Raw genomic sequence first — 230686 nt, forward strand, 5'->3', positions numbered from 1 at the left:
TGAAGATACAACTTCATGCCCTTGTCCCTTAAAGTAATCTAAGAAAACCGATCTAATATCGTTTACGCTACTCATATCCGTCTTAAACTCCGCTAGCTACGAGTGCGTGAAAATTTGCACCCCATGCTGATCAATCATCGATTTTTCTTAAATTCGAAAACCAATTATATCAACCATATAATGCCGCTTCGCAGGTATTCTAAGAGAAAATCATATATTTTTAGGTGTCGGCTTGAATGTTCGGTCTCAAAAACCAAAAAAGCCACCCAATATAGGTGGCTTTAAGTTTTACTTTTTGCACTTGAGGTGGGTTGAACCTATTTCTCACCACCAGCAGCAACATCATCTTCTTCTTTACCGCCTGAAGGATCGTCAAGCAATTGCTCAGCGATAAGACCCGCATTCTGGCGCAATGACAATTCAATCTCATCAGCAACTTCGCGATTATCAGCGAGGAACTGCTTCGCATTTTCCCGGCCTTGCCCCAAACGCTGACTATTATAAGAGAACCAGGAACCTGACTTTTCAACGATCCCAGCCTTTACACCAAGATCAACCAATTCACCGGTTTTGGACGACCCCGCTCCATACATAATATCAAATTCAACCTGTTTGAATGGAGGCGCCATTTTATTTTTAACAACCTTCACACGTGTCTGGTTACCCACGATTTCATCACGATCTTTCACAGCGCCAATGCGGCGAATATCAAGACGGACAGATGCGTAAAACTTAAGCGCGTTACCACCTGTTGTGGTTTCAGGAGAACCAAACATCACACCAATCTTCATACGGATCTGGTTGATGAAAATCACCATGCAGTTTGATTTTGCAATAGAAGCCGTCAACTTACGAAGCGCCTGGCTCATAAGACGAGCTTGAAGACCAGGAAGGCTATCACCCATCTCACCTTCAATCTCAGCACGCGGCGTTAAAGCAGCAACAGAGTCAATAACCAAAACATCAAGCGCACCAGAACGCACAAGCGTATCTGTAATTTCAAGCGCCTGCTCACCGGTATCAGGCTGAGAGATCAATAAGTCTTCAAGGTCAACACCCAGTTTACGAGCATAAACCGGATCAAGCGCATGTTCCGCATCGATAAAGCCGCAAATGCCACCATCTTTTTGCGCTTCTGCAATTGTTTGCAACGCAAGTGTTGTCTTACCAGAACTTTCAGGACCATAAATTTCAATAATTCTGCCCTTAGGTAGTCCCCCAATACCAAGCGCAATATCCAGACCAAGCGAACCAGTTGAAACTTTTTCAATCTCAACAACATTCTCATTTGATCCAAGCTTCATAATTGAGCCCTTGCCATATGAGCGCTCAATTTGAGAAAGTGCTGCATCTAGCGCTTTACTTTTATCCACCGATTTTTCCTCTACTAGTCGTAAGGAGTTCTGTCCCATGATCTGATACCTCTAAGTTTAAAACCAACCGCTTTGTTCAAGCGCCAACTTAACTTAAATGTACTCTATTTGTTCTCATTTGACAACACCCAATTAAGTTATTGCAATATAACGATAAAAACACTTTTGTTCTTTTTTTGTACACGGCAATATTCTAAATCTGTTCAATCCTAACCATGTACATTAAACTTGCTGGGGTGATGATATACGATTCGTGAAAGGTATATAGTTTTGAATTCAGTTTTAGTAATCGGGGGCGCCCATATCGACCGAAAAGGTGCCATGACTGAAGACTATATTGCAGGTGCCAGCATCCCGGGAACCGTTGAAGAAGTTATCGGTGGCGGTGCATTTAATGTTGCTGCCAACTTATCTCGGCTTGGGCTTGATGTTACTTTTATTTCTCCACGAGCAAATGATGGGAATGCAAATCTGGTTTCAAATCAGATTGGTCTACAGGATATCAATGATTGTCCGGTTATATGCGATGGTAACACCCCCAGCTATACAGCACTGATTGATCGACATGGTGAACTTGTTGCCGCTCTTGCTGATATGAAATTGTATGACGACTTAACCCCCGCATCCTTTCTTAAAGATGAAACCATCAAGCAGCTCGAAAGTTCTCGCATCTTGATCACAGATGCAAACTTACCTGAAGATATTCTCATAGAGATATCAAGAACAATACATGATGATTGTCATTGGTATGCAATTGCCGTCTCCCCTGCCAAAGTTGTGCGGTATCTAAAGGTCATGAAGCGGATAAATTGTCTGGCAATGAATATGAATGAAGCCAAAGCAATCGTTATGAATACATCACAGGCTGAATTAAAAACCTCACTGGAAGCTTTGGGTCTACGCGGCGCGATTATAACCAATGGAGCAGATGAGATTACAGGATTCTTACAAGGCTCAGAGCACATAAGCCTCAAACCAAAACAAATTGATAAAATTATAGATGTCACTGGCGCTGGTGATGCCACATTGTCCGGATTTGTTACACAAGTTGAAGATGGTCATAATATTCAACAAGCTTTAGAGTTTGGAATGGCTGCAGCGCGGTTGACAATCACGATAAACGGTGCACAACACCCTCTTCTTTCACACGACCTTGTTCAAAAAGAACTTGAACAATCCCAATAACAAGGTAGCCACAAATGCAAACTCAATTAGATATTACCTATAGCGCTGAAGTTGCGGATGCACTTTCAAAAAATGCGCCCATTGTAGCGCTTGAATCGACAATCATAACGCATGGTATGCCTTGGCCTGGCAATTTTGAGATGGCAACAGGTGTTGAACAGCTTATTCGAGATAATGGCGCAACGCCGGCAACTATCGCGGTTTTAGATGGCAAGTTACATGTCGGGCTGGAACGCGAAGCCATTGAACAACTAGCAAAAACACCCGATGCAATGAAATTATCCAGAGCGGATTTCGCATTTGCCATTGCGCAAGGAAAAACGGGGGCAACAACAGTGGCCGCAACGATGATGGCCGCCCATCAAGCTGGTATCTTTGTCTTTGCAACAGGTGGCATTGGCGGAGTTCACCGCGGTGCCAGTGACAGCTTTGATATCTCGGCTGATTTACAAGAGCTTTCGAGAACCCCGGTTATTGTTGTTGCAGCCGGTGCAAAGGCAATTTTGGATGTGCCGAAAACTCTGGAAGTTTTAGAAACCAATGGCGTTCCCGTGGTCACACTTGGCCAGGATGAATTCCCAGCGTTCTGGTCTTCAAAATCAGATCATGCATCCCCATTACGTGTGGATAATGTTGAAGATATCGCAAATTTTGAACATGCCCGACGTCGTTTTCAGGACCACGGCGGAATGCTGGTCGGCAATCCTGTTCCGCAGGACGCTGAAATCCCTCAGGATGAAATGAGCAGTTTTATCGAGCAAGCGCTTAAAGAGGCAGATGATCAAAAGATATCAGGTAAGGACGTGACACCATTTCTGCTTGCCCGGATTTTTGAATTAACAAACGGCAAAAGCTTGGAAACGAATATCGCCTTAGTGCGCAATAACGCAAAAGTCGCAGCACAGATTGCCTGCTCGCTTTAAGCCAGAATTCTTAAAAAAACCGGTGTACTTAAACAAAACCCCGGTGATCAGTTGACCACCGGGGTTTATTTCATTCTGTAAAGTTTAACCGACTATGACAGTGGAGAAAGTTGAATTTCTACACGACGGTTGGCCGCACGACCCGCATCGGTGCTGTTGTCAGCAATCGGACGTGTTTCACCAAAGCCAAGTGTACGGAAGCGGCGCGCGTCCACACCAGACTGGGATAGATAGCTTGCCACAGATTGTGCGCGCTGAGTTGATAGCGTGAGATTGTACTGATCTTCACCTGTGGAATCTGTGTGTCCGTAAACATCAACCAAAGTTTTGTTAAACTTGTTCACAACAATCGCAACACCGCGCAATGTGTTTACAAATGCCGGCTTAATTGCTGATTGTCCTACATCAAACGTAATATTTGATGGCATATTGAGAATAATCTGATTGCCGTTACGTGTAACGGTTACCCCAGTGCCCTGAAGTTGTGCACGAAGCTCAGCTTCCTGTTGGTCCATGTAATTACCAATCGCACCACCTGCGAGCAGACCAATACCAGCGCCAATCAGCGCATTTTTACGATCATCGCCACCAGCAAGAAGACCAAGACCAGCACCAGCTGCGGCACCAAGGGCAGCACCCTTTGTTGTATTGTTGACCTTTTGCTGACCAGTGAACGGATCAGTTGTTGTACAAGAAGCAAGGACCGCGCCTGCCATAAGAACCGAAATAATCTGGGCTTTCATAAAATTCCCCTTCATAGAATTTGTTTGGGATCACCTATCACCTTCAAATAAGGCATTAAGATGAACTAATTCTTTATGAACCCATTCAAACAGATACAATTTTAATTATCAAGCATGTCTCGAACAGCTGTTGCGAGCTGTTTTAGCGAAAATGGCTTAGGTAAGAAGCCGAATTTGGCACCTTCCGGTAAATTCTTCGCAAAAGCATCTTCTGCATAGCCAGACACGAAGATGAATTTGATATCAGGATAATCTTTGCGTAATTCGCGCAAGAGCGTCGGTCCATCCATTTCTGGCATCACCACATCAGATACAACAATATCAATTTCACCATTAAGCTCTTCCAAGATCTCTAAGGCCTCAACGCCAGATCCTGCTTCGTGAACTTCATAGCCGCGTGTTTCGAGCATGCGTTTGCCGCCGCGCCGAACCGCCTCTTCATCTTCAACTAGCAAGACAACAGCGGAATCACCCGTCAGATCAGCTGATTCTGATGATTTCTTTGACAATGAAGCAGCTTCTGGTTTCGCACTATTACCAGAAGTTGCGAATGTTGCCTCAGCTTCTGTCTCTTCAACCTCTTCGATATGCCGAGGAAGGAAGATTTTAAACGTGGTCCCCTTACCTACCTCAGATTCCGTATAGATAAAGCCGCCAGATTGTTTGACAATGCCATAAACCATCGAGAGGCCAAGCCCGGTCCCCTTGCCCACATCTTTGGTTGTAAAGAACGGCTCAAAAATTTGTTCAAGCACTTCAGGTTCAATACCCGTTCCTTGATCCTCAACCTCCACAAGCACAAAGTCACCTTCGCTCATGCCACGATGATTAAGCTCTTTAATCTCAGCTTCTTCCACATTAGAGGTTCGAATGGTGACCGTACCACCATCCGGCATGGCATCGCGGGCATTAACGGCAAGATTGACCAGAACCTGCTCAAACTGGCCAAGATCGGTTTTAACTGGCCAAACATCTTTGCCAAATTCTACATCAAGCTTCACATTTGTTCCGGTTAACCTGTCGACCAACATGCGTAAATCACCCACCACATCGGTCATCGATAAGACCGAGGGGCGCATGGTTTGCTTGCGCGAGAATGCCAAGAGCTGGCGTACCAGCACAGCAGCACGGTTCGCATTGCGTTTAATTTCCATTAAATCTGCAAAATCGCTGTCCGCAGGACGGGATGAGAGTAACAAGTGATCTGATGACAGCAAAATAGCCGTCAAAACATTATTAAAATCATGCGCAATTCCGCCCGCTAACGTACCAACAGCATTCATTTTCTGTGTTTGCGCCATTTGCGATTCAAACGCTTTTTGCTCTGTGGTTTCAACAACATAGATGATTGCCTTATCACGGGAATTTTCATCGCCTTGTTCAATTACTGCATTGACGTAAAAACGGAAATACCGCTCGTCATCTTTGGGATGGCGTGCATCAAAGGGGGTATATTACCTTGCTTATCAGCAGCTTTTTCTAAGCTTTCCGTATAGGATGCGATGTCTTCCTCTCTGAAGAGAGTTTCCAACTGTACGCCTTTTTCAATATCCAACCGGCTGACAATTCCGTCAAACATCTTCAAAAACGGCGCATTGGTACGAAGGATCTTACCCTCAGAATCTATCGACGAGATTGCCATTGGCGTGTTGTTAAAGAACCGCGTAAAACGCATTTCAGCCGCAGCAGGAGATGCATTTGCACCTGGCTCATCATCGCGCTTTACAACGATGGTTCGGCTTTCACCAGGCGCACCATCACGTGTCGTTGAGACCTTGTGCACAAGTTTAACCGGAAGACTTTGTCCATTTTGCTTTAACAAATCCAAATCAAGCTGCGCTGTCCTGTTAAGCCCAGGTTCCGCTTGTACTGAATTAATTAGTGCAATGCCCTCACCCGCAACAATTTCTGGTATGGCGATAGAACCAGAAACAAAGCTGGTTAGATCAATTGCAAGCCAATCAGCAAGGGTCGCATTAATATATAAAATATTGCCATCTTGATCCGCTGAGAAAAACCCAACAGGAGCATGATCAAGATAATCAATCGCGTATTGTAATTCTTTAAATACACGTTCCTGATCAGAACGATCACCTGTGATGTCCGATAATTCCCACGCGATAAAATCATCTTTGTCTTCACTTGAAAATGGTCGAGCTGATAATCGATACCAACGTGGAGCGACTTCGCCATCGGAAGCGTGTAGTGCAGAGGTTAAACGAAATTCTTCCTGCTTGGATACACCCTCGCGAATACCGCTGGTTAAACGATACACAGCCTCAGTTGCTGCTGGATCGTGCCCCAAAAGAAGACTTACCGATTTTAATTCCTGCTCATTGTCTGCACCCACAAGTGCGCGATATGCGCTATTGCCATATATGACGCGGTCTTTTTGATCAGAAATCAAAATACCCTGTGGTTGGCTATCTAGGATTTCAAATGCAAATGGATCTGATTTTGGTTTCGGTGCAAAACCGATCAATCCAGTGATGAGCGATACAATAAAAAATATGCCCAACATGCCCAAAAGACCCAAACCAATAAGCAACACATTGATGTCAATCTGATTGCGATAAAGGAAGAAGACGACCGAAAAGGCTATCATCACAAGAGCAACGACTATGAGTTTCATTGCGGGTTTTGATTTGGGCTGGTGATCCATATTTTATTCCGACGCAGATCAGTTGTTAATCACGTCTACCCCCTCGGATAGCTCAAACGATGATGGCAGGCTTATTTCCATCTCTAAACCTAATATTTAAGCTAATTTTTCCACATCGAAAGGGCATTAATAAGATATCCCCACGCCTTTCGCGATTTTTCACTAAGAATCAGCTATAACTTCCACTTACAACGATCTTATACTCAACATCGCGTAGATGATACGCGTAATATTTAGGTGCATCATGACTGAGACAACGAGTGACCCAATTGGCAGTCTGGTTTTCGCATTGCTCATTGTCGGTGTTGCCATCGGGCTTTTTGCAGTCGTGGCCTTTTTCTTGAAGAAAAAATTTAATCTGGCCGCCTTGGGACAAAAACTAAATGCTGGCTCCCGATTATCGGTTGTTGAGACAATCGCAGTTGATCAAAAGCGCAAACTTGTTCTTATTCAAAAAGATGGCAAAGAGCATCTCGTTCTGGTGGGTGGACCAACTGATCTTGTTATTGAGACGAGTGAAGCAGCTCAAAAACTACCGGTCGCGCAAGCATTAACTCCCGATAATACCGCCACTCAGACAAGCCAAACTCCAACGGGTGCCGCAGCGCCTGCCCTTAATACCGAGCAAGATGCAATTGATTTTTTTGATCAAGCCAGAGATCGAATTTTTACACCTAAGGACGCACAAGCTGCGAAGCCAACTCAGCCTAAACCTGTTATGTGTGATGACACTGATGATTTCCATTCAGTCCTGCAATCTCAGCAGAATACACAGCCAAAAACGCAACCAGGTAGCCAACGCTCACAGCCATTGGAACCCATTCCAGAAACCGCAGAAGAGCGCGTCAACAAACTCAAAGCACTTCTAGATGAAGCGCAAAAATCCAGATTAAATAAAAGCTAGAAGCCTATTCGTCGCGGTAAACTTTTTCGCGGCGCTCATGACGTTCTTGTGCTTCGATTGACAATGTTGCAATCGGTCTTGCATCGAGTCGTCTTAAACTGATTGGCTCGCCTGTATCTTCACAATAACCGTATTCACCTTCGTCAATGCGACGAAGCGCAGCGTCAATTTTTGAAATAAGCTTGCGCTGACGATCACGTGCGCGAAGTTCAATCGCACGATCTGATTCTGATGATGCACGATCCGCAACATCCGGGTGGTTCGAGCTTTCTTCAGCTAGATTTCCCATTGTCTCGCGTGCGCCTTGCAAGATCTCATCTTTCCAGTCGATAAGCTTTTTCCTAAAGTAGGCAGCTTGACGGGGGTTCATGAACTCCTCGTCGTCAGATGGTACATAAGAATCCAATTTTGAACCGTCACTCATGATCTGTATCCCTAAACTTAACGCCTTGTTGAGCGCTGTATAACCAGTGTCGGAGCAGCTTACAAGTAGTAAAAAGTTGATCGCATGCATCCGTCGGGCTGCTGTTTAATGAAAATTCGTGACAGTTAAATGATAATTTAAAGGCCAAATCCCTTAAATCACTCATTTTACACACTATATAGAATGGAAAGAGTGGTTTTAATTGCAAAATTATTCACAGAATTGATAATAATTTGAGATTAATTTTCGCAGATTGTAAAAACTGGAGTAGCCTTGTCTGAATTTCCGACAGTTTCCCGTTTAGCTGAGGAAGCCTATGGCGTTTTTGATACCGCAACGTCCCGCGCTAAAGAGATTTTTCAACCGACCATTCGTCTTGGTGTCACGGGGTTATCTCGCGCTGGAAAAACAGTTTTCATTACCTCACTTATCCACAATTTAATCCACGGAAAGAAGCTTCCATTCTTCAATGCGAAGTATTCAGGCCGAATCTCAAAGGTCTATTTGCAGCCTCAACCAGATGACGATGTACCGCGTTTTGCTTATGAAGGGCATCTCGACAGTCTCATGCTGGAAAGACTTTGGCCAGAATCTACCCGATCCATTTCTCAGTTGCGATTGACCATAGAATATGAGACTGAAAATTCTTGGGGGAAGATGTTCTCCGCAGGAAAGCTCAACCTTGATATAATCGATTACCCTGGCGAGTGGCTGTTAGATTTACCGCTTCTGTCGCAAGACTTTGCAACATTTTCCAAAAACGCTGTTGAAATGGCGAAAAGCTACCCACGGTCAGAATTAAGTTCTAAATGGCTCGACCTTGCTGATAAAATTGATCCAGATGCCGATTTTCAAGATCCACCAATCATAGAGCTCGCCGCAAATTTTTCTAACTATTTGAAAGATTGCAAACACGACAAACGCGCTTTTTCAACCCTCCCTCCGGGACGTTTTCTACTACCTGGAGATTTAGAAGGCTCGCCTGCAGTTACCTTTGCACCGCTCTTAAATATTCAAGGACGTGAAGCTAAACCAAACAGCATGCTTGCTATGATGGAACGACGTTTTGAAAGCTATAAATCAAAGGTCATACAACCATTTTATCAAAATCATTTTGCGCGCTTAGATCGCCAAGTGATATTGATCGACGCATTACAAGCACTTAATGCAGGTCGCGAAGCTGTGATTGATTTAGAGCGTGCATTAGGAGATATATTATTAAGCTTCAATACCGGCAAAAATACCTTCCCGGCCAATCTGTTTACAAGACGAATTGACAAAATTCTGGTCGCAGCAACCAAGGCTGACCATCTCCATCATGAAAGCCATGATCACCTTCAAGCGATAGTTCAACGCCTGGTTAACCGTGCTTTGATCAAGATTGATGCAACGGGCGCAGAGGTGGACGTGCTTGCAATGGCAGCCATTCGCGCAACCAAAGAAGCTACACATAAAAACGGTGATGAGGAATTACAGCTTATTGTTGGCACACCGCGCAAAGGTGAACAATTAGGCGATGAAACATTTGATGGAAAAACTCAAAAAGCCATATTTCCCGGTGACTTACCAGAAAATTCGGATTCAATTTTTAAAGCAGTTGATTCAGATCATAAAGAAGAGTTTGAGGATCTTAAGCACATTAATTTTATTCGCTTCCGCCCACCAGAATTATCTAATCACAAACAAAACAAAGATGTCGAGATTCCCCATATTCGTCTTGATCGCGCGCTGGAATTTTTAATCGGAGACCGTTTGCAATGAGTAAGAAATCAAACCGCGCTCCTGCTTCTTTTTCGGTCGATGAAACCGAGAACACAACAACGTTTGAACCTAAAAAACGCGCTGCCGCTGCTATTGAGCTGAATGACGAGTACATCGAATTCACCTCAGATGAGGAAGACATATTTGCATATGACACCCCGCCTCTCGAAGAAGATTTTGCAAAAATTGAACCTGCGGTCCAACGCAGAAGTTTTTCATTCACCAAACTGTTCATCAGCGGCTTTACCATTTTAATTGGCCTTGCAATTGGCTTATGGGTTGACGGCTTAATCTCGGATTTATTTGCACAATCTCAATGGCTAGGCTGGGCAGGATTGGGCCTCACAGCTTTAATGATTGTAGGACTGTTCGGATTGATCTGGCAAGAAATATCAGTCTTTATGAGATTGAATTCTGTTGGCGATATGCGTGAGCAAACGAGCAAAATTGATGCATCAAGCACGATTGGCTCAACTTGGAAACTGGTCCACCGCATAACAAAATCGGTTTCCAATAATCCGATGACATCTCAAGGACGGCAGGCAATTAAAGACCTTGAAAATGAAGTCATCGATAGTGTTAATCTAATTGAGTTTACCGAGCGAGAGCTTTTTAAAAATCTTGATCAACAGGCAACGCAGATGATCACGTCTTCGGCAAAGCGTGTATCCGTTGTCACTGCAATCAGCCCACGCGCGCTCATTGATACAGGGTATGTTTTATTTGAAATGGTGCGACTAGCGCGACGAATTTCCCAAATTTATGGCGTTCGCCCAGGCTTTTTTGGAACGATGAAGCTTTTAAAATCAATCGCCATGCATCTCGCTGTCACAGGTGCGGTATCCTTAGGCGACAGCGTTGTCCAACAAATGATCGGGCAAGGTGTTGCAGCTAAAATATCAGCACGTTTTGGCGAAGGTTTTGTAAACGGATTGATGACCACCCGATTTGGCATCGTAGCAATGGAAGTATCACGCCCCATGCCTTTTCGCGCTCGCAAACGCCCCAGCTTGAGTGACTTTTTAAGTGAGCTAAACATGCTAAAATCGGAAAAATCGTGAATTTTGCAGCCGATTGTATCATTTCGTGATCACATCTGGCTAATTTTTACTGCTTTGCTTACCAAGCATTAACCATTCCAAGGCACTTTCAGGGAAGTATTAACCTTGTTTGGTATTTCTATGTCTAAATTTTTGAGCCGTTTTATCTTCGCCGTAGGTCTATTTGTTGCTGCTATATGTTCGGTAAGCATCGCATCGGCCGCCAATGATAAACAATTCTTTGGTTCTGTCGAAGGCACATGGAAAGGTCCCGGCAAAATTGTTGCGGGCAAGTACAAGGGCACAAAATTCTCATGCTCGCTTGAAGGCACTCCGGTTAAAGGTAAATCTATCGGTGTCTCGATGGATGGCAAATGTCGCGTCGGCGTTTTTAACCAACCTATGAACGCTGTCATCACCAAAGCCGGTTCATCATATCGTGGTACATTCTTAGACGGTGCTAAAGGCAAAGGATTAGATATTGTATCTGGACGCTTTAACAAATCACGTGCTGTTGTTGGCATCAACCGCAACAAACTAGATGGCACGATGGTTGCAGATTTCATCGATCAAAACACAATGAATGTAACGATCTCAGTGCAAGTGGGGAAAACACTAGTCCCAGTGATCGGAATGACGCTTAAGCGAAAATCATCTCGCAAAACAGCGATGAAGTAAGCGCTGAGATTAACTCAGCGAAGACTGATTTCTATCTATTTAAGTGCCGTTGCGAATATAAGATCAATCATATAGATCTTAACAATCTCAACAATTGAAACAGGCATATGGCACGACGAAAATACGGTACAAATTTACCGTCTCCATTTTTAAAAAACCTAAAAGTTATAACGGATAAAATAGCTGATAAAAAAGGCTATCCGTTTAATCTGCCATGGCTGGACCACAAAAGGTTTGAGATTGAGTTCACTACACCCGTCACAATCATTGTGGGCGAAAATGGTACCGGCAAATCAACACTCATTGAGGCTATCGCTGCTTTAAGCGGTTATGATGAGGCTGGTGGCGGAAAGGGTTATCGACCCGTTGATCATTCAAAGGCTATTGATAAAAGCGGATCAGAACTTGCAGATGTGTTGCGTGGTGCATGGCTGCCTAAAATCACCAATGGTTGGTTTTTCAAAGCAGAATCCTTTTTCTCTGTCGCGCGCTATTTGGATCAAGCTGCCCTAGAGGACCCTTTAGGTGGCCCTCCCCCTGATTTTCTATCCTGGAGCCACGGAGAAGGTTTTATCCGCTTCTTTGAAGAACGAATGCAGCGTCAGGGAATTTACTTCATGGATGAGCCAGAAAGCGCGCTTTCGCCCAAAAGACAGCTAGAATTGCTTCGTATTTTGCATCGGATTCAACAAACCAAAACGGCACAGGTTATCATGGCAACACACTCGCCAATTCTAATGGCACTACCGGATGCCAAAGTACTCGAAGTCACGCGCTTGGGCCTAGAGGACGTTGACTATCGCAACACATCCCATTTCAAGCTCTACCAATCTTTCGCCGCCGACCCTGAGCAATTTATCTCGGAAAAGGTGATTGAGGACGAAGACTAATATGCCATTCTTTGGACTATGATTTTAAATCAGCTTAAGGGAACGTTCTTACATCCACCAGTCGCCGTCTTCGCTCATGGCTTCAATGTCATCATCGTGGAGTTCTTGTGCCCATTGAGAAACAGATTTGTCAGAAATAAGTTTATCCGGTGAAATGTCTGATAACGGCTGCATGACAAAAGCACGATCCGTCATACGCGGATGCGGAACCTCAAGTCCCTCTTCTACGATAATTTCATCACCATAAAACAAGACATCAATATCAACTTGACGCGGACCCCATCGCTCGGCGCGAACACGCCCCAGCTTTTGTTCAATATCAAGACATTTATCCAACAGCTGACGCGCAGTTAGGCTTGTTTCTAGCAACACGCACGCATTCAAAAACGGCGGCTGATCGGTTTTTCCCCAAGGCGGTGTTTTGTAAAGCTTTGAAACCAATAGCACTTCAACATCTACTTGATGCGCTAAATTACTGATCACATTGATTAAATTTTGCTTGGTGTCACCAAGGTTTCCACCAATTCCCAACGCTGCACGCGTTAAATGATCACTCATCTTGATGTCTCTACACAAACTTCAACATAATCCAATACCCCTTGTATCGGCGCTGAAGGCTTTCGGACTGCCACTTTGGCACATTCCACGAGCGCAAAACTATCCAGTATATTCTGGCCAATAAAATGCGCGAGTGTTTCAATCAGATCATACGAAGCACTGGTCACAGTATCTTCAACCAAGGCAAAAACTTCGCCGTAATGAACGGTGTTTTCAAGTTGATCATCGGCAATCTGATCATTTTTTTTAACATCCATCTCCACATCGATAAAGAAGCGTTGTCCTATTTCTTTTTCAGCTTGAAACACACCGTGATAAGCATAAAAAGAGCAATTTTTTAGCGTGATCTTGATTGTTTGCGTCAAGATATCATTCCTTCTTTCAAAGCATGTGCGATCAAACCATCAGCCACTGATAACGCATCGCGATTAATTGCAACATCATGTACCCTAAATATAGCACCGCCCATCTGACGTAAAACGACAGAGGTTGCCGATGTCCCGACATCTCGGTCCTGAGCCTCTCGACCCGTTAATGCGCCGATAAAGCGTTTGCGTGATGAACCAATTAAAAATGGATAACCTAACGCATGTAATTCTTCAAAACGCAGCATGAGTGATAAATTCTCTTCAGTCGTTTCTTTCGCAAATCCAAAACCCGGATCGAGAACAATGCGCTTTTTCTCTAAACCTGCATCTTCTGCAATTTCCAGCGATTTTTCAAACCAGTTGAATTGGTCAGTGATAACATCGGAATGAATTTTGCGATTACGTCCTGTATGCATTACACATACGCCTGCGTCATGCTTTGCGGCGACTTTGGCAATTTTTGGGTCTCTTTGCAGCCCCCACACATCATTGATGATATGTGCGCCGCTTGATATTGCAAGATCAGCAGTTGAAGCTCGATAAGTGTCGATAGAAAAGATCGCATTAAAATTTTCAGCAAGTGCTTCAATGACTGGTAGCACCCTGTCCTGTTCCATTTGTGCGGTAACAGGTTCAGCGCCAGGGCGAGTGGATTCACCACCGATATCTAATATATGCGCACCTTGCGCGATATGGTGTTCTGCGGATCTCAGCGCTTCGTCAACAGAATTGATCATTGCACCATCGGAAAAGGAGTCCGGTGTGACATTCATAATTGCCATGATCACAGCTTTTGGACCAAGCGTTATTGATGCCTGATGTGCAAGACACCAGTTTCTAGCTTCAAAACACTGAATATTGGATTGAATGGAATTCAACATGTTAAAAGAAGGTCCGCAAATTGCTCAGATAGGTCGATGTATATCTGAAATGATGAGAATTTCAATTTTCACGGAATCAAGGCGCAAATAGTTCGCTAGGCTCCTCATTTAAGTCAAGAAATAATCAGTAAATGCCTATTTTATCAACTGAATGATGAAAATTGCCTATTATTTTGTCAAATTATATCGATAACATTTTAGGATAGTCGCACAAATTTACGTCAGTTATCCCTTACACAAGCTTAGTTTTTTACGATTCGACAGGTACTCCCGGCGCAGAACGTATAAATCACGTTCCTCCCATGTCATTTATACAGCGCCCAATTCACCTCACCCCTGAAATGCGGTGAGGTTCTTTTTTTAAGCTTGCTGTGATGGGATATGAACGATCAATCCATCAAGTTCATCGGAAACTGTGACCTGACATGATAAACGCGAAGTTGCTTTCATCTCAAAAGCAAAATCCAACATATCTTCTTCCATGGCCTCAGGCGAACCCACTTTCTCGGTCCATGTATCATCAACATAAACATGGCATGTTGCGCATGCACAAGCACCACCACACTCAGCTTCAATACCTGGTACTGAGTTTTTCACTGCATTTTCCATCACTGTTGAGCCATTTTGCGCGTCAACAACAAATTCTTTTCCATCGGAAGAGATGTAAGTAATCTTGGCCATAAATTTTGCGGGTCCCTAATAAAATTCACAGCACACAAACCATAGTGTTCTTGAGAGCGCAACCCTAAAATAATGAATTACCCAAGCTTAGATGCGGTTTAGCGACGCAATGAAAGTGCTAGCTTTAACCACTGAATTTGAAAATGCTGCTAAACAAATAGGATCCGCAGGATCTGCCTTCACTCGATCAGCTTTTTCAGCGATATCAAATGCACCAATGCTTTCAGCAGCGTTATGCACTTCGCCTGCCATTTTTGCACGTTGCTTTTCAGTGCAGATCGCCATTTCTGAAAGGCTTTCACGCACTTGCTTGGCAAAAAGCGTCAAAAGCTCATTTTCAAGCGCTGAATCCCCTGAAGTTTGTTTGGAAAGGTGTAGCATATCAATTGGGCGATTATCGCATTCACGACCAGACCCAAATTCTGGTGCTTCCAGTATAATTCTATTTAAAGCCATCTTGTCCCCGTTTCTTTTATGTTTTCTGCAATTTAAGCACGGAGGTGAATGTTTTTTGTTAATCTGTCGCCGAACAGCCTTATTTTCGTCAAATATGGTTAACAGACCATAAACCTATATTTTGCAGGGACTTAATGACGGGCGTATTTTTCCCTAAAGGTTTTGAGGCGCTTCTGCCTGTGTACGAAGGGCTTCATCTCATTGTTAAACCTACGAAAATGTGGCAAAACACAACATTGATATGTTTTGCATGAGGCTATGGCGAGTTTGAGCTGGGACAAACACGAGGGTTTTAAACGTTCGTCCGCTTGGGTCATCGCTGCAAAACGCGTACAAACAAAATGAGGAAGTAGCGGTATGGCAAAAGAGCCCGCTGGTCACAAAAAAGATCATTCAAACACCACCAATAGTGGAAATTCTCAAGAGGCGGATTTCTCTCTTGATGAAAAATCATTTGAAGATCTAGAGCAACAAGTATCGAGTGCTGCGCGCGAGTTAGCGACATCAACAGAGACTTCGGAAAAATCTGCGTCTCAAAACAGCACGACGAGCTCAAATGATCAAACAAATACTGCGTCATCCGAAACACGTCGCGCTCCGGCACCGACGACGCAGATTGATTTCGACCCAGCCAATGATGATTCAGGTTTAAAGTCGTCTCCCTTGCTTGCAGCTCTTGATCAAAGAGTTTCTGGTTCGGCATATACATTTGCAATCCTGCTATCCTTGATCTGGATCGCAGGCGTGGGTGCAATTTCATACTATTTACTTGCAGAGAATATTAGTGCCGTTGCAACGGCAAACGACTTGGTTGCTGACCCCCTCCTCATTGGTGCAATCCTTGTTGCTATTATTCCAACATTTATCTTCTTTGCCTTTGCCATCATGGTCACAAGAGCCCGCGAATTTAAAGTTGCAGCGCGTGCAATGACGCATGTTGCGATCCAACTTGCGGATCCTGAAACACGTGGCACAGGTAAAATCACAACGGTGGGTCAAGCCATCCGTCGTGAAGTTAATGCTATGAATGAGGGCATTGAACGCACAATTGCGCGTGCATCTGAATTGGAGACTCTGGTCCATTCAGAGGTCAATGCGCTCGAGCGAAGCTATACTGACAACGAAATGCGAGTTCGCGGTCTTGTAACAGACCTGAGTAACGAGCGCGACGCGATCATTTCATATGCCGAGCGTTTAAGAACATCTATTGTTGGCGCACGCGATGAACTGAAAGACGAATTGGGACAAGCAGGTGATGAAATCGCTATGCGTATTGCCCTTTCCGGCGAAACAGTTGCGCAATTAATGGATACACATTCTGCTACATTGCAGGAACGCACAACCGATATCACACACTCTATTCAGAACTTGTTTGAGCAAAATTCTGAAAACTTGCTGAACAATCTACGCACATCTGGAAATGAAATTTCTGGCGAAATTGACAGTCGTTTAAATATGATTAGCTCGCAGTTTGTGTTGCAAAGCAAAGAGTTGCTATCTGACTTTGAAACACGTGTGAACACACTTGATTCAACCGCTGAGCGCTTAAACGAAACAATTAACGAACGCACTCGTCAGCTAAACGAAGCTCTGTCTGCCCGTAGCTCTGAAATCAACGACTCTCTGGCAATTGGTCAACGCGCCATCGAACAAGGCCTCGGTGACGTTATTAATTCAATGAATGCCACATTGGATGAAAAAGGTGCTGCCTTTAGGCAAACACTTAAATCTAGCGCTGATGAAGCGGTTATGGACATCGATTTACGTTCTGGCTTGGTCGGCGAGCAAATGCTAGCTGCAAGTAGTGAAGTCAACACAAGCTTCTCTGAAAACATCGAAAAACTTGCGGCAACGCTGGATCAGCGCACATCTGCGTTTAACAACACTGTTAAAGATGGTGTTGCAGAGGTGAATGAAACGCTTACAGCCAGCAACTTTAACCTCACCAATATTATTGAAAACGGCGTTGATAAACTCAGTGGCCATGCTGATACGCTTAAGACTGCAGCCGATGATGCTGTCAACAAAATCGATGAGGGCTTCATGGCAAGCAACATGGCTGTGGATATGGCCATTACGACTGGCATCGAAAACCTAAACAAAACGCTATCCGATGGATCGTCTACAATTGAAGGTCATACGAAAGGCATCACTGCTGATCTAACTCGTAACCTTGTGGATCTGAACGAAACATTGTCGACTTCGCAATCAGCGCTCGATCAAAGCATGAGCAAAGCGGTTGAAGATATCAATGTCTCAATGAAGTCACGCACTGACGCGATGCAATCTGTTGCAAAAGACAGCATCAATCAGCTTGAAAATAGTTTCGATCAGCGCACGGATAGCATTGCAAACATTACCCAGCAATCCGTCGACAAACTCAGCGCGACATTGGATGAAAAAACAAGCAACTTTGCTGGAACCGCTCAAACTTCTATCGATGCGCTTGATGCGTCAATGCAAGATAGAACTGAGAAGTTGGAAAGTCTCAGCAAGATGACAATCGAAACCATTGACGCTTCGGTTAAACGCACTGCTGATTCATTGGAAACAATTACGAGTGAAGGCATTCAATCACTTGATATGTCTATTCAGCTGCGTGCCGAAACAATGGAAAACATTGCAACTGAAAACATGACTAAACTCGATAATGCCTTGCATGAGCGCGCCAATGAGTTGGATAATATCGCAAAACGCAACATTGACCGTTTGGAGCAAACACTCACCGACCGTACGAATGCCATGGAGACTATTTCTGGTGAAGGTGCAAACCTTATCACTAAAGCAATGGATACGATGACAGACGCCCTCTCCGGTGCGCTTGATCGCGAATCTTCTAAAATCTCCGTTGCCTTGATGAGCAATGAAGAAAAACTTGGGAATCTACTGTCTGAAAAAGCAAATTCGCTGGAAGAAAAAGCCAATGCGATTTCCTCGATCGCAAGTGGTTCTATCAACACGATCTCTTCTGCTGTTGAAAATTCATTGAATAAAGTCGAAGAGCATGCTGCGTCCATGACCGAGCAAACGCTCGATGCGATTACATCCATCGATAATGCTGTTGAGCAGAAAACTGATCACGTTGAAAAACGCTTTGGTATTTTGAACTCAACATTGTCCGATGGTCTTGATCGTGTTTCTACCACTCTTGGTGAACAGGCAATTTCTCTCGCAAGCACACTTAAATCGAGCGTATCTTCCGCAACAACCGATCTCGGTCAAGAAGCTGCGAGAGCACAAGAAGCCTTGCGCGCTGTGACAAACGAATTTGGCGAGACTATCAATAAAACGAGCGATGAGCTTAACCAGTCCATTGATGATAAATTGGGTGCACATTCTCAGCGCATGACCGAGAATGTATCTTCCTTCACTTCAGAAATTGACGGAAAGCTTGCAAGCCGCACGCAGGAGCTGTCGCAAAATGTGAATGCGGCTGCATCTCACCTAGATGAAGCATTGAGTATTCGCTCCAATGAGCTAACTGAAAATCTTACCGCTCATACGAAAGCGATGAATGAGAACGTGAGTGCACTTACGTCTGAAGCGGCGAAAATGCAGGAAATCTCAACGGTGACCAACCAGCTCAATGCGAAGCTGTCTGAGAACACAACAACACTTGCAAACTTTATGGGTGAAAAACTCAGCCCACTTGTTGATGAAATTACTGAAACAACAACAAATGCAACGCAAACGCTTCGTGAAACAGCGCAAGCAGGTGCTGAACAGCTCAAAGCTGAGAACCAGGCTCTTATCGATGCGATTGCAACACGTAGCAGCGAAACATTGACTGCCGTGCGTGATGCAAGTGCTAGCCTGTCTCAAAATGCAGCGATCATTGTTGATAAGATGAACGAAAGCAGCACGACGATTAATGACACAATTCATCAGGCATCTGCCAATATTTCGCTCATTAATACGCGCTTAAATGAAACAGCTGGCAATTTAACAGCGTCTACTGAACAGGCATCCAGCCTCGTTGCAAACTCTGCTGACATTTTGTCTAAAAACATCAGCCAACTTGGTGGCATTTCAAATACAACGCTGGCTCAGATTGCTGATATCAGCGAACATTTTGAGCAGCATTCAAATGTCTTGTCATCTGCAACTGACTTACTTGGTGAAGCGCAAAACCGATTGTCATCCACCATGGATGAACGCAAAGATGCGCTTGATCGCTTGTCTTCAACCTTAGTCGCACGATCAGAAGATGTTGAGCGCAACATGCGTTCGCTCATCGATATCGTGGACGGTGCATTTACCCAAGCTGCAACATTGTCATCAAATGCGGCAGGAACGATTGATCGCGAACTTAAATCATCTGTCAACGATGTTGATAGCTTGATCAAAGACACAGAAAAACGTTCAGTCAATGCAGCTCAGGTACTTCGCAACACATTGCGTGAAGCGGTTGACGAAGCGGTTAGCCGTTTCTCAGGTGCAACAGAAGAAATTCGCGTAACAGCAGGTAGCATTCGCCAGGAATTGAGCGATACACGCAACGAACTGAAGAAAGGTGCATTTGACCTTCCGGAAGAAACACGTGAAAGTGCTGCTGCTATGCGCCGTGCTGTGGCACAGCAAATTGAAGCACTGCAAGAGCTTTCCTCGCTTGTGTCTAAATCCACTCAGACACTTGATGCAAACCCCTCACCTTCCGCACCATCAAATACGCCGCGTGAGCGTGTTGCAGCGACTGAGATTGGTTCACAAGAACTACGCCCAACACGTGACGCTGTTACAGACAACAGTGACGACACACGCTGGGTAAGTAATCTAATCAAAGGTGCGGACACGCAAGAAGCGCCTACCTCAGCGCTGGCGCAACCAACACGCCAGCCGCGTAAACCGCAGCATGTGGTGGAATCATTGAACTCGCTTTCAGTTGATATCGCGCGTGCTATTGATCATGATGCATCTGTTGAATTATGGCAGAGATATCAGCGCGGTGAGCGTGATATCTTCACGCGCCGCCTGTATACAATCAAAGGTCAAAAGACATTTGATGATATTCAGTCAAAATACGCTCGTGAGCCAGAATTCCGCAAAGCAGTTGACCGCTACATGACAGATTTTGAAAAGCTTCTGTCCGACGTATCTCGCAATGATCCAAGCAATGTAATCGGTCAAAGCTATCTAACGTCCGATACCGGCAAAGTTTACACAATGCTTGCACATGCAAGTGGTCGCTTGAAATAAAAGCTTCACAAAAAAATTAAAGCCGCTTGATTATTTCGATCAAGCGGCTTTTTTTATGAACCGGACGACAGCACGTCTATCTCACATATTTCGCTGCCCAAGAAACAATATCGCGTGTAACGATGGTTGAAGCTAAATCTAACGCAGAAATATAATCATCATTGTCCCTGCCAGATGCAGTGACTTCCGATGTAAATATTCGTTGCGCACGTACAACGCCATTGCGATCATTTAAAACCTTGACCGAAATTGATACAACGGCGGAGCGCGGCGTTGCGACATTGATCTCAAACGCACGGATAGATGTGACAATCTGATAGTCAATTGCAAGCCCTTCTCCAGGAAGCCCAACACCACCAACTAAGCCTGATGTTTCGAACGCTTGCGCAAGCTTGGACTGGAACACACGCGGCAAGCGATCATTCCATTGTGCATCGGCGAGATACTGCACTGCTGAAGGTGATGTGCGCACAACAACCTGATCACTGTCGAGCGTTTTGAGTGCAACAGGTTCTGCAATTAAAATTTGCCGGCGAGAATTTCGGCTTTGTTGCGCGCTTTCAATTTCTTGCTGAGAAAGGGTAAAGGTATCGGGGATGGAAGCGTTGCCACCACCTAACACGCAGCCGCTGAGCACCAAGCATGTCGATAAAGCCAAGAGACTACGCAGCACCACAATTCTCCAACAGTTTCACTTCCAACATTACATTTGCCCCATACATAAACCAAAGTGAGATATTAAGAAAGCCTTAACGTCTTGTTCGGCCATCAAACTGTTTGACGGTTTCACCGCCAAAAATAAGCCTTTGGGGGTTTTTCTCAATTTCAGTGATGCTTCGTTCAATCCGTGAAATAGATCTGCGTGTTTCAACTACCAAAGCTTCAACATCCTGAAGCCCCGCCCCGGTAAATCGCTCCAAATTAGCAGCAATTGGCCCTATTCGACGATTAAGATTTGCAGCAACATCTTTAAATGCTTTGAGCGTATCTTGCGCTTCACTCATTAAACTGGACGAATCTCCATCACCCAAAAATCCATCAAGTTTTGCCAAAACACCGTCTACGCGGGTCGATGCCGCATTCAAACGTTTTGCGATTTCACTTACATCCGTGATCATTTGATCAATATCATCTGAACGGCCACCGACGCTTGAAACAACCTTTTTCGCTTCGGCAAGCGTTTCGCGCGCATCTGTACCTGCTGTTGAAATGTCCGAAAGGGCTTGTCGCACAATTGCAGGATCAACCTCAGCTAATAATATATCGACCTTTTCGGTTGCACTATTCAGCTTCTTGGCCGTATCTCCAACAGTTGAAATCATCTCATCAATATCACCTGAGCGACCACCAACCGTTTCAACAACCTTTTTCGCTTCAGCAAGAGCGATGCGCGCATCCGCACTGGCAGTGGATATGTCCTCAAGTGTTTTGCCAATCTGCCCCGGCTGAACTTCTGATAAAAGTGCATCCACTTTACCGCTGGCCGCATTAAGTTTTTGCGCAGTTTCAGACACATCCGCTATCATTTTAGAGATGTCCTCAGAACTTGCGCCGATGCCAGTAATCGCTGTCTTTGCCTGTTCAATTGCCTCACGCGCATCATTGCTTGCAGCGGTTATATTTTTAACGGTTTCACCAATCTGACCAGGTTGCACCTCTGAAATCAGCTTATCAATTTTTGCAAGAGACATTGTCGCTTCACCGCTAAGCTTTTCAAAATTAGCCAGCGTATTGTCAATTTTTTGCGGGTCAATTGCGTTGAGCAAACGATCAGCGGATGCAAGAGTTCCATCAATACGTGTTGAAAGCGTTTGAATAGTCCCGGTCAAACCGGAAACGCTTTTTAAAAACTCATCAATACCTTCTGCATTGTCGGTAAGAGCTTTTGAAAAGGTTTCAGCATTTTTCAGCGTTGCATTTATCGGGTCTTGAGCCGTTGTCACAAAGTTCTCAACCTGACCGACAATCGCATCTGTTCGCACCATGATTTTCTCTGCTGTTTCCAGCAGGTTGGCAATACCAGATGGAGACGCTTCAAATTGTATACTCGTCCCAGCTTCGTAAGCTTTCAAAAGTGCGTCTGTTCCAGCCCCTTGTGGTGTTGAGATCTCAAGAATTGAAGCACCCGTTAAACCCTGTGCTTCAAGTTTGATAACAGTATGTTCATTCACCGGGGTATCGACTGAAATCTCTGCGCGTGCATTTACAAATTTCGGCTGGTTTAGATCAATATTTACATGAGTAACTTGCCCAACGGGTATCCCGTTAAAGCGAACGGGCGCACCCACATTCAAACCAGCAGCAGAACCGGGAATTTGTACCACAATGCGCGCAAACTTTCCTGTTTGCCATAGCTCTGCATACCAATAGATGAACCCAAAAGCGGCGGCGGTTACAAAAACCGCAAACAAACCCACAATAGTGTAATTGGCTTTCGTTTCCATTCTTTACGACCCTTCTAGACGCACAATAGAACGCGCACGTCGACCTCTAAAATAGGATTGCACCCACTCATCTTCAAATGCAAGCATAGTATCAATGTCACCTGACACCAATACGCGTTTTTGCCCTAACACTGCTATACGGTCACAAACAGAAAACAGACTATCTAAATCATGCGTTACCATATAAACGGTTAGCCCCAATGTGTCGCGCAGTTTTGCAATCAAATCATCAAATTCTGCGGCACCAATGGGGTCCAGTCCAGACGTAGGTTCATCTAAAAACAGCAAATCAGGGTCAAGCGCGAGCGCGCGCGCCAACGCTGCCCGTTTGATCATACCACCTGATAATTCAGATGGGTATTTATCAGCCGCATTCGGCGCCAATCCCACAAGTTCGATTTTCAACCGTGCCAAATCATCCATTAAAGGCTGCGGAATATTTAAATATTCACGCATTGGCACTTGAATATTTTCTTTAACCGTTAGCGAGGAAAATAATGCACCCTGTTGGAACAAAACACCCAAACGCATATCAATTGTAATACGTTCTTCGTCAGAAATACCGTCATAATCTTTGCCAAGAATGTGAACATTTCCTGCCTGGCGTTTGATCAGTCTTAGCATAGTGCGCATCAACACAGATTTTCCTGTACCTGATGCGCCAACAAAACCTAATATTTCCCCGCGATGCACATCTAAATCCAGATTCTCAAGAACAGTATGTTCACCAAACGCCACTGAAATCCCGCGCGCAGACAAAATGATATTATCCCCATTTCTGGGTGCTAATGTCTGATTTGTTTGCCCACGATCACTCATATCATCATCACTTAGAAATCAATGGCCGCATAGAATATGGCAAATATTCCATCAATTACGATCACCAGGAAAATAGCTTTCACGACAGAGGCGGTCACTCGTCGACCCAAAGATTCCGCACTGCCACCCACTTTAAGTCCTTCAACTGCAGCAATAATACCAATGGTAATAGCCATGAAAGGTGTCTTAATCATGCCCGAGGTCAGCGTTGTATAGTCAATAAACGCTTTCATTCTGGATAAGAACACGTTGAACGGAACTTCAGAGTAAAAATAAAGCACCAATGCAGAGGCAAAAAGTGCTGCAAAGTTGGCGACAATTGTCAGCAAAGGCAGAACAATGACAAGCGCTATCAGTCTTGGAAAAACAAGTACGCCAACGGGATTTAGCCCCATTACCTTCAGCGCATCAACCTCTTCACGCATTTTCATTGAACCAATTTCAGCTGTGATGGCACTGCCTGAGCGGCCAGCAATCATAATAGAGGTAATCAACACCCCCACTTCACGCAATTGCAAGACGCTTACAAGATCTGCTGCAAACACCTCCGCGCCAAAAGCACGGAGTTGAAATGCTGACTGCTGTGTAATGATCGCGCCAATTGCAAGTGACATGAGCACAACAATGGGAACCGCTCGCACACCGATATGGTCCATTTGGGTAACAATCGCCGCTGGCGATGCGCCGGTTTTGCGGCCTTCTTTCAATTGCCCACCTTGGATAGTTGCACCCAAGATGTTCAACCCCATGACTATATCAGAATAAAGAGCATGCCAGCCCTTTATGGTCCGATCGACCAAACGGTGAAAAATGTTTGGTTTTTGCCCATCGTCATCAATGCGCGGTTCTGGCAATTTAGCCGGAATTTTTGAAAGCAATGATAAGTTTTTATCACTCGCATTTACAATAGTGGTGGAAATATCTCTTTCGTCGCACGCATTGGTGAACTGATGCAATAACCAAGCACCAGCTGTATCGAAATTCGTCACCCCTGTCATATCAATTACAATGTGCTGTTGCGTTGTATTTTGGGGAACTTGCGGAAACTCGACCGCAACAATTTCGATTTTCTCATGCAGCCAATCACCCTGCATTTCAACACGGCAAGTTTGACCGTCATTTATGACTTCAAATTGCGCGAAACCAGCACTGTTTAGATTGGCATTTTCATTCATGATGGCTGTTTTAAACATAAAGAGAAAGAATGTCACCGATCTAAATCGCGCATCTTTGCTGGACACAGGAAATTTTCGTTTTATGCAAGATAGTTTAGCGCGAAAGAATGTAGCAATTTGATGTTCATTTGTGCAATTATCGCAACGAGTCGCAACTATAATTAGCCCATGGGATAAAATTTGATGAATAATGATAAAAACAACAAGCAAAAACAAGAGTCAGATGATCTTGATAGCCAGGCACTTTTTTATCACAATTATCAAAAACCCGGTAAACTAGAAATTCAAGCCACGAAACCATTGGGCAACCAACGTGATTTGGCGCTGGCCTATTCGCCTGGTGTTGCTGCGCCCTGCCGCGCCATTGCGGATGATCCAAGTACCGCAGCACTTTATACCGCTCGCGGCAATCTTGTTGCCGTCGTTTCAAACGGTACAGCCGTCTTGGGTCTTGGTTCAATTGGTCCACTTGCCTCAAAACCTGTTATGGAAGGTAAGGCAGTTCTGTTTAAGAAATTCGCCGATATTGATGTGTTTGATATCGAAATGGATGCCAAAGAAGTGGACCGCATGGTTTCTGTTGTATCGGCACTCGAACCGACTTTTGGCGGTATCAACTTAGAAGATATCAAAGCACCTGAATGTTTTGAAGTCGAAGAACAGTTGCGCGAAATCATGGATATTCCAGTATTCCATGATGATCAGCACGGAACTGCCATCATCGTTGCAGCAGCTGTATTAAACGGCATTGAACTTGCGGGTAAAAATATTGCTGATGTTAAAATTGTGACCTCCGGCGCCGGGGCCGCAGCTCTTGCATGTTTAAATTTGCTCGTTTCAATGGGAGCAAAACGCGAAAACATCTGGGTCCATGATATTGAAGGCTTGGTCTATGAAGGCCGTACCTCACAAATGGATCGTTGGAAATCGATCTATGCACAAAAATCAGATAATCGCACATTGGATCAATCTATCCCAGATGCAGATGTGTTCCTTGGTCTATCTGCAGCAGGTGTTTTAAAACCTGAATATTTGGAAAAAATGGCAAAGCAACCGCTCATTCTTGCGCTTGCCAATCCAACCCCTGAAATCATGCCCGAAGTTGCGCGCCAAGCGCGACCCGATGCAATGATTTGTACCGGTCGTTCTGATTTTCCAAATCAGGTTAACAATGTTCTGTGTTTCCCCTATATTTTCCGTGGTGCATTAGATTGTGGCGCTCGCACGATCAATGAAGAGATGAAAATTGCTGCTGTAAAAGCGATAGCTGAGCTTGCGCGCGAGGAACCATCGGAACTTGCAGCACAGGCTTACTCTGGTGAAACGCCGATTTTTGGACCTAATTACCTTATCCCCTCACCTTTCGATCAAAGATTGATTTTGCGCATTGCACCTGCTGTTGCAAAAGCTGCAGAAGATTCAGGCGTAGCCACACGTCCAATTGACGATATGGATGGATATATCGATCGCCTTAACCGCTTTGTATTCCGCTCTGGTTTTGTCATGAAGCCGGTCTTTGCAGCAGCACGTGTCGCAGAACGCAAACGTGTGATCTTCTGCGAGGGTGAAGACGAGCGGGTATTACGCGCAGCTCAGGTTTTGATTGAAGAAAAGGTTGCTGAACCAACGCTTGTGGGTCGCCCAGAAGTCATTGAACAAAGACTGCGTCGGTTTGGACTGCGGCTCAATTTGGAGCAGGACCTGAAAATCGTAAATCCGCAAAGTGATCCGCGATATCGCGACTATGTAGACACTTATTTCTCACTTGTTGGGCGTCAGGGCATTAATCCTGAAGCTGCAAGTACAATTGTGCGCACCAACACCACTGTGATCGGTGCATTAGCTGTTAAACGTGGTGATGCAGATGCCATGGTGTGCGGTCTTGAAGGTCGATATGCCAACCACTTAAAATATGTGCGCCAAATCATTGGTGTCAAAGACGGCGTTACGGATTTATCTACGTTAAGCCTGCTCATTTCACAACGTGGTGCCACCTTCCTTACCGATACTTATGTGACATTTGACCCATCCGCTCAGGAACTTGCGGAAATGACACTACTTGCCGCTGAAGAAATTAAGCGTTTTGGCATCGTCCCAAAAGTCGCACTTGTCTCGCACTCAAACTTTGGTTCACACAACACACCGACAGCAAAGAAAATGCGCGAGGCTGCTAAAATCTTGCGCGATATCGCCCCTGAACTTGAATCAGATGGTGAAATGCAGGGCGATGCTGCGATATCGGAAGTGTTGCGTAATCGCGCCATGCCAAATAGTCATCTTAAAGGTGAAGCCAATCTCTTGGTGTTCCCAAATCTTGATTCAGCCAATATCACGCTCGGTGTTGCCAAAACCATGCTCAGCGCTTTGCATGTGGGACCAATATTGCTCGGAACGCAACTTCCAGCCCATATCTTATCACCTTCTGTCACATCACGCGGCATTGTTAACATTGCAGCCTTATCAGTCGTCGAGGCATCTTCTGCTGTCGCATAATCAGCAAATGGCGCTCATCGCTTTCTTCTCATGATTGTTTACAAGATGCTAATCTCTTAAGCTTATAATTGCGCTCAACAACGCATTTTCTAAAGTTGAGTTGAGTATAAACGATGAAAAAGCTGATAGGCGCCCTGCTGGCTACGAGTTTTTTCGCATTGCCCAATACGGGCTTTGCGCAAAACCTTGAATCATGTGAAAGCCTTCATGCTCAGCTGCAAACTGCATCTGCATCCAAATCAAGCTCGAAAAAGATCAAACGCTACTCAACGGCAATAAAACAGCAGACTAAAATGCTGGCTAAGCTTGAAGGTGATCTACGCAGATATAGCTGTCATACAGACAATTCAGGCCAAGCATGTGAGAAATTCGAAGATGTTAAAGAACGCATGCAAGCTAATCTGGCTAAACTCACCGCAGCACGCGAAAAGCTTACACAAAACCCGGGCAAACTAACCATTGATCAACTCAATGCGCGTCTTGAGGCATTTAATTGCAACAACAGCTCGATCATAAATGCATCGACGGAACCTGCCTCGCCGCAAACGGCAAATAGTGGTCGCACGCTTGGCAATGGGGTGAAAATCATTGGCGAAAGCGGTGGTCGCAAACCACGTCAACGCGTTGTAACTTTGCCAAATTCAGCACGAAACATTGGCCAATATCGGACAATGTGTGTGAGGTCCTGTGATGGCTTTTTCTTCCCAATTTCCTCAAACACATCATCCGCCTCATTCGAGCGTGATGAACTTGCTTGCCAGCTCATGTGCCCAGGAACAGAAACCAATTTGTTCTTCCACAGATCGCGAGATCAAGAGAGCGAAGACATGATCTCTTATCGCGGTGGTCAGGCCTATACGAGCCAGTCTTATGCGTTTTCATATAAAACAACGTCCGGCCCGCGATCAGAAGCCTGCTCATGTAACATGTCCGCATTCCATGCTGAAATGGCACGACGTGAACGTGTTTTGCGTGAACGCGAAGAAAAAGGTGATGTTGAAAATGCTGCAACATCCAGGCTAACCATTGTGCCGGTTGATAGAATTGATCGCGGTGAAGATCCAGAGACCATCTCAAATCTCGCAGGCAATCTGACGGACGAAGATGTGCAAGCAATCACCAGCGTTAATCGCACCGGAAAACCGCTTGAAGAAGCAGATCGCAAAGTACGCATTGTCGGCCCCAAATTTCTTCAAGATGACGAACCTGTCAGCAAATTATAATTTACTGGACTAAGCGATTTATCCTAAAGGGATACCAGTCCCAGTCCTCTCTTTTATAAAACCGTGAGCTTTAATGTTCAGTCCGCTGTCTATGGCATCAGCAAAGGACTTGAATTGTAAATTTTACAATGAAAAACCGCCCCAGAATCAAATCCAGAGGCGGTTTTTATTGAAGTTATTCAAGATAAAAAGCCCGTTAGGCTTCATCTTATTTAGTCACGATACATTGCACGTTTGTTGGAAGATTTACCCATACGCTCGGGATCATACATCTGAACTTGATTGCGTCCTTTATTCTTTGACAGATACAGCGCTTCATCAGTGGCACCATATAACTGATCCGCATTATCGCATTGGCTTGCCATGCAAACGCCCAGCGAAATTGTGATTTTGCCAAAGTCCATGCCAGACTTACGGTCTTTCAACGATGTCTTTTCAACAGCCATGCGAATGCGTTCAGCAATAAGCTCCACATTTCCTGGTGAAGTGTTTGAAACCACGATACCAAATTCCTCGCCGCCTGTGCGCGCGATTAATGAATCTTGACGCAATTCTTGGTTCATTGCATTTGCAACAACCGTAAGAACACGATCGCCAATTGGGTGGCCATGGGTATCATTGAACTGTTTGAAATGATCAATATCCAAAAGGATCAACGCGCTGGTCGAGATTGAAATATTACTATCGTAAATATTCGACATAGCTTCATCAAATGCACGACGGTTTGGCAAACGCGTGAGAGGGTCAGTGTTTGCAATGGATTTGTATTCGTCCAACTGTTCCTTGACCTGCGCAAGTTCTTTGGTCGCTATGAGCACGCGATCGATTATTTGCTTACTATTTTCAATCTTGTCGCCGGTCGCCTGCGCCAAAGCATCTGTAATGCTTAAGATATCCTGGTTGCGAGGATTGCGCGCCATTGTATCCAATCGGCTTGCATTATCATCCAGTACTTTATTGTAGTCCTTGAGCGTGTTGTTTTCTTTATTCAATCGTCCAATCAACTCATCCAGTTCACCGGAGATCTTTTCCTGCGCGTTTGAAACGACACCATCATGATGATGATGGGCGAAATACTTCTTGCCAATATCATCTAGGTCAGCTTGGGAGGGCTGACTTCCAAGAGCTGCAAATTCACGCGTTAAATTGGGATTGCTTTTATTTAAAGCTTCATAAACCAACTCATAATTACGCGGCAGACCTGAAATCCCCCGTTTATGCATCGTTGCGACCACTATTGACGCTGTATTCATGAGTTCCCAACCTCGTTTCTACTAAAATTGATCCACCTCATTTAAGACAGCGAATCTAAACTTTCGTTAAAATTATCCCGAAAGTGTTGGCGAACTGTTAATTTGAATCCAAAAAAACCATAAAAACAAAAAACGCCCGAAAGTTCGGACGTTTCATTTTCGAATATTTTGTACTCAAACGTATATTATTTAGGCCCTAACATCTGTTCAGGTCGCACAACGCGGTCGAAGGTTTCTTCATCAACAAAGCCCAAATTCATGGCTTCCTCTTTAAGTGTTGTGCCATTTTTGTGCGCTGTCTTAGCAACTTTGGTGGCATTATCGTAACCAATCTCGGGTGCCAACGCTGTAACCAACATTAAGCTTTCCCACATCAGCTTACTAATTCTGTCTTCATCAGGGCGAATTCCTGCAACACATTTATCAACAAAACTGACAGATGCATCTCCCAAAAGCTGCATAGATTGCAAGACATTATACGCCATCATTGGCTTATAAACGTTTAGTTCAAAATGACCTTGAGATCCTGCAAAACCAACCGCTGCATCATTACCCATCACATGCGCACAAACTTGAGTTAGAGCTTCGCACTGTGTTGGATTAACCTTACCAGGCATGATCGAAGATCCAGGCTCATTTTCAGGCAATACCAACTCACCAAGACCACACCGTGGGCCAGAACCAAGTAAACGAATATCATTGGCGATCTTAAATGCGCTCGCCGCAACAGTTTTCAATGCGCCAGACATTTCAATTAATGCATCATGCGCAGCTAAAGCTTCAAACTTGTTTGGAGCCGTATAGAAAGGAATATCAGTGATCGCAGCCATATTTGCAGCAACCATCTCAGCCCAACCTTTTTTCGTATTCAAGCCCGTTCCAACAGCCGTGCCACCTTGCGCAAGAGCATATATGTTATGAAGTGCTTGTTTAACACGCGCAATCCCCTGCTCGATTTGAAATGCGTAGCCTGAGAATTCTTGGCCCAATGTCAAAGGTGTTGCGTCTTGAGTGTGCGTACGACCAATTTTGATAATCTCTTCAAATGATTTAGCTTTTTCAACCAAAGCATCGTGAAATTTTTCTAGACCAGGAAGCAAAACATCGCGCGCCATCATTGCAATCGCAATATGCATGGCAGTTGGGAACGTATCATTTGATGATTGCCCCATATTACAGTGATCATTCGGGTGCACAGGCGATTTTGAACCGATTTCACCGCCAAGCATCTCAATAGCGCGATTGGCAATAACCTCATTTGCGTTCATGTTGGATTGTGTACCAGAACCGGTTTGCCAAACTACAAGTGGGAAGTGATCATCAAGCTTGCCTTCAACAACCTCAGAAGCCGCCTTTGCTATTGTATTGCCAATTTCAGCATCAATTGAACCCAATTCCACATTTGCCTGCGCACAGGCTTGCTTAATCACACCGAGCGCCCGAACGATCGCAACCGGCTGTTTTTCCCATCCAATTGGAAAATTCATCAAAGACCGCTGGGTTTGAGCGCCCCAATATTTGTCTGATGGTACCTGAAGAACGCCAAAGCTGTCTGATTCTGCGCGGGTTTGTGTCATTTGATTTCCCTTTATGTTATCGGCTCACATGCGTTTAAACGCAAATTGTGTCACATCATCTAGTCAAAAAACATGCATTCGACAACAAGAACTTGTTTGCAGTGCAATATTTGATCACAAGTTTCACGAAATTTAATAAAATTAACAAGATGTTCTTTAATTCAGTGCCATCATCGGTTAAACATTCGTCGGGAACACTCGTGAAAGGGTAAAAAATTGATACGTAAGGTTGCTACGCGCTCGGTCTTTATCTTATCAGCATTCGCGCTGATGGAAACTTCACCTTTGCCAGTTCTGGTCCAGGATGCATCCGCACAAAACCTTCTTCAGGCTATTTTTGGTGGCGGACAACGAAAAAAACGTCAGGAAGCTGAACGCAGACGACAGGAAGAATTAGCCCGTCAACAAGCGCTCAAGAAGAAACCACCGCGCATCAAAGGTCCAAGCTATAAAACATACCGAGCTGACAAGCTTGTTGTTGCAAAGCTTGCAACGCTTACAGACCCTGTGACAACAGGAGCTGTTCAAGCTGAAGATCTTGAAGCTGATACAACAGCGCCTGCTACAGTTGCAGTAGAGCCAACACCGTTTGCAATGGGCTACGATGCACTTGCATCATTAAAGCTCAAAGTACTGCCTGAAGTCGCTGATGCTTTGCTTGCAACATACTCCAAAGCGCCAAAATACCGCTGGGTGAGCGATAAAGGTATAAATGATCAAGCCAAAGCCATTATGAAAGTGCTTGGCGACGCGGAATTGATCGGTCTACCGGCAGAAAATTATAATGTTGATATGCCTGTTGCTCAACTTGAAACAGGTGAAACAAACTGGCCGGATCTTATGCGTTTTGAGATGGAATTCTCTGCTGCGATCTTAACATATGTGGTTGATTCACAACGTGGACTAATCGATCCGAACAGAATTTCCGGGTATCACGATTTCAAACGCAAGACACCTGAATTAAGCAATGTGATCGTGCGTATGGCTTATTCAGCCAATCCTGCGGCAACACTCGACTTTTACAGCCCGCAAGGTGATCATTTTAACGCTTTAAAAAGTGAAATAACTGAGCTGTTGGGGGCAGATGAGAAAGAGCGCATAACAATTGCAGACGGTACTTTCTTAAAGCCTGGCTCAAAAAACCCAGAATTAAGAAACATCATCATGGCCATTCGCGCCAAAGGCTCTGAGCAGCTAAAGACCGATATGGCGTTTCAACTTAATACCTATCTTGGTAATGATGAATATACCCCTCAACTCGTTGAATTGGTCAAAGCTTTCCAGAAAGAAAACAATCTTGCTGCTGATGGGATTGTCGGTAAAAAGACGATCCGCGCACTGGTTGAAGATTCCAACGAAGTTAAAATCAACAAGCTTCGCTATGCGATGGAGCGTGCACGTTGGCTGCCATCAAAATTTGCCGCCAAGCATGTCTTTATCAACGCACCAGCGTATAAAGTTACCTATTTCGAAAACCACAAGCCTGAGCTTGAAATGCGTGTCGTTGTGGGCAAACGCTCCAACCAGACAAATTTCTTCAGTGATGAAATCGAAAAAGTTGAGTTCAACCCATATTGGGGTGTTCCGCAGTCAATCATTACAAATGAAATGCTGCCAAAACTTCGCGCTGATCCATCCTATCTTGATCGCTTAGGGTATCAGGTGAGCTATAAAGGCCGTTCAACGTCTTCAAGTTCGATCAGTTGGGCTTCTTTAAGTTCAACACGTTCAATTGGCGTACGTCAGCCTCCGGGCCCTAAAAATGCGCTCGGACAATTGAAAATTTTGTTCCCTAACCGCCATGCAATTTATATGCATGACACACCGGCAAAGAAACTATTTGGACGTGACACACGTGCATTTAGTCATGGCTGTGTCAGACTTCATGACCCACAGGCTATGGCCGCGGCAGTTTTGGGGACGACAGTGGACGAAGTTAAAGCACACATTGCACCACGCAAAAACAAAACCGTATTTGTTGAGAAAACAATTCCGGTGCATGTCGCATATTTCACCGCTTGGCCAAATGCTGAAACTGGTGAAGTCGAATATTTCGAAGACGTATATGGTCGCGATAAGGCTCTAGAAAAGGCCTATAACACGACAATTAAGTCCCGCGTTGGAGCTTAATCCAAACAATCGAAAATTTAGTTATTGTTTATCAAACGATCGGCGAGTTCCACTGTGAGCTCGCCGTAATTGTTTATAACAACATCAGGGTTGAGTGTTTCAACAGGCACATCACTAAACCCAAAAGAAACCGCAATAGAGGCGACATTGGCATTCTGCGCTGCGTAAATATCATTTTTAGAATCGCCAATCATGATCGACTTTTCCGCAACACCCCCGGCAAGCTCAATCGTATTGAGCAAATGACGTCCATCTGGTTTACGGTATGGATATGTATTGCCGCCCGTAATTGCTTCAAAATAATCTGATAAAGACAGCAATTCCAACAATTTACGCGCCATACCTTCATGCTTATTTGTACAAACTGCATGTCGATAACCGGCACGAGTTAAGCGGTCAATAGCCGCCAGTAATCCTGGATAAGCCGAAGATGTGCCTGGCATATGCGCTTGATAATATTCAATAAATAAATCGAACAGCCGGTCTAATTCAGCTTCGGTGAGCGTGGCTTTATTGAGTTCAAAAGCACGCGTAATCATTGCCCGAGCACCCTGCCCAACCAAAAATGTCAGATCTTCATATACCACAGGTTTTAAATCCACTGACGACAGGCAGTGATTGACGCATTCCAAAAGATCATTGGATGTATCCAAAAGCGTTCCATCTAGATCAAATACAATTAGCTTTTGCGTCATTTATCACCTCAATTCTTTCAAATTCCCTCAGCAGGTAACGGATTTTTCGAGCAAAGTCCAAGAAATGTCAGAGATAAATTGCGAATTTCCTTTGCGAGCTCTGGTCTGGCGTGCTACCAGCGAAACGAATTGAATAATGGTTGAGACGAATGGATCCAAAAGAGTTAAAAATAGCAGCAGCACAAGAAGCTTTGCAACTTGTGGAAAATGGCATGCGCTTAGGTGTCGGAACGGGTTCAACCGCCGATGAATTTACAAAGCTCTTGGGTGAAAAAGTTCGCGCAGGCTTTAAGGTTCAAGCTGTGACCACGTCTGTAAAAACAGAAAATCTGTGCTTGGAAGTTGGCATTAAAACGTTCACGCTTGATGAATTGCCAGTTTTAGACTTAACAATCGATGGCGCTGACGAACTGGATCAAGATTTACAATTAATCAAAGGTGGCGGTGGCGCACTATTGCGCGAAAAAATCGTCGCCAAAGCATCCAAGGCTATGGTTGTTATCGCAGATGCGTCCAAAGTTGTGGACCCATTAGGTGCATTTCCATTACCTATTGAGGTGGTTCCCTTTGGCCTTAAAGCCACTGAGATTGAGATTGCAAAGGTCAGCAAAGAGCTGGGTTTATCCGGCGCTGTTGTACTGCGAAAATATGATGATGGAACAGACTTTGTGACTGATGGTGGACACTATATACTCGATGCATCATTTGGCCGTATTTCTGATGCAAAGCAACTCAACGAAAAATTAAACCTAATACCAGGTGTTGTTGAAACAGGATTGTTTATCGACATCGCCACTAAAGCAGTGATAGCGACACCTGAGGGTGTCAAAATCATGACAAAGTAATCAAAAGACGGAGCTTAAACTCATGAGCAAAACGCAATTTTTAAAAGTTCTAACAGTAAGCGCGACACTGGCCTTCTCAGGCGCTCAAATCAACAATGCTTCAGCTCAGGATGCCAGTCCTGAACATATTGCAGCGGCAAAAGCAGCTATTGATGCATTGGCTGTTACGAATACATTTGATTCTATTCTGCCGCGTGCTGCAGAGCAGATCAAAGCAAACCTTACACTTGCAAATCCAAACTTCTCAGATGAAATTTCGATTGCTGTAGACGAGCAAGCCATTAAACTTGCGAGCCGTCGCGCTGACTTAGAAAATGAAGCTGCAAGCATCTACACAAAAGTTTTTTCCGCTGAAGAACTTGATGCAATCACAGCTTTTTACACGTCTGAAACCGGTAAAAAATTGTTGAAAGTATCTCCGGGCATGGGTCGCGAATTGTTGCGCGCCGCTGAAATTTGGGGTGCAGGTATCACGCGTGATCTTAACGACACATCATCAAAGGTTTTGGCCGAAAAGCTTAACTCAAATTCAGAGTAACTTAAAAATTACTATCGTTACGCTGGCATTATGATTTAAAAGCACCATATGCCAATTTAAGATTTGTTTTGGAGCGGAATATGTCGGCATATGATTTTGATTTATTTGTAATCGGTGGTGGTTCAGGCGGTGTTCGTGCTGGCCGCGTTGCCGCCTCTATGGGCAAACGCGTTGGCGTGGCGGAAGAATACCGTTTTGGCGGTACTTGTGTGATCCGCGGTTGTGTGCCTAAAAAACTCTTTGTTTATGCTTCAAGCTTTCCTGAACATTTTGAGGATGCTGAAGGTTATGGTTGGAGCGTTGGTGAAAGCACTTTTGACTGGAAAACGCTCATTGCCAACAAAGATAAAGAAGTCACACGCCTTGAAGGTCTTTATCAAAAAGGTCTATCATCGAACGACGCAACAATGTTCAAAAGCAGAGCTGAGCTAGTTGACGAGCACACAATTTGCCTTACTGCAACAGGTGAAACAGTCACTGCTGAAAAGATCGTCATTGCAGTTGGTGGCCGTCCAAATCCAATGTCTGATCTTCCTGGCCATGAGTTGTGCATTTCATCAAATGAAGCATTTCATCTAGACGAATTACCAAAATCTATTCTGATTGCTGGCGCGGGTTATATTGCGGTTGAATTTGCCAATATTTTCCACGGGCTGGGTGTTGAAACCACACTGATCTATCGTGGCACTGAAATTCTATCTCGCTTTGATATTGATCTTAGAACCAATCTTCAGGATGCGATGATTGCTAAAGGCATCAACTTCCAATTTGAAGATGTGATAGAAAAAGTTGAAAAAGCGGCTGGCAGCAATTTAAAAGTCACAACGAAAAATGGCGATGTCAGCGAATACTCGCAAGTCATGTTGGCGCTTGGCCGTATTGCCAATACCGAAAGCCTGGGACTTGAAAAAGTTGGCGTTGAAATGAACGCACGTGGTGCAATTGTTGTTGATGAGTACAACAAAACCAATGTCGACAATATTTATGCTCTTGGCGATGTGACTGACAAAGTTCAACTAACACCTGTCGCTATTAATGAAGCCATGTGTTTTATCGAAACAGTTTATAAAGATAATCCAACCTCTCCTGATCATGAGCTGATCCCAACGGCAGTGTTCTCACAGCCGGAAATCGGCACAGTTGGCATGACAGAGGAAGAAGCTGGTAAAGCGTTTGACGAATTGGAAGTTTACCGTGCTCAGTTCAGACCAATGCGTCACACACTATCTGGCCGTGAAGAAAAAATGATGATGAAACTCATCGTCAATGCTGCGGATAGAAAAGTGGTTGGTGCACATATCTTGGGACCAGATGCTGGTGAATTAGCACAGGTTCTAGGCATCACGCTCAAAGCAGGTGTGACGAAGGATGAGTTTGATCGCACAATGGCTGTTCACCCATCAGCATCTGAAGAATTGGTGACCATGTATAGCCCAACTTACCGCGTTAAAAACGGTGAACGAGTCTAAAACACATGGATCGCGAACAGTTTTTCCAAAGACTTTGTTCCGAACAAAACAGTCTGTTTCCGGATGGCTTAACTGAGAGCCAAACCAACGGCTTGAACATAAAATTAGATGTTTGGGCAAAATGGTATGCCCATCATCCTATCTCATATCTTGCCGCCGCGTTGGGGCAGGTCTACCACGAGACCGGAACTTTAATGGTCCCGGTTTTAGAAGCATTTTCACCTGATAGAAAAACGTCGGTCGAGCGACTTGAAAAAGCATTTTCAGAAGGTCGGTTGAGTTGGGTAAAACAACCCTATTGGAACTGCGATGAAAGTGGCCAGAACCCAGTTGGCTGCGGCGACATTCAAATCACCCACCGCAAAAACTATTTAGCGGCCCAAGACCGACTAAAAGAGAAATTCGGTGTGAGGATAAATCTATCTGAAAACTATGATCTGGCACTGGACCCGATTATTTCCGCCCATATTGCATTTAGCGGCATGATTGATGGCTGGTTTAGACCCTGTAAGCTCTCTGATTTTAATAATAAAACCGGTTTTGATTACCGGGCTGCGCGCGATATCGTCAATGGCGATACGGAGCTCATTGGCTATAAGATCGAAACCTATTGCCGGGTTTTTGAAGATGCACTTTTCGTTTCAGGCGCAGATAGATCCCTAGAATTAAATGATGAAACACTCGATTGGCCAATGTCATGAACAAACAGATCCGCCAAAAACTACGTGAATTTGCAAAAAACGAGCCAATCGTCGGCTATTTCGGTTATGGCTCATTGGTCAATGAAAACACTCTTCGCACCAAATATATCGCAAGCATTCCAGCAGAACTTAAAAATTGGCAGCGCATGTGGGACATTCCCGCAGGTGTCGAGATTATACCTGAAACAGATGCATTGTTAACGGCTAGACCTGCATCAAACGCGATGACCAAAGGCGTTATTGTATTTGATCTCGCTAAAAATTTACCCGATGTGGATCAACGCGAACATAATTATGACCGTAAGACGATTGATCATCCTGACGTGAATATCGCAGACGAGTTCCGCGACTTGCAATGTGAATTCTTTGTCTATGAAGCGCATAAACGCGATGATGTGCCGGAAAACAAACCTCCCATATCACAGTCTTATCTTGATGCTGTGTTGCAAGGGTTCTTAAACATTTACGGCGAAGCCGGCGTTGAAGACTTCGTTGCTACTACGGCTAACTTCCATACGCCGATATTGCAGGACAGAGATACCCCTAGATATCCACGTTCTGTGTCTTTATCGCATCGGGAACGCGAGCTGATTGACTATTTCTTACGTCAGAACCAAGATATTTCTTTCATAAGCTGAAATCTAGCGCTATAAGCCCGTCAAACTAACAAATAATAGAGTAAAATAGGTAGGTAAATAAAATGGCACAGGACTGGAATCCAGCAAGCTGGCGCAACAAGCCAATTTTGCAGGTGCCTGAATATCCAGATCAGGCAAAACTGGCAGATACGGAAGCACGTCTATCAAAGTTCCCACCGCTCGTTTTCGCTGGTGAGGCGCGTGCACTTAAAAATAACCTTGCTAAAGTCGCAAACGGCGAGGCTTTCCTCTTACAAGGTGGCGATTGTGCTGAAGCTTTTGCTGAGCACGAAGGCGATAACATTCGCGATTTCTTCCGCGCATTCTTGCAAATGTCTGTTGTTTTGACATACGGCGCACAGAGCCCTGTTGTTAAAGTTGGACGTATTGCCGGTCAGTTCGCAAAACCGCGTTCAAGCAACACAGAGACAAAAGACGGCGTTGAATTGCCAAGCTACCGTGGTGACATCATCAACGGTATTGAGTTCAATGAAGAGGCACGTATCCCAGATCCTGAGCGTCAGGTCATGGCTTACCGTCAGTCAGCTGCAACGCTGAACCTGCTTCGTGCATTTGCTCAAGGTGGTTATGCAAATCTTGTCAACGTGCACAATTGGATGCTTGGCTTTGCTAAAGGCAGCCCGCAGTCAGAGCGTTATTTAAAGCTTGCAAATCGTATTTCTGAATCACTTGAATTCATGAAAGCAATTGGCATCACGCCTGATAGCCACCCAAGCATGAAAGAAACAGAGTTCTTCACAAGCCATGAAGCTTTGCTTTTGGGCTATGAACAAGCTTTGACACGTGTTGATTCAACTTCTGGCGAAAACTACGCCACATCCGGTCACATGATCTGGATTGGTGACAGAACACGTCAGCCTGATCACGCGCATGTAGAATTCTGCCGCGGCATTAAAAACCCATTGGGCCTAAAATGCGGACCTTCGCTTGATCCGGAAGAGCTAATCAAATTGTGCGATATCTTAAATCCGGAAAATGAAGCTGGTCGTTTGACTTTGATTGCCCGTTTTGGTCATGACAAAGTTGGTGATCACCTCCCTGCCCTTATCCGTGCAGTTGAGCGTGAAGGCAAAAAAGTTGTTTGGTCATGCGATCCAATGCACGGCAATACAATTTCAATGTCTGGCTATAAAACACGCCCGTTTGATCGTATTTTGACTGAAGTTGAAACATTCTTTGATGTTCATCAGGCTGAAGGTACGCATGCTGGTGGTATCCACGTTGAAATGACAGGTAAAAATGTAACAGAATGTACAGGTGGTGCACGCGCCCTATCTGGTGATGATCTTTCAGAGCGTTACCACACACATTGTGATCCACGCCTGAATGCTGAACAAGCACTCGAGCTTGCATTCCTAGTTGCAGAGCGCATGAAAGAAGGCGCAAAGATGACACAACCAGCCGCAGCTGAATAATCATCTTTTAAAACAATCTAGTTTGATCAACCCCTGAACTGCGGAATACGGTTCAGGGGTTTTTCTTTATCCAATTCAGGGAAATGATCATGTCAAACATCCACAAAGGTAGCTGCAATTGCAGCAAGGTTAGTTTTATCGTCAAAGGTGAATTACGAGATATTCTAGGATGCCATTGCAGCCAATGCCGGAAGCAATCAGGTTTTTATTATGCAGCGACGGAAGCAAAATGCAGCGATCTGACAATTGAAGGCGAGGACAACATCACTTGGTATGAAGCTTCTCCTACTGCCAAACGCGGATTTTGCTCAACATGCGGGTCAGCACTTTTCTGGCAAGCTAATGATTTAGATACCGTCTCAATTTTAGCAGGTGCATTCGATACTCCAACTGGGATGAAATTTAAGGCCCATATTTTCTGCGCTGATAAAGGTGATTTTTATGAAATCACAGATGAATATCCCCAATATGCGAAAGATAGCGACAATATTTTCGAAGAAAATTAAGAGCCCTAGCTTGTCGTTTCACCGCAAGATCGCTACATCTGAGACATGACTGAGACACTGAATACTCTGCGCATTGCAACAGCGCAATTTAACCCCACCGTTGGCGATGTCGCTGGCAACTTGGAAAAAGCAATTGAGGCCGTCAAAGACGCTGATCGTCACGGCGCGGACTTGGTATTGTTCACCGAATTGTTCATTTCCGGATACCCGCCAGAAGATTTGGTTCTCAAGCCTGCTTTTTTAGAAAAATGCGCCGAAGCCGTTGATAAATTGGCGAAATACACCGCTGATAAAAACGCACCGGGCATCATCATCGGTTATCCGCGCCAAAATGGTGACAAACGTCATAATTCCATCGCTGTGATTGATGATGGCAAAATTATCGCAATCCGAGACAAAGTTGATTTACCAAACTATGGCGAATTTGATGAAAAACGCGTGTTTGATGCAGGTGAAATGCCAGGGCCTGTCAATTTCCGCGGTGTGCGTTTAGGCATCCCGATTTGCGAAGACATTTGGGGTGATTTGGATGTATGCGAAACATTAGCTGAAAGCGGCGCCGAAATCCTACTTTCGCCCAATGGCTCACCTTATTATCGCGATAAAGTCGATGTCCGCCATCAGGTCGTACTGCGTCAGGTCATTCAATCTGAACTTCCGTTGATTTACGCCAACCAGCTGGGTGGTCAGGATGAACTTGTTTTCGATGGAGCAAGCTTTGCATTTAATGCTGATAAATCTCTTGCATTTCAGATGAGCCAGTTTGAAGAAACCTTGAGCATCAGCACCTGGAAGCGTGAAGATGATGTTTGGGTCTGCTCAAATGGGCCAAAATCAGTCATTCCAGAAAAAGAAGAAGCAGATTATCGCGCCTGTATGTTGGGATTACGCGATTATGTGAATAAGAACGGCTTTAAAAATGTCGTGCTTGGCCTTTCAGGCGGCATTGATAGTGCAATTTGTGCGGCTTTGGCCGTTGATGCATTAGGTGAAGAACGTTTGCGTTGCGTAATGTTGCCTTATCGCTATACCTCTGAGCTTTCGTTAAAAGACGCTGCAGACTGTGCCAAAGCATTGGGTTGTCGTTATGATATCGTACCGATTGAAGAACCTGTGCAAGGATTCTTGTCATCGCTTGGCGATATGTTTGATGGCACAGATCAAGGAATTACCGAGGAAAACATCCAAAGTCGCGCACGCGGGGTTATCCTCATGGCGATTTCCAACAAATTCGGTTCCATGGTTGTCACTACCGGTAATAAATCTGAGATGTCGGTGGGTTATGCCACGCTTTATGGCGATATGAATGGTGGATTTAACCCGATCAAAGACCTTTATAAAATGCAGGTTTATGCGCTTTCCCGATGGCGCAACACGCAGGTGCCTCCAGGTGCACTTGGTCCGTCAGGTGAGGTCATCCCAGTGTCGATCATTGAAAAGGCACCTTCTGCTGAACTAAGACCTGATCAAACTGATCAAGATCTCGCTGCCTCCATACCCAGCTTTGGACGATATTTTGGAATGCTTGGTGGAAAAAGAAATGTCGACGGCTGACATTATCGCACGCGGGCATGACGAAGCGACCGTTCACCGGATTGAACACCTATTATACATTGCAGAATATAAGCGCAGACAATCTGCACCTGGGGTAAAAATCACCAAGAAAAACTTCGGTCGTGACCGTAGATACCCCATTACCAATCGTTTCCGTGACCGTTAAATCTGATCAGAACTGCGACAAATGGGTGTAGTTGACTGGTTTGATCATCTTTCCCGCCGATTTAGATTGACGAATGCCACTTCGGCGGTAATTGTGGTGTTCCGAAATTTGGAGGAAGATTTTTAAAATGTCTGATCTGGTGCTCGACAAATCAAAAACTATGATTGACCCTTTTGGACGGATGGTTGATTACCTTCGCATATCGGTTACAGACCGTTGCGATTTCCGCTGCACCTATTGCATGGCGGAAAACATGACATTTTTACCCAAAAAAGACCTTCTGACGCTCGAAGAGCTAGAGCGACTTTGCAGCATCTTCATTGACAAAGGTGTCCGCAAGTTACGCCTGACAGGTGGCGAACCGTTGGTCCGCAAAAACATCATGCAATTGATCAACGCATTGGGCAAGAAAATCGATGAAGGAACGCTTGATGAGCTGACCATCACAACAAATGGCTCTCAATTGCACCGTTTTGCCAAAGATCTTTATGCAGCTGGGATGCGCCGAATTAATGTTTCCCTCGATACGCTGGATGCCGACAAATTTAAAGATATCACACGCTGGGGCGATCTTAATCGCGTTTTAACGGGCATTGATGCCGCTTTAGATGCGGGATTGAAAGTCAAAATCAATGCCGTTGCACTTAAAGGCTTTAACGGTCATGAATTACCTAAAATGCTCCGCTGGGCGCATGAAAAAGGCATGGATATGACCATTATTGAAACCATGCCGATGGGTGAGATTGATGAGGATCGTACCGATCAATATCTACCGCTTTCTCAAGTCCGTAAAGATCTGTCGCAGGAATTCACCCTCGAGGACATTCCATATAAAACCGGCGGTCCTGCAAGATATGTTGAGCTTAAAGAAACGGGTGGTAGATTAGGGTTTATCACACCTCTCACGCATAATTTCTGTGAAAGCTGTAATCGCGTGCGCTTAACTTGCACGGGTACGCTTTATCTGTGTCTGGGCCAAGATGATGCGGCAGATCTTCGTGCACCATTACGCGCATCTTCGGATAATCAACTCACAGCAGATGCAATTGATGAAGCGATCACCCGCAAACCAAAAGGTCATGATTTCATCATCGACCGAACGCATAACAAGCCTGCTGTTAGTCGCCATATGAGCGTAACGGGCGGTTAAAACGTGCACAATTCAGCTAATGTGCGTGGCGCGATTTTTATGTCGCTAGCCATGATGTTTTTCGTTACAGGCGATACACTGGTCAAATATTTATCAGCAGATCTAAACCTGGGCCAAGTACTCGCTGCGCGTGGGTTTTTCGCGCTGATTATCATCAGCATTTTGATGCAAAGAAAAAAGCCTGGCACCAAATCGCTGTTATCAAAAACAAGTGGGTCATGTCGCGCCAATTCAGCGAACTAGGCGCAACATTGTTCTTTTTCTATGGCCTGCTTTACACACCATTGGGAAATACCAGCGCGATTATGCAATCTCTACCGCTGACCGTGACAATGGGTGCGGCATTATTTTTGGGTGAAAAAGTTGGTTGGCGGCGCTGGACCGCAATCATCATTGGATTCATCGGAGTTATCATTGTTATCAGGCCCGGCGTGGAAGGGTTTAATTTTCACTCACTATTCATTGTTGTAGCGATTATGTTTATCACCATGCGTGATTTAGCAACCCGCAAAATGGGCACATCTATTCCGCTTTTGCCGATCAACTTTGTGATCACTTTCATGATCATGGTGCTTGGAATTGTTATGATGGTTTCCACCGGTGGTTGGAAACCAATGAATCTTGAGCATTTGGCTGTCATTTTAATTGGCGCAGGGCTTATACTTTTAGCCAATCAAACCATCATGCTGGCCATGCGCGAGGGTGACATTGCGTTCATCTCACCCTTTAGATACACAAATCTAATTGCGGCGCTCATTTTGGGTTATATATTTTTCGGCGAGATCCCGGATTTTTGGATGATTGTTGGTGCGCTCATTGTTGTCTTCACAGGAATTTACACATTCCATCGCGAGCGCATTAGCTTGAAAAGCAACCAATCAAAAGACTAGTGTTTATCGTTCTGGCTATATGTGTTTGATAAATTTTCGTGAAGTTCGAGTTGATCGGCTTCCTTTTCCAGCTCGACCATAAGTTCGTAGTGTTCGCACTCCCCCCAGGGCTCAAAACAAAATGGGCATTGCTGTTCTTCTTCGTCGTCTGTCATTTGATTTCTTTATTTTTATTACTAACAGGTACATTATTTATTTAGTTACAACTTACGCTCTTGCACAAGCTATTTTTTGATGTCAAAACAAGTTATGAACACCTCCCGTTTTTTAGATCGCAGCACACCACCAAGTATTTTCACACTGGTGATTATTGCCAGCATATCCGTCTTGAGTATGAATATGCTCTTACCCTCATTACCATCAATGACGGACCATTTTCAAACTACATATTCAATTATGCAATTTACGGTAACTGGTTACCTCGCTGCGACCGGTGCATTACAACTTGTGTTTGGTCCTCTGTCTGATCGTTATGGAAGGCGCCCAGTCATTTTAGCAGGATTCGCGATCTTTACCGGTGCATCTTTTATCTGCATGATCGCACCAAATATCGAAATTTTTCTGCTCGGTCGGATCCTTCAAACATCCTCTGCCGTGGGCATCGTTTTATCACGTGCGATCGTACGAGATTTGGTAAGTGCAGACAAAGCTGCATCCATGATTGGCTATGTGACGGTTGGCATGATGGTCGTGCCAATGTTCAGCCCGTTGGTCGGCGGCATTCTCGATCAATATGTTGGCTGGGAAGCTAACTTTGCTCTCATGGTTGTCCTCGGCACAATTTGTTTTACCGTTATTTATTTTGATCTTGGTGAGACCAACAAAGCAACTTCATCATCTATGATGGAGCAGATTAAATCCTATCCGGAGCTTATTAAATCACGGCGATTTTGGGGATATACACTCACCGCATCATTCACCTCCGGGGCCTATTTTTCCCTGCTAGGCGGTGGCGCTTATGTTGCAACGGAACATTTGGGATTATCGCCCGTTGCATTTGGCTATCTGTTTCTGTTCATTTCAACCGGATATCTTTTGGGTAACCTTGCAAGCGGCCGTTATTCCACCAAATTCGGCATCAATAGAATGATGCTTGCTGGCGGAATAGTATCCGCATCCGGATTGACCTTGTCTCTTCTTTTAAACCTAGCAGGTTTTGTAAATGCATTGACCTTCTTTGGTCCGATATTTTTTCTCGGTTTAGGCAATGGTCTAACACTACCAAATGCCAATGCAGGCATGGTGAGCGTTAGGCCCCATCTTGCCGGCACAGCGTCGGGACTAGGTGGTGCTGTTATGATTGGCGGAGGATCGGCCATGGCTGCATTTGCCTCTTCCATCCTCACACCTGAAACCGGTCCCTACCCACTCATCGCATTTATGTTGGCAACGAGCTTGTGCGCACTTGCAAATACCATATATGTGATAGTAATCGAACGCAGTTCTTCTGAACCAATAAGCGAAGTTTCCTAGCGCGAATAAAAATACAGGTCGACCAGATGGATGAAGAAAAGCTAGCAGATGCTTACAATAAAGCACTCGCATTAGAGAAAGCTGGAGATTTTGAGGCTGCGGCAGTCTCTTATCACGAAGTATTAAAGCTCGATCCAGATGATCATGGAGGCGCGAGTGTGCGCTTGGCCAGCATGAAAATGGGTGCCGTCCCAGATAAGGCTCCTCAGTCCTATATCGCAACGCTGTTTGACCAGCATGCAGATGTGTTTGACAAGGTCTTAGTTGATGATCTTGGGTATGATGTACCTGCAATGAGCGCCCACCTTTTAAAATCATTAAATATTGGCGAGTTCAAACACGTCCTTGATTTAGGTTGCGGAACGGGCCTTATGGGTGTGCAACTACAAGACATCTCAGATGTGATGATTGGCGTCGACCTATCGGAAAACATGGTTGAGATTGCCTATGATCGAGAGATCTATGAAAGCCTCTATGTTGCAGATGTTGAAGACTATCTTGATGACAATGATGAAGACGCTTTTGATCTTATTTGTGCGGGAGATGTTTTGCCGTATCTGGGTAATGTTGAAAATTTCGTCAAAGGCATTTCAAATAACTTGATCGCCAACGGCCATACCATTTTTTCAACCGAAACACTTCCTGACGAAGAATTTACGGATTCTGGTTTTACAATTGGAGCACATCAAAGATATGCTCACAAACTAGATTATCTCGATGAAGTTTTGAAAAATAATGCACTCTCAATTTTGATATCTCAAGATATTGTCGTTCGCCACGAACAAGGTAAACCCATCAATGGGCATCTTATTTTGGCGCAAAAGCTAAATACACGATCTAAGTAAAAGGAACTAAAATGGCAAAAGTCGCTTTCATTGGACTTGGTGTAATGGGCTATCCTATGGCCGGTCATCTTAAAACTAAAGGCGGGCATGATGTTTCCGTTTACAACCGCACCACGGCAAAGGCTGAAAAATGGGTCGCAGAATTCGGTGGCGCTTTAGGTAAAACGCCGGCGGAAGCAGCAAAAGGTGCAGACTTCGTTTTCACTTGCGTTGGAAATGACGATGATCTTCGTGCTGTTACCTTGGGTGCGGATGGCGTTTTAAGCACAATGGAAGCCGGTAGCATCTTAATTGATAATACCACGGCATCTGCAGATGTTGCCAAAGAATTGGCGACCGCAGCTCAAGCCAAAGGCTGCGGATTTGTTGATGCACCCGTTTCAGGTGGCCAAGCGGGCGCTGAAAATGGTGTTCTTACTGTCATGGTAGGCGGTGATGCAGCGACATTTGCCAAAGCTGAACCGGTCATTAGCAATTATGCCAAAATGGTTGGCCACATGGGCGATGTTGGTGCCGGTCAACTTACAAAAATGGTCAATCAAATTTGTATTGCTGGTTTGGTTCAAGGTTTATCGGAAGGTATCAATTTCGGCAAAAGCGCAGGCCTGGATATTGAAAAAGTTATCGAAGTCATCTCAAAAGGCGCCGCGGGTTCCTGGCAGATGGAAAACCGTTACAAAACGATGAATGCAGGTGAATACGAGCACGGTTTTGCGGTGGATTGGATGCGCAAAGATCTTGGCATTGTATTAGATCAAGCAAATACCAATGGCGTAAGCGTTCCGGTCACCGCACTTGTTGATCAGTTTTATGGTGATGTTCAGGCAATGGGCGGAAACCGTTGGGACACATCTTCCCTGCTCGCACGCTTGGAAAAACTCAGCAGCAAGTAATCCTGTTCAAAATTATATGAATTTATCAATCGGTGGAACGACCGTTTTCCACCGGTAGATAATCCAAAGGCAACTCTGTTGTATATTTGATTTTTTCCATTGCAAACGCACTGGAAACATCGCGAATTTCAATCCGCTCAATCAAACGCCGGTAAAAATCGTCATATGCTGCGATATCCGGAACAACGACGCGAAGCAGGTAATCCACCTCACCGCTCATTCTGTAAAACTCAACGATTTCAGGGAAATCAATAATGACTTCAGAAAAGCGTTTGAGCCATTCTGTGCTGTGAGAATTCGTGCGGATCGAAACGAAAACCGTGACCTTCACATTGACCTTCTCAGCATCGAGCAATGCAACACGGCCACGAATGACACCGTCTTCCTCAAGCTTTTGAATGCGTCGCCAGCACGGTGTGGTCGAAAGGCCGACTCTCTTTGCTATATCTGCGACAGCCAATGTCGAATCTTCTTGCAACAGACGCAAAATTTTGCGGTCTAATCGATCCATTTAGTTACCCACCAACTCGTTCCAATGTCTTACGAAGTTACGCAAAAGTAGCGATTAAACAAGTGCTAAATCTTAGAGTTCGGTGCAATTGTGCCCAAAAAAAACACGAAATCCACTATAAACAAACATAAAATGGCATATGGAAGTCATTCAACTCCTTCCTACCCAACATTTTATACCAATTGTAAGTAAATATCCCTGGCAAAAAGAGAATCAAAAACAAGTTCTTAAGCATTTAACGCTATCATATCTGCAAGGTCGTAAATCTATTGAGTAAAATATGCCGAATTCTGATAGCCAAAACGTCGATAAAATTATTGTAGACCGCACGCAACGCAAACCCAATGAAGCAGTGATGAGCGCGGTTAAAGATAAGCGTGAGCAATTGCAACATGGCGGTTCTATTACCAAAAGCTATGCACGCGAGATGATTGTGTTCCACACAAATAGTGTTTTGGAAGGTGCAGCTATTGGACCATTGCTAGTCATTGCAACTGCTGCGATGAGTTATTATCTACAGCACTCTGTGCAAATGATGGTTTGGGCTATTTTAGCATCACTGTCCTATACGGTACTCACATTGGTTGCGCAAAAAGCTGCAAAGATCTCACCCTCTGAGATTGATGAAAAGTCTTGGACACGTCGATACAATTTTAGTTATGTGCTTATTGGTTTGGCATGGGCAAGTTTTGTTATCATGCAACAAAACAATCTCACAGATAGCGACAGTTACGTATTTTATGCCGCTGTACTGCTCATCATGGCAGCAACAATCGCAACATCGACCTTTGCCCTTAAGGGGGCTGTCTATTATGTGCTTTTACCGGTCATGCTGACATTGGCTGGTTATGCAGCGTTTTCACAGTCATTCGTAGATTTTGGTCACCTCGCATTTCAATGTGTTTCGGCCGCATTTTTTATATTGTTAAGCCGCAAGCTTTATCAATCGAACCTTTCCATATTAGAACATCAGATTGAAAAAGACGCCCTTATTGCTGAATTGGAAGTCGCTAACTCACTTTCAGATGAAGCCCGACGCAGAGCTGAAGAAGCAAATTTGGCAAAGTCGCGATTTTTAGCATCAATGTCACACGAACTGAGAACCCCGCTTAATGCGATTTTGGGTTTTTCTGAAATTATGAAAAACGGCGTCATGGGTAAGATCGAAAACCCAACTTATGTTCAATATATGGAAGACATTCATGGATCAGGCCAACATTTATTGAACTTGATCAATGAGATTTTGGATTTGTCACGTATCGAAGCTGGTCGCTATGAGCTTTCAGAAGAAGCTGTTTCATTGCAAGATATCGTTTCAGATTGCTTGAGCATGGTTACGCTAAAAGCACGTAACAAACAAATCTCTTTATTGGAAATGTTTGAGGCAGATTTGCCCGCTGTTTGGGCAGATGAAAAAGCCATACGCCAGGTTATCTTAAACTTGCTTTCGAATGCCGTAAAATTCACGCCAAGTCAGGGCGAGATTAAAATCAAGCTTGGCTGGACAGCTGGTGGCGGTCAATATTTGTCCGTAACCGATAACGGAACCGGTATCGCCGAAGAGGAAATCCCGGTCGTCTTATCCGCGTTTGGCCAAGGTTCAATTGCTATTAAAAGCGCTGAGCAAGGTACCGGATTAGGCCTGCCAATTGTGCAAGCGATTATGAAAAAGCATGAAGGCAACTTCATTCTAAAATCGAAATTACGCGTTGGCACAACAGCGACATGTGTATTCCCAGCCAAACGGATTATGCAATCTATTTCGCCGGTTGAGCATCAGCGCGTTGATGCACCAAAGCAGCGCTTGGGACAGCGCTAGGTTATTCAACAAACTAATCGGATCTGAAATGCACACAAAGATCTAGTCTTTGTCGCTAACCCCAGCTTGTTCAAATGTAGCCATGCCTGAGTGACACTGTGCAGCTGCTTTAACAATCCCTGCAGCCAAAGCCGCACCTGTTCCCTCACCCAATCGCATGCCAAGAGCAAGAAGCGGTGTTTTTCCAAGCTTTTCAATGACCTTCATATGCGCAGGCTCTGCTGAAACATGGCCAATCATACAATGGTCGAGCGCTTTTGGATTTGCGGCGTGTAAGATGGCCGCAGCGGCTGTCGCCACAAAACCATCGATGATAACCGGAATACCTTCAACCCGAGCCGCCAAGATAGCACCCGCCATTGCTGCAATTTCGCGGCCACCTAATCTGCGCATGAGTTCTAATGGATCGTTTAAATGGTCTTTATGTAACTCAACGGCCTGTTGAACAGCATCGATTTTTCGTTGCAAACCATCACCTTGAGCACCGGTACCAGGTCCAACCCACTCCTCAGCACTACCGCCGTATAGTCCATAATAAATAGCAGATGCGACAGTTGTGTTTCCAATTCCCATCTCACCAATACACAAAAGATCCGTACCACCAGCAATGGCTTCCATACCAAATGCCATGGTCGCAGCACATGCTTGTTCATCTAAAGCGGCTTCTTCGGTAATATCAGCGGTTGGTAATTCGAGCGCTAAATCAAATACCTTCAATCCCAAATCATAAGCAACACAAATTTGGTTGATCGCAGCGCCACCTGCAGCAAAATTTTCAACCATTTGTGCTGTAACAGAAGATGGGAACGGTGAAACACCTTTATTGGTTACACCATGGTTTCCAGCAAAAATTGCAACAAGCGGTCGCGTGACGGCAGGCTTACGTCCCGTCCATGCCGCAAGCCAGAATGCAATTTCTTCCAGACGACCTAAAGCACCAGGAGGTTTGGTCAACTGGCCATCTCGTTCGCGCGCCATGTCAACGGCTTGCGCATTTGGCCCCGGAAGGTTTTTTAAAAGTTCACGAAAGTCATCGAAAGGTAATCCGCTGGCCGACATGTCTAGCTCCAAACTATTGCAATCTTTAAGCAAGAATCTCTTGAAACTTACCGACACCAGCTAGTAAAGGTCTATATCGATGATGACAACCGCCTCGCGCGACATTATCGTCGCAATTAGAAATCAAATGAAATCGGTCGCCAAAATGAGCCATTCAATACACATTGATAAAGTTGCACAAGCTATCGGCTTTTTAAGCAGATACCCCGTTCCATCTGAATATTTCGACACTGACGATGGCAAGATGACCGAAACCTCAGGTTATTATGTTATCGCAAGTGTTTTAATCGCCTTTCCTCTGGCACTGGTCGCCGCAGTTCTTGCAGCCCTTGATGTAAATGCAATGCTGATTGCAGCATTATTGGTAGCTGGCTTAACCTTTATAACAGGTGGTCTGCATGAAGATGGGCTATCGGACTGCGCCGATGGATTTTGGGGATCATCTGGCAAGGATAAAATATTACAAATCATGAAAGATTCACGCCTTGGAACCTATGGAACTCTGGCTTTGGTATTTTCAATTCTGATTAAGTTTGTTGCGCTCTCACTTGTGCTTGAACATATGACTGCATTTTCAGCCTTCATCGTTATTTTGGTTGCAAGCAGCGCATCACGCGGGATCATGGTTTGGCATTGGTCAGAACTACCGCCCGCACGCGAAGATGGGGTCGCAGCAAGTGTTGGAGAACCATCTGCAAAATCTATCCAGCTCAGCATGATGAGTATTGGTATTGTTTGTATTACTTCCTTCATCTTTGGTGGATTTCTCGCAACTGGATTGGCTATTTTATTTTCGGCTGCAATCACGCACTATTTTACAAAACTAACTGATGATAAAATTGAGGGACACACCGGCGATACAATCGGAGCAACACAACAATTATCCGAGATTGCCATCTTAATTGGTTTTGCATTGACTGTCTGATTGCAATCGGGATTTTGATATCTATATATTCGTTCATGGCTAGCATAGAATCACCTTGCAACCTTGTTTGCTCAATTGACTTAAAGACCGGATATTGTTTTGGATGCGGACGCACTGGACGAGAAATCACGGCTTGGGTGAATTATACGCCTGCTCAAAGACGGCAGATTATGGATATCTTGCCTGAGCGCATGGAACTTATCGAAAAAAACCACGCCGCGAAACCAAACGCCAGCGTTTAGCAAGAGAGCGTGTTGAGAAGCTTTAGCTTAAATAGAGCTTGCAAAAAAGCGCATCGCGACCAAAATAAAGAATAAACCAAATCCAATTTCTAGCTGACGTCGCTTCAGCTTATGCGCAAGTTTAGCCCCAATAGGTGCAAATATCAGTGTTGTAGGAATAACCAGGATCACAGCGGGCCAATAAATATATCCAGTAGCATATTCGGGCAGATTTTCAGTGCCCCAACCTGCAACGATATATCCAAACAAGCCCGGAATTGCGATCAGCACCCCAACACCTGAGGATGTGGCAACCGCCTGATGCATGGGACGACCAAAAAGTGTCATGAATGTATTGTTGAAAACGCCACCGCCAATTCCCATCAAAGCGGAAAACAAGCCAATAATATAACCGACGATTAAACGCCAAAGCCCTGTTGGAACATCATTTGCGATAATCCAGCCTGGGCGGTTAAACAACAAACGGATCGCAACCAAAGTTGCAATGATTGCAAAAATTAGCCGCAATGCATTTCCTGAGGCAATCGAAGCAAAATAAGATGCAGTCAAAACCCCAAGTGGTATTACGATAATCCATTTACGGATGGTCTCATCATCAACGGCACCATAGTTTTTATGAGCAAAATACGATCTGATGGAGGTTGGAATTATAATGGCCAACGAGGTGCCTATTGAGACATGCATAACAACAGACTCGTCCATGCCTAACGCACCAAAAGCTTGAAAAAATACCGGAACTAATACAGCGCCACCGCCCACACCAAACAAACCAGCAAGCAAACCCGCGACAATACCGGTTGCCAGCAATAAGGTTGCAAAATAAACAAGATCAATAGAAAGCATCTACAAAGCCAAGCCAACCGACGTGATTGTCGGATCGGCCAAGTCATAGTTGACAATACTGCCCAAAGCCACCCTTGGGCTGGGAAATATTGGATACAACTGACAAGACTGGATTAGAGCGAGCAATGCCTATAGCTGGTTTTTCGTTGGCGCAAATCAAAATGAAAATGATCTTTATGGTATCGATCGCTTCCTGGGCCAAGCACAGTGGTGAAGTATTTGCAGCTTTCAGAGCGCACACTATGCAGCAGCCCTTTTTCACGGAATGCAAATAATCCTGGCCGTCTTACCACAATTGTTTTACCGCTATTGAGGTTGATTTTGCCGATATCAATCGCATTTCCTTTAGCGTGTTCTGATAATCTACCACCGACTTTGTTATTCATTGTCCGGCATGAATAAGCTGACATTTGGTGAATTGATTTAATGCCCGACAAATAGCGAACGCGTGCGGCTGTTGCCAATTCGTTTTTAACCCATTTTGCAAAAGCAAGCGCCATTGGGCAGTTCAATGTCGCATCAGGTATGATATCAATCCCGCCCGACAGAGATTTAACTTTCACCGGCGCGGCAATCCCGCAAGCACCTTTACCCACAATTGGGGCTGGTAATTCAAAGCGAACACCCAATCGTTTCAATTGACGTTGGCAAGCTGTTTCGGCACGATTTGCACCACCTAAGAATGATGGTTTTGACAACAAGCCCGACACAAGAGTTTTCTTCTGCGGCGCTTCCTCAGTCACATTTCGGTTTTCAAAGCTCTGATCAAATGGCGCAACATTTGGTGTGCGGGGAGAATTGACCGGCCCAATTAACGTGCCCTGTGGCACCGGCCCTGTGTTTGTGCTGGGCGTATTTGGTGTGATTGAAGACACAACATCACCTGGTGGCAATAAAACCCTCTCCGGAGTACATGAGGTCAAAACAAGACAAAACAGCACACTAAACGCTGTAATGCGCTTTAAATTCCGAAGGTTACCCAATTTAAAACCCTGCATGATACGCAAAACTCCTGTTGCAAGGACAAGTTTCACCTAATATGCCTGATTGAGGTAAAGGAATTATGAGTCTAAAATTAACCATGAATTCCTGAAGATATGACGAGGTTTTAATGTCCGATACTGAAACACCAACAGGTGAGCTAACCCTTCGAACACTTGCCATGCCGGGCGACGCCAATGCAGCTGGCGATATTTTTGGTGGATGGGTGATGGCGCAAATGGATTTGGCCTGCGGTATTAAAGCTGCAGAACGCGCCCATGGCCGTGTTGTAACAGCAGCAGTTAAAGAAATGGTCTTTAAAAAGCCGGTTAAAATCGGTGACACGTTGGGGATTTATATCGACATTGTTAAAGTTGGACGAACATCCATGACCTTACAAGTTGATGCCTGGGTCCAACGTTATTTAACCGAAGTAACTGAAAAAGTGACCGATGCACGCATTGTTATGGTCGCGCTGGATGAAAACGGCAAACCAAAGCAAATACCTGAAGACTAGATTTCGCCGCCAAAGAATTATTCAGCTGCAGTCAATTCAAACTCAATTGCATCAAATGCTTGCTGGATTACCTCAGGGGTCGCATCAGCTTTCACCGCATCTGTTGACAAAATTTGTCGAAAACGACGCGAACCACGCTGGCCATGAAACAATCCCACCATGTGGCGTGTTACATGGATCAATCGGCCACCCTTTGACATATGTTCATCGGCATGGATCATCATCGCTTCGCAAATCTGTTGCCAGTCAACGGTGCTGGGCTCATCACCATAAATTTGATGATCTACATCCAATAGTAAACCAGAATTATGATAAGCTGCGCGCCCGAGCATTACACCATCAACATGTGAAAGATGGGTCTTAGATTGATCAAGATCAGTTATGCCACCATTTATTCCAATAAATAAATCCGGATTATCTGCCTTTAAGCGGTAAACACGATCATAGTTTAACGGCGGGATATCACGGTTTTCTTTCGGAGATAAACCTTGCAGCCAGGCTTTACGCGCATGTACCCATAATGCGTCAACGCCAACAGCAATCAAACCCGAGGTCATCTCATCAAGCGCAATTTCCTCATCCTGTTCATCAACACCAATGCGGCATTTCACCGTCACAGGAATATCCGTCACAGATTTCATTTTTGAAATACATGATGCCACTAATTCTGGTTCACGCATGAGGCAAGCACCAAATGTGCCTGATTGAACGCGATCGGACGGACATCCAACATTTAAATTGATTTCATCATATCCAAATTCAGCGCAAATTTGTGTCGCCTGTGCCACTCGATCAGGATCAGAACCACCAATTTGCACAGCAATGGGATGCTCCATATCATTATAACTTAGCAAACGTTCCGGATCGCCATGCAAAATCGCCTCTGCAACCACCATCTCAGTGTAAAGCAGCGCGTTCTTGCTCAATAACCTGTGCAAATAGCGACAATGCTTGTCCGTCCAATCCATCATCGGTGCAACGGCAAACAACTGATCCTTATTTCGATATGAATTTGCAATGTGGTCCGACACTTAATCCAAATCACTTTCTACAAAACGTTTGATGTCATCGTTAGCTGCCTTACTCATGGGGCACCCATTGATCATGAAAGGCATGAAATACGCGAAATTGCTTATAAGCTGCAAAACTATCAGAAGCAATGAGTATTGCCGCACATATCTCCGCATTTTCATCTCCAAAACTGCATCAATTGGCATTCCCACACCAAGCTGGTACTTTGATTAAACAGTGAGGAAATCGCATGTGGGAGCGCGCAGCTTATTTTAAAAACCATTGGTATGGCCAACATTCCATCGCTCGGGTGGTATGGATAAACCTGTTTGCGTTCAGTCTAATCCTGTCTGTTTTGCTAGATCTTTTACCTGAACCACTAAAGGGCTTTCAGCTAACAATTGGACTATTAATATTAGGCGCAATCCTGATCTGGCAGCTCATCGGTGCAATTCGCACACTCAAAAACGCCAGACGCGACGGGACGGATGTCACTTTAATTGCCATGCTTTCAATTGCGATCATTCTGATAGGTTCCAACTCGATCTTGCAAAGCTATGAGTTCATAAACCCTTCTCAAAAAGAGGCCGTGACCAGTGAAGCTGAAGTCATTCAGCCGTTACCAATATCTGATGATGGCCGAGTGATGTATCTATCCGGTGATATTAATTACCAGCTCTATCATTCATTTTTAAAAACACTAGATGAAAACGATCAGATTAAGACAGTTCAGCTGAAAAGCCCGGGCGGCATTATTTTTGCAGCGCGCGCCATTGCGAACAAAATGACCGAATTGAATTTAAACACGCAAGTGGAGGAGAATTGTTTTTCCGCTTGTACCTTGATTTTTATGTCTGGAAACAATCGTCAATTGAGTGAGGACGGCAAACTGGGCTTTCATCTATATGCGACCAAATCCATGCTGAGCGCATCCATACTTGACATTGATGCACAAGTAGAAAAAGATAAAAATTATCTGTCGTCCCGCGGTGTCTCTCAGGACTTTATCCAAACAGCCTATAGCACCCCACCCGATCAGATCTGGATACCAAATCGTCGCCAGCTCGAACAAGCTGGTATTATTGAACCATCACATGCAGATAAATAATCAATATATTTGACCATTTAGTAAAAAATATTTGCCATTTTTAAAGTTTGATTTAAGGTCGCTACTCAACACATAACAATACAACCTACGGAGCCGATAACCACGTAAAATGACTTAGATTACTCATCTGGCTCATGGCTTACAAAATCTGGTACCATAGATGAATGATATCAGGCACTGTTCGCTTAAATCCTTCGAAACTAAGGTGGTTGTCAATTGAACATTTAAGGAGGTCCATCATGGACGGAGTTAGCAATCAAAATGATTTCCAAGAAGTTGTTGAGAATGATCGTGCCCATGTTTGGCATCATCTCAGCCAACACAAAAAATTCGAAACTGACGACCCACTCATCATCATCGAAGGTAAGGGTCTGCGTGTTTGGAACCAAGCTGGACGTGAACATCTAGACGCGGTTTCAGGTGGCGTATGGACCGTTAACGTTGGCTATGGCCGTGCAACTATTGCAGATGCAGTGCGTGACCAACTCGTGAAGATGAATTTCTTCGGCGGAACAACAGGTAGCATTCCAGGTGCGATGTTCTCAGAACGTTTGATCAGCAAAATGCCTGGTATGAGCCGTGTTTACTATTCAAATTCGGGTTCTGAAGCGAACGAAAAGGCTTACAAAATCGTACGCCAAATCGCGCACAACAAATATGGCGGCAAAAAGCACAAAATCCTTTACCGTGAACGCGATTACCACGGTACAACCATCACCGCCCTTTCATCAGGTGGTCAAGAAGAGCGCAAAGCGCAATATGGTCCATACACACCTGGATTTGTGTCTGTTCCGCATTGCCTTGAATATCGCTCCCAATGGGGTGATGTTGAGGATTACGGCGTGCGCGCAGCAAACGCTATCGAAGAGGTCATTCTGCGTGAAGGTGCCGATACAGTGGGCGCACTTATCCTAGAACCAGTAACTGCTGGCGGTGGTGTGATCACACCTCCTGAAGGCTATTGGCCACGCGTTCAAGAAATCTGCAAAAAATATGACGTTTTGCTGATCATCGATGAAGTTGTTTGCGGCATGGGCCGAACAGGTGAATGGTTTGGCTATCAGCATTACGGTATTGAACCAGATATGGTGACAATGGCAAAAGGTGTAGCATCCGGTTACGCGGCCATTTCATGTACAGTCACAACGGAAGAAGTGTTTAACATGTTCAAAGCTGATCCAAGTGATCACATGAGCTATTTCCGCGATATTTCGACATTTGGTGGCTGTACTGCAGGTCCTGCTGCAGCGCTTGAAAACATGCGTATCCTTGAAGAAGAAAACCTGTTGGAAAACACGACCAATATGGGTCACTATCTTCTTGACGCACTTGAAGGGCTTAAAGCCAAGCATGCAATTGGTGGCGACGCTCGCGGTAAGGGCTTGTTCTGTGGTCTTGAATTGGTGGCAGATCGGGACACGAAGGAACCGCTGCCTGAGCCAATTGTTCAGCAAATTGTCGGGCGTTGTTTCTCAGAACATGCGGTTGTTATTGGTGCCACAAACCGTTCACTACCTGGTTTGAATAACACATTGTGTTTAAGCCCAGCATTGATTGCATCCAAGTCTGATATTGATGAAATTGTTGCGGCAATTGATGAATCAATAACATATGTGACAGCGTAAATTTAGCGCATGTAGCATTCTTTAAAAACCAGGTCTTTTCGACCTGGTTTTTTTATGCCCTTTGATTTTTCAATCGCTATTGCAAGTTGGTTTCCCATCATGCATGGTTTGGAAAAACACCGGAGAATTTGCGAGGGGAAATGCCTGAAATTTATAAAAATCCATTAGTAGGAAGCGGCATTAAGGATGATCTCGGTGGCACAATTTCCCACACCAGTATTGATGCCAATGGGCCTTTAGAACTTTTAAAACAGTGCCCTACTTATCAAACCACTCCCTTATGCGAACTTTCACAGCTGGCTGATGAGATTGAACTTGGTTCGATTTTTTTAAAAGACGAACGGGCGCGCATGAACCTTGGCAGTTTTAAAGCACTGGGTGCAGCCTATGTCATTGCCTGTGATGCGGTCACATCAGGTAATGATTTGAGCAATGTACCATTAAAAGGTTCAACCTATATCACCGCAAGTGCGGGCAATCATGGTTTATCTGTTGCAGCTGGCGCACGTATTTTTGGTGCCAATGCAATCATATATCTTTCAAAAACGGTGCCTGAGAGCTTTGCAGGCGAATTAGAAGCACAAGGTGCAAAGGTTGTTTGGCACGGGGATGATTATGAAGAGAGCATGCAGGGTGCTTTAGATGCGGCAAATACAAATGAAGGCTGGATTTTGCTCTCCGACAGCTCTTGGCCGGGTTATGAGATACTACCTTATCGCTTGATGGAAGGTTACCTTGCTATGGCAGCTGAAATAGTTGAGCAGATGCCGCAACCACCCACGCATTTATTCTTGCAAGCCGGTGTTGGAGGTCTTGCAGCCGGGGTTGCAGGTTACGCGCGCCACATTTGGGGCGATGAACTAAATATCATTGTGGTTGAACCAGAATATGCCCCTGCCCTTATCGAAAGCGTGAAAGCTGAAAAGGTTGTTGAGACAACTGGAGCAGTTTCTGAAATGGGTCGATTAGATTGCAAAACTCCCTCGTTAATTGCGCTCAAAACACTCGCAAAGGACGCAAATTACTTTGTAACGATTTCTGAAGCCGAGGGTGATAACGCCGTTAAGAAACTGGAAAACATCGGTATAGACACAACAGCCTCGGCTGCCGCCGGCATTGCACCAATATTTCTCGGCAGCGATGTTTTAAATCAGCTATCAATTGGTAAAAATTCGCGTATCGCTGCGATCATTAGTGAAAAACGATGACACAATGAATATGATTGCAAAACCACCGCGCAGCTTTTCAGACAGCGAATACCAAACGCGCTGCGACAATGCGCAACGATTGATGTCAGAACAAGATATCGATGCAATCATTCTCTCAACAGAACCAGATATTCGTTATTTTACAGGGTTTTTCACGCGCTTTTGGGAAAGCCCCACACGCCCATGGTTTGTTATAATTCCAAACACGGGAAAACCAATTGCCGTTATTCCATCCATTGGTCTTGATTTGATGTCATCATGTTGGGTGGCAAAAATTCACACTTGGACATCACCCGATTTAAAGGACGATGGTGTCACGCTTCTTGCAAAGACGCTTAAAGATCTCTGCGGTGAGCAAGCCAGTATTGGCCTTCCGATGGGGCATGAAACACATTTGCGAATGCCGCTCGATGATTTTGCAAAACTCAAACACCAACTCAAACATTGCTCATTTAAAGATGCGCATCCGATTTTGTCGTCACTTCAGATGATCAAATCCGAAGAGGAAATCGATAAAATAAAATACGCCTGCGCGATTGCAGATAGAAGTTTTGCGCGTGTTCACGAAATCTGTGCGGTTGGCGAACCACTTGGTAAAGTGTTTCGAAATTTTCAAAGAATACTGCTCGAAGAAGGTGCAGATTGGGTGCCCTACCTTGCTGGGGGAGCTGGATCAGGCGGATATCGCGACGTCATCTCACCCACAAGCGATGAACCGCTTAAAAATGGCGATGTGCTAATGCTGGATACAGGTGCATTGTTTGACGGATATTTCTGCGATTTTGATCGAAATTATGCAATCGGCAATGCAAGTGAAGAAACAAAGGATGCATATCAGCTTTTGTATGAAGCGACCGATGCCGGCATTAATGCTGCCAAAATCGGTCAAACCGCCAGCGATATTTACAACGCGATTGCCAACATAATTTCACAGTGGAAACCAAATGTAAGTTCAAGCAATCAGGGAGATGTTGGTCGTTTGGGGCATGGTTTGGGCATGCGCCTTACTGAATGGCCATCCCTCATATCCAGCGATGAAACAATGATGCAAAACAACATGATCATGACGATTGAACCGAGCATGACAATTTCTTCTGGCAAAATCATGGTGCACGAAGAAAACATACTTATTACAAAAAATGGACCTGTGCTTTTATCAAAACGAGCACCATCTGACATTCCAATCATCGGGTAAACATCATGAATGCTTTAGACTATGAACTCATTGGTCCAATCGGCAAAGATGCGACTTTAGGGCTCGTGGTTCTACAGTCAGATGAAACGGTAGAACCTGAGCTCCAATCCCTATTTCAAGACGAAGGTGTTGCACTTTACACAACGCGTATTGCAAGTGAAGCTGAAGTTACCCCTGAAACGCTGAAGCTTATGGAGGCAGGATTACCTGCATCGATTTCATTATTGCCACCTTCCGTTAATTTTGATGTCATCGGTTATGCCTGCACATCTGGCGCCACGATCATAGGTCCAGAACGGATCTCCGAACTCATTCTCAACGGTAGCAACGCAAAATACGCAACCAACCCGCTAACCGCGCTAATCGATATCTGTGAGCAAAACAGTATAAAATCACTGGGGTTTATTTCGCCATATATCGATAGCGTATCTCTGCCTATGCGGAATTATTTGGAGCAAAATGCCGGAATTAAAATCAGCAATTTTGCGACATTTAATGAATCAACTGAGGCAAAGGTTGCCCGTATTGATCCCCAATCAATCTATGACGCTGCCATCGAAATCGGCAACTCGAACGACTGTGATGCCGTCTTTTTGTCCTGCACAAATTTACGAACCTTCTCAATTTTAGATGCAGCATCTGAAAAACTCGATAAACCCGTTTGGAGCAGCAATTCAGTGCTCGCGCACCATATGGGCAAGTTGGCAGGGCTAAACCATTAAAAACAAGTGAAAAACAAAGCATTTGCTCAAAAATTCATCGAATTACAGTTGGCATCACCTGTATACCCAGATACTTGTAAAGGATGCAGAAAATTAACGCCCCAAAAAAAGCACCTTTAAGTCGCATTCAAGAAAAAAATCGGAACTTAATATTAAAGGCCGGTCTTGAGGTCTTTTCAAAATACGGCTTCCGCGGTGCAACTGTTGATCAGCTTGCAAATGCGGCAGGGATGTCCAAACCAAATCTGCTTTACTATTTTCCAAGCAAAGAAGCGGTTCATGTCGCATTGCTTGAACAACTTTTGCAAAACTGGCTTGAACCACTCATTGAGCTTGGACCTTCAGCGAACCCAATTGATGAAATCCTCGTTTATGTAAAAAAGAAGCTAGCAATGTCGCGAGCCTATCCACTGGAAAGTCGGTTATACGCGAATGAAATTTTACAAGGTGCACCCAATTTTTCAGGTGCTATCAAAGGCCCATTGAAAGATCTGGTTGATGAAAAGGCCACACTTATTCAAAGCTGGTGTGATGAAGGTAAAATCTCAGTTGTCGATCCTTATCATCTAATATTCTCCATCTGGTCAACAACACAACATTATGCTGACTTTGATGTTCAAATCGGTGGCATTTTAACAACCGACAAACAAGAAATTACCAAGGATGCTGAAACCTATCTTGAGCATCTGTTCCGCAGCACACTCACACCTAAATCATAATTCGCTTTTTCACTTTATGTGATAGGTCAAAGCCTCGTGTAAGAACATCTTTATCAAGGTTTCATTGAGCGGCTGATTGACATCAACAAGCACCGCACGATTTCCGCTAAACTCCAATTCATCAGCGAAACTGTCTTGAAACTGCGAAATCAAACGTGTTTGGCAATGAACATAGATACCGCAATAATCCGGCATTTCTTTAACATTGCTCAGCCGAATTGTGGTCCCACTCTTGCTCTGTTCGGTCAGGTAGGATGGTTCACCCCATTTCAAAGTTTCAGTAATAACACCTATTTGGCTGTCGTTCGCAGCGATATCAAAAATCAATTGACGGATCTGGTAAAGCCGATTAGCAACATCGCCATCAAACCGTTGATAAGCGTTTTGAACGTCTTCATTCATAATTGCATTCACCCATAAAAAAATCGCCCCGTTTATGCACACACATAACACAGGGCGATTTGATTATTCTTGCTTAATTTAAGCTTTTCTATTCAGCAGGCTCCATTGCTGCTGGATTGTTAGGGTGCGTTGTCCAGTTAGCGTACTGATCTTCAACAACTTTGCCGGTGCGCGGATCGGTTTTACCCGTGTCCATTTCTTCCATGGTAATACAACCCTCAACCGGACATACATTCACACATAAATTACAGGCGACGCATTCTGCGTCAATGACTTCAAACTTGCGGTCTGGTGTCATAGAAATTGCCTGGTGGGAAGTATCTTCACAAGCAGCAAAACAACGTCCGCAACTAATGCAAAGATCCTGATCAATCTTCGCTTTAGCAATGAAATTAAGATTGAGATACTGCCAATCTGTAGTGTTCGGCACAGCCATGCCAACAAAATCATCGAGGCTTGAATGTCCCTTTTCATCCATCCATTGCTCAAGACCGGAAATCATCTCTTGAACAATCTTAAAACCATAAGTCATTGCGGCAGTACATACTTGCACATTGCCGCAACCAAGGGCCATATATTCGGCTGCATCCCGCCAAGTCGTAATTCCGCCAATACCGGAAATCGGCATGCCAGCAGTTTCTTCGTTTCGTGCAATTTCTGACACCATCGACATGGCGATTGGTTTCACCGCCGGCCCGCAATAACCACCATGCGTACCTTTGCCATCAATTGAAGGTTCAGGGCTCATGCTATCCAGATTAACAGATGTGATAGAATTGATCGTATTGATCAAGCTCACAGCATCTGCGCCACCGCGCTTCGCAGCAGCAGCTGGTTTACGAATATCGGTGATGTTTGGTGTGAGCTTCACAATAACTGGTTTGGAGTAATATTGTTTACACCAGCGAGTGACCATCTCGATATATTCAGGCACCTGACCAACAGCTGCGCCCATGCCACGTTCAGACATTCCATGTGGGCAACCAAAGTTCAGCTCAATGCCATCAGCGCCTGTTTCTTCAACAAGTGGCAGGATCGCTTTCCATGCTTCTTCCTCGCATGGCACCATAATCGAAACGATAATCGCACGATCAGGGTAATCAGCCTTCACACGCTTAATTTCTTCCAAGTTAGTATAAAGATCACGATCGGTAATAAGCTCAATATTGTTTAAGCCTAAAAGACGACGATCAGCACCATAAATTGCGCCATATCGTGGACCATTGACGTTAACAACGGGTGGTCCTTCAGAACCTAGTGTCTTCCATACTACACCGCCCCAACCTGCTTCAAAAGCTCTGCGAACGTTATATTCTTTATCGGTTGGCGGTGCTGATGCGAGCCAAAACGGATTTGGAGATTTAATACCGAGGAAATTAGATTGTAAGTTTGCCATTATCTTATCCTATCCCATCAATTTTACATGTATGTCTTCAGCCGCATCACGACCTTCTGCCACTGCTGTTACGGTCAAATCATCACCACCGGTTGCGCAATCGCCACCGGCCCAAACCTTATCAAGTGAACTTTGACCATTTTCGTCAACACTGATTTTGCCACCCTTAATCTCCAATCCGGACACATTAAGCGACAATTTCTGACCAATGGCCTTAAATACCTGATCAGCTTTTAATCGGAATGTATCATCGGTGACCTTAAAGCCATCATCGCCTGTTTCGGTATAGGCAAATTCAACCTCTTGAACCGAACCATTAGCAACAAGACCAACAGGCTGCGCATTGGTGATGATATTCACACCTTTTTGCGCTGCTAAATCCTGCTCAAATTTACTCGCATTCATATTTTCAACGCCACGACGGTAGACAAGAGAGACGTGTTCAGCGCCTAAGAGCTTAGCCTGAACAGCAGCATCAACCGCAGTCATACCGCCACCGATGACGACAACATTCCGGCCAATATCAACATTAGTTAAGTCCGCTGCTTGGCGCAGACCTGCAATGAATTCAACTGCATCATCAGAACCAGAAACATCTTCGTTATCCAAACCAAGGGCGTTCACCCCGGCGAGACCAACACCTAAGAATACAGCGTCAAATTCTGACTGCAATTCATCAAGATCAAGATTTTCACCCAAACGCTTTCCAAGCTCTATGGAAATACCACCTATAGATAAAAGCCATTCAACTTCACGTTCTGCAAACTGATCAACGGTTTTATAGGCAGCAATACCAAATTCATTCAAACCGCCTGCCTTTGAGCGGCCATCATATATGACTACATCATGGCCCTTCATAGCCAGGCGATGGGCACAAGATAGACCCGCAGGCCCTGCCCCAACAACAGCAATGCGCTTTGATGTTGAGCTCGCACGTTTAAATGGATGCACGCCTGAATCCATGACTTTATCGGTTGCAAATCTCTGTAACAAACCGATCTCTACTGGGTCATTTTCAGCTGTCTCGCGCACACACGCCTCTTCGCACAAAGTCTCTGTTGGGCAAACGCGAGCACACATGCCACCCAAAATGTTTTGTTTAAAGATTGTCGTGGCAGCAGCCTCTGGTGTACCAGTAGAAATCTGACGAATGAATAGAGGTATATCAATCGATGTTGGACATGCTGTTATGCATGGTGCATCATGACAAAAGTAACATCGATCAGCAGCCACTTTTGCCTCATGCGGGCTTAAAGGGGCATGCAAATCACAAAAATTTTCATTCAGCTCTTCGGAGGATAGTCGAGCGGAAAGAACCCCGTCGGTTCTCACCTTTTTAGATTGATTAGTTGTCGGCATCAGTGTTCCCATTTTTATACTGATTTATAAGTTCAGTATGACACCGGAAAATTTTTTATCAAGTGGTAAAATTTTGGAAATTGCAATGCGCTTAATCGCAATAATAACAGACACTTACACAAAATTCGCGCATTAATTATTGACTAAAATACTCAAGTTAAAGCGATCTATGGTCCATTATTTGGTACAAATCAAACGTCAAAATTGCATCTTTATCGCTGTGATGTCTGCCAACTTGGACTCACCCACGGCTCCGCATTTGAAGCTGGCAGGAGATCTTTCCCAAGGATGTGATCAGAAGCTTTCTCACCGGTCATAATCGAAGGCCCATTGAGATTACCATTGGTCACACGCGGGAAGATTGAGCTATCCGCAACGCGCAGATTTTCAACGCCTATGACCTTCAAATCCGGATCAACAACAGCCATCGGATCATCTTTCGCACCAAGTTTACACGTGCCGCAGGGGTGATAGGCACTTTCAACATGCTCTTTGATAAAGCCGTTAAGCTCTTCGTCACTCTGTACAGCTTTTCCGGGCTGAATTTCATGCTTTACATAAGGTTTGAAAGCATCCTGTGCGAAAATCTCACGCGTTAACCTGATGCAATTTCTAAATTCTTCCCAGTCTTTCTCCTCGCTCATATAGTTGAACAGGATTTTTGGTGCATCCTTCGGATCAGAAGATCTCAGCGTAACACTCCCTCGACTAACAGAACGCATTGGCCCAACATGGGCTTGGAACCCATGCCCTTCCGCTGCTGCTTGCCCGTCATAGCGAACCGCGATTGGCAAGAAATGATATTGAATGTCGGGATATTTAATCCCAGCTTTTGAGCGAATAAACGCAGCTGATTCAAACTGGTTTGAAGTGCCTAGACCTGATTTCGTAAACAGCCATTGCGCGCCAATCAGAGCTTTGCCAAAGATGTTCCAATATTTATAAAGCGTCACCGGTTGGCTTGCAGCCATTTGCAGATAAAGCTCAAGGTGATCCTGCAAATTTTGCCCAACGCCTTGGCGATCTGCCACCACTTCAATGCCATGCGAATTCAGATGCTCAGCGGGGCCAATGCCCGATAGCATTAAAAGTTTTGGCGAATTGAACGAAGAAGCTGCGATGATAACTTCGCGATTGGCTTTGATCAGTTCGGTTTTGCCTCCACGTTCGATCTCAACACCAACAGCTTTTTTATCTTCAATTTTAATACGCGTTGCCAGGCCACGTAACACTTCGCAGTTTGAACGCTTAAGCGCGGGTTTTAGATATGCGTTAGCTGCAGACCAGCGCCGCCCTTTCCAAACCGTCTGCTCCATAGGGCCAAAGCCCTCTTGCTGGTATCCATTATAATCATCCGTTGTGTGATACCCAGCTTGACGCCCAGCTTCGACAAAGGCTTTAAACAAAGGATTAGAGCGTGGACCACGGGTAATGTGCAGCGGGCCATTGGTGCCGCGCCATGTTGGGTCTCCACCCTGCCCGCCATCATGCCAATTTTCCATACGTTTGAAATATGGCAGCACATCTTTATAGGCCCATCCGCTGGCGCCCGTCTCTTCCCAGTGATCATAATCAGATGGCGCACCACGAACATAAACCATGCCATTGATCGATGAAGAACCGCCGATGACTTTACCACGCGGTGCTGCCAGTTTTCGCCCACCCAAATGTGGTTCTGGTTCCGTTTCATAACCCCAATCATACATCGGCATGTTCATTGGGTAAGATAAAGCCGCAGGCATTTGAATAAGCGGACCAGCATCCGTGCCGCCATGTTCAATCACAATCACAGAATGCTTGCCATCCTCTGACAAGCGGTAAGCCATTGCGCAACCAGCAGAGCCGGCACCAACAATTACAAAATCTGCCTGACGCATGAAATACCTCTAAAATTGAGCTTCAACGGGTGTCATTGCCACATAAACGGTTTTAACTTCAGAATAGTGATTGATCGCTTCCTTGGAGTTTTCACGTCCAACACCGGACATCTTTACTCCACCAAACGGTGCTTCAACAGGTGCTAAATTATAGGTATTGATCCAGCAGGATCCAGCTTCAAGCTGATCGATAACGCGGTGACCGCGTTTTAAATCTTGCGTGAACACGCCGGCAGACAATCCAAACTCGGTGGCATTGGCGCGCGCGATCACTTCGTCTTCTGTATCAAAACTTAAAACAGACAAAACCGGACCAAAAATCTCATCCGTTGCAATTGTCATCTCATCAGTTACATCTGAGAAAATTGTTGGCTCGATGTAATATCCTTCACGGTCAAGCTTATGACCACCATGAACCAGCGTTGCCCCTTCTTCGACACCTTTTTTGATAAAACCAAGCACAATATTCGCCTGGCGTTCTGACACCATTGGACCGAAATTTGTGTTTTTATCTAACGGATCACCGATGATGGCTTTTTCAGTGCGCTCTTTAAGACGCGCAAGGAATTTAGGCAAAATGCCTTTCTGCACAAAAACGCGTGTCCCGTTCGAACAAACCTGACCTGAGGAATAAAAGTTCCCCAATATTGCTCCACCGACAGCATCTTCAATATCAGCATCATCAAATACAATAAGCGGAGATTTACCACCCAATTCCATTGTTACATGCTTCATGCTTTCCGCCGCAGCTGAATATACCTTGCGACCGGTTGGCACTGAACCTGTAAGCGAGACTTTGTTCACACGCGGATCTGTAATCAGCTGCGCGCCAACATCACCCATACCTTGGATGACATTATAAACCCCAGCCGGCACACCAGCTTCATGCAAAATTTCAGCAACTTTGAGCGCACATAACGGCGTTGTCTCCGATGGTTTAAAAACCATGGAATTCCCACATGCAAGCGCAGGTGCACCCTTCCAGCAAGCAATCTGCGTTGGATAGTTCCAAGCACCAATCCCCACACAAAGGCCCAATGGCTGGCGTTTGGTGTAAACAAAATCTTCGCCCAACTGAATATGCTCACCTGTGAGCGAACCTGCAAGACCACCAAAATATTCAAGCGCATCCGCACCGCTTGTAGCGTCTGCAATGATGGTTTCCTGAATTGGCTTACCCGTGTCATAGGTTTCTAAAATGCTTAGCTCTTCATTGCGTTCACGAATGATATCCGCAGCCTTGCGCAAAACACGCCCGCGCTCAGTCCCTGTCATTTTCGCCCAGATAAGCTGGCCCTCTTTGGCTGTGACCAAGGCCTTTTCAACAATATCAGGTGTAGCTGCATGTAGCTTTGCAATCACTTCGCCCGTTGCTGCAAAGGTGCAGATAATCTCTTGCCCTTGATCATCCTCGACATATTCACCATTGATAAAATGGCTCGCCTTAGGTTGGCACTTCAAATTCATGTTCATCCATTCAGTTTTCAATTATTCAGCAGATTTTGATTATTCGTCTGGTTTCCAACGCAACGGTTCATAAGACACCATAACGTGAGTTTTGTAGGCTTCACGAGAGGTAAGTCGCTCGTAATAACGATCAATATTGGGCGTGCTAGTCCGCAAAAACTCCAATTCGTAGTAACGATATAAAACCGTTCCCACAATGATATCTGCATAGGTGAAATCATCGCCAGCAATAAACGGCCCCTCACCCAATCGATCATCTAACATCGTCGCCAACGTCGCCATTTTTGAAGCCGCTTCATCTAGCGCTGCATGATCAAGAATTGCAGGATCGTATCTGACAAGCGGATAGAAAAACTCACTCAACAGCAATGGGGCAAATGTCGTTTTATTCCATTCCGCCCACATATCTATTTCAGCGCGCTTTATCGGATCTCGCGGATAAAAAGCCTGATCCGCATATTTATGAGATAGATACCGAACAATTGCAGCACTTTCGAACATAACAAGATCGCCATCTTTCATGACAGGGACCAATCCATTCGGGTTCATCGCTAGATATTCAGCCGTATCATTGCCACCAAAAGCACCACCAACATCATGGCGCTTATGCACTAGACCAAGCTCCGCAATCGCCCACATAGCGATCTGTACATTCAGTGAGGTATCTCGTCCTAAAATTTCAATCATCATCTATCCTCGTTAATCCCGCGGAAAACGTTGGTTCGTTTCCACAACATTTAAATCCATATGGTTTCGCATATAGCGCTCAGACGCTTTCTGCAATGGTTGATAATCCCATGGATAATAGTCGCCGTTTCGAAGAGCCTCATAGACTACCCAACGTCTAGCTTGGCTCTCACGCACAGCAGCATCATATTGCTCCAAATTCCAACGCTCATCGGCTTGTTTTGAAAAAACGGCCAAAACATCGGAGAATTCAGGATTACCTGCAAGATTGTTAATCTCGTGTGGGTCATCTGACAAGTTAAACAATTGATCAGGGTCCAGTGCGCATCGGTTAAACTTCCAATCCCCTTGCCGCAGCGAGACCAGCGGCGCATAGGATGCTTCTGCCGCATATTCCATGGCAACAGGCGTTTCTCGCGGTTTCCCACTCGTATAAGGCAATAGGCTTTCACCATCCGTCCATGGCAAAACTTCATCCATAGAAATACCTGCAATATCGCAGAGCGTTGGCGTGATATCGATGTTGGAAACTGGTTCGCTAATCAATGTTGGATCGACATCAGGCAATTTCATCATAATTGGTACGCGTGCCGAGCCCTCATAAAAGCACATTTTAAACCACAAACCGCGTTCACCAAGCATGTCGCCATGGTCTGACAAAAATAGAATTATTGCTTCCTGGTTTGTGCTTTCTAACGCCTCCATCACCTCACCTATTTTGTCATCCAAATACGAAATATTGGCAAAATAAGCGCGACGAGACTTTTGAATATCCTCTTCGGTGATATCAAAATTTCGCCAATCATTGGCATCAAAGATCCGTTTTGCATGCGGATCATGATCTTCATAATCCATTGCAGGGATTTCAGGCAGCAAATGCTCGCATCCCTCATATAGATCCCAATATTTCTTGCGAGCGACATAAGGGTCGTGCGGATGGGTAAAACTTACCGTTAAACACCACGGACGCTCATCGTGACCGCGTGCGAGATCATAAACCTTGCGGACCGCGTTATAAGCAACTTCATCGTCATATTCCATCTGATTAGAAATCTCAGCAACGCCCGCACCTGTGACAGACCCCATATTGTGATACCACCAATCGATCCGCTCCCCAGGTTTTCGGTAATCAGGGGTCCAACCAAAATCAGCGGGATAAATATCTGTTGTTAATCGCTCCTCAAATCCATGCATTTGGTCAGGTCCGACAAAGTGCATCTTGCCGGAGAGGCAAGTCTGATAGCCGGCGCGTCTTAAATGGTGCGCATAGGTAGGAATATCAGAACAAAACTCAGCCGCATTGTCATAAACGCGTGTGCGATGTGGCAATTGACCAGACATAAATGACGCGCGACCCGGCGCACATAAGGGAGACGCTGTATAGGAGTTTTTAAACCGCACAGATTGCGCAGCAAGCTTCTTTAAATTTGGTGCATGAAGCCATTCTGCAGGACCATCAGGAAACAATGTTCCATTGAGCTGATCCACCATAAAGATCAAAATATTTGGCTTTGCCACGTGACGCCCTCCTTCAGAATCCAAATTTAAAAATTATATATATTGCCCTCGGCCGCAAAAAGTCTATTCAATAAGCGACACATTTGACTTTGTAGACTGATGAGGATTTTTCATGGCGTATAAACCGAATTCTGATGAGGCCAGAGACGTTGCCTATCACATGCATGGCTACACAAATGCCAAAAAGCATAATGAAATCGGCCCGCTGATCATCGAACGGGGCGATGGCATTTATGTCTACGATAATGAGGGCAATAAATATATCGAAGCGATGTCGGGCTTGTGGTCTGCAGGATTAGGTTTTAGCGAAAAGCGCTTGGCCGATGCAGCATATCAGCAGATGCTCAAGCTGCCTTTTTATCACAACTTTACGCACAAATCTCATGGACCCGCGATTGATTTAGCGGAAAAGCTTATCGAGATTGCACCTGTACCAATGAGCAAAGCCTTCTTTACCAATTCGGGTTCCGAAGCGATCGATACAGCGCTTAAAATGATCTGGTACCGATCAAACGCGATGGGAAAACCAGAGAAGAAAAAATTATTGTGCGGAAACGCGCCTATCACGGGGTGACTATTGCTTCGAGTTGCCTCACAAGTTTGCCAAATAACCATAGATCCTTTGATTTGATTGTGCCGGATGTTCTGCGACTCACCTGCCCGCACTATTATAAAGATGGCTTACCTGGCGAAAGCGAAACAGAATTTGCCAGCCGCTTGGCTCAAGAGCTTGATGATCTTATCCAATCAGAAGGGCCAGACACCATCGCTGCAATGTTTGCTGAACCCGCCATGGGCGCAGGCGGTGTGGTCATTCCACCTGAAACCTATTGGGAAAAAATCCAAGCAGTGTTGAACAAATATGACATCTTGTTGGTCGCTGATGAAGTGATCAATGGCTTTGGCAGAACCGGCAAAATGTTTGGCTGTGAAACCTACGACATCAAACCTGATATGATGACATTATCAAAGCAGATTACCTCTTCTTACTTGCCATTATCAGCGCTTTTGATCAACGAACGGGTCTTTGAACCCATCGCCGAGCAAAGCGATGAGATCGGCGTATTTGGTCATGGCTTCACCGCAGGCGGCCACCCCACACCAGCTGTTGTTGCTCTTGAAACAATTCGAATTATTGAAGAAGAAAACCTTGTCGAAAACTGCAAGGTCAATGGCGCAAAGTTTATCGAAGGATTAAACAAACTCTTAGATCATCCACTTGTCGGAGAAGTTCGCGGGGTCGGTCTCGTTGCAGCAATCGAACTTGTTACGGATAAAAACAATAAGACTGCTTTAGAGCCCGCAGGACGCCTTGGCGCAATTGTTGCGGCAGAATTGCAAAAAAATGGAGTAATTGTCCGTGCTATGATGGATGCGATTGCTTTTTGCCCCCCAATGATCATAAATAGTGAGCAAATTGAGAATTTACTTTCAAAAATTAAAACTTCTCTCGATTCCGCACAAAATGTCGCATTTGAGCAAGAAAAATGAAATTTGATAAAATTATAGACAATAGCTCAACTAATGATCAGCATTAATAAAACTAATTTTACTCCGCATATTAGAAATTAATTCCTTAAATATACACAAAAATATTATTTATTACTGAAATTAACGATAAATGAGGAAATATATATCTAATTGCACAACAAGCGCGCAGACACCATTGCATAATTATATTGAGCAGTTATCGTTCGGGCTACAAACTATAAAAATTAAATTGGGATACACAGTTTATGCAGGGAATTCCTGGCGCCGCGGTCAGATTTGAACGCGTCCAGAAAAGTTACGATGGGGAAAATCTCGTCGTAAAAGATCTAAACCTTGATATCGCTCCTGGCGAATTCCTGACGATGCTTGGGCCGTCAGGATCAGGTAAAACCACATGCCTTATGATGCTGGCCGGCTTTGAACCCGCAACAAATGGCGAAATTTATCTAAACGATCGGCCGATCAACAATGTGCCTCCTTTTAAGCGTGGCATTGGCATGGTTTTCCAAAACTATGCACTTTTCCCGCATATGAGTGTTGCGGAGAACTTGGCCTTCCCTTTGCAAATCAGAAAGATGAGCAAAGCCGATCAGGAAGCTAAAGTAAAACGCGCTTTGGAAATGGTTGAATTGTCTGAATTTGGCAATCGTCGCCCTGCGCAACTTTCAGGTGGTCAGCAACAACGTGTTGCCGTAGCAAGAGCGCTTGTGTTTGACCCAGAGCTCATCTTGATGGATGAACCGCTTGGCGCGCTGGATAAGCAATTGCGCGAGCAAATGCAGTATGAAATCAAGCATATCCACGAAAACCTTGGCGTGACAATCGTTTACGTGACACACGATCAAACCGAGGCCCTGACGATGTCTGACAGAGTTGCGGTATTTAATGACGGTGTCATTCAACAATTGTCACCACCGGATGTGCTTTATGAAACACCACATAATTCTTTTGTTGCTCAGTTCATTGGTGAGAACAACAAACTAACAGGCACGATTGCGTCAAAAGACGGAAATGCCTGTGAAGTTAAACTTTCTGATGGTACTATCCTAAAAGCAGACGCGGTGAACGCGGGTGCGGTGGGCGACAAAACCACGCTATCACTTCGTCCAGAACGTATTGAAATTTACGACAATGCAGACCTGGACAATTTGATTGAGGGCACGATCAAGGAAATCTTGTACCTTGGTGACCATTTAAGGGTCGTCATGGATGTGGCTGGAAACGACGAATTCATTGTTAAGGTTCGAAACAAATCCAGCGGCTGGAATATTTCCGAAGGTCAAAAAATTAAAATTGGGTGGTCTGCTGAAGATTGCAAAGCATTGGATGCTGTCGCCTAATTTTATGACTAACTAAAACACAAACTCATGAACATACTTGGGAGAGTAAAAATGAAAATCAAACACTTCTTAGCAACATCTGCTTTGACAGCTGGTTTGGCACTTGCCGCTTCTGCGCAAGCCAATGAAATCACTGTCGTTTCTTGGGGCGGTGCTTATACAAAAAGTCAGGTTGAAGCCTACCACAAGCCATGGGTTGAAAAGACTGGCAATAAAATCGTTTCAGAAGACTACAACGGTGGTATTGCTGAGATCAAAGCTCAGGTTGAAGCTGGAAATGTCACATGGGACATCGTTGACGTAGAACTTTCAGATGCGATCCGTGCATGTGACGAAGGCCTTCTTGAAACAATCGATCCAGGCATTTTGCCAGCTGGTGCTGATGGCACTCCTGCTGAGCAAGACTTCATCGAAGGTACACTTCACGAATGTGCTGTTGCCAACATCGTTTGGACAACAATCTTTGCTTACGACAGTTCAAAAATTGCTGACGGCCCAACAACAATGGCTGACTTCTTTGACCTAGAGAAATTCCCAGGCAAACGTGGTCTTCGTAAAGGCGCGAAAATCAACCTTGAATTCGCTCTTATTGCGGATGGCGTTTCAGCTGCAGAGGTTTACGATGTATTGGATACTCCAGAAGGCATCGATCGTGCATTTGCAAAACTTGATACAATCAAAGATCAAGTTGTTTGGTGGGAAGCTGGTGCTCAGCCGCCACAACTACTTGCTGATGGCGAAGTTGCAATGACAACTGCTTATAACGGCCGTATCTTCAACGCTGTTGCAGGCGAAGACAAGCCATTCGAAATCGTTTGGGACGGTCACATCTGGGATCTTGACCTTTGGGTAATTCCAAAAGGCACACCAAACAAAGAACTTGCAATGGACTTCCTTGCATTCTCAACTGCAACAGAGCAGCTTGCGAAACAAGCGTCTTACATCTCATACGGTCCAGCTCGTAAATCATCTGCACCACTTGTTGGTAAGTTCCACAACAAAGACATCGATATGGGTCCACAGATGCCAACTGCACCTGAAAACCTAACAAACGCAACTCAGAATAACTTCGATTTCTGGGCTGATAATGCTGACCAGTTGAACGAGCGTTTCAACGCTTGGCTAACTAACTAATATTATCGATGAGCGCGGGGGTTAAAACTCCCGCGCTTTCAAACACTTAAAAGATAGTTTTGAATCAGTATGCAAGATAGCTCAACCACGACACCTGAAACTCTAGTGACCGCAGATGGCGTGCCACTAAAACAAAAACTGATTCAATCAACGCGCAGAGCTAGATGGCGCGCGCTTCTATTGACCCTACCGCTGGTAATTTTTATTATCGTGAGCTTTATGATCCCGATCGGTCAGATGCTCCTGCGATCAGTCAATAATGATACAGCCTCTGGCGTATTACCTAATTTTACTTTCGCCATCCAAAAATGGGATGAGCAAGGGTTACCCCCTGAAGAAACCATCGAATTATTTGTAAAAGACATGCAAGTCGCGCGTGAAAAACGCGAAATCGGCAAGACGGTTGGTAATCTGGCGACACGCATCAATTACGAAATCCCCGGCAGCCGCAGTCTCTTTACGTCTTCATCGCGAAAATTGGCAAAAGTGACAGAAGGCCCTTACACAGAAGCACTTTTAGAAATTGACGATAAATGGGACAATCCAGTTCTATGGCGCAGCCTTAAGCGTGCGACGAGAGATTACACCCCTTATTTCTATATGGCAGCGCTTGATCTTAAATATGATGATGAAGGCAATATAACTGAAGCCGATGAACTTTATCAGATTTATGTGTCGAACTTCTTTAAAACCTTAAGGCTTTCCGCCACAATCACCTTCATATGCTTATTGTTAGCATTCCCGGTCTCTTATCTGTTATCTACCTTACCACTAAAGACATCGAACCTTCTGATGATTTTAGTATTGTTGCCGTTCTGGACATCACTATTGGTGCGAACAACCGCTTGGATCGCCATCCTTCAGACGGAGGGCATTATCAATGACATACTCGTCTTCATTGGACTGGTCGGTGAAGATGGCCGTGTACAGATGATTTATAACCAAACAGGAACCATCATAGCCATGGTGCATATCCTGTTACCATTTATGATCTTGCCATTATTCTCAGTGATGAAAACTATTCCGCCAAGCTATATGCGAGCTGCAAGTTCTATGGGCGCCAAAACATTCACCGCGTTTAGACGCGTATACTTCCCGCTCACATTGCCTGGGATTGCGGCCGGAACGCTACTGGTGTTTATTTTGGCCATCGGTTACTACATCACCCCTGCCCTAGTTGGCGGTGAAGATGGACTGCTGATCTCTAACTTGATCGCCTATCACATCCAAAAATCTTTAAACTGGAGCTTAGGCGCCGCTCTTGGATCGCTATTGCTTGCAATCGTGCTTATTCTCTACTGGCTATACAATAAGATTGTGGGCATTGAGAAACTGAGTTTTGGATAGGAATATGACCATGACAAAACTTCAAACTGGCTACATCATTTTTGCTGTTCTAACAGCACTTGTATTCATCACCACAAGTTCTGTAAGCGTAACACTAGGTTTTCTGTTCCTATTCGGGACACCGCTGTTTTTCATGAAAGCGCTGCCAGCCTATTCAACTTATCTGAATTATTTCAATAAGTATTTGTTCTTGCTATTATGTACTTTCATTTTCGTATTTTTGATCACGCCTATTTTGATCATCATGCCGCTGTCATTTAACGCAGAACCTTATTTCACCTTCACTGAAGGCATGTTGTCATTTGATAGCGCAGCCTATTCCTTCCGTTGGTATCAAGACATTTTCTTCAACGGCATGATTGATCCCGCAGCGACAGGTGCTGCTTGGTGGAGCGATATGTGGAACAATGCACAATGGGTGCGCTCAACACGTAATTCCTTCTTCATTGCGATCTGTTCGACGCTGCTTGCAACAGGCCTTGGTACGCTAGCAGCTCTTGGTCTATCACGCGCTGAGATGCCATATCGTGCAGCCATCACTAGTCTTTTGATCTCACCAATGATCGTTCCATTGGTGATTACCGCCACTGGTATGTTCTTCTTCTATTCAGATATTGGCTTGGCGAAAACCTATCTAGGTGTGATCCTTGCGCATACCACATTGGGTATCCCGTTTGTAATCATCACAGTAACAGCGACCCTTTCAGGTTTTGATCGCTCGCTCATTCGAGCTGCCGAAAACCTGGGCGCTGATGGTTGGACAACCTTCCGCAAGGTTATCATGCCACTGATCTTGCCTGGTATGATCTCTGGCGCACTCTTTGCATTTATCACATCATTTGATGAGGTGGTGGCAGTGCTCTTTATTGCAGATGTTGAACAGCGTACAATCCCACGTCAGATGTTCTCAGGTATTCGTGAGCAAATCTCACCTACTATCTTAGCTGTAGCAACTGTCATGGTGATCCTATCGATCATCCTGCTTGGGGTTCTGGAGCTCCTAAGACGAAGAACAGAGCGCCTGCGCGGTCTAACACCTGCTTAAGCAAAAGTGCTAACCTTAATGATTAAAGGTGCTGACCACCATTAATGTGGATTTCAGCACCATTCACATAAGAAGATTTCTCACCACATAAAAAGCTGACAACTTCGGCGACTTCTTCAGGGCTGCCAAGGCGTTGCATTGGCACTTCCTGCATGACCATCTCATCTGTTCCCGGAGATAAAATTGATGTTTCAATTTCGCCCGGCGCAACCGCATTCACGCGAATTCCGGTATCAGCATATTCAGACGCAAGTTCGCGCGTTAATGCAGATAACGCAGCTTTTGAAGTCGCGTACGCGGCACCCGCAAAAGGATGCGTTTTTGAACCCGCAATCGATGTAACATTTACAATAGAACCTTTTGCCTTTTTCAGCGGCTCCAGTAACTCTCGGCAGAGCGATAATGGCGCGATGAAGTTGACCATGTGCACGCGCAGCATGGTCTCGACACTTGTTTGAGATGCACTGAGCCGTTCGCCATTTTCAGCCTTTGGAGAAATGCCGGCATTATTGACCAAAGCATCCAATCCTCTGCCATCAAGGCGCTCATGCAACTCACCCATAGCTTTTGCAACAGATTTTGGATCTTCTAAATCAACCTCAATATGTTTAACGATCCCTTCAGCCCATGGACATACTTTTGAAAAAGGCGTTCGCGCAAGAGTGAAAACCTCCCAACCCGAATTATGAAATTTTCGCACGATGGAATGCCCTATCCCGCGGCTAGCGCCGGTAACAGCAACAATTGGCGAGGTTTCTGGCGTTGTGTGCCCACTGACAGGACAAGTTTGTGGCTGATCATTATCTGTCATTTATTTTTCTCATGTTATGAATGTGGTCGCTCAATGGTCTATAAGCCTTTGAATAAATAAAGCACAAAAACTTGAGAAAAAGAATCCTAAATTTCAAATTTATTGATCCAGCTCAAGGCTAACCCAAGGCACTCATATTATAGGTTAGACGAAATCATAGAATCGTAATCAACATTGGCAAATATATGAGGTTTTACCGTCATCAATCAGATTTCAAATGAAAAACAGTTAAACATTCTAACATTTCAAAATTGATTAGAACTTTTATCCTGTCAATTTTGCAAAATCAGGTGTAGAACACAAAATAGATAATTCGTTTGTATGCTAACGAATTTTGATGTATGTAAGATATATACCCAATTACCTAGGAGACACCATTGTCCGCTTTAGAATCCGCGCAGCCGCTGAATAGTGATGAGTTTCCACTACCAAAAGCGACATTTGCTGAAAAAGTCATCTCTGTAGAACATTATACGGATCGACTGTTTAAGTTCCGCATCACCCGACCTGCAAGCTTCCGCTTTAGATCTGGCGAATTTGTGATGATTGGTCTTCCATCTGAAGGCAAGCCATTGTTCCGCGCTTATTCAATTGCCAGCCCTTCATGGGATGAAGAAATTGAATTCTTCTCAATCAAAGTGCCTGGCGGTCCTTTGACAGAGCATTTGCAGAAAATTCAGCCGGGTGACACAATTTGGATGCGTCAGAAATCAACCGGTACATTGGTCATGGATGCGCTGACACCAGCGAAAAATCTCTACATGGTCTCAACTGGTACAGGTATCGCGCCATTTGCATCTGTTATGCGTGATCCAGAAGCTTATGAAAACTATGACAAAGTGATTGTAACGCACACAACACGCGATGTTGCTGAACTGAAATATGGCTTTGACACAGTGGCACTTACCAAAGAAGATATGTTGGTTGGTGAAGAAGCAACTGAAAAACTGATCCACTTCGCAACGACAACACGCGAACAAAGCGATCAAATGGGTCGTATCACCAATCTCATTGAAGATGGCACATTGGCAAAAGCTGTTGGACTGCCTGATTTGAACCCTGAAACTGACCGAGTGATGATCTGCGGTTCAATGGCGATGATCAACGATCTAAAGGTTCTGCTTGAGGCGCGCGGTTTCGAAGAAGGAGCAAACAGCAAGCCTGCTGATTTCGTTATCGAACGTGCCTTCGTCGACTAACTCATCCACACGACTGTTTTAATAACCCGCTTGATAGAGATATTAAGCGGGTTTATTTTTGCGCGTCGTAAAAGCCTTCAGAGATGATATCTTCCGGCAGATTCCGTCCAATAAAGACAAGCTGGCTCAAGCGGGCTTCATCCACGCGCCAGGGACGTTGCGCAACCCCTTCCAGCAGTTGATGCACACCTTGAACGACAAACCGCTCATCATCGCCTTTAAAACTGATAATGCCCTTGGTTCTGAGCATATCCATGCCGAAATGTTCCAACACCCATTGCATCCATGATGAAAATTTTTCGCGATCCAGTGGAATGTCGCTTTCCAAAGAAAAACTCTGAACATCGTCATCGTGATGATGATGGTGGTGGTGAGTTAAGAAGTCAGGATCTTTGACCAAAGTGCGGTCCAAAGCAAATGCGTTTTGCGACAGGATTAAATCCAGATCAATATCTGATTGTTTCGTGTGATAAATTTTGGCAAGCGGATTAATTGAACGCAGCAAAGCTTCCAAGGCATCAACATCTTCAACCAAATCGACCTTATTTAGTAAAAGAATATCCGCAAAGGCAATCTGCTCTTTCGCTTCGCGGGACGCTTCAAGCTCAACCGAGATATGTTTGGCATCGACAATGGTGAGAATTGCATCCAACTGCGTTTTTGACCGCACAAATTCTTCCTGCAAAAAGGTCTGCGCCACGGGTGCTGGATCAGCCAATCCGGTCGTCTCGATAATGATATTATCGATCGCTCGTCCGCTTTTCAGCAAATTATCAATAGTTTCGATTAAATCACTACGCACGGAACAGCAAATACAGCCATTGCTCATCTCGAAGATATCTTCATCCGCTCCAACGACCAACGCGCCATCAATGCCGATCTCACCAAATTCATTGACGATAACGGCATAGTTCTTGTCATGCTTTTCTGACAATATGCGATTAAGCAGCGTTGTTTTACCAGCGCCGAGGTAGCCGGTTATAACGGTGACAGGTATTTTGTCTGACATTAATTGTTTTTCTCACCCAATATCCATTTGCAGAACAACCATGCAAGCACGGCAAATGTCAACTGAGAGATGATAAATCCGGGCGCATCGGCGGGTCGAATACCAGCAAATGTATCTGAGAAGCTACGGGCAATCGTCACGGCGGGATTGGCAAAGGATGTCGAAGCAGTGAACCAATAAGCAGCTGTAATATAGAGCCCGACCGCCATAGCAACAGCGCTTTCTTTGGCTTTAATTGTCAGCAATATTGTCGAGACCAATCCAAAAGTCGCAACACCTTCAGCAAACCATTGCGCACCGCCTGCCCGCACCTTTTGTGAGAATTGCATTACATCTAATTCAAACATTAAATGCGCAGCCCATACGCCCAATATGCCTCCGATGATCTGAAACACCACATAAAGGACAGACGTTTTTGCGGCTATTTCTTTCCGCAGGAAAAAAACCAGCGTCACCGCTGGATTAAAATGCGCGCCTGAAATTGGACCAAACATTGTGATTAAAACAAATAAGATCGCGCCTGTAGGAATAGTATTCCCTAACAAAGCGATCGCAACATTTCCGCCTGCGAGCTGCTCAGCCATAATCCCCGAGCCAACAACTGTCGCCAACAGAAAAGCTGTACCAACAAGCTCAGCTACAAATTTTTGTGGGTTTGAATATGCCAAAGTATCATCGCCTCAATAATCGCAAATGCTGCATCACACGCATATCAAAAACGATAGGGCCCCGCAAACGCCTGATGATCTTATCAACGCTTAAAGGGTCCATATGAACCTTTTATGACACTAGCTAATGTGTTTAAGCGACAGCCCGCGACAATGCACATTGTGACCAAAGATCATGCAATGCACTCACAAGATTTTCGATATCTTCATCGCTGTGCAAAGGCGTAGCGGTAAAGCGCAAACGCTCAGTTTTGCGTGGTACTGTTGGATAGTTAATTGGCTGAACGTAAATGCCATAATCATCAAGCAACATGTCAGAGATCATTTTACATTTAGCCGCATCGCCGACCATCACCGGAACAATATGGCTATCATTCATCATGTGTGGAATACCGCGCGCATCAAGACGCTCACGAAGCTTAGCCACACGCTCTTGCTGCTGCTTGCGCTCAAAACTACTCATTTTAAGGTGTTGAATGCTCGCTGCTGCTCCGGCTGCAATTGCCGGAGGAATAGCTGTTGTAAAAATAAAGCCTGACGCAAAACTACGCACAAAATCACATAAAGCTTCGGACGCGGTGATATATCCACCCATGACCCCGTAGGCCTTGCCCAAAGTACCTTCGATTACCGTGATGCGATCCATCAAACCTTCACGTTCGGCAATTCCGCCACCGCGCGGGCCATAAAGACCAACGGCATGCACTTCATCAAGATAAGTCATTGCGCCGTATTTATCTGCAATATCACAGATCTCTTTAATTGGTGCGATATCACCGTCCATAGAATAAACGCTTTCAAATGCGATCATCTTCGGCGCTTCTGGATCAGCTGCGGCAAGCTTTTCTTCCAGATCTTTCACGTCATTATGCTTCCAGATCACCTTTTGCGCACGTGAGTGACGAACACCCTCAATCATTGATGCATGATTTGATGCATCTGAGAAAATGATCATGTTTGGAATTTTTGCTCCCAGCGTGCCAAGAGCAGCCCAGTTTGATACATAGCCAGATGTAAACAAAAGTGCAGATTCCTTGTTATGAAGATCCGCCAGTTCTTTTTCCAATAAGACATGGTAATGCGTTGTGCCAGAGATATTGCGCGTGCCACCAGCACCCGTACCTGCCCGGTCAATTGCTTCTTTCATCGCGTCTGAAACTTTAGGGTTTTGCCCCATACCAAGATAGTCATTAGAGCACCAAACAGTCACATCACCTACCGTTCCGTCCGGCTTATGGCGCGTTGCTTTTGGGAAGTTTCCTCTATGTCGCTCTAGATCGGCAAAAACGCGATAGCGGCCCTCTTCTTTAAGACCATCAAGCGACTCTGTGAAAAACTTTTCAAAATCCATAACTATCTCCAAACGGATAACGCAATTAAGCGCTTACTCTTTCAATTGGCTTATATACAACCTATTGCCGCAAGCCAATGCGACAAAACTGTCTATGCAACATATTGATGAATACTAGCAAAGCATTGATCCAAATCAATCATGCCATATTTAGCTTCACAATGTTACTTCTCTCACCAATTATTTGGAGCTTTGTGGATTAGCTGCCCCAAGGTCCATGGTGATCACCGTCTTCATCGGTGCGTTTAAAGCCATGTGCACCAAAGAAATCGCGTTGGCCTTGAATAAGGTTAGCTGTTCCCTGCGCCCGGCGATAAGTATCAAAATACGAAATCGCTGAAGCAAGCGCTGGAACCGGCGAACCATTGAGCACACTTTCGCTCACGACCTTACGTAAAGGCCCATCACATTCGCCAAGCAATTTTGAGAATGCCGGAGTAATAACAAGGTTTGCAACATCAGGGTCTTTTGAAAACGCAGTTGAAATTTCATCCAAGAAGCGAGACTGAATAATACAGCCAGCCCTCCAGATTTTCGCAATTGTTGGCATCGGAAGCCCCCAATCAAACTCTTTTGATGCCGCAGACATAACCGCAAAGCCTTGTGCATAAGCGGCAATCTTACCTGCAAGCAATGCTAATTCCAGATCAGCAATGAATTTTTCAGGATCAGCCACATCGGAAGATGACGGCAAGCCCAAAACGCTCTCGGCATGAATACGCTCATCTTTGGCAGCCGATAAACTACGCGCAGCCACCGCAGCTTCAATAGCTGTTGCCGGAACGCCCATGTTTAATGCTTCAATGGCAGACCAACGACCGGTACCTTTTTGACCAGCAGCATCCAATATCAGATTAATCATCGGTGTGTCAGTTTTTGGATCAACTGCTTTAAGCACTTCGGCCGTAATGGAAATCAAATAGGATTCCAGCGGACCTTCATTCCATTTGGCAAAAACATCTGAGATCGCCTTTGGTTCCATCTTCAAGCGGTCACGCATGATGCCATAAACTTCTGCAATCATCTGCATATCTGCATATTCAATGCCATTGTGGATGGTTTTGACAAAATGACCAGCACCATTTTCACCAAGCCATGCAGCACATGGGGTGTCTTTATATTTCGCTGAAATGGCTTCAAGCACACCTTGCACACGTGGATAAGAAGATTGCTTACCACCAACCATGATGGATGGGCCATGACGTGCACCCTCTTCACCACCTGATACACCCATTCCAATAAATGTCAGGCCCGTATCTTTCATTTCATCTTCACGGCGCAAAGTATCGCGGAAATTCGCATTTCCAGCATCAATGATAATATCATTATCGCTCATTAATGGTTTAAGCGCTTCCATTTGCATATCAACAGGACCGCCTGCTTTCACCATGATGATCACCGGACGCGGTGGACGGATAGCATTGACAAATTCTTCAAGCGTTTTGCAAGGAACCAATTGATCCTTTAATTCACCGGCGCTTTCCATAAATTCTTCGGTCCGAGCATAGGTCCGGTTAAAGACAGCAACCTTATAACCGTTCTCAGCGATATTAAGCGCCAAATTCGCTCCCATAACTGCTAAACCAATGACGCCAATTTCCGCATTTGACATTTTTTATTCCTTGCATAATTTACTTGATAACAGGCCGATATTACTATCAGGCTATTCAAAGTACCGCTAGTTTATCGATAACATTTTTGCGAAAATTTATGGGATAATTTGACCATGTCGCCAAATCGCAAGATATGTCCCAATTATTGACACAGAAATAGACTATTATGCCGTAAATATACGCGCCAGCGATTCGAAATATTGGTCAACAATTATTATCAATATTCCACATATGAACAGAATCACCTGTGAATCATTGGAACAAAAAACAGATTTACCAGTTTGAGACTGTCCCAGAGCATCGACACATGTAACTATGTTCGCTACGACAGCGAAAAACCGAAAACAATAAAGAAGAATAGAACCTAAATGAACGACGCGGCACCTAGCATCACATCGATTGCCTCGAACCAAAATGCAGAACCAACCTATCGCGAAGCGCCGAATAACCTGGAAGCTGAGCAAGCACTTTTGGGTGCTATTCTGGTCAACAATGATGCCTTTTACCGCGTATCTGACTTCTTAAAAGCTGAACATTTTAACGAACCCCTTCATCGCAATATTTTTGAAGTCGCCGGCGATATTATTCGTATGGGTAAGACAGCCAACCCTGTGACAATCAAAACCTTTTTGCGCGCTGATGAGAAAATTGGTGATTTAACAGTCGCGCAATACTTGGCCCGTCTTGCCGCAGAAGCTGTGACAATCATCAACGCAGAGGACTATGGCCGCGCGATTTATGATCTTGCGCTCAGACGTTCACTCATCACAATCGGCGAAGATATGGTCAATATCGCCTATGACGCTCCGGTTGATATGCCGCCTCAAGGGCAGATTGAAGACACCGAGCGCCGCTTGTTTGAACTGGCTGAAACTGGTCGTTATGACGGTGGCTTTCAGTCTTTTAATGATGCCGTTGCCATTGCAATTGACCTAGCTGGTGAAGCTTACCAACGTGATGGAAACTTGTCAGGTATTTCAACTGGCATTCATTCCCTTGATGGTCGCATGGGTGGCTTGCAGCGTTCGGATTTGATCATCCTAGCGGGTCGTCCAGGTATGGGTAAAACCTCGCTGGCAACGAATATTGCCTTTAATATCGCCAATGCGTTCGAACCCGAAGTTCAAGCCGATGGCTCAACAACAGCTAAAAACGGCGGCATTGTTGGTTTTTACTCATTGGAGATGTCAAGCGAACAGCTTGCAACGCGTATCATTTCTGAACAAACAGAAGTTTCGTCATCCAAAATCCGACGTGGTGAAATCACCGAGGCTGATTTTGAAAAGCTCGTTGCTTGTTCTCAAATGATGCAAAAAACACCATTATATATTGACCAAACAGGTGGTATATCCATTGCTCAATTGGCAGCCCGCGCCAGACGCCTAAAACGCCAACGCGGTCTTGATGTATTGGTGGTCGACTATGTTCAGCTGATGACAGGTTCAAGCAAAAGCAGCTCGAACCGTGTGCAGGAAATCACGGAAATTACAACGGGCCTTAAAGCCCTTGGCAAAGAACTAAACGTTCCGATCATCGCCCTATCCCAGCTTTCCCGTCAGGTGGAAAGTCGCGATGACAAACGCCCGCAGCTATCGGATTTGCGTGAATCTGGATCCATCGAGCAGGATGCTGATGTGGTGCTCTTCGTGTTTCGTGAAGAATACTATGTTCAAAACATGGAGCCACGCCGCACGCCGGAAGAAGAGCGCGCTGATGTCCGTAATGAAGAATATCTTGCCTGGGAAGAAAAGATGTCGAAAGTTAAAGGCACTGCAGATGTGATCATCGCCAAACAGCGTCACGGTCCAACTGGCACAGTAAAACTTGGGTTCCAGGCTCAGTTTACGCGCTTCTCAGATCTTGCTGACAGCTCATATGACCAGTTTATTCAAAGTGAAGAATAATATTGGCCAAACAGTGCGGCTGAATATCGATCAGTCAGCGATTTCAGAAAACTATGAAACTCTGAAAAAGGCTTCTGGGTCTGCAACGTGTGGGGCAGCGGTCAAAGCCAATGGTTATGGCTGCGGTGTCGAGACTATTTCAAAAATATTGGCAAATGCCGGCTGCCGCCAGTTTTTCGTAGCTGACGCGCTTGAAGGCGCCAAGTTGCGTTCGGTCCAGCGCGATGCAGAAATTTTCATTCTCAATGGTGTTTTTGAAGACACAGTTTCAATTTTGGCGGAACATAACTTGATCCCCATATTGAATTCACTTAGCCAAATTAAACTTTGGTCTCACACAGGTGTTAGTAAACCTTGCGCCATCCACATTGATACAGGCATGAACCGTTTGGGTCTGCGCCCCAACGAAGCATATAACTGCCTTGATGACCTTAAATTTGTTCCAAAAATGTTGATGAGCCATTTCGCAAATGCCGACGATCCGGAAGATCCAAAAAACGCTACCCAACTTGAAGCCTTTTCTGCACTTGCTCAAAAATATGCGGGAATTGATGCAAGTATGGCAAATTCCGCAGCAACATTATCAAATCAAGCTTCTCACTTTCAGTTAACGCGCCCTGGCATCGCAATATATGGTGGAAATCCTTTTACATACCGCCCTAACCCGATGAAGTCTGTCGTCAAGGCCGAAGCGAAAATTATTGATATTCGTGAAGTTTTACCGGGTGAAACGGTCAGCTATGGCGGCACATTTGTTGCAACAGAAACTATGCGCATCGCAGTCTGCGGTGTTGGATATGCTGACGGTTACCCACGTAATGTCTCGGGGCAAGGTGTTCCCTTACGTGCACATCTTCCTAACGGTGCCAAAGGGTTTATCAATGGCGAAATGGTCAGCTGTATCGGCCGTGTCACCATGGATCTAACCATGTTTGATGTTTCACACTTGCCGCTAAACGCTGTCAATATCGGTGATTGGTTGGAATTGTTTGGCGATCAAATCACCCTTGATGACTTTGCACAACAGTCAGGCACTGTGAGCTATGAAATACTAACAGGTATTGGTCGCAGATACGGTCCATCCATCTGATTTCAAATAACAACTTGCCTAAATTCGCTGCCTATAGTAAATGAGAACAAAACATGAATATTTATGGGGTTTCTGTTGGCTAAATCACGCACACAATTTGTTTGTCAAAATTGCGGTACCGTTCATGCAAGATGGGCTGGTAAATGCGATGGCTGCGGTGAATGGAATACCATCGTTGAAGATGACCCAAAAGGTGGTATTGGTGGTGGGCCCGGTAAAACACCGAAAAAAGGCCGCGCCGTTGCGTTGACCACGCTCTCGGGTGAGATCGAAGATGCGCCACGCATTCAAACCAATATTTCAGAATTAGATCGCGTGACTGGTGGTGGGTTTGTCAAAGGTTCTGCCATCTTAGTTGGTGGTGATCCCGGTATTGGTAAATCAACGATCTTAATGCAAGCCGCCGCTGCGCTCGCGCGTCAAGGTAATAAGGTCATTTATGTCTCAGGCGAGGAAGCTGTTGCGCAAGTCAGGCTAAGAGCGCAACGACTAGGCGCATCGGATAGCGATGTCATGCTTGCTGCTGAAACCAATGTAGAAGATATTCTCGCAACACTTGCCGATGGGGACAAACCAGACTTTGTTATCATTGATTCGATCCAGACCTTGTGGAGCGATTTAGCAGAAGCTGCGCCGGGAACAGTTACCCAGGTGCGAACCGGTGTGCATGCGATGATACGTTTTGCAAAACAAACTGGAACTGCAATGGTACTGGTCGGCCACGTCACTAAAGACGGCCAAATCGCGGGGCCTCGGGTTGTCGAACATATGGTAGATGCGGTTTTATATTTTGAAGGTGATCGCGGACATCATTATCGGATCATGCGTACTGTAAAAAATCGTTTTGGCCCGACCGATGAAATTGGCGTTTTTGAAATGTCAGACAAAGGTTTGCGCGAGGTTGCGAATCCGTCCGAACTTTTCCTAGGTGAACGCAACACAGCAGCGCCCGGCAATGCCGTCTTTGCTGGCATTGAAGGCACACGGCCCGTTTTGGTCGAAGTACAAGCACTTGTCGCCCCCTCCTCGCTTGGTACACCTCGCCGCGCCATTGTCGGCTGGGATTCAGCGCGTCTGTCGATGATATTGGCTGTGCTTGAAGCGCATTGCGGGGTACGCCTTGGCAATCATGATGTTTATCTCAATATTGCTGGCGGCTATCGTGTCAGCGAACCAGCAGCAGATATGGCGGTGGCAGCGGCATTAGTGTCATCACTTGCAGCATCTCCATTACCCTCTGACTGCGTATATTTTGGTGAAATCAGTCTATCAGGCTCCATAAGGCCAGTTGCACAAACAGGTTTACGTTTGAAAGAAGCTCAAAAACTTGGCTTTGAAAGTGCAATATTGCCAAACGGCTCAGTCGACGTTCCCAAAAGTGGTGGGAATTGGCAACAAATCGATTCTCTAACCGAAATGGTGGCAAAAATAGCCAGTGGTTCCACTTCCGATAACCAAGATGTTGAAAATAACGGGGACGTGGGCTAAACCTTTATTGCTCTTGGCGCAGCAACATGCTAGCGGTGCGAAAAAATGCATTCCGGAGTTTAACGCGTATGCCTATTTATTTACTTGATGGAATTGTCATCGGAATTACCCTTGTATCTGCCATGCTGGCTATGGTGCGAGGTTTTTCAAGAGAAGTTCTTGCCGTTGGCTCTTGGCTAGCCGCAGCAGCTGCAGCTTTTTTCCTTTATCCACATCTTGAGCCATTTGCGTCTCAATACACATCATCAAAAGCACTTGCCGCAATCGGCTCTGCTGCTGCCATCTTCTTAGTTACACTTATTATCGTCTCCTATATCACCATGCGCATTGCTGATTTTATTATCGACAGCCGTATTGGTGTGCTTGATCGCACTTTAGGGTTTGTGTTTGGTGCTGCACGCGGCATTTTAATCATGGTTGTGGCAAATGTCTTTTTAAATTGGCTAATGCCAGCGGACAAACAACCCGATTGGATCGCACAGGCTAAATCCAAACCGATGTTGGATTCTTTGGGAACCAGCTTAGTCAATGCATTACCAGAAAACGCGGACACATCGATTATCGACAGTATACGCGGCAGCACAGAAACCGGCGATACAGACGCCTAGCCCAACATTTAAATCTAGAAGATATAAATTGGATTATAAAATGAAGCCCACCGATTTTTCGAAAACTGAATGTTCCCTCGATGAATCGGAGGATGACACGCTGCATGAAGAATGCGGTATATTTGGTATCCTCGATCACCCTGATGCGACAACGCTAACAGCGCTCGGTCTGCATGCACTTCAGCATCGTGGTCAAGAGGCAACCGGCATTGTTACTTTCGATGGCGAGAAGTTTCACTCCGAAAAACGCTTAGGCTTAGTGGGTGATCACTACACTGACCCGCGTGTTCTGAGCCGCCTACCTGGCAATATTGCAGTTGGCCATGTGCGTTATTCCACAACAGGTGGCGAAGGCCTTCGTAATGTACAGCCACTCTTTGCTGAATTGCAACAAGGCGGTATCGCAATCGCCCATAACGGCAATTTCACCAACGGTCTGACCTTGCGCGATCAGCTCATCTCCAGCGGCGCGATTTGTCAATCGACATCTGATTCTGAAGTTGTCCTGCATTTAATTGCCCGTTCATGGCATAAATCATCAGCTGACCGTTTTGCGGATGCGATATCCCATATCGAAGGCGGATACGCGATGCTTGCCATCACACGCACGAAACTTATCGCAGCGCGCGATCCAAACGGCATTCGCCCGTTGGTCATGGGTGAACTCGATGGCAAACCGATTTTCTGTTCAGAGACCTGTGCGCTTGATATCATTGGCGCAAAATTTGTCCGCGATGTCGAAAATGGTGAACTGATCATTTGCGAGCTACAGTCAGATGGAACTATCTCGATTGAATGCCGCAAAGCAACGACTAAAACGCCAGAGCGTCTTTGCTTGTTTGAATATGTATATTTTGCAAGACCTGATTCGATTGTGGGTGGCAGAAGCGTTTATCAAACCCGCAAAAATGCGGGTGTTAACCTCGCACGCGAAGCGCCTGTTGAAGCTGATGTTGTTGTACCAGTTCCAGATGGCGGCACACCAGCAGCGATTGGATACGCGCAGGAAAGCGGCATACCATTTGAACTTGGGATCATCCGTAATCACTATGTAGGCCGAACATTTATTGAACCAACGCAACAAATCCGCGCGTTGGGTGTAAAGCTCAAACATTCAGCTAACCAAGGCATTATTGCCGGCAAGCGTGTTGTGCTTATTGATGATTCCATTGTGCGCGGCACTACATCGATTAAAATTGTTGAGATGATGCGCGAAGCTGGTGCCAAAGAAGTGCATATTCGCGTTGCAAGCCCTGAGATTTATTATCCTGACTTTTATGGCATTGATACGCCTGATCGCGACAGATTACTTGCCAATCAGCATGAGACACTTGAAGATATGTGCAAACATATCGGAGCAGATTCGCTCAACTTTATCAGTCTTGATGGTCTTTATGATGCCGTGGGTGGGATTAAACGAGATCCCAAAAATCCACAATTTACGGACCACTATTTTACAGGCGATTATCCAACCCGCTTGCTTGATCAGGAAAATGTCCATCAGCTACAACGCGCTGAAATGTTAGCATAGGCCATCCAATATGAACGTAAATCTTGAGGGAAAAACCGCGCTTGTTACAGGTGCGTCACGCGGCATTGGCTATGCAACAGCGCTCGAACTTGCCAAAGCTGGTGCGCATATCATTGCAACCGCAAGAACCGTTGGCGGTCTTGAAGAGCTTGACGATGAAATTCAATCCGCAGGTGGTTCTGCCACGCTCGTTCCTCTTGATTTGAACCAGATGGATGAAATCGATAAACTTGGTGCGGCCATCAACGACCGTTGGGGTAAGCTGGATATCGTTGTCGCAAATGCTGGCATTTTAGGTGACATTACCCCTCTTAGCCATGCTGATGTGAAAAAGTTTGAAAATGTCATGAACATCAACGTAACAGCAACTTGGCGTCTCATGCGCTCCACTGAACGCCTATTGCGTCAGTCTGATGCAGGTCGTGTGATCATCATGTCATCAGGCGCACCTCATTCCTGTCGCCCATTTTGGGGGCCTTATGCGGCCTCTAAAGCTGCGGTTGAAAGCCTTGCTCGTGTGTGGGCTGCTGAACTTGAAGACACAAATATCGGCGTGACTTGTGTTAATCCCGGTGCGACACGCACACGCATGCGCGCACAAGCCATGCCGGGTGAAAAGCCTGAAACGCTCCCGACAGCGCAAAGTGTTGCGGAAAAACTCGTGCTATTGTGTTCACAAGAAATGCAGGAAACTGGAAAACTCTATGATGTTCGCCAGGATAAATTTCTTTCTTTCCAAAAACCTGAATAAAATTTCGCTCAGCTAAATCTCTTTTCAAACTTCTTACGTAACAGAAGTCAATAGAGTCATGTCTATTGAGCATATTCTTTTTCGATATATGTTTTTTAGATATTATTATTGCAAGACATATATCGAAATGATATATGTCCAAGTTACATATCCACTGATCGGGGTTTTGAATGAACATTAGAACACTATGTCTCGCCATTTTAAATTTTGGGCAAGCGACTGGCTACGAGATCAAAAAGATGTCGTCGGACACGCATTATGCCTATTTCGTTGATGCGAGCTTTGGTTCAATTTATCCAGCATTAAGTAAGCTGGAAGTTGAAGGGTGCCTAACGTCTCATGAAGAACGTGAGCCGGGAAAACCTGCTCGCAAAGTATATTCAATAACCGACAAAGGTCGCCTTGAATTGGTGTCTCATATGTCGGACACCCCTAAAAAGGATATATTCAAATCAGAATTCTTGTTGATTGCAATGTGTGCGGAAATGCTTGACCGCAACACCGTTAAAAAGGCGATCGACAATCGAATTTCTCAACTAGAAGAAGAATTGAAGTTTATCAAAGATTCCTGCGACGAGACCCAACATGCTGGCACAAAATGGATCGCTGATTACGGCTATTCATGCCAGGAAAACAGTCTCAAATATCTGGTCGAAAATAGAGAAAAATTAGAATCACTCGCGCAAGTGTCCTCCCAAGCACTTGAGCCAGCACAATAATATGGAGTAAATCATGGCCTTCGGTTTAAAAGGTTCTCATATCGTCGCAATGCTCATCGCAGGCGGCGTCATCGGATGGATGTTGCAAGGCGACATCATTGTTGGTGGTCAAGAAAACTCGGAAAATGCAACCCCTCCTCCTGCTGAACGCGCAAGTGCGTCTACCGCTCTGCAGCAGGTGCGCTATGTGAGCATTACGCCGCAAGAGCGCGAGCAATCACTTTCCTTGCGCGGCAGAACAGAAGCAACTGCCGTGGTTCAAATTCGTTCGGAAACAAATGGCGTTGTTGAAAAGCGTCATGTGAACAAAGGTGATTTTGTAAAAGAGGGCGATCTTCTTTGCAGCTTAGATGCAGGCGTAAGACAATCTGCCATTCAGCAAGCTAAAGCATCGCTAGAACAGGCCGAAACCGACTTTGCGGCCAATGAAGAGCTGAAAAAGCAAGGTTATGCGACCAATTCAAGATTGCTTGCACTGCAAACCGCAAGAGATGCCGCCAAAGCGCAGCTCGAGCAAGCTGAACGAGAAATGGAAAAAACTGAAATCGTCGCAAAAGCATCTGGCATTGTCCAAGATCCTGTAGCTGAAGTTGGAAACTTACTAAATTCAGGTGATGTTTGCGCAACTGTGGTTCAAAACAATCCAATGAACTTCATTGGTCAGGTTTCAGAAGCAAAAGTCAGCGCAATCAATGTCGGTGACAACGCTATGGTTCGCCTCGTATCGGGCCAAGTGGTTACAGGCGCGATCAAGTTTATCTCCCCGACAGCAGATGCACAAACACGCACATTTAAAGTTGAAATTGAAATGCAAAATGATGATGGCGTGTTGCGAGATGGTATAACAGCCGATGCAGCTATCGCGCTTAAATCAGATGAAGCTTATAGCGTTCAATCGTCCTGGCTCACACTAAGTGATGAAGGTGACGTGGGTGTTCGCGTCATTAACGCTGCGAGTATTGTTGAATTTGTTCCTGTGCGAATTCTAGCTCAAACACCTGAAACAATGTGGGTGAGCGGTCTAACACCTGGTTTAAAAATCATCACCCTTGGTCAGGAATATGTCACTGCAGGACAAGAAGTCATTGCAGTTGAACAGACAGCACAGACACAAACTGGGGCACTGCCTAACAATCTGGAGAAAAACTCATGATTGGTGCACTTCAAGCTATTATCTCAAGGCCGAAAACAGTCCTGACATTGATGATCGTCCTTGTTGTTGCAGGGATAGCGTCATACCTCAATGTTCCAAAAGAAGCGAACCCTGATATTGACGTACCGGTCTATTTTGTAACCGTGTCACAACAGGGTATCTCCCCGCGCGATGCGGAACGCTTGCTCGTTAGGCCCCTTGAAACACAATTGCGTGGGTTAGATGGGCTCAAAGAGCTTACTGCGATTGCCAATGAAGGCGTTGCGGTTGTAGTTCTCGAATTTACCATCGATTCGGACAAAGACACGGTATTAGCGGATATTCGCGATAAAGTGGACAAGGCAAAAACTGAGTTTCCTGCCGATGCAGACGAGCCAAACATTGCTGAAACCAACTTTGCGCTACAACCAACAATTATCGTAACGCTTTCTGGTCAGGTGCCAGAGCGGACATTAACGCGCCTTGCAACACGGTTATCTGATGAGATTGAATCTATCTCTACAGTTCGTGAAGCAACATTAAACGGTAACCGTGAAGAAGTCTTGGAAGTAATCCTAGATCTTTCCAAGCTTGAATCATACAACATCACGCAAACCGAACTTATCAATGCAGTTCGTCTTAATAACCAGTTGGTTCCAGCGGGCTTCATTGATGACGGTCAGGGTAGATTTAACGTTAAAGTACCGGGTCTTTTGGAAAATGCGCAGGATGTGTATTCCATTCCGATTAAGCAAAATGGCGAAGGTGTTGTAACCTTAGGCGATGTTGCGCAAATTCTGCCAACATATAAACAAGCCTCCAGCTTTACCCGTGTGAACGGTGAACCTGCGATCTCAATCTCTGTTGTAAAGCGTATTGGCACCAACATTATTGAGAACAACACAACTGTTCGCGAAGTTGTTGGTGAGTTTACTAAAGACTGGCCTGAAGGTGTTAAAGTCAACTTCCTGATTGACCAATCCAGCTTCATCTTCGAGGTGCTTGGATCACTGCAATCTTCTATCATGACAGCGATTGTTCTGGTGATGATCTGTGTGGTTTGGGCGCTTGGTATTAGGTCTGGACTACTTGTGGGCTTGGCGATCCCAGGTTCATTCATGGTCGCATTCTTGATCGTAAGCATGCTTGGCATGACCGTGAACATGATGGTGATGTTTGGTATGGTGATCACCGTGGGTATGCTGGTGGACGGCGCCATTGTGGTGACCGAATATGCCGACCGGAAAATTACCGAAGGCATGGAACCCGCTGAGGCCTATAAGCGTTCAGCAAGACTAATGTTCTGGCCAGTTGTATCATCAACGGCAACGACACTTGCTGCATTCCTGCCACTTCTCTTGTGGCCGGGCGTACCAGGTGAGTTCATGGGCTACTTGCCGCGTATGGTGATTATCGTGCTTGCTGCATCTTTGCTGACAGCGCTGGTATTCCTGCCTGTAACAGGGACATTGTTTGCACAAATTTCAGCAATCATCGCACGATTTGCAAAATACATCGTTGCAGTACTGGTCATGGCAATTGTCGCTGTTGGCCTTGTGGGTTCACCAGCATTGGCAGATTTTGCTGAACCAGTGAAATATCCAATTGCCGCAGCTGCTGCGATCGGTGCAGGTCTCATTGCAGCGCTGATTTTCTCGTTCGTTTCGAAAAGAAAACGCGATGAGGAAAAAATCGATGAAAACGCGAAAATGTTGTCGGCTCAGGCAGAGTTGGATTTGAAGAAACTCTCTGGCTTCACAGGCTTTTATGCACGTTTCCTCAACATCTTTGCTGGCAATATTTTCGGTAATATCGTGGTGATCGCCGCCGTTATAGGAATGACAATGTTCTCATTCGCATACTTCGGTGCAAATAACCAAGGCGTTGAGTTCTTTGTTGATGAAGAGCCAGATGTTGCCATCGTTTTGGTGTCAGCGCGCGGTAACTTATCAGCAACTGAAATCAGAGACATCACAGCAGAGGTTGATAATCGTATCCTTGCCATCCCTGGCATCGATAACACGGTTATGTCTGCATATGCTGGTGCAGGTGGTGCTAGCGATCCGATCGGTGGCGTACAGGATAAACCTGCTGACACAGTGGGTGAAATCACCATCGAACTCGCAGATTTCTGCTGCCGCCGAAAGGCTGTCGATATCTTTGAGGATATCCGCACACAAACAGCTGATATTGCTGGTATCCGTGTTGAAGTTAAAAAGATCGAAGGTGGCCCGCCAACAGGTAAGGATGTGCGTCTTCAGGTTAAGTCAACAAACTATGACGACATGGTGGCAGCTGTAGGTGAAATCCGTCGTTATTTCGATAGTCAGGAATTGCTTTCTGAACAGGAAGATGGTCGCCCTCTTCCAGGTATTGAATGGCAACTTGATGTCGATCGTGTTCAAGCCGGTCGCTATCAAACGTCCATCTCTGAAGTTGGTGCAATGGTTCAATTGGTCACCAATGGCGTGATGATTGGTAAATATCGTCCTGATGATTCAGAAGACGAAGTTGAGATCAGGGTACGTTTACCTGAAGGGCAAAGAACTTTGGACGAATTTGATCAAATCCGTCTAAACACACCCAATGGTCAAATTCCGATCTCAAACTTTGTTACTCGTGAACCAGTTGAGAAAGTATCTTCAATTGTTCGCCGTGACGGCCTCTACGCAATGGATATTAAAGCCAGCGTTGCCAAGGGTGCGCAGTTCGAAGGACGTGATGCAACACCAGATGATGCAGTTGGCGTTATTCAAGAATGGCTGGACACACAAGAATGGCCATCAAACGTCTTCTTAAAGTTCCGTGGTGCAGATGAAGAACAAAAAGAATCAGAGGCATTCTTGGGCAATGCTGCCATTGGTGCGCTGTTCATGATGTTCATTATTCTACTGACACAGTTCAACTCCTTCTACCAAACGATCATTACGCTTTCGACTGTGATCTTGGCGGTATCAGGCGTGTTGATCGGTATGGTGCTCACAGGACAGAAGTTCTCCATCATTATGACGGGTACAGGCGTTATCGCGCTTGCCGGTATCGTTGTGAACAATGCGATTGTTTTGATCGACACTTATAACCGGATGCGTGAAGATGGCGTGAAAGATATTCGCCAGGCTGTTATTAAAACGGCAGCTCAGCGTTTACGTCCGATCTTGCTCACCACCGGAACAACCATTCTTGGTCTGATCCCAATGGCGTTGCAGATTAACTTCAACTTCTTCACGCAGACAACATCTGTTGGCGGTATCACATCCATCTGGTGGGTGCAGCTTTCAACTGCGATCATTTCCGGCTTGGCATATTCAACTGTGCTCACGCTGATCATGATCCCTACTTTGCTTGCCTTGCCGCATAACGCGTCTCGCATCTTTAGCTTCCGCGCTAATCGTAAGCAAAGGCTCAGCGATAAAGCGGCAGCTTCAGCTGCACAAGCGCCTGCCCCAGCGCAGGTAGATGCTAGCCCAGAACAGGTAGAAGAGAGCCCAGAAGTGGTTGAAACCGCGCCAGAACCTGATCAGGTTGAAGAGGTTGCGGCAGAAGCCAAGCCTAAAGTTAAACGCCCTCGCAAGAAGAAGGTAGCTGCACAAGTTGCAAATGAGAACATCGATACACCTCATTCAGAAGCAGCAGAATAAGAAGTGAAAGAATAGAGCTTAAACCCCATAGGCTCTATGAGACCCGTCACTTCAAAAAAGGGCAATCTGGTTTTCACCGGATTGCCCTTGTTTTTTTGCCGTCTGCTTCAAACGATTTATGTAAATTACTTTTTCGTCTTCTTGTTCAGCGAGATATTATCATCAACGGGTGTTGAACGAGATCCATATCGTTTGGACCACGAATAGGCTCCTATTGGTAGTGAAACCAAATAACAAATCGACGTGAATGCCATTGTTTGCCAGGTGAATGTCACAAGCAGCCAAACATATAAGACAACAATCAAAATAAGTGGCAAGAACCAATCTCGACGAACGCCCTGCCCGATCTCCTTGCCGGAGAAAACAGGAACCCGGCTAATCAGCAAGAATGCGATGATCATTGCATAGATGGTTGAAATAACCGCATATGATGTCGACGCTTCTACACCCAAAAAACCAAGATAAACGGGCAATAAGACCAATAGCGCACCCAATGGTGCTGGCACACCTAAAAAGAATGCATCCTCCCAGGACTGACGCTCCTGCCGTTCCAGCATAACATTAAACCGCGCTAGACGAAGCGCATTAGCAATTGCATAAAGCAATGCAGCAACCCAGCCAATGGAAGGTGCCATATGAAGAATATATGCATGAAGCACTAAGGCTGGTGCAACACCAAAATTGATCACATCAGCGAGGGAATCAAGCTGTGCACCAAAGTTTGTTTGGGCCTTTAACAACCGCGCAACGCGGCCATCAATTCCATCCAAGAATGCTGCGATCAAAACCATGATGACAGCAAGTTCAAATTTACCCTCATAGGCGAGCCTAATCCCGGTCAAACCGGCACAGACAGCTAAAACGGTAATGATATTGGGAATGAGAAGTCGCCGTGGTATTTCACGAAAACGCGGTCCACGGTCTGAATCATCTGCCCCAGAATGATTATCCATATAGTTCCCCATTAATCCCTGCGGCTCACAACTGGCCCCATATCCGAACCAAACTCAGCAAGTACAGTTTCACCAGCTATAGCAGTTTGCCCCAAAGTTACCAATGGGCGCGCATGCGCGGGTAAAAACACATCTAAACGCGATCCAAACCTGATAAGACCAAAACGTTCGCCAACATCTAGATGGTCAGCAGCTTTTGACCAACACACAATGCGCCGTGCAACCAGACCAGCAATCTGAACAACACCGATATCGCCGTGCTCTGTTTCAATTACTAATCCATTGCGCTCATTATCGGTGCTCGCTTTATCGAGTTCTGCATTCAAAAAGTCGCCTTTTTGGTAATTGACCAATTTGATCTTACCTTCCATCGGCGCACGATTAACATGGCAGTTAAACACATTCATAAAGACAGAAATGCGCCACATCTCTTCATCACCCAAATCGAGCTCTGAAGGTGGCACCATTTTAACAATGGAGGACACACGACCATCTGCTGGGCTGATCGTCCAATTCTTCTCAAGCGGTGTTAGTCTTTCCGGATCGCGGAAGAAATATGCACACCAAGCGGTGAGGAGCAAACCAATCCAAAATAGCGGATCAAATAACCAACCCAATATGACCGATGCCACAAAGAATATTGCGATAAACTTGTAACCCTCTGGGTGGATAGGAACAATTGTGTTTCTGATGCTGCTTGCGATGCTCATTTTAAGCCCTGTTTGATTGTTTTTTCACTTAGCTAACTGCTAAATGAAATATATGCAATCTAGAACAACAATTTGAGAGCTAGAAGCGGAATTATTCCGCAATTGGTGTCGTTTTATTCCGCTTTATGATGCCAAGGTCATCGCTTTCATGAACGCGCTTGAGATGTTCTTCCGCTTCAGTGGCTTCGCGCTGGCGATCCCACATCGATGCATAAAGACCTTTTTGCGCGAGCAAATCCGTATGCGTTCCTTTCTCAGCAATCACGCCATCTTTCAACACAATGATCTCATCGGCGTTAATTACGGTTGATAATCTGTGCGCAATGACCAGCGTTGTTCTGTCTTTAGACACAAAATCCAGTGATGCCTGAATTTCCTGCTCGGTTGCAGTATCAAGCGCAGAAGTTGCTTCATCCAAGATCAAAATTGGCGGCGCTTTTAAAATTGTTCGTGCTATCGCAACGCGCTGTTTTTCGCCACCCGACAGCTTTAATCCACGCTCTCCGACCATCGCATCATAACCTTCAGGCAATGATTTGATAAAATTGCCGATCTGCGCCATTTCCGCAGCATCACGCACTTCCTGTTCTGTCGCGCTTGGACGTCCATAGCGAATGTTATAAGCAATCGTATCGTTAAACAGCACCGTATCTTGCGGCACCATACCAATAGCCGCACGCAAACTGCGTTGCTCTACGTCTCGAACATCCTGGTCATCAATAGTAATCTTGCCCGATTGCACGTCATAAAAACGGAACAATAACCGTGATAAAGTAGACTTCCCTGCCCCTGACGGCCCCACAATGGCGACAGTTTTACCCGCAGGCACATCAAAGGAAATGCCATTTAAAATCTGTCTGTTTTCATCATAGGCAAAGTGAACATCATCAAATTTGATCGAGCCTTCCTGAATATCGAGCTTCTTGGCATCCGGCGCATCTTCAATTTCTGCTTCAATCTCAAGCAGATCAAACATCTGTTCAAGATCGGTCAAACCTTGCCTAATCTCACGATAAACAAACCCAATAAAATTCAGTGGGATAGAAAGCTGCATTAACATCGCATTTATATAGATAAACTCACCCAGCGTTTGCTCACCACGCTGCACGGCAAGCGCCGACATCACCATCATGATGGTCATTCCAACACCAAAAATTGCGCCTTGCCCGAAGTTGAGCCAACCTAAAGACGTCCAAACTTGTGTCGCTGACTTCTCATAGCTTGCCATAGATTTATCAAATCGTTTGGCTTCCATCTCTTCATTGCCGAAATATTTGACAGTTTCGAAGTTTAAAAGTGAATCAATGGCTTTGGTATTGGCATCCGTATCGGAATTGTTCATGTCGCGTCTGATTTGAATACGCCAATCACTCGCGCGGATCGTAAACCAGATATAAAACCAAACCGTGACCGCGGTGACCGCAACGTATGATAGGCCAAACTTGAACAGGAAGATGAGCGCAACAAGTCCAAATTCAAGCACGGTTGGTGCCATGTTTAAAATCGTGAAGCGAACAATGGTTTCAATACCTTTGGTTCCACGTTCAATAATGCGGGAAAGCCCACCTGTGCGGCGTTCTAAGTGAAAACGAAGCGAGAGCTTATGCATATGAACAAACGTTTTAAACGCCAATTGTCGAACGGCGTGCTGCCCAACTTTTGCAAACAATGCATCGCGCAACTGGTTAAAACCCCATTGCAACAATCGCGCTGCGTTATAAGCAATAACCAGCATCACAGGTGCGAGTAAAAACGGTGAAATAGAATTAGATTCTAACGTGCCAGTCAGCGCATCTGTCGCCCATTCCAAGATGCTTGGAACAATGACCAAGATAACTTTAGAAAGAACCAGGAACCCAAGTGCTATGACGACGCGGCGCTTTAGATCTGGTCTGTCAGAAGGCCACATGTAAGGCCAGAGATTTTTCAACGACTGATAGGGATTACCGTCATCGGCTGAAACTATTTTCTTATTCATAAATTATCGCTACCTAAAAAATTGACACAGTCAACCGCATTGCAGTTAGCTGTCGCACCCCTTGCAGCAGTCTTTAAACATGTGGTCGAGTTCCTTGGAGAGTTGTGCAAACTCCTCGCGGTTTATCTCATACCAAGACGCCTGTTTTTCCATTCTAAAAAAGACAAGATCTGCTTTTAATAGTGTTTTTAAATGCTGAGATACCGTTGATTGCGCAAGATCCGTTGTGCCGACTAAATGTTTGACGCAACAGGCATTTTCATTCGCCAATTGTCGTACAATTTTAAGTCTTGCAGGATGCGCGAGAGCCGCAAGCTTGACCGCTTGCCTTTCAATATCTACCGACATTATTCACCTTTCATCGTATATCGACGATATACGATGAAAGTTTCATGGTCAACATGAATGATGGGTACTATTCAAGACCCAAACGCTGTCTGTGCAATTGCTCAGCATTTTCCAAGGCTTCTTCAGGCACTTCAAAAATCTGACCTGGTGCAATCTTATCTGGGTTTTCAATCTGCTGCTGATTGGCAAGATAAATCGTTGTATATCTCACACCCGCACCATAAGTTCGGCGCGCGATCTGCCACAATGTATCACCACGGCGAATGATCACAGATTGACTGCTGGCAGGTTGCAACTCATCTTGAACAATCGTTTTTGGCTCACTCGCCTGATTGTCATTTGCCGCAGCAACAGCTGTTTTTTCCTCTGTAGCGCTTGCGGTGCCTTCTGCCTGTTCAGTCGCGCTTGAAGATGTATCAGTGCTCGTTGATGTATCTGTTGCAGCTGTAGATGTCACTTCAGCTTCTTCAGATTTCACCATCTCTTCTTCTTTCGTCATCGTCTCTGATGAGGCAGCGTCAGATGATGTCTCAGCCGAAGCTGCTTGCGCATCAGTATTAGATGCTGAGGCTGTTTCAGTCGCTGAATTTGTATCCGCAGCTTTAGGCTCTTCTTTGACCATCGCAGTTTCAGTTGACTTATCTTCAACAGGCTTTTCGTCAGTTTCAGCAGTATCATTGGATGCTACAGCTGCAAGGGCCTGACCTTCTGGACGATTAAACGGTACAATTGCACGCAAGATCACTTGGTTAGTCTGCTTATCTTCAAGCGCAGCAGTGATTTTGTGCTGACCAACGTCAAGATCTTTTGTCGCTTCAACAATAAAGCGTCCATTGCTTTCAATATTAGCAAGTCCAACTTCTTCATCATCGGCAAACACCCGCACCTGATAACCTGCAGTACCTGAACCGGCGACGAATAGCTTACTGCCCTCAACCTCAACCGCTTCAATACGCACATTTTGCGAAGGTGCTTTTGGTTTTTCTTCAACTGCTGGCTTTTCTGCAACAGGCTCGGCGGTCTTGGTTTCCATTTTTTCTTCTTGCGGCTGCTCATTCGTAGCTGCGGCTTGAGACTCACGTTGCGTGTCACTGGCTTCGCTATTTTCAGAGGTAAGCGCAGCAACTACATTTTCAGTTCCCTCGACAGCCTTCTCTGCAGTTTCTTCAACAGCAGCTTTTGCTGTTTCCATCGCTTCCTCGGTCTTTTCCATAACCTTGTCAGCGGCGTCAGCTACTTCTTCCGTTGCTTTTTCCATAACTGTTTCAACCGCATCTTTTGCATCAGCTACAATTGTTTCAGCTTCACTGGTCGCAGCTTTTACTGTTTCATCATTGGTGACATTGCTGGCAATCTCTGCCGCTTTCTCTTCAACAGCAGTTTTTGCTTCTGTCGCCGCTTCAGCAATTTTTGTTACGGTTTCAACAGCGCTTTCAGTTGCATTTTCAACGACTGTTGCGGTTTCTCCAGCTTCCGCTTGTGCGCTTTCAGTAACGTCAGCGGCTTTCTCAGCCACTTCTTCAGTCGCAGCCGTTGTGTTCTCAGCAACTTCCGCTGTCGCAGTAGGCTTCTCTTCCGTTGCGCTTTCAGCGGTGGTCAACGCTTCTTCAACCGGCGCAGTTTCTGGCTGAGTGATAATTCGGCTCGCTTCGCCTGGTTTTTGAACCATTGCTAGCAACTGACCACTTGCATCTTCAGGCACTGATACGATTGCCGTTTCTTCAGATGTTAATGATGTACCATTTTCATCTTCAACTTTAAGCGATAATTGGTAATCACCAGAATTAAGCGCCTCATCAAAGATAACCACAAAATCACCGGAAGGACCGACATCTGTTTCCGCGATCATTTCTTCGCCATTCATAATTTTAAGCGAGGTATTTGGTTGGCCACGCCCTGCAATCACCGTCGAACCATCTGGCTCAACTCGTAACAAATCAAAGGCAGGCATTACCCAATCAGCGGTAGGCGATGCAGCTTCTTCGCTTGCGGCTGGTTCTTGCTCTGTCGCTGTCGCTACTTCTTCCGTTTGAGTTTGCGTTGAAGCATCATCAGTTGCAGCAGCCACGCTTTCCTCTTTGACTGCTTCATTACTCGCAGCTGGTGCGCTCACCTCAACAGGTGCGTCTTGAGACTTTCGGTTTTCCAGAACCACATAGGTTCCGATGCTACCAACGATAAGAACACCAGAAAGTGTCGTCAAAATTGCTTTTACATTCAGCATTAAATTCTCCAACCAGCGCAAGCCGTGCGCAAACCCTTTTGTTCATAATTAACCATTTTATTCAATAGACACAAGTATTGATAATCAAAGCATAAATTGCCAGATTATTAGGCAGTTCTTGACGTACAATTCTCAGTTCTATTCAATAAAATTTATGACAAATTCTAACCAAACGATTCGATCTATTTGCGTGTATTGTGGTTCTCAAACTGGTGCGGACCCTACGTTTAAACTAGCGGCTGAAACACTCGGCACGTCCATTGCCGAAAATGGCTTAAAACTCATCTATGGCGGCGGCACTTATGGCATTATGGGAGCCGTTGCAGATGCCGCTTTAAACGCTGGAGGGCATGTCACGGGCATAATTCCAGAGTTTTTACTGGGGAAAGAGGGTGATGTTGATCGAATTGGGCATTTAACAAGCTCAATCATCACAAAAAACATGCATGAGCGAAAACACAAAATGTTTGAGCATGCGGATGCATTTGTCACTTTACCGGGGGGCATTGGCACGCTTGAAGAGCTAACAGAAATCATGACATGGGCGCAGCTGGGCCGACACAAGAAGCCTATTGTCATTGCAAATATCAATGGTTTTTGGGATCCGCTCACAAAGCTCATTTCACATATGAGCTCGCAAGGCTTTATTCATACCCAACATCTGGTTCAGCCAATAGTTGTTAATAAAGCGGAAGAAATTGTGCCGAGTATTTTAAAGTCAGCTGGGTGATTTTTTCACAAGCGTATAAGCAAAAACACTCATCGCAATCCAAATCAATACAAAGGCGAGCATTTTAATAGAACTAAAAGGCTCGTCGAAAATCAACACCGCAACCAGAAATATGATTGTGGGAGCGATAAACTGCAATACGCCCAATGACGACATACGGATTAAGCGCGTGCCATTGGTAAAGAGCATAAGCGGGACCGCAGTTGCCGCTCCGCAAAATAGCAACAAGGCGATATCAAACGGTACTGTCTGACCAAAGTGGCTGCTACCATCAATCGTCAACCATCCCACAATGACCAACGACGGGATGAGCAAAATTAGAACTTCAAGCATGAAGCCTTGATTTGCGCCAATGGGAAGGGTTTTGCGCAAAAACGAATAAATGCTCCATGAACCTGCTAAACCAAGTGCAACAAGCGGCACACTGCCCGCATCCCAGGCCAAAATCGCCACGGCTACGGTGGCAATCGCCGCAGAAATTTTGTGTCCCGTACTGAGTTTTTCACCCAAAATTGTAGCGCCAACCAAGATCGCAACAAGCGGTGTGATGTAATATCCCATTGAAGCTTCAACAGTGCGTTCAACCGATATAGCCCAAACGTAAATGCCCCAATTAATTGAGATTAAAAACGCGCAAATAACCGCCATACCTAAAGTTCTAGGTGATTTAAATGCAGCCTTTATGTCAGCTGTTCTTTTGGTGTAAATCAAAATCGCCGCTACAATCGGTAATGACCAAATCACGCGATGCGCAACGACTTCCACTGCGGGAATATGCTCCACAGCTTTCAGTAAAAATGGCAGCAATCCCCAAAGCACAAAAGCACTTGTGGCATAAAATAAACCAAGCGGTGTGTCTTCTTGTTGTGGTTTTTGTGACAAAAGCGACCTATTCTGCGGCGACTTGGCCGGCAAGGCTTCTATTTTTCATAAGCTTAAAGACAATAGAATCCATCAAAGCCTGGAAAGATGCATCTATGATGTTATCCGAAACGCCAACGGTCCACCAACGGCGCCCCGTGCCATCACGAGATTCTATCAATACTCGGGTGATCGCTTCTGTACCACCATTTAGAATACGCACTTTATAATCCACCAATTCAAGATCGGAAATTTCGTTCTGATATTTTCCAAGATCTTTGCGCAAAGCCTTATCGAGCGCGTTAACCGGCCCCTGCCCTTCAGCAACAGACATAGCTTCGTGACCATCAATATGCGCCTTAACAACAGCCTCAGAAACAGTTTTGAGATCACCATTAGCGTCAAACCGGCGCTCAACCATAACCCGGAAACTCTCAACTTCGAAAAACTTGGGAACACTGCCAAGTGTTTTAAGAGCCAGTAATTCAAAAGATGCATCAGCACCCTCATAGGCATACCCAATGGCTTCTCGCTCTTTTAAGATCGAGATCAACGTATCAAGTTTAGGATCTGATTTTTCAACAAAAACACCGCGACGCTCCAAAGCATCAATGAAGTTTGATTTCCCGCCTTGATCAGAGACCATCACTTTCCGCAAATTACCGACGCTTTCAGGTGGCACATGCTCGTAGGTTTTAGGATCCTTGAGCAAAGCAGATGCATGAATTCCCGCTTTCGTCGCAAAAGCTGACGCGCCAACAAAAGGCGATTGTGCCTCAGGTGATCGGTTGAGCAATTCATCAAATGCGCGCGAAACTTCGGTCAAACTTTTAAGCTGGCTGTCTTTTATGCCAAGTTCAAATTGATCTGCGTAATATGGCTTGAGCGAAAGTGTCGGAATTAAAGTAACAAGATTTGCGTTACCACAGCGCTCTCCAATGCCATTTAGCGTGCCTTGTATTTGGCACACACCTGCTTCAACAGCAGCCAACGAATTGGCAACGGCTTGGCCAGTATCATTATGCGCATGAATGCCCAAATGATCCCCCGGCACACCTGCCTCAATTAATTTTGCAACAATATCAGCAACTTCATTTGGCTGCGTGCCACCATTGGTATCGCACAACACAATCCAACGTGCACCACTGTCAAATGCTGTTTTTGCGCAAGCCAAGGCGTAGTCAGGATTTGCTTTAAAACCGTCAAAGAAGTGCTCGCAATCCACCATCGGCTCTTTGCCAGCTGCGATCGTCGCCTTGACGCTATCTTCAATCGTCTCCAGGTTTTCATCATTGGTGCAGCCTAAAGCAACACGAACATGATAATCCCAGGATTTGGCAACAAAACAAACCGATTGACCAGAGGCTTGCAACAGCGCTGCAAGACCTGGATCATTAGATGCTGAAACCCCTGCACGCTTTGTCATCCCAAATGCTACGAAAGACGCATTTTGCGTTCTTTGTTTTTGGAAAAACGCCGTATCTGTTGGATTAGCTCCAGGATAGCCACCCTCAACATAGTCCACGCCAAGTTCATCAAGCATGTTCGCGATGCTGATTTTGTCTTCTAATGAAAAATCTATACCCGGGGTCTGCTGACCGTCACGTAAAGTGGTATCAAAAAGGAAGAGCCTACGTTTACTCACCGCTCCATCTCCCAAGTTGTCACGCGTTCGCCGGTATCAGGATCCTTACCGTCTTTAAGCAAAACACCCATTGATTTCAATTCATCGCGAATTTGATCTGCCTGTGCCCAGTCTTTATTGGCAAGACATTCAAGTCGCTGCGCTACTTTTGTTTCAATGTCAGAAGATGTGTCATCTGAAATGGCTTCCGCAACCGGCAACAGGCCCAAAAGATCCGCGCTTGCAGCAAATGTTGCTGCTGCTTTATCGCTTTCATGCGCTTTACCAGCAAGCGTATGGATCGCTTGAATTGCATTGACTGTGTTTAAATCATCCAGCAAGGCATCCATAACAGATTGCGCAACCGCACCATTAGTATTTTCAACCGTTGGCCACTTTTTCCAAATCGCTTCCGCTTCTTCTAATCTCTTAACCGAGAAATCAATCGGCTCACGATAATGCGTCATCAACATAGCAAGCTTAAGAACTTGGCCCGACCATTTACGTCCACCAAATTTGTCGGTCGTCATCAACTCAGTGATGGTGACAAAGTTACCATCAGACTTAGACATCTTGCGCCCTTCAAGCTGCAAGAAACCATTGTGAAGCCAAGTATGCGCCATCTTATCTTCGCCATGCGCGCAGCAAGATTGTGCAATTTCATTTTCATGATGTGGGAAAATCAGATCAAGCCCACCGCCGTGGATATCAAAGACCTCGCCTAAATGTTCGCGCGCCATCACAGAACATTCGATGTGCCAACCGGGACGACCTTTAATATGATGCGCGTCTCCATTATCGGTAAAGTTTGCATCCCAACCAGGTTCAGAATCAGAAGATTCTTTCCAAAGCACAAAGTCACCTGAATTTCGCTTATGATCCTCTACTGCAATGCGAGCACCAGCTTTTTGATCTTCAAGTTTGCGGTTGGATAACGCACCGTAATTTGGCATGGACTCAACGCTAAACAAGACCTCCCGCCCTTGCGTACCTTCGGCAACATAGGCGAAACCTTTATTGATCAAATCCTGCGCCATTTCGGCCATCGCAGTCACATATTCAGTTGCTCGCGGCTCAATATCCGGTGCTAAGCAACCGAGTGCTTTCACATCATCGTGGTATTGCTTGGTGGTTTTTTCTGTCACCTTCGCAATAGCATCATTTAATGGTAACTGCGGAAAATCGCGCAGAGCACGTGCATTAATTTTATCGTCAACATCGGTAATGTTGCGCACATAATTGACATGCTTTTCACCATAAATAGCGCGGAGCACACGGTTTAACACGTCAAAAACAATTACGGGTCGTGCATTACCAATATGTGCAAAATCATAAACAGTTGGACCGCATACATACATGCGGACATTTTGTTCATCGATTGGCACAAACTCTGATTTATTCCGTGTCAGAGTGTTATAAAGTTGCAATGATCCCATAATCATCAATCCCTCAAGCGCAGCTCAATAGCAATTCCGGCCCGTAGCCCAGTCGTTCAATTGTCATGTAAAAGGAGACGAAAACGGCCAGACCAGCGAGACGCTAGCTAATAATGCCGCAAATAATGATAGCAGTTACGCTGTTTTTCGTATTCATAACTCCCTTATGCCGCGCAAAACGCTAAGGGTCAAGAACATATTGTGTTCTTTTAGCTTAAATCAAAACAGATCCATCTGCCCGGAATTAGATGACTTCTGCGCCGCCTTTTTCTTTGGCTTTTCCACCGGAGTTTGCGCAAATGCGAGTTGCTCAGCTGTCAAAGCCTTTTGAATATCGGGCCCGGTATTAGCAACTTTATTCACCGCATCTGAGACCGCGATAGCCTCAAAATAGTCATCATCCGCCGGTTTCATCAAATGAGATACATGCCTTGGTTCTTGCGTCTTACAATCGAGCCATTGAGAAAAATCCTCAGGATGAATAACCACAGGCATGCGATGATGAACTGGCGACAATGTGTTGTTGGCCGCTGTTGTTAAAATGGCAGCGGTATCAACTTCGGAGCCATCTGGCGACGACCATGTTTCCATTAAGCCCGCAAATGCAACGATCTTGCCATGTTTTGGACGCACCCAATAGGCCTGCGACTTTTCTTTTGAGCCTTTTGGCGGGCGCTTCCATTCATAAAACCCAGATGCCGGCACCAATACACGGCGATGACGCATCGCAGCTTTAAAGGATGCCTTGCCAATCGCCGTTTCACTGCGTGCGTTGGTTAGAAGCGGAAAATCTTTCGGATCTTTCACCCAGGTAGGGGTAAATCCCCAGCGAACCAGCATGGCCTTTCTATTAGGAAGATTTGAGCCTTTCGCACTCGCCCCACCCTCAATAATGATCATAACCGGTTGCGTGGGTGCAATATTGTAACGTTCGGGAAATTGATCTATTTCCAGAAGAGCAAAAAATTCTGCGATCTCATCAGGACTCGCTGTAAGTGAAAACCGACCACACATAGCTAAACTTTGTCAGAGGTTTAAATGTCCGGTCAAGTTTAAAGATAAAAACTGGTCAAAATATGCAAAATGAAAACTACGAATATAAACTTGGCGCATCGGCAATAGTTGTCTCAAAGAACAAATACTTACTTATTCAGCGCGGCAAAGAGCCCTCAAAGGGCATGTATTCATTTCCCGGCGGGCATGTCGAACCAGGTGAACAATTAGAAGCCGCTGCAATTCGTGAATTATTAGAAGAAACTAACCTTAAAGGACATAATGCGAGAGCATTCGCCCAATATGATTTGGGTGAAAAAATACCACGCTTTAAGCTGCATGTCTTTTTGGTAGATGTTGCAGATACAAATGGCGCTGTCGCTGGCGATGATGCCGCAGATTTAGGCTGGTATACATTTGAAGAAGCAAATGCCCTTCCACTGACCAATAATGTTGCCGAATGCCTCAAAAGGCTTGAATTTGGTTCAAACTAGATAATTTACTGAAATTTGGGACTTTAGCTCAAGATAATGTGATCTAAATTGTTTAGAACTGAATAAATTATTGCGTCATAATTCTGCCAAAAGGAGATTTTGGCATGAAACGCACCACTCTTACGCTGTTTATCACGCTTATTATGGGCATCACACATGCCGCAGCTGATCCAAATTTCTGGAAATTTGAATGGCCTCGAACAGACTTTTCAAAAAGCTCTGTAGACTTTGTTGATATTTTATCCGGCGGCCCTCCGAAAGACGGAATACCTTCCATTGATGATCCGAAATTTTGGCCTGTGGCAGATATTAAAGGTTTGGAAGAACACGAACCTGTCATCAGCGTCACAATTAACGGCGAAACAAAAGCCTACCCCATTCGCATTCTCACCTGGCACGAAATCGTCAATGATACAATTGGCGGCACACCCGTTGCTGTAACCTATTGCCCATTATGCAATGCCGCAGTGGTATTTGATCGCAGAATTCGCGGCGGTGTGACTGAATTCGGCGTTAGCGGCAAGCTACGCTATTCTGATATGATCATGTATGACCGCGTGACAGAAAGCTGGTGGCAGCAATTCACCGGTGAATCCATTGTTGGCAGCTTACAAGGTGAGAAGCTAAAAATCCTACCATCCAGAACAGAATCTTGGTCACGCTTTGCAAAGCGCCATCCTAATGCGGATGTACTGGTGCCCAACGATACATTTCTTCGTCAATATGGCACAAACCCATATGTAAGATATGACACTGCTAATCGTCCATTTTTGTTCAATGGTGAATTCCCGGAAGGTATTCCTCCACTCGCATATGTAGTTGCGGTTAAAGATGGTGATAAGCCCTTCGTGATCTCACTTCAAAAGCTTCGTGACGAAAAAAAGGTTGAACGTGAAGGCATTACTTTAACATGGACGGATGGAACACGATCCGCGCTTGATTCCCGGCAAATTGCAGAAGGTCGTCAAATCGGCAATGTTATTGCAAAACGGGGCGATGAAGACATCGCCTATGATCTAACATTTGCCTTTGTCACACATGCATTTATGCCTGATGTGCCAATTGAGCAATAAAATCCATCTGATTGGTATTTCAACACATTTGAATTTAAGATATAGGCTATGAGCATGTCGTTATCTTCTTTCAGATGTGTTGCTTTAACTGTTTTGGTTTTCAGCCTTTTTGCCCCAATTTCCAGGGCGCAAGATGCTGGCACTGCGCCTGTTCAGAGTTCAACTCCACCTTATGAAACCCGTCTGCACCGAGTTGCAGAACTTGTGGGCGCACTTCATTACATTACCAATCTGTGCGGAACGGCTAAAAACGATCAATTCCGCATTAAGATGCAAGAATTTATTGAAGCAGAAACGATAAATGAGCCTTTGCGCCGCAAACTACTTATCTCAAAGTATAATAAGGGCTATCGCGCCTTTGCATCCGTTTACACCAGCTGCACCGATGCAGCTAAATTAGTGGAAACCAATTATCGCAGCGAAGGCAAAGCACTAATAGAAGAATTATTGTCGCGATACTCTAACTGATCCAACAAGATTGTTAATATTTTACGTTTTCTTAAAAATGTTTAATAAAATTTTAACTTCATCTCACAAGTTTTTTCCAATTGTACCAATTTGAACTGGTACTTTATTAGTATTGGTAGTAACGTTTCGTTATGACTGATCTAACAGAACACCAATTGGACGAACTCGAAGACTTGATTGTCCAAGAAAAAATGCAAGCAGCTCTTGAGCACCAAAATGATGTTTGGGCGTCTTGCGTAGCAGAGGGCATTGAGCCTGAAATTCTGATTGATGCAAATATGGCAATGGCCATTCAAGAATCAATTCGTATTCATGGTGAAGAAGCAACTGAAACCCTGCTAAATGATCTGCGTGAACGTATTGTTCTTGGTGAATTTTCTCCAGAGCGTACGCTTCAATAGCTGCCTAAAATTATCTTTGATACAGCTTGATATCCCCTTGTGCGATTATGCTCGGGTAATTACTTATGGTTTGAAACTGTAGATGGAGCTGTCAGGTGCCAATTCAAAACCTTAAAGATAGAAGCGTTTTAGCTATAAAAGGCAAGGATGCCAGCACTTTACTGCAAGGCCTTGTAACTGCCAACATCGACAAAATTGACGGCACGAGTGTTGTTCCCAGTGCGCTTTTAACCCCGCAAGGAAAAATCGCGTTTGACTTCTTAATGGGCAAGCTCGGCGATGATGGCTATTTCTTTGATATGCGTACACAGCTGATTGAAGATTTTCAAAAACGCATGACGCTTTATAAGTTACGCGCGGATGTGGAAATATCGATACTTAAAGAATGGCGCCCCGTTGCTATCTGGAATGAAACTGAGACGCCATCTAACGCGTTTAAAGACTTGCGATTTAAAGATACTGACAGCGTTTACAGATCATATGAAATAAGCGGTGATGCGTTTGAAAATGCGACTTTTTCAAAAATCCGCATTGCAAATTTCGTAGCCGAATCAGACACAGATTTTGAGACAAGTGATGTATTCCCTCATGATGTCTATTTAGACTTAAATGGCGGTATTGATTTTAAAAAAGGGTGCTATGTTGGGCAAGAGGTTGTCTCAAGAATGCAACACCGATCTTCGGCTCGTAAACGTATTGCACTCATTCAATCAAGTAACACCACACTTGAAACCGGTGCGGAGTTATCAACCAATGGAAAACCCATAGGAAAACTAGGCACCGTGTTTGAAAATTCGGGGTTGGCTATTGTGCGTGTAGATCGTTATTTTGAAGCCTTATCTAATGGTCAAGCAATTTACGCAGGTGGGAATGAAGTCACCGCGACTTTTCCAAAATGGGCAGAAGCTGCGATTGAACCATTTAAAGGTGCCTCTTAAGCCATGAGCGCAAAAGACGAACAAACACGGGCGTGGCAACGCATGTTATCTGGGCGGCGCTTGGATCTGTTAGATCCTTCCCCATTAGATATCGAAATCAAAGATATCATTCATGGCTTGGCACGTGTTGCACGATGGAATGGCCAGACGACAGGCAAGTATGCCTTTTCTGTCGCGCAACATTCTTTGATGGTCGAGAAAATTTTTACTCTGTCAAATCCCAATTGCACCGCAGATGAGCAGCTTGTTGCTCTCCTGCACGACGGTCCAGAATATGTCATTGGTGATATGATTTCCCCCTTTAAAGCCATCATTGGCGATAGCTACAAGTCTGTTGAAGCACGCTTAGAGGCTGCCATTCATCTAAGATATGGCTTGCCACCGCATGCATCTGTCATGCTTAAAAAACGCATCAAGCGCGCAGATCAGGTCTCGGCATATTTTGAGGCAACCGAATTAGCAGGGTTTTCTGATAAAGAAGCAAGATCGTTTTTCGGGCAACCGCGCGGCATTACCAAAGAGCAATTGACGATTACACCGCAAGAAACAGTTGAAGTTGAGGCATTATTTCTGCATAGATTTAATGAGATTGAAACGGCGCGCAATAATGCTGCCAATAACAAGAAACCGAGGCGAGCATCATCATGAGTTATATCGTCGTTTGCCCTTTGGAAGACATTAGCAAGATCGCAGTTTCATATAATTCAAGTGAAATGATCAGCTTAATGAGCCCTGGGCACGAGTTTGATCGACCCGATGCAATTGACCCCGAGCGCCATCTTACTGTTGGAATAAACGATATAAACTTTGAAACAGATGGGTTGATCTCACCCGATGAGCAGCATGTACTCGATGTTATTGAGTTTGCGCGCAATTGGGATCAAAACAATCCGCTTTTGATACATTGTTGGTTCGGCGTTTCTCGCTCACCCGCCGCTGCTTTGATCTCTGCGCTCGCAATTGAACCTGATCAGGATGATTTTGAACTCGCAAGCCGGTTGCGTGAAGCATCGCCAAGTGCGACACCTAATCGCCGCATTATCGAAATCGGCGATCGTTTACTTAATCGTGGTGGTAAACTGCTTAAAGCGGTGAATGCGATTGGTCGAGGACGCGAAGCCAGCCAAGGCAGTCCTTTTGAATTGAGCCTTCGCTAAAATTCTCACAGTTTTCAGCTTTATAGCTTCGTAGCTTCCGCCTGCTTTTCAGCTGTATCAACGTAGTGCGCAATCTGTTTGATCAGTTTTTCAACGCCGTTACGGCTAAATTCAAACAAGTTGGGTGTTCCCCCTTGAATTTGAACGATCCGGACATTTTCACCGGTAGAATTTTTTTCAAATAATACCGATACTTCCCCAGATATATGACCATTTTCAGTCACATGACCCACAAGCAAATGATGATCACCAAAAGCTTCAAGCTTATTTAACTCTGCAGATTGGGTTTCATATAATAGCTTATTGAGCAATTCGACTTCATCGAATGACAACATGAGTGCATATCCAGAGCCAGGTTTACCGTCATATTGCGGCTCCACAACCGACAACATCGTCGTCAAGCCTTGTGGGGTTGGCGTAACCGTGACAACAGTAAATGCAACACGCTTGCTAGAGATGACATCAAGCTGCACTGGGTCACCCATAATGGCGCCATATTGCGTAATAGAAAACTGTTTCTCAGGATCAAAATCCGGTGAATGAGGGTCAAACCCTTCTGCATGCGATTGAAAAGTTAAGCCACAAAGCAGCAATACCCCTGATATCGTCAATTTTTTAAATATGCGCATATCTTTTACCCCCACAAACAAGCTGATGAAACTTACTCTAACCCCTTTAGTACAGCTAAGACAAATCCTTCACGCGACATTGGTGGCTCGCTCGCGCGTGGGCCATAAATATGCCTATCAAAAAAATGGTTTGTAATCTCAAATGCTTCTTTCAATTCAGACCGCGTTGCAGCCGCAACACTCCCCTCAACCAAAAAGCCTGGATATTTGAACAGCTTGTCTTTCCAGGGCGCACCAGCACTTGCGCTAACCGCACGGCCTGATTTTGGTGATATATATATCAACCCATCACGCGATCCGGTCGATGCGCATTTTGTTAGATCAAGACCAAAGCCAAGTTCATTTAGCATTGACAATTCAAACCTAAGAAATAATTCGCCTGCATCAGCGGGTTTATCTAAATGATCGATGATCACTTCAAATACTTCGTATAAGTTTTCATGCGGATCGCGTTCTGGCAGCAATCGAAGCATGGCAGCCATGGCCTGCACGCCATAAATGCCAATGGCACTTTCCATAAGTTGCGCCGCACGCATCTTCACAGGTTCGACCTGAAAACTACCTAAATGTTCATCAAGTCGTGCGCGCCAAACAATATCTGCTGAGTTTCCAGGTTGAAGCACGGGCTGCATTTTGCGTGAGCGACCGCCACGCACCAATCCCATATGGCGACCATGATGACGCGTCATCACTTCAACAACGGCGCTTGTTTCACCGTGTTTACGAACCCCTAAGATGATTCCTTCATCGACCCATTCCATAGGTGATAGATTGACGTATTAGTCGTGAAAATCAAGGCCCATTTCGCGATAACGTTCAGGATCATTGCCCCAGTTTTCTCGCACCTTGACGAAGAGGAATAAGTGAACCTTTTGCTCAAGAATTTCGGCAAATTCTGTTCGCGCAGCCTTGCCGATTGCTTTTATGGTTTCACCTTTTTTACCAAGCACGATCTTTCGCTGGCTTTCACGCTCAACATAGATCACTTGCTCTATGCGAACCGAACCATCTTTTTTCTCTTCCCAGCTTTCAGTTTCAACATGAGACGAATAAGGCAATTCCTGATGAAGTCGGTGATAAAGCTTCTCACGCGTGATTTCAGCCGCAAGCTGTCGTAGGGGCAGATCTGAAATCTGATCCTCAGGATAATACCAAGGACCTTCTGGCAATTCATTTGCCAAGTCTTCTAAAACCTTCGGGCAACCCATCCCCTTAAGGGCCGAAATCATATAGGTACCGTCAAACTCGACTTCTTCATTGGCTTTTTCAGCAAGTTCGAGAAGCTTTTCCGACGGAACGCGGTCAATCTTATTAAGTACCAACCATTTCTTTTGCTTGATGCCCTTTAACCCTTCAAGGATCCGTTCAGCATCGCCTTCAAAGCCTTTTTGAGCATCTACCATGAACAAAATGATATCTGCGTCTTTTGCACCACCCCATGCGGTGGACACCATGGCACGGTCTAGTCTGCGTTTAGGTGTGAAAATACCGGGCGTATCAACAAACACGATTTGCGTTTGTTCGTGAATGGCAATGCCTCTCACCACGGCGCGCGTGGTTTGCACTTTATGAGAAACAATCGAAACCTTGGCACCAACAAACTGATTAACCAATGTTGATTTGCCCGCATTTGGCGCGCCAATAAGCGCGACAAAACCAGAATGCGTTTTACCTTCAACACCAGAATTTACATCGAGTTGATCAGTCATCATTTTCGTCCTTGCTCCAAACACCCTCTCGCAAAAGCATCGCCTCAGCTGCGAGCTGCTCAGCACCACGTTTTGAGCTGCTGGAACCGGTTATAGATTTTAATTCGCCCACGCGGACTTCGACCTTAAAGACAGGTGCATGATCAGGCCCATCGCGGGAAACAACTTTATAGCTTGGCGGCACTTTAAATTCAGCATGCGACCATTCTTGGAGTTCAGTCTTTGCATCCCGTCGGATTGATGCTTTTGCCAAAGCGCGAGATGTCCAAAACTTTAAAATAAACCGGCGAGCTGCCTCTAAACCACCATCAAGATAAATCGCAGCAATGAGCGATTCTATCACATCGGCACGCACACTTAACATAGTGTTGGCTTTAATATTTTTCACATCAGCACCAGTGATGATATATTTATGTAACTGCATATCTTCAGCAATGCTCGCACAGGCTTCAGCACTCACCAGATTGTTCAATCGAACTGATAATTCACCTTCAGCCGCATCACTGAACCTGCCAAAGAGCAATTCGGCAATGCATAAGCCCAGCACCCGATCGCCTAAAAATTCCAAACGCTCGTAGTTACCAGCTTTAGGATCGCGCGCACTTGAATGTGTGAGCGCCCGATCAAGACGGTCATAGCTTGAAAATTTGTAATCAATAACGTCTTCGAGTTCTGCGAAGAGTTTATGTCGTGCATTCACCTTCATGGATTAAGCGAGGAGAAAATTCGGCTACCACGAACTGCTGATGGCCATTTCCAAATCTCAAGCGGCGATGCCCCGCCTTGAATTGAGAAGAAGATAACCTGCGCCTTACCAACCAAATTCTCATAAGGAACAAAACCGACCGCAAATCGACTGTCTGACGAATTATCGCGATTATCACCCATCATGAAGTAATGGCCTTCAGGCACAGTAAATTCACGCGTATTGTCTCCCGGCGAACGTGGGCTTAGATCCAATGTATCGTAGCTTACACCATTGGGCAGTGTTTCTTTGTAGATTGGAACACCAGCGCCAGAACCTTGCGCACCCTCAGGTGTGTAGTTGCCAACGAGCTCACGCTCTACGGCTTTACCATCTATGTATAAGACACCGTCAGTAACCTGAATTTTTTCACCAGGAAGCCCAACTAACCGCTTGATATAATCTGTGCCCGGCTCATTAGCTGGACGGAAAACAATTATGTCCCCTCTCTCAGGCTCAGAACCGAAAATGCGTCCGCTGAAAAGATTGGGTGAAAATGGAAGCGAAAACTTCGAATATCCGTAGGAAAATTTCGATACAAATAAATAGTCGCCAACAAGCAGCGTCTTTTCCATTGAGCTCGATGGAATACTAAAAGGTTGAAACAAAACCGTTCGAATGAAGACAGCAAGTATGATGGCCTGAATAAGAACTTTTACATTCTCACTCAGTGAGCTGCTGGATTTTTCTGCTTTGTCAGACACGGGTCAATATTCCTTGTTTATTCTTCGTTCAGTTCTGTACATGTAAGCGCTTCTTACGGCAACCACCATTTAGAACTTCACTCTTTTATCGCTTCAATTATCACAAAAGCCTGCGCCCAGGGAAAGTCATCGGTTATAGTTAAATGTATGTTGGCATTATGGCCATCGGGTATTAACCGCGCCAGTTGTTCAGCAGCGCCATTTGTTAAATGCATGCTCGGTTTGCCCGAAGGTGCATTCACAACCCCCATATCGCGCCAAAAGACCCCGCGAGAAATCCCCGTTCCCAATGCTTTGGCACAGGCCTCCTTAGCGGCAAAACGTTTCGCATAGGATGCCGCACGATTTAGCCGCTTATCGGATTTTTTGCGTTCTATTTCTGTAAAGCATCGTTCGGTAAAACGCTTATCATACATTTCAAGCGTCTTCTCAATGCGTCTGATATCCATAAGATCGCTACCAAGCCCGATAATCATCGTATTGTAATCTCCTCAAGAACCTTGCAGCCAATCAAACAGATCATTGCAGAAATTTCAATCAAGTTGGGGATTTCTTTGCCAATGCAAGGCGTCTACGATTTTGGAATGTTTTGACACCCCAATATGTCAACGCATAAAAAATACTGGCGCATACCAACCCAAAAGGTATCCCGCCAACAAACATTGGCTTTAGAAACGGTTGCCATAAACGTAAAAACAAATCCCAAATCTCGCCAAAGTTCCAAAAGTCTGTGTGTCTGAAATGTTCGAGCAAATTAATCTCGCGGTGCCGCGGGTGTTCTCTGCCACCAAGCAGGAATGTCCCCAATTTATGGGTAATCGCCCAGATGAAGGGAAAAGTGATTGGATTGCCAATTGCAGTGCCAATTGCTGATGCAAAAAGATTGCCTGCCAACACAAATGCAAGCGCTGCAGCAATGACGAAGTGAAAACCTAAAAACGGCATCCAGGAAGCAAACACCCCTGCAGCCACCCCAGCGGCAATGGCATGTGGTGTTGCGGTCAATCTAAGCACGCGTTTGACGAAGTATTGGACAGAACGAGTGAATGAAACTCGCGGCCATAACGCTGTGCGAAAACGCGTCCAAACGCCTTCTGGTTCCCGCCGCCTAAATAACATTCATATACTTCCAATAATTAAACAAATAACAGAATAGCCGCTTCTTAGACCGATTATATCCGCGCCATCAAGAGCCAACTGCGCTCTAACGAAACTTTTGTATCAAACAAAGCTTTCGCCCAGCTAAATACCTATACCAAACATGTAAGGCGATTCTTTGAACTATCAATAAAATCAGCTTAAAAAGCGATATATTTTCAGTTTAATTGTAGACGCGAACAGCTTTTGAAACGAACGGGAAGGCTTTCAGTTGAGAAAGCAACTGACTAAGCTGTTTTAGATCCCAAAGCTGAAGGTCTATGGTCATTTCTTTAAAGTCAGCAGCTGAGATCATATTCAGGTTTTCAATATTCGCATCCGAGCTACCAATGGCCGACGCAATCTTCGCCAAAGTACCAGGTTCATTAATCACAGTAACGACAATTCGCGCTGGGAAACGGCTTTCACTGGCTTCATCAATATCCCAACGAATATCAATCCAACGCTCAGGCTCGTCTTCATAATCGACAAGCTGCGGCGCCTGAATTGGGTAAATGATAATGCCCTTACCCGGTTCAACAATGCCAACAATCCGGTCGCCCGGAACAGCGCCCGTGGGTCCAAACTCAACGCCCATTTCGGTATCCATACCCCGGATCGGAAGCGCATCTTTATTCTCCGGCCCAAAGCGCCCTGCTTTGACACTGCGCAAGCGTGTTTGCTTAGGCGTTTTGGCCAAAGTAGGCATTTTAAAAATCAAACCGGCAGCGCTTCGTAAATTAAACCAACCATCGTTTGATGGTTGTTTAACAGACACACGTTCTTCTTGATGATTTGGGAACACAGCTTGCATAACATCTTTGGATGGCAGCTCCCCGCGCCCAACAGAAGCCAAAACATCATCTACTTCATTATGACCAAGCTTATTGAGCACGGGCACAATCAGCTCGTCGGTAAATTCCTTACCACTACGTTCAAAGGCACGTTTTAATATACGCTCGCCTAGACCACGATATTGTTTGCGAACGGCTTCTCGTGTTGCACGTCGGATAGCTGAACGCGCCTTACCCGTTACAACAATTTTCTCCCATGAAACCGGCGGCACTTGCTTGTCCGAACGGATAATTTCGACCTGATCACCATTGGTGAGCTGCGTTACTAATGGCATATTGTGACCATTGATCTTCGCACCCAAACATGAATTGCCCACATCGGTATGCACAGCATAGGCAAAATCAATCGGTGTCGCACCACGCGGCAAGGCAATCAATTTACCTTTTGGTGTAAAACAAAAAACTTGGTCATAGAATAATTCAAGCTTGGTGTTTTCTAAGAAGTCTTCTGAATTATCACCCTCAGATAACGCTTCCAACATATGCCTTAACCAAGTATAAGCATTTGATTCTTTTGATAAAATCTCATTATTAGAAACCGACATGCGATCTTTATACAGCGTATGGGCTGCAACACCTTGTTCGGCAATAGCATGCATGAACTCTGAGCGAATTTGCAGCTCAACACGCTGCTGCGAAGGGCCCACAATCGTTGTATGAATGGAACGATAATCATTTTGTTTCGGCGTTGAAATATAATCTTTAAATCGGCCAGGAACCACAGCCCAACGGCGATGAATAATGCCCAATGCGCGATAACAAACTTCCGCGTTTTCAACGATGACCCGGAAACCCACTAGATCTGATAATTGTTCAAAGGACAAAGATTTGGACTGCATCTTGCGAAACACCGAATATGGTTTCTTCAAGCGCCCAGAAACCTTGGCTTCAACATCATTTTCGGCAAACAATTCTTTGAGTTCATTCTCAATGGTTTTAATGACTTCACTGTTTTGTTCAGAAAGTTCAGCCAAACGCTTTGTCAGCATGGCATGATGCTCAGGATGGGCGTATTCAAATGCTAGAGCCTCAAGCTCATCGCGCATATCCTGCATACCCATTCGGCCTGCAAGCGGCGCATAGATATCGCGCGTTTCTTCTGAGATGCGTTGACGCTTTTCCGGCGCAACATGATCCAGCGTGCGCATATTATGCAATCGATCAGCGAGCTTGACGATTAAAACACGCACATCACTTGCGACGGCTAATAGTAGCTTACGTAAGTTCTCAGCCTGTTTGGCTTTTTTGGAAACCAAATCAAGACGCTCGATTTTAGTCAAACCTTCAACAAGTTCGCCAATCTGCTCGCCAAATAACTCATCGATCTCGGCACGAGTTGCAGTTGTGTCTTCAATGGTATCATGCAGCAAAGCAACGGCGATGGTTGATTCATCAAGGCGCATGCGGGCTAGAATCGCGGCAACTTCCAATGGATGAGTTATATAAGGATCACCGCTTGCGCGTTTCTGTTTGCTGTGTTTCTGCATTGCGTAAACATAGGCTTTGTTTAGCAACTCTTCGTCAGCATCAGGCTTATAGCTCTGTACGAGTTCAATTAGCTCGTATTGGCGAATCATAAGTTGAAAGGCTCCAAATAATTAACGGCAAAAAAATAACTAGCTAAGAGTTCAAAACCTTAGCTAGTTATATAAGTTTCATACTTCCCTGAAACAGGAAAGGAAAAAATTAGTAATCGTCGCTTTTTTCAGGTGCAACCAAACCCTGGATACCTGCAAGCAACTCATCTTCAGACATGCTGTCAAATGTGACGGCTTCTGGAGTTTCTTCCTGCATGATGATGGCGTCGTTACCAAGCTCATCTTCAGGTGTTGTATCTACAACGTTCTCTTCAGGCTCATCAACTTCAACATGTTTTTGAAGCGAGTGGATAAGATCTTCTTTAAGATCACCAGTTGAAAGAGTTTCGTCAGCAATTTCGCGAAGCGCTACAACAGGGTTTTTATCGTTATCGCGATCAACAGTGATAGCTTCACCTTGAGAGATCATGCGAGCTCTGTGACCTGCAAGTAGTACCAATTCAAAACGATTATCGACTTTATCGATGCAATCTTCGACCGTGACGCGTGCCATGTCCTGTCCTTTGCAATATGTATATTTCTATGATTAACGATGGCGATAAACCTATTATACGAAAATTACAAGTTTTTTAAACACATCGCGTCAATTTTCCTGAAATATTATATACTTGGCAAACTGGGATAAGTGCCTATAAAAAGTAGTATGCAAACTCAAATCCCCATAGATCCTGATCATAATTGTTCAGAATGCCCTCGCCTTCGTGATTTTATCTTGAAATCTCGTAAGGCAAATCCGGATTGGCATAATGGTCCTGTAAAAACCTTCTACCCTGAAGGCGGCAGGGAAAGCGTAAAGCTACTTATCGTCGGTCTAGCACCGGGTATGCGCGGGGCCAATTGCACTGGACGACCATTTACAGGTGATTATGCGGGTGATCTGCTCTATTCAACATTGAAGAAGTTTGACCTCGCAATAGGTGAATATGAAGCTCGACCCGATGATAGTTTAGCACTTAAAAACACAGCCATCACAAATGCGGTTCGTTGTGTTCCACCAGAAAACAAACCCGTTGGCGCGGAGATTAACACCTGCCGGAAATACCTCATCTCAACACTTGAACATTTACCCAATCTCCAAGCCATCGTCACGCTGGGCAAAATATCGCATGATAGTACGGTTCGGACACTTAATGGACGTGTTTCGCAACATCCCTTTGGTCACAATCAGACAACCGAAATTGGCAATTATACAATTTTTCCAAGCTATCATTGCTCACGGTACAACACCAATACCGGTCGCTTGACGACTGAAATGTTTGAAGATGTTTTTGAAAAAGTTCGCGCACATTTAGATGCTTTAAGCACCATTTAGCCGTGGTCTTTCAACAACTTGGCTTTTTGCCTATTCCAATCACGCGTCTTCTCAGCCTGACGTTTGTCATGCAACTTCTTACCCTTGCCAAGAGCGATTTCAATTTTCGCGCGGCCTCGATCATTGAAATAGATTTTAAGCGGTACGAGCGTCATGCCATCGCGATCTATCGCATCTGAAAAGCGTTTGACTTCACGCGCTTTCATCAAGAGTTTACGCTTGCGGCGCGGCTCATGATTAAAACGGTTGCCTTGCAGATATTCAGGTACATAAGAGTTGATCAGCCAGATCTCACCTTCTTCAAAGGATGCATAGGATTCAGCAATATTTGCCTTACCTTCGCGAAGTGACTTCACCTCGGTTCCGGTCAGCATAAGACCAGCCTCTAAAACCTCAATAAGCTCGTAATTGTAACGGGCTTTGCGGTTTTCAGCGACAATCTTACGATTGGGATCTGATTTTTCTTTTTTGCGGCCATACCAGCTCTAGATTAATCCAAGGTCTGCCATGGCTTTATCAATGGCAGCTGCTGTGGTTTTTGAAACAGGCAATAATGGCGAGCGCACAACATCGCTCATGCGCCCTAGTTTTGACAAACCATGCTTTGCGCCATTTACACCCGGCTCCATAAAGATCGCATCATGTAAAGGCATCAGGCGGTCTTGCATCTTCAGAGCACCAGCATAATCGCCAGCTAGCGTAAGCGCTTGAAATTCAGCACATAATTTAGGTGCAACATTTGCCGTTACTGAAATACAGCCAACACCACCATGCACATTAAAGCCAAGTGCAGTTGCATCTTCACCCGATAACTGAACGAAATCCTCGCCGCACGCTAATCTTTGCTGACTAACACGTTGAATCTGACCCGTTGCATCTTTCACACCAATGATATTATCGAAATCTTTGGTCAATGCCGCCATTGTTTCAACCGACATATCAACGATGGAACGACCCGGAATATTATAAATAATAATCGGCAAAGTCGTTGCTTGTGCAATATTTTTGAAATGCAGGTAAAGCCCATCCTGAGTTGGTTTGTTATAATATGGTGTCACCACCAAAATCGCATCAGCATTGACCGATTGTGCGTGTTGCGCAAGTTCAATCGCTTCAATTGTATTGTTTGAACCGGCACCAGCAATCACAGGGACACGTTTATCTGCAACCTCAACACAAATTTCGACAACACGTTTATGCTCTTCGTGGCTCAAAGTTGGAGATTCACCCGTTGTACCAACGGGAACAACACCCTTACTGCCTTCAGCAATCACCCAATCAACATGTTTGGCAAACCCGTTTTCATCAAGGTTAGCATCATCATCAAAAGGCGTAACAAGCGCCGGCATAGAACCACTAAACATTTTATTCTCCAAAACCCCAAATTTCGGGCTAAATACTGATCACACTAAATCGCATGATTTCGCGGCAACATAATGCCGAGCTTTCCCACTAGCAAGCAAAACAATTCATGAATTTTATGAATATATCAAATGGCGATTATAATTTGGCCAATATTTTCAAATTTAACGCTTCAAATAAGGATTTGTTAAGATTTGTTTCACCGCTTGGTAATACTATCGGCAAAAATTATGGTACAATGCCCCAAAGACGTTTGGAAAAGATATGAAATTGCCTATTCTAACTACGTTTGCTTCAGTTCTTGCACTTGCGACTGTTTCGGTTGCAATAGCTAATCCGATTCCGCCTGCTGATGTCCCTATTCCAGCGCCGCGTTACATTCCCGATCAGCAAGCAACTGCACCAACACCACCGCCTGTAGCGCAAAAACCAAATGTCGCGACAGAACAAATCACAGGTGCTGTTATCCGCGCATCTGCCGTATCGCCGATTAGCGGTTCATTAAAGTCCGGGCTAGATGCACTGGATAACAAAGACCAACAACGCGCTAGAGCTATCCGCAATGGCATGTCAAAGAACTCGTTGGATCGCAAAATTTTAACTTGGGCGATCGCGCAATCAGGTCTAAAAGGCCTTCCCTCTTCAGAAATCGCACGTGCAAGTGCAGAGCTTAAATCATGGCCAGGAACCAGCAATCTTATATACCGCTGGGAACGCGCTATTTATGATGAAAATCCACCGGCAAACTCAGTAATTGCCGCTTTTGGTAATTTAAAACCAAAAACCGCAGAAGGTGCAATTGTCTTAACAAGAGCGTTGTTAAATGCTGGACGTAAGAAGAATGCGCGCGCAATCATCCTGCCGTTCTGGCACACTGAGGGAATGGATAAAAACGATGAAAATCAGATACTTAAAGAGTTCTCATCACTACTAAGCAAAGCTGATCACAAGCGCCGTATGGATATGCTTTTGTACCGAGATCGTGTCACGCAAGCCAAACGCATCTCAGAACTTGCCGGTGCGCAATCGTTATTTAATGCGCGTGCTGCAACTATTCGCAAGCAAGCTAATGCGGACAACATGATTAAAGCAGTACACCGCAGTTGGCACAAAGATCCAAGCTATCTCTTCACAAAGATCGAGCGCGCACGTCGTACGGAGCGCTGGACAGAAGCTGTTAAATTGATCAGTAAAGCGCCAAAAAACAAGGATGTTCTTGTTAACTCTGGTGAATGGTGGGTAGAGCAACGTATTATTAGCCGCAACATGTTTGAAACTGGCAACGCAAAAACTGCCTACAACATTGCTGCCAACCATTCTGCAACACGCGATCGCGATGTTGTTGAAGCCGAATTTCATGCAGGCTTTTATGCACTTCGTGGGTTAAACAGACCGCAAATTGCTGCTAAACACTTTGCAAATATACTAAAGGCGTCGACTACACCTTTATCAGCATCTCGCGCCTATTATTGGCTTGGACGTGCCGCACAAGCTGGCGGCCCTGGAAAATCTCGCGATTACTACGCAAAAGCTGCAAGCTATCCAAGCACTTATTATGGGCAGTTGGCGGGTGCGCGCATCAACATTAAAAAGCTAAATGTAAAATACCCAAAACCGTCGGGCTCGGATCGGAACAATTTTGCAAATCGAGAAGCAGTGCAAGCGATCAAAAAGCTGGAAGCCAATGGTCATGCATGGCGTTCTGACAGAATGTATCGCGCTTTAGCACAAGTATTAAACGATCCAGGCGAACTCGCAATTTTAGCGTCTATGGCTGAAAAGCGCGGCAATTACCAACTTGCGTTACAAGTAGGCAAACTTGCTTATGCGCGAGGTTTGGATGTTGCGGCGCTCGCCTTCCCGCTTGGTGCCATCCCTAAAAGTGCCATTATCAAAGGAACAGGCAAAGCTCTTGCTTACTCAATTGCACGGCAGGAAAGCACGTTTAACAAGGCTGCAATCTCACCGGCTGATGCCCGAGGATTGCTTCAGCTTTTGCCGTCAACAGCCCAGCGCGTTGCCAAAACATATGGTGTTAAATACTCAAAATCACGCCTGACCACCGATGCAGGCATGAACGCTAAACTAGGTGCCCTGTTCCTCAATGAACAAATCACCAACTTTAACGGCTCATATATTATGACCTTTATTGGTTATAATGCAGGCCCTCGGAGAGTTCCGCAATGGATGGCTCGATTTGGTGATCCGCGTGGTAAAGATATCGACCACGTTGTGGATTGGGTTGAGATGATCCCCTTCACCGAAACACGCAACTATGTGCAACGCGTGATGGAAAACTATCAAGTTTACAAAACCCGACTAGGGCAGAAAGCAGATATCGTAAATGATCTTCGTTTCGGGCGCCGCTAATTAAAAAAGACGTTGACCTATTCGCCACTTCGGCGAATATGGTCGGCATGTATAAAGAACATTATTTCCAAACCGATGATGGATTAAAACTCTATCTACGCGATTATCAGGCTAAAAACTGGTCTCATGAAACGCTGCCAGTGATTTGTTTACCAGGTCTTTCCCGCAACTCACGAGATTTCGATAAGCTTGCTCATACGCTAAGCCAGGAATTTGAAACAAATTACCGCGTCATAGTGCTTGACTATCGAGGGCGTGGAAATTCTCAATGGGACGACAACAAGAAGAATTATAACATCATCCGCGAAGCACAGGATGTGCTCATAGCCATGGGTTACCTTGGACTACCCAAAGCACACTTTATCGGCACTTCACGTGGCGGATTGATCCTGCACATTCTTGCAACCATGAAACTTGGTGCGATTGCATCCATCATTTTCAACGACATCGGCCCAAAAATCGAGTTAAAAGGTTTATTGGAAATCCAAGACTATCTGTCTAAAGCACGCCTACCCCGCAATTGGGATGAAGCCGCAGACATGCAAAAGGCGGTCCATGAGAATGAGTTTTTAGATCTGACAGACGTTGACTGGCGGGATATGGCACACGAAATCTACATTGAAAAAGACGGTGTGATTAAGCCTGATTTTGACACTGCAGTTGTTGATAGCATCAAAACCCTGGATGAAAACACAGAGCTCCCCACAATGTGGGATCAGTTTGAACTTCTCAAAGATATTTCAATCATGACCATTCGCGGTGAAAACTCATCACTATTTACGAGCGAAACTCTTGCTGAGATGGACAAACGCCATCCTAATCACACAGCGGTCACGGTTCAAAACCAAGGTCACCCCCCGCTCTTACAAAGTGGCGATCTACCAAATCAGATCTACCAGTTTTTAAAGTCAGCATAAAATAAGCCCGCAAAATCTGCGGGCTTAAAATACTATTTCATCAAATAACTCGTTTGGAGTTTATGATGATGAAGGAACGTCGCCTTTTGATGCACGTTTTGAAAATTCAGTGGTGCCGCCTTTAGCCAAAATCTTAGCTTGTGATACCCATTCATCACGCTCAATGCGCCCTTTAAAGGATAGCTTCTCATCAAAGTCGGCAATATCTGCCTTCTTCCACGCAGCGATCTGCGAATATTGAGTAATACCTTCTTTAGCAAGCTTGGTTTCAATCAACTTGCCCACGCCTTTGATCAACTTCAAATCATCAGGCTTTGCCGGTGCCGCTTTTTTAGCTGCTGGTTTCTTAGCAGCCGGTTTCTTTGCGGCTGGTTTCTTAGCTGCCGCCTTTTTAGCTGGGGCTTTCGCTGCGGCTGTTTTCGCAGCTGGCGCGTTAACCGTTTTCGCAGCAGCCTTTGGAGCTGCAGCTTTCTTAGCACCTGCGGTTGTTGCAGCAGCTGGTTTCTTCTTAGCTGCATCCTTTGCAAGAGCTTTCGCCTGAGGCACCCACTCTTCACGTTCTATACGGCCTTTAAAGTTCAACTTTTCATCAAAAGCTGCAATATCGGCTTTCTTCCAAGCTGCAACCTGAGCAAAAGTTGTGATACCTTCTTCATTAAGGCGTGTCTCATTAAGCTTGCCTACACCCTTGATCAATTTCAAATCGTCAGGACCATTAGCCGCCGCTGCCGCCGCAGGTTTCTTAGCGGCCGGTTTCTTGGCAGCCGTTTTTGGGGCAGCTGTTTTTGGGGCAGCTGTTTTTTGGGCCGCCGGTTTAGCCTTGCTCGCAGCTGGCTTAGATGCAGGCGCTTTCTTTGCCGTTGACGTAGCCTTCTTAGCAGTTGTCGTTTTCTTAGCTGTGGCCGCTTTCTTAGGTGCAGCTTTCGCAGTGCTACTTGTTTCAGTTTCCGCACTTGCTGCTTTATTAGCAGCTTCATCAGATGAAGAGCTTACTTCTGTTGATGCCATCAAACCGCTAGCTTGCGTGTCTGCACCACTTGCGCTTTCAGAAACAGATGCTGAAGACGCGGCTAATGTTGATGATGTTGTGCTTGAAGACGCCGCCGCTGACGATCCATCTGCACCAAAATCGCTTTGTGTTTCTGCAGGACATCCAAAATATCGTTTCAGCAGATAGCCAACCAACGCTCCCAACGCAAATGCGATTAACAGTAAGAATATTGTTTGTATGATATAGATAAACATCTAATCCCCCGGATTTAATTCGTTTCTTTATGCGCGATCGCACTCTGTTTTATACCAGGCGATAACTGCCCCTATGATGAAAGCGGCTAATAACCAAAACCACATATGACCTATTAAAGAACCCATGTCCCACTCCATTATTAAGTTTTTTCTTTAATCTTATACAGGCTTTAAACATTTTACCAGTGCTGGATATGACGTAAAATTCAAAACAAAGCATGCGAAGAAGCTATAAAATCATCAACTCCCACCAGATGTTGTAAGTTTTACCTGATCATCGATAATTTCAATCTCCCACTTGGGAAATGTCGATACTGATTTCAGTGCCTGTTCTATCAAAGATAGATATGCATCCGGCGCACCTCTTGCTATCTTGGTATCATCCTGAATAGAAACTGCTGGTAAAGTTTGAGATATCATTCTCAAAACCTCAGCTCTGTCTGCCTGGTCAGGCAAATTCCCGTTTAACCTAATTTCGCCGGCATCTAAAATTATTGACGTTTTAAACGGTGATGCAATCGGTAAAAGCGTCGACTGATCAAGAACGATGCGCACGCCATTTACTTGATTGAGCTTATCAAGCGCATCTTGCTGAGCCGTTACTGATGGCGATATCCCGTATAAAGACAAATCTCGACCGTTTAATCGTATTTCCGCCCAATCATGATGATCATTCAATAGTGCTAACGCCGTTTTCCTCAGTTCAAACTCAACGGAATTATGATGAAACCAAATCGCCAGCATCGATAAGCTTAATACCGTTACCAAACCTGGCCAAAACATTGTCTTCAACATAAGCATCTCCGTAGTTTCGACTTACAATAGCAGCCAAACAACACTCTATATTTTTAGATGGCTCGTCGAAACAACGCAATGCGTGATTATGCCTTGTAGTTGATGACCCGGCTTTACACACAAAAAAACCCGGTAGCAAAAGCTACCGGGTTCTTAAGAACTAAACTAATCGTTAGATTAGAAAGAACGTGTCAAACGAAGACGTAGCTCATTCAGACCTTTAGAGTATGAATCGCCATTCTTGTGAGTTACACGAGCAGCAGCAGCTAGACCTTCAGCAACTTGGTATGTGAAGTTAGCTGATAGAGCGTAATCGTCGATAGCTGAAACGCCAGCACGATCCATTGCGTAGTCTGCAGCAAGAGCGATGTTCAACTTGTCTGAAGCATCGAAGCCGTAACCAACACCAAGGATCCACTCGTAATCTGCATTGTATGTTGCATCGTCTGCACCAAGCTGATCCAAGTTACCGTCTTCTGTCCACTGAACGTGTGCACCGAAGCCCATGTAAGTTGCGTTAACTTTAACAGATGAGTTAGAAATTGCATCTTCGTCATATGCGTATGCAGCAACGATACCTAGGTCACCAGCTGTAAATGTAGCTTTAGCCAAGAAATCAGGAGTTGAATCTGTGTCAACTTGATCGTCGATTGCGTATACTTCGAAAGTACCACCATCAAATGCCATTGTGTAACCAACAGCTAGACGAGTTGCACCACCATTGATGAAGTTTTGCTCACCAACGATTGAGAAGTCCCATGGAGAACCGATAAGACCAACTGTCCAGAAGTTGCCATCACCGATTGTCATGTATGCACGGTCAACGTCAAATGCATCAGCGCCGTCACCACCAGCTGTCAAACGGATAGCTGAAGCGATTGTACCAACTTCACTGTCGTTTTTAGCTTCGATTAGCAAGCGAGCTTCGTATGAGTGAGCTGCATCTGATTCGTCATCAAGACGATCAGCTGTGAACACGTCTGAAACATCGTCTGTGTCAACGATTGTTTGCCACTGAACGTAACCTGAGAATTTCAAGCAAGTTTCTGTACCAGGAATGTAGAAGTAGCCGTCACCGTATGTGTCACATACTTGTACGTACTCTACTGGCTCTGGATCTGCAGCTACGATAGCGTCTGCAGCTACGATAGCGTCTGCAGCTTGTGCACCTGAAGCAGCTACGATTGCTGCTGCTGAACCGATAAGTAGGCTCTTAATTGTCATTTTCTGACCTCCAGTCAAAAGTTTATGCGGGCTTGAGAAATGCTGAAGACAGCAACCCCTGTCTCATCCCTAATCAAATTATGAAGAAAGACGTTACCCGCCATGCTTCGATGATGAACATAAACTGATCAGATGTGATATCAATCAAGAAAACTCAAACTCAGGCTTTCCGCAATCATGTTATAATCTAGTTGTTGCACAAATGACACAATTTCTCGATTGCCAGCGAATATGTTTAGGTTCTGTTAACCCTATGCTAGCGCAATTTCATGAAAATAGACAGAAATTCACGACTTATGCTGCCTATTTCAGCCAATAATGATGAAAATATATCACATTTAAGAGAATCGATTGCCGAAACTGTTAGAAACAGAGAATCGCAAAAAGCTAATAGATACCGCCCAGCATTATTTCATGTGCTGATTGGGGGTATTTTGGCTGCTAGCAATTAGAATTGGAAAATCATGGCGGAGAGGAAGGGATTCGCCGCCAATTTGGCTGTAACCTATTGATTCGCGAGCGCCGAAACACGGTCTGGGTACGGAATTGGGTACATTAGTGAAAATATTGGGCTCTACTGTTGGAGTCAATTATATATATATGCATGAAATTTATACAGTTAAAAGCCAAGGGTTTTCCAACAAAGTAATGATAATTTCTCGCGACAAACAAATTTACCATTTTCATTAGTGATTTCAATCAATGTTCATATTGAAGTTAGAACAGTACCAATTTTCTAACAATCCAATTTGACAACTATTTTCTGTTACGCTTCAAAAGCGGAATTGTTTTCAGATCGGCAAATAATAGCCGCATAGAAACATCACCCTTCTCATCCTTCAAAATAGGAGGAAGAAAGATGGAAAATCAACAAATGAAATTGCCGCTGTCTCGGCACATACCTTGGAATAAGGGCAAACTACTTGGTCAGAAACCACCGCTCCAACCAAAACATATCTGGTCTATTCGAACACAGCTACAATTAGCAGACAAGGTACGGAACTTGGCTCTGTTCAATCTCGCAATAGATAGCAAGCTACGAGCCTGCGATGTGGTCTCTATACTGGTCGAGAATATTGCTCCTCATGGTTATGCAATTGACCGAGCAACAATCCGTCAACGCAAAACAGGTCGGCCAGTCAAGTTTGAATTGACTGAACAGACCCGGACAGCGATCGACGATTTTATTTCCAAATTCAATCTCAAAGATCAAAAGTATCTTTTTCAGGGACGTGGAAATCAATATCTGACGACGAGGCAGTATTCAAGACTGGTTGGTGATTGGGTTGAACTTGTCGGATTGGATAGGAAACGATTTGGGACGCATTCTCTCAGAAGAACAAAAGCAGCTCTGATTTATAAGAAGACGGGCAACTTAAAAGCCGTCCAACTTCCTCTGGGTCACACAAAAATTGAAAGTACCGTCAGATATCTGGGTGTTGAGGTGGATGACGCGCTGGAAATAGCGGAAAAGATTGAGGTCTGAAGCTGAAAGTGGGGCGGAAAATTCTGCTCCATTTATCTATGTGAGAATTGTGCCAGAAGCTGACATTCTTCTTATTTCACCGCAGCATTGGCTGCATTTATTCTATCATGCTGATCGCGAATATCTCTTGGCCATGTGCTTTTGATGAAAGACATTACAGCTATTATCTCTTCATCAGATAGAATGTCCTTGTAGATAGGCATATTGGACCCATAATCTTTCAGCCCTGCTGCTTCTGCCAATCCAAATTTTGTTAAATTAAATAACAATTCATCGGTATGATGCCACGTGTGACCACTAGCATCATGAGGCGGTGCAGGCAGTTTTCCGTCAGGCCCCGGAGAACGCCAATCAGGTGTTTGCCCTTCAAGATTTGCACCATGACAAGATGCACAATTTTCCGCGTAAATCTGTTGTCCAAGTTGAACAATTTCGTTGTTGTCAGGCTTGAAGAGCTGACCGGGTTTTTCACTGCTAAACAGGTGAGTGCTTGGGAGCAGAGAGGCCCCTAAAGCCAACACTGCTACTGCAACTAAACCGCCAAATACTTTTCTGTCATTCATGTCTATTCTACACAACTTCGAACCATGTGTTCATCCCAGCAGCGGCATGTTCCAGCATGTGGCAATGAAGTAACCATTTGCCGGGATTATCTGCAACAAAGGCTATTTTTGTTACTTGTTCCTGACCTATCAGAAATGTGTCTCTCCAAGGTTGACCTTCATCCACGGTGCTTTCGCTACGTTCGATCACTCGAAAATGATGACCATGCACATGCATTGCATGAAGAAAAGCAGTATCATTGATCACCTCAATGAGAATTGTTTCATTGCGTTTTGCGCGAAACAGCGGTTCATCTGCTAGATTGGATACATTATTAAACGCCCAAAACTGCTTGGTTTCACGAAAATTGGATTCAGTGATTTCAATGCCGTTGTAAATCATTCGACCACCTTTACCCATCGCACCACCAATCATGTGGAGTTTTACACTTTGCGCAATTTCTAAATCGGGTTCAGGAAGATTGTTGAGTGGTAACGGGTTGAATTCGATTTGGTTACTACTCTCCAAGACGTTGAAAAAAGCCATTGGAAATGGTTCTGGTCCCGAAATTTCCTGTAGTTCGAAATCATTGCCATTTGTTGGTATTACCAGAAGATCGACGCGCTGAGCCGGACCGAGAAGTAACGGGCTGTAAGGAAGTGAAACTGGATTTGGTAAAGACTGCCCATCATAGGCTAAAACTTTGGCATTAAATCTGTTTGGATCAATCTCAAATATTCTCGCATTTGCTGCATTAATCAAGCGAAGCCGATAAGGCTCACCGGTGTTTAGTTTATATTGCGGCAAGGTTTTACCATTGATGGTAATCCAATTGCCCAACCTACCGCCATGGCTCCATTCCATCATGGAACCCATCGAAGCAGTTTCTAAGACACCTTCTCCGTGAAGCCGCCAGTCATCGAGAACCAAAGTAAGATCATGATCCTTATCAAACGGGGCTCGTGCTTCATCCACGATAAGAGAACCATAAAGCCCTCTCGCAACCTGATTCCACGATTTGTTGTGAGCATGATACCAATAAGTTCCTGCATCAGGCGCTTCGAACTCATAGATAAATGTTTCACCAGATTGAACAGGTTCTTGTGTAAGACCTGAAACTCCGTCCATATGATTTTCAATACGGATACCATGCCAGTGGATGCTTGTCGGCTCATCAAGTTCATTTGTAAACCTAACCTTGACCTTCTCTCCCTGTTTAACACGAATTTCAGGGCCCGGTGTCGAACCATTATATGACCATAAGTCAGATTTCGGACCATCGTCATAATAAAGAGATTGCTTAACCTCCTTGGCAACAAGATTGATATAACCATCATCTGATTTTGCCATCGACAAAATCGGCAACTGGGACAAAAGCGTTGCGCTACCAGTTAAATGAAGGAAATTGCGTCTAGAAATACGTTTCATTTTTATCCTACATGTCCGGAAGATTAACAGCGGAAGTTAGCACTGCGGTTAATGCGAAAATTAATACAAAAGCTACAAACTCCAATCGGATAGAAATTCGCAAATGATGCGCAGCATCTTCGTTTAAGTTTTGCAGCTTTGGTACAAATTTGAGTTTATTAAATGCGGCAAGCCCCAACAAAACCGCAACCAGCATAATCTTCAAAACCAATATCAAACCGTATTCTGTGCCTATGAGTTTTAAAGGCGAGCCTGTTAAAACGATCGCGAATACAACACCCACAATAATCAGAACCGGTACGATCATAGCTGCTTGCTGACCGAACCGATGGGCAATATCGCCAGCTTCATTAAGAGAGCTTTTATCCGATGCCAGTTTGTAAAGTGGGTAAAGGCCGCCAATCCAATAGCTGACCGCCAAAAGATGAATTGTGATCAATACGCCCAAAAGAATGGGATCACGGGTTGCATGGCCAATGAGTGCAAAGGATGCTGCAACTGCCAAGCTTCCGATTATTGCTAGTGGAACGCGCACATTCGATAAAAAAGCTGCAAAAACCAATAACACCAATCCCGCAACACGAAGATAAGTTGAAATGCCAAGTGGTCCTTCGGTTACGATTTGAACCATGTCAGCATCAATCATGCCTATGAAGCCTTCGTCATAAAGCTGACCTGCCTGAAGCGAAATCCGCAATAGGGTAAGTAAGATTGAAAGCAATGCAGCCCAAATGGTATTCTTAACCAACTGTCCTCTGATGGCTTTCGTTTCAGGTTTCAAAAGCCACAGGAACATCAATGAGCCAACCGCTAAAAAGCTGGTCAAATAGATAAAGAGTTTGGCAACAATAGATGATAGGAGCCAGATATCCATATCCAGCATGGTTATTATCCACCCTCAACCATGAATGAGAAATTCCCTTTTATTGTATGTCCATCTTCAGACAAAGCCCTCCAATCTACGACATACTCACCAGCACCCATAAATTCTGGGGTTAAATGCACCTCATCGGCCATTTCCTTGCTTGGTAATTCAAGTTTCATTTCGTGAGAAGCGTCACCATTGGTATGCGTCATGACAACTTTCACAATTCGGGCAGGCTTTGAAAACGTTAAATGCAACATCTCAGGAACTTCGTTCAAGATTGCATTATTTTCTGGCGATGTTGATTTGATTGGCGAATGAGCCATCGCATGGCTTGTCAGAAAGAAAATTGTTGTAAGCGCGAGAGTTAGTTTTTTCATTATGTTTATTCCAATTTTTTATTTGGTAAAGGCTAATTTATTCCATTGGCTCGCTGTAAAGCACGAACATAAGCTGTGATATTTGTCACATCATTTTCTGACACCGAAAGAACAGCTGGCATATTGCCATAAGGCCAGTGATGGGCACGAACGCCTTGTTTTGCGGCCAATTGAAAAGCCATGTCACCATGATGGCTTGGCTCATAAATTATGTGAACAAGTGGTGGCCCTACACCTTCATTTCCAGCCGCATTCTTTCCGTGGCAAACTGCACAATTTTCGTTGAAACGACGTTCGCCTAGTTTTTCAATCGTGTTGAGTTCAGGAATATTCAACCCCGCAACAACCGGAGCATTATTAGCATTCATATGATGTGACATCGGCATGTTATCATGCATATTCCAAGGCATAAAGCCGTGTGCATTGTACCAAATCGCGCCTGCAGCGAGAATAGCAACACAGGCCAATATGACGGCATTTCGAATGTTCATCGTAAACCTACCAAATTCCTATTCAGCTAAAGAATAATCCCTCCAGCTACAGGAAGGTCAAGAGGCGGCTAAAAATGATTACTTTTTCAATTGGTAGTTACCTCGTTCTCTTTTAATGATGCGCCCTGAATTCACTAATTCATTCAGCGCACGATAAGTCGCTTCATGCGTTAACCCAAGCTGAGCGGCAAATGAAATAATACTCCCCTTGTGCCAGCCCTCGAGTAATCCAGCGAGAACTCGCTGTTTCGCAGATTTAATTGATCTTAGTTCAAGCAGGCGTCGATAGTCTTGTACCTGCCGTGCGAAATAAGCCGTAACTTCAAAGCTGAAATCAGTATTTTCCTTCATCTTCTGTAATATCGCTGACTTCTTGATGCGTTCAATCATACTGTTTTTTGCAGCGACTGCATCGCAATGATAAGTCCCCGAAAATAGAGCTGCCTCAGCAAAAAACTGACCAGAAAATGCACGATGGATAGTGATTAAATCACCGCCATCTGAGTATCTCTGGAGATGTATTTCGCCAGACCGAATAAAGAATATGGAGTGTGTTTTGTCATTCATTCGAAACAGATATTCCCCAGCACGTAGCTCTGAGGTTTGGAAATCCGAATGTGTTATATCATTAAAAGGTTCGGGCAGCATTTTTAAAGAATATGATTGAAATCATATAAGTTCAATCACAATTTGGATATCTTCAAAGTAAAGGAGATATGTCATGACCAATCGAATTCTGAAAATTATACCTGTTGTCTTTGTTGGGATTTTAGGTGCGGGTATAGGCTATGTATTTGCAAACAACATGGGCTCTCATTCAGCGCATCATTTGGATCAGAAAAACGTATCAGCATTTCCAATCGAGCAAGGTCAATCTTCTTTTGCAGCAATAGCAGAGATCGTAACCATTCTCGAAAACAATCCAAATACTGATTGGTCAAAGGTGAATATCAATGCCCTTCGGGAGCATCTGGTTGATATGGATGCATTAACACTTGGTGCAAACGCCTCAATGGAAGTAGACGAAAACAGCATTACATTTATCGCCACAGGAACAGGCCCATCACTCAGAGCGTTGCAAAACATGGTCCCGGCACATGCCAAAGAACTGGACAAAATGAATGACTGGTCGGCTATAGGTGAGAAGACTGACATAGGCGCTATTTTAAAAATTACACCGCAAGATACTTCTCAGCTACCGCGTATCAAAGCTTTAGGTTTTTTTGGCCTCATGGCGACAGGTGGTCACCACCAGCCACACCATCTTGGCATGGCTTCCGGTACCATGGTTCATTAGTTGGCAACACGATTGTCAAACCGATAGTTGGTTATTCAATGTCATTTAGTGTCTGCATGTTTTGTGCGAAAGAGCAAAGCAAGTGTCATGGCAAGGCACATGATAATGTGAAAGATCACAAGCGAATTGAGATAGGCCACAGCCTCTTCAGTAGGTTTAAATTCTGTTGGCACATCTAAAACCCAATCCCTGAAAACGGTGTAGAGAAAAATCTGGCTTAAAGCCGCAACAAAAAATGCCGTGAAGCCAATTGGTGAACTTCTAATGAGACCAACAACGACGACAACATCCAGAATGAGATAAACAATATCAAGAATCTGCCATTTAAAAGGAGCTTCAATCCAATTAAAGCCTGTTAGGGACAGCATGTTCAGGACATGAACCAGTGCACCATAGCTGTAAAATGCCGCAACAACCCAAAATATGAGTTTTGCAATAAGCATCCCCCTTGGAGGAAATATAGGAATTTGGCGTTTCATTGATGCTGTCGACTTCAAATGGGGATGTCCGGCTCGAACATTGCAAAGATAAAGTTTATTGGCAAGGCTGGGCTCGCCAAGGGCTTCCACTATATATTTTCGATGAGAAGATCGACGTCCCGTCAATGTCCTCCTTGGGCCAAATTCAGAACCTTAGGTACATGTGTGTTATTTCCGGTGCTTGCTGCTTTGTGTTCTGGGTTTGAATGGTGACCGGACATAGATTGCAAATCAGTTTGCGGCAAAGAGTGGCCCAATGCTGTCATCGATGCATATCTACACTTGTATTGATCGCGAAACAACAAATATCTGCTTTCCAAGAATTAAAGAATGAAAAGCATACAGCCTAGATGAGAGATTGGAATCTTAGTATTCTTTGCAGTGCTAAATACACAGATGCTAATGGAGATAACAATATTGAACACGAATGCTGAAAACCGCCCCCAAAACATCATGCGGGGGGTGATACAAATTGTCTTAGCAGCGCTCACAATTTCAATTCAAGATGTTATCTTCAAGCTGTTCAGTAGCGAGCTGACGCTTTGGCAAATATTTGCGCTAAGAGGTGTCCTCGCAGTGCCATTGCTTCGGACTGTGAGCTGGATGCGCGGCGCTCATCAAGGCATTTTAACGCCGCCTTAGCAAAAGGGCCACTGCTACGCGCACTCTTTATCGCTATGACATTTCTAGCGTTTTATGTGGCTATCCCGTTCTTGAGTCTATCGACGGTTGGTGCTGCAAACTATATTGCACCTATCTTTGTGACAGTGCTTTGTGCGTATGTTATCAAGGAAGCTGTCGGACCTGTCGGTTGGATTGGGATTTTGCTTGGGTTTGCCGGTGTGGTCATATTGTTGCAGCCGGGAACGGACGCGTTCTCACTCTCAGCCTTGCTTCCGATCTTGGGTGCTGCCTTCTACGCACTTGCGCACATTACGACACGCACGCGATGTCAGAATGTTCCTCTCGCCGCTCTTTCCCTATCGCAGAATGTTATGATGCTGCTGGCGGGTACTGTGGTCAGTCTGCTTCTGATTTCGCTAAACCTCAAAGCGAAGTTTATGGTGAAATGGTCGCGGTTTATCCGTATATTTTTGGGGAGTGGTCAACGGTTAATCCCACTGACTGGCTTGTGCTCTTGTTGCTAGCGGGATTTGCCGTGACCGTTGATATGCTATTGGCGGGGGCCTAACAAACAGCACTGCCATCCACCGTTACTACATTTGAATATAGCTATCTCGTCTTTGCTGCGATTTGAGATATCTTGTTTTTTGACACCGTACCGACCACAGCGTCGATCACCCGCATGATCATGATAGTGGCGGCAGGGGTATTGGTTCTGCGCCGCAAAACGAGCGGCCAGCAGACCACTGTTCAAGATTGCATCTGATAAAGCGGACATTTGGGCAATCAAACGTAAGGGGCGCTTTTTCCGCAAAGCAGACAATTGAGAGCAACTTTGAAATGCATTCTGTATCAGATCGGCATGCCTCCTTCTGGCACAATTCTGACCTAAGAAACTATCTTTCCGTGGTCAGCTTTTGGCCCAATACAGACGCGAACTGATTAAAAGAATTTAATCCAACGTTCAAAATAACGTCACGAATTAAAGTGAGGTAAACAAACACCATTCTTCACTCGAAGATCGATAAGCTTAGATTATAACAAGTCAGTAGCCATCTAACCAAAACATCTGCTTGGGTGATTGGATTGATGAGTGGTTATTTTACAATGCTATCTGAATTATCAAGATACTAAATAGTTCACCTATCACCTTGATAATTCTGACTTTGCATACACTGAAATTCGCAATTTATTGCATTTTTAAAAGCTACGATCAAACTTCGATCTCTTGCTGCAATCGCTTTGCAGCAGCTCCTGGCAAAACACCCCAAACGACAATCCAGCGATAGAATATCGGTGTTAAAAACAGTGTAAAAATCGTTGCAAATCCCAATCCGCCGACGATGACCCACCCAACGGCAATGCGTGCTTCTGCCCCCGCCCCGAATGTCAAAATCAAGGGTAAGCCACCAAAGACTGTAGAAATCATAGTCATCATCACCGGCCGAATACGAAGACGCAATGCGGATCGGATGGCACTATCAATATCTTCGCCAGCCTCTCGCAATTGGTTAGCAAATTCCACAATAAGAATACCGTTTTTTGCCATCACACCTATTAGCATCACAAGCCCAATCTGGCTGTAATAGTTCAACGAACCGCCTGTAATTGAGATTGCCAAAACTGCCGCAGCCAAGCCAAATGGCACAGTCAGCATGATGACGACTGCACTGGCAAAACTCTCAAATTGAGCAGCAAGAACCAAGAGAACTATGATCAAAGCAACACCGAAAACGGCGTACATTCCGGATGCGTTATCATCAAGTGTAGCTGCCTCGCCGGTGAATTTAATACTCATGCCATCAGGTAGTACTTCGTGGGAAATTGTTAAAAGTTGTTCCATCGCAGTTGATAGATCAACACCTTGACCCAGGTTAGCCTGCAACGACAATGACAACGCGCCACCTAATCGTTGGATTTGCGCTTCACTTACAACAGTTTGAAGAGTGGCAACAGCAGATAACGGTATGTAAGCCCCACTGTCCAAGCGGATGGACATGGAAGCAATATCAGATGGATCATTGATTGGTGGACCGCCCGGAACGACATTAACGTCAATTTCAACATCATCGGAAAAAACACTAACGGCAATATCACCCTGTACGAGCGCTTGAACAAGGCGCGTAACATCCGCGCTGTTTAATCCCATTTTACCAGCAGCAGCATCGTCTACTGTTACTTCTAACTGGGCATCGACACTGTTATTGGAAAGTTGAGGATTTAAAAATGTGTCATTCTGCGACATAGCAACAACTAAATCGTCGGCGGCATTTGTAATATCCTCAAGATTGGTTCCAGTAATAGCGAAACTAAGGCCGCGACCCGCCCCTCTAATATTAAGACTATTAGTAGATCTAGCACTCACCTGAACCCCAGGCACAGTTGATAATTTACTACTGACCTGGGCGATCAAATCTTGCTGCGTAAAATCACGCTCATTCCAATCTGGTAAGCGTACAACAGCAAATGCGTTTGTGCCCCCGCCGATACCAATAATACTCTGTACAGTCTCGACCTCGCCACTTTCCAAATAAGGTTTTAGGATGCTTTCCAGCTGCAAGACTTGAGTATCGAGATACTCCAAAGTTGTATCTGATGCTCCCCGTGCCTGCACAAGAAAAAAGCCACGGTCTTCTGAAGGCGTAACTGTCGATGGCAAGTTTGCCGCTGCTCCAATTGCTATTAGAGCAAAGCCGGCAGCAACCGAAATAATCAAAATTGGAGTACGGATCGCGAAATCCATCACACGATCAAAAGTGGTTGCGAGCAAAGTTGGTTTTATTTCTTTGCTGTCTATTTCTGATTTACCCGGATCAAGAAGAGCTGACAATACCGGAGCAAGCGTAAGTGCGGTAAACGACGATAACGTCACAGCGAATGCTAGAACAAATCCAAATTCTGAGAACACACCTCCAGCTTGCCCTGGGAGGAATGAAATTGGAATAAACACTGCGGCCAAAGTTGCTGTTGTTGAAATAACAGCAAAGAAAACTTCATTTGTGCCTGAAACGGCTGCTGCAAACACCCCCATCCCAGCTTTACGTTTACGAACAATATTTTCGATTACGACAATCGCGTCATCCACAACCATCCCGGTGGCAAGAACAAGCGCCAATAGGCTAATTGTGTTAACCGAAAAGCCAGTAATCCAAATGGCAGCAAGTGTGCCAATAAGTGCTACAGGAATAGTGATCGCAGGGATAAGTGTTGCTCGCCATGAACGCAAGAAAAGGAAGATAACACCAATCACAATTGCTGTAGCCATTAAAATAGACTTCAATACTTCGCTGATAGCCCCTTCAATAAATATCCCATCATCTGATGTTACCAATAGATGCACACCATCGGGTAATTCGGCGCTTAACTCTTCAACAGCAATTGCTACGTCACGCGAAATTTCCAGCGTATTCCCAACAGATTGCCGTGTTATATCTAACCCCACTGCCGTTTCGCCATTAACCCTTGTAAAAACATTTGCATCTTCTGGTATGAGCTGGACTAAAGCTATGTCAGATACTTGAGTCGTATCATTCACCGGAATTTGATTAATGGTTTCAACCGTTGCCTCTTCGTTGCCAACGCGCAATGAAAGGGTTTGAGATGTCGTGGAAAGAGAACCTAATGCGGTGTCGTCACGCAGTTGTTGCAGGGCATTTGACACATCAAAAATTGTTAGACTGCGACTTAATAGCGACGGGATATCTAACGTGACACGGAATTCATTTGAACGATTGCCGCGTATGTTTACTTCGGCAATACCATCGACCAACGACAGGCGCTCATAGATAGCACCTTCAGCGATTTTTGTTAACTCACCAAAACTAATATCTCCTAATAATGCAAGGCGAATAATCGCATCAGCATTACTATCGTTTTTACTCACTCTCGGATCATCAATATCTTCGGGTAAAGATCTCAAGGCGTCTGAAACAATCTCACGTGCTTCATTGGCAGCAACATCGACATCGGTCCCATCTGACAAATCAATTGTTATATTACTAGTTTCCGAACTTGATGTAGATTCAATGTATGACAGGCCATCCAGAGCGCTCAAAGCATCTTCTAGAACTTGTGTGACCTCTGTATCCACAGTGCTCGCAACAGCTCCAGAATAGCTGGTTCGCACTGATAATACAGGTTGGTCCACATCTGGCATTTCGCGAATATCAACGCTGTTTAGCGCGGCAAGGCCTGCAATGATTATGAGAAGATTTAGAACAATCCCAAGGATTGGTCGTGCAACGAAGATATTTGCAAATCCGGCTTTGTGCGCTTTTTTTCAAGGCTCATTCACTCAACCCTCTTCAGATTGCGCGGAGACTACTTGTGCTCCGTTGCGTAATTTGGATGCGCCTTCAATCGCAATTTGAGCACCAATGGAAGCTTCTGTTTCGATCCAGACTTGGTCTCCATCTCGATATCGAATGGCTATTGGAACTCGGTTCGCTTTCCCTTCCTCAACAACCCAAATTCCCGCACCTGAACGGTTCCATGTGATCGCTGTGGCTTGTATCACAGGTAGCGGCTCTATTTCATCGAACATGCGAGTGGCAAATGTCATGCCGGGTAACAACAAGCCTTCCGAATTGTCAATTTCAGCTTCGACAGTGACGCTGCGGGTCACGCTGTCTAAACGGCTATCAAATGCTGTGACGACGCCTTCAAATACACGACCAACATATGTCGGCGTCGTGACGAAAACAGGAACGCCTTCGGCCAACAGACCGATAGACTTTTCTGGCACCTCAAATGTTGCCAACAACGTCGAAGAATCGTCGATTGTCACGATCAATTCACCCGCAGATAAGTGATCTCCCGCATTGATATTGCTCAACCCAATGCGGCCGGATATTGGCGCGATAATTGTTCTATTTTCCAATGCCAATTCAGCTAATTCTACATTAGCTTGCGCTAATCGGAGTGCAATTTTAGCTTCGAAAAGTGCAACGTCCGTTACAACTGCACTACCGGCGTTACTTAGTTCCTCGTAACGTGAAACGGTGGCCTGTGCTTGATCTCTGTTAGTTTCTGCAATTTCAAGCGACAATCGTTCTGTGCGATCGTCTAAACGAAGAAGAACATCGCCTTTTTTGACTTGGCTATTAGCCTTTAATGCGATTTCAACAATTTCACCTGCTTCTGTCGCCATCACCTCAGTTTGTTGTAACGAAACAGCACTTCCAACAGTATGTAAAGTAATTATGTGTTCCCGTTCCTCCAGCGGAGCTAGAACAACGGTTGTCGCTCCGCCCCTACCGCCACGGCCGCCGGGACCACCAGGAGGGCCACCCGGACCTCGACCTTGTGAAGCAGAATTTTCTACTGGAGTTGCGTCATTTCCCAATAGAGCAAGTTGCTTTGGAACGCCGAAAGCAATGAAGTAAGCACTGGCAAGAACACCTGCAGATAATATGGCAACAGTTATTTTTTTCAAAGTTTCTCTAGCTCCTAATTTCACATTCTTTATGAAAACGCATCAATGAGTTATCATTATTTTTTACTCTTTAATGAGTTGCAAATTGATTCTGAGCGTACCGCTAGGACAAAAATAGCGCGCATTAATTGCTCTCAGAATACGAAAAACATTGTGTTTCTCTGATGGGCTCAGCAACTGATAATAAGTTGTTTTCGGTTACAAATTTTTCCATCGTCTACAGTAATGAATTGTTTAATGCACATTAATTATTGGTAATGCAGAAACCACTTTATCACCGTGTAATTTGCAATTATTTTGTATATGCAAATCGAACAGTTATGACGTCAACCAATCTTTTTTTTCGATTAACCTTGCACACTTTCAAAATTATGTTGCTCTATTTTAGTTTGCCTGGAGGGCCACCACCGAGAGCCCTGCTCAGTTTTTTAGTCAGTGAAAAGAAAAGCTTACTATCTTCAGATCCTAAAATGTCCTCGACTGTTTTATCGCCTTCGCACCATATATCCGCGACACCTTCAATAGCTGATACTCCCTCCGCAGTAATATTAACAACATCGGAGCGCCGATCTGCTGGGTCGGTCTCTCGCTGAAGAAGCCCAAGCATTTCAAGTCGATAAACCATTGAACTCATAGTTCCTGGTGAAACAGCGAAGTGACCAACCAGTTGCCGCTGAGAAGATGGCCCAACCTCTTTTAAATAATCCAGCACTAACGCCTGGCGGTGACGGATATTTAAGGGAACTAGCAAGCTCTCAAGATGTTTCTCAATTAGCGCGGCAGAATGTAGGAAAGGATGTATCTGGGGATGTCTTTGTTTCATGGGTACTTGTTACCAAAACTGACTAAGCATTGAAAGTAATAGGGCGTGTTTTCAAATAATTAGTTCTAATTAGAACAGTTTGGGTTGAAAGTAAATTAAAAACTCGATAAGTTGCCCTCATAATGAACCACAGGAAAGACATTATGAAGAAAATGATACTGACTGCCATGCTACTTGGCGTGGTGGCGAACGCTCACGCTGGTGCACCACAAGTGCCATCGGAAGCACCATACATCGTCCTTAGTGAGAACTTTGATGAACCAAATGGATACGGATTCTGCATTGACACATACGGTGCTGGGAAAACTGATCTATTGCAAACGCATACTTGCAAGCCACCTAGGGCAGGCGAACCTCGGAATTTTCGAGGTAACGATACTCGTTTTGAATACAACACAAGCACATTGCAAATTGAATCCTACCCTTTTGAGGGATTTTGTATGCAGGTACTACTAGGCAATGAGAAAGCTGAGTTTGCCTTGCTTGAATGTAGCGATCATCCACGTCAAAGATTTGTCTACAATGAATCCGATCAAACCATTAGATTGGATGAAGACAATGACGTTTGCGTTGCAGTTGCGTCAGAAACGGTACCCGCTGGACCTTGGGTAAAACGGGCACTATCGCTCCAAGCTTGCAAAGAACTTGATGCATCTGTGAAACAGTGGACTGTGGTCGCGAAGTAAAACGAGCATAGTCTGTATATGCACACCAGAAACCAAAAGAGCTGGTTATTGAAAAACGTATTGTTTTTGTAAGGGATAAAAAAGTTGAGTAATAAAACGTCGATTGTTGTAAACGCCACACTCACCATAGCTGTTATAGGCGTAGCTAGTGTTGCTTTAATGGTTTTTGGTGCAAGTTTGGGGCTATGGGAACCCATAGTTGGTGTTGGGCTCATCCGACGTTTTCTAAACCCGATTGGATTTATTATAGTAGCCCTCACAGGAATTAGTTTTGTTTTTATGATTAAGAAGGGCAGTTTTAAAGGTTGGCTCAAATCTGCTTTTGCAGGCTTGATAGGATTAGGCTTACTTGCCCCAATGGTCAGTGCGCAGATATTCCCATCACCGCGGTTTCCTCCCATTAATGACATTACAACAGACACAAATTCTCCACCCGAATTTATCGTATTGAACGACGATCGGCATGGCGCAAGAAATTCATTGACCTATGCGGGTGTAAAAACAGCTGAATTACAGCTAAAAGCGTATCCTGACATTGTACCGATAGAAACATCGATGTCGCCAGACGAAGCTTTTGCAAAGGCGTTGTCTGTCGGGCAAAAAATGGATTGGGAAATTATAGCTAAGGATACGGAGGCAATGCGTTATGAAGCAACAGCGCGAACTCCATATTTTGCATTGGTCGATGATGTTGTCGTTGTCGTTTCTGCCAATTCCACTGGAGCAAAAGTTGATATTCGCAGTGTAGGTCGTGTCGGTCGCAGCGATAGAGGAAATAATGCAAAAAGGATCCGAGAATTTACTGCGTTATTCAGCGCTAAAGAGCAGTGATTTTAGTTGATTTCATCGTATTGGTAGATTTGAAATGGTTAGTTTCCTTCGGACGCATATTTCCGCTTCTGGCACAAGCATGAAAGATCCCATATAAGCTTTATGTTCCAAATTTGAATGTTGACCAGACATCACTTAATGATTGGAATACTTCTGTGACTGACCCCAACCAGACATCCATCCTCTCCCTACACGTTCTAAAACCGCACTTTGAAGCCAATATTACCGCCGATGGACTGGTGGGTGTCGGTGAGTTCAGCGTTGGCTTTAGCGAAAAATGTTGCGCTGTCTGAGAATGCCTTCTCAATGCCTGCGTCTAAAAATGCACTATGGCGATTACGGTTAACACTTTGCGTTGTAAATGTTCCACCACCTGCGAAGGATTGCGTCGTTTCGGGCTGGTTATCACCAAAACGATAAGAATAACCTGCACCAAAACTCAGTTTGGTATCTTCGTTTAGTTCCATATCCATGCGAGCGCCGAGCACCAGATCAAGCGACCAGAATTCCTCACCATTTGAAATGAGATTGGCCGCGCCTGCGCCAGTTTCAGTGTAGGCGCTAGTTGAAAGGTTCATATAGCGCCCAAGAACATATGGCGTGACGTCCTTGTTGTGATCATAGGTAAATGTGCGGCTAATATCGCCCTGAAACGTGAATTGATGTGCAAAATAGTCAGATAGTGCGGTCGCATTGATGTTAGAAATCGTGCGACTGCCATCAATCTGGTGATAGGTATAAGCAGCTAATGCATTGAGATTAAAATCACCCAATTCTTGTTGTGTATAGATCGCACCAGAAAATGAGACTGTGCCAAGCTCAGACAAGTCATCGTGGGTGAGCGTTGTGGTTTTGGCATAGCCAAAGGCTGCCCCCCATGTTTGGCTGCCAATCGTGAGGTCACCACCAAACACTGCCCCAAAACCAGATGATACAGTACCTTGGGCGTTTCCATCGCTTTCTACATTGGCATAATAGCCAGAGATTCCGCCCCAGAGCTGCAATTTTACTTCCGAGTTGGCTGGGTTGGCGGGTGTATAGCCATAGCCGATCTCTTCACCATTTTGAACAGGTAAGTCGGTCGAAAAATAGGAACCATTTGTCAAATTACTGTTAAGCGTTTCAAGTGCAGCGGTATAGCCAAAACCATTATTCCCTGCACCTATGCCGCCACCAGAAAGGCTCGTGAAGCGCGCCCCAATCTGACCTCCCACATTGCCACCAACATCAAACATAGTGTGTGTGCTGGCTGGATGAATATCGCCTGACAAATCGTTGTAGGTCTGGCTTGCCTCATCATTGGTCAAACGAACAATCTGCTGCATCAAGGCTTCGCCATCAGACCCGGGTGTGCGATCAACATTACCAAGTGCGTGGCCCACATTTTGCTGGTTTTGCGGTGTGCCTGCAATTACAAAACTGGTCTTTTCTGTAAGGGTAAGGACCACATCATTTCCGTCACCACCTGCATAATCAACCGATGCTTCAAGAAAGGCCAGATTATCGGTTATGGTGCCAAAGGTGCCGGTCACAGCATCCAAACCGTCATTTGTGATAAAGGTGTAATTGTAAGGCGCACCGGTATAAGTGCCAGCCGCTCCATTGACATCCAATGTTGAGCCACCAAGAGCCACGGTACCTGTTACATTCACCACATCAGAATTGCCGTTTTCATCCACTTCAATTTCCAAAGTGGAGCCAGAATTGAGCTTCAGATTGCCCGTATTGATAGTGCCGATAGACGCGCCGGGAGCAAATGTCCCGCCGCTTAAGATATTCACATCAGCAAGCATGCCCGTGCCTTTCAGCGTGCCGCTTGTATAGACGTTCGTTGTGCCTGTCATGGTGCCGGTCACATCCAAGATGCCGCCGGAATTAACATCAATCTCTCCGCCAAGCGTACTGGTAATAGCTAATGTGCCACCGTCTACGTTTGTACCACCTGTATAGGTGTTGTTGCCCGAAAGGGTGAAAATGCCTGTGCCGGATTTAGTGAGTGCACCATCGCCAGAGATAGTACCAGTGAATGTTGTGTCTGTATTTGCACCACCTGTCGTTAAAGTCTGGCCTGCCGCAATATCAATTGAGCCAGTGCCCGCCACAGAACCGACAGCATCACTTGCATCCACATCAAATGTGCCTGCAATATCTATGCTTGCAGCGTCAGAGATATCAGCACCAGCAAGGGTTTGCAGTGTAGCACCAGAAGCTATGGTATAGGACGTGGAGGCATTGCTGCCACTTAAGGCGATTGTTCCACCATTTACTGTTGTTGTGCCTGTATAGGTATTATTGCCGGAAAGTGTGAAAGTGCCTGTTCCGACCTTTGTTAAGCCACCACCACCGGAAACGGCGCCTGAAAAAGTGGATGAGCTATTGACTGCGCCCGTGGTCAATATTTGGCTTGATGCAATATCAATTGAGCCAGTACCAGAGACTAAACTAATCGAATCACTGGCATCGACATCATAGGTGCCGCTGACGCTCAGAGCTGCCGTGTCGAGAATATCAACGCCGCTCAAGCCTTGCAGCGTTGCACCTGAATTTACTTGATAAGATGTTGATTGGTTCGTACCGCTCAGCACCAGAATTCCGGCACTCACTGTGGTTGCACCTGTATAGGAATTGTTGCCCGAAAGGGTGAGTGCACCATTGCCAATCTTTTCAAGCGGACGGGGGCCAGATGTTTCAGATATCACGCCGCTTTGAATGGCTGAACCCGTGTTCACCTGCAATTGCGTGGTATTGGAATTAATATTGATGGCGTTTGAGACATCTATGCCATCGGCATAATCAATCACCGAACCTGTGGTGGTGATGGTGCCGGTGCCTGCCGCACTACTATGCTCAAGTGCCAATGTTCCGCCCGCAACCGTCGTGCCACCTAAATAGGTGTTGTTGCCAGAAAGGGTGAATGTGCCCGTGCCCGTTTTTGTCAAGGCACCATCACCAGAGACGACGCCTGAAAATGTTGTGTTCGTATTTGCGGTACCAGTTGTCAGCGTTTGACCACTCGCGATATCAATTGAGCCAAAACCGGTGACAGAACCAATCGTGTCATTTGCGTCCACGTCATATGTGCCACTGATGCTAAGAGCTGCCGTGTCGAGAATGTTTACGCCAGCTAAACCTTGCAAGGTGGCGCCTGAATCCGCTTGGTAAAGTGTAGACTGGTTGGAGCCGCTAACCGCCAAAATTCCTTCTGAAACCGTTGTTGCGCTTGTGTAGGTGTTGTTGCCAGAAAGAACAAGCGTACCACCGCCAATTTTAGTAAGTCCTGAGTTTCCGCTGATATCGCCTGTTAGAGTTGCGGCGTCGCCTGTCGCCACATCAATACTGGATGGAAAAGCGTTGCTTTGAATTGCATTAGCGATGGAAACACCATCAGCCAGCAGTAATCCGCCGCTAGCGAGAATAACCTGACCTGTGCCGAATGAATTATTATTCGCTGCCCCGAGCGTGCCGTCGCTAACACGGAGTCGACCAGTGTAGGTGAAATTATTTCCACTGAGGATTAATGTGCCGGCACCGGTTTTGTTGTAGAAGGCCAACGGAGTCGCGTTATTTGCAAACTGTGCACCAAAAGTTGCGATGCCTTGTGACTGGTTCAGATTACCAGAAGATATCTGGATAGCGCGGCCACTACCGGCATTGAAACCATCAGCGAAATCAATAGTACCGTCTCTTAATTCTAGTGAAGCATTTCCAAAAGAAGCACTGTTTTGAAAAGACAGGGTGCCACCCTTGACTATTACATTTGCGTCCGAGAGATCATTGTTACCACTTAAGATGATAGTTCCATCACCAGCGTCATTGATTGTAAGGTCCTTGCCCAATGAAAAGACATAGATAGGAGCTGAAATCGTCAGCGAGTTGGGTAAGAAGTTGTCGATTGAGGCAATCCCATTTACCTGGAGAGCAAAGGGGAATGCAGCATTTGGATTGGCTGACTGAATTAGTGCGCTATCCGAAGTAATTATTTGGCTGAAATTCAAATTTTGAGTGAGCGTCAGTGGCGATGAATACTGTGTGCCATCTATAAGAATGGTCTGTGCATATGTATCAGAGGCAGGTAATAAAAACCCGCCGCTGGCCATAAGCCCTGTCAATGCAGTCGACAATAATAATTTTTGAGGAAGCTTCATGAATGCCGCAAACAGGTGAACAGATACAAAAGGTTAACACTTTATAAATAGCGCGCTTGCGAATGTATATGTATGGATTCATATAGATGCGAGGATTTTAAAGTGTTTTAACCCAAATTGAGCGTAATCACCGTTCCCTCGGCATCACTTTCAATGGTTAAATTTGCACCTATTTGGCTGGCTCTTCGTTTCATACCCGTAATGCCATGGCCGCTTTCACTTTTGTCGGCTTGCTCAAAACCTTTGCCATTATCCTTGATTAAAACAGAGCTGGCATTGGTCGAAACAGTGATCACCGAAGCGTTGGCGTGTTTAATGACATTGGTAATGGCTTCTTGGACAATGCGTGTAAGATGCAGATTATTGGACGGACTTGGATTTTTCAAAACAGGCTCATCTTCGATTTGCCAGTCGAATTCAAGCCCGTGTTTTTCAAGCAGAGTTTCCAGTCTGGTGCGCAACATTCCCAAAAGAGTAACAATGCTATCATCGGTTTCCAAACTATCGAGCATTAGAGATAAATCACGAAGAGCATCTTCCAGCGCATTTCGCATCACCTCATCTCCCTTGTCGTTATTTTGCATATAGGCAAGCGTATTGACCAATTGCCCACCAATGCCGTCATGCAAATCAGACATGATGCGTTGTCTTTCGCTATGAATAGCTTCTGCGCGTTGTGCATTTGCCAACTGCTTATAGCTTTGCGCAAGTTCTGCCGTTTTTTGCTCCACCTTTTCTTGCAGAGACGTATTGAGCTGCTCATAGCCGCGCAAATTACGCAACAATTGTGACATTATCAGCCACAAGCAAAGGGCCGCCATCACCACTGGCATAAATTGGAATATCTGAAAGTTGCGTGGTGGTTCATCCAGTGTAAGTCGAACAAGGCCATAAAAACCGAGCGCAGCCGATGAAGACAGGCACGCATAGAAAATAATGAAATCCAGTTTGGTTATCGATTGTCGGTTAATCCAGAACGTGACCAATACCGTAAGGGCAAATAATTCGGTGCCATAATTGACAAAAATCATTGCCATAAAGGTGTGACTGGTTGGCACCAAGGCCAATGTAATAGCACTCAGTATAAGAAACCAAAAAAACCATCTCTCTATCCTTGGACTTTCAAAACCCAACAATCTGTTCAAAAATTTCATAATACAGAATACGTAAAATGAAACCGATAAGCCCCATGCTGACGTCCAGACTTTATAGTTCATGAAACTTGTATCTGCGCTATAATGGAACACGAACACGCAGGCGCTTAAGCATGACAGGCTTAACCACATATAGGTTTGGTCTTTGGGACGGCTTAACCAAACAAGACCCAGCACAGCGAACAAGACAGCCATGAGTCCAATTGTAAAAATAGAAACGCCAACTTGCCCAAGCCACCGTTTATTATAAGCCGGTTCAATCACAGTTCGCGGACCAAAAAAGAAGGGTTGTAATTCAAGTCCTTCCTGCGCTTGCCCATAAAGTTTAATGTCTAAATCATTTGCTCCCTCGTTGATAAATGAAGGTGGTATCTTGATCAAAGACGGTCGGTTCCAATTGCGGCCCGGTTCGTCGATTTGACGCAGTATGAAACCGTTTAATGAGAGCGAAAAATCGTCTGCGACTTTAGGGAAAAAGAAAACAAGTTCGGCTTCATGGTTGGCTTTGGCATGGTCAATTTGAAAGCTCAAGGTTTGAGAGATGATGGTATTTTGCGCGCTCGCCTTGGCAAAAAAAGGTAGTTGGACAGGCTCTTTGTTCGAGCATGACGCATCGCCACATAGCAACCCAGTTTGCAACATTTGCGAACCTTCAATCGGCGAAATTTTTCCTACATTTACAAGATAAAGTGCAAAACTAAGGAGTACTACCCATACTACGGACAGCGTCCCGGTTTTTAACGTTCTCCAATTCACAGGATGCCCATTCGCGTGGCTTGCGCGATGGCTTCAGTATTGGAACCAACATTTAGCTTTTGATAGATATTATTAATGTGGTTGCCCACAGTGCCGGTGGAGATGCCGAGCTTCTCACCAATTTCTCGTCTCTTATAGCCTTTTGCCACAGCGCTTAAAATTTCTGTTTCGCGAGATGTAAGTTCAATGGTAACTGTTTTATTGTCACTAGAAGCAGAGGACATCTGCACCATTTCAAGAAGATGCCTTGCAATTTGCGGACTGATTGGAGAACCACCTTCAATCACAGATTTCACGTCTTCGCCAATTGATTTCAGCGAGCCGCTTTTTAGAAGATAGCCCTTTGCGCCCGCCTGCAATGCTTCGATCACACGCCCCTCATCACCAAAAATACTGATGACCAACGCATCGCACGGCCAATCTGATTGTGACACAGCATTGATAATTTCAACGCCGGAGCCATCAGGTAATCCTAAGTCTACAAGGACGATGCGCGGTTTTAGTTCAAACAGATGCTTTAATCCGGTATCGACATCACCTGCCACGCCACAAACCTCAAGCTCATTTGTTTGCTCCACAGCCGACTGTATGCGAAAGGCAATCTCGGTTTTATCTTCAACAATAAGAACAGTATATTTATCCTTCGACATAATGTTCCTCAAGGTTCCATAGGGCCGTGCCCTGAGAATAACAAACTACGCAATCGCAACAAACTCTTTGTTTGTCCCGTCCTGTACATATCCCACTTGTACACGGATAACACAGCATAAACTTTTCTCATTCTAAGGGTTTTAATTCGTATCTTCCACAAAAGGAACCGCCGGAACTACTGGCCCCCACGCTGATAGTGTTTGCCCCGTGCTTGTGCGAACATAACTATCATAGATCTCCAAAGCCTGCCGAACCAGAACCTGATCTTTGCAGCGTTGGAAAATCCCACCGATGTAATTGATGCAGTTTTGCGCGGTACCCGGAACAGATGCCGTCGCCCAGTCTTTAACAATGCCATCCTGTCCAACTTTGAAATAGGACAAACGATAATTTTGCCTTGATGAATTTCCGCCTACAATACCGGAAAATGATGAATAACTTTCACGTTTGAAGGCCGGTGCAATATGACGATAAATCGTTGTGCCATCGGACAATTCGGATCGCCCAATCATATCGCCAAATCCGTGCGCATCTGGGGTTAGTCTTTCGATGGTTGACGTTCCAAGCGCTGCTACTTTGGAATATTCCTTACCCATAGCCCAGCCTGTTGACCAACGGTTTGATTTGTTTTCGATTTTATCCATGGTACCGGAACAGGCACTCAAGAAAGCCATCAGGCATATGATAGACATCATACGTAGCATTTTACGTCTCCAAATATTTAGTCCTATAAAGTTGGTACGATCAGCGGCAATGGCTATAGCGAATTGAACAACTTGGAGCACCAGCTTGTCGGCAGAAATTCATTGCATAATTCTCAGCCTGTGACATAGAATTTGCTGCCCCAAACCAAAAGCCACCCGGTGTTTGAGAGGCCGCATGGCAGCGTGCATCGGTAACATCCTCAACCCTGCAAGATGAATCACCACAAAAATTCAGGGCAAATTGGCGCGCTTCTCCGACAGTTGCACCTGCGCCGTGGCCTAAAAGTCCATCATGACCAATCGCAAATGCACTCCAGCCTCCTGACCAACTGTTTGATTGATAATTGTTGTTATCAGTAGAGCCGGAGCAAGCAACCAGGCCTAACAAAACGAATGAGATAAAAAAGATACGTATCATAATGGTTCCCCTTTAAAGCGACCAAATTTACTGGCAATAGCTGTAGCGAATTGAACAACTCGGAGCGCCAGCCTGTCGGCAAAAATTAAGAGCAAATCCTTCTGCTTGCGTCAGAGAATTTGCTGCACCAAACCAAAAGCCCCCCGGTGTTTCAGAAGCTGCATGGCAACGCGCTTGTGTTTCATCCATGATTTGGCAGGTTGAATCGCCACAAAAATGAAGTGCGTTTTTGCGTGCTTTTTGTAATGTGTTGCCCGCGCCATGGCCTAAAACCCCGTCATGGCCAACAGCGAACACATTCCAGCCGCTGCCGCTGGTCTGATTTTGTGAAGGGCTTGTTGTATTACTTGAAAATTCTGGCATGAATTCACATTGCTGGTAAATGCCAGTAAACCCCACGCCATTTGAACACATAATACCGCCCCATTGATAACCAGTGCGATTGCCATAACGAATTTCAAACCAATCATAGCCATCAAATCGTACACCCGTATTTGCAATGATGGAGATGTGGTCGCCAAGTTGCAAACTGCCAACCTGCGCAAAATTGGTGCCCGGTCCTGAGCGTACTTTGCCGCCCAATGAACGACCAGCAGCATTACCTAGCGCGGCTTTATTGCCAGCGGTGGCACCTGAGGAGTGGTTTTGCGCAGCATTCTGGCGGAAACATGTGGTTGGATTTCCTTCTGAATCTGTTATCTGAACGTTTGAACCATGAAAAAACAGTGTTGTTTCCCTGCCGACATATTGTTCACCTGAGCGCAATATAAGTCGGTCTTTACTTATATGGGTGCTGCCATCTGCGCGCCTTAATGTATAAACCTCGTTTGCTACTTTTGAATTATTTGCCGGAATAGTGATGACGTGCGTGCCGAACTGATGCTTGCACACAAAGACCTCGTCCGCTGTTGCTACATTTGTTAGAAAAAGCGTTGCTGAAATACTTGCAATTCCTGTAATTAAGTTTCTGGTTCTCATTTAGCCGCTCCTATTGGATCTTTTAAGGATGGTTCATCCATTCAATTAACAACGGCCTATGATTTATCAGCACCCAAATTTTGTGTATATGTATGGATCCATATAGTCGCGAAGTGTTTATTATGTGAGCGAGAATGTTACTTAATGTCTGCTAGTGGTACATTGCTACATTTGAATGGAAATACTATTGTTTCCGCTTCAAAGCGCAAGGTGGACATCCCTGAAGAAAGCGCCAATTCGTTTATTTTATTAACCATAACCTTTAATTTTGTTCCCGGTGCGTTCTTTTTGGGTTGCCGTAGTAGATATTCCGGGCTAACTTCTTCTGGTCGTTAAGCGAACAATGTTTGCTGACATAAATCGGCCTCCGAAAGTGCTACCAACACTCATCGAAGGCCTGACCGAAACCCCTACCGTAATAGGAGCATGGCTATGCGAATCTTTATACTAAATTCCCCGTAGAGAATATCCCGTATTTCGTTTTGACGTTGATTTTCGATAGACGCTGCATCTGGGCGCAGGGCTTTTCGCTTTGTGCACTTGTACAACCGTCTTTCGCTGAACGTCTCAACGCAAAATCATCTCAATATTTAAATTTGCAACAAGCAACCTACTTGGTGAGCAAAGGTTGATGTGTACCGTATTTTGCGGACAGCACGTTTTTTAATGCTCCCCAGCCGGATTGATCGGCGAAGCCATGTCCAGGTTGCTTAATATTAATGGGTTTTCCTATGAACTATAACACACAACCAACATGCGATCTTCTTTCAGATAGCGTTCCTGAACTTCATCTTGATCTGATCCGGACGGACTTTGAAATTCTGGCCAAAGAGACCGTTGATAAAACGCTTGCGCAGGCGAAGGCTGCCCGTACAGACCCTGTGTTAGGCAGCTCAAGCACACTTGCTACATACTTCATGATGTTTCCTCGCAATGAAGGCATCGCTCAAGAAAAAATCCTGGGACTTGTTGTGCAACATGTTGATGAACTAACTGTCATCAATAGTGGCCTGAAGTTTGCCATTGATCCTAAATATCTAAGCCTCATTCAATCAAATGATGTGGCACGTTTGGCTGAGTTACAAACAGATCATGATCAAGAGTCGAGAGGCCTGACTTACCGTCCTGATGCCTTGATTGTTAATCGAAAGAACAACACAGCATGTCTGTTGGATTTTAAATAGCAGGTTTCAACGATTGAAACAACTAAGCTTAATAAAATTGCCGATAATCTAACGATAGTTCGCGCTCAAATTCGGGATTTTCTTTACAAGAAACATTAACGCATGACTATCGATGAGGGTTCGGAGTCATGGGCAATTATCGATTGTTCGGACCAGTGTGATTTACCGCCTCGTTTTAAGGAAGCAGGCGTTTTTAACCTTGATAGTTTTGACACTATCTGTGGCGTCAAGAATATTACAGCAAGCTATCGTCTGGCACGCGAATATATGGCAAAAGAATTTATCCGCGGCGAGGCAGAGTTGATGCACAATCTCATCGGTTTATCGCTTCCCAAAACGTCGACGAGATGATTGAAGATGCGGTGAACCACGCAAGACTGGCGTTTGTAGAAAATTCAGCTCCCGAGGATAAATACGAAGCTTTGCAGACTGATCAGATTCGTAAGCTTATTCAATTAGAGCAAAAAACCAGGCATAAAGCCGCAAACGTCCTAACATTACCAAGCAAGGCGAATATGTCTGCGCGCCGCCAAGGAATGTTTGGCATCTGCCAAACTATAATCTCAATATGCCCGCAGCAATTATGCGGGCATATCACATCCCATCAAATTACCCATTTAAAGTGCCGATCTTATGATTTGGCGCAAGGAGCAAGTATGTCAAATTCCAAACATATACACGGCGATAACATCCTTCTGTTCAGACTGCGGGGATAATCTCGTCCGCAGCCACGGCGAGAACCTGGAAACAAACTCAAGCAGACCCATTTCTCACAAAAAACAACATCACAACCTTCGCCCACACCCGAGCAAAATAAGGAGTATCTGCGATTGCTTGCATCAAAGGATAATCCTACTCAAGGACTAGTTGTTGAATGCGCGCCGGCATTACTTTGAGAGATTGGCTGGATGCTTTACCTGATGGTTTTGAAGAAACCATGCATGCTCTTCCAAAAACGGGGAGACAAGTCATGGGTAAGAACAAAACCGTATTCTAAATTTTATTTTAGCTCGCCAAAACAGAGCAGCTCGACATGAAGCATTCGAACGCGCAGCTGAAGCTGGTATTTTGGAAAGGAATTACATCGGTAAAAACGAACGTAGCGGACCTAAGTGGCGAATTGCCGATGATTGCATCGTATCATTTACTGGTGATGAGGATCATGATTTTGAATTTATCACCAAATGCATGAAGAGATCATTATGTCGGACACATCCAACTGATATCGTCATTGAGGCTAAGATGTCTTCCGAGTTTTGTGAGGATATCAACTCTGATGAAGCTGACCATAGCGGTACAGGTACCGTTAAGCCAACCGACAAAACAAATAATGATGTCATACTGCCTAAATCGAGAAGTAAAGGCCCTGCTAATCTGCAAGGTCATGTTCTGTCTCGTCTAAAAAGGTTTGCGCCTTCGCTAAAACCAGCTGAAGTAACAACGATTATACTACTTGCAAGAACTTGTGATTAGAATGATGGAGTTTTTCAACATCTTATGTCGGCGATGAAAAGGTCTGACACAATCATCAAGGTTCAAGTACCCGTATTTGGTTTTGTCCGACAGTTTGGTTTGATGTTGGAAGATGGTTTGATCTTGCCCTTCTTTGTATCACTAAGCCCGATTGAATCTGAACCATCATTGTCAGGACATTATAACGAATTAGTTGATGCCGAGAGACGCATCACGTACGGATAAGTTTCCCAAGGGGATACGAATGGGTGATGTACCCAGAGTATGTTCAAGGTTTTTAGAGATTCAGCGATGAAATTTAAAGCCGTTTTCTCGACGGGTTAAGTACATAGCTCACCTTTCGGGTACATGGGTGGGTACGTACCAAAACCAAGGTTTTAAAAACCAAGTAGAATCAAGGGATCAAAACATGGCGGAGAGGAAGGGATTCGAACCCTCGATACCATTCCTGGTATACTCCCTTAGCAGGGGAGCGCCTTCGACCACTCGGCCACCTCTCCGTCAAAATCCTTTTTTCACATAGATATTTTATTCGCAAGGACTTTTTGAAAAGAATTTCAAATTCTGTGTCCTAACAGAACTGTAGACCATATTGTCATAGTATTTCGAGCTATTTTCGACCCATCATGATCACAACATATATATAGATGGAATTTTCTGACCAAATTTACGCTACTTGCAAATCAAGCTACAATATAGGTACGAATCGATTTCGAGGGAAACTATTATGCACCGTGTTGGCGTATTACCATTTGATGCTACAGAGCAAGATATTGCGATGCTTTTCATTACGTCTAAAACCAGAGGACGATGGATACCGCCTAAGGGTAGAGCTAAAAAGAACGAAAGCCATGAAGATGTTTGTCATCGAGAAGCTTTTGAAGAAGCTGGCATTCATGGGATCGTTCTGAATGATTTCCCAATCACCGTCGTTATCAGTCGTTCCACAGAAGATGGAACCGAAGACATTCCCGTAACTTATTATCCGTTTTTAGTAATCTCACAGGTTGATGCTTGGCCTGAAAAAACCGAGCGCGAACGCCACTGGGTCCTCATTGAACAAGCGGCGAAAATAGTGGATCGAAATGATTTTCTTGATCTGGTCAAACAATTTGAAGCGCTGACACCGTGGATTAAAACAGTCGCGTTAGAGCATAAATCAATGCTGCAAGAAGAGCTGAAGCAGGCACAGTAACCACCCAAGCTGCGGCGATTGAAAACACAAAACGGCGTCTGACCAAAAAACGCTTACGCTCAGCTTTCGAACTTGCAAAAGCCTCATCAGCTGTTGTGTTTAATTTAGAGCCTTGTCTAAGTCGACGGCGATTTGGGTTCTCAACATATTCACGTAAGAAACCAACTCCGAACACGGCGCCAACGGCAATATGTGTCGAACTCACTGGCAATCCAAGTGCTGAGGCGATCAACACGGTAATTGCGGATGATAATGCAACACAATAAGCGCGCGGAGCATTCAATCGAGTAATTTTCTCGCCAACAATTGATATAAGTTTTGGCCCAAAGAGCCCCAGACCAAGCGCTATACCAAAAGCACCGACGACCATAACCCATAATGGAATAGAGACCTGACTTGAGAATTCAGCACCCTCGCCGACCGTTGATACAATTGCGGCTAGCGGACCAACAGCATTGGCAACATCGTTTGCACCATGCGCAAATGATAGGAATGCAACACCAATAATGAGCGGTACATTAAAGAGGTGGTTCATATCTTTCTTGGTATTTTGAAAGCCAACAACTCGCTTTGCTATATATGGCCGTGCAGCAAGAAACGCTGCAGCAAAACCAAGACCTGAGTAAATGAAGATCTCCACCAGCGATGGTTTCCAAATCTTCTTAAGCCCTTTCATTGCCATATAAGCAACAAACGCAGACGCCATAAGCCCAATAAGAACCGGTACCCAACGCTTTGCAGCAGGTATCCTATCATCAACATTTAGAATTTTAGCTTTGATGACAAAAAGCAATGCAGCAGCAACCAAAGCACCAAACACCGGTGAAATGACCCAACTTGCAGCAATTGCTGACATGGTCGACCAGTTCACCAATCCAACGCCCGCCGCAGCAATACCAGCGCCCAACACACCGCCAACAATTGAATGCGTTGTGGATACTGGTGCACCCAAAAATGTTGCAAGATTGATCCAGATAGCTGCGGATAATAACGCGCTCAGCATCAAAAACCTGAAATCAACGACATTAATATTATCATCAGGGGAAATGATGCCTTTGGATACCGTTTTCACAACATCTCCACCTGCAAGAAGCGCGCCTGCGCTTTCACAAATGGCGGCGATCACAATCGCCCAAAACACGGTAATAACTTTGCCGCCAACCGCCGGCCCCATATTATTGGCAACATCGTTGGCACCGATATTCAGCGCCATATAGCCACCGATGACTGCAGCGACTGCGATCAATAATGGCTCTTCAGAAATACCTGTGAGCTGAGATCCTGCAAAAAGCGCGATAATTGAAAGGAAAACAATGGATAGTCCGATTGGTACAATTTGATTGCGAAGTCTTTGAGATACAGATTGAGTATAATCAATTCTCCGTAGATCATTAACATAACGATGATCCGGATTTTTCTTTTGATCAACCATGAAACTGCTTCCCCCTAAATTCTGCGGGACTTTAGCTCACTCACACATAATTTAAAGGTAATTGTCCGAATTTGGGTATTTTCCAACAGATTCTTTACGAAAAAGCCGTTTAGAACAATGGACTTGGCTATTCTGTGACGGTTCGCAGGCCAAACCATTTGTCTTCAACAGCCTCGTAATGCACTTCAGGTGCGTAACGTTTGACCTTAACACCAAGGTCGCCAACGGTTAGCTGCCCCGTTGAATACAAAACATTGTAAGCTGCAACGACATAGTTTGCACGGGCGCGAGAAAGCGATTCACGTGCGTTTAAAACACTGGCTTGCGCGTTCAACACATCAAGTGTTGTACGTTGACCAACTTTGCGCTCTTCCAAAACACCGGCAAGCGCAAGTCGTGCTGCTTTAACCTGTGCGTCATTTGCAGTAATGGACGCCTTAGATGATTGGAAATTTACCCAAGCATTGATGATAATCTGCTCAATTTGACGACGTGTTGAATCAAGTCTGATGCGTTGCTCACCCAAAACTTCTTTGGATTGGCGAATTCGAGCAGCATTTGCACCACCAGTAAAAATCGGAATTGTTAGCTGAGCACCAATACGTGCAGTTGTTACGCTGTCATCATCTTGTGACAAAGAACCGGTGATACGAACACCCGGAAGCACAGAGCTTTCCTGCACTTTCACATCATATTCAGCAGCATCAATACCCAAGCTTGCAGACAGTAAAGCCGGGTGCTTAACCAAGCCAATACCCAAAGCTGTATTCAGTGATTTTGGCAAAACACCCTTTGGTAATTGTGGCACCCGCAAACCGCGTGGTTTAACACCCACAACCTGTTTATAAACCGCAGAACTTGCTTTTAGAGCCGCTTCTGCTGCGAAAAGCTGCGCTTTAGCCGCCGCTAAACTCGCTTCAGCTTGCGCAACATCAGTTCGTGTGCCCTCACCCACTCGTAATCGGATTTGAGAAGCTTTTAATTGCTCACGTAAAAAATCCAGATTTTGGCTTCGGATGCTCGTAATCTGCTGATTTAAAAGCACATCCAAATAGGCCTGCACAGCTGAGATTAAAATATCCATCTTATTTGAAATCAAAACCTGGCGACCCGATAAAACGCGAGTTTGCGCAGCTAAAATTGAATTTTTAGTCCGGAAACCATCGAAAATGGACTGCGAAATACTTAATCCAATTTCAGCTGACGAAGTGTCTACACCATTTACATCTTCTGCCGTTATTGATGCTTCGCCGGCAATGGTAGGACGTTGCCCTGCCCTTGCTATTGCAACATTTTCATCAGTCGCTCGCAATTCCGCACGCGCAGCCAATAAATCAGGATTATCTTGATAGGCTTTTGACAACGCGCCAAAAAGGGTCTCCGCCGATACGTTCGATACGAACACAGCAAAGAAAGATAAAACCGAAATGATGAATAGTCTGTAATTCACAGCAAAACTCAATTTCAACACTTACTACGCAGAAAGCGGATTTAGTCCGCTCAGTTAGAGAAACACACAAATGGCCCCAATGGGAGCAAGATACAATAGTTAATAAGTTATCAACAAAACTTGCTCAAACGCCGTTGCCCTAAAGCAACAGGTAGACCGGTAAAAACACCGTACTAGCGATGATAAGTCAGACTATCAGAAGTGATATTTTGATGTAAGATATCAATGGTTTGGGCCAATTTTACATCGATAACATGCAAATATTCTGTCCAATCCTCCAATTTATCCAACTCATCTTTTCCATCGGAAATACCGCGAAGTGCGAGCAAAGGCACATCAAAACGGTGACAAGCACGTAAAATTGCGAAGGTTTCCATGTCCACCATATCCGCATCAATGTCATCATAGGCACTGCCTGACACAACATTTGCACCAGTTGAAAGTCTGACTTCCGGCACCCCCTCCATTGTCACTGGCATTTGAAGCTCTTTTGGCAAATCTAAAAGTGGCGTTGTACCTTTTTCAAATCCAAGCGCGCTTGCATCCATATCACGGTAGGAAACGCTTTTTGCCTGATAAATCCCGGTTTGCTGCAAATCGCGTGATCCAGCTGAGCCTAAAGAGACGACAATATCGGGCATTTCACCCGATAGTTTCAGCTCAGTGAGTGTACCAGTCACAACAACACCAGCCTCGACAGGCCCTACCCCGCACATTAAAGGTTCAATCCGCGATTGAAGTGCCACTCCGTATTCCGGCTGCGCAGCCATCACATATAGTATTTTTTTATCGCCAACTTGCTTTAGAGAAAATGTCATAGTCTAAGCCAATTCTAGTTCCGGTGATAAAACCGATAATAGCATCTTCGTTGCAACATCAACGTCTATATTATCAGACAAGCTGTCATAGGCTTCGGACAGTTGTTCATCAGAAAGTAAGTTCTTTCCCTTTGCATCCAACAGATCTTTCATAAACTCAGCGTCCATTTCAGGGTGTGGCTGCACTGACATACCTTTTTTCCCGTAGGATAGCCCAGCATATTTGCAAAAGTCTGAACTTAAAAAAGTTGTACTTCCTTCAGGTGGTAGAACAACCTGATCCTGATGAAAAGCATTTAAGGTAACTGTATTGCCATCACTAGATTGATAATCTACCTGACCAACACTCCAGCCCTTAGAGAACTTTTCAACTTTTCCACCCAAAGCCTGCGCCATGAGCTGATGTCCAAAACAGATACCAATGACGGGTATAGAGCGATCAAAACAGTCTCGAACCAATTGCTCTAAAGGCGCAATCCAATCATGATCTTCATAAACACCAAGAGGCGATCCTGTAATTACATACCCATCGCACACGTCAACTTTTTGGGGAAACTCATTAATATTGACCCGGAAAGTTTCAAATGAGAGCTGGTTACCGGCAAACAGCTTTTGAAACAAAGCGCTGTGGGAATGGTGTTTTTGTGCGACACTTTCCAGATGATCGCCACATTGAAGAATTCCAATTTTAGTCGACATTTCTAAACCCTATTGAAATGCAGTCTCTGTAAAGCTTCGAAGCTTACGTGAGTGGAGGCGCGCCGGTGGCATTGCAGACAATAATTCCATTGTGCGGATACCAATTCTTAAATGCTGATCAACCTGTGTACGGTAAAAATCAGATGCCATTCCCGGCAATTTCAACTCACCGTGAAGCGGCTTATCAGAAACACATAGCAACGTGCCATATGGAACCCTAAAACGAAAACCGTTTGCTGCAATGGTCGCTGATTCCATATCAAGTGCCACAGCACGCGATTGCGATAATCTTTGCACCGGCCCGCGTTGATCACGTAATTCCCAGTTTCGATTATCAATGGTCGCAACAGTACCGGTTCGCATAATCCGTTTAAGATCATAACCGTCATAACCTGTGACTTCAGCCACAGCATCTTGGAGAGCCACCTGCACCTCTGCAAGTGCTGGAATTGGCACCCAAACAGGCAAATCGGCATCAAGTACATGATCTTCACGTACATATGCATGCGCCAATACATAGTCCCCAAGACTTTGACTGTTACGCAATCCTGCGCAATGGCCCAACATCAACCATACATGTGGTCGTAACACGGCAACATGGTCGGTGATGGTTTTTGCATTTGAAGGTCCAACACCAATATTGACCATGGTTATGCCCGCATGACCCGGCTTTTTGAGGTGATAGGCCGGCATTTGCGGTGTTTTCTTCAAGACATTTTCACCCGCGACCTCGCCCGCTTTAGTGATAATGTTCCCTGGTTCAACGAAACTTTCGTATCCGCCACCACCTTCTGCCATCAGCTTCTTGGCATATTCACTAAACTCATCAATGTAAAACTGATAGTTCGTGAATAAAACAAAGTTCTGATAATGATCTGGATCTGTCGCCGTATAATGCGATAACCGCGCGAGTGAATAGTCCACGCGTTGCGCTGTAAAAGGAGCCAATGGGCGTGTTTCGCCGGGCGCGACTTCCAATGTTCCATTTACAATAGAATCATCAGTTATGGATAAATCAGGGGTATCAAAATAATCACGCAGAGATAATTTAAAATCCGGACCCAAATTTGCGTTCACACTTGTTTCGCTCGTAATCGCAAAGTGAAGCGGAATTGGCGTCTCTGATTCGCCAATTACAAAAACCGCGTCATGATTTTCGCCTATGAAGCTCAGCTGCTCGATAAGATAAGATCTAAACAGTTTTGGATTGGTTATGGTGGCGCTATAAACCCCCGGCGATGAGAAATGCCCAAATGATAATCTTGAATCAATATGTTCAAAAGAATGGCAGGAGATACATATCTCAGGGTAATAAGCTCGGTAAAATTTTTTGACCTTGGGATCAAATGCCTCGAAGGATTGCTGTAAAAATTCAACATTCCGTTGGTAAATTGCCGTCAGCGTGTCAACCGCCTCGGTTGCGCTATTATACTCGCAAGCTTCAATTGGCTCGGGAGTTGTGAAATTGTTTGTTTTTATATGATTGTCCATGAGATGTTATAACCAAAGTTCTTTGACAGTGGAATAACTGTTTTTGACGTAAACATCATTTTTTCATCTCACATGTGGAGATTTAGCCACGCTGTAGACTGTTCAGCAATACCAAACCAACCGCATTTGCCTCATCGCCAAATGTACGTTCTTGATTGACTTTCATTGCACATAGCGGTCCTGCAAGAACAAATGCGAAAATTGAAACTCTTAAAATTGCTGAAATCATTGTCTTAAACCTAACTACGCTTTATTTCTGTGTGGATGTGTTTTGAACGCCGCAAACTGTTTCATTGCCAGTTGTGCAAATGAAAAGGTCGCCCGTTAGGTATGGATTATTGGCGGCTTTGTTTTTGTGGACAGCACCTGCCAACACAAATGCAAAAATCATCAAAACCAAACTAATGATTGAAAATCGTCTCGCCAAAATGGTCATTTTATCATCCTTACTCAATTTCGTGAGGAGTGATCCCCTCAACTCTATGAGCACAAATTTCCATAATGGAACTGAACCTATTCTGAGACCCCCGTTCATATTCGGTTCAAATAGGTAAACAACTCTGTTTTTAGGGGCTAAAGTGGGCAAATGCAGCGCTTTTCGTGCGCTGATTTAGAACCAATTTTAATAAAACTCGAATTTGTCTTCGTGCAACTTGGTTACCCAAAGGTTGATATTTAAATCTGAATCAAGGGTTAAAATCGGCCTGAATCGCCACAGAATCAGGCTTGTTGATGTTTAACAAAATCTCAAATTTACCATTCGTTTTTGTTTTGTTTATTTCATATTAATCATGGAATTTAACAGCATTTTCAAAACATTGCGGCATTCTAACAACCATCAAACAAGCGCTGAATAACAGTGCGACAAAGAACGAAAAGTTCGAACAACAGGCGAAAAGCTCCTCAAGAGCTAACAGGGATAAACCCACTCAAAGAAGTGGGGCTTAATAAGCCCAAAAGGGCACAACAATAATAAGCCGAAAATCGGCACTTACCCTTTGCGGGGGACAAGCAAACAAAGACCAAAATGGTCAACATGACAGGGATTATTAAAATGGCACGTTTTGAAATTACAGATATGAACAACCCAATGATTGCAGGCGAAGTCCGCGCTGATATTTTGTGCGACATGGGCCTTATGTATGCAACAGGCAGAGATTGCGCTGTTGATATGATCGCAGCTCATAAATGGCTTAATATTGCTGCGATCAAAGGATCTGAGCGCGCAGCTGCTTTACGCGCAGAATTGACAAGCACAATGTCAAAATCTGAAATCGCCAAAGCTCTACGTGAAGCTCGCGAATGGATGACAATGCACTAAGCATTAAAATACATCTATAAAAATGCCCTTGCTGACATCTTTTCCTCCCAGATGAACGCAAGGGTTATTTTTGTTTGGAGATAATGTCTTTGAACACCTTTTCAAAAAGGTCAATTTCACTATCCGGACCAACACTCACGCGAATACACCGATCAAGCGGCGCAACGCCTGGCATACGTACAAAAATGCCACTCGCCATAAGCTCACTTAAGATAGACCGCGCATAATCACCATCTCGGCCACAATCAATCGTCACAAAATTTGTTGCAGATGCAATAGGCTTTAGTCCGCAATCAAGCGCAATGTTAGAGATCCTTTGGCGTGATGCATCAATTAAATCAAGAACATGCGAGAGCCATTGGTCATCTTTAATCGCTGCAACCGCTGCTTTTTGCGACAATCGTGACATACCAAAATGGTTGCGAACACGATCAAACATTAAGATCGTGTCTGGGTGTCCGATCGCATATCCAACCCGCAATCCAGCCAAACCATACACCTTGGAAAAAGTACGCATTCGCAAAACGTTCGGCATCTCTAAAAAAGTGTTCATAGCAGGCAGCGCATCTTTTGGCGCCATCTCGCCATATGCCTCATCCAGAACCAACATGGTGGTATCAGGAAGTGCTTTTGCAAAATCAGTAATTTCATCGCCCGACCACCAGGTTCCCATAGGGTTATCGGGGTTTGCCAAATACACTAAGGACGCTTCGGTTTCCTGCACCTTGTTCAACAGCGCACTTAAATCCTCACGATCATCCTTATAAGGGACGGCATGAAGTTGCCCCCCATGGCCATTCACGTGAAAATTAAACGTCGGATACGCGCCAATCGACGTTACAACAGATGTGCCCGGTTCAACAATCATCCGTGCGACCAGGCCCAACAACCCATCAATCCCCTCACCCACAGCAATCGTATTAAAATCAATAGCTAATTTGTCACAGATTGCGTTTTTAAGGTCAAAACTTTCTGGATCTCCGTAACGCCAAGATAAATGAGCCTCTTGTTCAATAATCTCCTGAACACGGGGGGAAAAGCCAAACCCATTTTCATTGGCCCCAAGGCGTGATTTAAACAACTGACCGCTTGCGCGTTCTGATGTTTCAGGACCAACAAAAGGCACACTTGCCGGTAAAGACTGAACCAGCGGTGTAAAACTTTTAAATCCTGTCATAATGATCGCCTTTCTGTGATTTGTCAGAATTATCCATTTGCGCTTTCAATGGCAAGGATTTAACTTTGGGGTCTATCCCCCAATAACAAAGTTCACCACATGCCCCCTTATATCGAAACAATTCTATACATCTTTTCTCTCATTGGTTTGGGATATATTGCCGTTGCAACAAAATATCTAAAACCTGAAATTGGTGATGGGCTAACGAGCTTCATCTACAATGTTGGCGTACCATTATTGTTGTTTAAAAACATTTTGAACGCAGATTTCGGCACGGGTGAAGTATTGATAATTTGGGCGGTTTATTTCAGCGCAGGTATTGTTGTTTGGACTTCATCACATCTGGTGGTGCAATTTGTCTTTGGCAGAGATACGCGTGCTGGTGTAGTTGCCGGTGTGACAGGTGCATTTTCAAACTGCGTATTGGTTGGAATACCTTTCATTACAGGGGTTTATGGTGAGGAAGGGGTTGCCATTCTATCGAAGATTTTGACCATCCATTTGCCTGTTATGCTTGCTGCCACAATCATTCAATTTGAATGGGCCAGCCGTAAAGACGGTGCTGTTGAAACCGAATTGAATATGCTCAGCGTCTTGCAAAAATTCTTAAAGCAATTGCTGTCAAATCCACTCGTCTTGGGCATTCTTGCAGGTTTTTTTGTAAAAATGCTGTCACTCAGCCCTCCCCCACTTGCTGATAGATTAATAGAAAACATCAGCGCAACAGTTGGTCCATTGGCACTTTTTGCCGTTGGCATGGCAACACGGCGCTATGGAGTTTCAGGTCAAATCCCTCCTGCCTTGGTGCTCGTCTCATTTAAACTCATGCTCATGCCGGCAATAGTTTTGGGACTATCACTTACGTTCGGAGTTCCTGAATTTACAACAAGGGTGCTTGTTTCAATCGCTGCGCTACCCGTTGGAATTAATTCATGGGTTGTTGCGCAACAATTTGGCACCGGACAAAGGCTCGCGGCAACATCGATCACGATCGGCACAGCAACAGCCGTCCTATCAACGGGACTATGGCTGTTAATCTGTGATCTCATTTTTTAACGGGAGAAATATGTCATGATAAAAGGGTTTGAGCACAAAACCATAAAAGCATGTAATCTTGATCTTGCAACATGGATTGCTGGCAGTGGAACACCTATTTTATTTCTTCATGGCTATCCGCAATCATCTTATATGTGGCGTTACATTGCACCAGAACTTGCTAAAACACATCAGGTGATCATGGCGGATCTACCCGGTTACGGGGAAAGCCAAGGTCCCGAACCGGACGCGGCAAATTATGCCTATAGCAAACGCAATCTAGCAAAAATTCTTGTCGAACTCATGTCAGAGCTTGGACATGAGAAGTTTCATGTATTGGGCCATGATCGTGGCGCACGCGTTGGTTTTCGGATGTGCTTGGATTACCCCGATAAAGTAACAGCGTATTGCGCGCTTGATATCGTACCAACCTTGTCTGTGTGGGATAATATGGATTGGAAGAACGCAATGGGCACCTATCATTGGCCATTTTTAGCGCAACCAGCTCCCATGCCCGAAACTTTAATTGGGGCTGAGCCTGATCATTATATGGACCACATTTTTGCGCGTTGGGCAGATGATCAATCTCAGCTTTCACAGGAAGCCGTTGAAATATACAAAACGCAATTCAAATCCAACAATGTGATCGCCGCATCTTGTGCTGACTATCGATCAGGTGCCACGACAGATGTTGATCATGACAGAGAAAATCAGCAAAAGGGCACAAAAATCCAATGCCCGGTTTTGGTCATTTACGGCAGTGGGTTTTTGAAGAATATGGCTGATGCACCGCGTAAAGAATGGGAGCCTTGGGCTGATAATCTTCAAGACTTACAGCTATCTTGCGGGCATTTTGTTGCCGAAGAAGCGCCTGATCAATGCACTCCCACGATTTTAGATTTCTTTAAGCATAATTGAATGCAAAATCGCAAAATATGAAAACAATTAAGACGTCTGGTGTCTAATGGGAACATGAACTCAGTTTCAGCTTATCATTAGGAGACATCTCTATGACTGGACGTAAATTATTTCAAATTCTCAAGCCGCTGATTACGGTATTGAATGCGATATTTGCCGTTCTGCCGCGTTTTTTATTCAAAATGACTTGGCCACTTTTGGAGCTTATGCCGTGGAAACTTGGAATTTTCATGCGCTATTTATGGGCAAAACGCCTTGCAAAATCGTGTGGTGAAAATGTGCTTTTCGAAACGGGTGTTCGCATAACCTATTGGGAAGAAATCGAGCTTGGTGACAATGTAGCTATTTTTGAAACCTGCTATCTAGACGGTAAAGGCGGCATCAAAATCGGCGACAATGTTTCAATTGCACACCAAACATCACTGATTAGTTTCGATTTTGATATTGATAACGCAGATGGCCCGCTGAAATATGCACCTATTCGCAAAAAACAAATCACGATTGGTGAAGACGCATTGATCTTTTCAGGCGTCAGAATCTTAGCTGGGGCGAATTTGGCACCAAAAACTGTTGTAGCTGCCAATGCTGTTGTTAAAGAAGGTGAGTATGATTCTGGCGTTTATGCTGGAATGCCGGCTAAAAAGAAACGCTCATTTGAAAAAACAATTGATGCGAAAGCGGCATAGGCAAAAATCAACAAATCAAACAAAAAAAGTTGTGGGGCGAACCCCACAACATTGAAATAAATCCATGCATCTTACATGTTTGGATACATTGGCCCCTCGCCGCCCTGCGGCACAGTCCAGTTAATGTTCTGATTAGGGTCCTTAATATCACATGTCTTACAGTGCACGCAGTTTTGCGAGTTAATCACGAAGTTCTGCTGACCTTCATCTTCAACCCATTCGTATACTCCTGCAGGGCAATATCTGTTGGAAGGCCCTGCAAAAACGTCTAACTCAGAAGACTTTTGCAAATCAGCATCAGCCAATTTCAGATGCACTGGCTGATCTTCATCATGGTTGGTGCTGGATAAAAATACCGAAGACAAGCGATCAAAACTCACCTCACCATCAGGCTTAGGATATTCAATCACCTTATGCTGACTTGCCGGTTCCAGGCATGCATGATCTGGCTTTCCGTGCTTCATGGTGCCAAATGGCGACCATTTAACCAGCGTATTAAGCCACATATCCAAACCACCAAGACCAATACCAAGGATTGTGCCAAACTTGGACCAGAGTGGTTTTACATTGCGAACCTTTTTAAGGTCCTCACCGATTTGCGAACCACGCCACTCATTTTCATATTCAATGATTTCGTCCTGCTCACGACCTTCTGAAAGTGCGCTAGCCACTTTCTCAGCGGCCAACATGCCTGATAGCATTGCGTTATGTGAGCCTTTAATACGAGGCACGTTCACAAATCCAGCTGAACAACCGATCAAAGCACCACCTGGGAAAGTAAGTTTTGGCACAGATTGGTAACCACCTTCAGTGATCGCACGTGCGCCATAAGACAAACGCTTACCACCCTCAAATGTAGGTTTGATTGTTGGATGCGTTTTAAATCTTTGGAACTCTTCAAATGGAGACAGATATGGGTTTTTGTAATTCAGGTGAATAACAAAACCAACAGCAACCATATTATCTTCAAGGTGATACAAGAACGTACCGCCACCAGTTTTCATATCGAGCGGCCACCCAAATGAGTGCTGCACCAATCCTTGCTTATGATTTTCAGGCTTAACTTCCCAAAGCTCTTTGATGCCAATGCCAAATTTCTGTGGTTCGCGATCTGCGCTTAAGTCAAACTTATTGATGATCTGTTTGGCAAGCGATCCGCGCACACCTTCCCCGATCAATACATATTTGCCTAATAGTTCCATGCCAGGCTCGTGATTTGGACCAGGCTTTCCATCTTTACCAATACCCATATCGCCCGTTGCGACGCCGATAACAGCACCATCATCGTTGTAAAGTACTTCAGCTGCAGCAAATCCTGGATAAACCTCAACGCCGAGCGCCTCAGCCTTTTCACCCAACCAGCGACACACATTGCCGAGCGAAACAATATAATTGCCGTGATTGTTCATCAAAGGTGGCATCGCAAAATTTGGCAAGCGCAACGAGCCCGCAGGCCCTAATACAAGGAAATGGTCGTCTTTAACTTCCGTTTTAAAAGGGTGATCACTTTCTTCACGCCAACCCGGCAAAAGCTTATCAACTCCGATCGGATCAACCACTGCACCTGACAGAATATGAGCGCCAACTTCAGCACCCTTTTCCAGAACTACAACAGACAGGTTTTCATCTAGTTGTTTAAGTCGAATTGCAGCAGAAAGGCCCGCTGGCCCAGCACCAACGATAACGACGTCAAATTCCATGCTTTCGCGCTCAGACATAATACTACCCTTATTTCTCTGGCATTAGAGCCAGTTATATCTCTCATGACACATAATTTATATTCACGTGCGTAATATCCCCGCAAATTGTTCATAGTACCACCACAATTAAATGTAAAAGCCAATTTGCATTCGAGCAGGATTTTCTGCGGTTTTTTTCATTTTAAAATGGCATATAAACCGGAGAAATTGTTCAATATTTCTACTTAGTGCAATTAATCATTGGCTTTTTGTCCGTAGTTCACTATAGCTTCGCGACAAATACGAAAATACATGAGGTTCCATTCCGTGTCTGAGACGTTTAACAAAGTTGCAGAAATTATTGCTGAAACCAGCGAGATCGACCTAGAAACAATCACTCCTGACAGTAATACTGTTGATGATCTGGGTATTGATAGCTTGGACTTTTTGGATATCGTTTTTGCTATTGATAAAGAATTTGGCATCAAAGTTCCACTTGAGCAGTGGACTCAGGAAATCAATGACGGCAAAGCCGACGCTGATGATTATTTCATTTTGAAAAATCTATGCGGCAAAATCGATGAGCTTAGAGCTGCAAAAGACTAAATTGACACGGTTGCTTCAGGTCTAACACGATGCTTTTAGAATATTTTCAAATGCTCGATCACGTCAAAAGCATCGACTTTGCGGATCAAAGCATTGTGGTGGAATCTGTTGTTCCAGAAAAAAGCCCTATATTTGAAGGGCACTTCCCCGGCATGCCATTAATGCCGGGTGTACTTTTAATTGAGAGCATGGCTCAGGCATCTGGTATCTTATATATGGCTCTGTCAGAATTTAAGGTCATGCCATTTTTGATGTCCGTTGACACAGCCAAAATGCGCCAATTTGTAAATCCGTCCGAAACGCTCTCTATCAATTCCAAGATTGAGCACGAAGGATCGGGTTTTGTTGTTTCAAAATGCTCCATCTCAGTTGATGGTAAGCGCGTTTGCAACAGCCAGCTCAAATTTGCCACACGTTCATTTGACGAGGTGCCAACTCTTGAGCATATTATGGAGCTAGCGGAGAGAGTTAGCCTGCAAGATGCGATCGATACATATAAAGCCGGCGCGCAATCTTAAAATTCACATATAGGGAAACCTTGATGAATACGAAAAGCAAGAATGATGTTGTCATCACGGGCATAGGGCTCGTGACTTCTTTAGGTGTTGGGGTTGCAGCGCATGAAGATCTTCTTAATGGCTCAGGATCTATTACCCCTGTGGTGAATGATCAAATCATTCCGCCTTATCCTTTGCACACCATGCCTGAGATTGATTGGAACGATCAAATCCCGCGTCGGGGCGATCAGCGCCAAATGGGTGACTGGCAAAAGTTGGGCGTTTATGCTGCAGGACTAGCGCTTGATGATGCAGGCTTTAAAGACGATGCGGAAGGCTGCTCGACGATGGACATGATTGTCTGTGGTGGCGGTGGCGAAAGGGATTCAGATGTTGATACGACAATTATCGAAGAATCACGCAATCGAAACGATAAAGATGTGCTGCTTAACGAAAAGCTCCGCACAGAAGTACGTCCGACACTGTTTTTATCACAATTGTCCAACCTGATGGCCGGTAACATTTCAATTGTTCACAAGGTTACAGGCTCCTCTCGCACATTTATGGGTGAAGAAGGCTCAGGCGTTTCTGCTATTGAAACCGCCGTTGCACGTATCCAGGCTGGTTCATCGACCCATTGCTTGGTCGGTGGTGCATTTATTGCTGAGCGCGAAGACTATCTTTACGTCATTGAAGCGATCAATGCTCTAGAAACATCGCCTGCGCGCCCTATTTGGCAGCGCAATGACAACCGCGGCATCGTTTTTGGCACAGCGGGTGTTTTCTTAATTTTAGAATCGAAAGAACATGCACTTGCCCGAGGGGCAAAAATCTATGTAAACGTTGATGGCGTATTAGGCGACGCTGGTTCACGCGATGAAGCTTCATTTGCTAAGCGCATGTCAAAGCTCAACAGTGATCTTAACATTACGGATGATGCGGATACGCTCATCTTATCGGGCACAAGCGGCCGCAGCCAAGCAATGCAATTTGAAAAAGAATATCTCAACGCGCATCATAGCAAAGGCACAATCCGAACAACCAGCGCCGTATTTGGTCATGCATTAGAAGCACAATTTCCATTAGGGCTCGCTCTTGGAGCGATTGCACTTAAAAATGGATCACCGCTCGCACCATTTTCCGAAGATCTAGATGCACCTATGACGAACAGTATAACCAAAGCAGTTGTGACGAGCGTCGGCCATCACAGATCTGAAGGTTTAGCTGCATTGTCAAAGACTTAAGCGAAAAGTGTAAGGTAAGGAAATCAACATGACATCACCTGCATTTAGAGATCACTTAGGCCGCCCCATCGTCGTGGTGACCGGAATGGGCGTCGTCTCATCACTTGGCGAGGGTTTAGAGGAAAACTGGAACAAATTGAGCTCTGGTATTTCCGGTATCCATAAAATTGAACGTTTTGCGACCAATGAACTATCAACGCTCATTTGCGGAAGTGTTGATTTCATTGGTGCCGAAGCAAATTCAATTGTCGACCGCACTTACGTTTTGGCAGAAAACACAACAGTTGAAGCTCTTGCCGATGCAGGTATTAATGGCGAGTTTAATGGTCCTTTGTTTCTGGCAGCACCACCTGCTGAACCTGATTGGGAAGACCGCTTTGAACTTGCAAAAGAATTAAGACCGGACCAAACAGAAGGGTCAGTCTACAGAAAATTCTTAGATATTCTTCACGATAAGCCTAAGCGCTCGTTTTTTGAATCATCGCAGTTTGGTATGGTCTCAGAACGTTTGGCTGATAAATTTGGCACACGTGGATTACCTGTGACACTATCAACCGCATGCGCGTCTGGTGCGACAGCCATCCAGCTTGGTGTTGAAGCCATTCAGCAAGGTCGAACCGATCGTGCGCTTTCTGTTGCAACAGATGGCTCAGTGAACGCAGAACAAGTTATTCGCTTTTCACTTCTATCAGCCCTTTCAACACAAAATGATCCGCCCGAAAAAGCATCTAAACCATTCTCGAAAGACCGAGATGGATTTGTTATCGCAGAAGGCGCGGCAACATTGGTATTGGAATCACTCGAAGCCGCAACAGCTCGCGGCGCCAAAATTCATGGTGTTATACAAGGCTGCGGTGAAAAAGCTGACCATTTCCACAGAACACGTTCGTCACCTGACGCAGCGCCTGCAATGGCTGCTATTCATGCAGCGTTGGACGATGCGGGCATCAAACCTGAGGACATCGGCTACATTAACGCCCATGGCACATCCACACCTGAAAACGACAAGATGGAATATTTAGCGCTTCATAATGTATTTGGCGATAATCTAAATAATATCCCAGTCTCATCAAATAAGTCGATGATCGGCCACACTTTAACTGCGGCCGGCGCAGTGGAAGCTATTTTCTCTGTGATGACGATAAAAACCGGCACGCTTCCACCGACAATCAACTATGATAATCCTGATCCGGCGATTGAGTTGGATGTGGTTCCAAATGTCAAACGGGAGATGCAGGTTAATTCAATCCTATCCAACTCGTTTGGATTTGGTGGACAAAATGCTTGTCTTGTCATATCAGCTACCCCTACATAAATAAAACTTAGCAAACTCTAATTGCTAAAGAACAAAACAATACAAGGATAGTCGATGCGCGCGCTGCAATTGGTCGAAGACCGCAAACTTGAGATCACAGACATCGATGAACCGGGCGCTCCGGGTGTTGGTGAAGTTAAACTCTCTATCAAAGCAGTTGCTCTAAACCACATTGATGTTTGGGGTTGGCGCGGCATGGCATTTGCAAAACGTAAAATGCCGCTGGTTATTGGTGCGGAAGCTTCCGGTGTTGTCGAAGAAGTCGGCCCAGGAACCGCAGGCCTCGTACCAGGACAGCTTGTTTCAATTTATGGTGCCCGCGTGTGCGGTGTTTGCAAAAACTGTCAGGAAGGTCGTGATAACCTTTGTACAGAAGTCGGTGGTGTGCATGGCTTCCACTTGGATGGCTTTGCCCGCGAACGCGTTAACTACCCTGCCCGACTTGTAGTGCCAGCACCGCCAAATGTTGATGCGATTGGCGCAGCACTTGCGCCTGTAACATTCGGCACGGTTGAACATATGTTGTTTGATAATGCCAAACTGCAACCGGGCGAATGGATTCTCATTCATGCAGGTGGCTCTGGCATTGGAACAGCTGCCATCCAGCTAGCAAAAAAGATGGGCTGTACTGTTATCACAACTGTCGGCTCTGACGATAAGATTGAAAAAGCAAAAGCATTAGGCGCGGATTACGTCATCAATTACCGCGAAGACCGTTTTGAAGGTCGCGTTCGTAAGATCACCAAGAAACAAGGTGTTGATGTTGTATTTGAACATGTTGGCGCTGATACTTGGGCAGGCTCTATGTTCAGCCTTAAGAAAGGCGGCCGATTGGTCACTTGCGGCTCCACATCAGGCGTTTCAACACAAGTAAACCTTATGATGCTGTTCCAGCAGCAGCTCAAACTTTTAGGTTCCTTTGGGTGCCGCATGGAAAACATGAAAGATGCCATGTTGAAAATGTCCCAAGGCTTGGTAGAGCCTGTGATTGATACCGAAGTGGATATGGAAAACATCCACAAGGCCCTAGAACGTATGGAAGGCCGCAAAGTCTTCGGTAAAATCGTACTGAAATTCTGATCATCAACGCGTTGGATATTCATTGACCAAACTTGTCAGAAGATGTGTGGCTGAATTGAGGAAGTTCTTCAATAATGCCCGTGATTGGATTATCGCTCAGTTTATCCTGGCACTGCTTTTTGTCATAAGACTAATGCCAATGAACACCGCACTGAATGTGATCGGTTGGCTTGCCAAAATTGTTGGCCCCAAAACCAAGCGACATAGACTTGCGATGAAAAATCTTGAACTCGCATTTCCAGAGAAATCTATTGCTGAACGCGAAGAAATTGCAATGGAAATGTGGGTCAACATGGCTCGTTTAGCGGCTGAATACGTTTATCTTGATAAGATTTCCGTCTTTGATCCTGAATCAGATGAAAACAGCAACATCGAGGTTGTGGGTCAGGAGCAATTTATTGATCTTTGCGAAAACAAACGCCCTTTTATTGTATTTACGATTCACAGCGGAAATTTCGAACTACTTCCAATTATCTCACAACGCTTTAATTTGAGCGTGAGCGCATTATTTCGTCCACCTAACAACAAATATATCGCCGACAAGGTGCTCGCTGCTCGCGGTGAGCATATGAAAGACTTAGTTGCATCAACTGCAGGTGCTGCTTGGAACCTTGCCCGCAAGCTCGATAGCGGCGGTGGCGTTGGAATGCTTGTTGATCAAAAATTTTCAAAAGGTGATGAAACCAAGTTCTTCGGACATACGGTGAAGACAAACCCACTTCTGGCTAAACTTGCCCGCCAATATAAATGTGAAGTTTTCCCAGCCCGTTGCATCCGTTTACCAGGTGGACGCTTCAGATTAGAACTAGAGCCCGCTGTTGAGCTTCCGAAAGGCGATAATGGCGAGATTGATATCAATGCCACATCTCAAATGCTCAACGATAAAGTGGAACTATGGGTACGCGAATATCCCGGTCAATGGCAATGGTTCCATGACAGATGGAACATCAAGCACCTTATATAAAAAAGCCCCTGCCAAATATACACATTCGGCAAGGGCGGATTTTAAATTACATAATTTCTAATTAGTGCTTAATCACAACACGGGTATTTCTTAAGCCAGTGCGCTCCACAAGGTTATAAAACTTAGAAGCATTTTCCGGATGCAAACGGATGCAGCCATGCGAAGCTGGACGACCTAAACGAGAAATAGCGTCTGTGCCGTGAACAGCATATCCACCGTGGAAAAACACAGCATATGGCATTGGTGCGTTGTTATATTTGCGCGAACGATGATGCTTGGACAACCATTTTGCAGACCATTTGCCTGTCGGTGTGCTATACCCTTTACGGCCGCTCGAAATTTTCCAACGGTATTTTACCTTACCATTCTTTTTGACAACCATTGTCTGTGATGACAAATCAATACGTGCTTCCAAAGGTGCCGCAGCAGCTTGAGAAGCTGGTAAAATCATAAAAAATACTGCCAGTGCAGCTACTAAATTTCGCATGGCGAAACTCCCCAGTTTTCGAATAATCCAACAAATTGCGCTAAAATTAGCGTCTTAGTGGGGTTTTTACCAGTCTAAGCTTTATCTATGGTTAAGCCTACACGCTAACAGTAAGACAAATGGCGATAAATATCGCTTCAAGAATACACGAAACCCAAAACAATTTGCTCGCATCTTCAAGGTCAAAATGGCCAAGTTTCAACCGCCCAGTAGGGTTTAGATAAAGTTCGTGAGAGATGCTTTCACCATAAATTCGCGGTCCAGAGAGAACGATATTGAGCGCTCCAGCCATTGCTGTTTCAGGCCAACCCGCATTGGGAGATCTGTGAAGTGATGCATTGTTGAGCACTGAAAACACAGCATCTTTAAATGATTTAACACCTTTTAAGATCAATGCAGACAACGCAATTAACACAGCTGAAAGTCGGGCCGGCAACCAATTCGCCAAATCATCCAACTTTGCAGACGCCCATCCGAAATCCTCATATTTGATTGTTTTATGCCCGATCATACTGTCAGCTGTATTAAGCATTTTGTACATCAAAATACCCGGCAAACCCAAAAGCGCGTACCAAAATACCGGCGCAACAACCCCATCAGAAAAGTTCTCAGCAAGGCTTTCAATCGACGAGCGCGTTACATCAGACGCATCCATATGGTCAGTCTGCCGCCCTACAATCATACTTACAGCATATCGCGCACCTTCAATATCGCCTGATGACAAAGGAGCAATAATATTATTGATATGATCGGACATGCTTTTCTGCGCAATCAAAATTGCCACGACAACAATTTCTAATACAAAACCCGCCATGCCAAATAGCTGGAAAATTGTATTTGCCAGCAAACCTAAACCTAGCGCCAAAACTAAAATGAGAAAAAGTGCAAGCATGCCAAACTGTTTGCGCTTTCTGCGATTATCGCGGATACGATTTAGATGCTGATCTAGTTTCGAGATCACTTTACCAAAAAACACCACGGGATGCGGTAATTTTCGCCACATCCATTCTGGATCACCGACACACATGTCTAAGGCAATCGCAAGAACAAGGATCAATAAATGACTATCCATCATTGGTTCTTAAAGGACAAAACCGCTTGTTTAAAACGGAGATCCTCCTCCTGATTGCTGGTCAATCCGAGCCGTAGCCATTGCGGATTATAATCAAACTTTCTCGTCAGTATCTTCTCAACTAACAAATGTTCATGCAAGTTCTGCGCTTTTTCATGCTCAATCAGTAAAAAAAGTTTGGTTCCGCCAATTATTTTCAAACCCATTTCTAAAACAGCTTGATGAAACAAAGCATGGCGCTTTGAAATTTTCTCAAACAAATCTCGATGTATCTTGTTTTGGATGAGCACATGTTTAGCAACACTTATGCTAGGGCCTGAGACTGCCCAAGGCCCTTGTAAATGTGAAATCTGCTGCAAGATATCACTATGGGCAAACACAAACCCGATACGGGCACCCGCAAGGCCAAAAAACTTGCCAAATGATTTAAGCAAAATCAGATTATCGATTGGTTCGGCAGATAGCATTGAAGCGTTTTCACACACATCGCAAAACGCTTCATCAACCACAAGAAAGCCTTCACGCTGTTTGAGCGCATTGGCCAATGAGGATAGCTCATCTTGCGAATATAGCCTGCCATCGGGGTTGTTGGGATTTGCCAGGATAACTGAACGCACATCACCGATATCAACAATGCTATCAAGCGCGGTGTAACCTCTATTTTGTCGCGCAAATGCACCCGCATATTCGCCATATGTCGGACCAACAATACCGACATCACCATCAAGCAAATCAGGCAGATGGTTGATCAAAAACTGTGAACCTGACGTTACCAAACAATCCTGCTTTGATACGTAGTACGTCTTTGCAATTTCTGCCAATTCGCTGAGCGAGGCACGTTCGGGCAAACGATGCCATGATGACAAATCCAACTCGGGAACTGGTGCTAAAAATGGACTGATCCCAGTAGAGATATCAATCCAATCAGAACGTGATCCACCATAGGTCTGGATCGCGTTTACTAAGTTTCCCCCATGCTCAATCTGCATCGTCAATCCACCCGATCAATGATGTGCATATAAGAACCAGCAATATTATTTAACTGCGCACCAAAGGCGCCAAGATCCTTGCCCAGCGCGTCTTGAGCGGTAAACAACGGTGTTTTAGTTGTGTTTTTAACTTCAGTTGAATAGTGAAATTCATGGGCGTTTAGCTGCGTGACGCCTAAAAAGTCATTGATTAGTTCGAGTTTTCGATATCCCAGATTGCGTTTGCGCTCCGCAAAGCTCGTCTCTATTGGCAAAAGCCCCAACATCTTGTGTCGAACACCATCGGCATCAATCAGCCCTTCACCTAAGGTCATATAGCCACCGCATTCACCGTAAATTTTCACACCACGCCCAGCCGCATTCAGCATTTCATTTCGAAAATGATCCGCTTGTGAGATCGCATCTGCATGTAATTCAGGATAACCGCCGGGAAGAAAAACCGCATCACAATCATCATTTGGCCCCTCATCTGATAGTGGCGAAAAGAGGCTAATCTCAGCCCCCTGCTCTCGCCAACCTTCAATCAGATGTGGGTAAATAAAAGAAAATGCTAAGTCCTTGGCCACAGCAATACGTTGCCCAAGAGGCGGGATTTTCGCAACTGTTTCAGAACTTTTATGATGCACATCAGAAAGGCTATCAAGGATTTCGTCTACAGCAACGGTATCTTTAAGCTTACGAGCGGCATTTTCAATAAACTGATCCATCAAAGGATGTTCAAAGGCCTGTACCAAACCGAGATGCCGCTCAGGAAGTGCCAATCCGCTATCGCGCATCACCGCACCGAAAACCTTGATCCCGAGTGGTTCGATAGCTGCACGAAGCATATGTTCGTGGCGGGTGCTGCCAACCTTGTTCAAAATCACGCCCGCGATTTCAATATCGTCGCGAAATGATTTAAACCCATGGACAATTGCCGCCACAGAATGTGAGAGTTTTGCGCAGTCGATGACTAGTATTATCGGTAGGTTTAATAACTTGGCTAAATCAGCTGCAGAACCTGAACCATCAGCAGCGCCATCAAACAAACCCATCATCGCTTCAATGAGTAGAACCTCACCTTCTGATGTTGATGTAATTGCTTGATCCAAAAGTAGATTTTCGCGCATACCCCAAGGGTCGAAATTCACGCATTCTTTTGCCAAAGCCAATGTATGAAATTGCGGATCAATAAAATCAGGTCCAGCTTTGCCAGAACAGATTTTCACACCGCTGTTTCGCAAAAGTCGCAGCAAGCCTAGAGTAACGGTCGTCTTACCAGAGCCAGAAGATGGCGCTGCGATAATGAACCCCTTCATCAGGCAGTCTTACCCGATAAGGAGGAAATCGGATCAAGATTATTCAGCCCAAGCGGATCTGGAGATAAAACCTTCCCGGTCGCTGCACCGAGCCAATCCAGCCCTTCATGCAATCTGACAACCTCGCCAATAACGACGATTGCAGGCGGAGAAAGTTCAGATTTTTCAACATCTGCAACTGCACTGCCTAATGTGGTTATAAGAACTTTCTGATCTTGAGTTGTCGCATCACAAACAAACGCCATTGGTTCATCTTCTAAGCGTCCTGCACTCAGCAATTTTTGAACAATTGGTTCTATGTGCTTCATTGCCATATACATGACAATCACCGGCGAACCTTTAGCGACATTTTCCCAATCAATTGCATCAGGGACAATTCCACCTGCATCATGCCCCGTTAAAAACGTTACATTGTGGTTTGTGTCACGATGAGTGACCGGAATGCCCGCATAAGCAAGCCCGCCGATCCCCGCTGATACGCCCGGCACAATTCGAAAAGTCACGCCATGTTGGACCAAAGTGAGAGCTTCTTCTCCTCCGCGACCAAACACAAATGGATCACCGCCTTTAAGGCGCAACACCTTTTTACCTTGCTTTGAAAGCTCGACCAAACGCAAAGAAATGTCGCGTTGCTTGGCAGAAGGTTTACCGCCACGTTTACCGGCATATTCCATTAAAGCGCCGGGGCGCGCCAAGCTAAGGCAATCTTTATTGACCAGCGCATCATGCACAATCACGTCTGCTTGCGATAATGCATTGATGGCATGCAACGTCAAAAGCCCCGGATCACCGGGTCCAGCGCCCACGAGCCAAACCTCGCCAGCCTTCATTTTTGGTAATTGTTTTTGCCAGTCTTGCATATCGTTTAATTCAAGTTTGCTTTGCTGTTCATATTTGTCTCCATCATATACCCTTTCCAAGCGGGGGAAAACAATGATAACGACATTGAAACAACAAATTATGCTAACTAGGCGACAATGAACGACGAAATTACAACAGACGCCGATGATGAAAAGGTTCTCCAGCGCGGTTGGACAACAGGCGCCTGCGCAACGGCTGCGACCAAAGCTGCCCTGACCGCATTGATCACCGGTGAGTTTCCCGATCCTGTTGCAATTCTATTGCCCAAGGGTGAAGTACCACATTTTCCGCTCGCTCTTGAAAGTCTGGGCGAAGGTTATGCCATGGCCGGTATTATTAAGGACGCAGGTGATGACCCTGATGTTACGCATGGCGTCATGGTAATTGCAGGTGTGCGTCCTCTGCGACCGGGCAGCGGAATAAAATTTGTGGCGGGTGACGGCGTTGGCACAGTTACAAAAGACGGTTTACCGATAGAAAAAGGTGAAGCTGCGATCAACCCTGTTCCGCGTCAAATGATGAGTGAAATCGTCACTGAAATTTGTGGCGAATACAAATTGCCAGCCGATGTTGAAATCCGCATTTCAATTCCCGATGGCGAAGAAATTGCCAAGAAAACTTGGAACCCAAGACTTGGCATTGTTGGTGGTTTATCGATACTCGGCACGACGGGTATTGTTCATCCATTTTCATGTTCAGCTTGGATCCATTCCATTCATCGCGGTATTGATGTTGCGCGCGCTGAAGGGCTTGATCATGTCATGGGTGCAACAGGCTCAACGTCTGAAAAAACCGCTCAAGAGATGTATGACCTTCCAGAAATTGCCTGCCTTGATATGGGTGATTTCGCGGGTGGTCTTTTAAAATATATTCGCAAGCATCCAGTACCAAAACTCACCATCGCTGGCGGGATTGGCAAGATGGTGAAACTGGCGCAAGGGCATCTGGATTTGCATTCAGCTCGCAGCCAAGTTGATATGAATTTTCTAGCTGATATCGCGCTAGATTTAGGATTGAATCAAAATCTCAAAAACCAGATTCAAAATGCCAATACAGCATTAGAAGTCTATGAAATCACAAAAGAAAACGCAGTTGATATCATGCCTTCTATTGCTAAGAAAGCACATGAAACAGCAAAAACTGCTTTGCGTGACGCGCCCATTGAACTGGACCTCATCATCATCGATCGCAAAGGCAATATTCTTGCGCATGCTAAGCCCGATGCGAAATAATGAGCAAAACAATTCTCATATTATCGGGCACAGCAGAAGCCTTTGACCTTGCAGCAAAGCTTCAAAAAGAACAACCAAATTGGCGTATCATTTCATCACTTGCTGGCCGAACCCAAAACCCTAAATTACCGGATGGCGAAACCCGGATCGGCGGCTTTGGCGGTGTTGAAGGTTTAATAGATTATATATCTAAACAGAACGTTGATAAAATCTATGATGCGACACATCCCTATGCGCTGAACATTACGAAAAATGCTATTCAAGCCGCACAACAGTCGGGCATTGATTACGAGAAATTTTCTCGCCAACCCTGGCAAAAAACGAAAGGCGATAATTGGCTTGAAGTTGCTTCCATAGAAGAATCAGCGGACAGATTACCTCAAAATGCAACCGCATTTTTAGCGCTCGGACGTCAATATATCAAAGCGTTTGAACATCGTGCAGATTGCCATTTTATTGTCAGAATGGTGGATCATTCTGACGATGTGCCGTTAAGTTCATATAGGCTTATATTGGGTCGCCCCAACGAGGATTGCGAGGACGAACGCGATCTATTTTTAGAAAACAAAATAACGCACCTTGTCACGCGCAATTCAGGCGGTGAAAAATCCTACGCTAAAATCATAGCTGCACGCGAGGCGAAAATACCCGTCATTATGATCAGAAGACCAAATGATTAGCTAGCAACTTTGCGCTGTTTCTTTTTGCCTTTATTGCGCAAAACATGGCTGTAATCGGCATTATATAAATCAGAATCGCGGAACTGAGTTTCGCCAAAAACTTTACCAACTAGAATGAGCGCAGTACGCGTAATTTTCTCTTTGCGCACATCTTCCTTCATCTTATCCAAGGTCGTAAAGATATATTTCTCATCCGGCCAAGTCGCGCGATAAGCAATCACCACCGGACAATCCAAACCATAATAAGGCTCAAGCGAATTTTTGATATAATCAAGATTTCGGATCGACAAATGAATAGCAAGTGTCGCGCCAGATTTACCCAAAACCTCAAGCTGCTCGCCTTCTGGCATAGAAGACGCCTTCATACCTGTGCGGGTGATGATCACAGTTTGCGCAATTTCCGGAAGTGTAAGCTCTGTTGCTAGTTTCGCGGCAGCACCTGCAAATGCTGGTACACCTGGCACAACTTCATAATCGATCTCTAGCGCATCCAGACGACGCATTTGCTCAGCCGTCGCGCCATAAATAGCTGGATCACCTGAATGAACCCGTGCGACGTCTTTGCCTGCCGCGTGAGCTTCTTTTATATCCTCGATGATTTCATCCAAATGCATGGGGGCCGTATCCTTCACAAGCGCATCAGATGGTGCAGCTTGTACGATCTCTTCAGGCACCAGCGAGCCTGCATATAAGCATACTGGGCAATTTTCGATGAGCTTTAACCCACGCACTGTGATTAAGTCAGGGGCACCAGGTCCCGCGCCAATAAAATAGACCGTCATTTTTTATCACCCATAATAGAACCAGTTTTTCCTGAATAACCGCGCGGAGTGTAAACCCATGTTTTTCCATCGCCTGTATGCGTCGTGCGGCTTTCGCTCGAACCGACGATCACAACCGTCAGCATATCCACATCATTGATATCAAGCTCGCCAAGCGGCACGACACGCACCTTTTCACCATCACGACCCAGATTTGTTGCCAAAATCACAGGCGTGCTCGCCGGACGATCTTCAAGCAAGCGATCTTTAGCCCATGCCAACTGCGTGCGACGCTTTTTTGAAACCGGATTATAAAACGCAATGACGAAATCCCCGTCTGCTGCTGCTGAAACACGCCGTTTGATATCTTCCCATGGTGTGAGCAGATCCGAGAGCGAGATCGTGCAAAAATCATGGCCCAGCGGTGCACCAATGCGCGCAGCAGCGCCTTGTAATGCAGATATCCCAGGAGAAACAGCAATCTCGATGCGCTTTGCTCCCGGCGTTAATCCGTCTTCATCCGAGGCTTTATCCAGCAGTTCAAAAACCAGTGTTGCCATAGCGTAAATACCAGCATCGCCTGAACACACAAGCGCTACATCACGCCCCTCGCCCGCAAGCTCCATGGCATGGCGCACACGTGCTTCTTCTTTCCCCAAATCAAAATCATGACGGGTTTTACCCATGGCAAGTGGGCCAAGTAGGTCAAGGTAAAGCGAGTATCCAACAAGGTCGGTGGATTGCGCCACCATTTTAGAAACTTCCGGAGAACGCCAATCATCGCTACCGGGGCCAATACCAACCACGAAAAGTTTGCCTCGTTTATCACCGGGTAATGATGCGCTCTCAATAGGCATAGCGCTCCAACCAATGGCAAGTGTTGCACGTTTGCTCTTTTGTTTCTCAACTAACAGATCGCCATTATCACCAGATGCAGCAAGCGCTGATCCTTCCGCGACCCCATAAACACCAACTTCACCGAAAACCACATCAGACGGGTTTTTCAAACGTTCGGTTTGTTTGAGCAATTCGTCTGCCGTTAAGAACCGTGCTTCGCAAGAAAAATGATTTGCGAGCGCATGAATTGCAGCTTCATCCGTCTTTAGATCAATCGATGCAACAAGCCCAACAGCTTCCGGGGCATAGCCATCTTTTGCCAATGTCTTTTCAGCAAGTTCGATCAATTCCTCAGGCCCACATCCGCGTTCACACCCAACTCCAAGAACTAGACTCTTTTTATAATAAACCAGCTCTAAACCTTTGGGCTCTCTAAGTTTTTCAGTGAAGGTCAATTGCACTTCACCACCCTCTTCAAGTTCAAGTTGGCTTTGTGAAATCCATTCTGAATTTCCAACTAGATCCACACGTTCACCATTCACGAGCGCTGCCATTGCATCCTTGGCCTGATCTGGATTTGATAAAACATATCCTTCCGGTGGCTCATCAAGTGCTATGCCAAACTTAAGATCACCCGCAGTGGTTACTGCCGCATTGCCATTGGTTATTGAAGCGATTGAACGCGCCAAATTGTTTGCGCCATGATGCCCACCCAATAATGGAATAACGGATGTTCCATCCTCAGAAATCGCAATAACCGGCGGCTCAGATTTTTTATCATGCAAATAAGGTGACAAGATTCTGATCAATGCACCTGTTGCCATAATCGCAATAATTGGCGTCTGCTCGGCAAAGAGATTTGCAAGATGCGTTTTCACATCATCGAAGATAACATCGGCTTCCCCAACGCGTTTGGAAAATCCGTGAACGTCACCGTCAATGCCATCCGCAATTTGTTGTGCAAGCGCTTGGGCAGAGTTGGTGAGAATAATAACAGCAGGCTTCATCATGAGCACCTAGTTTGATGGTTCAGGGACAGGGAGAGTTTCAACCCAATCCTCTGCCCCTTTATAAATGAGAATTAAAGAGAAATATGGTGCCTTCTTCGCAGGCATTTGCGCAAGCGGATAGATTTTCTGCTCTTGCAAACTAATGCGCTCGAGATAGCCCGCCTGATCGGTGAGCCCCATATCATCAATCAACTTCGCAACGCGTTCGAAATGACGCCCTACTTTGATGATCGAAATCGCGTCGCTTTTTTCAATCTGTGCTTTGATATCTTCATCAGGCAGCGGTGCCGGGATAACAGTTAGGACATCATTTCGCGCTGCAAGCGGCCGACCAAGGGCCGCAGCCCCTGCCATCATTGATGATACACCTGGTACAATCTCGCATTCAAAATCATCCGCCAATCGCTCATAGAGATACATAAAAGATCCGTAAAAGAATGGATCACCTTCGCACAACACCACAACATCGCGATCATGTTTGAGATGCTCGGAAATTGCATGCGCAGCTTGATCATAGATCTGCTGCGCCGGAAAACGTTCAACGCGCATCGGCACAATTATGGGAATTTCTTTTTGTTCTTCAGATAAAAATGGTGCTGCAATCTGACGGGCAAAACTTTCACCATCATCGGGTGCCGGATAAGCCACAACTGGGGAAGCACGTAAAATTCTGAGCGCTTTTAACGTAATAAGTTCACTATCACCCGGGCCCATACCGATGCCATAAAGCTTTCCGGTCATATCAAGCGCCTTTCATATTCTGTTTTGTCACTGACCATAGGGTCACAGGCATATTCGATTTCCAACCATGAAATTTTCCAACGGGAACAGCCCTTGAAACCTGCAATCGCGTGAGTTCGCCGCCATGGGTTTCAAACAATTTAGTCAAATAAGCTTCACTTTGAACTGTTACCGCATTTGCGACCAGTTTTTTGCCCACTGGCAAAGCATCCCAACACGCATCAAACAATCCATCAGAAGTTAATCCGCCACCGATAAAGATCGCATCTGGAGTTGGCAACTCAGATAGCTGATCAATGGCAGCACCTTGATGTATCTTCAGCTGCGGCGTTCCCAAAATATTGGCGTTTTGCGCAATCATTTCGCAGCGCGCATCATCTCGTTCAACAGCAAATGCTTTTGCACCTTGGCAGGCACGCATCCACTCAATTCCAATAGAGCCACACCCCGCGCCAATATCCCACAATGTTGCATGCGGATATGGAGCAAGCAGTGACAATGTCAAAGCGCGGACTTCTCGTTTGGTCAGCTGACCATCATGCAAAAACGCGTCATCATCTAAACCTGGAACACATGAGAAGAACCCAGCGCCATCTTCTGCAACACACTCAATTGCGAGCATGTTGAAGTCGGCAAAATCTTTATCCTCGTTAAGCAGTTCCTCGGCTAAAAATGTCGAGATCTTCTCACTTGCACCACCGATATGTTCCAATATGGTGAGCTTTGACTTTGTAAATTTACGCTCCGCTAGGCTTTGCGCCGCGGCATAAATGGTCTTTGCATTTGATGTAAGCGATATGATCTGACGCCCGGGCTGAATATGAGGAACCAATCCGGCAACAGATCTTCCATGCAAAGATATCATCGCGGTTTCCTGCAAGCGCCAACCAAGTTTTGCAGCTGCTAATGAAAATCCCGATGGTGACGGGATAACTAGCATCTCATCTTCATCAAAAAACTTGCGCAATGTCGCACCAATGCCAAAATGCATTGGATCACCAGTTGCAAGAATGGTTGTCGCTTCGCCGCGACGCTCTTTAATGAATGCGATTGTTTCTGAAACGCCAAATGTCCAAGGTATCGTATTTTTATCGCCTGTATCGATAGCCTCTAACACCCGCGCAGGTGCAATAATCGTTTCAGCCTGATCAAACAATGTGCGAGCAGATGAGTTAAGGCTTGCAAGTCCATCATCCCCCACGCCCAATATTGTCAACCAAGGTGCATTAGCCATAATTTTCAAGCTTTCCCGCAAGCGCGTTAACTGCAGCAGATGCCATTGCTGAACCACCGCGCCGTCCACGAACCGAAATAAACGGGATATCAAGCTGGTTTGCAATGAGCGCTTCTTTTGATTCAACCGCGCCAACAAAACCCACCGGTATCCCAATGATCAAGGCTGGTTTTACCGCGCCTTCCCCAATCAGTTCAAGCAAACGAAATAAAGCTGTCGGCGCATTGCCAATTGCCACGACGCTGCCCGCCAATTTGGGGCGCCATAATTCAACTTGCGCAGCTGAACGTGTGGTTTGTTTTGCATCGGCGATAGATCTCACACCTTCGTGGTTCAATGAGCATATAATCTCATTATCAGACGGCATAAGGCGTTTGATAATGCCATGGCGCACCATCTCCACATCGCAAATCACCGAACCACCATCTAATAACGCCTGACGGCCGATATCAAATGCACCGGGTGAATAAGCGATATCATCAACGACATCGACCATTCCGCAAGAGTGGATCAAACGGATGGCAAGTTGTTGCATACCAGGATCGAAACGCGACAAATCAACCTCATTGCGAATAGTCGCAAAGGATTGACGGTATATTTCACCCGGGTCGCGTTCGTAGTCGAGCTCCGCCATCGGACTTACGACTTCTTTTCCATGGATTTCGGACCGAGCGGATGGTCTGCATGCGGATATGGATGGTGGTGATGATCATGCGAGTGGTCGTGATCGTGTTCATGATCATGGCTATGACCATGACTGTGATCATGCGAATGTACCGGAGTGAACGGCAAGCCATGTTTTTCGCAAAACTCAGGATCACGACAAGATGCATCGCAATCACCCTTACAAGGGCAATCTTCCAAACCACCGCCGATACCTTCAACGTGGTAGTGATGGCTCTCTTGCGGCAATCCAACTTGGTCTTCAAAACCCAAAACCTGTTCGCGATATTTACAAAGTTGGCAGTTCATTAAGGCCTGACCAACTTTGACTTCTTCAACACGATCCTTGAAGGTTTCGATCACCAAAGGATGATCATTTAGATAGCTTGCTTGCACAAACTGAATGTCAGGATGTTCTGCAGCCACTTCATCTGCGTAGCTGAAGATACGTTTGACCAAGACACCAGTGAACAGAAAATAAGGGAACACGATGATGCGCTTGTAACCAAGTTTTGCAGCATGCTGCAGCCCCGGGGCCACAAGCGGGAATGTTACCCCTGAATAACAGGTTTCAGCCCATCCAAAGCCCATACCTTCCCACAACATGCGGGTAACTTTGGTCACATTGGAATTTGCGTCAGGATCAGATGCACCACGCCCAACGACCATCAAAAGCGTTTCGTGCTTTTCAACCGGACCGTGTTCTTTATCAGCTGCATCAATTGCTTCTTGGATACGCTCACCCGCAGCACGGGTCATTTTCAAATCAACACCCAATTCGCGACCATAATTGATCACCATGCCAGGATTTTGCGCTTGATAAGTATTTAAAACAGATGGGATATCGTTTTTAGCGTGACCGGCTGCAAACAGCATGCCCGGCACTGCCAAGACACGGGTAACCCCTTGTGTGCGCAATTTATCCAGACCATCAGAAATCACAGGATTACAAAACTCCAAATAACCGTATTCGACCGGCACATCTGGATAATGCTCTTTTAGACCGCGCGCAACAGATGAGAATTGCTTGGCAGCATTTTGGTTTCGGCTACCATGGCCACACACCATGATGCCTATTTTTTCTTGCTCGCTCACGCGCTCTCCTCCGCTTCTTGCTCAATGTCAGAAACTTCTTCGTCCGAAGCTTCTTCGTCTTCAGCCTTTTTGCCCTTGGCCAAAATTGCAGCAATGGTAGCTGCAGCAACGACAGCGGCTACACCCACCCAGTGCGCATGGCCTGCAAGCTCGCCAACATGGCCGCCATGTGCAAAAGCCTGGCTGGATCCAGTGAATAATAAACAAGTATTTAGAATAAGGAATTTTCGCATATCGCGTCTCCGTTAGTTTCATCATCAAGGATGCACGAGACGCCAGAGAAACTTTATAAAATTTGCTCTGATGATCGATAGTTCCGGAATTGGCTCTTGATTTAAGTCAGCCGCACCAAAGTCTCTTTCAGCCTTTTAAAAGGCACCATCGTACATTCGGGTGAAAAATAGTGTTTTACATCGGTAAGGTCAAACACAATCACGACAAATAAACATGCGATTGCGACCTTAATTTCATGGTTTAATCTCTAAGTGCTGCCACCCCTATCCCCGCGGCCTCAAACCCACCATCTACACCCAGTATTTGGCCAGTTATAAAGCTCGCTTTTTCACTCGTTAAGAAAACGATCGCATTGGCAATCTCATCTTCAGTCCCATAACGATTAAGCGCTAGAGTATCGTGGTATGCCTGACGAATTTCAGGTGTGTGAACAGCAAGCGCGAGTTTGGTATTCACAGGACCTGGCGCTACGCCATTAACGCGAATGCCCATCTCGCCAAGCTCAACGGCTTGCTGCAAAGTTAAATGCGCTAGTGCGGCTTTTGACGTGCCATAGGCCACACGAAGCGTACTTGCACGAAAACCGGAAATTGACGTTATATTGACGATTGACCCTTTGGCTTTTGAGAGCAATTGCGTGAACGCTTGCACCATTAAAAACGGTGCATCGAGATTATTACTCATCACCCTGCGCCAACGTTTGAAGTCTGTTTCCTGAATAGGACCAAAATCTGCAACGCCAGCATTATTAACCAGCGCATCTAGCTTGCCAAATTCTGAAGTAACTTGCGCCTGCAACTTGTTTACATTGTCAGCATCGGCGACATCAAGATCAATTGCTGTGACTGAGGAAAGTTCTGCCGATGCTTTTGACAGCTCTTCACCATCATAATCGACCATATAAACGTGCCAGCCCTCGCCAACCAATTGCTTGGTCGTAGCCAAACCAATACCTCGTGCAGCACCAGTGACCAGCGCAACTTTCTTCTCAGACATTTAAAACTCCACCCCAACTTGAGCTTTAACCCCAGAACGGAATGGATGTTTGATCATCGTCATTTCAGTGACCAGATCTGCAAATTCCATCAGCTCTTCTTTGGCATTACGACCAGTGATAATTACATGTTTCATCTCTGGTTTTGTTTTAAGGAACTCAACAACTTCGTTGATATCAAGATAGTCGTAGCGCAAAACAATGTTCAGCTCATCAAGCAAAACCATGTGGATATTCTCATCCATAATCATTGCTTTCGCACGCTCCCAAGCCTGTTGGGCAGCTTCAATATCGCGCTGACGATCTTGAGTTTCCCAAGTAAAACCGTCACCCATTGCAGTGATTGTCACTTGCTCTGGAAAAGCTTCTAAAACTTTGCGTTCACCAGTACCCCATTTGCCTTTCACAAACTGCACAACGCCGACATTCATGTCATTGCCCAGCGCACGGAAGATCATACCAAATGCGGCAGTTGATTTACCCTTACCTTTACCGGTGTGAACCATTACCAAACCTTTTTCGATGGTTTTAGTTGCAATGATTTTGTCACGCGCTGCTTTTTTCTTTTTCATTTTCTCAGCGTGACGCTCATTGAGCTGGTCTTCGGTCATATTATCTGTGATCTTGCCTGCCATTTAATGTGTTCCTTCTACCATTTTGGCCAAATCAAATTTGGCCGAATTGCTGCGCGGTGTCCATAACCCACGATCTACTGCTTCCATAAATCGTGCAGCCATTTCTTTTAGCGCCTCAGGATTTGCATCCTCAATAAAGTCGCGCACTTCATCATCACCAAGGTAAGCCTGATATACCAGTTCAAAATGATGATCACGAACAGACCCCGTTGTGGCTGAAAAAGCAAACATATAATCCACGGTCGCAGCCATCTCAAACGCGCCTTTATACCCGTGACGCATAACACCATTGATCCATTTTGGATTAACAACGCGAGCACGAACAACACGGGATATCTCTTCATCTAACGAACGGATAACGGGCTTTTCAGGACGAGAATGATCATTGTGATAAATCGCTGGCTTTTGCCCTGATGCTTGCGCAACAGCTGCCGTCATTCCGCCTTCGAACTGATAATAATCGTCACTATCAAGCAGATCATGCTCGCGATTGTCCTGATTTTGCACCACTGCTTGAACCGACCCTAAGCGCTTTTTGAACAAGACCTGCTCGTCTTTGCCATCTTCATTAGCGCCATAGGCATAGCCACCCCAAACAGTATAGGCTTTTGCAAGATCTTCCTGATCATCCCAACCTTTTTCATCAATTAGCGCCTGCAATCCCGCGCCATAAGCACCCGGTTTTGAACCAAACACGCGATATCCAGCACGTTTTTTTGCAGTAGCCTGATCAACGCCTTGATTGACGAGCTGATCAAACTCATTGCGCATACGAGCAGCAATTGGATTATCAAACTGATCTTCATCCAACGCGCCAACGGCTCTGATCGCTCGGTCAATCAGTGATATCTGATCCGGGAATGCATCTCTGAAAAACCCAGAAATGCGTAAAGTTACGTCTACGCGTGGCCGCCCAAGCTTGGCTTGCGGGATAATCTCATAACCAGTCATCCGGCGCGAAGTCATATCCCAAGTCGGCTTTACACCAATTAGGGCAAGCACTTGCGCTAAGTCATCACCACCTGTGCGCATATTCGATGTGCCCCATGCCGTCACACCAAAGCTGGTCGGCCAATTGCCATGATCTTGCACATAGCGCGCGATGAGCAATTCCGCAGATTTCTTACCGAGCTCCCATGCGGCAGACGTTGGCAAGGCTCGACTATCAACAGAATAAAAATTTCGCCCAGTTGGTAATACATCAGGTCGCCCACGTGTTGGCGCACCTGATGGACCCGGAGCGATAAACTCACCATTTAGCCCATCGATAATAGCATCTAATTCAGCTTCACCTGAACTCGTGACGCTCGGTTTAATCTGCGTATCGATCTCAGCCAAAACAGATATTGTCTCAACCCAATCATTAGGAACTTCGAAAGTCCCAGCGACGATATCGGAGGCCAACAACTCGATGCGCTCAACCGTATCTCCATTTGTGCGCCAATTATCTTCAGATAACGCCTGCAACACATCGGGGCGATCGCCAGTCCATTGTTTTGCCATCTCGCAATCAAGCGGATCAAAATCTTCACCAAGATCTAAGTCTTTTGCAATTGCGCGATGCAGGCTTTGCTCGTTCTGCTCCGTGCCGCGCGGCAAACGTGCTAACGCAACGGTTAAATCTTCGAGCAGTCGTCCTTCAGGTGCGACGCCAAAAATGTGCAAGCCATCGCGAATTTGCATCTCTTTTAATTCGCACAACCAAGCATCTAATTTCTCAAGCGCCAAATCATCATTATCGATCTGGCTCACGCCTGCATCATGGCCAATGCCTGTATCGCGCACCAATTCAAGGATCTGTTTCTTGAGCAATTTCAAGCGTCGCGGATCATGACCTGCTGCGAGATAATATTCATCGACCAAAGCTTCGAGATCTTTAAGCGGGCCATAACTTTCTGCGCGCGTTAATGGCGGTGTAAGATGATCAATGATCACCGCAGATGTGCGGCGTTTGGCTTGCGTCCCCTCACCAGGATCATTGACAATAAACGGATAGATGTGGGGTAAAGCGCCCAAGATTGCAGCAGGGAAACACGTCTTAGATAGCGCTAATGCTTTGCCAGGAAGCCATTCTAAGTTGCCATGTTTTCCCATGTGAACAACAGCGTGAGCACCCAGCTTTTCACGCAAGTAAAAATAAAACGCAAAATATCCATGAGGTGGCACAAGGTCAGGCGAATGATAGCTTTCGGTTGGATCAATATTATACCCACGCGCTGGTTGAACACCGACGACGACATTCCCAAACTTAGTAAGCGGAAGTTCAAAACGACCTTCATTCACAAAAGGATCATCTTTTGCATCGCCCCAACGCGTTTGAATCTGTTCCTGAACGGATTGAGGCAAATCGTTGAAATGACTCTGATATTCACCAAGTTCAAGTATTTCTCGAACTTCTTGAATCTGTTTTTCATCGTCGCAATCGCGCTTTGCATTGGTTGGACCGCGTTGAACAATATCCATCAATTCAGCAGACGTTAAAGGCGCGTTTTCAACACTATAACCTTGGCCCGCAAGAGCACCTAAAACCTCAACCGTGCTTGCCGGCGTATCAAGCCCGACACCGTTTGCAAGCCGTCCATCTTGGTTAGGATAATTTGCTAAGATCAGCGCAACGCGCTTTTCAGCGTTTTCAGCAGCCTTTAAGCGGCACCAGTTTTTTGCAAGCTCAACAACAAACCCAATACCATCAGCATGTGGCTCATGACGGATGATATTTGTCTCAACGCGCTCATCAAAAAAGCCTGCGGATTTAAATGAAATTGCGCGCGTCATCACGCGGCCATCAATCTCGGGCAAGGCAACATTCATGGCCAAATCGCGAGTTGTTAAACCTTGCGAAGAAGATTGCCAGGCGTTGAAATCATTACCAGCCAAAACTGCTTGCAAAACAACTGCACCGTCTCTTTCAAGCACGGTCCGCTCATGGACCATTCCCGGTTTGGAAACCGCAAAACCTGTTGCATTGATCACAACACCTGGATTTGTTTGATCAAACAAAGTGGTCACAGTTGCTTGCGAAACCGGGTCTTTAAGACTGGCAACAAATATCGGTAACGGATTTATGCCTTGGTCCAAAAGCTCAGCAATGAGTGCATCAATTGGGGATGTCTGCCCGCTTTGCACCAATGCACGATAAAATGAAATCGCAACAACAGGTGCATCTTTGACCCACAAAGCTTGTATATCAGACAACGATTGCGGCGATATCTTTGGCCAATAGAGCCCAGCTTTGAGCAATGGTTTAGCTGATGCAGGTAAATCCGCATCAGAAATTGCTGCCTCACAACCGCGCACAAAATTATCTGAATTTTGCTGCCCGCCCTGGATGAGGTAATTCCATAAATGTTCGCAAGTTGCGGCGTCTAAATTATTAAAGCGATCAAGCTCAGGATCAGGTTTATCATCCCCGGGAAGTACAATAATTTTTACATTGTTATTGTCAGCCGCCGCAAAAAGCGCCTCAATCGCGTAAGAGAAATAACTTGCACCACCCAAGGCGCGGATCACGATCAGCTTCGCAGTTTTCGCCATTCGTACAACATAAGTATCAACTGACATCGGGTGCTTAAGCTGAGAAAGGTTTGCGAGCCGCCATTTAAGACCCGCAACGTCATCAACCGCAGCGGCAACACTTGCAACTTCTGTATCAGCTGCTGTCAAAAACAAAATATCGCCTGATGATTGACCGAGATCAACGGCCTCATCACCATCGTTTATTTCACCTTTTTGAGCGAGTAGAAGATGCATAAAGGTTTCCTATACCAGCGCTTGGATTTCAGCCGTGATAGCGGATTGATCAATGTCATGAAGGCCGATAACGACCAAGCGAGAGGAGCGTGTTTCTCCACCTGACCAAGGACGATCATAATGCTGATCAACACGTGACCCAACAGCCTGAATGTTTAGGCGCATCACCTTATCTGGCACATCCATAAAGCCTTTCAAGCGCAGAACGTCATGTTTTGAAATCACGCCCGCAAGTGATTTACAAAAATCATCCGGCGCTGTGATCGCACCACATTCAACAACAAAACTTTCAAATTCGTCGTGGTCATGATGATCGTGGTGGTGATGATCGTGATCATGGTCATCGTCATGGTGATGATCATGATGATGTTGCTCGTGATGTGACTTACGATTTTGGATGTCATCTTCTGATCCAACGCCAAGACCAAGCAACACATCGGAAGGCACAACACCGTTTTTGGCTGTGATCATTGCAGGCTTACGCTTGATCGCGTTTTGCACGGTTTCGCGAACAGCGCCAAGCGTCTCCTCGGAGATGAGATCTGCTTTATTTAAGATGATCATATCCGCTGCGGTGAGCTGATCCTCAAACAATTCCTCAAGCGGGGTTTCATGATCAAGCATTTCGTCTTCTTGACGTTGTGCATCAACTTTGCTGACATCATGAGCAAAACGACCATCGGCAACGGCAGCGCTATCTACAACAGTTACAACGCCATCAACTGTTACTTGTGCGCTAATCTCAGGCCAATTAAATGCAGCGACAAGCGGTTGCGGCAAAGCAAGACCAGAGGTTTCAATTACGATATGATCAGGTCGATCTTCACGCTCAAGCAGCTTTTCCATCGTTGGGATAAAATCATCTGCAACCGTGCAACAGATACAGCCATTCGTAAGTTCAACAATATCTTCTTCAGTGCAGTTTTCAGCGCCGCATCCTTTTAGAATATCGCCATCAACACCCAAATCACCAAATTCATTGACGATGAGCGCAATTTTCTTGCCGCCCGCATCCGATAACATCGAGCGGATCATTGTGGTCTTACCTGCACCTAAAAATCCGGTGATCACGGTGGCTGGAATTTTTGATTGTAACATGATTTAGCCTTTTAGTTTTGTGGGCAAGCCTGCGGTTATGAAGTAAACCTCATCAACAACTGCTGCTAATTTCTGATGTAATATTCCCGCGTGATCTCGAAAATCACGCGCAATTTTATTATCTGGCACGATGCCCTGCCCAACTTCATTGGACACGAAAATAATTGGCGTATCGATGGATGTAATTGCGTTGACCAGCGCATCACACGCTGCATTTATATTCCGCTCTTCCATCATCAAATTTGTGACCCAGAGCGTGAGGCAATCCACCAGGACTGCGCAGCCTTTTTCAGAATGTTCGATAAGAGCATTTGGTAATTCAAGCGGAACCTCAATGGTCTCCCAATTCGCGCTGCGACGTTCTTTATGTAAATCAACGCGCGCGCGCATTTCCTCATCCCAAATCTGAGAGGTCGCTATGTATAGACATTTTGATGAATTTAATTCGCCTAAGCCAAGCGCAAGCTTTTCCGCAAAGACTGATTTTCCAGACCTTGCACCACCAAGCACGAAAACATGAGGGTTTTTGCTCATTTAAAGGTCCAATCAGCTATTCGGCTGACCGGAATATGTAACCTAACTGAGCAGGTGCCATATCCATGGCCCCTAAGCGTTAAATCTATCATATAGCCATCCCCGTGCCATAAGTGCCCGCAGCTTTCGCCAAAGCGTTGGGCGGTTAAAAAACACCTCTTGGCAGGTCTCCTGGCTCACGCTTTCAGGTGCATTTGCACCAACAGCACTCTTAACCTTCCCGAAAAACGTGGCATGGCAGGGAACGATTCGTAGAGAATAGAGGCGTTCGTCCTGGGTTATCCATGCCACTTTATCAGTGGTATAGCCGGTAATAATCAGACTGAATTATCCAATATTATTACCTTAAAGAGTGCCTAGTCGCTCTACAGTCGCGGGTTCGGCTGTGATTAAAATCCCCTATTTGGGTCAATTTCCTCACATTCCCTTTTCATTTTGAACAGCGGTCCGCTGAACAAAAACCAAATGGTGGAGAAGTGATATTCTTAGCTATGCGAACTGTCAATCAAATTCACACGCATTGTTACTTGTGAGCAGCAATATCCAAAAGCTGATCAAAATCGACCAATTTTTCCAGCTCATTGGCCAGTTCATTTAATGCATCATCGACCAATTGCTCATAATTGGCTTCAGAACTTGCAATTCCGTGCGAGGTGAGAAGTTTGTCGCGAAACGCATCTGAGGTAAATAATCCATGCAGGTAAGTGCCGATGACTTTGCCGTCACAGCTGATCGCACCATCTTTATTCCCGTTGATAACCGAAAAAGGACGTTCGCAATCCACGCCCGACGTTCGGCCAATGTGGATTTCGTAACCATTGATGCGCGCGTTAAAGATATTGGTGTCCGCAATCACATTTTCAGTGATCTTTAGCGGCGCCATTTCAGTTTCAATATCTAAAAGCCCAAACCCATCGATTTCATCCAGTTCACTTTCAATATGTTCAGGATCATAAATCTTACGTCCCAGCATTTGATAGCCACCACAAACACCGATGATCTGCCCACCCCGATTAAGATGCTCTTGAAGCGCTTGCTGCCAACCTTCGCGTTTTAAATAATCAAGGTCCGCAATTGTTGATTTTGAGCCTGGCAAAATCACGATATCCGTATCCTGTGGCAAGCGCTCACCAGATTGGATATATTTAATATTCACATTGTCCTCGACAACCAACGGATCAAAATCATCAAAATTGGCAATACGAGGCAATTTAGGAATGGCAATTTTCAGCAGCCCGGAATTCGATTGAATAAGATGATCGAGCGCAACAGAATCTTCAGGTGGCAATTTACCAACAGCCTTGAGCCAAGGTACAACGCCCAAGCATGGCCAATCGGTAAAACTCTCAATCGCCTTGATACCATCGTCAAACAGCGTCACATCGCCTCTGAATTTATTGATCAGATAAGCTTTGATCATATCCCGATCATCATCAGGCAAAATGGTATGCGTGCCAACAATGGATGCAATCACCCCACCGCGATCAATATCGCCAATTAAAACAACAGGTACATCGGCTTCACGCGCAAAGCCCATATTGGCAATATCCCCTGCCCGAAGGTTAATCTCCGCTGGTGATCCTGCGCCTTCAACTAAAACCAAGTCGCAGCTTTCTTGCAGTTTGCGATAACTTTCAATCACCGCTTCCATTAATTGCGGCTTCATTGATTTATATTCGCGCGCCTTTGCGTGACCACGAGACTTTCCATGCACCACCACTTGGCTGCCAATTTCAGATTGCGGCTTCAATAAAACAGGGTTCATATGAATTGATGGTAGTACGCGCGAAGCAAGCGCCTGTAACCATTGGCCACGACCAATTTCGCCACCATCATCGGCAACAGCTGCATTGTTAGACATATTCTGTGGTTTAAACGGCATAACGTTAATACCGCGGTTAGACGCCAAGCGGCAAAGACCGGCGACCAGTACGGTTTTGCCAACATCAGAGCCTGTCCCTTGAAACATAAGTGCTTTTGTCATGGCAATTTCACTAACACCGAATTTTCAGCAATGAAACGATGAATTTGATCCACCAAAAGAAAAACCGTGTTGTTCAATTAAGAACAGCACGGTTTTTTAGCCAAGTTACGCGGCTCTACAAAAATACGCTTGTAGTAACATCACTTCGGTACGCAGTACCTAATCCGAAGAGAGCAAATTTGTTGTTTGCTGAATATCGTTTTACAGCAACATCGTTACCGGAATGTTATTGAAAGCCTAACCGTTTATTAATTTCGCGTTTTTTTTGGTTAATTCTGAAAAAAAGTGAAATCGATCATTTTCACATAAGCTAAGAATGTTATTGCAATCACATAAAGATATGCTTATATCTTGAAATCAAATTCACTCCGTCTTTTCCCAAGGTATAATTCATGTCAGTTCAATCCAATCCAATTACGGATCTCATTGCCGAAAAAGGCGTCCTTATGGCGGACGGCGCAACAGGCACTAACCTATTCGAAATGGGTCTTGAATCAGGTGATGCACCTGAACTCTGGAATGAAGACTCTCCTGAAAAGATTGAAGCGCTCCATCAGGGCTTTGTTGATTCTGGCTCTGACATTATCTTAACGAACTCATTTGGTGGCTCTCGGCACCGTTTAAAACTTCACCACGCTCAAGATCGCGTTTTTGAGCTGAATAAAAAAGCTGCTGAGATTGCTTGCAAAGTTGCCAAAAGCGTTGATCGTCGTGTGATCGTTGCTGGCTCTGTTGGCCCAACTGGTGAGCTTTTAATTCCGCTTGGCGCATTATCTTATGAAGCTGCCGTTGAAGCCTTTGTTGAACAGATCGAGGGTCTAAAAGCCGGTGGTGCAGAAATCGCTTGGATTGAAACCATGTCAGCGGTGGATGAAATCAGAGCAGCAGCTGAAGCTGCGGTTAAAGTTGGCTTGCCTTATGTCTACACAGGTTCATTCGACACAGCAGGTAAAACAATGATGGGCCTTCACCCTAAAGACATTCACAATGTTGCCAAAGATATTGGCGATGGCCCCGTAGCTGTTGGTGCAAACTGCGGTGTGGGCGCCTCTGACATCTTAAGCTCTTTATTGGATATGACAGCCGCTGACCCAGACGCATTAGTTGTCGTAAAAGGCAATTGCGGCATACCAGAATTTAAAGGCACAGAGATCCATTATTCAGGTACACCGCCACTAATGGCTGATTATGCACGCCTTGCCATTGATGCTGGCGCTAAAATTATTGGTGGTTGCTGTGGTACATCATGTGAGCATTTGGTTGCTATTCGTGAAGCCATTGATCAGCACAACCAACCTTCAGACAGCATTGAAAAACGTCCAAGCGTTGAAGAAATCATTGAGCGCATTGGACCAATGAAAAACAAAATGGCCGATGATGGTGCAGACGCTGCACCACGCGAACGCCGCGGTCGTCGCAGAGGTTAGAGCTTAGTCTACCATTTTAGAACTTTCGAAAAGCCCTCATGTGAAACTTCATCTGAGGGCTTTTATATTTGTAGTCTTGACCATAAGGACAAGAGTTTCGCGCTGAACAACCATCCGTCATGCAGCTCGCCTCTCCCTCTTTTGTGTTCAAATAACTTTGACACTCTGAATATAAAAAAGCATCACCACTAAACGCATCCACCGGACATGCTTTTAAGCAGGGGTTATCTTCACAAGTCGCGCAAAGATCCAATGCCGGGTTATCACGACACGCAAAATCGAGCTTTTCTTCAAATGCGATCGCACCGCGATAGCCATGCCAGGTACCGAAATCTTCGCTAATCAACAAATTGATCAAAGATTTTGAAAGCAATTCGGATTCAAGCGCCCAATTTTGAAACGGATAATAAGGTTCATCGGAGGGAAATACTGCTACGCCTTCGTACTTTTTTGCAAGCGGCTTTATGATCTCTTTTGACCAAGCATCAAGAGGATGTTCTAGCTCTCTATTTCGATCGCGCGACCACCAATTTTCAAAATGATCCCAATTCTCGCCACCGACATGGCCAATAAGCGCGACACAACGAGCATCTAAACCTTCAATTGGTGTAACCTCATCAAAGACCTTTACACCGCGAATTCGAAGGCCAAACGCTGATAATTCACGATTAATATCCTCGGTATGATCAGACATAGGACCAGCTCAATCTCTAGTCACGTTTATACCGGCGGAAAACCGTGCCCCAAACACTATCGTGAATTTGGTTTGCTACGTTAATTTTTCCGCCTGCCTCCCTAGCTACGGGACCCTTTCAAGTAAAGGCATCGGGCATGGATTGCTTTTTATCCTCGATAAACTTTTTAAGTTTCGTATCAATATCAGGATCAAGGAATGGCGCTTTGTAATTTTCAAGCCAATTACGACAAAGCGCATTAGCCCGCACCTGGACAGGTTTTTCACCTTCAACTTGCCACTGCTCAAATGAGTTATTATCAGCAACAGTTGAGCGGAAGAATGCTGTCTGAAAATTGGCTTGCGTGTGATCGCAGCCCAAGAAATGACTTCCCGGACCAACCTCAGTGATCGCATCCATCGCTTGTTCGTTTTCCGTTAAGCTCACACCTTCAGCAAATCGTTGCAACATGCCCAATTGATCAACATCGATCATAAATTTCTCGTAAGAGCTGACCAATCCGCCTTCGAGCCATCCAGCGGCATGCAAAACAAAGTTGGTTCCAGCCATCAATGAAGTATTGAGTGTATTCGACGTTTCATGAGCCGCTTGCGCATCCGGAACTTTTGAACCACACAAACTTCCACCCGTTCTGAAAGGCAGGTTCAATCGACGTGCAAGTTGCGCAGCACCATATGAGATCAGTGAAGGTTCCGGCGTTCCAAAAGTTGGCGCGCCAGATTGCATTGAAATCGAAGCCGCAAAAGTGCCAAAAACCACGGGTGCACCCGGACGCACCATTTGTGTCACCGCAGCACCGGCCAATACTTCGGCCAGCACTTGTGCCAATGTACCCGCAACAGTCACCGGGCTCATCGCACCAGCCAAAATAAATGGTGAAACGATACAAGCCTGATTGTTAGCGGCGTAAACTTTAAGCGCACCCAACATTGTATCATCAAATACCATTGGCGAATTGGCATTAATCAAGTTGATCACCACGCAATTCTGATCAACAAATTCCTCACCAAAGAGGATCTTGCACATATCAACAGTATCTTGCGCACGTTCAGGCGCAGTTACTGACCCCATAAATGGTTTGTCCGAATAGCGCATATGCGAATAGACCATATCAAGATGGCGCTTATTCACCGGAATATCGACCGGTTCGCAGACTGTTCCACCTGAATGGTGAATGGATGGTGCTAAATATGCGAGTTTTACAAAATTGCGAAAATCTTCAATTGTCGCATAACGGCGTTCGCCTTCCAGATCACGGACAAATGGAGGACCGTAAACAGGTGCAAATACAGTTGAATTACCACCAATTTCGACAGATCGTTCTGGGTTTCTAGCATGTTGGGTAAAAACTGCAGGCGCGGTTTTTAATAGCTCGCGGCACAACCCTTTTGGCATGCGAACGCGTTCACCTTCAACACTAGCCCCCGCATTGCGCCACATCTCGAGAACTTCGGGATCATCTCGAAACTCAATTCCGACCTCTTCTAAGATGCGATCAGCATTAGCTTCGATCGTTTGAAGACCGGCTTCATCTAGAACTTCATAAGGAGGTAAAGCACGTTTAATATATGTGTTTGACTGACCCGGTCCGCCGCCTTCGCGAGCAGCCCTTCGAGCAGCTGCACCACCTCCGCGCGCGCTCCCACGCGAACGGGCACGACGTGATACTTCTCCCAAGTTTTCACCAGTTTCAGACATAGCAATTCCTCGTCATAAATTATCTATCAATATAAGACGAAAAAAACAAACAAATCATTCTCCCCACAGCGGCAAATCGTGGCGCAAGCAGAATAATTACTTTCAAAACGACATTGCGGTCGCATGCAAAAAAAATCGCGTCGTTTTTAACGAATATTTTGCAAAAATTGTGCAATAGCTTTAAGAGATGGAAATAGCAGTTCGCTAAACAATTACAGAGGTTTCGCACCATGTCTGATGAAGAAGAAATCATCCTATCCGAGTTATCCGATGACGAACTCGTTTTGCAAATGCATGACGACCTCTATGACGGTCTAAAGGAAGAAATTGTCGAAGGCACGCAGATCCTTTTAGATCGCGGCTGGGCACCTTATGACGTTTTAACAAAGTCCCTCGTTGCCGGCATGGCAATTGTTGGTGAAGACTTCCGCGACGGCATTTTGTTTGTGCCAGAAGTGCTGCTTGCAGCGAATGCCATGAAAGCTGGAATGGGGCTGTTACGTCCGCTTCTAGCTGAAACTGGTGCACCAAAACTTGGTAAAATGGTTGTCGGCACAGTTAAAGGCGACATCCACGACATTGGTAAGAACCTTGTGGGCATGATGATGGAAGGCGCCGGCTTTGATGTTGTCGATCTTGGCATCAATAATCCAGTGGAAGACTATCTTGAAGCGCTTGAAAAAGAGCAGCCAGATATCTTGGGCATGTCAGCGCTATTGACCACAACCATGCCATATATGAAGGTTGTGATTGATACGATGGTGGAAAAAGGCATCCGCGATGACTACGCAGTCATTGTTGGTGGTGCGCCACTCAACGAAGAATTTGGCAAAGCCGTTGGTGCTGATGCTTATTGCCGTGATGCAGCTGTTGCTGTTGAAACAGCAAAAGAAATCATGGCCCGTAAGCACAATTCTGCAGCAGCTGGCTAAACCAACCTGCTATAAGAGGTGATCGTATGAATGATCACGCTACAACAAAACCAATCCGCGTTATCGCGTGCGGTGCTTTGGCACGCGAAATCTTAGCTGTGAATGAGCTTAACGCGCTCACACAGCTGGACGTGAAATGCCTGCCCGCAATTTGGCACAATCATCCTGAGAAAATTGCACCAGGCGTAAAAGAAGCTATCAAATCTGCACGCGAAGAAGGCTTTGAACAGATTTATGTTGCCTATGCTGATTGCGGTACTGGCGGCTTACTTGATATTGTGTGCGATGAGGAAAATGTCGAACGAATTCAAGGACCTCACTGCTATTCATTCTTTGCTGGAAATGATCTATTCCAGAAAAAATGGGATGACGACATGACATCCTTTTTCCTCACTGATTTCCTCGCTCGACAGTTTGATACCTTTATCACCAAACCCTATAAATTGGACAAGCATCCTGAGCTGATTGAGATGATGTTTCATCGCTACACTAAGCTCATTTATCTTGCACAAACAGAAGATCCTAAACTGCAAGAAGATGCAAAACGTGCCGCTGAATTTTTGGGGCTAGAATATGAATATCGTTTCACCGGCTATGGTGATTTGACGACGTCTTTGGTTGATGCTGCGCAAAACTAACCAGCTCAATAAAGACAACGCTAAAAAGCGGCATTTTAATAAAAGATTCACGTAGATTTTAAGATCCACGCCTTAAACTAATAATTTACCATCCCAAATAACCAGTTTCTTAGTCATTTCATGGTCATATAAGCCAAATATAAAAAAATATAATGAGGCGAAATTTATGGATGTGGCGTTGACAGGCGTAAAAACAAAAAAGGCGGAAATTCCAGTAACAAACTCTTCGGGCGAGCTTTCCCAAGTCCTTCAGGGATTAGCGGATAAAGCCGGAGAAAAGGTGAGTGTGAGTGAGATTTGCGCAGCGCTTGGAGACCGATCATTCGGTGCATTTTTGCTAGTCTTCTGCATCCCTAATTTGGTGCCATTACCGCCAGGATCCTCAGCAATTCTAGGCATTCCGCTCATCATTATCGCATTTCAAATCATGGCTGGACATTCAAAGGTTTGGTTACCTAAAAAACTCGCAAATTACAGCTTAAGCCGCGAGAGTTTTCAAAACATGATTGCCAAGATAAATCCGCACCTTAAAAAAGGTGAGGCATTGGTCAAACCGCGACTTTGGCCGGTCAATCAGTTCATTTGCGACAAGCTATTTGGCTTCTTTACTTTGATCCTTGCAATCGTTGTAACAATCCCTATTCCGATGGGAAATTGGCCACCAGCATTTGCAATTGCATTTTTAGCTGCCGCATACACAAAAAGAGACGGTTTATTTTTAGGTATCGGAGCAATTTTAGGACTTGCTTCCTTGATACTTGCAGGATCCGTTGTTGTTGGCGCTATCTATTTGTTTTTTCACATCGTTTAAGAACCTTTGAACTTAAAAAAACAAACAACTTAGCTGTCAATTCTCTTCGATTTATATTTAAAAATTGGGCTTCGGTCCAATTTTTTTGTTTCATCTTGCCAAATGCTCCTATATCCCCTTCCTGCCTGCGACCCAATCACGTTGATACGCAACGGATTCGGAAGTCGCTTTTAGTATGATTTCGCGTCGCAAAAAGTAACGCGGGTTCACATATTTCGAGGCAGATTGATTGATAAGGAGATTGGCCATGGCTAATTGTATTACAGTATATTGGAGAGACATCCCGGCGCAGGTTATCGTCAAAAAAGGTCGCAAAGCGGCTAAAAGGGAGTTATCCTTGCGTTTCACTGAAGCAATTGACATGTGCGCAATGCGAACAGGAGCTGCCGAGAGCGAAGACTATCTCGCTGAATGGCGTAAAGGAGAACCTGTTTCAGTTTCTGATGATCTTGAGTTGGAAGCCGAAAATGCGGCCAAGGCTTTAGAAGAGAGTTATGACAAAGAGCGCCTAGTTGCGCTTGTAAAGTCTGAGGGTCGTGAATAGGGAAATTTGCGACACTTGGCTTTTTAATTCCGGAAACGGAGGAGCTAATCGATGTTACGCAATAAAATACCGGCTTCTATTGAAGTATCTCCAAAACAAGTTTTGGATGCTGACACCCTAATTGGTAAGTTTCCGCCCCTCACCCGCGTCTATATCACCGACGTCGGTACAGATACCACTGACACGCTCGTTGCCGCGGCTAAAAAGGTGACCGAATCCCGCTATCGTGCGGTTCCACATTTTGCTTCGCGCCGCCTAACAACAAAACAGGCGCTTGAGACACGTGTGAAGCGCATGACCCAGGAAGCTGGTGTTTCTGATGCGCTGATCATCGGTGGCGGCTTGGATAAACCGAATGGCGAGTTCACCTCCACTATGGAAGTCATCGGCACAGGTTTTTTCGATGCAAACGGAATTATGAATATCGGTGTCGCTGGCCACCCAGAAGGTTCGCCTGATTTTTCAGATGAAGTTGCGTTGGAAGCATTGCGACTAAAGCAAGAATTCAGCAAACGGTCAGGCGCTGAATTGCGAATCGTAACTCAGTTCGGTTTTGATGCTGAAAGCTTTATAAATTGGGCAAGTGGCATTAAAAGCGCTGGTGTTGACCTGCCAATCCATATTGGTGTTGCAGGTCCTGCAAAAATCACAACATTGCTCAAATTCGCAGCAATGTGTGGCGTAGGCAATTCGATGACATTCCTGAAAAAACGTTCAAATGCACTGCTAACACTAGCCACTGGCTTTGATCCTGAAGAGGTCGCGCGTCCTTTAGAACAGCATTGGCTGGGTACGGATGGGACACCGGTTATTGACCAAATGCACGTATTTCCTTTTGGTGGATTGAAAAAATCAGCAGAATGGCTTGAATCTCGCGGCAGTTGGGATATAAAGACATCTTTATATCTTAATGTCGTAAACGGATAATCACGTCCTCGCGCATTTATTTTGGATTGACTTGAAGGAATTAGATTCATGACACGCACAATTGTGGCCTCTGCAACGAAAGAAATCATCATCGGTTTCGACCAACCATTTTGCGTGATTGGCGAGCGCATTAATCCAACAGGACGTAAAAAACTTGCAGCAGAAATGGTTGCCGGCAACTTTGACACTGTCAAAGCCGATGCGCTAGCGCAAGTAGCTGCTGGTGCAACAATGCTGGATGTGAATGCAGGCGTCACAGCTGTTGACCCAAACGAGACTGAACCGCCTCTGCTCGTAAAAACACTAGAAATGGTGCAAGAACTTGTTGATGTTCCGCTTTCAATTGATAGCTCCGTGACCGCAGCGATTGAAGCAGGCCTGCAAGTTGCTAAAGGTCGTCCGCTGGTTAACTCAGTAACGGGTGAAGAGGAAAAACTTGAAGCCATCCTACCACTGATTAAAAAATACGATGTACCAGTCGTTGCGATTTCAAACGATGAAACAGGTATTTCCGAGGATCCAAATGTGCGCTTTGAAGTCGCCAAAAAGATCGTCGAACGCGCCGCTGATTTTGGTATTAAACCAGAAGATATTGTAGTGGATCCACTCGTAATGCCAATTGGCGCCATGGGAACAGCTGGTGATCAGGTCTTTAAACTTGTGCGTCGTTTGCGCGAAGAACTGAAAGTCAACACTACATGCGGCTTGTCAAACATCTCATTTGGCTTGCCACATCGTCACGGTATCAATGCAGCCTTTATCCCTATGGTGATCGGCGCTGGCATGACGTCTGCCATTATGAACCCATGTCGCCCGCAAGAAATGGAAGCTGTCCATGGTGCAAACGTGCTAAATGGCACAGATGCAAACTGCCAAAACTGGATCATGAATTACCGTGATCATAAGCCAGCAGCACCTGGTGCGCCAGCGGCAGATGTTGCACCAGCAGCAACGGGTGGACGTCGTCGCGGTGGTCGCGCTGCACGAACATCAGCTTAATTAGCACTCAATATTGACAACAGTTTCAATTTGATAACTGTTGTCAATCATGCACAACCCGCATCTAATTTAGCGAAAGCCATAATGACTGATCATCTCGTTTTATTCATGCCATCGGGTAAACGTGGACGCTTCCCAAGCGGCACACCTGTTTTGGATGCAGCGCGCCAATTGGGCGTTTATGTTGAAAGTGTGTGCGGTGGACGCGGTATTTGCGGTCGGTGCCAGATAGATACCCAGTTTGGTCAATTTGCAAAACACGGTATTACGTCCACAGCGGACAGTATTTCTGAACTTGGTGCAAAAGAAGTGCGCTACGCAGAAAAACGGGATTTAAAAGAAGGTCGCCGCCTTTCATGTTCGGCACTTATTTTAGGTGATCTGGTTGTTGATATTCCGCAGGATAATATCATCAATGCGCAAGTTGTTCGTAAAGATGCAGACACCCGTGTTATTGAACGAAATCCAGCTATCCAAATGTGTTACGTCGAGGTTGAAGAACCTGACATGCATAAACCGCTTGGTGACATCGATAGACTTCTGACTGCGCTTGAAAAAGATTGGGATTTATCAAATATCGTCATCGACACCCATATTTTAGCATCCGCACAATCTATCCTGCGCAAAGGCAAATGGGCTGTCACTGCAGCCATCCATCACGATAAGGCTACACAAAGCGCGCATTTGATTGCGCTGTATCCTGGGCTAAAAAATGAAGCCTATGGCATTGCTTGCGATATTGGTTCGACAACAATAGCGCTTCACCTTTCATCTTTATTGTCAGGTTCAACCTTAGCCTCATCAGGAACATCAAACCCTCAGATCCGCTTTGGTGAGGATCTTATGAGCCGTGTCTCATATGTGATGATGAACCCAGACGGCCGTGAAGCCATGACTGAGGCTGTGCGCGAAGCACTCAACACGCTCATCCAGAATGTTTGCGATGAAAGCGGAATTGATCGCAATGATATCTTAGACAGTGTATTTGTCGGCAATCCGGTGATGCACCATCTTTTCCTTGGTATCGATCCAACAGAGCTAGGTGGCGCGCCATTTGCACTTGCAGTATCAGGTGCGGTCGACGTTAAAGCCAGCGAAATTGGCATTAATCTCAATAAAGGTGCTCGCACCTATATGTTGCCCTGTATTGCAGGGCATGTAGGAGCTGACGCGGCAGCTGCAACGCTAACCGAAGGACCACATCGCCAAGATGATATGATGTTGATGATCGATGTCGGCACGAATGCTGAGATTGTGTTAGGCAATCAAAAGCGCACTGTTGCAGCATCATCTCCAACTGGCCCTGCATTTGAAGGTGCTGAAACATCTTGCGGGCAACGTGCTGCACCAGGCGCCATAGAACGCATCAGAATTGATCCTGAAACACTTGAGCCGCGCTATCGAATTATTGGAACAGAACTATGGTCTGATGAAGATGGTTTTGAAGAAGCGGCAAAAGAAACTGGAATTACAGGTATTTGTGGCTCCGGGATAATCGAAATCATTGCTGAAATGTATCTCTCCGGCATTATCACAGAAGATGGCGTGATCAATGGAGATCTTGCTGCAAAGTCAAATCGTGTATTTTCCGATGGACGCACTTTCTCCTATCTTATCAAAGACGGCGAACCCAAGATTGTTGTTACACAAAATGATGTTCGGGCCATTCAGTTAGCAAAAGCGGCACTTTATGCTGGGATAAAACTGTTAATGGATAAACAAAACATCACATCGGTTGATAAAATCGGTCTGGCTGGCGCATTTGGTTCATTTATCGATCCAAAATACGCCATGGTGTTGGGTCTTGTGCCAGATTGCGACATCGATCACGTAAAAGCAGTTGGCAATGCGGCCGGTACAGGTGCCCGCATGGCCTTGCTTAATCGCGATCATCGCAGAGAAATTGAACAAGCTGTTCAAAATATCGAAAAGATCGAAACTGCCCTCGAGCCTGATTTCCAAGGTCACTTTGTCAATGCAATGGCATTTCCAAACAAGATTGACCCATTCCCCAAGCTTGGAGAAATCGTTAAGCTCCCTGAACGTTCTCAAACAACAGATAAAGAAGAAAACGCATCAGCGCCCACATCCCCGCGCCGCAGAGGCGGTCGAAGACGTGCACGTTAAAAACCCAACGGCCCAGTAAAAACCGTTGGGCTTAAAAAGTCAGGTTAAGATTACAAAAGCTGCAAGGAACCTGCAGCTGATCTTCCATTTCGACCTTCTTCAATTTCATATGAAATTTTCTGGTTGTCTTGCAACTCAGTCAAGCCTGCTGCTTGAACGGCTGAAATGTGTACGAATACATCAGCACCACCTTCATCAGGGGCAATAAAACCGTATCCCTTTGTTGCATTGAACCACTTAACTGTACCGGTAGCCATAGCTAGATCTCCTTATGACGGCCAATCAAAACAGAGCAACAAAAACGATTGCACCCTGCTCGCAATCGGTGCTTCCTCCTGCGATCTTGGGTGCCTATGGCGGGTAACGATCTTGAAAAGAATTAATTGCGTGTAAAATAAATGAGACAATTAAATTAAAATTGCAAGTAATGAATTATCACACCCGTGCCACCAAAAGTTAGTTTTAGGCGCGTAAGGCACTGTTTTTTATGTGTTTTATATAATTTATCGCTATTCGAAAAAATGATTAAATTTCATTATCTTTTCTATAATCAATGGAAAATATTCGCTGGAATTTTATAATTTTCAGAGTAAAGTCAACCTAAGATAATTCAGTTTGCGACATCCGTGTGACACGAATACAGGAGGATTTTGCTTGCAGGCCGAAACAAAAAATTACGTCTTCTTTTTGGTTGAAGAATTCTCAATGATCGCATTTAGCATGGCCATCGAACCATTGCGAATTGCCAATCGAATGGTCGGTCGCGAATATTATACTTGGCGATTAGCAAGTCTTGATGGCGAAGCTGTAACAGCATCGAACGGCGTTGTTATAAACGCTGACACTTCTTTAAGCGAAGAACGTCGCGCGCTCCTGGGTGAGCAGCGGCCGGATATGATGTTCATCTGTTCAGGTGAAAATGTTGAGAAATACAATGACAAGTCTATGCTCGCCTGGGTGAGAGAAACATTTAATCGTGGTGTCGCGGTTGGAGGGATGTGCACAGGTGCCTACATCCTAGCTAAAGCTGGAATTTTGACTGGTAAAAGTTGCGCCATACACTGGGAAAATCTAGCAGGTTTTAGCGAAACCTTCCCAGAAATCGACGCATGCGCAGATCTTTATGAAGTTGATGGAAATCTGCATACATGCGCAGGCGGCACCGCCTCTCTTGATATGATGTTATCACTCATTGGTGATCATCATAATGATGAAATCGTAGCCCGCGTTTGCCAAGGTGCCATTACAGACCGTGTGCGTAGCCCCAAGGATCGGCAACGCCTCCCACTTAGAGCGCGGCTGGGTGTGCAAAATTCCAAGGTTCTATCGGTTATTGAATTTATGGAGGCAAATTTAAGTGAGCCACTATCGCTGGCTGATATAGCGAAAAAAGTTGGCTTATCGCGTCGCCAGATTGAGCGTTTATTTAGAACTGAAATGGGACGCCCACCAGCGCGGTATTATTTGGAAATACGGCTTGATAGAGCGCGGCATCTTTTAATGCAATCAAGTCTGCCAATTGTTGAAGTCGCAATTGCTTGTGGTTTTATCTCTGCATCGCACTTTTCAAAATGTTATCGTGAGACTTACCATAAGTCTCCTCAACAAGAACGTGTTGATCGATAAGATTGATTATTCGGATAATCCGCCGGCATTGCGAACAAATACTTCGCGATGCGGGTACGGAATTTCGATATTTTCTTCCTTAAAGCGCTCGAAAATTGCAATTCGTAATTCATTGCGAACGGTTAGACCATTACCAATATCAGCGAGGAATGCTCTGATCACAAAATCAAGTGATGAAGCGCCAAAGTCGGCAAATTCAACGCTTGGCTCAGGTGTTTTTAAAACATTCGGATTCTGGTCTGCAATTTCAATCAATAGATCGATGATGCGTTGCGGGCTGTTATCGTAGGAAACACCAACCATCACCTCCACTCGACCAATTGGATTCCTATGCGTCCAGTTGCCAACAGCGGCATTGACCAGCTCAGAATTCGGTACAATAACAGACTTCCGGGAAAAGGTTTCAATTTCAGTCGCCCGAACGGAAATTTCTTTGACAATACCCTGCACGCTCGTGGTCTCCACCCAATCGCCAGCTTTAAATGGTCGCTCAGCCAGCAAGATCAGGCCTGAAACGAAATTGGAGACAATTGTTTGCAAACCAAAACCGATACCCAAAGACAATGCACCAGCAACCAAAGCAAGATTTGATAAATCAAATCCGGCAGCTGAAATGGCGATCATCGCAGCAAGTGCAATACCAAAATATCCAATGACTTTGCGGATCGAGTTGCGAACCCCAAGTTCAATCTTCCCCCGCACCAAAACATTACGATCAAGCCACTGCTGAAAATGACGGGTAGCAAAATAACCGACCCCAAATAGCAACAGCCCGATGGCGATATTCAAAAGTGAAATATTTATGCCGCCAATTTGCAACTGCGTGAATATAGCCAATGCGCCCGATATGACTTCTTCAGAGGCAAAACCCCATTGCAGAAGGATAAAGGACAATCCAAGCCCAAGAATGATCAGGTAGATCAAAATACCAAACAACAGCCCAAGACGGTTAGCACTTTGCTCAGAAAGTTGCACTGATTTGGAAAGTTTTACACCCAACGGAGAGGCAGCAAACGCACCCTCAACCATAACTGACTTTGCCGATAGCAAACCAAAATAGATGACTATTAATAACGCACCTGTCACAACGATTTGCGAAGCAATAAAGGATGCTAATGCAACATAGCCAACAAGGCTGATCAATATGAGAGCGACACCAGCTAATAAAGTGGTCGTTTTTATCCAGCTCCTTGCCGAAATTCCTGTATTGCTATCGAGTTTGCCTTCAGGTGCAATGGGCTCCAACCGCGATACAATAATAAGCACAGCCGCAACCGCAATCGTTTCAAAGAAAGCTTGGGCAACACTGTTTTGCAACGGAAGATCCAATATTTCGCGAATGCCAACCCCCACATAAGAAATTGTGCGAATTGCAAACAAAATTCCAACAAGAAAAAACAGCCATTTTGCACCGCGATTTGTTAAATTGACCAATCGGCTTGCCGAATCCCATGGCGAAAGTATTACCAAAGCCAGGGTTAAAACGAGAACTAACGCAACACCCGATTGTATCAGTCTTGCGAACAAGGCGGCAAAATCGATGCGCAATACGCCGAAATCTAAAAGAAGAAGGTATGTGCTGGCACCAACGGCGGCAGCGGTTAAAGTTGGGATGGCCGCAGACCAAAAAGCTGATGTTAGACGCGCGCCAATTCCGCCCTCTTCCACTTCGTTGCGCCCCAAAATAAATCGGCCAAATATCCGATAGCCACCGAAATAGATCAGCAGGCCCGCAAGTCCCGAAAACGCTAGCGAAGAGAAAAGCGCACTTCGTTTAAATTCCCATACAAACGCTAACCAAGCTTCGGTTTTTACCCAAAACTTGGACATCTCTTCCCGGAACATACTATGGATTTCAAATGCAGAAATCCCTCCGATTTCAACACGCTCAAACAAAGCGCTGGTAAATAGATTGCGACGTGTAATCCCAACATCAAATACAAGTTCATCCAGTCTGGAAGCTAACTTTTCCAACCGTCCAACATAGACAGTAAGCAGTGCGCTGCTCTCAGTTAGTGCTTGTCGTTCTAATGTCACCGCTTGCGCTTCAGTCCCATCCGCCGGGGGATCACCTAAAGCTGTTAATTTCGCATGATCATCGGCAACGGACAATTTAAATTGATCCAAGCTGTCTTGTACTTCAATAAGCAAAGCATTTGCATCCGCTCTTATATCGATCAGCGTTTCTTCATTGTCTTTATTCTGATCAAACCTGTTTTCCAGACTGTTGGTTTGGTTTTCAAAGCGTTCAATCTGAACCTCATCACGTGTCAGTTCATCTGTTTGCTGCGCGAAACTAGAAAAGACAAGCAGCAGTGACGCAATCATAACCAAAACAAGGTTATGTGCCGTATTGCGGAATTGAATTTTTGTGAAGGTCAAAGCAAGCACGCGGAATTCCAAAATTTGTTTTAAGAATAAATCAGTTAAGCCCACCTATTTATCTCACATCTGATCGAAATGCCAATCCAGTATTTCAATCATGTAATCAGTAATTGCCTCACCGTATTGATGTTTTTCCTTGATCGCGAAAACATGTGACAATTCAGCTTCTTTGTCGTGAGCGATAAATTCATTGATCTGCGCACAAATTTCGTTTGCAGAAAGATCAAAATGACATCTTGTTACAGCGGTCCAGTTTCGATTTATGTTGAACATATGAAAGCCAGGTTCAACATCAGCATTTGCAATATCTAAACCTGTTTCCTCACCCAATTCACGCTGCACATTTGCAATTAAATCAACCTTGCCATTGACGATGTCATCCATATCCAAAGAGCCAGACGGCGCATAACATCTACCTGAATTATAAGTATGCTCTGCCATCATACCAACAATCGGAAACCCATCGTTAGAGACAATTAAGCCAAGCGCAAATAAATGACTGCCCATTCCTTCCGGGTTTTTCAACCAATGCAAAAAAGTTGAGTATGGGATCAGATGACTTACACCTTCAAGTCGATCGTCCTGATATGACATTGCACTTTCAAGCATCACTTTGCCATTAAATAACGAAGGTTTGCGCGCAACTTCATCCTGCCAAACTTGTAGAGCAATATCAGCATTTTCATCATGATAAGGGTGCGGTTGATTGCTAACCGTCAACTCAACTGAATTCACAAATTTCGGATAAACCTCAGACATCTATCTCTCTATCTTAAATAACGTTGATTTGGGTAACGATCGGGCAATGATCTGATGCTTTTGGTCGATCCCAACCAACACGAGGATAACGCTCAACTTCCTGCCCTTTGGGGAAAACTGTTCTGTGCGGTTGCCCAGCACGAATAACTTCTGGAACTTCTTTTTGAGATGAATTGGCAAGCGCAGGTGACAATAAAATATAATCCAATTGGCATAGCTGCTGCACCTTTGGGCCACGCGTATGGTAGGTGGTCCATCGATCCAATTCATCTCTTCGGTTCATGACATTTTCGGTAAAGCCATCGGAGAGGAAAACATCAAGCGCACTAGGACTTTCGTTCTCAGTATAAAATGCGTAGCCGTCTCGTCGATTACCATCAACAACAACGCGCATTTGATAATCATTCATGTCACCGCAGATAACAAAGCGTTTGTTATCAGTCTTGCCTTTACCAAATCTACGCTCAATGATTTTGCGCACCGCTTTCGCCTCCGCTCGGCGCACGGGCATTGTATAAGTACGACCATCAAGACCATCGCGCGCAGGCCCCATGGATTTAAAATGCACATTATAGATCGTTAAAGGTTTGCCACCGACTTTTATGTCTATTTCCTGGCAATCACGCTTAAAAACACGATCATTGGGGTTATATTTTTTCTCCAGGCCTTCCGACAGCAGATCAAGATCACCATAGGTCAATTCGGCATGGGTTTTCATCCGAACAAACTCGATCTCATCACCATCAGAGGTGTGATCGCGCATCATAATGGCAACATCAATACCGCGGCGATCGTTTCCCTCAGCAATGAACTTGTGACGATATCCCTCACCAATCATGCGATATAGATAGCCCCGCTCAAAAGCCTTAAGCGTTTCCAGATCCTCAACTTCTTGCAGGCAAATTATATCCGCATATGTATCGGCTATAGCTAAGGCCGTCATCTGACGCGTATCATCGGTAATTGAAACCTGACGCGCAATTTCCATCTGTTTATATTGTTCTTTGTCCGCAGCATCGTACAAACTGGTCACACGGTCTTGCCTGTGATCAAGATGAAATCCGGAAAAATCAAAACGGCTCAGCAAATTCTCGGTATTAAACGTTGCAATTCTCAAAGCCATTAATCGAACTCCCCAAAGACTGATGTGGAGAGTTGACTGGTTTGCGCACGAAGGTCAAGCCATTTGAGAAATTGCCACAGCTAGTTTCTCAATTCCTGACTTAATCGCTTCCTTATCGGGCCGTGAAAAATTTAGCCGCATCGTGTTGGTGCCAGTTCCATCTGGATGGAAGGCATTGCCCGGCACAAAAGCAACTTTTTGTTCGCGAACAGATTTTTCAAGCAATTTAACGCCATCAATAGATCGCGGTAAGGTCAACCAAACAAACATCCCTCCTTCGGGAACAGTCCATTGAACACCTTCAGGCATGTATAAAGATAACGCCTCCAGCATCGCATCTCGTTTGTCTTTATAGCAGGCTTTTATGGTTCCAATCTGTTCGTTGAAACCAGATTGCACCACACGATGAACAGCCATTTGATTAAGCGTTGGTGAATGAAGATCTGATGCCTGTTTAATAAGAACAAGCTTGTTAATGACATCAGAAGCCGCACAAACCCACCCTACTCTCAAGCCAGGTGACAATGTTTTAGAAAAGCTGCCGCAGTAAATCGTGCTCGTTCTTTCAATATCGCCTGAACGCGCAACATCAAGCGCAAGAACTGGAGGCAATGCATCCCCCTCATATCGTAATGCTTGATAGGCGGCATCCTCAATGACCGGAGCTTTCAATTCGTTCGATAAATCCAAAAGTGCGTCACGCTCTGCTAATGACAGCGTTTTACCTGTTGGATTTGCAAAATCAACCGAAGCATACAACATTTTAACAGCGCCTCCTTGCTCTTCGGCTTGGCTGACATAGCTCGCAGGTGACCGATTGCCATTTAAATTCAATTGATCAAACGAAGGCTCATAGGCTCTAAAAGCTTGGATGGCTCCTAAGTATGTTGGCCATTCAACAATGGCTGTATCATTGGGCGATAAAAACAGTTTGCCGAGATAATCCAATCCCTGTTGGGAACCGGAGGTGATGAAAATATTATCAGATGTGCATGGTACACCCATTTCGACCATCCGTTCAGCCAACCAAACACGCAACGGATAATACCCCTCACTCACCGAATATTGCAGCCCCTTATCCGCCTCCTCGCTGCCTAGTATTTCAGAATAGGCTGCTTGAAATTTTTGCTTCGGAAATAAACTGGGATCCGGAATGCCACCGGCAAAAGAAATAATATCAGGCTGATCGAGTAATTTGAGTAATTCCCGGATTTCAGATGCCTTCATAGACTGCGTACGCGACGCGAATAATTCCTGCCAATTCATGATCATTTCCAATATGTCAGTAAAGTTGACCTAATCAGATATATTGACCAAAAATATATTGCAATCATTTTTTCGCAATTTTCATTGATTTTACGCAATGTGATTGTTTTTAATGATCTATTTTGTTAGTCAGAGCTTACTATTTTCGGACCAGTTTACATGATCACATTCGCACTTGCCGTATTTCTACTGCTTATCACCCCGGGACCAGGGGTTTTAACGCTCGCAGGTGTTGGTTCTGCATTTGGTTATAAGCCAGGGTTTCGGTATCTGCTTGGTTTGCTCATTGGACAAAACATGGTTGCATTGGCGGTCGCCACAGGTCTTGCAGCAATATTGCTAGCTGCGCCCGTTGTGCGGAATATTCTTTTGGTATTATCGGTCAGTTACCTGTGCTTTTTAGCCTATAAGATTGCATTTTCAGGGTCTAAAACTGCATTTGCCGGGGCCAAAAAGGAGCCGGGCATATCAGGTGGCATCATGCTGCAGGCCATCAATCCCAAAGCTTATGTCGTCAACACAAGCTTTTTTACAGGCTTTGCCATATGGCCCGACAATTTCGCTGCAGAAATTACTTATAAATTCATCGCAATGAATGCCATATGGATCAGCATTCACATATTGTGGCTTGCGATAGGCGTGACGATCAATCGCCTAAACTTAGCGCCACGCACTCAGTTTATCATCAATATTGGTATGGCCCAGGCGCTACTATCCGTAATATTCCTTGCGCTATGGACGCAGTTTTACCGCTAATTAATCGTTCGACGGCATTTTGTTCCATGCATCCAAAGCTGCAATTTTATAGGCTTCTGCGAGAGTAGGATAATTGAACGTATTTTCAACAAAGTACTCAAGTGTACCCTTAAGGTTCAATACAGCTTGCCCAACATGAATAAGCTCTGTTGCACCCTCACCCACAATGTGACAACCCAATAATCTGCGTGTTTTCAGAGAGAAGATCATCTTTAGCATGCCCGTTTCCAAACCCATAATATGACCGCGAGACGTTTCTCTAAAGCGCGCAATCCCACATTCATACGGAATATTGCGTTCCGCAACTTCCTCTTCTGTCATACCAATCGTAGAAATCTCGGGAACCGAATAAATGCCATAGGGGAAATATTCAGGCGGATCATAAGCTTTTTCACCAAATGCGTGACAAGCTGCAATTCTACCTTGCTCCATCGAAGTAGAGGCAAGGCTGGGGAAACCAATAACATCACCGGCGGCATAAATGCCCTTAACATTGGTTTCAAATGTTTTCGGGTCAACCGAGATCCGCCCGCGATGATCACATTCCAAACCGCAATTCTCAAGGCCCAATGTGTCAGTCGCGCCCATGCGGCCAGCTGCGAACAAAACCATGTCCGATTTGATAACGCGGCCGTCTTCCATGTCAATTTGGCAACCGCCGCCATCAATGAGCGAAACTTTCTCGACCTTTTTACCAAAACGTAGAACCATATTTCGATCACGGAGCTGGTAGATCAAATCACCCACTAGTTCTTTATCAATGAAATCGAGCATTGAATCGCGCGGCTCAACAAGCGTTACATGTACATCCAACGCGTTGAAGATTGTTGCATATTCAATCCCGATAACGCCTGCGCCAATGACGGTGATGCTCCGAGGCAAATCTTCAAGATCTAAAATCTCGTCGCTATCTAATAGGCGTTTACCATCAAATGGCAGATCATCTGGACGATAAGGACGTGTGCCTACAGTTAGAAGGAACCGCTCAGATGAAAATTGTGTAATTTCACCATCTTCACCATGCACTTCAACAACGTTTTTCTCAACAAACTTGGCCGTCCCTTTAAAGGTCTCGACCCGGTTTCGTGCAAACTGATGCTCAAGCACTTCAACTTCGTGGTTGAGTGTAATGTGCAAACGTTTGCGCAAATCTTCTGCGGTTAAGTTTTGTTTGACGCGGTAAGCTCTGCCATAAAACCCACGTTCACGCCAACCACTCAAGTTCAACGCCGTTTCACGTAAGGTTTTTGAAGGGATAGTTCCAGTATGAACAGAAACCCCACCAACGCGCCTTCCCTTTTCAATCACGATTACGCGTTTGCCCAACTTAGCTGCTTGGATAGCTGCACGCCGGCCGGCAGGCCCGCTGCCAATAACAATCAATTCATAATGTTCCAAAGTGATTCCCCAATGCTTTTGAACATGTTGTTTTTAAGAGCCTAGCAAATTCACAAGTTGCTGCAAGTCCGATTGTGGACACATCAAGTCCATTTATGGACATGGCATGAAAAAGGCCTCGATCCGAGACGAATGAGGCCTTGCTGGAAAAATAATTATTCATCAATGATCAAAAGTCTTCGTAATAGGTTTCGCCAAACAGGCTATTGACCGTGTTATCGCGCGCAGCTTCGGCAATTGACTTCATAATTTCAAGCGCGGCTTCCATTTCAAGATCAACAACAGCTTCTGCCGTTAACGGGCTATCGCCCTCATCCTGATCAAAATCGGTTGCTGTTCCACCCTCATCAAACAATGCTGCCATATCGTTTAAGCTACCAACGCCGCCGCCAAACCCTAGCCCATCCTGATCACCGAAAGATAGATATGAAGCCTGAGTGACTTCTGATCGCGCGAAGGAGAAGGAAGTTACCGTATTACCATCTTCATCTTCACCAATTGAAAAATCAATGCTGAAAGACTGCGTATTTTCATACGAAATGGCTTGATAGCCGCCATTATTGTTTGATCCCTCAAAAGCAAAGGCGGTCGACATTTCAAAGTTAAGGCTAAAACTGGTTAGCTTGCCATTTTCCTGCTCCATGGAAAATGATAATCCTGCATAGGATTCTAAATCCAAGCTCATAGCATTTCCATTGCCATTGCTTTTCATTGCAGAAACCGACAACGTGCTTTCAAATTCTGCGGTTGTCAGGCTTGTAAGCGTGCCAGCATTATTACCACCTTTGACAGGTTCATCTGAAATGCGGTTCTGCAAACTGTCCATAAATGCAGTGATGATTTGTGACGACGCTTTATCAAAAGACTGACGTGCACCATCTTGATGACTTTGGATAGCATTTAAAACGTTACGAGGGCCAGCAGGTTGCGCACTTTTCTGCGGAGCACCATTTTCCTGAGACGATTGAAGGAGCGATATATTGGCTGACTGCTGATATCCGGCAAAGGCTGAAATCATTTTACTAACCTACTCTTGGGCGCCCCCCAGCACCAAATTAACACGACCTATCCACCACAAAACACTGTGAATTATCGTCTAATCCTAGCAGGATAGTCTTAATTGCGTTTTAACCAGAACATATCAGAACTTATGCAGATTGTTTAGTAATTTGCTAACCATAAAGGTTCTGGAGCTTGGCAGGCGATCCACATTGACCAGTTCTGGCACCCCCTTAAAGCTTTCAGTTTACCTATGGCAATATGTCATTTACTGGCGCTCATTGGGTGATGATGGTTACCCAATAAAAAAAGCCGCATCACTTAAGACGCGGCTTTTAATTGGGTCAAAACTAAAACTAGTTTTTAGCTTTATCAACCAACTGGTTTTTAGCAATCCAAGGCATCATGCCGCGAAGCTTCTCACCAACTTCTTCGATTTGGTGTTCATCGTTCAAGCGACGGATGCCTTTAAAGCGAGCGCCACCAGCGCGGTATTCTTGCATCCAGTCTGATGTGAATTTACCAGTTTGAATGTCAGTCAATACGCGCTTCATTTCAGCTTTAGTTTCGCTTGTGATGATGCGAGGACCAGAAACATACTCACCCCACTCAGCAGTGTTTGAGATTGAGTAGTTCATGTTTGCAATGCCACCTTCATAGATAAGGTCAACAATCAACTTCACTTCGTGCAAGCACTCAAAGTAAGCCATTTCAGGCGCGTAACCAGCTTCAGTTAGCGTTTCGAAACCAGCACGGATCAATTCAACAAGACCGCCACAAAGAACAACCTGCTCACCGAATAGATCAGTTTCGCACTCTTCACGGAAGTTTGTTTCGATGATGCCTGAACGACCACCACCAACGCCACATGCATATGACAGAGCTAGATCATGCGCGTTACCAGAAGCATCATGATGAACAGCGATCAAACATGGCACACCGCCACCTTTCATGTATTCGCCGCGCACTGTGTGGCCCGGGCCTTTTGGTGCAACCATAACAACATCAACTGTATCTTTTGGTTCGATCAAACCAAAGTGTACGTTCAAACCGTGCGCAAATGCGATAACAGCGCCATCGCGAATGTTTGCAGCAATGTGGTCTTTGTAAATGTCAGCTTGCAACTCATCAGGAGCAGCCATCATCATGAAGTCAGCTTCTGCAGCAGCTTCTGCAACAGATTTCACTGCAAAACCATCAGCTTCCGCTTTTTTCGCAGTTGGCGAACCTTCACGAAGCGCAATGATAATGCCTTCAGCACCAGAATCTTTAAGGTTCATGGCATGTGCACGACCTTGTGAACCGTAACCAATGATAGCTACTTTTTTTGATTTGATGAGATTTAGATCTGCATCTGCATCATAATAAACACGCATTTTAAATCCTTCCTTTAAAATAATAGACGTCTTTTTCAATTCACCGTTTCATCATTCTTCTTCAATTTTCAAAACGGCGTAAAACTATTCCTCAACTCCGTATAACTCGTAAAATTGAGCAATTGCTGTTTGAGCATCACGCTCAAAATTCTTCATCACAAGCTCACGGCGCTCACCCAAAAGGAGCCGCACATGCGCGTCGCGAACAATTAATCCATAAAGGACATGATAGGTTTGTCTGGCATCATCAAAAGTCAGATAGTTCTTTTGTTCCGCAGAACGCAAAAATCCAACTGCTTTTGATTCAATAACACCACGACCATTTTCGATGAGCAGCGGACCAAGCGGCGAAGCCTCATTGCTCGCCTGCCCGATGGCAAGTCTGTTAAGCGCCAGCGAAATGTCCCCCGCCAAGACGGATAACAATTCACACGCAAAGCGTACGAGATAGTCTTTGAATGCCTTGGCTGAACCTAAATCCTCTCGCCCAACGGCCGCTCCAACTTTACTTCCCTGAAACGCCATCATAGCTGAGATCAAGCCATCGCGATCACCAAACCATTTATAAAGGCTTTCCTTTGAGCAGTTCGATGCACTAGCAATCTTTGCTGTTGTAAGCGCTTTTTCACCACCTTCAACCAACAACGCCAAAGCGCTTTCCAACACTTCTTGTTGGCGCGGTGTCAGATCTTCATCACGGACGAATTCTGACAAGCCTTGCGGCTCTGAAATAGCGGTTGATTGCACGATTAACTCCTCAAGTACCGTACGGTACGGTTCTTGATTATTTTAACTTTGAAGGCGGGTCAACATAAAATTCCAATTTTTTGAAAATAATTAGATAAGAACCGTTCGCAATAGAATTGACAAAGGCTTTAAATGAGAACATAACATGAGTAACGAGATCATGTTTGAGTATATCTAGTTCAAAGAGCAGAAAATGATTGTTTGTAGCTGCAATATTATCTCCAAGAGAGATATTGAAAATACAATTATAGAACTTCTAAAAGAAGACCCATGGCGCCTGATCGTGCCTGGCGTGGTCTATCAAACTATGAATGCGCGCGGCAAATGCTGTGGATGCTTCCCAGGCGTGGTTGATATCATCGTTGAAACCACACAAAAGTTCCACGAGGAACAGCAAACCCCTTCTGCTGAAATCATTACTTTCGTCGCAAAACTCAAAGAGCATCACCAAGCTTGTGAAACTGCGCGTATGCTAGCAAAGCACCGCCAGATGATGGCGCGCAAAACAGCCTAACACTTAAGAATCATTCGCAAAGATAATTCCTTATAGCCCTATTTATGGGGTTGATTTCGCATGTTCGAATCTATACTTTAGAATTATTCTAAAGTAGCCAGTCATTTTCTGCCTGACTATGATATAGCTCGAACAAAGTGAGGTTATGCCATGAAAGGCAATGCAAAAGTAATTGAACGTTTAAACGAAGCGCTGTTCTTGGAATTGGGTGCAGTCAACCAATATTGGCTTCATTATCGTCTGCTTGGCGACTGGGGTTTTGGTTTACTAGCACAGAAAGAACGCGAGGAATCAATTGAAGAAATGCAGCATGCAGATAAAATTATTGACCGCATTATCTTCTTAGGTGGGCATCCAAACATGCAAACCATTGCGCCACTCAGCATTGGTCAAAATATCAAGGAAGTCTTAGAAGCTGATCTTGAGGGCGAATATACAGCGCGCAAATCATATTCTGAATCACGCAAAATCTGTGAAGCAGAAGGCGATTTTGTTTCAATGAAGCTGTTTGATGATCTTTTGGCTGATGAAGAAGGACATATCGACTTCTTGGAAACACAGCTTGAGCTTCTCGAAAATATCGGTGTTGAGAAATATGGTCAGCTAAACGCACAACCAGCAAATGCTGCTGAATAACAGCCATTAAATAAAGCTATTGAAAAGCCTCCACATCGCTGGGGGCTTTTTTATGACCAACCGCAAGCTTTTAAAAAGCGCTTCACACTTTCGGCCATGCCGTATTCCAAACAATCCGCTGTTATGCCGTTACCTATAGAAACCTCCAATAGGTTAGGTACCGCCGCAGCTAATCCTGGCATGTTATCAACCGTCAGATCATGACCAGCATTGACGTCCATTTTATATATGCCTGCCAGTTTGGCCGTCTTTTCAAGATCAGCGAGCCGTTGTTTCGCAGCTTTCGGATCGTCATATGTCGCGCCGTATGGGCCCGTATATAACTCAATGCGATCTGCACCAGCACGTGCGGCCAGTTCAACCTGTTCAGTACTCGCATCAGGATCGCAAAAACACGACACGCGGAAACGGTTTGACTTCAATCGCGCAATAACCGGAACAAGCGTATTGTGCTGACCAATAAAATCCCAACCGTGATCTGACGTGGCTTGACTTGGATGGTCTGGTACGAGTGTAACTTGCTCAGGTTGATGCTCCTCAACCAAATCTAAAAAGTCATCCGTCGGGTAACCCTCGATATTAAATTCAGCATCGGGAAATTCATCATCAATTAGAGCACGCAACGGTGCAAGATCTGAAAAACGGATATGGCGCTGGTCAGGACGGGGGTGAACAGTAATACCATGCGCACCCGCTTCAAGCGCAATGCGCCCTAAACCAACAACACTTGGCCAGGGTAAATCACGTCTGTTTCGCAGCAAAGCAACAGCATTTAGATTGACGGAAAGTTTTGCAGGCATCAGCTCAAACCTAGTTACATTCGCGTTCTTTATAGTTTAATTTCAAGCCATTGAATACCAACAAAATTTGATCATTGTCACAATTTTTTTTGATCTATAAATGCATGGCTATATCGCGGTTTTCAATGTATGCATTTGCACTTGATAAACAGGTGGGCGACATTGGCAAATTTAACTTCAACTAAACCAACAAGTATAGGTGCAGGCTTATTCTGGAGCTTTGTTGGTGTTTTAATTTTCAGCTTAACGCTGCCTGTCACCAAAATTGCGATCGAGCAGTTTGAACCAACACAACTCGTGGTCTGGCGCGGTTTGATCGCTTGTATGCTATCAGGGACAATTTTGCTGATTTATCGTCCAAAATTTCCAAATCGTCATCAATGGCGTGATCTCGCATTTTGCGCAGGTGGAACAGTATTTGGCTTCCCTGGTTTTTTGGCGCTTGGCCTTCAAACAGTCCCATCATCTCACAGTGCAATTGTCGTTGGACTACTGCCACTGACAACAACAATTATGAGCGCCATCATCACTAAAGAACGCCCCTCACCTGCTTTTTGGCTGGTCAGTATCATTGGGACTGGGGTCACTCTTTTCTTTGTATTTAAACAAACAAATGGGGCTCCGCAAATCGGCCATCTTTATCTGTTTATTTCAGTCATACTTGCCTCAACCGGCTATGTTTTCGGCGGTAGGCTCGCAAAAGATCTGGGTGGATGGCAAGTGAGCTGCTGGGTAATATTCGCAGCACTTCCAATTTTAATCATCGCTGCTTTCTTTGTGCCTTTGCCCGATCTTTCAGCAAGCACTAAATCCACAATTGCACTATTTTATGTGGCATTCTTTTCGCAACTCATAGGTTTCTTTGCATGGTATCGTGGTATGCAGCTGGCTGGAATTGCGCGCGCGTCGCAAATCCAGCTGCTACAATTGTTCCTAACAATCATTGCATCAAGCCTTTTAGTCTCAGAAGCCTTAGAATTTGAAGTATTCATCTTCGCAGGACTTGTGGTCATCAGTGTTTGGCTTGGTACAAAATTGCGGGTTAGCTCTGGCTAACTAGCCTACAATATTGTGTTCAGGACCGTATGGAAATTTGGTGATGTTCTCAACGTTATCTTCACCAATAACCAAAATGTCATGCTCCCGATAACCACCCGCACCTGGCTGGCCTTCCGGCACCCAAATCATTGGCTCCATGGAAACAACCATGCCCGGTTCCAGCACCGTATCAATATCTTCGCGCAATTCCAGACCCGCTTCGCGGCCATAATAATGCGACAAGACACCAAACGAATGCCCATAGCCAAATGAACGATATTGTAACAAATTTTCGTGAGCAAAAAACTTATTGAGCTCGGCACAAATCTCAGAACACTTAATTCCAGGTTTGATCAAAGAAATACCCAATTCATGCGCAGCGATATTCGCTTCCCATAACCGCAATGATGCAGCATCCGCTTCACCCACGAACAATGTGCGTTCAAGGGCCGTGTAATATCCTGAAATCATCGGAAACGCATTAAGGCTCAAAATATCACCTTTCTGTAATTTACGCATGGTAACTGGGTTATGCGCGCCATCGGTATTGATACCAGACTGAAACCAAACCCAATTATCGCGCATCTCACTATCTGGATGTGACGCTGCAATTTCAATTTCCATGGCATTACGACCTGCCATAGCAACATCAATTTCGCGCTGACCTTCAGCAATAGCTGCATGGATGGCAGCGCCACCTATATCAGCTACGCGGGCGCCTTCTTTAATGAGTGCAATCTCTTCATCAGATTTCACCATGCGCGCAAACATAGTTTGCGGTGCGACATCCACCAATTCAATATTGGGTAGGAAATCTAAAAGTGTTTTTCGAACAGCGATCGTTAAGTGATCTTCTTCAATGCCGAGGCGTTTTGTATCACCAAGAACATCTTGAACCGCAACGTAATAATTATTGCGCTGCCAATCCGTATAAATGATGTTTTCCGAAAAAGAGCGGCGCCATGGCTGGCTCGCATCAATATTTGCTGAGATCGTCACACACCGGTCATGCGTGACAATGCATCCATAAGGGCGCCCAAACGCGCAATATAAAAAGCCCGAATAATAGGCGATATTATGCATTGATGTGAGCAATACTGCAGGCAAATCTTTCTCCGCCATAATCTGACGCAGCTTTGAAAGCCGGTTTTCATATTCTTGATCAGAAAATGGCAGTTTTGCTTTGCCACCATCATGACGAATAAATGTGTGAGGACGCTGGTGAGTATCAGCCATTGAGTTCTCCAAAATCTCGCGCAGACCAATGAGCTGCGCTCAATAATCCGGGCGTACAGGACAACTAAAGTTCTATAAAAATTATTGCGACGCCATCGCAATTTATCTCAATCTAGGCAGGAACTCAGATAAGGTCAATATATGATTTTGGGTTAGCTATGGGCTTCTTTTTGCGCTTCAACGAGGCGCTCATTCACATAGTCTAAGGCTTGCGAATATTGCGCCCACCCGATAATGCGTTCGCCCGTTTTTAGATCAACAACTGGCAACCGTGTTTCACCTGATTGATCGAACAACCGCAAAGCTAAATCCATATTATCCGAAGATTTAAGACAGGGAATGGAATCTGAATTTTCAAGTTCAGACAATGCACCAAAATCGTCATCACCTTCTGGCACACTCATCACATCCATGACGCGGATATTGGCTAACATGGTTCGATACGGTCCATCACGAACGTGAACCCCACGCATTTCAAGCTGCCATTGGAAAAATGAACGACCGTGTATGGCCTGATTTATGCCATGCGAAACCGCAATGGTAAACAACAGTGCAATTGACAGCGCATATCCGCCGGTCAATTCAAATGCGATAACTGTCGTTGATATCGGAGCGCCAATCACAGTTGCAGCAACAGCCCCCATGCCGAGCAGTGAATAAACTGCGTGATCCGAGGCCATGGTCGGAACAGCGTTTGTGGCTGCAATTCCAAACACCCCTCCCGTTAACGCGCCTAGATAAAGTGCTGGGGAAAATACCCCGCCCCCAAAGCGAGAGGCATAAGTCACCGCAGTGGCAAAGATTTTCAGCACAATTAAGATCATCATCAGCGCAATCGGCAAACGACCCCAAAGTGCATCAAAAGTTGTTTCATATCCAATGCCCAAAATTTCAGGATATGTCACACCGATAAGCCCTATCACCGCGCCACCAAGTGGCGGCCTGATCCAAAGCGGCAAATCAAGCGATTTTCCGATATAATCAGCGGCAAATAGACTAAACTGAAATATAATCGCGACTAGAGCACAAATCACACCCAGTAAAAAGAACGCGGGAAACTCCAAATAGGAGGTGATCTCATATGCAGGGATTGTGAAAATGAAACTCTCGCCAAACCACAGCCGAGAAACCACTGTTCCTGTGACGGATGAGATGACAATTGGCACGAAGGCACGCATGGAGTAATGCCCCAAAATCACCTCATGGGCGAACAAAACCCCAGCTATCGGGGCGTTGAAGCTGGCGGAAACCGCTGATGCGACCCCTGCTGCAAGCAGAGTGCGATTTCCGGCGTCAGGCAGTTTAAATTTGCTATATACAAAACTTGAAAACGATGCACCAAGATGTATGACCGGCCCCTCACGTCCCGCACTACCGCCCGCACCCAGCGAAATCACTGTCACAACAGCAGATAAAATCCCCTCTTTGAAAGTCAAAGGTCGCCCAGAAATATGGCGCGCTTCCATCACATCAGCAACGCCACCTGCACGTTTGGATTTGACAAATAATTGTAGGAGTATGCCGACAATTAAACCGCCAACAATGGGTGCCATAACAATGATCTGCCAAGGCGTTTCGCGCACGGCTGCAAGATATATTTCGCTTCGCTCACCAACCCAAATATATTGCACCAATCCAATCGCTTCACGAAATGCAATGGCAAGGATTGCAGCACCAATTCCGATAATTGCACCCAGCACCCAGATGGACACCTGCCGATTGGCCCAAAATTCTGATAAATTTGGCACGACCCATTGCCGCATCAAAGATGGAAGACTTAATAATCGATCAAACCACAAATTCTCAACGCCCAAATTCGTTTTGCGATAAATACTCTAATACGTTTAATGACAAATAATTGACTAGCATGTCCATATCAAACTGGACAAGTCGGACTTTGCCAAGCATAAGTTTATCGGACTTTAGTGGGAGGATAAATTAAATTGCCTGAAAGTGTGATGAGTAAAAACGAGAATATTCAAACTGTTATTGACATACTCGCTCAACAACTTGGTGAGAAAATAAAAACCGGTCAATCGATCCGTGAGCAGCATTCTCACACGACCACGATGATTGAACCGCAATTACCTGACGCAGTGGTATTTGCGGATTGCGATGCAGATATTCAAGCAGTGGTTGATGTGTGCGCTCGCTATAAAGTCCCCATTATTCCTTTCGGTGTGGGCACCTCCTTGGAAGGGCATGTAAATGCGCCAGCTGGCGGCATTTCAATCGATATGGGCCAAATGAACCAAATCTTGCAGGTAAACCCGGAAGACATGGATTGTGTCGTACAACCAGGTGTGACACGCGAACAACTTAACGAATATCTCCGCGATACAGGTTTGTTTTTTCCAATTGATCCCGGCGCGAATGCCACGATTGGTGGGATGACTGCAACCCGCGCATCAGGTACCAATGCCGTGCGCTATGGCACAATGCGCGAAAACGTCATTTCGGTCACGGTTATCACTCCGGATCGAAAGAAAATAAAAACGGCCAACCGGGCGCGCAAATCATCTGCGGGTTATGACCTTACTCGGTTGTTTGTCGGGTCTGAAGGCACGTTGGGTGTTTACACATCCATCACATTAAAACTTCATCCTATTCCGCAACAAATTTTAAGCGGTATTTGCCCGTTCCCAACGGTTGAAGCCGCAAGCCAAGCCGTAATTGCAACCATTCAAATGGGTATTCCAATGGCCCGCATTGAACTTTTGGATGCGTTACAGATTAAAGCATCGAACATGTATTCCAAGCTGGATAACCCAGAACAGCCAACACTGTTTTTGGAATTTCATGGTTCCGATGAAGAAATTAAAAGTCAGGCTGAATTGTTTGCAGAGATTGCGAAGGATTTCGGCGGTCTAGAACCGCAGTTTTCCACTGTGCTTGAAGATAGAAATAAACTTTGGAAAGCACGTCATGACGCCTATTGGGCAGCGCGCAATTTCCGCCCGAACACAAAAGTCATCGGGACCGATGCATGCGTGCCAATTTCAAGATTTTCCGAATGCATCACTCAATCTCAAAAAGATATTGAAGAACTTGGCTTGGTCGCAACGTTTGTCGCCCATGCAGGAGATGGCAATTTCCATACCCAACTTTTGATAGATACCAAAAACGAAACAGAAGTTAAAAACAGTGCCGAATATATCTCGCGTTTAAACAAACGCGCCATAGCAATGGAGGGCACCTGCACGGGTGAGCATGGCGTAGGCCAAGGGAAACAAAAATACCTTGAGATCGAGCTCGGTGAAAGCGTTGATTTCATGCGATTAATCAAGCAAACCTTCGATCCAGACAACATAATGAACCCTGGCAAAATATTTTCCCTTCCAGAATAATATCTGCTATCATTTGATGCGTGGGCATAAACTAGACACAATAACAATCTAAAATGCTGATATGGGAACCTTCCTTTAGGGAATAAATGGGTTAGAAACGAATAAGCAAAAATGACGTTAGTCCGATTATTTGTATTTTTTGGTGGGCTCTTGGCAATGGCGCTTTTTGCGATCCTGCTCGGCCCATATTTCATCGATTGGTCTGAATATCGAGCAGACTTTGAACGTGAATCGTCGCGAATTTTGGGTCAGGAAGTCAAAGTTCGTGGTGATGCGAGCATGCGCCTGCTGCCATTCCCTTCTGTTACATTTAACGATCTTGCCATTGGCCGAAACAAAAGTGGCCAACCATTGATGACAGCGCAGCAATTTGAGATGGACCTTGAGCTAACGCCATTTTTAAGTGGTGAAATTCTCATTTTTGATATGCGTGTCGAAGAACCCAAACTCACCGTGACGCTGTTCCAAGATGGATCGCTTGATTGGGCACTCAACAGTAAGAAAAATCTTGGTGGCCGCACATTAGTGCTGGAAAGCGTAACTATTAACAATGGTCAGATTAAACTGGTTGATTTGCAGAACCGCCGCACCAAGCAAATTAGCAACATCAATACCAAATTATCTGCGCCGGAAATCTCCGGCCCTTGGCGTGCTGAAGGTAGCGCTGATTTTGAAGATCAAAATATCAATTTTGAAGTCGATACAGGCGTCGTAAATGCGCAGGGCAGCATGCGCCTTAGAACACGTTTATTTGCAGAAAATCTACCACTGTTTATCGAGACCGAAGGCAGTGCGAAAATTGACGATCACAAGCCTTCCTATGAAGGTAACTTTAATATTCAAAAGCGCAGTGAACTCAATGTTTTAAATACACCAAAAGAACTTCATAACTTGCTAACAGTGCAGATGAAGGGTGGATTTAAAGTCAACAATGAACGTCTTGATATTCCTCAATACCGCCTTGCATCGGGCAACCCGCGCGATCCATATATCATCGAGGGTGAGGCAAATATCGACACAGGCGCAAATCCTGAATTTTTGATCACAGCGCGAGGCCAGCAAATTGATCTTAGCTCTCTAGATGACGGTACAAATGAAACCGACGATGATGCCACGCGAACTGGCTTTTCAAACATCGGTCGCCTGATTTCACAAATCCCTACCATAGATCTACCTGGTAAGATTGACCTCACCCTGCCCGCTGTTCTTTCTGGCAATACCACAGTCCGCGAGGTCTTCTTATCCGCCCGGCCTAACGCAACGGGTTGGTTAATTGAAAATCTAGCCGCAAAGCTACCTGGTCGGACAGATATCGAAGCACAGGGTAATTTAACATTGGGTTCTGCGCCTGAATTTTCTGGCCAACTTCTCATCGCAACCAAACAACCTTCTGGGTTTTCATCCTGGCTGATTGGGCGGGTTGATCCGTCAATCCGGCAATTAGAAGCTGCTGGTATCTCCGCGAATGTCTTGTTTAGTAGCGAAATTCAACGGCTTGAAAACCTAGAATTAATCTTGGGTAACGCGTCCATTAAAGGCTATGCAGAACGACAAAAGATTAGAGATTTAGA

At 45.1% G+C, this 230686-nt stretch carries 208 protein-coding genes, 1 tRNA gene, 5 pseudogenes and 1 riboswitch (2 of these 215 cut by a window edge); of the genes and pseudogenes, 99 read left to right on the forward strand and 115 right to left on the reverse strand.

The genetic code is table 11. The annotated features are described in order from the left end of the window. Positions 1-75, reverse strand: the start of a protein-coding gene (gene alaS / locus ACZ1GZ_RS14100) for an alanine--tRNA ligase (protein ID WP_472665529.1). It extends 2577 nt beyond the left edge of the window; only the first 75 of its 2652 coding nucleotides appear in the window; it begins with the start codon at positions 73-75; its stop codon lies off the left edge, out of view. Positions 76-317: 242 nt separating this feature from the next. Beyond that, positions 318-1412: a recombinase RecA gene (gene recA, locus ACZ1GZ_RS14105; protein WP_472665530.1), complete on the reverse strand. Its 1095-nt coding sequence runs from the start codon at positions 1410-1412 to the stop codon at positions 318-320. Positions 1413-1643: 231 nt separating this feature from the next. On the opposite strand from recA, the gene ACZ1GZ_RS14110 reads away from it, so the two are divergent. Beyond that, the gene (locus ACZ1GZ_RS14110) at positions 1644-2558 is read left to right on the forward strand and encodes a carbohydrate kinase family protein (protein ID WP_472665531.1); all 915 of its coding nucleotides are present in this window, start codon (positions 1644-1646) and stop codon (positions 2556-2558) included. 14 nt (positions 2559-2572) lie between these two features. After that, positions 2573-3481, forward strand: coding sequence for a pseudouridine-5'-phosphate glycosidase (locus tag ACZ1GZ_RS14115; protein WP_472665532.1), 909 nt, complete (start codon positions 2573-2575; stop codon positions 3479-3481). 92 nt (positions 3482-3573) lie between these two features. On the opposite strand, the gene ACZ1GZ_RS14120 is transcribed toward ACZ1GZ_RS14115, so the two are convergent. Continuing rightward, entirely contained in the window at positions 3574-4224 is a 651-nt protein-coding gene (locus tag ACZ1GZ_RS14120) for a YiaD family glycine zipper/OmpA-like lipoprotein (RefSeq protein WP_472665533.1), read from the reverse strand. Between the two features lie 101 nt (positions 4225-4325). After that, positions 4326-6886 (reverse strand): annotated as a pseudogene (gene cckA / locus ACZ1GZ_RS14125) (cell cycle histidine kinase CckA). A 244-nt stretch (positions 6887-7130) separates the two neighbouring features. On the opposite strand from cckA, the gene ACZ1GZ_RS14130 reads away from it, so the two are divergent. Next, positions 7131-7790 (forward strand): flagellar biosynthetic protein FliO, encoded by a 660-nt coding sequence (locus tag ACZ1GZ_RS14130; protein WP_472665534.1) that lies wholly within the window; start codon positions 7131-7133, stop codon positions 7788-7790. 4 nt (positions 7791-7794) lie between these two features. On the opposite strand, the gene dksA is transcribed toward ACZ1GZ_RS14130, so the two are convergent. Continuing rightward, entirely contained in the window at positions 7795-8214 is a 420-nt protein-coding gene (gene dksA, locus ACZ1GZ_RS14135; protein ID WP_472665535.1) for an RNA polymerase-binding protein DksA, read from the reverse strand. Positions 8215-8487: 273 nt separating this feature from the next. Here dksA and ACZ1GZ_RS14140 point away from each other — a divergent pair, with 273 nt between their 5' ends. The 4 genes from ACZ1GZ_RS14140 (at position 8488) to ACZ1GZ_RS14155 (ending at position 12583) form a co-directional block, all read left to right on the forward strand. Continuing rightward, positions 8488-9975 carry a YcjX family GTP-binding protein gene (locus tag ACZ1GZ_RS14140; protein ID WP_472665536.1) on the forward strand — a complete coding sequence of 496 codons (1488 nt, stop codon included), beginning with the start codon at positions 8488-8490 and terminating at the stop codon, positions 9973-9975. Further along, positions 9972-11036 carry a YcjF family protein gene (locus ACZ1GZ_RS14145; RefSeq protein ID WP_472665537.1) on the forward strand — a complete coding sequence of 355 codons (1065 nt, stop codon included), beginning with the start codon at positions 9972-9974 and terminating at the stop codon, positions 11034-11036. The genes ACZ1GZ_RS14140 and ACZ1GZ_RS14145 overlap by 4 nt, the downstream gene beginning before the upstream one ends. A 120-nt stretch (positions 11037-11156) precedes the next feature. Next, positions 11157-11693, forward strand: coding sequence for a hypothetical protein (locus ACZ1GZ_RS14150; protein ID WP_472665538.1), 537 nt, complete (start codon positions 11157-11159; stop codon positions 11691-11693). Positions 11694-11800: 107 nt separating this feature from the next. After that, complete coding sequence (locus ACZ1GZ_RS14155; protein ID WP_472665539.1) at positions 11801-12583, forward strand: AAA family ATPase; 783 nt, start codon at positions 11801-11803, stop codon at positions 12581-12583. Positions 12584-12631: 48 nt separating this feature from the next. On the opposite strand, the gene folK is transcribed toward ACZ1GZ_RS14155, so the two are convergent. From folK to ACZ1GZ_RS14180, 5 genes are all read right to left on the reverse strand, one after another. Continuing rightward, positions 12632-13141 carry a 2-amino-4-hydroxy-6-hydroxymethyldihydropteridine diphosphokinase gene (gene folK / locus ACZ1GZ_RS14160; RefSeq protein ID WP_472665540.1) on the reverse strand — a complete coding sequence of 170 codons (510 nt, stop codon included), beginning with the start codon at positions 13139-13141 and terminating at the stop codon, positions 12632-12634. Beyond that, positions 13138-13506: a dihydroneopterin aldolase gene (gene folB / locus ACZ1GZ_RS14165; RefSeq protein ID WP_472665541.1), complete on the reverse strand. Its 369-nt coding sequence runs from the start codon at positions 13504-13506 to the stop codon at positions 13138-13140. Before folB ends, folK begins: the two co-directional genes overlap by 4 nt. Continuing rightward, a complete protein-coding gene (gene folP, locus ACZ1GZ_RS14170) occupies positions 13503-14390 on the reverse strand; it encodes a dihydropteroate synthase (protein ID WP_472665542.1) in 888 nt (295 codons plus the stop codon). Before folP ends, folB begins: the two co-directional genes overlap by 4 nt. 360 nt (positions 14391-14750) lie before the next feature. After that, a complete protein-coding gene (locus ACZ1GZ_RS14175) occupies positions 14751-15071 on the reverse strand; it encodes a 2Fe-2S iron-sulfur cluster-binding protein (RefSeq protein ID WP_472665543.1) in 321 nt (106 codons plus the stop codon). An 87-nt stretch (positions 15072-15158) separates the two neighbouring features. Beyond that, the gene (locus tag ACZ1GZ_RS14180) at positions 15159-15527 is read right to left on the reverse strand and encodes an Hpt domain-containing protein (protein ID WP_472665544.1); all 369 of its coding nucleotides are present in this window, start codon (positions 15525-15527) and stop codon (positions 15159-15161) included. 357 nt (positions 15528-15884) lie between these two features. On the opposite strand from ACZ1GZ_RS14180, the gene ACZ1GZ_RS14185 reads away from it, so the two are divergent. Further along, positions 15885-20723, forward strand: coding sequence for an apolipoprotein A-IV repeat region-like domain-containing protein (locus tag ACZ1GZ_RS14185; RefSeq protein ID WP_472665545.1), 4839 nt, complete (start codon positions 15885-15887; stop codon positions 20721-20723). 76 nt (positions 20724-20799) lie between these two features. Here ACZ1GZ_RS14185 and ACZ1GZ_RS14190 read toward each other — a convergent pair whose 3' ends face one another. From ACZ1GZ_RS14190 to ACZ1GZ_RS14205, 4 genes are all read right to left on the reverse strand, one after another. Continuing rightward, positions 20800-21396, reverse strand: coding sequence for an ABC-type transport auxiliary lipoprotein family protein (locus ACZ1GZ_RS14190; RefSeq protein WP_472665546.1), 597 nt, complete (start codon positions 21394-21396; stop codon positions 20800-20802). A 76-nt stretch (positions 21397-21472) separates the two neighbouring features. Then, entirely contained in the window at positions 21473-23167 is a 1695-nt protein-coding gene (locus ACZ1GZ_RS14195; RefSeq protein ID WP_472665547.1) for an MlaD family protein, read from the reverse strand. 3 nt (positions 23168-23170) lie between these two features. Next, positions 23171-23986 carry an ABC transporter ATP-binding protein gene (locus tag ACZ1GZ_RS14200; protein ID WP_472665548.1) on the reverse strand — a complete coding sequence of 272 codons (816 nt, stop codon included), beginning with the start codon at positions 23984-23986 and terminating at the stop codon, positions 23171-23173. Positions 23987-23997: 11 nt separating this feature from the next. Next, positions 23998-25179 carry an ABC transporter permease gene (locus ACZ1GZ_RS14205; protein WP_472668315.1) on the reverse strand — a complete coding sequence of 394 codons (1182 nt, stop codon included), beginning with the start codon at positions 25177-25179 and terminating at the stop codon, positions 23998-24000. A 165-nt stretch (positions 25180-25344) separates the two neighbouring features. Here ACZ1GZ_RS14205 and ACZ1GZ_RS14210 point away from each other — a divergent pair, with 165 nt between their 5' ends. Together ACZ1GZ_RS14210 and ACZ1GZ_RS14215 are read left to right on the forward strand one after the other, a co-directional pair. Further along, positions 25345-27654, forward strand: coding sequence for an NADP-dependent malic enzyme (locus tag ACZ1GZ_RS14210; RefSeq protein WP_472665549.1), 2310 nt, complete (start codon positions 25345-25347; stop codon positions 27652-27654). Between the two features lie 113 nt (positions 27655-27767). Next, positions 27768-28877: a DUF2865 domain-containing protein gene (locus ACZ1GZ_RS14215; RefSeq protein WP_472665550.1), complete on the forward strand. Its 1110-nt coding sequence runs from the start codon at positions 27768-27770 to the stop codon at positions 28875-28877. A gap of 212 nt (positions 28878-29089) precedes the next feature. On the opposite strand, the gene ACZ1GZ_RS14220 is transcribed toward ACZ1GZ_RS14215, so the two are convergent. Both ACZ1GZ_RS14220 and fumC read right to left on the reverse strand, forming a co-directional pair. Continuing rightward, the gene (locus ACZ1GZ_RS14220; RefSeq protein WP_472665551.1) at positions 29090-30130 is read right to left on the reverse strand and encodes a GGDEF domain-containing protein; all 1041 of its coding nucleotides are present in this window, start codon (positions 30128-30130) and stop codon (positions 29090-29092) included. Positions 30131-30315: 185 nt separating this feature from the next. Continuing rightward, on the reverse strand, positions 30316-31707 hold the full coding sequence (gene fumC, locus ACZ1GZ_RS14225; RefSeq protein WP_472665552.1) for a class II fumarate hydratase: 1392 nt from the start codon (positions 31705-31707) through the stop codon (positions 30316-30318). 216 nt (positions 31708-31923) lie between these two features. Between fumC and ACZ1GZ_RS14230 the strand changes: the two genes are divergently transcribed. Next, positions 31924-33837, forward strand: coding sequence for a L,D-transpeptidase family protein (locus tag ACZ1GZ_RS14230; protein ID WP_472665553.1), 1914 nt, complete (start codon positions 31924-31926; stop codon positions 33835-33837). A 17-nt stretch (positions 33838-33854) separates the two neighbouring features. Here ACZ1GZ_RS14230 and ACZ1GZ_RS14235 read toward each other — a convergent pair whose 3' ends face one another. Continuing rightward, complete coding sequence (locus ACZ1GZ_RS14235; RefSeq protein WP_472665554.1) at positions 33855-34532, reverse strand: HAD family hydrolase; 678 nt, start codon at positions 34530-34532, stop codon at positions 33855-33857. A 149-nt stretch (positions 34533-34681) separates the two neighbouring features. On the opposite strand from ACZ1GZ_RS14235, the gene rpiA reads away from it, so the two are divergent. From rpiA to ACZ1GZ_RS14305, 14 genes and pseudogenes are all read left to right on the forward strand, one after another. Next, positions 34682-35377: a ribose-5-phosphate isomerase RpiA gene (rpiA, locus tag ACZ1GZ_RS14240; RefSeq protein ID WP_472665555.1), complete on the forward strand. Its 696-nt coding sequence runs from the start codon at positions 34682-34684 to the stop codon at positions 35375-35377. Positions 35378-35399: 22 nt separating this feature from the next. Beyond that, entirely contained in the window at positions 35400-35915 is a 516-nt protein-coding gene (locus ACZ1GZ_RS14245) for a DUF2059 domain-containing protein (RefSeq protein ID WP_472665556.1), read from the forward strand. Positions 35916-35995: 80 nt separating this feature from the next. Further along, positions 35996-37384 (forward strand): glutathione-disulfide reductase, encoded by a 1389-nt coding sequence (gene gor, locus ACZ1GZ_RS14250; protein WP_472665557.1) that lies wholly within the window; start codon positions 35996-35998, stop codon positions 37382-37384. Positions 37385-37389: 5 nt separating this feature from the next. Continuing rightward, entirely contained in the window at positions 37390-38085 is a 696-nt protein-coding gene (locus ACZ1GZ_RS14255; RefSeq protein WP_472665558.1) for a hypothetical protein, read from the forward strand. Then, entirely contained in the window at positions 38082-38723 is a 642-nt protein-coding gene (locus tag ACZ1GZ_RS14260; protein ID WP_472665559.1) for a gamma-glutamylcyclotransferase family protein, read from the forward strand. Before ACZ1GZ_RS14255 ends, ACZ1GZ_RS14260 begins: the two co-directional genes overlap by 4 nt. 62 nt (positions 38724-38785) lie before the next feature. Beyond that, the gene (locus ACZ1GZ_RS14265; RefSeq protein WP_472665560.1) at positions 38786-40159 is read left to right on the forward strand and encodes a class II 3-deoxy-7-phosphoheptulonate synthase; all 1374 of its coding nucleotides are present in this window, start codon (positions 38786-38788) and stop codon (positions 40157-40159) included. An 89-nt stretch (positions 40160-40248) separates the two neighbouring features. Continuing rightward, positions 40249-40665, forward strand: coding sequence for a GFA family protein (locus ACZ1GZ_RS14270; protein ID WP_472665561.1), 417 nt, complete (start codon positions 40249-40251; stop codon positions 40663-40665). 45 nt (positions 40666-40710) lie between these two features. Then, positions 40711-42385, forward strand: a pseudogene (locus tag ACZ1GZ_RS14275) (NAD+ synthase). Positions 42386-42512: 127 nt separating this feature from the next. After that, positions 42513-43535 (forward strand): GTP 3',8-cyclase MoaA, encoded by a 1023-nt coding sequence (moaA, locus tag ACZ1GZ_RS14280; protein WP_472665562.1) that lies wholly within the window; start codon positions 42513-42515, stop codon positions 43533-43535. A gap of 3 nt (positions 43536-43538) precedes the next feature. Continuing rightward, positions 43539-43778: a hypothetical protein gene (locus tag ACZ1GZ_RS14285; protein WP_472665563.1), complete on the forward strand. Its 240-nt coding sequence runs from the start codon at positions 43539-43541 to the stop codon at positions 43776-43778. Further along, positions 43754-44425: a DMT family transporter gene (locus ACZ1GZ_RS14290; protein ID WP_472665564.1), complete on the forward strand. Its 672-nt coding sequence runs from the start codon at positions 43754-43756 to the stop codon at positions 44423-44425. Before ACZ1GZ_RS14285 ends, ACZ1GZ_RS14290 begins: the two co-directional genes overlap by 25 nt. Before the next feature lie 249 nt (positions 44426-44674). Beyond that, positions 44675-45898, forward strand: coding sequence for a multidrug effflux MFS transporter (locus ACZ1GZ_RS14295; protein ID WP_472668316.1), 1224 nt, complete (start codon positions 44675-44677; stop codon positions 45896-45898). Between the two features lie 26 nt (positions 45899-45924). Next, positions 45925-46743 (forward strand): methyltransferase domain-containing protein, encoded by an 819-nt coding sequence (locus tag ACZ1GZ_RS14300; protein ID WP_472665565.1) that lies wholly within the window; start codon positions 45925-45927, stop codon positions 46741-46743. 11 nt (positions 46744-46754) lie between these two features. Beyond that, the gene (locus tag ACZ1GZ_RS14305; RefSeq protein WP_472665566.1) at positions 46755-47636 is read left to right on the forward strand and encodes an NAD(P)-dependent oxidoreductase; all 882 of its coding nucleotides are present in this window, start codon (positions 46755-46757) and stop codon (positions 47634-47636) included. Between the two features lie 25 nt (positions 47637-47661). Here ACZ1GZ_RS14305 and ACZ1GZ_RS14310 read toward each other — a convergent pair whose 3' ends face one another. Then, positions 47662-48147, reverse strand: coding sequence for an Lrp/AsnC family transcriptional regulator (locus ACZ1GZ_RS14310; RefSeq protein ID WP_472665567.1), 486 nt, complete (start codon positions 48145-48147; stop codon positions 47662-47664). A 280-nt stretch (positions 48148-48427) separates the two neighbouring features. Here ACZ1GZ_RS14310 and ACZ1GZ_RS14315 point away from each other — a divergent pair, with 280 nt between their 5' ends. Further along, on the forward strand, positions 48428-49966 hold the full coding sequence (locus ACZ1GZ_RS14315; RefSeq protein WP_472665568.1) for a sensor histidine kinase: 1539 nt from the start codon (positions 48428-48430) through the stop codon (positions 49964-49966). Between the two features lie 42 nt (positions 49967-50008). Here the strand turns inward: ACZ1GZ_RS14315 and cobT are convergent, their stop codons facing one another. After that, on the reverse strand, positions 50009-51025 hold the full coding sequence (cobT, locus tag ACZ1GZ_RS14320) for a nicotinate-nucleotide--dimethylbenzimidazole phosphoribosyltransferase (RefSeq protein ID WP_472665569.1): 1017 nt from the start codon (positions 51023-51025) through the stop codon (positions 50009-50011). Positions 51026-51170: 145 nt separating this feature from the next. Between cobT and cobS the strand changes: the two genes are divergently transcribed. Then, positions 51171-51950 (forward strand): adenosylcobinamide-GDP ribazoletransferase, encoded by a 780-nt coding sequence (gene cobS, locus ACZ1GZ_RS14325; protein WP_472665570.1) that lies wholly within the window; start codon positions 51171-51173, stop codon positions 51948-51950. Positions 51951-51985: 35 nt separating this feature from the next. Then, positions 51986-52218 (forward strand): annotated as a pseudogene (locus ACZ1GZ_RS14330) (DUF1289 domain-containing protein). A 1-nt stretch (position 52219) separates the two neighbouring features. On the opposite strand, the gene ACZ1GZ_RS14335 reads toward ACZ1GZ_RS14330, so the two are convergent. Both ACZ1GZ_RS14335 and ACZ1GZ_RS14340 read right to left on the reverse strand, forming a co-directional pair. After that, a complete protein-coding gene (locus ACZ1GZ_RS14335) occupies positions 52220-53035 on the reverse strand; it encodes a sulfite exporter TauE/SafE family protein (protein WP_472665571.1) in 816 nt (271 codons plus the stop codon). Positions 53036-53148: 113 nt separating this feature from the next. Beyond that, the gene (locus tag ACZ1GZ_RS14340) at positions 53149-54069 is read right to left on the reverse strand and encodes an extensin-like domain-containing protein (RefSeq protein ID WP_472665572.1); all 921 of its coding nucleotides are present in this window, start codon (positions 54067-54069) and stop codon (positions 53149-53151) included. 77 nt (positions 54070-54146) lie between these two features. Here ACZ1GZ_RS14340 and ACZ1GZ_RS14345 point away from each other — a divergent pair, with 77 nt between their 5' ends. Further along, positions 54147-54533, forward strand: a complete 387-nt coding sequence (locus ACZ1GZ_RS14345) for an acyl-CoA thioesterase (RefSeq protein ID WP_472665573.1) — start codon at positions 54147-54149, stop codon at positions 54531-54533. A 17-nt stretch (positions 54534-54550) separates the two neighbouring features. Here the strand turns inward: ACZ1GZ_RS14345 and dusA are convergent, their stop codons facing one another. Further along, on the reverse strand, positions 54551-55564 hold the full coding sequence (gene dusA, locus ACZ1GZ_RS14350) for a tRNA dihydrouridine(20/20a) synthase DusA (protein WP_472665574.1): 1014 nt from the start codon (positions 55562-55564) through the stop codon (positions 54551-54553). Positions 55565-55794: 230 nt separating this feature from the next. On the opposite strand from dusA, the gene ACZ1GZ_RS14355 reads away from it, so the two are divergent. From ACZ1GZ_RS14355 to ACZ1GZ_RS14380, 6 genes are all read left to right on the forward strand, one after another. After that, positions 55795-56652, forward strand: coding sequence for a COG3904 family protein (locus ACZ1GZ_RS14355; protein WP_472665575.1), 858 nt, complete (start codon positions 55795-55797; stop codon positions 56650-56652). A gap of 239 nt (positions 56653-56891) precedes the next feature. Further along, a complete protein-coding gene (locus ACZ1GZ_RS14360; RefSeq protein ID WP_472665576.1) occupies positions 56892-58277 on the forward strand; it encodes an aminotransferase family protein in 1386 nt (461 codons plus the stop codon). 140 nt (positions 58278-58417) lie between these two features. Next, on the forward strand, positions 58418-59485 hold the full coding sequence (locus ACZ1GZ_RS14365) for a pyridoxal-phosphate dependent enzyme (protein WP_472665577.1): 1068 nt from the start codon (positions 58418-58420) through the stop codon (positions 59483-59485). 4 nt (positions 59486-59489) lie between these two features. Next, positions 59490-60680: a M24 family metallopeptidase gene (locus ACZ1GZ_RS14370; RefSeq protein WP_472665578.1), complete on the forward strand. Its 1191-nt coding sequence runs from the start codon at positions 59490-59492 to the stop codon at positions 60678-60680. 5 nt (positions 60681-60685) lie between these two features. After that, positions 60686-61402 (forward strand): maleate cis-trans isomerase family protein, encoded by a 717-nt coding sequence (locus ACZ1GZ_RS14375; protein WP_472665579.1) that lies wholly within the window; start codon positions 60686-60688, stop codon positions 61400-61402. A gap of 83 nt (positions 61403-61485) precedes the next feature. Beyond that, complete coding sequence (locus ACZ1GZ_RS14380) at positions 61486-62121, forward strand: TetR family transcriptional regulator C-terminal domain-containing protein (protein ID WP_472665580.1); 636 nt, start codon at positions 61486-61488, stop codon at positions 62119-62121. A 9-nt stretch (positions 62122-62130) separates the two neighbouring features. Here the strand turns inward: ACZ1GZ_RS14380 and ACZ1GZ_RS14385 are convergent, their stop codons facing one another. The 7 genes from ACZ1GZ_RS14385 to betC all read right to left on the reverse strand — a co-directional run bounded on the left by ACZ1GZ_RS14385 (position 62131) and on the right by betC (position 70800). Further along, positions 62131-62523 carry a DUF1801 domain-containing protein gene (locus tag ACZ1GZ_RS14385; RefSeq protein WP_472665581.1) on the reverse strand — a complete coding sequence of 131 codons (393 nt, stop codon included), beginning with the start codon at positions 62521-62523 and terminating at the stop codon, positions 62131-62133. A gap of 88 nt (positions 62524-62611) precedes the next feature. Beyond that, positions 62612-63919 (reverse strand): NAD-dependent dihydropyrimidine dehydrogenase subunit PreA, encoded by a 1308-nt coding sequence (gene preA, locus ACZ1GZ_RS14390; RefSeq protein ID WP_472665582.1) that lies wholly within the window; start codon positions 63917-63919, stop codon positions 62612-62614. A 9-nt stretch (positions 63920-63928) separates the two neighbouring features. Beyond that, a complete protein-coding gene (locus tag ACZ1GZ_RS14395) occupies positions 63929-65278 on the reverse strand; it encodes an NAD(P)-dependent oxidoreductase (protein ID WP_472665583.1) in 1350 nt (449 codons plus the stop codon). Between the two features lie 212 nt (positions 65279-65490). Then, positions 65491-67155 (reverse strand): choline dehydrogenase, encoded by a 1665-nt coding sequence (gene betA / locus ACZ1GZ_RS14400; protein WP_472665584.1) that lies wholly within the window; start codon positions 67153-67155, stop codon positions 65491-65493. A gap of 9 nt (positions 67156-67164) precedes the next feature. After that, positions 67165-68616 (reverse strand): betaine-aldehyde dehydrogenase, encoded by a 1452-nt coding sequence (gene betB, locus ACZ1GZ_RS14405; RefSeq protein ID WP_472665585.1) that lies wholly within the window; start codon positions 68614-68616, stop codon positions 67165-67167. Between the two features lie 45 nt (positions 68617-68661). Then, positions 68662-69309 (reverse strand): glutathione S-transferase family protein, encoded by a 648-nt coding sequence (locus ACZ1GZ_RS14410; RefSeq protein WP_472665586.1) that lies wholly within the window; start codon positions 69307-69309, stop codon positions 68662-68664. Between the two features lie 12 nt (positions 69310-69321). Next, positions 69322-70800 (reverse strand): choline-sulfatase, encoded by a 1479-nt coding sequence (betC, locus tag ACZ1GZ_RS14415; protein WP_472668317.1) that lies wholly within the window; start codon positions 70798-70800, stop codon positions 69322-69324. A gap of 187 nt (positions 70801-70987) precedes the next feature. Here betC and ACZ1GZ_RS14420 point away from each other — a divergent pair. The 5 genes and pseudogenes from ACZ1GZ_RS14420 (at position 70988) to ACZ1GZ_RS14440 (ending at position 77184) form a co-directional block, all read left to right on the forward strand. Next, a pseudogene (locus tag ACZ1GZ_RS14420) lies at positions 70988-72318 on the forward strand (aspartate aminotransferase family protein). Positions 72319-72563: 245 nt separating this feature from the next. After that, positions 72564-73658, forward strand: a complete 1095-nt coding sequence (locus ACZ1GZ_RS14425; protein WP_472665587.1) for an ABC transporter ATP-binding protein — start codon at positions 72564-72566, stop codon at positions 73656-73658. 51 nt (positions 73659-73709) lie between these two features. Then, positions 73710-74792, forward strand: coding sequence for an ABC transporter substrate-binding protein (locus ACZ1GZ_RS14430; RefSeq protein WP_472665588.1), 1083 nt, complete (start codon positions 73710-73712; stop codon positions 74790-74792). Positions 74793-74861: 69 nt separating this feature from the next. After that, positions 74862-76139 (forward strand): ABC transporter permease, encoded by a 1278-nt coding sequence (locus tag ACZ1GZ_RS14435; RefSeq protein ID WP_472665589.1) that lies wholly within the window; start codon positions 74862-74864, stop codon positions 76137-76139. A gap of 133 nt (positions 76140-76272) precedes the next feature. Further along, a complete protein-coding gene (locus ACZ1GZ_RS14440; RefSeq protein ID WP_472668318.1) occupies positions 76273-77184 on the forward strand; it encodes an ABC transporter permease in 912 nt (303 codons plus the stop codon). A gap of 22 nt (positions 77185-77206) precedes the next feature. Here the strand turns inward: ACZ1GZ_RS14440 and ACZ1GZ_RS14445 are convergent, their stop codons facing one another. Next, a complete protein-coding gene (locus tag ACZ1GZ_RS14445) occupies positions 77207-77995 on the reverse strand; it encodes an SDR family oxidoreductase (RefSeq protein ID WP_472665590.1) in 789 nt (262 codons plus the stop codon). Between the two features lie 377 nt (positions 77996-78372). On the opposite strand from ACZ1GZ_RS14445, the gene ACZ1GZ_RS14450 reads away from it, so the two are divergent. Next, positions 78373-79194, forward strand: coding sequence for a ferredoxin--NADP reductase (locus ACZ1GZ_RS14450; protein ID WP_472665591.1), 822 nt, complete (start codon positions 78373-78375; stop codon positions 79192-79194). A gap of 52 nt (positions 79195-79246) precedes the next feature. On the opposite strand, the gene ACZ1GZ_RS14455 is transcribed toward ACZ1GZ_RS14450, so the two are convergent. From ACZ1GZ_RS14455 to gndA, 4 genes are all read right to left on the reverse strand, one after another. Beyond that, on the reverse strand, positions 79247-80203 hold the full coding sequence (locus tag ACZ1GZ_RS14455) for a CobW family GTP-binding protein (protein ID WP_472665592.1): 957 nt from the start codon (positions 80201-80203) through the stop codon (positions 79247-79249). Continuing rightward, positions 80203-80871 carry an aquaporin gene (locus ACZ1GZ_RS14460; RefSeq protein ID WP_472665593.1) on the reverse strand — a complete coding sequence of 223 codons (669 nt, stop codon included), beginning with the start codon at positions 80869-80871 and terminating at the stop codon, positions 80203-80205. The genes ACZ1GZ_RS14455 and ACZ1GZ_RS14460 overlap by 1 nt, the downstream gene beginning before the upstream one ends. A gap of 133 nt (positions 80872-81004) precedes the next feature. Continuing rightward, positions 81005-82222, reverse strand: a complete 1218-nt coding sequence (hemA, locus tag ACZ1GZ_RS14465; protein ID WP_472665594.1) for a 5-aminolevulinate synthase — start codon at positions 82220-82222, stop codon at positions 81005-81007. A gap of 199 nt (positions 82223-82421) precedes the next feature. Then, positions 82422-83834 carry an NADP-dependent phosphogluconate dehydrogenase gene (gndA, locus tag ACZ1GZ_RS14470; RefSeq protein WP_472665595.1) on the reverse strand — a complete coding sequence of 471 codons (1413 nt, stop codon included), beginning with the start codon at positions 83832-83834 and terminating at the stop codon, positions 82422-82424. A gap of 369 nt (positions 83835-84203) precedes the next feature. Between gndA and ACZ1GZ_RS14475 the strand changes: the two genes are divergently transcribed. The 9 genes from ACZ1GZ_RS14475 (at position 84204) to ACZ1GZ_RS14515 (ending at position 96696) form a co-directional block, all read left to right on the forward strand. Further along, positions 84204-85739 carry a replicative DNA helicase gene (locus ACZ1GZ_RS14475; RefSeq protein WP_472665596.1) on the forward strand — a complete coding sequence of 512 codons (1536 nt, stop codon included), beginning with the start codon at positions 84204-84206 and terminating at the stop codon, positions 85737-85739. Then, the gene (gene alr, locus ACZ1GZ_RS14480; RefSeq protein ID WP_472665597.1) at positions 85711-86829 is read left to right on the forward strand and encodes an alanine racemase; all 1119 of its coding nucleotides are present in this window, start codon (positions 85711-85713) and stop codon (positions 86827-86829) included. The genes ACZ1GZ_RS14475 and alr overlap by 29 nt, the downstream gene beginning before the upstream one ends. Positions 86830-86904: 75 nt before the next feature. Then, positions 86905-88317, forward strand: a complete 1413-nt coding sequence (gene radA / locus ACZ1GZ_RS14485) for a DNA repair protein RadA (RefSeq protein WP_472665598.1) — start codon at positions 86905-86907, stop codon at positions 88315-88317. Positions 88318-88385: 68 nt separating this feature from the next. Then, on the forward strand, positions 88386-88925 hold the full coding sequence (locus tag ACZ1GZ_RS14490) for a CvpA family protein (protein ID WP_472665599.1): 540 nt from the start codon (positions 88386-88388) through the stop codon (positions 88923-88925). 40 nt (positions 88926-88965) lie between these two features. Then, the gene (gene purF / locus ACZ1GZ_RS14495; RefSeq protein WP_472665600.1) at positions 88966-90456 is read left to right on the forward strand and encodes an amidophosphoribosyltransferase; all 1491 of its coding nucleotides are present in this window, start codon (positions 88966-88968) and stop codon (positions 90454-90456) included. A gap of 10 nt (positions 90457-90466) precedes the next feature. Beyond that, entirely contained in the window at positions 90467-91207 is a 741-nt protein-coding gene (locus ACZ1GZ_RS14500; RefSeq protein WP_472665601.1) for an SDR family NAD(P)-dependent oxidoreductase, read from the forward strand. A 170-nt stretch (positions 91208-91377) separates the two neighbouring features. Then, positions 91378-91926, forward strand: a complete 549-nt coding sequence (locus ACZ1GZ_RS14505) for a PadR family transcriptional regulator (protein WP_472665602.1) — start codon at positions 91378-91380, stop codon at positions 91924-91926. A 13-nt stretch (positions 91927-91939) separates the two neighbouring features. Then, on the forward strand, positions 91940-93079 hold the full coding sequence (locus tag ACZ1GZ_RS14510) for an efflux RND transporter periplasmic adaptor subunit (RefSeq protein WP_472665603.1): 1140 nt from the start codon (positions 91940-91942) through the stop codon (positions 93077-93079). Then, positions 93076-96696 carry an efflux RND transporter permease subunit gene (locus ACZ1GZ_RS14515; RefSeq protein WP_472665604.1) on the forward strand — a complete coding sequence of 1207 codons (3621 nt, stop codon included), beginning with the start codon at positions 93076-93078 and terminating at the stop codon, positions 96694-96696. Before ACZ1GZ_RS14510 ends, ACZ1GZ_RS14515 begins: the two co-directional genes overlap by 4 nt. Positions 96697-96821: 125 nt before the next feature. On the opposite strand, the gene pssA is transcribed toward ACZ1GZ_RS14515, so the two are convergent. From pssA to ACZ1GZ_RS14540, 5 genes are all read right to left on the reverse strand, one after another. Beyond that, complete coding sequence (gene pssA, locus ACZ1GZ_RS14520) at positions 96822-97649, reverse strand: CDP-diacylglycerol--serine O-phosphatidyltransferase (RefSeq protein WP_472665605.1); 828 nt, start codon at positions 97647-97649, stop codon at positions 96822-96824. An 11-nt stretch (positions 97650-97660) separates the two neighbouring features. After that, positions 97661-98359 (reverse strand): phosphatidylserine decarboxylase, encoded by a 699-nt coding sequence (locus ACZ1GZ_RS14525; RefSeq protein WP_472665606.1) that lies wholly within the window; start codon positions 98357-98359, stop codon positions 97661-97663. Positions 98360-98450: 91 nt separating this feature from the next. Next, on the reverse strand, positions 98451-100337 hold the full coding sequence (locus tag ACZ1GZ_RS14530) for an ABCB family ABC transporter ATP-binding protein/permease (protein ID WP_472665607.1): 1887 nt from the start codon (positions 100335-100337) through the stop codon (positions 98451-98453). 45 nt (positions 100338-100382) lie between these two features. Then, on the reverse strand, positions 100383-100685 hold the full coding sequence (locus ACZ1GZ_RS14535; protein ID WP_472665608.1) for an ArsR/SmtB family transcription factor: 303 nt from the start codon (positions 100683-100685) through the stop codon (positions 100383-100385). A gap of 67 nt (positions 100686-100752) precedes the next feature. Then, the gene (locus ACZ1GZ_RS14540) at positions 100753-102909 is read right to left on the reverse strand and encodes a LysM peptidoglycan-binding domain-containing protein (protein ID WP_472665609.1); all 2157 of its coding nucleotides are present in this window, start codon (positions 102907-102909) and stop codon (positions 100753-100755) included. Between the two features lie 154 nt (positions 102910-103063). Between ACZ1GZ_RS14540 and ACZ1GZ_RS14545 the strand changes: the two genes are divergently transcribed. Next, positions 103064-103639: an LOG family protein gene (locus ACZ1GZ_RS14545; protein ID WP_472665610.1), complete on the forward strand. Its 576-nt coding sequence runs from the start codon at positions 103064-103066 to the stop codon at positions 103637-103639. Here the strand turns inward: ACZ1GZ_RS14545 and rarD are convergent. The 4 genes from rarD to ACZ1GZ_RS14565 all read right to left on the reverse strand — a co-directional run bounded on the left by rarD (position 103628) and on the right by ACZ1GZ_RS14565 (position 108574). Continuing rightward, positions 103628-104521: an EamA family transporter RarD gene (gene rarD, locus ACZ1GZ_RS14550; protein ID WP_472665611.1), complete on the reverse strand. Its 894-nt coding sequence runs from the start codon at positions 104519-104521 to the stop codon at positions 103628-103630. The two genes, ACZ1GZ_RS14545 and rarD, sit on opposite strands and share 12 nt — an antisense overlap. A gap of 7 nt (positions 104522-104528) precedes the next feature. Beyond that, positions 104529-106145, reverse strand: a complete 1617-nt coding sequence (cimA, locus tag ACZ1GZ_RS14555; protein ID WP_472665612.1) for a citramalate synthase — start codon at positions 106143-106145, stop codon at positions 104529-104531. Continuing rightward, positions 106142-107560 (reverse strand): cysteine--tRNA ligase, encoded by a 1419-nt coding sequence (cysS, locus tag ACZ1GZ_RS14560; protein WP_472665613.1) that lies wholly within the window; start codon positions 107558-107560, stop codon positions 106142-106144. Before cysS ends, cimA begins: the two co-directional genes overlap by 4 nt. 219 nt (positions 107561-107779) lie before the next feature. Next, positions 107780-108574, reverse strand: coding sequence for an SOS response-associated peptidase (locus ACZ1GZ_RS14565; RefSeq protein WP_472665614.1), 795 nt, complete (start codon positions 108572-108574; stop codon positions 107780-107782). Positions 108575-108636: 62 nt separating this feature from the next. Here ACZ1GZ_RS14565 and ACZ1GZ_RS14570 point away from each other — a divergent pair, with 62 nt between their 5' ends. The 7 genes from ACZ1GZ_RS14570 to ACZ1GZ_RS14600 all read left to right on the forward strand — a co-directional run bounded on the left by ACZ1GZ_RS14570 (position 108637) and on the right by ACZ1GZ_RS14600 (position 113084). After that, positions 108637-109047 carry an NUDIX hydrolase gene (locus tag ACZ1GZ_RS14570; protein WP_472665615.1) on the forward strand — a complete coding sequence of 137 codons (411 nt, stop codon included), beginning with the start codon at positions 108637-108639 and terminating at the stop codon, positions 109045-109047. Positions 109048-109151: 104 nt separating this feature from the next. Then, positions 109152-110120, forward strand: a complete 969-nt coding sequence (locus ACZ1GZ_RS14575) for a DUF3179 domain-containing protein (protein WP_472665616.1) — start codon at positions 109152-109154, stop codon at positions 110118-110120. Between the two features lie 54 nt (positions 110121-110174). Continuing rightward, entirely contained in the window at positions 110175-110588 is a 414-nt protein-coding gene (locus tag ACZ1GZ_RS14580; protein ID WP_472665617.1) for a TIGR02301 family protein, read from the forward strand. 131 nt (positions 110589-110719) lie between these two features. Continuing rightward, positions 110720-110989: a hypothetical protein gene (locus tag ACZ1GZ_RS14585; protein ID WP_472665618.1), complete on the forward strand. Its 270-nt coding sequence runs from the start codon at positions 110720-110722 to the stop codon at positions 110987-110989. A gap of 95 nt (positions 110990-111084) precedes the next feature. Then, the gene (gene ygfZ / locus ACZ1GZ_RS14590) at positions 111085-111927 is read left to right on the forward strand and encodes a CAF17-like 4Fe-4S cluster assembly/insertion protein YgfZ (protein WP_472665619.1); all 843 of its coding nucleotides are present in this window, start codon (positions 111085-111087) and stop codon (positions 111925-111927) included. Positions 111928-111930: 3 nt separating this feature from the next. After that, a complete protein-coding gene (locus ACZ1GZ_RS14595) occupies positions 111931-112575 on the forward strand; it encodes a YfbR-like 5'-deoxynucleotidase (protein ID WP_472665620.1) in 645 nt (214 codons plus the stop codon). Further along, positions 112572-113084: a tyrosine phosphatase family protein gene (locus ACZ1GZ_RS14600; RefSeq protein ID WP_472665621.1), complete on the forward strand. Its 513-nt coding sequence runs from the start codon at positions 112572-112574 to the stop codon at positions 113082-113084. Before ACZ1GZ_RS14595 ends, ACZ1GZ_RS14600 begins: the two co-directional genes overlap by 4 nt. Positions 113085-113104: 20 nt before the next feature. Here the strand turns inward: ACZ1GZ_RS14600 and ACZ1GZ_RS14605 are convergent, their stop codons facing one another. From ACZ1GZ_RS14605 to rpoZ, 9 genes are all read right to left on the reverse strand, one after another. After that, the gene (locus ACZ1GZ_RS14605) at positions 113105-113713 is read right to left on the reverse strand and encodes a hypothetical protein (RefSeq protein WP_472665622.1); all 609 of its coding nucleotides are present in this window, start codon (positions 113711-113713) and stop codon (positions 113105-113107) included. A gap of 32 nt (positions 113714-113745) precedes the next feature. Next, positions 113746-114474: a DNA repair protein RecO gene (recO, locus tag ACZ1GZ_RS14610; RefSeq protein WP_472665623.1), complete on the reverse strand. Its 729-nt coding sequence runs from the start codon at positions 114472-114474 to the stop codon at positions 113746-113748. Positions 114475-114492: 18 nt separating this feature from the next. After that, positions 114493-115422, reverse strand: coding sequence for a GTPase Era (gene era, locus ACZ1GZ_RS14615; protein WP_472665624.1), 930 nt, complete (start codon positions 115420-115422; stop codon positions 114493-114495). Next, a complete protein-coding gene (gene rnc, locus ACZ1GZ_RS14620; protein WP_472665625.1) occupies positions 115415-116128 on the reverse strand; it encodes a ribonuclease III in 714 nt (237 codons plus the stop codon). Before rnc ends, era begins: the two co-directional genes overlap by 8 nt. Further along, complete coding sequence (gene lepB / locus ACZ1GZ_RS14625; RefSeq protein ID WP_472665626.1) at positions 116125-116871, reverse strand: signal peptidase I; 747 nt, start codon at positions 116869-116871, stop codon at positions 116125-116127. The genes rnc and lepB overlap by 4 nt, the downstream gene beginning before the upstream one ends. A gap of 77 nt (positions 116872-116948) precedes the next feature. After that, positions 116949-117347, reverse strand: a complete 399-nt coding sequence (acpS, locus tag ACZ1GZ_RS14630; RefSeq protein ID WP_472665627.1) for a holo-ACP synthase — start codon at positions 117345-117347, stop codon at positions 116949-116951. Between the two features lie 61 nt (positions 117348-117408). After that, positions 117409-117990 (reverse strand): DUF2062 domain-containing protein, encoded by a 582-nt coding sequence (locus ACZ1GZ_RS14635; RefSeq protein ID WP_472665628.1) that lies wholly within the window; start codon positions 117988-117990, stop codon positions 117409-117411. Between the two features lie 202 nt (positions 117991-118192). Beyond that, positions 118193-120439 (reverse strand): RelA/SpoT family protein, encoded by a 2247-nt coding sequence (locus tag ACZ1GZ_RS14640; RefSeq protein ID WP_472665629.1) that lies wholly within the window; start codon positions 120437-120439, stop codon positions 118193-118195. Between the two features lie 109 nt (positions 120440-120548). Then, positions 120549-120953 carry a DNA-directed RNA polymerase subunit omega gene (gene rpoZ / locus ACZ1GZ_RS14645; RefSeq protein WP_472665630.1) on the reverse strand — a complete coding sequence of 135 codons (405 nt, stop codon included), beginning with the start codon at positions 120951-120953 and terminating at the stop codon, positions 120549-120551. 150 nt (positions 120954-121103) lie between these two features. Here rpoZ and ACZ1GZ_RS14650 point away from each other — a divergent pair, with 150 nt between their 5' ends. Next, on the forward strand, positions 121104-121772 hold the full coding sequence (locus ACZ1GZ_RS14650; protein WP_472665631.1) for a uracil-DNA glycosylase: 669 nt from the start codon (positions 121104-121106) through the stop codon (positions 121770-121772). On the opposite strand, the pseudogene smpB reads toward ACZ1GZ_RS14650, so the two are convergent. Next, positions 121769-122239 (reverse strand): annotated as a pseudogene (gene smpB, locus ACZ1GZ_RS14655) (SsrA-binding protein SmpB); the annotation flags it as partial. The gene ACZ1GZ_RS14650 and the pseudogene smpB overlap by 4 nt on opposite strands. 18 nt (positions 122240-122257) lie before the next feature. Next, positions 122258-123136: a 4-hydroxy-tetrahydrodipicolinate synthase gene (gene dapA / locus ACZ1GZ_RS14660; protein WP_472665632.1), complete on the reverse strand. Its 879-nt coding sequence runs from the start codon at positions 123134-123136 to the stop codon at positions 122258-122260. A gap of 262 nt (positions 123137-123398) precedes the next feature. Here dapA and ACZ1GZ_RS14665 point away from each other — a divergent pair, with 262 nt between their 5' ends. Further along, complete coding sequence (locus ACZ1GZ_RS14665; RefSeq protein WP_472665633.1) at positions 123399-125504, forward strand: lytic transglycosylase domain-containing protein; 2106 nt, start codon at positions 123399-123401, stop codon at positions 125502-125504. 47 nt (positions 125505-125551) lie between these two features. Further along, entirely contained in the window at positions 125552-126421 is an 870-nt protein-coding gene (locus tag ACZ1GZ_RS14670) for an alpha/beta fold hydrolase (RefSeq protein WP_472665634.1), read from the forward strand. Positions 126422-126481: 60 nt separating this feature from the next. Here ACZ1GZ_RS14670 and ACZ1GZ_RS14675 read toward each other — a convergent pair whose 3' ends face one another. From ACZ1GZ_RS14675 to ACZ1GZ_RS14685, 3 genes are all read right to left on the reverse strand, one after another. Continuing rightward, positions 126482-127666, reverse strand: coding sequence for a hypothetical protein (locus tag ACZ1GZ_RS14675; RefSeq protein WP_472665635.1), 1185 nt, complete (start codon positions 127664-127666; stop codon positions 126482-126484). Between the two features lie 240 nt (positions 127667-127906). After that, positions 127907-128461 (reverse strand): hypothetical protein, encoded by a 555-nt coding sequence (locus ACZ1GZ_RS14680; RefSeq protein ID WP_472665636.1) that lies wholly within the window; start codon positions 128459-128461, stop codon positions 127907-127909. Positions 128462-128638: 177 nt separating this feature from the next. After that, complete coding sequence (locus ACZ1GZ_RS14685) at positions 128639-129685, reverse strand: porin (RefSeq protein WP_472665637.1); 1047 nt, start codon at positions 129683-129685, stop codon at positions 128639-128641. Between the two features lie 859 nt (positions 129686-130544). Here ACZ1GZ_RS14685 and ACZ1GZ_RS14690 point away from each other — a divergent pair. Beyond that, on the forward strand, positions 130545-131171 hold the full coding sequence (locus tag ACZ1GZ_RS14690) for a tyrosine-type recombinase/integrase (RefSeq protein ID WP_472665638.1): 627 nt from the start codon (positions 130545-130547) through the stop codon (positions 131169-131171). Positions 131172-131242: 71 nt separating this feature from the next. Here ACZ1GZ_RS14690 and ACZ1GZ_RS14695 read toward each other — a convergent pair whose 3' ends face one another. The 6 genes from ACZ1GZ_RS14695 to ACZ1GZ_RS14720 all read right to left on the reverse strand — a co-directional run bounded on the left by ACZ1GZ_RS14695 (position 131243) and on the right by ACZ1GZ_RS14720 (position 135526). Then, positions 131243-131734, reverse strand: a complete 492-nt coding sequence (locus ACZ1GZ_RS14695) for a c-type cytochrome (protein ID WP_472665639.1) — start codon at positions 131732-131734, stop codon at positions 131243-131245. Positions 131735-131741: 7 nt separating this feature from the next. Beyond that, positions 131742-133142, reverse strand: coding sequence for a multicopper oxidase family protein (locus ACZ1GZ_RS14700; protein WP_472665640.1), 1401 nt, complete (start codon positions 133140-133142; stop codon positions 131742-131744). A 7-nt stretch (positions 133143-133149) separates the two neighbouring features. Further along, positions 133150-134025: a copper resistance D family protein gene (locus ACZ1GZ_RS14705; RefSeq protein WP_472665641.1), complete on the reverse strand. Its 876-nt coding sequence runs from the start codon at positions 134023-134025 to the stop codon at positions 133150-133152. Positions 134026-134030: 5 nt separating this feature from the next. Continuing rightward, positions 134031-134387 carry a copper resistance CopC family protein gene (locus ACZ1GZ_RS14710; protein ID WP_472665642.1) on the reverse strand — a complete coding sequence of 119 codons (357 nt, stop codon included), beginning with the start codon at positions 134385-134387 and terminating at the stop codon, positions 134031-134033. 32 nt (positions 134388-134419) lie between these two features. Beyond that, entirely contained in the window at positions 134420-134878 is a 459-nt protein-coding gene (locus tag ACZ1GZ_RS14715; protein ID WP_472665643.1) for a c-type cytochrome, read from the reverse strand. A 78-nt stretch (positions 134879-134956) separates the two neighbouring features. Then, complete coding sequence (locus ACZ1GZ_RS14720; protein WP_472665644.1) at positions 134957-135526, reverse strand: Crp/Fnr family transcriptional regulator; 570 nt, start codon at positions 135524-135526, stop codon at positions 134957-134959. Positions 135527-135599: 73 nt separating this feature from the next. Here ACZ1GZ_RS14720 and ACZ1GZ_RS14725 point away from each other — a divergent pair, with 73 nt between their 5' ends. After that, complete coding sequence (locus ACZ1GZ_RS14725; RefSeq protein WP_472665645.1) at positions 135600-136175, forward strand: hypothetical protein; 576 nt, start codon at positions 135600-135602, stop codon at positions 136173-136175. A gap of 41 nt (positions 136176-136216) precedes the next feature. On the opposite strand, the gene ACZ1GZ_RS14730 is transcribed toward ACZ1GZ_RS14725, so the two are convergent. Continuing rightward, on the reverse strand, positions 136217-136618 hold the full coding sequence (locus ACZ1GZ_RS14730; RefSeq protein WP_472665646.1) for a hypothetical protein: 402 nt from the start codon (positions 136616-136618) through the stop codon (positions 136217-136219). Between the two features lie 578 nt (positions 136619-137196). Here ACZ1GZ_RS14730 and ACZ1GZ_RS14735 point away from each other — a divergent pair. Further along, the gene (locus ACZ1GZ_RS14735; protein WP_472665647.1) at positions 137197-137802 is read left to right on the forward strand and encodes a DMT family transporter; all 606 of its coding nucleotides are present in this window, start codon (positions 137197-137199) and stop codon (positions 137800-137802) included. Between the two features lie 689 nt (positions 137803-138491). Here ACZ1GZ_RS14735 and ACZ1GZ_RS14740 read toward each other — a convergent pair. The 3 genes from ACZ1GZ_RS14740 to ACZ1GZ_RS14750 form a co-directional block, all read right to left on the reverse strand. Next, positions 138492-141527 (reverse strand): efflux RND transporter permease subunit, encoded by a 3036-nt coding sequence (locus tag ACZ1GZ_RS14740; protein ID WP_472668319.1) that lies wholly within the window; start codon positions 141525-141527, stop codon positions 138492-138494. Between the two features lie 45 nt (positions 141528-141572). Continuing rightward, positions 141573-142712, reverse strand: a complete 1140-nt coding sequence (locus ACZ1GZ_RS14745; RefSeq protein WP_472665648.1) for an efflux RND transporter periplasmic adaptor subunit — start codon at positions 142710-142712, stop codon at positions 141573-141575. Between the two features lie 379 nt (positions 142713-143091). Next, positions 143092-143535 carry a MarR family winged helix-turn-helix transcriptional regulator gene (locus ACZ1GZ_RS14750; RefSeq protein WP_472665649.1) on the reverse strand — a complete coding sequence of 148 codons (444 nt, stop codon included), beginning with the start codon at positions 143533-143535 and terminating at the stop codon, positions 143092-143094. A 143-nt stretch (positions 143536-143678) separates the two neighbouring features. Between ACZ1GZ_RS14750 and ACZ1GZ_RS14755 the strand changes: the two genes are divergently transcribed. Continuing rightward, complete coding sequence (locus ACZ1GZ_RS14755; RefSeq protein WP_472665650.1) at positions 143679-144221, forward strand: hypothetical protein; 543 nt, start codon at positions 143679-143681, stop codon at positions 144219-144221. Between the two features lie 84 nt (positions 144222-144305). After that, positions 144306-145052: a DUF1499 domain-containing protein gene (locus ACZ1GZ_RS14760; RefSeq protein WP_472665651.1), complete on the forward strand. Its 747-nt coding sequence runs from the start codon at positions 144306-144308 to the stop codon at positions 145050-145052. A 197-nt stretch (positions 145053-145249) separates the two neighbouring features. On the opposite strand, the gene ACZ1GZ_RS14765 is transcribed toward ACZ1GZ_RS14760, so the two are convergent. The 6 genes from ACZ1GZ_RS14765 to ACZ1GZ_RS14790 form a co-directional block, all read right to left on the reverse strand. Then, a complete protein-coding gene (locus ACZ1GZ_RS14765) occupies positions 145250-149197 on the reverse strand; it encodes an autotransporter-associated beta strand repeat-containing protein (protein WP_472665652.1) in 3948 nt (1315 codons plus the stop codon). A 107-nt stretch (positions 149198-149304) separates the two neighbouring features. Next, on the reverse strand, positions 149305-151107 hold the full coding sequence (locus tag ACZ1GZ_RS14770) for a sensor histidine kinase (protein ID WP_472665653.1): 1803 nt from the start codon (positions 151105-151107) through the stop codon (positions 149305-149307). Then, entirely contained in the window at positions 151104-151757 is a 654-nt protein-coding gene (locus ACZ1GZ_RS14775) for a LuxR C-terminal-related transcriptional regulator (RefSeq protein ID WP_472665654.1), read from the reverse strand. Before ACZ1GZ_RS14775 ends, ACZ1GZ_RS14770 begins: the two co-directional genes overlap by 4 nt. A 141-nt stretch (positions 151758-151898) precedes the next feature. After that, positions 151899-152462: a hypothetical protein gene (locus ACZ1GZ_RS14780; RefSeq protein WP_472665655.1), complete on the reverse strand. Its 564-nt coding sequence runs from the start codon at positions 152460-152462 to the stop codon at positions 151899-151901. Between the two features lie 40 nt (positions 152463-152502). Further along, complete coding sequence (locus ACZ1GZ_RS14785; protein ID WP_472665656.1) at positions 152503-152880, reverse strand: DUF4189 domain-containing protein; 378 nt, start codon at positions 152878-152880, stop codon at positions 152503-152505. Positions 152881-152907: 27 nt separating this feature from the next. Continuing rightward, a complete protein-coding gene (locus ACZ1GZ_RS14790; protein ID WP_472665657.1) occupies positions 152908-153858 on the reverse strand; it encodes a DUF4189 domain-containing protein in 951 nt (316 codons plus the stop codon). 731 nt (positions 153859-154589) lie between these two features. Here ACZ1GZ_RS14790 and ACZ1GZ_RS14795 point away from each other — a divergent pair. The 5 genes from ACZ1GZ_RS14795 (at position 154590) to ACZ1GZ_RS14815 (ending at position 156740) form a co-directional block, all read left to right on the forward strand. Then, entirely contained in the window at positions 154590-155042 is a 453-nt protein-coding gene (locus ACZ1GZ_RS14795) for a hypothetical protein (RefSeq protein WP_472665658.1), read from the forward strand. Positions 155043-155144: 102 nt separating this feature from the next. Next, on the forward strand, positions 155145-155393 hold the full coding sequence (locus tag ACZ1GZ_RS14800; RefSeq protein WP_472665659.1) for a hypothetical protein: 249 nt from the start codon (positions 155145-155147) through the stop codon (positions 155391-155393). Positions 155394-155916: 523 nt separating this feature from the next. Continuing rightward, the gene (locus ACZ1GZ_RS14805; protein WP_472665660.1) at positions 155917-156039 is read left to right on the forward strand and encodes a hypothetical protein; all 123 of its coding nucleotides are present in this window, start codon (positions 155917-155919) and stop codon (positions 156037-156039) included. Positions 156040-156110: 71 nt separating this feature from the next. Beyond that, entirely contained in the window at positions 156111-156515 is a 405-nt protein-coding gene (locus ACZ1GZ_RS14810; protein ID WP_472665661.1) for a hypothetical protein, read from the forward strand. A 24-nt stretch (positions 156516-156539) separates the two neighbouring features. Further along, positions 156540-156740, forward strand: coding sequence for a hypothetical protein (locus ACZ1GZ_RS14815; protein WP_472665662.1), 201 nt, complete (start codon positions 156540-156542; stop codon positions 156738-156740). Positions 156741-156925: 185 nt separating this feature from the next. Here ACZ1GZ_RS14815 and ACZ1GZ_RS14820 read toward each other — a convergent pair. After that, a tRNA-Ser gene (locus ACZ1GZ_RS14820) sits at positions 156926-157015 on the reverse strand. A gap of 227 nt (positions 157016-157242) precedes the next feature. Between ACZ1GZ_RS14820 and ACZ1GZ_RS14825 the strand changes: the two genes are divergently transcribed. Continuing rightward, positions 157243-157710 (forward strand): NUDIX hydrolase, encoded by a 468-nt coding sequence (locus tag ACZ1GZ_RS14825; protein ID WP_472665663.1) that lies wholly within the window; start codon positions 157243-157245, stop codon positions 157708-157710. Here the strand turns inward: ACZ1GZ_RS14825 and ACZ1GZ_RS14830 are convergent. From ACZ1GZ_RS14830 to ACZ1GZ_RS14860, 7 genes are all read right to left on the reverse strand, one after another. After that, positions 157649-159142, reverse strand: a complete 1494-nt coding sequence (locus ACZ1GZ_RS14830) for an inorganic phosphate transporter (protein WP_472665664.1) — start codon at positions 159140-159142, stop codon at positions 157649-157651. The two genes, ACZ1GZ_RS14825 and ACZ1GZ_RS14830, sit on opposite strands and share 62 nt — an antisense overlap. Positions 159143-159269: 127 nt before the next feature. Beyond that, positions 159270-160592: a TolC family outer membrane protein gene (locus ACZ1GZ_RS14835; protein ID WP_472665665.1), complete on the reverse strand. Its 1323-nt coding sequence runs from the start codon at positions 160590-160592 to the stop codon at positions 159270-159272. A 173-nt stretch (positions 160593-160765) separates the two neighbouring features. Then, positions 160766-161410 (reverse strand): 5'-methylthioadenosine/S-adenosylhomocysteine nucleosidase, encoded by a 645-nt coding sequence (locus ACZ1GZ_RS14840; protein WP_472665666.1) that lies wholly within the window; start codon positions 161408-161410, stop codon positions 160766-160768. A gap of 3 nt (positions 161411-161413) precedes the next feature. Next, positions 161414-162109, reverse strand: coding sequence for a type 1 glutamine amidotransferase (locus ACZ1GZ_RS14845; RefSeq protein ID WP_472665667.1), 696 nt, complete (start codon positions 162107-162109; stop codon positions 161414-161416). A gap of 9 nt (positions 162110-162118) precedes the next feature. Then, positions 162119-163600 (reverse strand): AMP nucleosidase, encoded by a 1482-nt coding sequence (locus ACZ1GZ_RS14850; RefSeq protein WP_472665668.1) that lies wholly within the window; start codon positions 163598-163600, stop codon positions 162119-162121. A gap of 82 nt (positions 163601-163682) precedes the next feature. Beyond that, positions 163683-163829 carry a hypothetical protein gene (locus ACZ1GZ_RS14855; protein ID WP_472665669.1) on the reverse strand — a complete coding sequence of 49 codons (147 nt, stop codon included), beginning with the start codon at positions 163827-163829 and terminating at the stop codon, positions 163683-163685. Positions 163830-163850: 21 nt separating this feature from the next. Then, complete coding sequence (locus ACZ1GZ_RS14860; RefSeq protein WP_472665670.1) at positions 163851-164036, reverse strand: hypothetical protein; 186 nt, start codon at positions 164034-164036, stop codon at positions 163851-163853. A 618-nt stretch (positions 164037-164654) separates the two neighbouring features. Between ACZ1GZ_RS14860 and ACZ1GZ_RS14865 the strand changes: the two genes are divergently transcribed. Continuing rightward, on the forward strand, positions 164655-164921 hold the full coding sequence (locus tag ACZ1GZ_RS14865; protein ID WP_472665671.1) for a sel1 repeat family protein: 267 nt from the start codon (positions 164655-164657) through the stop codon (positions 164919-164921). A 64-nt stretch (positions 164922-164985) separates the two neighbouring features. On the opposite strand, the gene ACZ1GZ_RS14870 is transcribed toward ACZ1GZ_RS14865, so the two are convergent. Next, positions 164986-166098: a pyridoxal phosphate-dependent aminotransferase gene (locus ACZ1GZ_RS14870; RefSeq protein WP_472665672.1), complete on the reverse strand. Its 1113-nt coding sequence runs from the start codon at positions 166096-166098 to the stop codon at positions 164986-164988. Between the two features lie 99 nt (positions 166099-166197). On the opposite strand from ACZ1GZ_RS14870, the gene ACZ1GZ_RS14875 reads away from it, so the two are divergent. The 3 genes from ACZ1GZ_RS14875 (at position 166198) to ACZ1GZ_RS14885 (ending at position 168737) form a co-directional block, all read left to right on the forward strand. Beyond that, positions 166198-167154 carry an AEC family transporter gene (locus ACZ1GZ_RS14875; protein WP_472665673.1) on the forward strand — a complete coding sequence of 319 codons (957 nt, stop codon included), beginning with the start codon at positions 166198-166200 and terminating at the stop codon, positions 167152-167154. A gap of 15 nt (positions 167155-167169) precedes the next feature. After that, positions 167170-168051: an alpha/beta fold hydrolase gene (locus ACZ1GZ_RS14880; RefSeq protein ID WP_472665674.1), complete on the forward strand. Its 882-nt coding sequence runs from the start codon at positions 167170-167172 to the stop codon at positions 168049-168051. A 92-nt stretch (positions 168052-168143) separates the two neighbouring features. Then, on the forward strand, positions 168144-168737 hold the full coding sequence (locus ACZ1GZ_RS14885; protein ID WP_472665675.1) for an acyltransferase: 594 nt from the start codon (positions 168144-168146) through the stop codon (positions 168735-168737). A 71-nt stretch (positions 168738-168808) separates the two neighbouring features. On the opposite strand, the gene ACZ1GZ_RS14890 is transcribed toward ACZ1GZ_RS14885, so the two are convergent. Then, the gene (locus ACZ1GZ_RS14890; protein ID WP_472665676.1) at positions 168809-170455 is read right to left on the reverse strand and encodes an electron transfer flavoprotein-ubiquinone oxidoreductase; all 1647 of its coding nucleotides are present in this window, start codon (positions 170453-170455) and stop codon (positions 168809-168811) included. Between the two features lie 288 nt (positions 170456-170743). Between ACZ1GZ_RS14890 and ACZ1GZ_RS14895 the strand changes: the two genes are divergently transcribed. The 6 genes from ACZ1GZ_RS14895 to ACZ1GZ_RS14920 are packed head-to-tail and all read left to right on the forward strand — an operon-like array spanning position 170744 to position 176122. After that, positions 170744-171022, forward strand: a complete 279-nt coding sequence (locus ACZ1GZ_RS14895; protein ID WP_472665677.1) for an acyl carrier protein — start codon at positions 170744-170746, stop codon at positions 171020-171022. A 29-nt stretch (positions 171023-171051) separates the two neighbouring features. After that, positions 171052-171540, forward strand: a complete 489-nt coding sequence (locus ACZ1GZ_RS14900) for a 3-hydroxyacyl-ACP dehydratase FabZ family protein (RefSeq protein WP_472665678.1) — start codon at positions 171052-171054, stop codon at positions 171538-171540. 23 nt (positions 171541-171563) lie between these two features. Beyond that, positions 171564-172763 (forward strand): beta-ketoacyl-ACP synthase, encoded by a 1200-nt coding sequence (locus ACZ1GZ_RS14905; protein ID WP_472665679.1) that lies wholly within the window; start codon positions 171564-171566, stop codon positions 172761-172763. Positions 172764-172791: 28 nt separating this feature from the next. After that, entirely contained in the window at positions 172792-174078 is a 1287-nt protein-coding gene (locus tag ACZ1GZ_RS14910; RefSeq protein WP_472665680.1) for a beta-ketoacyl-ACP synthase, read from the forward strand. 54 nt (positions 174079-174132) lie between these two features. After that, positions 174133-175158 (forward strand): zinc-binding dehydrogenase, encoded by a 1026-nt coding sequence (locus ACZ1GZ_RS14915; RefSeq protein WP_472665681.1) that lies wholly within the window; start codon positions 174133-174135, stop codon positions 175156-175158. A gap of 22 nt (positions 175159-175180) precedes the next feature. Beyond that, positions 175181-176122, forward strand: a complete 942-nt coding sequence (locus tag ACZ1GZ_RS14920; RefSeq protein WP_472665682.1) for a lipid A biosynthesis lauroyl acyltransferase — start codon at positions 175181-175183, stop codon at positions 176120-176122. 61 nt (positions 176123-176183) lie between these two features. Here ACZ1GZ_RS14920 and ACZ1GZ_RS14925 read toward each other — a convergent pair whose 3' ends face one another. From ACZ1GZ_RS14925 to cobA, 5 genes are all read right to left on the reverse strand, one after another. Further along, positions 176184-176609, reverse strand: a complete 426-nt coding sequence (locus tag ACZ1GZ_RS14925; RefSeq protein ID WP_472665683.1) for a L,D-transpeptidase — start codon at positions 176607-176609, stop codon at positions 176184-176186. Between the two features lie 97 nt (positions 176610-176706). Further along, positions 176707-177681, reverse strand: coding sequence for an adenosylcobinamide-phosphate synthase CbiB (cbiB, locus tag ACZ1GZ_RS14930; protein WP_472665684.1), 975 nt, complete (start codon positions 177679-177681; stop codon positions 176707-176709). After that, the gene (locus ACZ1GZ_RS14935; RefSeq protein WP_472665685.1) at positions 177681-178670 is read right to left on the reverse strand and encodes a threonine-phosphate decarboxylase; all 990 of its coding nucleotides are present in this window, start codon (positions 178668-178670) and stop codon (positions 177681-177683) included. Before ACZ1GZ_RS14935 ends, cbiB begins: the two co-directional genes overlap by 1 nt. Before the next feature lie 2 nt (positions 178671-178672). Then, positions 178673-179968: a cobyrinate a,c-diamide synthase gene (locus ACZ1GZ_RS14940; RefSeq protein ID WP_472665686.1), complete on the reverse strand. Its 1296-nt coding sequence runs from the start codon at positions 179966-179968 to the stop codon at positions 178673-178675. Beyond that, positions 179968-180828 carry a uroporphyrinogen-III C-methyltransferase gene (gene cobA / locus ACZ1GZ_RS14945; protein WP_472665687.1) on the reverse strand — a complete coding sequence of 287 codons (861 nt, stop codon included), beginning with the start codon at positions 180826-180828 and terminating at the stop codon, positions 179968-179970. The genes ACZ1GZ_RS14940 and cobA overlap by 1 nt, the downstream gene beginning before the upstream one ends. A 117-nt stretch (positions 180829-180945) precedes the next feature. Here cobA and ACZ1GZ_RS14950 point away from each other — a divergent pair, with 117 nt between their 5' ends. Together ACZ1GZ_RS14950 and ACZ1GZ_RS14955 are read left to right on the forward strand one after the other, a co-directional pair. Beyond that, positions 180946-182061, forward strand: coding sequence for a cobalt-precorrin-5B (C(1))-methyltransferase (locus ACZ1GZ_RS14950; protein ID WP_472665688.1), 1116 nt, complete (start codon positions 180946-180948; stop codon positions 182059-182061). Then, positions 182061-182741 carry a cobalt-precorrin-6A reductase gene (locus ACZ1GZ_RS14955; protein ID WP_472665689.1) on the forward strand — a complete coding sequence of 227 codons (681 nt, stop codon included), beginning with the start codon at positions 182061-182063 and terminating at the stop codon, positions 182739-182741. The genes ACZ1GZ_RS14950 and ACZ1GZ_RS14955 overlap by 1 nt, the downstream gene beginning before the upstream one ends. Here ACZ1GZ_RS14955 and cobM read toward each other — a convergent pair. The 13 genes from cobM to ACZ1GZ_RS15020 form a co-directional block, all read right to left on the reverse strand. Next, positions 182738-183523, reverse strand: coding sequence for a precorrin-4 C(11)-methyltransferase (gene cobM / locus ACZ1GZ_RS14960; RefSeq protein ID WP_472665690.1), 786 nt, complete (start codon positions 183521-183523; stop codon positions 182738-182740). The two genes, ACZ1GZ_RS14955 and cobM, sit on opposite strands and share 4 nt — an antisense overlap. Next, the gene (gene cobJ / locus ACZ1GZ_RS14965; RefSeq protein ID WP_472665691.1) at positions 183520-185349 is read right to left on the reverse strand and encodes a precorrin-3B C(17)-methyltransferase; all 1830 of its coding nucleotides are present in this window, start codon (positions 185347-185349) and stop codon (positions 183520-183522) included. The genes cobM and cobJ overlap by 4 nt, the downstream gene beginning before the upstream one ends. Before the next feature lie 6 nt (positions 185350-185355). Next, complete coding sequence (gene cobI, locus ACZ1GZ_RS14970; RefSeq protein ID WP_472665692.1) at positions 185356-186090, reverse strand: precorrin-2 C(20)-methyltransferase; 735 nt, start codon at positions 186088-186090, stop codon at positions 185356-185358. Position 186091: 1 nt separating this feature from the next. Next, positions 186092-187324 carry a precorrin-6y C5,15-methyltransferase (decarboxylating) subunit CbiE gene (gene cbiE, locus ACZ1GZ_RS14975; RefSeq protein ID WP_472665693.1) on the reverse strand — a complete coding sequence of 411 codons (1233 nt, stop codon included), beginning with the start codon at positions 187322-187324 and terminating at the stop codon, positions 186092-186094. Then, the gene (locus ACZ1GZ_RS14980) at positions 187317-187958 is read right to left on the reverse strand and encodes a precorrin-8X methylmutase (protein ID WP_472665694.1); all 642 of its coding nucleotides are present in this window, start codon (positions 187956-187958) and stop codon (positions 187317-187319) included. Before ACZ1GZ_RS14980 ends, cbiE begins: the two co-directional genes overlap by 8 nt. Before the next feature lie 5 nt (positions 187959-187963). Further along, entirely contained in the window at positions 187964-189055 is a 1092-nt protein-coding gene (locus ACZ1GZ_RS14985) for a sirohydrochlorin chelatase (protein WP_472668320.1), read from the reverse strand. A 23-nt stretch (positions 189056-189078) separates the two neighbouring features. Continuing rightward, the gene (locus ACZ1GZ_RS14990) at positions 189079-189315 is read right to left on the reverse strand and encodes a DUF6732 family protein (protein ID WP_472665695.1); all 237 of its coding nucleotides are present in this window, start codon (positions 189313-189315) and stop codon (positions 189079-189081) included. A 241-nt stretch (positions 189316-189556) separates the two neighbouring features. Further along, on the reverse strand, positions 189557-190312 hold the full coding sequence (locus ACZ1GZ_RS14995) for an SDR family NAD(P)-dependent oxidoreductase (protein ID WP_472665696.1): 756 nt from the start codon (positions 190310-190312) through the stop codon (positions 189557-189559). After that, positions 190313-190945, reverse strand: coding sequence for a cob(I)yrinic acid a,c-diamide adenosyltransferase (gene cobO / locus ACZ1GZ_RS15000; RefSeq protein ID WP_472665697.1), 633 nt, complete (start codon positions 190943-190945; stop codon positions 190313-190315). Then, positions 190946-194695, reverse strand: a complete 3750-nt coding sequence (cobN, locus tag ACZ1GZ_RS15005; protein WP_472665698.1) for a cobaltochelatase subunit CobN — start codon at positions 194693-194695, stop codon at positions 190946-190948. It abuts the gene before it with no gap. Between the two features lie 9 nt (positions 194696-194704). After that, positions 194705-195793, reverse strand: a complete 1089-nt coding sequence (gene cobW / locus ACZ1GZ_RS15010) for a cobalamin biosynthesis protein CobW (protein WP_472665699.1) — start codon at positions 195791-195793, stop codon at positions 194705-194707. A gap of 3 nt (positions 195794-195796) precedes the next feature. Further along, positions 195797-196327 carry a bifunctional adenosylcobinamide kinase/adenosylcobinamide-phosphate guanylyltransferase gene (gene cobU / locus ACZ1GZ_RS15015; protein WP_472665700.1) on the reverse strand — a complete coding sequence of 177 codons (531 nt, stop codon included), beginning with the start codon at positions 196325-196327 and terminating at the stop codon, positions 195797-195799. A gap of 144 nt (positions 196328-196471) precedes the next feature. Next, positions 196472-196808: riboswitch (cobalamin riboswitch) on the reverse strand. Positions 196809-196850: 42 nt separating this feature from the next. Continuing rightward, a complete protein-coding gene (locus ACZ1GZ_RS15020) occupies positions 196851-198311 on the reverse strand; it encodes a cobyric acid synthase (protein WP_472665701.1) in 1461 nt (486 codons plus the stop codon). A gap of 392 nt (positions 198312-198703) precedes the next feature. Here ACZ1GZ_RS15020 and bmt point away from each other — a divergent pair, with 392 nt between their 5' ends. Further along, complete coding sequence (gene bmt, locus ACZ1GZ_RS15025) at positions 198704-199738, forward strand: betaine--homocysteine S-methyltransferase (RefSeq protein ID WP_472665702.1); 1035 nt, start codon at positions 198704-198706, stop codon at positions 199736-199738. Positions 199739-199754: 16 nt separating this feature from the next. On the opposite strand, the gene ACZ1GZ_RS15030 is transcribed toward bmt, so the two are convergent. Both ACZ1GZ_RS15030 and ACZ1GZ_RS15035 read right to left on the reverse strand, forming a co-directional pair. Beyond that, positions 199755-200432: a ferredoxin gene (locus tag ACZ1GZ_RS15030; RefSeq protein ID WP_472665703.1), complete on the reverse strand. Its 678-nt coding sequence runs from the start codon at positions 200430-200432 to the stop codon at positions 199755-199757. A 118-nt stretch (positions 200433-200550) separates the two neighbouring features. Then, the gene (locus ACZ1GZ_RS15035) at positions 200551-202131 is read right to left on the reverse strand and encodes a trimethylamine methyltransferase family protein (RefSeq protein ID WP_472665704.1); all 1581 of its coding nucleotides are present in this window, start codon (positions 202129-202131) and stop codon (positions 200551-200553) included. A 230-nt stretch (positions 202132-202361) separates the two neighbouring features. Here ACZ1GZ_RS15035 and ACZ1GZ_RS15040 point away from each other — a divergent pair, with 230 nt between their 5' ends. The 7 genes from ACZ1GZ_RS15040 (at position 202362) to ACZ1GZ_RS15070 (ending at position 209109) form a co-directional block, all read left to right on the forward strand. Further along, positions 202362-203063, forward strand: a complete 702-nt coding sequence (locus ACZ1GZ_RS15040) for a corrinoid protein (protein WP_472665705.1) — start codon at positions 202362-202364, stop codon at positions 203061-203063. 26 nt (positions 203064-203089) lie between these two features. Continuing rightward, the gene (locus tag ACZ1GZ_RS15045; RefSeq protein ID WP_472665706.1) at positions 203090-203701 is read left to right on the forward strand and encodes a DUF1638 domain-containing protein; all 612 of its coding nucleotides are present in this window, start codon (positions 203090-203092) and stop codon (positions 203699-203701) included. A gap of 166 nt (positions 203702-203867) precedes the next feature. Continuing rightward, a complete protein-coding gene (locus ACZ1GZ_RS15050) occupies positions 203868-204512 on the forward strand; it encodes an exopolysaccharide biosynthesis protein (protein WP_472665707.1) in 645 nt (214 codons plus the stop codon). A 247-nt stretch (positions 204513-204759) separates the two neighbouring features. After that, positions 204760-205056 carry a virulence factor gene (locus ACZ1GZ_RS15055; protein WP_472665708.1) on the forward strand — a complete coding sequence of 99 codons (297 nt, stop codon included), beginning with the start codon at positions 204760-204762 and terminating at the stop codon, positions 205054-205056. Between the two features lie 51 nt (positions 205057-205107). Further along, positions 205108-205983 (forward strand): methylenetetrahydrofolate reductase, encoded by an 876-nt coding sequence (locus tag ACZ1GZ_RS15060; RefSeq protein WP_472665709.1) that lies wholly within the window; start codon positions 205108-205110, stop codon positions 205981-205983. Positions 205984-206031: 48 nt separating this feature from the next. Next, a complete protein-coding gene (locus tag ACZ1GZ_RS15065) occupies positions 206032-206982 on the forward strand; it encodes a methyltetrahydrofolate cobalamin methyltransferase (RefSeq protein ID WP_472665710.1) in 951 nt (316 codons plus the stop codon). An 84-nt stretch (positions 206983-207066) separates the two neighbouring features. Next, complete coding sequence (locus ACZ1GZ_RS15070) at positions 207067-209109, forward strand: ASKHA domain-containing protein (RefSeq protein ID WP_472665711.1); 2043 nt, start codon at positions 207067-207069, stop codon at positions 209107-209109. A 50-nt stretch (positions 209110-209159) separates the two neighbouring features. Here ACZ1GZ_RS15070 and ACZ1GZ_RS15075 read toward each other — a convergent pair whose 3' ends face one another. Beyond that, positions 209160-209366, reverse strand: a complete 207-nt coding sequence (locus ACZ1GZ_RS15075) for a cold-shock protein (RefSeq protein WP_472665712.1) — start codon at positions 209364-209366, stop codon at positions 209160-209162. Positions 209367-209814: 448 nt separating this feature from the next. On the opposite strand from ACZ1GZ_RS15075, the gene ACZ1GZ_RS15080 reads away from it, so the two are divergent. Beyond that, entirely contained in the window at positions 209815-210735 is a 921-nt protein-coding gene (locus tag ACZ1GZ_RS15080) for a GlxA family transcriptional regulator (protein WP_472668321.1), read from the forward strand. 6 nt (positions 210736-210741) lie between these two features. On the opposite strand, the gene ACZ1GZ_RS15085 is transcribed toward ACZ1GZ_RS15080, so the two are convergent. Genes ACZ1GZ_RS15085 through ACZ1GZ_RS15100 form a run of 4 tightly spaced genes read right to left on the reverse strand, consistent with a single transcriptional unit; the run spans position 210742 to position 216271 of the window. Next, positions 210742-213171, reverse strand: a complete 2430-nt coding sequence (locus tag ACZ1GZ_RS15085) for a mechanosensitive ion channel family protein (RefSeq protein ID WP_472665713.1) — start codon at positions 213169-213171, stop codon at positions 210742-210744. A 9-nt stretch (positions 213172-213180) separates the two neighbouring features. After that, positions 213181-213879, reverse strand: a complete 699-nt coding sequence (locus ACZ1GZ_RS15090) for a hypothetical protein (protein WP_472665714.1) — start codon at positions 213877-213879, stop codon at positions 213181-213183. A gap of 13 nt (positions 213880-213892) precedes the next feature. Then, positions 213893-215002 (reverse strand): endonuclease/exonuclease/phosphatase family protein, encoded by a 1110-nt coding sequence (locus tag ACZ1GZ_RS15095; protein ID WP_472665715.1) that lies wholly within the window; start codon positions 215000-215002, stop codon positions 213893-213895. 54 nt (positions 215003-215056) lie between these two features. Next, positions 215057-216271, reverse strand: a complete 1215-nt coding sequence (locus ACZ1GZ_RS15100) for an aminotransferase-like domain-containing protein (RefSeq protein ID WP_472668322.1) — start codon at positions 216269-216271, stop codon at positions 215057-215059. A gap of 156 nt (positions 216272-216427) precedes the next feature. Here ACZ1GZ_RS15100 and ACZ1GZ_RS15105 point away from each other — a divergent pair, with 156 nt between their 5' ends. Continuing rightward, positions 216428-217024 carry a LysE family translocator gene (locus tag ACZ1GZ_RS15105; RefSeq protein WP_472665716.1) on the forward strand — a complete coding sequence of 199 codons (597 nt, stop codon included), beginning with the start codon at positions 216428-216430 and terminating at the stop codon, positions 217022-217024. On the opposite strand, the gene sthA is transcribed toward ACZ1GZ_RS15105, so the two are convergent. The 4 genes from sthA to ACZ1GZ_RS15125 all read right to left on the reverse strand — a co-directional run bounded on the left by sthA (position 217025) and on the right by ACZ1GZ_RS15125 (position 221544). Beyond that, the gene (gene sthA, locus ACZ1GZ_RS15110; protein WP_472665717.1) at positions 217025-218422 is read right to left on the reverse strand and encodes a Si-specific NAD(P)(+) transhydrogenase; all 1398 of its coding nucleotides are present in this window, start codon (positions 218420-218422) and stop codon (positions 217025-217027) included. 169 nt (positions 218423-218591) lie between these two features. Further along, a complete protein-coding gene (locus tag ACZ1GZ_RS15115) occupies positions 218592-219440 on the reverse strand; it encodes a hypothetical protein (protein WP_472665718.1) in 849 nt (282 codons plus the stop codon). Between the two features lie 337 nt (positions 219441-219777). Further along, a complete protein-coding gene (ilvC, locus tag ACZ1GZ_RS15120) occupies positions 219778-220797 on the reverse strand; it encodes a ketol-acid reductoisomerase (protein ID WP_472665719.1) in 1020 nt (339 codons plus the stop codon). An 84-nt stretch (positions 220798-220881) separates the two neighbouring features. Next, positions 220882-221544, reverse strand: a complete 663-nt coding sequence (locus ACZ1GZ_RS15125; RefSeq protein WP_472665720.1) for a TetR/AcrR family transcriptional regulator — start codon at positions 221542-221544, stop codon at positions 220882-220884. 193 nt (positions 221545-221737) lie between these two features. Between ACZ1GZ_RS15125 and ACZ1GZ_RS15130 the strand changes: the two genes are divergently transcribed. Both ACZ1GZ_RS15130 and bfr read left to right on the forward strand, forming a co-directional pair. Beyond that, positions 221738-222058, forward strand: coding sequence for a (2Fe-2S)-binding protein (locus ACZ1GZ_RS15130; RefSeq protein WP_472665721.1), 321 nt, complete (start codon positions 221738-221740; stop codon positions 222056-222058). 150 nt (positions 222059-222208) lie between these two features. After that, entirely contained in the window at positions 222209-222694 is a 486-nt protein-coding gene (gene bfr / locus ACZ1GZ_RS15135; protein WP_472665722.1) for a bacterioferritin, read from the forward strand. 50 nt (positions 222695-222744) lie between these two features. Here bfr and ACZ1GZ_RS15140 read toward each other — a convergent pair whose 3' ends face one another. Next, entirely contained in the window at positions 222745-223494 is a 750-nt protein-coding gene (locus ACZ1GZ_RS15140; protein ID WP_472665723.1) for a pyridoxine 5'-phosphate synthase, read from the reverse strand. Between the two features lie 162 nt (positions 223495-223656). Here ACZ1GZ_RS15140 and ACZ1GZ_RS15145 point away from each other — a divergent pair, with 162 nt between their 5' ends. Then, on the forward strand, positions 223657-224550 hold the full coding sequence (locus ACZ1GZ_RS15145) for a DMT family transporter (RefSeq protein ID WP_472665724.1): 894 nt from the start codon (positions 223657-223659) through the stop codon (positions 224548-224550). On the opposite strand, the gene ACZ1GZ_RS15150 is transcribed toward ACZ1GZ_RS15145, so the two are convergent. Further along, positions 224551-225768 (reverse strand): aminopeptidase P family protein, encoded by a 1218-nt coding sequence (locus ACZ1GZ_RS15150; RefSeq protein WP_472665725.1) that lies wholly within the window; start codon positions 225766-225768, stop codon positions 224551-224553. Positions 225769-225920: 152 nt separating this feature from the next. Beyond that, complete coding sequence (locus tag ACZ1GZ_RS15155; protein ID WP_472665726.1) at positions 225921-227516, reverse strand: chloride channel protein; 1596 nt, start codon at positions 227514-227516, stop codon at positions 225921-225923. Positions 227517-227726: 210 nt separating this feature from the next. On the opposite strand from ACZ1GZ_RS15155, the gene ACZ1GZ_RS15160 reads away from it, so the two are divergent. After that, positions 227727-229115 (forward strand): FAD-binding oxidoreductase, encoded by a 1389-nt coding sequence (locus tag ACZ1GZ_RS15160; protein WP_472668323.1) that lies wholly within the window; start codon positions 227727-227729, stop codon positions 229113-229115. Positions 229116-229226: 111 nt separating this feature from the next. Continuing rightward, positions 229227-230686, forward strand: partial view of an AsmA family protein gene (locus ACZ1GZ_RS15165; protein WP_472665727.1) — the start only. The gene runs 2317 nt beyond the window's last position; 1460 of the gene's 3777 nt are visible here — the first part of the coding sequence; it begins with the start codon at positions 229227-229229; the stop codon falls past the right edge of the window.

The sequence above is a fragment of the Lentilitoribacter sp. JB5-8 genome (genome assembly GCF_055693385.1).

Bases quoted from the DNA above. Each gene is read 5' to 3' on its own strand.
- recA (WP_472665530.1), bottom strand. From the start codon at position 1,412: ATGGGACAGAACTCCTTACGACTAGTAGAGGAAAAATCGGTGGATAAA.
- ACZ1GZ_RS14115 (WP_472665532.1), top strand. From the start codon at position 2,573: ATGCAAACTCAATTAGATATTACCTATAGCGCTGAAGTTGCGGATGCA.
- ACZ1GZ_RS14120 (WP_472665533.1), bottom strand. From the start codon at position 4,224: ATGAAAGCCCAGATTATTTCGGTTCTTATGGCAGGCGCGGTCCTTGCT.
- ACZ1GZ_RS14130 (WP_472665534.1), top strand. From the start codon at position 7,131: ATGACTGAGACAACGAGTGACCCAATTGGCAGTCTGGTTTTCGCATTG.
- dksA (WP_472665535.1), bottom strand. From the start codon at position 8,214: ATGAGTGACGGTTCAAAATTGGATTCTTATGTACCATCTGACGACGAG.
- ACZ1GZ_RS14145 (WP_472665537.1), top strand. From the start codon at position 9,972: ATGAGTAAGAAATCAAACCGCGCTCCTGCTTCTTTTTCGGTCGATGAA.
- ACZ1GZ_RS14150 (WP_472665538.1), top strand. From the start codon at position 11,157: ATGTCTAAATTTTTGAGCCGTTTTATCTTCGCCGTAGGTCTATTTGTT.
- ACZ1GZ_RS14155 (WP_472665539.1), top strand. From the start codon at position 11,801: ATGGCACGACGAAAATACGGTACAAATTTACCGTCTCCATTTTTAAAA.
- folK (WP_472665540.1), bottom strand. From the start codon at position 13,141: ATGAGTGATCATTTAACGCGTGCAGCGTTGGGAATTGGTGGAAACCTT.
- folP (WP_472665542.1), bottom strand. From the start codon at position 14,390: ATGTTGAATTCCATTCAATCCAATATTCAGTGTTTTGAAGCTAGAAAC.
- ACZ1GZ_RS14175 (WP_472665543.1), bottom strand. From the start codon at position 15,071: ATGGCCAAGATTACTTACATCTCTTCCGATGGAAAAGAATTTGTTGTT.
- ACZ1GZ_RS14180 (WP_472665544.1), bottom strand. From the start codon at position 15,527: ATGGCTTTAAATAGAATTATACTGGAAGCACCAGAATTTGGGTCTGGT.
- ACZ1GZ_RS14185 (WP_472665545.1), top strand. From the start codon at position 15,885: ATGGCAAAAGAGCCCGCTGGTCACAAAAAAGATCATTCAAACACCACC.
- ACZ1GZ_RS14195 (WP_472665547.1), bottom strand. From the start codon at position 23,167: ATGGAAACGAAAGCCAATTACACTATTGTGGGTTTGTTTGCGGTTTTT.
- ACZ1GZ_RS14200 (WP_472665548.1), bottom strand. From the start codon at position 23,986: ATGAGTGATCGTGGGCAAACAAATCAGACATTAGCACCCAGAAATGGG.
- ACZ1GZ_RS14205 (WP_472668315.1), bottom strand. From the start codon at position 25,179: ATGTTTAAAACAGCCATCATGAATGAAAATGCCAATCTAAACAGTGCT.
- ACZ1GZ_RS14210 (WP_472665549.1), top strand. From the start codon at position 25,345: ATGAATAATGATAAAAACAACAAGCAAAAACAAGAGTCAGATGATCTT.
- ACZ1GZ_RS14215 (WP_472665550.1), top strand. From the start codon at position 27,768: ATGAAAAAGCTGATAGGCGCCCTGCTGGCTACGAGTTTTTTCGCATTG.
- ACZ1GZ_RS14220 (WP_472665551.1), bottom strand. From the start codon at position 30,130: ATGAATACAGCGTCAATAGTGGTCGCAACGATGCATAAACGGGGGATT.
- fumC (WP_472665552.1), bottom strand. From the start codon at position 31,707: ATGACACAAACCCGCGCAGAATCAGACAGCTTTGGCGTTCTTCAGGTA.
- ACZ1GZ_RS14235 (WP_472665554.1), bottom strand. From the start codon at position 34,532: ATGACGCAAAAGCTAATTGTATTTGATCTAGATGGAACGCTTTTGGAT.
- rpiA (WP_472665555.1), top strand. From the start codon at position 34,682: ATGGATCCAAAAGAGTTAAAAATAGCAGCAGCACAAGAAGCTTTGCAA.
- ACZ1GZ_RS14245 (WP_472665556.1), top strand. From the start codon at position 35,400: ATGAGCAAAACGCAATTTTTAAAAGTTCTAACAGTAAGCGCGACACTG.
- gor (WP_472665557.1), top strand. From the start codon at position 35,996: ATGTCGGCATATGATTTTGATTTATTTGTAATCGGTGGTGGTTCAGGC.
- ACZ1GZ_RS14255 (WP_472665558.1), top strand. From the start codon at position 37,390: ATGGATCGCGAACAGTTTTTCCAAAGACTTTGTTCCGAACAAAACAGT.
- ACZ1GZ_RS14260 (WP_472665559.1), top strand. From the start codon at position 38,082: ATGAACAAACAGATCCGCCAAAAACTACGTGAATTTGCAAAAAACGAG.
- ACZ1GZ_RS14265 (WP_472665560.1), top strand. From the start codon at position 38,786: ATGGCACAGGACTGGAATCCAGCAAGCTGGCGCAACAAGCCAATTTTG.
- ACZ1GZ_RS14270 (WP_472665561.1), top strand. From the start codon at position 40,249: ATGTCAAACATCCACAAAGGTAGCTGCAATTGCAGCAAGGTTAGTTTT.
- moaA (WP_472665562.1), top strand. From the start codon at position 42,513: ATGTCTGATCTGGTGCTCGACAAATCAAAAACTATGATTGACCCTTTT.
- ACZ1GZ_RS14290 (WP_472665564.1), top strand. From the start codon at position 43,754: ATGTCGCGCCAATTCAGCGAACTAGGCGCAACATTGTTCTTTTTCTAT.
- ACZ1GZ_RS14295 (WP_472668316.1), top strand. From the start codon at position 44,675: ATGAACACCTCCCGTTTTTTAGATCGCAGCACACCACCAAGTATTTTC.
- ACZ1GZ_RS14300 (WP_472665565.1), top strand. From the start codon at position 45,925: ATGGATGAAGAAAAGCTAGCAGATGCTTACAATAAAGCACTCGCATTA.
- ACZ1GZ_RS14305 (WP_472665566.1), top strand. From the start codon at position 46,755: ATGGCAAAAGTCGCTTTCATTGGACTTGGTGTAATGGGCTATCCTATG.
- ACZ1GZ_RS14310 (WP_472665567.1), bottom strand. From the start codon at position 48,147: ATGGATCGATTAGACCGCAAAATTTTGCGTCTGTTGCAAGAAGATTCG.
- ACZ1GZ_RS14315 (WP_472665568.1), top strand. From the start codon at position 48,428: ATGCCGAATTCTGATAGCCAAAACGTCGATAAAATTATTGTAGACCGC.
- cobT (WP_472665569.1), bottom strand. From the start codon at position 51,025: ATGTCGGCCAGCGGATTACCTTTCGATGACTTTCGTGAACTTTTAAAA.
- cobS (WP_472665570.1), top strand. From the start codon at position 51,171: ATGAGCCATTCAATACACATTGATAAAGTTGCACAAGCTATCGGCTTT.
- ACZ1GZ_RS14335 (WP_472665571.1), bottom strand. From the start codon at position 53,035: ATGCTTTCTATTGATCTTGTTTATTTTGCAACCTTATTGCTGGCAACC.
- ACZ1GZ_RS14345 (WP_472665573.1), top strand. From the start codon at position 54,147: ATGTCCGATACTGAAACACCAACAGGTGAGCTAACCCTTCGAACACTT.
- ACZ1GZ_RS14355 (WP_472665575.1), top strand. From the start codon at position 55,795: ATGTGGGAGCGCGCAGCTTATTTTAAAAACCATTGGTATGGCCAACAT.
- ACZ1GZ_RS14360 (WP_472665576.1), top strand. From the start codon at position 56,892: ATGGACGGAGTTAGCAATCAAAATGATTTCCAAGAAGTTGTTGAGAAT.
- ACZ1GZ_RS14365 (WP_472665577.1), top strand. From the start codon at position 58,418: ATGCCTGAAATTTATAAAAATCCATTAGTAGGAAGCGGCATTAAGGAT.
- ACZ1GZ_RS14370 (WP_472665578.1), top strand. From the start codon at position 59,490: ATGAATATGATTGCAAAACCACCGCGCAGCTTTTCAGACAGCGAATAC.
- ACZ1GZ_RS14375 (WP_472665579.1), top strand. From the start codon at position 60,686: ATGAATGCTTTAGACTATGAACTCATTGGTCCAATCGGCAAAGATGCG.
- ACZ1GZ_RS14380 (WP_472665580.1), top strand. From the start codon at position 61,486: ATGCAGAAAATTAACGCCCCAAAAAAAGCACCTTTAAGTCGCATTCAA.
- ACZ1GZ_RS14385 (WP_472665581.1), bottom strand. From the start codon at position 62,523: ATGAATGAAGACGTTCAAAACGCTTATCAACGGTTTGATGGCGATGTT.
- preA (WP_472665582.1), bottom strand. From the start codon at position 63,919: ATGGCAAACTTACAATCTAATTTCCTCGGTATTAAATCTCCAAATCCG.
- ACZ1GZ_RS14395 (WP_472665583.1), bottom strand. From the start codon at position 65,278: ATGCCGACAACTAATCAATCTAAAAAGGTGAGAACCGACGGGGTTCTT.
- betA (WP_472665584.1), bottom strand. From the start codon at position 67,155: ATGCGTCAGGCAGATTTTGTAATTGTTGGTGCCGGCTCTGCTGGTTGC.
- ACZ1GZ_RS14410 (WP_472665586.1), bottom strand. From the start codon at position 69,309: ATGATTGAAATTTTAGGACGAGATACCTCACTGAATGTACAGATCGCT.
- betC (WP_472668317.1), bottom strand. From the start codon at position 70,800: ATGGTGGATCAGCTCAATGGAACATTGTTTCCTGATGGTCCTGCAGAA.
- ACZ1GZ_RS14425 (WP_472665587.1), top strand. From the start codon at position 72,564: ATGCAGGGAATTCCTGGCGCCGCGGTCAGATTTGAACGCGTCCAGAAA.
- ACZ1GZ_RS14430 (WP_472665588.1), top strand. From the start codon at position 73,710: ATGAAAATCAAACACTTCTTAGCAACATCTGCTTTGACAGCTGGTTTG.
- ACZ1GZ_RS14435 (WP_472665589.1), top strand. From the start codon at position 74,862: ATGCAAGATAGCTCAACCACGACACCTGAAACTCTAGTGACCGCAGAT.
- ACZ1GZ_RS14440 (WP_472668318.1), top strand. From the start codon at position 76,273: ATGAAAGCGCTGCCAGCCTATTCAACTTATCTGAATTATTTCAATAAG.
- ACZ1GZ_RS14445 (WP_472665590.1), bottom strand. From the start codon at position 77,995: ATGACAGATAATGATCAGCCACAAACTTGTCCTGTCAGTGGGCACACA.
- ACZ1GZ_RS14455 (WP_472665592.1), bottom strand. From the start codon at position 80,203: ATGTCAGACAAAATACCTGTCACCGTTATAACCGGCTACCTCGGCGCT.
- hemA (WP_472665594.1), bottom strand. From the start codon at position 82,222: ATGGATTTTGAAAAGTTTTTCACAGAGTCGCTTGATGGTCTTAAAGAA.
- gndA (WP_472665595.1), bottom strand. From the start codon at position 83,834: ATGTCAAATGCGGAAATTGGCGTCATTGGTTTAGCAGTTATGGGAGCG.
- ACZ1GZ_RS14475 (WP_472665596.1), top strand. From the start codon at position 84,204: ATGAACGACGCGGCACCTAGCATCACATCGATTGCCTCGAACCAAAAT.
- alr (WP_472665597.1), top strand. From the start codon at position 85,711: ATGACCAGTTTATTCAAAGTGAAGAATAATATTGGCCAAACAGTGCGG.
- ACZ1GZ_RS14490 (WP_472665599.1), top strand. From the start codon at position 88,386: ATGCCTATTTATTTACTTGATGGAATTGTCATCGGAATTACCCTTGTA.
- purF (WP_472665600.1), top strand. From the start codon at position 88,966: ATGAAGCCCACCGATTTTTCGAAAACTGAATGTTCCCTCGATGAATCG.
- ACZ1GZ_RS14500 (WP_472665601.1), top strand. From the start codon at position 90,467: ATGAACGTAAATCTTGAGGGAAAAACCGCGCTTGTTACAGGTGCGTCA.
- ACZ1GZ_RS14505 (WP_472665602.1), top strand. From the start codon at position 91,378: ATGAACATTAGAACACTATGTCTCGCCATTTTAAATTTTGGGCAAGCG.
- ACZ1GZ_RS14510 (WP_472665603.1), top strand. From the start codon at position 91,940: ATGGCCTTCGGTTTAAAAGGTTCTCATATCGTCGCAATGCTCATCGCA.
- ACZ1GZ_RS14515 (WP_472665604.1), top strand. From the start codon at position 93,076: ATGATTGGTGCACTTCAAGCTATTATCTCAAGGCCGAAAACAGTCCTG.
- pssA (WP_472665605.1), bottom strand. From the start codon at position 97,649: ATGGATAATCATTCTGGGGCAGATGATTCAGACCGTGGACCGCGTTTT.
- ACZ1GZ_RS14525 (WP_472665606.1), bottom strand. From the start codon at position 98,359: ATGAGCATCGCAAGCAGCATCAGAAACACAATTGTTCCTATCCACCCA.
- ACZ1GZ_RS14530 (WP_472665607.1), bottom strand. From the start codon at position 100,337: ATGAATAAGAAAATAGTTTCAGCCGATGACGGTAATCCCTATCAGTCG.
- ACZ1GZ_RS14535 (WP_472665608.1), bottom strand. From the start codon at position 100,685: ATGTCGGTAGATATTGAAAGGCAAGCGGTCAAGCTTGCGGCTCTCGCG.
- ACZ1GZ_RS14540 (WP_472665609.1), bottom strand. From the start codon at position 102,909: ATGCTGAATGTAAAAGCAATTTTGACGACACTTTCTGGTGTTCTTATC.
- ACZ1GZ_RS14545 (WP_472665610.1), top strand. From the start codon at position 103,064: ATGACAAATTCTAACCAAACGATTCGATCTATTTGCGTGTATTGTGGT.
- cysS (WP_472665613.1), bottom strand. From the start codon at position 107,560: ATGGGATCATTGCAACTTTATAACACTCTGACACGGAATAAATCAGAG.
- ACZ1GZ_RS14565 (WP_472665614.1), bottom strand. From the start codon at position 108,574: ATGTGTGGTCGGTTTTCACTTACAGCGAGTCCTGATGAGATCGCAGAA.
- ACZ1GZ_RS14570 (WP_472665615.1), top strand. From the start codon at position 108,637: ATGCAAAATGAAAACTACGAATATAAACTTGGCGCATCGGCAATAGTT.
- ACZ1GZ_RS14575 (WP_472665616.1), top strand. From the start codon at position 109,152: ATGAAACGCACCACTCTTACGCTGTTTATCACGCTTATTATGGGCATC.
- ACZ1GZ_RS14580 (WP_472665617.1), top strand. From the start codon at position 110,175: ATGTCGTTATCTTCTTTCAGATGTGTTGCTTTAACTGTTTTGGTTTTC.
- ACZ1GZ_RS14585 (WP_472665618.1), top strand. From the start codon at position 110,720: ATGACTGATCTAACAGAACACCAATTGGACGAACTCGAAGACTTGATT.
- ACZ1GZ_RS14595 (WP_472665620.1), top strand. From the start codon at position 111,931: ATGAGCGCAAAAGACGAACAAACACGGGCGTGGCAACGCATGTTATCT.
- ACZ1GZ_RS14600 (WP_472665621.1), top strand. From the start codon at position 112,572: ATGAGTTATATCGTCGTTTGCCCTTTGGAAGACATTAGCAAGATCGCA.
- ACZ1GZ_RS14605 (WP_472665622.1), bottom strand. From the start codon at position 113,713: ATGCGCATATTTAAAAAATTGACGATATCAGGGGTATTGCTGCTTTGT.
- recO (WP_472665623.1), bottom strand. From the start codon at position 114,474: ATGGAATGGGTCGATGAAGGAATCATCTTAGGGGTTCGTAAACACGGT.
- era (WP_472665624.1), bottom strand. From the start codon at position 115,422: ATGACTGATCAACTCGATGTAAATTCTGGTGTTGAAGGTAAAACGCAT.
- rnc (WP_472665625.1), bottom strand. From the start codon at position 116,128: ATGAAGGTGAATGCACGACATAAACTCTTCGCAGAACTCGAAGACGTT.
- acpS (WP_472665627.1), bottom strand. From the start codon at position 117,347: ATGATTATCGGGCTTGGTAGCGATCTTATGGATATCAGACGCATTGAG.
- ACZ1GZ_RS14635 (WP_472665628.1), bottom strand. From the start codon at position 117,990: ATGTTATTTAGGCGGCGGGAACCAGAAGGCGTTTGGACGCGTTTTCGC.
- ACZ1GZ_RS14640 (WP_472665629.1), bottom strand. From the start codon at position 120,439: ATGATTCGCCAATACGAGCTAATTGAACTCGTACAGAGCTATAAGCCT.
- rpoZ (WP_472665630.1), bottom strand. From the start codon at position 120,953: ATGGCACGCGTCACGGTCGAAGATTGCATCGATAAAGTCGATAATCGT.
- ACZ1GZ_RS14650 (WP_472665631.1), top strand. From the start codon at position 121,104: ATGCAAACTCAAATCCCCATAGATCCTGATCATAATTGTTCAGAATGC.
- dapA (WP_472665632.1), bottom strand. From the start codon at position 123,136: ATGTTTAGTGGTTCTATGCCGGCGCTTGTTACGCCTTTTGATGATGAT.
- ACZ1GZ_RS14665 (WP_472665633.1), top strand. From the start codon at position 123,399: ATGAAATTGCCTATTCTAACTACGTTTGCTTCAGTTCTTGCACTTGCG.
- ACZ1GZ_RS14670 (WP_472665634.1), top strand. From the start codon at position 125,552: ATGTATAAAGAACATTATTTCCAAACCGATGATGGATTAAAACTCTAT.
- ACZ1GZ_RS14675 (WP_472665635.1), bottom strand. From the start codon at position 127,666: ATGTTTATCTATATCATACAAACAATATTCTTACTGTTAATCGCATTT.
- ACZ1GZ_RS14680 (WP_472665636.1), bottom strand. From the start codon at position 128,461: ATGTTGAAGACAATGTTTTGGCCAGGTTTGGTAACGGTATTAAGCTTA.
- ACZ1GZ_RS14685 (WP_472665637.1), bottom strand. From the start codon at position 129,685: ATGACAATTAAGAGCCTACTTATCGGTTCAGCAGCAGCAATCGTAGCT.
- ACZ1GZ_RS14690 (WP_472665638.1), top strand. From the start codon at position 130,545: ATGGAAAATCAACAAATGAAATTGCCGCTGTCTCGGCACATACCTTGG.
- ACZ1GZ_RS14695 (WP_472665639.1), bottom strand. From the start codon at position 131,734: ATGAATGACAGAAAAGTATTTGGCGGTTTAGTTGCAGTAGCAGTGTTG.
- ACZ1GZ_RS14700 (WP_472665640.1), bottom strand. From the start codon at position 133,142: ATGAAACGTATTTCTAGACGCAATTTCCTTCATTTAACTGGTAGCGCA.
- ACZ1GZ_RS14705 (WP_472665641.1), bottom strand. From the start codon at position 134,025: ATGCTGGATATGGATATCTGGCTCCTATCATCTATTGTTGCCAAACTC.
- ACZ1GZ_RS14710 (WP_472665642.1), bottom strand. From the start codon at position 134,387: ATGAAAAAACTAACTCTCGCGCTTACAACAATTTTCTTTCTGACAAGC.
- ACZ1GZ_RS14715 (WP_472665643.1), bottom strand. From the start codon at position 134,878: ATGAACATTCGAAATGCCGTCATATTGGCCTGTGTTGCTATTCTCGCT.
- ACZ1GZ_RS14720 (WP_472665644.1), bottom strand. From the start codon at position 135,526: ATGCTGCCCGAACCTTTTAATGATATAACACATTCGGATTTCCAAACC.
- ACZ1GZ_RS14725 (WP_472665645.1), top strand. From the start codon at position 135,600: ATGACCAATCGAATTCTGAAAATTATACCTGTTGTCTTTGTTGGGATT.
- ACZ1GZ_RS14730 (WP_472665646.1), bottom strand. From the start codon at position 136,618: ATGCTTATTGCAAAACTCATATTTTGGGTTGTTGCGGCATTTTACAGC.
- ACZ1GZ_RS14750 (WP_472665649.1), bottom strand. From the start codon at position 143,535: ATGAAACAAAGACATCCCCAGATACATCCTTTCCTACATTCTGCCGCG.
- ACZ1GZ_RS14755 (WP_472665650.1), top strand. From the start codon at position 143,679: ATGAAGAAAATGATACTGACTGCCATGCTACTTGGCGTGGTGGCGAAC.
- ACZ1GZ_RS14765 (WP_472665652.1), bottom strand. From the start codon at position 149,197: ATGAAGCTTCCTCAAAAATTATTATTGTCGACTGCATTGACAGGGCTT.
- ACZ1GZ_RS14775 (WP_472665654.1), bottom strand. From the start codon at position 151,757: ATGTCGAAGGATAAATATACTGTTCTTATTGTTGAAGATAAAACCGAG.
- ACZ1GZ_RS14780 (WP_472665655.1), bottom strand. From the start codon at position 152,462: ATGCTACGTATGATGTCTATCATATGCCTGATGGCTTTCTTGAGTGCC.
- ACZ1GZ_RS14785 (WP_472665656.1), bottom strand. From the start codon at position 152,880: ATGATACGTATCTTTTTTATCTCATTCGTTTTGTTAGGCCTGGTTGCT.
- ACZ1GZ_RS14790 (WP_472665657.1), bottom strand. From the start codon at position 153,858: ATGAGAACCAGAAACTTAATTACAGGAATTGCAAGTATTTCAGCAACG.
- ACZ1GZ_RS14795 (WP_472665658.1), top strand. From the start codon at position 154,590: ATGAACTATAACACACAACCAACATGCGATCTTCTTTCAGATAGCGTT.
- ACZ1GZ_RS14800 (WP_472665659.1), top strand. From the start codon at position 155,145: ATGACTATCGATGAGGGTTCGGAGTCATGGGCAATTATCGATTGTTCG.
- ACZ1GZ_RS14805 (WP_472665660.1), top strand. From the start codon at position 155,917: ATGCGCGCCGGCATTACTTTGAGAGATTGGCTGGATGCTTTACCTGAT.
- ACZ1GZ_RS14815 (WP_472665662.1), top strand. From the start codon at position 156,540: ATGTCGGCGATGAAAAGGTCTGACACAATCATCAAGGTTCAAGTACCC.
- ACZ1GZ_RS14825 (WP_472665663.1), top strand. From the start codon at position 157,243: ATGCACCGTGTTGGCGTATTACCATTTGATGCTACAGAGCAAGATATT.
- ACZ1GZ_RS14830 (WP_472665664.1), bottom strand. From the start codon at position 159,142: ATGGTTGATCAAAAGAAAAATCCGGATCATCGTTATGTTAATGATCTA.
- ACZ1GZ_RS14840 (WP_472665666.1), bottom strand. From the start codon at position 161,410: ATGACATTTTCTCTAAAGCAAGTTGGCGATAAAAAAATACTATATGTG.
- ACZ1GZ_RS14845 (WP_472665667.1), bottom strand. From the start codon at position 162,109: ATGTCGACTAAAATTGGAATTCTTCAATGTGGCGATCATCTGGAAAGT.
- ACZ1GZ_RS14850 (WP_472665668.1), bottom strand. From the start codon at position 163,600: ATGGACAATCATATAAAAACAAACAATTTCACAACTCCCGAGCCAATT.
- ACZ1GZ_RS14855 (WP_472665669.1), bottom strand. From the start codon at position 163,829: ATGATTTCAGCAATTTTAAGAGTTTCAATTTTCGCATTTGTTCTTGCA.
- ACZ1GZ_RS14860 (WP_472665670.1), bottom strand. From the start codon at position 164,036: ATGACCATTTTGGCGAGACGATTTTCAATCATTAGTTTGGTTTTGATG.
- ACZ1GZ_RS14865 (WP_472665671.1), top strand. From the start codon at position 164,655: ATGGCACGTTTTGAAATTACAGATATGAACAACCCAATGATTGCAGGC.
- ACZ1GZ_RS14870 (WP_472665672.1), bottom strand. From the start codon at position 166,098: ATGACAGGATTTAAAAGTTTTACACCGCTGGTTCAGTCTTTACCGGCA.
- ACZ1GZ_RS14875 (WP_472665673.1), top strand. From the start codon at position 166,198: ATGCCCCCTTATATCGAAACAATTCTATACATCTTTTCTCTCATTGGT.
- ACZ1GZ_RS14880 (WP_472665674.1), top strand. From the start codon at position 167,170: ATGATAAAAGGGTTTGAGCACAAAACCATAAAAGCATGTAATCTTGAT.
- ACZ1GZ_RS14885 (WP_472665675.1), top strand. From the start codon at position 168,144: ATGACTGGACGTAAATTATTTCAAATTCTCAAGCCGCTGATTACGGTA.
- ACZ1GZ_RS14890 (WP_472665676.1), bottom strand. From the start codon at position 170,455: ATGTCTGAGCGCGAAAGCATGGAATTTGACGTCGTTATCGTTGGTGCT.
- ACZ1GZ_RS14900 (WP_472665678.1), top strand. From the start codon at position 171,052: ATGCTTTTAGAATATTTTCAAATGCTCGATCACGTCAAAAGCATCGAC.
- ACZ1GZ_RS14905 (WP_472665679.1), top strand. From the start codon at position 171,564: ATGAATACGAAAAGCAAGAATGATGTTGTCATCACGGGCATAGGGCTC.
- ACZ1GZ_RS14910 (WP_472665680.1), top strand. From the start codon at position 172,792: ATGACATCACCTGCATTTAGAGATCACTTAGGCCGCCCCATCGTCGTG.
- ACZ1GZ_RS14915 (WP_472665681.1), top strand. From the start codon at position 174,133: ATGCGCGCGCTGCAATTGGTCGAAGACCGCAAACTTGAGATCACAGAC.
- ACZ1GZ_RS14925 (WP_472665683.1), bottom strand. From the start codon at position 176,609: ATGCGAAATTTAGTAGCTGCACTGGCAGTATTTTTTATGATTTTACCA.
- cbiB (WP_472665684.1), bottom strand. From the start codon at position 177,681: ATGGATAGTCATTTATTGATCCTTGTTCTTGCGATTGCCTTAGACATG.
- ACZ1GZ_RS14935 (WP_472665685.1), bottom strand. From the start codon at position 178,670: ATGCAGATTGAGCATGGGGGAAACTTAGTAAACGCGATCCAGACCTAT.
- ACZ1GZ_RS14940 (WP_472665686.1), bottom strand. From the start codon at position 179,968: ATGAAGGGGTTCATTATCGCAGCGCCATCTTCTGGCTCTGGTAAGACG.
- cobA (WP_472665687.1), bottom strand. From the start codon at position 180,828: ATGCAAGACTGGCAAAAACAATTACCAAAAATGAAGGCTGGCGAGGTT.
- ACZ1GZ_RS14950 (WP_472665688.1), top strand. From the start codon at position 180,946: ATGAACGACGAAATTACAACAGACGCCGATGATGAAAAGGTTCTCCAG.
- ACZ1GZ_RS14955 (WP_472665689.1), top strand. From the start codon at position 182,061: ATGAGCAAAACAATTCTCATATTATCGGGCACAGCAGAAGCCTTTGAC.
- cobM (WP_472665690.1), bottom strand. From the start codon at position 183,523: ATGACGGTCTATTTTATTGGCGCGGGACCTGGTGCCCCTGACTTAATC.
- cobJ (WP_472665691.1), bottom strand. From the start codon at position 185,349: ATGATGAAGCCTGCTGTTATTATTCTCACCAACTCTGCCCAAGCGCTT.
- cobI (WP_472665692.1), bottom strand. From the start codon at position 186,090: ATGACCGGAAAGCTTTATGGCATCGGTATGGGCCCGGGTGATAGTGAA.
- cbiE (WP_472665693.1), bottom strand. From the start codon at position 187,324: ATGGCTAATGCACCTTGGTTGACAATATTGGGCGTGGGGGATGATGGA.
- ACZ1GZ_RS14980 (WP_472665694.1), bottom strand. From the start codon at position 187,958: ATGGCGGAGCTCGACTACGAACGCGACCCGGGTGAAATATACCGTCAA.
- ACZ1GZ_RS14985 (WP_472668320.1), bottom strand. From the start codon at position 189,055: ATGGTGTGTGGCCATGGTAGCCGAAACCAAAATGCTGCCAAGCAATTC.
- ACZ1GZ_RS14990 (WP_472665695.1), bottom strand. From the start codon at position 189,315: ATGCGAAAATTCCTTATTCTAAATACTTGTTTATTATTCACTGGATCC.
- ACZ1GZ_RS14995 (WP_472665696.1), bottom strand. From the start codon at position 190,312: ATGTCTGAGAAGAAAGTTGCGCTGGTCACTGGTGCTGCACGAGGTATT.
- cobO (WP_472665697.1), bottom strand. From the start codon at position 190,945: ATGGCAGGCAAGATCACAGATAATATGACCGAAGACCAGCTCAATGAG.
- cobN (WP_472665698.1), bottom strand. From the start codon at position 194,695: ATGCATCTTCTACTCGCTCAAAAAGGTGAAATAAACGATGGTGATGAG.
- cobW (WP_472665699.1), bottom strand. From the start codon at position 195,793: ATGTTACAATCAAAAATTCCAGCCACCGTGATCACCGGATTTTTAGGT.
- cobU (WP_472665700.1), bottom strand. From the start codon at position 196,327: ATGAGCAAAAACCCTCATGTTTTCGTGCTTGGTGGTGCAAGGTCTGGA.
- ACZ1GZ_RS15020 (WP_472665701.1), bottom strand. From the start codon at position 198,311: ATGACAAAAGCACTTATGTTTCAAGGGACAGGCTCTGATGTTGGCAAA.
- bmt (WP_472665702.1), top strand. From the start codon at position 198,704: ATGTCAGTTCAATCCAATCCAATTACGGATCTCATTGCCGAAAAAGGC.
- ACZ1GZ_RS15030 (WP_472665703.1), bottom strand. From the start codon at position 200,432: ATGTCTGATCATACCGAGGATATTAATCGTGAATTATCAGCGTTTGGC.
- ACZ1GZ_RS15035 (WP_472665704.1), bottom strand. From the start codon at position 202,131: ATGTCTGAAACTGGTGAAAACTTGGGAGAAGTATCACGTCGTGCCCGT.
- ACZ1GZ_RS15040 (WP_472665705.1), top strand. From the start codon at position 202,362: ATGTCTGATGAAGAAGAAATCATCCTATCCGAGTTATCCGATGACGAA.
- ACZ1GZ_RS15045 (WP_472665706.1), top strand. From the start codon at position 203,090: ATGAATGATCACGCTACAACAAAACCAATCCGCGTTATCGCGTGCGGT.
- ACZ1GZ_RS15050 (WP_472665707.1), top strand. From the start codon at position 203,868: ATGGATGTGGCGTTGACAGGCGTAAAAACAAAAAAGGCGGAAATTCCA.
- ACZ1GZ_RS15055 (WP_472665708.1), top strand. From the start codon at position 204,760: ATGGCTAATTGTATTACAGTATATTGGAGAGACATCCCGGCGCAGGTT.
- ACZ1GZ_RS15060 (WP_472665709.1), top strand. From the start codon at position 205,108: ATGTTACGCAATAAAATACCGGCTTCTATTGAAGTATCTCCAAAACAA.
- ACZ1GZ_RS15065 (WP_472665710.1), top strand. From the start codon at position 206,032: ATGACACGCACAATTGTGGCCTCTGCAACGAAAGAAATCATCATCGGT.
- ACZ1GZ_RS15070 (WP_472665711.1), top strand. From the start codon at position 207,067: ATGACTGATCATCTCGTTTTATTCATGCCATCGGGTAAACGTGGACGC.
- ACZ1GZ_RS15075 (WP_472665712.1), bottom strand. From the start codon at position 209,366: ATGGCTACCGGTACAGTTAAGTGGTTCAATGCAACAAAGGGATACGGT.
- ACZ1GZ_RS15080 (WP_472668321.1), top strand. From the start codon at position 209,815: ATGATCGCATTTAGCATGGCCATCGAACCATTGCGAATTGCCAATCGA.
- ACZ1GZ_RS15090 (WP_472665714.1), bottom strand. From the start codon at position 213,879: ATGTCTGAGGTTTATCCGAAATTTGTGAATTCAGTTGAGTTGACGGTT.
- ACZ1GZ_RS15095 (WP_472665715.1), bottom strand. From the start codon at position 215,002: ATGGCTTTGAGAATTGCAACGTTTAATACCGAGAATTTGCTGAGCCGT.
- ACZ1GZ_RS15105 (WP_472665716.1), top strand. From the start codon at position 216,428: ATGATCACATTCGCACTTGCCGTATTTCTACTGCTTATCACCCCGGGA.
- ACZ1GZ_RS15115 (WP_472665718.1), bottom strand. From the start codon at position 219,440: ATGATTTCAGCCTTTGCCGGATATCAGCAGTCAGCCAATATATCGCTC.
- ilvC (WP_472665719.1), bottom strand. From the start codon at position 220,797: ATGCGTGTTTATTATGATGCAGATGCAGATCTAAATCTCATCAAATCA.
- ACZ1GZ_RS15130 (WP_472665721.1), top strand. From the start codon at position 221,738: ATGATTGTTTGTAGCTGCAATATTATCTCCAAGAGAGATATTGAAAAT.
- bfr (WP_472665722.1), top strand. From the start codon at position 222,209: ATGAAAGGCAATGCAAAAGTAATTGAACGTTTAAACGAAGCGCTGTTC.
- ACZ1GZ_RS15140 (WP_472665723.1), bottom strand. From the start codon at position 223,494: ATGCCTGCAAAACTTTCCGTCAATCTAAATGCTGTTGCTTTGCTGCGA.
- ACZ1GZ_RS15150 (WP_472665725.1), bottom strand. From the start codon at position 225,768: ATGGCTGATACTCACCAGCGTCCTCACACATTTATTCGTCATGATGGT.
- ACZ1GZ_RS15160 (WP_472668323.1), top strand. From the start codon at position 227,727: ATGAGTAAAAACGAGAATATTCAAACTGTTATTGACATACTCGCTCAA.